This window comes from Streptomyces sp. NPDC001351 (genome assembly GCF_042896045.1).
In the GTDB taxonomy this organism is placed as follows: Bacteria; Actinomycetota; Actinomycetes; order Streptomycetales; family Streptomycetaceae; genus Streptomyces.
In genome coordinates, this window is sequence record NZ_JBIAWS010000004.1 from 618,392 (window position 1) to 848,187 (window position 229,796).

Below are 229,796 nucleotides of genomic sequence, written 5' to 3' on the forward strand. Positions count from 1 at the left end.
CGGCTGAGGTGACGGCCGCGGTGTTCTCGCCGGTCTTGGACTCGTCGGAGGCGTCCTTGGCGGTCGAGCCGTGCGAGTGGCCGTCCTCGGAGCCGGCGGACAGGGTGAGCACGGGGGCCGGGTTCTCGGGCTCCTCCGCGCCGTCCTTCTGCACCTCGATCCAGCGCACGACCTCGTTGTCGGAGTACGTCTGGAGAGCCTTGAAGGTCAGTTCGTCGGCGTCCTCGGGCAGCGCGCCGACGGAGACCGGGAACTTCTCGAAGTAGCCGGGTTCGATGCCCTTGCCGTCGGCGGTCCAGGTGATCTTGGAGACGGCCTCGCTGATCTTCTTGCCGTGCACCTCGAGCGGCTTGGCGAGCTTGGACTTGGTGACCTTGATGTTCCAGCCGTCCATCGGCTCCGGCAGGGCGGAGGCCAGCGGGTGGTCGGTCGGGAAGGTCACCTCGAGCCTGGTGGTCGAGGCGTCGTCGCGCTCGTTGGGGACCTTGAAGTCGACGACCGCGTAACCGCCCTTGGCGGCCGTGCCCTCGGGCTGCACGGTGACGTGTGCGAACGCGGGCACGGACAGGACGACGACGGCTGAGGCGGCGAGGGCGCCGGTGGTGGCGAGACGGGAAGCCTTCATGAACGGATGCACTCCACTTCGGTATTCGAGTGAGTTCCGGTGGTCGGAGGAACGCGTGCGCATGGATGCCGGAAAAATGGATGCCGGAAAATGCGGGCACGCGCGTGTGCCGCACGACGGCGGCCCCGGTCCCACGGATGTGGAGTGGCGGTCGCGTCGCGTCAGGCGGCGAGGGCGAGGGCCGCGGCCGGCGGGCCGCGCCTGATCACCGTGTGCTGGAGTGCGGTGGTACGGGGCTTCGGCGGCGCGAGCAGCGCGGTGCGGGGCGGTCGCGGGCCCGCCTCGGGCGCGGCCGGGAGCCCGGCACGCAGGGCGCGCACCAGCGCTAGCGCCGCGCGCAGGGACCGCACGAATGCGCCCTCGGCCATGGACTGGGCGGAGAGTTCCATGAGCCGCAGCAGGGCCAGGTCGCCGCGGCGCAGCAGCCAGCCGGCGGCGACCGCCGCGAGGACGTGGCCGAGCAGCATCGGCAGGGACGGCAGCAGGGAAGCCGCGGAGGTGGCGCCGGACAGGGCGTCCGCCGGATGGTGCATGGAGCTCATGTCCATGTTCATGGCGGTGTCCGGGGAGAGCCGGGCGTCGGCGAGGAGCCTGCGGGCCTGGGCGGGGCTGATCGCCGCAGCCGTCGTCCCGCACACGAGCCGCGCCGCCCGCTCCACCAGCGAGGCGTCGGACGTCGACGCCATGGAGGACATGGAGGACGTGGACGACATCGACGACATCGACATCGCGCCCGAGGAGACCGTCTGCTGCCCCAGCCCGAACAGCGTGTGCAGCACGGTCTGTCCGGCCGCGAGCAGTGCCGTGATCCCGGTCAGTGAGCGCACGCGCCCGGCGAGCGGTGCCGCGACCAGGACGGCCCCCAGGAACCCCGCGCCCAGCGTCCACAGCGGAACCGTGGCGCAGGAGGCGAGGGTGTGACCGCCCGCGGCCAGCACGACGCAGACCGCGGCGAACACCGCGGCCCGCAGGATCCGGAGATCGTTTCCGGAGCGCACCGTGCGCTGGTGGGGGGCAGTCATGGCGGGCTCATCATCGCACTGGGCCCCCGGCCGCCCTACGGCAGGTCCGCAAGGTTCCCTGCCGACCGGAAGATCACTCTCTGGTACGACCGGCCCGCACATACACCGATTCTGTTTCGGACGCATCGCCCATATGGGCGGCATCACGTCAACTCCGTGCTTACGCACGGCTGCGCGCGGCAATAAGAAACGGTATGTCGAGCCGCGGCCGGGAGGCTGGAGCATGAGCATCTGGTGGTCACTCCACTTGCGGCGTGAAGCTGCGAGCGTTCCGCTCGCCCGACGCCTGCTGCTCGGCACGATGGAGACGGCGGGAGTCGACCCCGACGTCTGCTACGACCTCTCCGTCGCCCTCACCGAGGCGTGTGCGAACGCCGTCGAGCACGGCGGGGGCACGGTGCACGGCGCCTCCTCGGAGGCGTACCGGGTCACCGCCTACCTCGACGGCGAGAAGTGCCGTATCGAAGTCACCGACTCCGGCCCGGGGTTCGCCTTCTCCGCGACGCCCCGCCCCTCCCGCCCCGACGCCGAGCACGGCCGGGGCCTCGGGCTGATCAAGGAGCTGGCCGACCACGTCCACATCGGCCACAAGCCGGGGCGTACCGGCACGGTGGTGAGCTTCGACAAGATCCTCAAGTGGCGGGACGACTCACCGCTGATGGCGGTGTGAGGGGCCCTCAGCTTCCTCGGCATTCCCAGCTGGTTCTCATCGGCGCCCGCCGTATCGGTGAGCCCACCCCGCAGCTGCGCGCGGCATCCACGGGGGACTGTGGGCCTCCTGGCGGGCGCGCTGCTCTCGGACGCGCTGCCGGTGGGCACGGGCTCACGGGTGGTGTGATCCGGGGTTCCTCAGGCTCCCTCCAGCACCTTCACCAACACCTCCAGCGCCTCCGGATACGCCCGCTCCCGAGGCGTCCCGTACCCGACCACGAGCCCCTGCGGGCGCCCCTCGCCGGGCGTGTGCCAGTGGTCTCCCAGGTGTCCGACGGCGAGCCCCTCGGCCTCGGCCCGCTTCAGCGCCGCTTCCTCGTCGGCGACCTCCACCAGCGCGTGCAGCCCGGCGGCGATCCCGCGTACGTCGTGCTTTCCGCCGAGCCGGTCCAGGAGCTGGTCCCTGCGTCTGCGGTATCTGAGCCGGCACGCGCGCACATGCCGGTCGTAGGCATGGCTGTCGATCAGTTCGGCGAGCGCCAACTGGCCGATGGACTCGGTGTGGTGGTCGCTGTGCAGCTTGGCGTCGGCGACCGCGTCGACCAGGTGCGGCGGCAGCACCATCCAGCCGAGCCGCAACGCGGGCCCGAGCGTCTTGGAGGCCGTACCGAGGTAGACGACCCGGCCCGGCGCCATCCCCTGGAGCGCGCCCACGGGCTGCCGGTCGTAGCGGAACTCCCCGTCGTAGTCGTCCTCGACGATCAGCCCGCCACGCGCGCGTGCCCAGTCCGTGAGCGCCCGCCGCCGCTCGGGGTGCAGCGTCACACCGGTCGGGTACTGGTGCGCCGGCGTGACGACAACGGCCTTGAGGTCCTCCAACTCCTGTGCGCACAGGCCCCGTTCGTCCACCGGCACCGGCACCACGCGTCCCCCGTTGCGCCGGACCACCTCCCGGTGGAACGGCAGCCCCGGGTCCTCCATGGCGATCTCCGCACCGTCCAGCACACGTGTGAGCAGCGCCAGCCCCTGCACATACCCGGAGGTGATCACGATCCGCTCGGGCGGCGCGATGACCCCGCGGGCCCGTCCCAGATACCCCGACAGCGCGGTCCGCAGCTCGATACGGCCGCGCGGATCCCCGTAGTCGTACGCCAGCAGCGGCGCTGTCGCGATGGCCCGCCGCAGCGCCCGCAGCCAGGCCGCCGCGGGAAACGCCCCGACGTCCGGACTGCCGGGCCGCAGATCAAAACGCGGGGTACGCGCGCGTGCCGCCGCCTTGGGCGCGTCGGCGTCCAGGGAGGGCAACGAGGCGACCTGGGTGCCTGACCCCTGCCGGGCCGTCAGATACCCCTCCGCGACCAGCTGGTCGTAGGCGGCCTTGGCGGTTCCCCGCGAGACACCCAGCTCGGTGGCGAGCCGCCGGGTGGCGGGCAGCCGCGTCCCGGGCGCGAGCCGCCCGTCGCGCACGGCGTCCCTGAGCGCCCGCTCGAGCCCGACCCGCCGCCCGTCACCGGAATCGGGCTCGAGATGCAGGTCGACTCCGACGCCGGACCAGAAGTCGTCCACGACGACGCTCCCCCCAGGTTGGTGATTCCAGGCACGTCAATGGCCGGGCACCTCCCTGGTACCCGGCCATTCGTCTCGTATCAGCTCTTGAGCGAGGCCATCCAGGCCTCGACCTCGTCGGACCGGCGCGGCAGCCCGTCCGACAGGTTCCGGTTGCCGTCGGCCGTCACCAGGATGTCGTCCTCGATCCGGACCCCGATCCCCCGGTACTCCTCCGGCACCGTCAGGTCGTCGGCCTGGAAGTACAGCCCCGGCTCGACCGTGAGCACCATGCCGGGCTCCAGCGTCCCGTCGACGTACGACTCCACGCGCGCGGCAGCGCAGTCGTGCACGTCCAGGCCGAGCATGTGCCCGGTGCCGTGCAGCGTCCAGCGCCGCTGCAGCCCGAGCTCCAGCACCCGCTCCACGGGCCCCTCGACGAGCCCCCACTCGACGAGCCGCTCGGCGAGCACCCGCTGCGCGGCGTCGTGGAAGTCGCGGTACTTGCCGCCCGGCTGCACCGCCGCGATACCGGCCTCCTGGGCGTCGTACACGGCGTCGTAGATCTTCTTCTGGATCTCGGTGAAGCGCCCGTTGATCGGCAGGGTGCGTGTGACGTCGGCCGTGTAGTACGTGTGCGTCTCGACGCCGGCGTCCAGCAGCAGCAGGTCGCCCGAGCGGACCGGCCCGTCGTTGCGCACCCAGTGCAGCGTGCAGGCGTGCGGTCCGGCGGCGGCGATCGTGCCGTAGCCGACGTCGTTGCCCTCCACGCGCGCGCGGAGGAAGAACGTGCCCTCGATGTACCGCTCGGAGGTCGCCTCGGCCTTGTCCAGGACGCGCACGACGTCCTCGAAGCCGCGGACCGTCGAGTCGACGGCCTTCTGCAGCTCGCCGATCTCGAACTCGTCCTTGACCAGCCGTGCCTCGGAGAGGAAGACCCGCAGCTCCTCGTCGCGCTCGGCGGTGACCTTGTCGGTCAGCGCGGCCTCGATCCCGGCGTCGTACCCGCGCACGACCCGCACCGGACCGGTGGCCTCACGCAGCGCGTCGGCCAGTTCGCGCACGTCGGAGGCGGGGATGCCGTACAGCTTCTCCGCCTCGGTGAGGGAGTGCCGGCGGCCGACCCACAGCTCGCCCTGGCCGGAGAGCCAGAACTCGCCGTTCTCCCGGTCGGAGCGCGGCAGGAGGTAGATCGTCTCCCGGTGGCCGTCCGCGGTCGGCTCCAGGACCAGGACGCCGTCCTCGGTCTGGTTGCCGGTGAGATACGCGTACTCGACGGACGCGCGGAAGGCGTACTCGGTGTCGTTCGAACGGGTCTTCAGGTTGCCCGCCGGGATCACCAGACGCTCGCCCGGGAAGCGCGCCGACAGCGCGGCGCGCCGCGCTGCGGTCTGAGCGGCCTGGGCGATCGGCTCCAGGTCACGCAGCTCCGTGTCGGCCCAGCCGGACTTCATGTTCTCGGCCAGCTCGTCGGAGACGCCCGGGTACAGGCCGTTCTTGCGCTGCTTGATCGGCTCTTCGGACTCAGCTTCCGGGGTCGCCGGCGTGAGCTCGTCTGCCACGGTCATCCTCCTCGATACGGCACTGGACCCCCTCCATCGTACGGTCGTACGGAAGGGGGCCCAGGCCCGGAAGACCCTTACCGGCTCCTACTCGAAGCGAGCCGCGAGCAGCGCCACGTCCTCATCGCTCTCCGCCGCGTCCAGCCCGTCCGGCAGGACCGTCCGCAGCACATGGTCGGCGATCGCGTCCGGGTTGTGCCGCAGCGCCCTGGGGACGCCCGCCGCCGCCGCGTGCAGGCGGGCGAAGGCGCGGTCGGTGGGGTCGCCGGTGCGGTGCAGCAGACCGTCGGTGTAGAGCAGCACCGTCTCGCCGCGCTCCGCCTGGAACTCCGTGCTCGGCGCCTCCCAGCAGGCGAGCATCCCGAGCGGCGCGGACACGGAGGTCTCCACGAACTCCGTGCGCCGCTCGCCGACCAGCAGGGGCGGGCAGTGCCCGGCACCGGCCAGCGTGATCTTGCGCAGGGAGGGCTCGCAGTAGGCGAACAGGGCGGTCGCGGAGCGGGCGGGCTCGGTGAGGCGCAGCAGCAGCTCCAGGTCGGACAGGACCGCCACCGGGTCCTCGCCCTCCATCACGGCGTACGCGCGCAGGGAGGCCCGCAGCCGCCCCATCGCGGCGACCGCGCTCGGCCCGGAACCGGTGACCGAGCCCACCGCGAGGCCCAGCGCGGCGTCGGGCAGCGGAAGCGCGTCGAACCAGTCGCCGCCGCCGCGCGGGCCGGTGCGGTGGCGGGCGGCGAGCTGCACGCCGGCCACCCGGGGGAGCCGGGACGGCAGCAGCTCCTCGGCGATCGTCGTCATGCACGCGCGCGTGCGTTCCACCTCCACCAGCCGGGCCAGGTGCTCGCCGGCGTAACGGGCGTAGAGCCCGACGAGGTGGCGCTGCCGCTCGAGCGGTTCGGCGGGCTCGTCGTAGAGCCACACGGCGGCGCCGAGGCGGCCCGAGCGCTCGCCGGCCAGGGGGAGCGCGTAGCAGGCGGCATAGCCGAGACGGGCGGCCACCTCGCGATGCCGGGGGTCGAGCCCGTCCTCGGCGAAGAGGTCCGGCTGGGCGATCTCGCTGTCCCCGCCCGGCAGGCCCTCGAGGATGCGGCCGTACGACATGGCGCTGCGCGGCACCGTCTCGATGTGCCCGAGGTCGGCGCGGGCGAGGCCGAGGCCGATGGTGGTGTCCGGTCCGAGGCCGTCGACCGGTTCCAGTACGAGGAGACCGCGCCGGGCGCCGACGAGGGCGGCTCCGGCGCGCAGCAGTTCCGTCAGGGCGTCCGCGAGCGAGTCCGTGTGGTTCAGGCGTTCGGTGAGTTCATGGAGGGTCGTGAGGTCGGAGACCCAGCCGGCCAGCCGGTCGGTGAGCAGCGCCCCCGGGGGGTTGGGCGGAGGGACCGGTGAGGTACCCGAGGCTGCGGGCGCGGGCGCGACAGTGTGTGCGGGCGACGGAACCGTTGAATCGATTCCGGCCACTTTCGGAGGGTGAGGGGCGTTCATGGCGTCCGGCTTCCGGACCGGTGCGTATTGCTCAAAAGCATCGCAAACCCCCATGTCATTCTGCGCCGCTAGCAGTGTCTCCACATGTACACGCACTCGTAAGGGGATGTCCAGCATTGTCCTGCTGGGATTCCTGGTGTCCATGGGCACCGAGTGATCCCCTTGCCTAAAAGCAAATTTGGCTTAAAACTGACTCGGGTAACGGGGTATTGCGGTCGACTGGGCTTGCTCGACGGAGCGTCACAGCGGTCGTGATGGGTACGTACTCGGAGAAGGCCAGGGGTGGTGGACCGCCACCCGGAACCTGGTGACCGACTCCGGGCGTCTTAGCCACCGACGACCGAGCCCCATCCTCCCGTGGCGGAGGCGAAGAGAAATACGCGGGACGGCAAAACGCCAGACTTCGCCACCCCCACGCCACGCCCATGCTTTTGATGGACGCAGCATGGACGAGGCTGCCGCGGATGCAGTCAACGTTCGGCCCATAGGGGATCCCCTTGCCCAGAGCAGGGGTGTGATGCGCCAACAGGTACGCACAGTGAAGTGATCGACACATGGTGTGATGTGGCCCCCACGGTGTTGCCAGCGGTGCAACGGAAAGGAACGAGCGCTCATGCGCGAGATCCTCGGAAGGCGACGCAGGCTCCTGTCCAAGCGCAGCGACGGAAGGCCTGAGTTGATCAGCGCGGCCCTGACCTTCGCGACGGAATGGCAGTGGCCCGTACTCCCGGGTGTGGCGGCGGACCCGCAGGCGCGTTCCCGCTGCGGCTGCCCCGACGCGGAGTGCACGGTACCCGGCGCACATCCCTTCGACCCCGGTCTCCTCGCGGCCACCACCGACGCCCGCATGGTGCGCTGGTGGTGGAGCAACCGGCCGGCCGCGCCCGTCATCCTGGCCACCGGCGGCAAGGCCCCCTGCGCGGTGAGCATGCCGGCCCTCGCCGCCTCGCAGGCCCTGACCGCACTCGACCGCATGGGCATGCGCCTCGGCCCGGTCGTCGCCTCGCCGAGCCGCTGGGCGATCCTGGTGAAGCCGTACAGCATGGAGCAGTTGGGCGAGCTCCTCTACGCCAAGGACTTCGTCCCCGGCTCCCTCCGCTTCCACGGCGAGGGCGGCTATGTGGCCCTGCCCCCGTCCGAGACCGGCGAGGGCGAGATCCGCTGGGAGCGCGCGCCGCTGCCCGGCTCCGCCTCCCCCTGGGTGCCCGACGTCGAGGCCGTGGTGGACGCGGCCGTCGAGGCCCTCACTCGTACGGGTGTGAGCGCGCCCGAGTTGTAGGGGTGTCGGGCGCGCGCGGGACGGCACGCGCCCGCGTGCTCGTTATCTTCCGCACATGCTGCATGATCCTGGGGGACACCCCCCAGACTCCCGAATCCGTCTGCTCGCCATGGCGGGCGTAGTGGTGTGCGCAGTCGTGCTGCCGCTGGCCGTGGCCTCCGCGGGACCGGCGGGCGACGAGGGGCACACCGTCGTGCGTGCCCCCGCGCGCGCATCCGTACGTGCCTCCCCGCGTCCCGAGGACGCCAAGGCGCCCTCCGCCGCCCCCGCCCCTTCCCCCCTGCTCGATCTCGGTCTGGACACAGCCGTCCGCTGCGGCCCCGAACTCACCTCCCCCGAAGGCGTCGAGGCACAGACCTGTGTGCTCACGCAGGGCGAGGACACCTGGGCGCGCACCTACTACCGCAATGTGACCGGCAAGGCCCTGGACTCCGCACTGAGTCTCATGGGGCCCGGTGGCCGCACCGTGCAGCTGAGCTGCGCCGTGGGCGCCGAGGACGAACCGGGGATGTGCGAGACACCCCGGCAGCACACCCGGGGCGCGCTGGACGGATACACGGCGGTCGCGGAGTTCGCGGGGCGATCCGGGCGCGGTCCGCTGCTGCTGCGCTCCGGGAGCAACTCCGGGAAGCCCACCGGGAGTTGACGGGCGACCGCATTCCGTAAAGGAACCGCGCACATGAAAAGACCCGGTTGCTGGCGACGGGGGATGCACCAGCAACCGGGCTACTGGAACGGTAACAAGAGATCCGCGGTTCGCAAATTCGATCCGGGCTTTCCAGTCACGTATTGGCTTGTCCCCAGCGGGACTTGTGAGCGGAGTCACCGGTTCCGGCAGATCGGGTCCCGCTGACCGACCGGTCAGCAGGACCCCGTCTTGTCGCTCCTCGTCAACTCAGTGTGACCTGGCGGTTGGTGAGGCCGCCACGTGCGCGGCGCTCGTCGGCCGTCAGCGGCGCGTCCGAGGCGAGGGCCGCCGCGAGGCGCTCGGCGAACTCGGCCGCCGGCTTCTCGATGTCGTCCGCGCCGACCCCGCTCGGCAGGTCCCAGACCGGGACGGTGAGCCCGTGAGCGCGGAAGGAACCCACGAGGCGGGTGCCTTCACCGAGGTTCGACCGGCCGGCCGCGTGCAGCCGCGCGAGGGCGTCCAGAAGCTGCTCCTCGGGATGCGGCATGACCCAGCGCAGGTGGTTCTTGTCCGGCGTCTCGCACCAGTACGCGGCGTCCACGCCGGTGAGCTTCGCGGTCGGGATGGCCGCGGCGTTGGCCCGCTCCAGCGAGGCGGCCACCTCCGGCGTGGCGTTCTCGGAGTCCGGGACCCAGAACTCGAAGCCGCTGTGCACAACTGGCTCGAACACGCCTTCGGGGTCGAGCAGATCCTGCAGCCGCGGACCGTCGGCCGGAGCGCGCCGGCCCTCGACCGGTGTGCCGGGCTCGGCGGTCAGCGCGCGCTGGAGGGTGTCGGCGAGGTCGCGGCTGATGTCGCCGGACGCCGTGTCGTTCTGCAGGCCCAGGAGCACCGAGCCGTCGTCGCGGCGCAGGGCCGGCCAGGCCATCGGCAGCACCGTCGCCAGCGTCAGGGACGGGACGCCCTCGGGCAGACCGCCCTTCAGGGGCAGTTCCACGGTGGCGGCCGGCACCAGCTCACGCAGCGCCACCCAGTCGCACTCGCCCGGAAGTCCCTCGAAGGGCCGGTGCACCAGCTCGGTCACGGCGTGTGCGGCGGCCCGTCCGTGACAGGCCTTGTAGCGGCGGCCACTGCCACACGGGCAGGGCTCGCGGGCGCCGACGACCGGGACCTCACCCTCCGTGATCTGCGGGCGCTTGGCCTTCGTCTGGGGTCGCTTCTTGGCCATTGTGGGTGTCTCCCGGTTACGGCTCGTCTGGTACGGCGGGAGCCTAGCCGTTCACACCGTGCGCCACGGGGACCTGTGGACAGCCAGGTGTTCAGTCCAGGTCGTCGAACGCGTCCGCGAAGCCCAGGGCCGGCATCGCCGGGATCCTCGACACCGTCGGTGAGGTGACGCGCGTAGCGAAGTCGTCGCGTCGCAGCCTGGCGTCCGGGTCGTGGACGTCCTCGTGCACGACGACCCATACGGTGACCTCGCCGCGGGCGTCGTCCCGTACGCCCCAGTCCTCGGCCAGCGCGGTGATGATGTTCAGCCCGCGGCCGCCGTGCGCGGTGACCGAGGGCGTGGCCGGAGCCGGGCGCGTGGGCCCGCCGCCGTCCGTCACCTCCACCGTGAGTCGGCCGCTCCCGTCCACCCGCCATGCGGCGCGGACGTCGCCGTCCCCGGCCAGGGCGTCGCCCAGTGGCCGGCCGTGCTTGCACGCGTTGCTCAACAGTTCGGAAAGAATGAGTACGGCATCGTCGATCACGGCGTCCGGCACGCCGCCCGAGCGCAATTGCTCGCGCATACGGTGTCGCGCCTCCCCCACGCCCGCAGGGCCATGGGGTACGGCCATGCTCGACGACGTGGGCACCTCCTGTGCCACCACCAACGCCACCCCCGAGACCTCCTTTGCCCCACGCCACGGTGTGGATGCCCCATTGGCCTGTACCGGAAACCGGCCAATCCACGTTCAGTGACGCATTCGCAACGATCGAATACGGAGCGAATGCGCCGGAGCACTCCCTGTAGCCGTGTGGCTGGATTTCGACTGTGGCCGAGTCTGGAGGATGGTGCCCGAGTGGCGGGTGGGTCAAGGGTTCTTCACAGGTCTTTACCGGTGACGAACGGTGACGAACCGTAGTGACGAACCGTGAGGAACGCCGCTCAGCGGCCGAGCTGACGCAGAACCGCACGTGGGCGGTTGGTGATGATGGCGTCGATGCCCAGGTCGACGCAGAGATCCACGTCCTCGGGCTCGTTCACCGTCCACACGTGCACCTGGTGGCCGGCCGCCTTCAGGCGCTCGATGTACGCGGGGTGGTTGCGCACGATCCGGATCGAGGGGCCCGCGATCCGGACACCCGCCGGCAGCCGTCCGTCGCGCAGCCGGGGCGAGACGAACTGCAGCAGATAGACCGTCGGCAGGGTCGGCGAGGCGGCACGCACGCGATGCAGCGAGCGCGCCGAGAAGCTCATCACGCGCACGGGCGACTCGGCGGCCGACGCGGGGGCGTCCAGCCCGAACCGCTTCAGCAGCATCAGCAGCCGCTCCTCCACCTGCCCCGCCCACCGAGTCGGGTGCTTGGTCTCGATCGCCAGCTCCACCCGCCGCCCCGCGTCGGCGACCAGCTCCAGCAGCCGCTCCAGGGTCAGTACGGAGGTGTCCTCCCGGTCCTCGGGCCGGAACTCCCAGTCGGGCTCCTCGTCGCGGGTGCGCCACAGCTCCCGGGTCCTGCGCGAGCCGAAGTCCAGGGCGGCGAGCTCCGCGAGCTCCAGCGCCGAGACCGCGCCCCGGCCGTTGGACGTACGGTTGACGCGACGGTCGTGGACGCACACGAGATGGCCGTCCGCCGTCAGGCGTACATCACACTCGAGGGCGTCCGCACCGTCCTCGATGGCCCTTTTGTATGCGGCCAGGGTGTGCTCGGGGGCCTCTTCGGAGGCTCCGCGGTGGGCGACGACTTGAATCCGGTGCCGGCGTGCGTGGGTCACCGCGTCATGGTGCCATCGCAGAGGGGTAGTCGTGCGATCGGAGGAGCATAGATTGCGCCCCTTTTGCCTGTCATGGCCTATATAAAGAATGGCCCCGGACCCACAGGCACCGCTTATGGTGCCCTGACGGCTCATGGGAAAAGCTGACGGCATACAAAAGAACATGCACAGCTGCATCGCGCCGGACCGTCGAGAACGTGAACGAGCGTGACCGAGTGCGACCGAGAACAACAGCCGTGGACCGAGGAGAGAAGCTGTGAGCACCGAGAACGAGGGCACCCCGGTACCCCCGGCCCCGTCCGCACCCCCCGTGCCGGTGGACGCTCCCGCTCCCTCGGCACCCGCCGCCCCCGAGGGGAGCGACCGGACGGCCCCACTTCCGCCCGTACCCCCGAGCGCCCCCGGCGCGCAGGAGCACACACAGGAGCAGCAGCAGGCGCCCGCGGGCTCGGCCCCGGACGCCTCCTGGCCGCCCCCGGCCGTGCCCTCCTACGCGGACGGCGGCGCCGGCGGCGCGGGCTCCGGCTGGGGCTCCTCCTACCAGCAGCCCGCACCGAAGTCCGGCCGTGGCGGTCTCGTGGCCGCGATCCTGGTGGCCGCGCTGCTCGCCGGCGGCCTGGGCGGCGGCCTCGGCTACACGCTGGCCAAGAACAACGACGACAACACCGGTTCCACCACGGTCTCCGCCGCCACCAGCGGCGGCGCCGTCAAGCGGGACGCGGGCACGGTCGCGGGCGTGGCTGCCAGGGCGCTGCCGAGCACGGTCACCATCGAGGCCGAGTCCACCAGCGGCGAGGGCGGCACCGGCACCGGTTTCGTCTTCGACACCCAGGGCCACATCGTCACCAACAACCACGTCGTCGCGGACGCGGTCGACGGCGGCAAGCTCACGGCGACCTTCCCGAACGGCAAGAAGTACAACGCCGAGGTCGTCGGCCACGCGCAGGGCTACGACGTGGCGGTCATCAAGCTCAAGAACGCTCCGTCGGACCTCAAGCCCCTGACCCTGGGCGACTCCGACAAGGTGGCGGTGGGCGACTCCACGATCGCCATCGGCGCCCCCTTCGGCCTGTCCAACACGGTCACGACGGGCATCATCAGCGCCAAGAACCGCCCGGTGGCCTCCAGCGACGGCTCCGGCAGCAGCAGTGCGTCGTACATGAGCGCCCTGCAGACGGACGCCTCGATAAACCCGGGCAACTCCGGCGGCCCGCTGCTGGACGCGGCGGGCAACGTCATAGGCATCAACTCCGCGATCCAGTCCACCGGCAGCGGCGGCGGCCTCGGCGGCTCCAGCCAGTCCGGCTCGATCGGCCTGGGCTTCGCCATCCCGATCAACCAGGCCAAGTACGTCGCCCAGCAGCTGATCAAGACCGGCAAGCCGGTCTACGCGAAGATCGGCGCGTCCGTCTCCCTGGAGGACTCCTCCAGCGGCGCGAAGATCACCGAGCAGGGCGCCGGCGGCTCCGCCGCGGTCGAGTCCGGAGGCCCCGCCGACAAGGCCGGCCTCAAGCCCGGTGACGTGATCACCAAGCTCGACGACCGCGTCATCGACTCCGGCCCCACCCTGATCGGCGAGATCTGGACGCACAAGCCCGGCGACCAGGTGACGATCACCTACGAACGCGACGGCAAGTCCCACACGGTCCAGCTCACCCTGGGCGCGCGGCAGGGCGACAGCTGACCTCGCGGTTCGGACCCGGTGCGGACCATGGCCCGCACGACGCACGCAGGGCCGGTACGCTGTACCCGCTCCGCCCCTGGTGGGCGGCAGCGGGGTGGGTTGCCCGAGCGGCCTAAGGGAACGGTCTTGAAAACCGTCGTGGCGCGAGTCACCGTGGGTTCAAATCCCACACCCACCGCTGGTGGTTGGGCCTTGGTGCCGGAACGATTCCGGCACCAAGGCCCTCTTGCTTCACGTGGCAACGACACGCTTCCGCATCAGAGCCTGGGTCCTCCTGCCGACGTTCTTCCTCGCCGCGTGCACGTCGGGGTCTGGCGTCGAACGGGTTCACGCGAACGCGGCCTCCCCCGGCCGAACCACCACGACCGCGGCACAGCAGGAGAAGAAGCTCGGTGCAGTAGCCCGGTCGGCCCTGCAAGCCATCGCGACCGGCTCGGCGGTGGCCTCCGGCCTGGAGCGTGTGTCGGACGGACTGCACACTGATCCTGGCCTTTCCGCAGGTACCGCATACCGCCTGACCGTGGTCTGTGCCGGCACCGGAACCGCTGTCATCGAGTTCGCACCGGCAGGCGCGGCGGCCAGGAAGCCGTTTCCCTGCGACGGGACGGCGGTCCTGGAACGCTTCACCGCGAAGCGCGCGCAACACGTCGACATCAACGGCGGCCGGGGCGCCACAGGGATGATTGCCTGGCGGATCGAACGGGTGTGAGCCGGACCGGCCGGCTAAAGCTCGCAGTCCCGCGCCAGCCCCTCCCAGTCCACCCCCCGCAACGAGCCCTCCGCGTCGCACTCGCACGGCAGCCGGGCGGTCGGCTGGAACCAGATGACCGTCAGGGCCGAGTGGTACAGGACCGGGTCGTGGGACGGGTCCAGTGCCGAGGAGCGGAAGGAGCCGACGCAGGCGACGGACGGCAGGATCTCCACGGGGCCGAAGGCCCCCGCGTACTGGTCCGGGTATGCACGCGGCGGTGGGACGAGGTGGACCGGGGTGGCGGGGGACGTGCGTGCGGCGGTGCTGAGCAGGCCCTCGATCACCATGTCGTTGACCGGCTTGCAGGGGTAGCCCGGGAAGTCCTCCGGCATTTCGCCGTAGGTCGACGACAGCCGCAGCTCGGCGAGGTCGACCGAGCGGCCGGAGGAGAGGACCACGCGGGCCAGCGACATGGTCCGCGCTCTCGGGCGGTCGTGCATGGACGTCCTCTGCTCAGGTGCTCACGTACTCAGGTGCTCAGGTGCTCAGGTGCTCAGGTGCTCACGTGCTCATGTCTTGTCCGGCCTCACGGCCGGTGCCCCGTCATCCGCGCGGCCGACGCGATCGTCGCCCGTGCCTCACGTTCCGACAGACCGGTGTTGAGTGCCGCGTCCAGTAAGGGCGCGAGCAGGGCCGGCCCGATGCCGTTCTCGTACGCGCGGCAGGCGGCCCAGAACAGGCGGGTGTTGCGCTGTCCCTCGTGCGCGGCGAGGACGAACTGGACGAGGCCCTGGCCGTGGTCGCCGGCCGACGGGTGCGTCGAGGGGTGGACCGGGCGTGGCGGCGGCAGCAGGAGGCGCAGGAGGGCGGGTGGGCAGGCGGCGGGTGCGAGATGGGCCGTACCGGGCGCCGTCGTATAGACGCCGTGGTCGGTGCGGGAGCCGGGGCCGACGAGGTAGCCGCCCGCGCCGCGGATGTCGATGCCGGGGGCGAGGCGGCCGGCGGAGTTGGGGACGGCGGCGTCGGGCGGGCCGCTCAGCCAGAGGTGGCGGCCGCCGCTGGGGGTGAGGACGACGACCGTCTCGGGGATCGTGAAGAGGTGGCGCAGGGCGAGTTCGCGCAGGGCCGCCGAGGAGTCCGTACCGGATTTCGTGTCGAGGTCGACGCCGATCAGATGGTGGGGCGGAAGGCCGCAGGCGATGCCGTAGCCGGTCGCCCAGGGGGCCGCGGCGAACAGTTCGCGGATGCGTGCCGGGTCGGTCGAGGCGTCGTACACCCCGTGTCCGAGGCGGCCGCACTCGCCGTGGCAGGGCTGGGGGTCGGGGTCGTCGTGGTGGGGGGAGCGCAGGGCCGGAAGTTTCGTCCGAGACAGGGGAATGACGGCCAGTCCGCGCTCGGCGGCTGACAGGGCGTGTGCGAGGGCCAGCGTCGTGGCCTGCCGGTCTGTGGTGGCCATGCCTCCATGTTCGTACACGCGTTCGAAAAAAGGAAGAGGGGCCGGGCTCGACGCGCCCGGGCGTGGAGGTTGGCCGGAAAAGTGCCGGGTCGCTGCACCCCTTGCGGCGCTTGGGGTGGAGGTGCCCGGACTGTCCTGGCCTGGGCGTTGGAAGTGGCGATAGGGGTTTATCGACTTGTCGTAGCACTTGAGGAGGAATCGTGCGTTCCGGTGTGGTTCGCCGGGGATTCGGTGGGCAACCCTGATCGTGCGACGTCGTGCACAGCACCGAGGTGGTCGGCCAACTGCCTTGGAATCAGCCGTACTTCACGTTGGTGTTCTTGGAGGAACAACATGGCAAGCATCCGTACCGCCCGCGTCATCGCCGCCGTCTCCGCCCTTCCGCTGGCAGCCGCACTGTTCGCCGGCGTCGCGGCGGCGGACAACGGCGCCATCGCGGACAACGGATCGAACGCGGGTGTCGCAAGCGCCGTCGGCAGCGGTGTCGGAGACGACAACAACGGCAACTCCTCGACCACACAGCAGAACGCGGTCGGCTCCGGGGCCTCGAACCAGAGCAACACCGCGCAGGTCAAGGGCTCCGCGTTCACGGCCGTCAACCAGGGGAACAAGAACGTGGCCATCAACTTCACCGAACTGTGGTGAGCCGGCTCCCCTGACCCGAAGGGTCAGGGTGTGCGCTGGGGTGCAAGGGCGTCTGTGCGGCGGTGCTTCGGTGCCGCCGCGCAGGCGTTTTCGCGTGCCGGACAACGACCTTGACAGTGGGCCTTATCTGACGGACAGTCAGAAACTCTGGCGGGCACAGGAGACGGCGAGGGGGCGACGGTGAGCGAGGACGAGCTGGGGGCGCGGCTCAAGGCCTACGAGGGGCGGCGCGCCGCCGTGTCCGGCAGAGGCAGGGATCCCGTCAACGCGCCCATGATCCGGCACTGGTGCGAGGCGATGGGAGACACCAATCCGGCCTATGCGGGCCCCGAGGCCATAGCTCCTCCCACCATGCTCCAGGCCTGGACCATGGGCGGCCTCTCCGGCCACGAGGGACGCACAGGGGACTACGACGAACTGCTCACCCTGCTCGACGAGGCGGGCTGCACCTCCGTCGTCGCCACCGACTGCGAGCAGGAGTACCTGCGGCCCCTGCGTCCCGGGGACGAGATCACCTTCGACACGGTGATCGAGTCGGTGTCCGAGCGGAAGACGACGAAGCTGGGCACGGGGTACTTCGTCACGACGCGGACGGACGTCCGGGCGGGCCACGCCCTCGTGGGCACGCACCGCTTCCGGATCCTCAAATACGCCCCCGCACGCCGCAGGAAGCCCGAGCAGCCCGCCCGGCGCCCGCGCCCCGTCGTCAACCGTGACAACGCCGGCTTCTGGGAGGGAGTCGAGCACCACCGGCTGCTCATCCAGCGCTGCACCGGCTGCGCGACCCTCCGCTTCCCCTGGCTGCCGGGCTGCAACCAGTGCGGCGGCCCGGACTGGGACACGGTCGAGGCGAGCGGCGAGGGCACGGTGTACTCGTACGTCGTCATGCACCACCCGCCCTTCCCGGCCTTCTCCCCGCCCTACGCGGTCGCCCTCATCGAACTCGCCGAGGGCGTGCGGATGATCAGCGACGTGGTCGGAGTGCCCTACGACAAGGTGCGCATCGGAATGCCCGTACGGCTCGAATTCCAGGTGTACGACGAGGAGTTGGTGCTGCCGGTGTTCCGCGCCCGGGAGGAGGAGGCCGTATGAGGGCCGGTGAGAAGCTGCCGCCGCTGGAGATCCCGATCACCCGCACCCTGATCGTCGCCGGCGCCATCGCCTCCCGCGACTACCAGGACGTGCACCACGACGCCGAGCTGGCCCGGCAGAAGGGCTCCCCGGACATCTTCATGAACATCCTGACGACGAACGGCCTGGTCGGCCGCTACATCACCGACCACTTCGGCCCGACGGCGGTCCTGCGCAAGGTGGCCATTCGGCTGGGAGCGCCCAACTATCCGGGGGACACGATGGTGTTGACGGGCACGGTGGAGAAGGTCGTCGAGCAGGCCGAAGGCGACACGGCGACGGTCCGGGTGGTGGGGGCGAACGGCATCGGCAGCCATGTCACGGGCACGGTGACGGTCACCGTCCCCGCGAAGGCCCCCGAGGGTGCCGGATGAGCGTCCGCGCCCGGGACGGCCTCGGCGGACGGGCCGCGATCGTCGGCATCGGCGCCACGGAGTTCTCCAAGGACTCGGGGCGCAGCGAGCTGCGGCTGGCCGTGGAGGCGGTGCGGGCCGCGCTGGACGACGCCGGGCTGACCCCCGGGGACGTGGACGGACTGGTCACGTTCACGATGGACACCAGCCCGGAGATCACCGTGGCCCAGGCCTGCGGGATGGGCGAACTGTCCTTCTTCTCCCGCATCCACTACGGCGGCGGCGCGGCCTGTGCGACCGTCCAGCAGGCGGCGCTCGCGGTGGCGACGGGCATCGCGGAGGTCGTGGTCTGCTACCGCGCGTTCAACGAGAGGTCGGGCCGCCGCTTCGGCTCCGGGGTGCAGCACCGGGAGCCGTCCGCGGAGGGCGCGGCACTCGGCTGGTCACTGCCGTTCGGGCTGCTGACCCCGGCGTCCTGGGTGGCGATGGCCGCGCAGCGGTATCTGCACACCCACGGACTGACCCCGGAGGCGTTCGGGCAGGTGGCGGTGGTCGACCGCAAGTACGCGGCGACGAACCCGGCGGCGTACTTCCACGGCCGCCCGATCACCCTCGCCGATCACGCGGCCTCGCGCTGGATCGTCGAGCCGCTCAGACTCCTGGACTGCTGCCAGGAGACCGACGGCGGCCAGGCGATCGTCGTCACCTCCGTGGAGCGGGCCCGCGATCTGCCCCGTCCGCCGGCCGTCATAGCGGCGGCGGCCCAGGGCGCGGGCCGCGCGCAGGAGCAGATGACGAGCTTCTACCGCGACGACCTGACCGGCCTGCCGGAGATGGGCGTGGTCGCCCGGCAGCTGTGGCGCACCTCCGGGCTGACGCCGGCCGACATGGACGTGGCGATCCTGTACGACCACTTCACGCCGTTCGTGCTGATGCAGCTGGAGGAGTTCGGGTTCTGCGGGAAAGGGGAGGCGGCGGACTTCGTGGCCGGGGAGTCGCTGCCGATCAACACGCATGGAGGGCAGCTCGGGGAGGCCTACCTCCATGGGATGAACGGCGTGGCGGAAGGGGTGCGCCAGCTGCGCGGGACGGCTGCGAACCGCATACCGGGGGCGGGGCGGGTCCTGGTCACCGCAGGCACCGGCGTGCCCACATCCGGCCTGGTCCTGACCGCGGACGGCTGAGCGGTCGGGTCCGGGGGGCCCGGGTCGCCGGGCGGCCCCCGGGGGTCATCCCGCAGTACCCCGGGGCCGCTCGTCCACCTACAGGAGGTGCAGCTGCCTCCACCCCTACAACCTGAGGGGGACTCGGCTTCGGGACCTGCGGCCGATGAGCCGGAGGCACCCCCGCTCATAGCGTGGAGCCATGACCACACCCGTCTGCACCAGTGCCTCGACTGCCGCCACGCCGGCGGCGCAGACCCTCCCGTATCCGTCGTTCGCCTCGTACGTCAGGGCCCGGCAGCCGGTGCTGCTGCGTGCGGCCCGGTCGCTGACCGCGAACCCGAGCGACGCGGAGGACCTGCTGCAGACCGCGCTCACCAAGACGTATGTCGCCTGGGAGCGGATCGAGGACCACCGTGCGCTCGACGGCTATGTGCGCCGGGCGCTGCTGAACACGCGCACCTCGCAGTGGCGCAAGCGCAGGGTCGACGAGTTCGTGTGCGAGGAGCTGCCCGAGCCGGAGCCGGTGCCCGGCGGGGACGACCCGGCCGAGCAGCAGGCCCTGCACGACGCGATGTGGCGGGCGATCATGAAGCTGCCCGCCCGGCAGCGGGCGATGGTCGTCCTCAGGTATTACGAGGACCTCAGCGAGGTCCAGACGGCCGAGGTGCTGGGCGTGTCGGTGGGGACGGTGAAGTCGGCGGTGTCGCGTGCGCTGGGCAAGCTGCGCGAGGATCCCGAGCTGGGGCTTGTGCGGTAATGCGGCTGCCTGGTGCCCGTCGGGAGCCGACCTGGTGGCAATTGGTGGCCGACGTGACGCGATCGATCACCGGCACCTAGTGACATACCACGCGGTACGTGCGCAGAATCAGCGCAACCCTTACCGCCGCGTAGGCAATGTCGCCACGGGAGGCCACCGTGCTGAGCACGATGCAGGACGTACCGCTGCTGATCTCGAGGATCCTGACCCACGGGTCGACCGTCCACGGGACATCGCAGGTGACCACCTGGACCGGGGAGGGCGAGCCGCACCGCCGCTCCTTCGCCGAGATCGGAGCCCGCGCGGCCCAGCTCGCGCATGCTCTGCGCGAGGAGCTCGGGGTCGCGGACGCCGACCGGGTGGCGACCCTCGCCTGGAACAACGCCGAGCATGTCGAGGCCTACTTCGCGATCCCCTCCATGGGTGCGGTGCTGCACACGCTCAACCTCCGCCTCCCGGCCGAGCAGCTGGTGTGGATCGTCAACCACGCGGCCGACAAGGTCGTCATCGTCAACGGCTCGCTGCTGCCGCTGCTCGCCCCGCTGCTGCCGAAGCTGCCCACGATCGAGCACGTCGTCGTCACCGGCCCCGGTGACCGCTCCCTCCTGGAGGGCGCCCGTCCCCAGGTCCACGAGTACGAGGACCTGCTCGCGGACCGGCCGACCACCTACGACTGGCCGGAGCTGGACGAACGCCAGGCCGCCGCCATGTGCTACACCTCCGGCACCACGGGCGACCCCAAGGGCGTGGTCTACAGCCACCGTTCGATCTATCTGCACTCCATGCAGGTCAACATGGCCCAGTCGATGGGCCTGACCGACCAGGACACCTCGCTCGTGGTGGTCCCGCAGTTCCACGTCAACGCCTGGGGCCTGCCGCACGCCACCTTCATGACCGGCGTCAACCTGCTGATGCCGGACCGCTTCCTGCAGCCGGCGCCGCTCGCCGAGATGATCGAGTCCGAGCGCCCGACCCATGCGGCGGCCGTCCCCACCATCTGGCAGGGCCTGCTCGCCGAGCTGACCGCCAAGCCGCGTGACGTCTCCTCCCTCACCCAGGTGACCATCGGCGGCTCGGCCTGTCCGCCCTCCCTCATGGAGGCCTTCGACAAGCTGGGCATGCGGGTCTGTCACGCCTGGGGCATGACCGAGACCTCCCCGCTCGGCACGATCGCCCGCCCGCCGGCCCATGCGGTCGGCACCGAGGAGGAGTTCGCGTACCGACTGACCCAGGGCCGTTTCCCGGCCGGCGTCGAGGCCCGCCTCAGTGGCCCCGGCGGCGAGCGTCTCCCCTGGGACGGCGAGTCCGCCGGCGAGCTGGAGGTCCGCGGCAACTGGATCGCGGGCGCCTACTACAACGGCGCCGATGGCGAACCCCTGCGTCCGGCCGACAAGTTCAGCGAGGACGGCTGGCTGAAGACGGGGGACGTCGGGACGATCTCCCCCGAGGGCTTCCTCACCCTCACCGACCGCGCCAAGGACGTCATCAAGTCCGGCGGCGAGTGGATCTCCTCCGTCGACCTCGAGAACGCCCTGATGTCCCACCCGGCCGTCGCCGAGGCAGCCGTGGTCGCCGTCCCCGACGAGAAGTGGGGCGAACGGCCGCTGGCCACGGTCGTGTTGAAGGAGGGCTCCACCGCCGACTTCGAGACCCTGCGCGCCTTCCTCGCCGACGAGGGCCGCATCGCCAGGTGGCAGCTCCCGGAGCGCTGGACGATCATCGAGGCGGTGCCGAAGACGAGCGTGGGCAAGTTCGACAAGAAGGTGCTGCGCAGGCAGTACGCGGAGGGCGCACTGGACGTCACCAAGCTCTGAGCGGCGGCCGAACTTGTCGTGGGGCGGTCCGGCGCGTCGTAACCCCGCTGTGCAGTGGGGCCGTGGCGGTGTCGAGGTGCGGCAGGACCTGGAAGTTGGGCAGGTGGCGGCCCCTGCGGGACCTGCTCCTGGTCCGCCGCGTCCTCGGCCCCGAGTTCCTGCTGTGCTGCGCGCAGACCGTGTCGATGGGACCGCCGCAGCCGGATCTCCTGGTCATCGGCGGTCGCCAGGCCGGACCCGTCGCGCGGCGGTCCAGCCACGTGGTGCGGCGGCCTGGCACCGTAGTGTGGCGCTCTGGCACCGCCGTACGAAGGTCCGGCACTGCCGTACGACGACTCTCACCGCCGTACGGCGGTAGCCCCCCACCCCAGCACCAGCCACAGCCCCGCCACCGCGCACACCCCGCTCCAGCCCCAGTGGCCGAAGGCGAGGCCGGCCAGGGCCGAGGCGGTGGCGCCGCCGGCGAAGCCTGCGACGACGTAGGCGCTGTTGGCGGTGGCCGGAGCCGAGGTGGTGGTGAGGGCGAGGGTCTGGTTGGCGACGTGGGAGGCGACCAGGGCCGCGTGGACGGCGACCGCGGCGACGAACAGGGCGGCGATCATGTGCCCGCCCAGCCAGAAAAGCGGCACGGACACGGCGGCGAGCAGATACGCGGACCGTACGACCTTGGCGGCGCCGAAGCGGTCGACCAGTCCGCCGGCCAGGGGCGCCACCGCGCTCGCGGCGAGCCCGAAGAGGCCGAACAGACCGGCGGTCGCGGTGGACAGTCCGTAGGACTCGCCGGTCAGCAGCAGGGCGAGCGAGGTCCACAGTGCGCTCCAGGAGCCGTACATCCCCGCCTGGCGTACGCACGCGCGCCACAGGTCCGGCGAGTGGCGCACGACGGACGGCATGGCGGCGAGGCCCGAGAAGAGCGAACCCTGGCGGCGGGGCGTCTCCGCGGGGAGGACGCGCGCGGTCGCGAGACCCAGTACGGCGGTCAGTGCCGCCGCGCCCACGAAGGCCGTCCGCCAGCCGAAGGCCTGACCGACCAGACCGCCGAGCACGCGCGCGGCCACGATCCCGGCGAACAGGCCGGAGATGACGGCGGCGACATGGCGGGCGCGGCGGTCGGCGGGAGCGCGCGCGGCGACCAGGGGGACGAGGAGCTGGGGGACCACCGTGGCCGCGGAGGCGACCAGCACGGCGGCCGCGAGCGCGGTCGTCCCTGCGGCTGTGGCGCCGACCACCAGGGCCGCGGCGGTGACCAGGGACAGGACGGCGACCAGCCGACGCCGGTTCACGCTGTCGCCGAGCGGGGCGAAGAAGAGCAGGCCGGCCGCGTAGCCGAACTGCGCGACCGAGGCGATCCAGGCGACCCCCGAGGGGGTCGAGCCGAAGTCGTGGGCGATGAGGGGGAGCAGGGGCGCCGCGAGATAGATGTTGGCGGCCGTGACGGCGGTGCAGAGGGCGATGAGGGGCAGGAACAGGCGTGATGCGCCCGCCGGCGCCGGAGCGGCGGTCCGGACCGGCTGCGCTGCGGTGGTGGAGGACATGAGCGGACGGACTCCTTCGAGTTCCTTCGAGTTCCTTCGGGTTCTTCGAGCCAGCTCCAACAACTAACTGGTTGGTTGGAAGGAGAACACCGTGCACCTCCCTCCGATTCCCTGTCAACCAAATAGTTGGTTACCGGTCGCCGAGCGGTACCCTGCCCCCATGGCAGTCAGAGACCCCGAGGCCACCAGGGCCCGGATCTTCGAGGCGGCGGTCGCCGAGTTCGCCGCCCGCGGCATCGCGGGCGCCCGCATCGACCGCATCGCCGCCGCGGCCAAGGCCAACAAGCAGCTGATCTACGCCTACTTCGGCAACAAGGCGGAGCTGTTCACCCAGGTCCTGGGGAAGGTCATGCTCGACCTGGCCGCAGCCGTCCCCGTCGACCCGGACGACATCGAGGGCTGGATCGACCGCCTGATGGACTACCACGAGACCCACCCCGAGGTGCTGCGCCTGCTCTTCTGGGAGGGTCTCGAATACGGCACCACCGACCTGCCGGACGAGGCCGAACGCCAGGAGCACTACCGCCGCAAGGTGGCGACCCTGCAGGACGGCCAGGCCCGCGGCGTCATCACCGACGCCATCCCACCCCGCGACCTGCTCCTTCTGCTGACCGCGCTGGCCAACTGGGCCGTCGTCGTCCCGCAGATGCGCCGCATCCTCGCGGGCACCGGCGACACCGACCGCGACCGCCTGCGCGCCTCGATCAAGGAGGCGGCACGCAGGCTCGTCGCGAAGTAGCCCCAGCCGAGGGCTAGTTGGTCCCGATCCGCGACAGCAGATCGACGATCCGGCTCTGCACCTCGGCGCTCGTGGACCGCTCGGCGAGGAACAGGACGGTCTCGCCGGAGGCCAGCCGCGGCAGGTCGGCCTGGTCGACGGCGGCGGTGTAGACGACCAGCGGGGTGCGGTTGAGCTGGCCGTTCGCCCGCAGCCAGTCGATGATCCCGGCCTGGCGGCGGTGCACCTGCATCAGGTCCATCACCACCAGGTTGGGCCGCAGCTGCCCCGCCAGTGTCACCGCGTCCGCGTCGCTCGCGGCCCGCGCCACCTGCATCCCGCGCCGCTCCAGCGTCGCGGTCAGGGCCAGCGCGATCTCCGCGTGCTCCTCGATCAGCAGCACCCGCGGCGGATGCTGCTCGCTGTCCCGCGGCGCGAGCGCCTTCAGGAGTACGGCGGGGTCGGCGCCGTACGCCGCCTCGCGCGTCGCCTGCCCGAGCCCCGCGGTCACCATGATCGGCACCTCGGACGCCACCGCCGCCTGCCGCAGCGACTGCAGCGCGGTCCGCGTGATCGGCCCGGTCAGGGGGTCCACGAACAGCGCCGCGGGGAAGGCGGCGATCTGCGCGTCGACCTCCTCGCGCGACTGCACGATCACCGGCCGGTAGCCGCGGTCGCTCAGCGCCTGCTGGGTCGTCACGTCCGGCGCGGGCCACACCAGCAGCCGCCGCGGGTTGTCGAGCGGCTCCGGCGGCAGCTCGTCGTCCATCGGCACCGGACGCGGGGTGTCCGCGATCTCCACGGCCCCACCGGGACCGTCCAGCGGCTCCGGCCCTTCGGCCGCGTTCTCGTCCGGCGCCCCTATGGCGTACGACCGCCCGGTGCCCTCGGTCACCTGAGCCAGCCGCGACTGCCCGGCCAGCGACGGCTGAGGCTGCGCCGGCACGGGCGTCTGTTCGGCTGCCGGGTGCGGACGGGCCGCCTGCTCCGGGGCCGCCGCGACAGCGGGCTCGGTCCGCGTGCCCAGCTTGCGACGCCGGCCGGAACCGCTCGGGTTGTGCGGCGCGGGCGTGGCCGACGGCTGCTGCACCTGCGCGGCCTGCCGCGTGAACGGCACCCCCTGGCCCAGCGTCCGGACGCTGATCGCCTGGCCCTGCGTGGAGTTCGGGTCGACGGGGGCGGCCGGTGCGGCGGCTGCTTCGGCGGGGAGCGGCTGGGCGGGACCTGCCGGTGCCGCGGTGGCCTCCGGAGGGAGCGGGGTGCCGGGGGCCGGGGTGGACTGGCCGGGGGCCGCCTCCACGGGCGCCGCGGGAAGCGGCTGAGCGGCGGCGGCCGGTGCGGCCTGCTGCACCGGCACCCCCTGCCCTGCGGTCTGTCCGCCGGCCTCCTGCGCCCCGGGCTGCGCCACGGCACGGCGACGGCGGCCCGTCGGCGCACTGGTGGGGTGCGGCTGCGGAGGAGTGTGGTCGCCGGACTGGTCGTGCGGAACGGCATCGTGCCGGCCGTCGTCGACCAGAGCGTCACCGGAAGCATCCTGGCCGCCCTGCCCGGGGACCTGCGGCTGCCCGGGGACGGGCGGCTGCCCGATGACCTGCGGCTGCCCGGGGACGGGCGGCTGCCCGATGACCTGCGGCTGTCCGGGAACCTGGGGCTGGACAGGAACCGGAACCGGCGCCTGCCCCTGCGTGGGTACGGATGCCTGCCCAGACACCGGCACCTGCCCCTGCGCACCTGCCGCGGGGACCCGGTCCGCCTCCGCCGGCGGCAGGGCGAACACCGAACGCGGCGCCGCCTCCTGCGCGGCGGCGCGGTCGTTCGCGGCGGCCAGGGCCCGGCGGCGGCGCCCGGTCGGCTCGGCGTTCTCGGCGTTCTGCGCGGCCACGGCCTGGCCGGACTGGACCGACTGTTCGGCCGACGTGGGGCCCGCGGGCAGCGCCGCGGGCAGGGCGGGCTGCTCGCCGCCGTCCCGTCGGGCACGCCGGCCGCCGGGCGCGGGCACGCCCTGCGGCGGAACCGTCCCGCCCAGTCCCGTAGCGACGGCCGCGGTCCCGGCGCCGTGCTCGCCGGCCATGACGACGGCACCCTCGGCGACCCCGTCACCGGCGCCCTCGGCCGACCGCCCGCGCCGCCGCCCGGTACCACCGGAAAGCTCCAGCGCACCCGCGGCCGAGGCCGCGGCGGCCGCCGACTCCTCGACCGCGCGCCTGCGCCGCCGCCCGGTGGGCACACCGCCCTCCGCGTCACCGGCCTCCGCCGGGTCACCGGCGTCCTGCGGCTTCTCGCTCTCCAGGAACGCGTCGACGGAGGACCGCCGGCCACGCCGCCGCCCGCCACCGGAGGTCTGGTCGGAAGCGACACCCTCGTCGGACGCGGCACCCGAAACCTCGGCCGGGCCGTCGGCCGCGACGGCCCCGGCCCCACCCCCGATGGGCACCTCCAGCACATACGCGCTGCCGCTCATCCCGGGCACTTCGTGCGTCTGCAGCACACCGCCATGGGCCCGCACGATCCCGCGCACGATCGGCTCGTGCACCGGGTCTCCCCCGGCGTACGGCCCGCGCACCTCGATCCGTACGACCTCACCGCGCTGCGCGGCGGCCACGACGACCGTGTTGTCCATGTAACCGCCCGCCGACACGGGCGCGTTGCCGGTCGCGTCCACACCGGCGACGTCCGCGACCAGGTGGGCGAGCGCGCTCGCGAGGCGCTGCGGGTCGACCTCGGCCTCGATGGGCGGCGCGTGCACGGCGAACTGCACCCGGCCGGGGCCGATCAGCTCGACGGCCCCGTCGACACCGGCGGCGACCACCGCGTCGAGCATGACCTTCGTACGAGTGATCTGCTCGCTCCCGGCGTCGAGCAGCTGATAGCCGAGGACGTTGTCGATGAGGGTGGTGATCCGCGAGTAACCGGCCGACAGGTGGTGCAGCACCTGATTGGCCTCGGGCCACAGCTGCCCGGCGTCGTCGGCGGCGAGGGCGGCCAGCTCGCGCCGCAGCTCGTCCAGCGGTCCGCGCAGCGACCGGCCCAGCAGGGTCAGCAGCTGCTCGTGCCGCCCGGCAAGCGCCTCGTACCGGTCCTTCTCCCGCTCGCCGAGTGCGGCATACCGCTCCTCGCCCGCCGCGAGCTCCTCGTCGTGCTGCTCCTGCAGCGCCTCGATCTCGGTGATGTGCTTCTGGCGCAGTGCGGTGAGCTCGGAGGCGTGCTCCTCCTCGATCCGCTCCAGCTCCTCGGCGTGCCGCTTCTCGACGGCGGCCTTCTCCTGGGCGAGCGCGTCGTACGGCCGCCGGTCGGCGAAGGTCATCACGGCACCGACGAGCTGGTCCCCGTCGCGCACCGGAGCGGTGGTCAGATCAACGGAGACCTTGTCCCCGCCCTTGGAGAACAGCACCTGCCCGCGCACCCGGTGCTTGCGCCCGGAGCGCAGGGTGTCGGCGAGCGGGGACTCCTCGTACGGGAAGGGGGAACCGTCGGCCCGCGAGTGCAGCACGAGGGCGTGCAGCTCCTTGCCGCCGAGATCACTGGCCCGGTAACCCAGTATCTGGGCGGCGGCCGGATTGACGAGCACGATCCGCCCGTCCGTGTCGGTCCCGACCACACCCTCGGACGCGGCCCGCAGGATCATCTCGGTCTGCCGCTGCGAACGCGCCAGCTCGGCCTCGGTGTCCACGGTCCCGGTCAGGTCGCGCACGACGAGCATCAGCAGCTCGTCGCTGCCGTAGCCGTAACCGTCGTAGGCCTGCTGCCCGTTCTCGAGGTTGGCGCTGGTGACCTCGACGGGGAACTCCACCCCGTCGGTCCGCCGCGCGATCATCCGGGTGGGCTTGGTCCGCCCGGCGGGGTCCATGTGATCGGGCCGCCGCATGGACCCCGGGATCAGCTTGGAGTCGAACTGCGGCAGCAGATCGAGCAGTCCCCGACCCACCAGTGCGGTCCCGGGCGCTTCAAAGGCCTCGAGCGCGATCGTGTTCGCGTTGACGACGGTCCCATTGGCGTTGACCAGCACCAACGCATCGGGAAGCGCGTCGAGTATGGCTGCGAGGCGAGCAGCGCCTCGGGATGGCCTGCTGCTCACGAGACGCTTCCTCCCTGTTACCGCACCTTGCCGACCGCTCGGGCCATCTTGCCAACCGGCCCGCGACGTGTCACGCGAGGGAGTCTAAGGGCAGTGGTTGCGCTCGCGACGCCGGATGAGAGGGAGGTCGCACGACGAGTTGAAGTAGAACGTGTGCCCGCATCCTCTGGCCTGCGCAGGCTTCGCGAGACCTTCGCCAGACCCTTACGGAGTTCTGGGTTTCCCCGGGAAGAACCCTGTGCGAGTCCCTGCATCCGTTCGTCCCTTCATCCGTACGTCCCTACGGTTGTCCCTGGGGCCGCAGATCGGGCAGCAACGGCACGAGCCGGTCCCAGCGGCCGATCTGACATCCGTCGCTGCGGTCGTACGACGCGTCCACGGGCCGCCCGGCCCACCTTCCGGTGACATGCGCGGTGGCGGGCCCGCCGTACTGCATGGTGCAGACGCTGCCCTCCGGCACGGGCGCGAAGGTGTCCCTGCCCCACCGGGCGACCCGATCGAGCGTCTCGCACGCACCGCTGACATCGGGATGGTCGCCGCTTCCGGGATGGCAGTACAGCTCGAACGTCCCGTCCGTACCGTCGCCCGCGTGCCGGACGGTGACGGTGAGGTGGTCGCCGGCCCGGTCCTCGTCCTGTACGGGCGGCGGTGCGAGGGCGGGGCGGCCGACGTCGGCGTGGGCGACGGCGGGGACGACGGAGGCGGCGGCGGTGACGGCGACGGCGAGAATCCGAGCGAACATGACCTGCCTAACGCCCCACCGCCCCGGTCGGCACGGACACCTCGGCACGGACACCTCGGCACGGAGACCTCGGCGCGGACCGGAAGGGCTTTGCTCTGCGGCCTGCCTGCCTAGTACCGTGGGAGTCGATTGGTGACAGCACGCTCGACTGTGTCATCATCTGCACGCACCACTCGCGCTCGCGCGGGCGGCTGTGCTGGAGGCGTCGCCTAGTCCGGTCTATGGCGCCGCACTGCTAATGCGGTTTGGGCCTTAAAGCCCATCGAGGGTTCAAATCCCTCCGCCTCCGCGCATGATCACCGAAGCCCCGGTCAGAGCGACCGGGGCTTCGTCGTTCCCAGAACTGCCCGTAGAGGCGTTTCCGCAGGTCACAAGGGGTGCGGCAAACGGATTTCACATGGCGGCGGCAGTCATGTAATGTTCTTCCTGTCGCCGCGAGCGGGCCGAAAGGACCAGGACCGGCGGGAAAACAAAACAAGCACTCGTAGCTTAACGGATAGAGCATCTGACTACGGATCAGAAGGTTGCAGGTTCGAATCCTGCCGAGTGCACACAGGTGAGAGGCCCCGGAGAGATCCGGGGCCTCTTGCGTTGTGGGGGCGTACAGCAGTGGAGTACGGCATCGGCATGGCGATCTGAGCGTGTGCCGGGTGTTCCGGAGCGGGATGACCCCAAGACCGGCGCGGCGGGATGCCGAGCTGCGTTTGATCGCATGCCGGTTCGATGGGAAGGCGGTCGGCATACGGACCGCGCGGCGCTGTCCAGCACAACGTCAAAAGGCAGGGCGGCCAACGGCGATGGACAGATTGCGTACTGCCGCATGGGTGGCGCTGCCGTTCCTGCTGCCTCTCCTGGCGGCCGGACCGGCTTCGGCCTCCGTCCCGCGGCCCACGGCGTCGCTCACGTACGGAAGCGTCACGTCGGTGCGGCCCGGCGACACGCTGAGCGTCGACGCCAAGCAGGGCGAGGCGCGGTACGGCGACACCATGCGCTCGTCCGTGTTCCTCGCGAGAGGCAAGCTGCGCATGATGGATCCGATGCTGACGACCACCGTCACCATCGCCTGCGAGGCCAGGCCGGGCACCTATCCGGTCCTGCGGCGCGGCGCCGGACGTGGGTCCCGAGGAGCATCCGTTCCGCTGGGCGCCGGTGCGCGTCGAGCCGGCTGACGAGGCCGCGCGCCGGGCCTGCCGCGACAAGGTGGAGAAGCTGCCCCCGGCGCGACCCGGTGGAGCGCCGGCCCGCGGACACCACGTGGCCCCAGTCGGAGTGGGACGTGCGGACCTTCCGGGCCGGCCACCGCATCACGTTCACCGACAACGACGACGAGGGATCGGACGGGGACATCAGTCTCATCTCCCCCGCCTTCGCCGGCCACCCCGTCCTGCGCGGCGCCAAGGCAGTCCTGACCGCCACCGCCACCCTCAAGTGCGACGCCGCGCCGGGCCTCTACGTCGTTTACCGGCACGAGGCCGGTCAGACCGGCCCCGACAGCCATGGGCCCGGCTGCGCCTCGTGGGCGGCGCGCTCCTCGCCGCGGCGGCGGGGGCTCTGTTCCTGCGTTTCAGGGGGCGGTGGCGCGTGGGCGGAGACAGCGCTCGGCGCCCGGAGCTGTGCTCCGGGCGCCGAGACCCAAGTCGGTCAGCTACGTGACGCGATCAGTGGCCACCTATTCGCAGGTACTGGAACCGACGTGGTTGTTCTGGCCGCCCGCGTTGCCCTCGCCATTGAGCGCATTGCCCAGCAGGCCGTTGAGCAGCCCGACTTGGCCGAGGATGTCGACATTCAGGTCGTGGGACCTGCAGCCGCCCCCTTCATGCATGGGGATCGCGGGCTGGGCGGTGGCGGTGCCGGTGGCTATGAGGGTGAAGCTACCGAAGATGGCGGCCGCGACAGCGGCCTTGTGAAGCTTGCGCATGACTCCTCCTTGGGTCGATTGGAGCGCACCATCAAAGATCCACTAAGCGCTCATTTGGGAGGCTAATCCGATATGTCTCGCCGCGCTCTTCGGGGCTGGCATAAGGGGTCAATTGTGAGCAACCGGGCGAACCGGTCAGCGTTGCTCCGGTCGCGCAGCAGGCCCGAATCCTGTTGATTTCACACGTATTTGAGGCCCCGAAGGATCCCAGGGCCTCGTGTTCGTCGGGATCTGACACCGACACAGATGGGCGGACACATCTGGACGAGTTCGAGCCGCGGCCGCCAGGCGGTGGAAGGTCTGAGTGGTGCGGGGGTGGGTGATCTCGTCCAGCAGGTGCCGCCGACCCGCGTAGCCGCCCTGTCGGACACGGAGGCCCGCGCCTGCGAGGTCTGCGAGCCGTACCACGCGACCTGGCGGCGGTCCGCCGGGTCGGGACGGCGGCTGCCGAGCCGGGGGCTGAGCTGGGGCAGGTTGCCTCGGGGCGGGTATCCCCTTCCCGCCGCGCCAGGCCGTTGTCAGTGCCTCCTCTTACTCTCGTCAGCGATGGCACAGTCATGGAAATGCACGGGACTGCGGTGGTCGGGGGACGGCCCCGTGCTGGTGTGGGACGGCGGGCGGGCGAGCTCGCTGCCGTGGGGGAAACGGGTGGCCTTCGGGGTCGCGGACGGGGGTGTGCGGACATGTGTGGGCGCGCGTGGACATGCGTGTCCGGTGCGGGCGGTGGTGCCGGGGCGGAGTACGGGGGCGCGGTGCGAGGAGTGCGCGCGGCTGGACCGGGCGCACTCGGTGGCCGCCGACACGATCGCGGACGACCCGAGGCCGTACCACGTGTATCTGGCGTGGTTCGGGCCCGGCATGGTCAAGGTCGGGATCACGGCCGAGGAGCGGGGCTCCGCACGGCTGCTCGAGCAGGGTGCGGTGTGCTTCAGCTGGCTGGGGCTGGGGCCGCTGATGGCGGCGCGGCGCACCGAGGAGTTGCTGCGGGCCGCGCTCCAGGTGCCGGACCGGATTCCGTACGCCGAGAAGCGGGCAGTGCGGTCCGGGTTGCCGGTGGCGGAGGCGGAGCGGGCGGCAGAGGTCCAGGAGTTGCACGGGCGGGCGCTCGCACTCGACGGCTGGCCGGAGTCACTCGCCCGTGAGCCCTGCCAACCGGTCGATCACGCCGAGGTGTTCGGGCTCGCCGACCTGCCGGCCGCCGTCGGCGAGGTGACCGAGCTGGTCGCGGGCGGGGCGGTGAGCGGGCGGTTGGTTGCGGCGGCCGGGCCGGATTTGCATCTGGTGGTTGGGCGTGGCGTCGTCGTGCTGGACACGCGGTTGATGCGGGGGTGGGAGTTGCTTCCTGTCGAGGGACCTGTGGGAGAGGGCGAACTCACCCTTCCGATCAAGGAGTTCAAGCGCGGACCCAGCGCGCAGGACGGTTTGTTCTGAGTTGCCGGTCAGGCTGTCCAGACCCCACGTCCCGCCAGGCTGAGACAGGCGCAAACGGCACCGGAGCGGCGCGGCCCGCGCGTTGGTGCTCGGCTCGGTCATCCGTGTCCCGCCGAGCCGGACCGGCCGCGGGGTCGTTGCATGAGGCTCATTCGAAGGCCACCGGCCACGAGCAGCAATCAACGTTTCAATAAGCAAGGTAAGCAAGATAAGCAAGTTGAACAATGAATTGGCAAACCCGGCTATCCTCTGGGTGGCGGCATATTTATAGAGTGAGTGTTGCGCATTAGGGAGGCAGAGGAGGAAATGACAGGCATAAAGCCCTCCTCCTCTGCCTGCCCCTATCTCACGCGGGGATAGGTGTCATGCACACTGGTTGCCGACGCCGTCGCAGTCGCCATCATCTCCGCCGTGCCGATAGGCGATCGGGCTGGAGTGGACCGTTGTGGCCTTTGTGGCGGTGTGAAGGGCTGACGGTGCGGCCATCGCGGATCCGGCCGAGGCAGACGCGGTTGCGAGAGCGAAGCCAAGGACGGCGCTGATCGCGAGTATTCGTGACATGGATCTCTCCAGGCGTGTTTGGTGTGTTGCCTTCTTGTCCACCACTCTGCGTACTCCTGGGGCAGGTTTCATCTCAGGCGCAGCCAATCGTGTGACCCCCGCGGAATCGTCCCGCCACATCTGCCGGGACACGGATTCGTGGACTCGTCCGGGGCTACTTCGACTCACTGGGGCCGCTGACCGGCGGCGTCGAATGGCCCATCACGTACCGGCGGGAGGAAGCGGAACGGGTCGCACTGATCAGGGAGTTCGGCGCTGCGCACTTCGCCGGCCGCACCCCGGAGTGTCTGCACACCTCAACCCTCCTTCCGAAGGCGGGCGTTGCGCCCAGGTGGTGCCTGAGAGGTGCCTGTGCGTTTCTCAGGGAAATCACAGGTTGCCGCAAGGGTGCTCTCAGAGGATCCCGACAGTGTGTTCACCATGACCACGACCTCGCCCCAGGGGCGCACCGAACTGCTGAGGCCGGACGGGAGCCCCGTCCGGGTGCTTGTGGTGGACGACGAGATGTCGATCACCGAGCTGCTGTCCATGGCCCTTCGTTATGAGGGATGGCAGATCCGGAGTGCGGGGGATGGCACGGGTGCCATCCAGACCGCGCGGGAGTTCCGGCCCGACGCCGTGGTTCTCGACATGATGCTGCCGGACATGGACGGGCTCACCGTGCTCGGGCGGTTGCGCCGTGAGCTGCCGGACGTGCCGGTGCTGTTCCTCACCGCGAAGGACGCGGTCGAGGACCGGATCGCGGGTCTCACCGCCGGGGGCGACGACTACGTCACCAAGCCGTTCAGCCTGGAAGAGGTCGTGGCACGGCTGCGGGGGCTGATCCGGCGTTCCGGTGCGGCCGACCGGCGGTCGGACTCCGTGCTCGTCGTGGGTGATCTGACGTTGGACGAGGACAGTCACGAGGTCAGCCGGGCCGGGGAGGGCATCCACCTCACCGCCACCGAGTTCGAGCTGCTGCGCTTCCTGATGCGCAACCCGCGGCGCGTGCTGAGCAAGGCGCAGATACTCGACCGGGTGTGGTCGTACGACTTCGGTGGGCAGGCCAATGTGGTCGAGCTCTACATCTCGTATCTGCGGCGAAAGATCGACGCCGGCCGTGAGCCGATGATCCACACCCGGCGGGGAGCCGGTTACCTGATCAAGCCTGCCGCGTCATGAGCGGACGGCGACGACCGCGTACGCAGATGCGACGAGCGGGACAGCCGCGCACCCTGCGGGCGCGGCTCGTCGTCGCGTCCGTGGTGCTGATCGCCACGGTGTGCGCGGTGATCGGTACGGTGACGACGCTGGCGCTGCGCTCGCATCTGTACGGCCAGTTGGACAGGCAGTTGGACGAGGCCACCAGGCGCGCGGCGGGTGCCTTCGCGCCTCCTGGCCCGGGCAATGACGGCGGCAAGCTCGGCCAGGGCGACCGACCGAGCCAGAACCGCAAGACGATCAGTCCCGGAGAGTTCGTCATCCACGGTCCCGGCCAGCCCAGCGGCACGGTCGCGGCCACCGTCGTCAAGGGCTCCGTCACCGGCGGCAAGGTCGGTGAGAAGTCCGACTCCGACTTCGAGATGAACGCCAAGGACCTCACCGGAGCCCAGATGACCGCACTCGGTCGGGTCCCCCGGGACGGCCACCCGCACACCGTGGACCTTCCGGGACTGGGCACGTACCGGGCCGAGTACGTGGGTGGCTATTACGTCGGCTTCCCCACCAAGGAGACCGACGGGAACATCGACACACTGATCCTCGTCGAGGTCAGCGTCACCGCCGCAGGCCTCGGTGCCGCCGTCATCGCCGGTTACGTCCTGGTCGGCGTAGCCACCCGCCCGCTGCGCAGGGTCGCGGCAACCGCCACCCGGGTCTCCGAACTCCCCCTCCACACCGGCGAGGTGAACCTCTCCGAGCGTGTCCCGGAGTCCGAGACCGATCCGCACACCGAGGTCGGGCAGGTCGGGGCCGCGCTGAACCGGATGCTGGACCATGTCCACGGCGCGCTGCACTCGCGGCAGCAGAGTGAGATGCGGGTGCGGCAGTTCGTCGCGGACGCCAGTCACGAGCTGCGCACTCCCCTGGCCTCCATCCGCGGGTACGCCGAGCTGACCAGACGCGGCAGAGAGCAGGTCGGGCCCGACACCCGGCACGCCCTGGGCCGTATCGAGTCCGAGGCGGGCCGGATGACGCTGCTCGTGGAAGACCTGCTGCTGCTCGCCCGGCTGGACGCCGGACGGCCGCTGCAGTTCGAGCAGACCGACCTCATCCCGCTGGTCGTCGACACGGTCAGCGACTCCCGTGCGGCCGGAATGGACCACAACTGGCGGCTCGACCTGCCGGATGAGCCCGCCCTCGTGTCCGCGGACGCCGCACGCATCCAGCAGGTGCTGGTCAACCTGCTCGGCAACGCCCGCAAACACACCCCGCCCGGTACGACGGTCACGGCACGCGTGCAGCGCCGCGGGCCGTGGATGTGCGTGGACGTCGAGGACAACGGGCAGGGGATTCCGGCGGAGCTGCTGCCGCATGTCTTCGAGCGGTTCGCCCGCGGTGACTCCTCGCGCTCCCGTGCCTCCGGTTCGACCGGCCTCGGTCTGGCGATCGTGCAGGCCGTCGCGACCGCGCACGGCGGCGCCGTGACCGTGGACAGCGTTCCCGGACGCACGGTGTTCACCGTGCATCTGCCGGCGCTTGCCCCGGTGGTGCCCCGCCCGGCCCCCGAAACGAACTGGCAATCGCACTCACAGGCAGACCACAGTGCCAACACACGGGTGCAACAGGGCACTTGACCAGAGTCGGTCCCATGCGAACCGACTCTTCTCCCGGCACCCTGCCGGCGCGGGAGCACCTCCCGGCCGGCGACGCCGGTACGCCTGTCCTGGACGTAGTGATCCCCGTCTACAACGAGGAGAAGGACCTCCAGCCGTGTGTGCTGAGACTGCACGACCACCTCAAGCGCACGTTCCCGTACGCGTTCCGGATCACGATCGCGGACAACGCGTCGACCGACACCACCCCGCTGGTGGCGGCGCGGCTGGCGACGGAGATCCCCGAGGTCTCCACCTTCCGACTGGAGCAGAAGGGCCGCGGTCGCGCCCTGCGGACCGTGTGGTCCGCCTCCGGGGCGCCGATCCTCGCCTACATGGACGTGGACCTCTCCACCGACCTCAACGCCCTGCTGCCCCTGGTGGCGCCGCTGATCTCCGGTCACTCGGACCTGGCGATCGGCTCCCGGCTGGCCCGCTCCTCCCGCGTGGTGCGCGGTCCCAAGCGGGAGTTCATCAGCCGGGCGTACAACCTGATCCTGCGCGGCTCGCTGCAGGCCCGCTTCTCCGACGCGCAGTGCGGCTTCAAGGCGATCCGGCGTGATGTCGCGCAGGAGCTGCTGCCGCTGGTCGAGGACACCGGCTGGTTCTTCGACACCGAGATGCTGGTCATCGCCGAGCGCGCGGGACTCCGTATCCACGAGGTGCCCGTCGACTGGGTCGACGACCCCGACTCCACCGTCCACATCGTGAAGACGGCGACCGAGGACCTCAAGGGCGTGTGGCGGGTGGGCAAGGCCCTGGCGACCGGGTCGCTGCCGCTGGACCGGATCACCCGGCCGTTCGGCGACGACCCGCGCGACCGCGACATCCAGGACGTGCCGAAGGGGCTGGCCCGACAGCTGGTCGGGTTCTGTGTCGTCGGCGGTCTTTCGACCCTCTTCTATCTCGTCCTCTACAGCCTCTTCCGCCAGTTCGGCGGCTCGCAGGTCGCCAACGCCCTGGCGTTGCTGGTCTCTGCGGTCGCCAATACGGCGGCCAACCGGCGCCTCACCTTCGGAGTGCGGGGCAGCGGCGGCGCGGTCCGGCATCAGGCGCAGGGCCTGGTCGTCTTCGGTATCGGGCTCGCCCTGACCAGCGGTTCGCTCGCCGCCCTGAGCGCGGCGACGTCCGACCCCGGGCACTCCACCGAGCTGGCGGTCCTCATCGCCGCCAACCTCGCGGCGACCGTGCTGCGCTTCCTGCTCTTCCGCGCGTGGGTCTTCCCCGACAAGGGCGACAACGGACGGGCCACCGTGGTGGCCTCGCACACGCCGGAGCACGGCCCGTCCTCGCCGACGTACACCACGGCCCCCCAGCTCCGCGCCGGTGAAGTCGCGGACCAGCGCTGGGAGGACGCCACCGTGCATCCGCAGCGGGTGCGCCCGACCGACACCGATCCGAGGGGCTGACGATGACCACGCACTACGACCGGACGACCCAGCCGGGTCCCTCCGCGTGGGGACCGCCACCGACGGCGACCACGGACGTGCCGGAGCCCGTCGCTCCGGCGCCCGCCCCGGCTCCCGGGGCCGGTGAACCCGAGCAGCCCTTCGTCCGCAGACTCTGGCGTGGCCGCCCCGAGGACCCCCGCTGGGTACGCCCGGCCTTCCTCGGCCTGCTGCTCGCAACCGGCCTGCTCTACCTCTACAACCTGAGCGCCTCGGGCTACGCCAACTCCTTCTACTCGGCGGCCGTCCAGGCCGGCAGCAAGTCCTGGAAGGCGTTCTTCTTCGGCTCGCTGGACGCGGGCAACGCCATCACCGTCGACAAGCCCCCGGCCTCCCTGTGGCCGATGGAGCTGTCGGTCCGGATCTTCGGCCTCAACTCCTGGGCGATCCTTGTCCCCGAGGTCCTGATGGGCCTCGCGACCGTCGCCGTCGTCTACGCGTCCGTGCGCCGCCGGTTCAGCCCCGCGGCCGGACTGATCGCGGGCGCGGTGCTGGCGCTCACTCCCGTCGCGGCGCTGATGTTCCGGTTCAACAACCCGGACGCCATGCTGGCGCTGCTGATGTCGGTCGCCTGCTGCTTCGTGGTCCGGGCGCTGGAGGACGGCCGTACGAAGTGGCTGGTGTGGGCGGGTGTCGCGATCGGATTCGCGTTCCTCGGCAAGACACTGCAGGCCTTCCTGATCCTTCCGGCGCTCGCGATCGTCTACGCGGTCTGCGCGCCGGTGTCGCTCAGGAAGCGCCTCGGGCAGCTGGCCGCGGCGACGGCCGCGCTGGTGGTGGCCGGCGGCTGGTGGGTCGCGATCGTCGAGCTGTGGCCCACCTCCTCCCGCCCGTACATCGGGGGCTCGCAGGACAACAGCTTCCTTTCGCTGACCTTCGGCTACAACGGCTTCGGGCGCCTGAGCGGCAACGAGACCGGCAGCGTCGGCGGCGGTGGGGGAGGCGGCGGCACCGGCATGTGGGGGGCGACCGGCTGGAACCGGATGTTCAACTCCGAGGTCGGCAGCCAGATCTCCTGGCTGCTGCCGGCCGCGCTGATCCTCTTCGTCGCGGGTCTGGTGGCCACGCGCACGTACCGGCGGACCTCCGTGACCCGCGGTGCGTTCCTGGTCTGGGGCGGGTCCCTGCTGCTGACCATGGTCGTCTTCAGCTACATGGCGGGCATCTTCCACCAGTACTACACGGTGGCCCTCGCGCCCTACCTCGCCGCCGTGGTCGGCATGGGCTCCGCGCTCCTGTGGGAGAGGCGGCGCGAGAACTGGGCGTCCCTCACCCTCGCGGGCGCGGTCGTGGCGAGCGCCGCCTGGGGCTACATACTCCTCAACCGCACCTCGGACTATCTGCCCTGGCTGAAGTACCTGGTCCTGGTCGGCGGCCTGCTCGCCGCGCTCGGCCTGATCTTCGCGGGCCGGATCAACCGGCAACTCGCCCTCGGGGCGGCGGCCGTGGGCATCCTGGCCTCGCTGGCCGGACCGACCGCGTACACCTTGTCCACCGTGAACAGCGCGCACACCGGCTCCATCGTCACGGCCGGCCCGGCCGGCGCGAGCATGATGGGCGGCGGCCGGGGCGGCCCCGGCGGCGGCATGCGGGGCGGCTTCGGCGGCGCCATGCCGGGCCGGCAGAACCAACAGGGCGGTATGCCCGGCGGCCGGACGGGCGGCGGCATGGGCGGCGGTGGCGTCGGCGGCCTGCTGAACGGCGCGAGCGTCTCCTCCCAGGCCAAGAAGCTGCTGGAGGCGAACTCGTCCACGTACACCTGGGTCGCGGCGGCCATCGGCGCGCAGAACGCGGCGAGCTACCAGCTCTCCACCGGCGACCCGGTGATGGCCATCGGCGGCTTCAACGGCACCGACCCGTCCCCGACCCTCGCGCAGTTCAAGAAGTACGTGGCGGACGGCAGGATCCACTACTTCATCTCGTCCGGAACGGGCGCCGGTCGCATGGGCGCCAGCAGCAGCGGTACGTCCTCGCAGATCACGTCGTGGGTCGAGAAGAACTTCAAGAAGGTGACGGTCGGCTCGTCGACCTTCTACGACCTGACGCAGAAGACGAGCGGCTGACGGAGAGGGGAGTTGCCGCAAGAAGATGCTGATCGCGGGCCGGTCCTGTTCGGGGCCGGTTCGCTGACCGCCTGACTGGCGGGCAGTGCAGGCCAGTTGGTCGCCGCGCGGGCCGGCATGGGCAGGGGCGGGCCGCTGTTCCAGCTCACCAGGCATCCGCAACTCGTGCCGGGTTACGGCCCCTTGGAGACCGGTCCGCGGACGGCGCCGCTCGCGCTGACGGTCGTCGCGCTGAACTTCTCGGGGCTGTGGCTGTGCTGACGGGTGGGATGTCGGCCGCGGCGTTGCTGCGCAGGGCTGAGCGGGCACACTCGGGGGTGGTGGTCGCCCAGGAGTTCGGGTGCAGCGATTGCCGGGCGGCTGCGGGCTGGTCGTGGCTTCTCGCGCTCACGCGGGGGAGCCGCATATCGGCACAGCCCCGCGCCCCTTCGGGGCGGCTGCCACCTAGCATCGTGATCAGCGAACGTAAGTCTAGGAAGGTGCGCCAATGGTGAGGGCAGCCGAGCGGGCGGCGCGGACCAGTGTGTGGCTGGAGGGCAAGGTCCGCCGGGGCGGTCGGGGCGGGCAGCCGTCGGGGCTCGACCGGGACCGGATCACCGAGGCGACCGTTCGTCTGCTCGACGCGGAGGGGCTGGCCAAGTTCTCCATGCGCCGGCTGGCGGCCGAGCTGAACGTCACCGCGATGTCCGTCTACTGGTACGTGGACACCAAGGACGACCTCCTCGAACTCGCCCTGGACGCGGCCTTCGGCGAGATCGCCCTGCCGGAGGCGGATGCCGACGAGGACTGGCGCGACCAGCTGCGCGCGCTGGCCAGGGAGTACCGCTCGCTGCTGGTCCGCCATCCGTGGCTGTCGCCGCTGGCCGGTACCTTCCTCAACATCGGCCCGAACAACCTGGCCTTCGCCCGGGTCGTGCAGCGCGTCATCCGCCGCACCGGACTGCCCACGCACGGCCTGGCGGCGGCCATCTCCTCCGTCTTCCAGTTCGTGTACGGCTTCGGCACGATCGAGGGGCACTTCAACGCCCGCAGCGCCGACTTCGGCATGACCGCGGACGAGTACTTCAAGCACGCCATGAGCGCCGTGACGCAGGACCCGCAGGCCTCCGAGGTCGTCAAGGAGTCCGAGGACATCATGGCGGCCCGCGGCGGCGACACCGTGCACGAGATGTGGGAACGGGACTTCGACTTCGCCCTGGACCTGCTGGTGGCGGGCATCGAGGCGATGGTGGCCCGAGGCTGACGCACCACTCTCCGGAAGCCGGCCGAGCCGGACCGGCCTCCGCGGACACCGGTCGGGCGGGACCGGCCGCCGTCCGTCGAGTGGCTCGGGGCGGCGGTTACTGGTCCCCGGACGCCAGCCGGGCCGGGAAGCCGCCGGTCGCCACCGGGCCCCACTTCTCCGGGGTCACCCGGATGATCGACTTGCCCTGCTTGACCATCGCCTCCCGGTATTCGTCCCAGTCCGGGTGCTCACCGGCGATGTTGCGGTAGTACTCCACCAGTGGTTCCACGGACTCCGGTGAGTCGATGACCTCCGCCGTTCCGTCCACCTGGACCCACGGGCCGTTCCAGTCGTCGCTCAGCACCAGGAGGCTGACACGTTCGTCCCGCTTGGCGTTGCGGGTCTTGGCCCGCTCGGGGTAGGTGGAGACGACGATCCGCCCCGAGTCGTCGACCCCGCAGGTCAGCGGCGAGGCCTGCGGGCTGCCGTCGGCCCTGCGGGTGAGCAGGATGGCGCGATGGCGGGGGCGTACGAAGTCCAGCAGTTCGTCGAGGGAGACACGGGTGTTGGTCGCGATGTTCGGTGCCATGGCGTCAGCCTAGGCCCGTGCGGCCCGACAAGCCTGCTCCTGCCGTGCCTACGCCTGCGGCAGCGACTCCCCCTGCACCGTCTGGATGTCCAGTTCCACCTTCAGCGTCGTGCCGATCGCGGCGATACCCGCCTGGAGCACCTGGTTGTAGTTCATGGCGAAGTCCTCGCGGCGCAGTTCCGTCGTCGCCCGGAACGCGGCGCGCGTCCCGCCCCACGGGTCCGCGCCCGTGCCCAGGTAGGCCAGGTCCAGGTCCACCGGCCGTACGACTCCGTGCAGGGTCAGCTCGCCGTGCACGGTCCAGCGGTCCGCGCCCGCGGCCGTGAGACCGGTGGACCGATAGGTGATCTCCGGGTGCTTCTCGACGTCCAGGAAGTCCGGCGAGCGCAGATGGTCGTCGCGCATGCCGTTGCCCGTGTCGATCGAAGCGGCGCGGATCACCGCCTCCACCCGCGACTTCTCCACCTCGTCCGGGGCGATCTCGACGCGCCCGGCGAACTGGGTGAACCGCCCGTGCACGCTGGAGATCCCCAGGTGCTGGGCGACCGCGCCCACCGAGGAGTGCGCCGGGTCGATGGTCCACGGCCCGGGCGGCGGCAGCTCCGTGCCGCCCTGCCGGGCCAGCGTCACCGCGCCCAGCTCGGCCCGTCCGCTCGCCGTGACGAGTGCGCTGGAGGCCACGGGCGCATACCCGACGGCCGTGACGATGACGGTGTACGCGCCCGGGGCGAGCTCGGTGGCGTCCCGTACGGCCCCGTCGGCGTCCGCCTCCGCGCGCAGCACCTGTGTGCCGGTCATGTCGGTCACCGTGACGACCGCGTGCGACACGGCCCATCCGTCCCGTGTACGGATCTTCGCGGTCAGGCCCATCTTGACTCCCTGTTTCTCCCTGCAGTGCAACTGCTCGTAAAGCTGGTCGTAAAGAGACCGGCCCGTGGCGCCGGGCGCGCACCTCCGCTCAGAGCGCGCACGCCGTCCGCCACGGGCCGGGGTATCGAACGCGGGCCCTACTGCGCCGGATGGGCCAGTTCGATGTCGTGGTCGTCGACTCCGCGGCCGTTCACCGTCAGGGCGGTCGCGACCGGCGGGTAGCCCGTCGCGATGACCGTGTAGTCGCCGCTGTTGAGGTCGGTGAAGGCGTAGGCCCCGTCCGTGCCGGTGGTGGCCGTTCCCACCACGTTGCCCGCCGCGTCGACCAGGGTGACCCGGGCGTCGGCCAGCGGACCGTGCGGGGCGCGGACGACGCCCTGGAGCTGGGCGCCCGAGTCGAGGTCGATCTCGATACGGGTGACGCCGGTGCCGCCCACCTCGACGGGCAGGGCGCGCGGCCGGTACCCGGCGGCGTTCACCGCGACGGTCACGGTCCCGGGCACCAGCTCCGTGAGGGAGAACTCGCCCTGCTCACCGGTGGCGGCGGTGGCCAGCAGCTCCCCGCGGACATCGGTCACGATGACCATCGCGTCCTTGACGGGCAGTGTGGTCTCGGCGGCCCGCACCACACCGCTCAGCCCGCTGGTGCCGCTGAGCAGGATGTCGTACGAGAGCGGCTCACCGTTCACCACGACCGTGGAGGCCTGCGGCTGGAACCCGTCGGCGGCGGCGATCAGGACGTAACTGCCCACGCTCGGTGCCTCGACGGCGTAGGAGCCGTCGGCCTGCGCGACGGACCGGCCCAGCTGCCGTCCCGCCAGCGAGATCAGCGTGACGGCGGCCTGCGGCACGGGCGCGCTCTCATTGCCGCGGACGAAGCCGCGCACCGGGATCCCGCCGGAACCGGCGGACTCCTCGGGCCGGGCGATGGTCGCCACCGCGGCCAGCCGCTGCGTGCCGTCGACGGCGGTCTCCGTGTCGGAGGACACGGCCCAGCTCGGGACCTTCTCGGCGACCGGAGCCGAAGCCGCGGCCGGGGCCTCGACGGCGGCCGGAGCAGCCCCCGACTCGGCCGGCGTCCGGTCCGCGGCGGCGGCCTGCGCCAGCGCGCCCTTGGTCTTCAGCGGGACCTCCTTGATGAACAGGGTGATCAGGAACGCGACGGCCGCGAGGGCACCGGCGATCAGGAAGACATCGGCGATGGCGTGGCCGAAGGCGCTCTGCATGAGGGTGCGCAGCGGCGCCGGGAGCTTGCTCAGGTCCGGGATGCTGTCGGTGGAGGAGCCGGAACCGGCCAGCGCCGCCCGGTACTGCGGGTCGAGGGCGGCGATGCCCTCCTTGACGTAGTGCGTGATCCGGTGGGACATCACCGCGCCCAGCGCGGACACGCCGACCGCACCGCCGAGGGAGCGGAAGAAGGTGACCGTGGAGCTGGCGGAGCCGAGGTCGCTCGCGTCGACCTGGTTCTGGGTGCACAGAACCAGGTTCTGCATCATCATGCCGATGCCGAGACCCAGCAGCGCCATGAAGATCGACATCTTCCAGTACGCCGTGTCGTAGCGGATGGTGCCGAGCAGACCGAGGCCCGCCGTCACCAGCACACCACCGCTGACCAGCCACGCCTTCCAGCGTCCTGTGCGGGTGATGAACTGCCCGGAGACGGTCGACGACACGAACAGACCGCCGATCATCGGGATCGTCATGACGCCCGACATGGTCGGGGACTTGTCCCGCGCCAGCTGGAAGTACTGGCTGAAGAAGACCGTGCCGGTGAACATCGCGACACCGACGAACAGCGAGGCCAGCGACGCCAGGGTGATGGTGCGGTTGCGGAACAGGCGCAGCGGGATGATCGGCTCGCTCGCCTTGGACTCGACGAGCACGAAGACCAGACCGAGGACGATCGAACCGCCGACCATCGTGTACGTCTGCCAGGACAGCCAGTCGTACTTATCACCGGCGAAGGTGACCCAGACCAGCAGCAGCGAGACCGCCGCGGCGATGAAGAAGGCGCCTGCCCAGTCGACCTTCACGTCCCGCTTCACGACCGGCAGGTGCAGCGTCTTCTGCAGCACGATCAGCGCGAGGACGGCGAAGGGGACACCGACGTAGAAGCACCAGCGCCAGCCGAGCCAGCTGGTGTCGGTGATGACGCCGCCGAGCAGCGGGCCGCCGACGGTCGCGACGGCGAAGGTCGCGCCGAGGTAGCCGGAGTAACGGCCGCGCTCGCGCGGGGAGATCATCGCGGCCATGACGATCTGGGCGAGGGCGGACAGACCGCCGACGCCGATGCCCTGGACGACACGGCAGGCGATCAGCATGCCGGCGTTCTGGGACAGGCCCGCGGCCGCGGACCCCAGGACGTAGATGACCAGGGCTATCTGGACGAGAGCCTTCTTGCTGTACAGGTCGGCGAGCTTGCCCCACAGGGGAGTGGCCGCGGTCATCGACAGCAGGGCGGCGGTGACGACCCAGGTGTAGGCGGACTGGCCGCCGCCGAGGTCGCTGATGATGTGCGGCAGGGCGTTGGTGACGATCGTGGACGACAGGATCGCCACGAACATGCCGAGCAGCAGACCGGAGATGGCCTCCATGATCTGCCGGTGCGTCATCGGGGCGTACTCGGCGGAGCCTCCCCCGTGCTTGGCATGAGCCCGCACACCGGCTGGTGTGGTCGTTGCCATGGGCTTCCTTCTCTTAAGTGCTTGCGGGTGTACGGGTGGTCGGTTCGAGTTCGAGTGCGGGGGGCGGGAGCCGGGGCGGCAGGGCGCGGCAGTCGTCGAAACTGGCCCGCAGGCGTTCCATGAGCCTGCTGAGCTGGGCGACCTCCTCGTCGCTCCAGTCGGCGAGCCGCTCGGCCAGCAGCTGGGTGGTCCGCTGGGACAGCGCCTCCAGCTGCGCCAGGCCCGTGGGCGTGAGGTGCAGGATCCGGGACCGCTTGTCCGCCGGGTCGGGGGACCGGTCGATCCAGCCGCGCTCGGCGAGGTGCGCGGCATGGCGGCTGGTGACCGACATGTCCACGGCCAGCAGCTCGGCGAGCCTGCTCATGCGCATGTCGCCGTGGCGTCCGAGCAGGATCAGCACGGCGGCGCTGCCGCTGGAGCAGTCGGACGGCATGATCCGCCCCAGCTCCCGCTTGACCGCGCCGAAGGCGCTGAACTGCCTCAGCAGCTCCTCGTACTGCACCCGCTCGGCCATCACACCTCCCGCATTCGTTGCTTAGGGCAACCATAGAAGTCGTTGGTTGCTGCAGGCAAACAAAATGACCCGGATTCCTGATAAAAACTTGGCAAAGGCAAGTATTGCGAACGTAAATATGCAGGTGAGGGCGGTTACGGCAGTGACCCGCCCCCCACTTGGGCCACAACCGGCGATTCGCTAGGGTCTCGGGCTATGGCTAACCCCCAGGGCCCCCAGGGCAACCACGACCCCGCAGGCAGCACCCAGATGTTCCGCGCGTTCGTCGACGAGGGCCCGCAGGGCCGCCGTCAGCAGCAGGCGCCCGCGCCGGCCGGACCGCGTGTCGGCCTGATCGTCGGCATCGTCGTGGCCGTGGCGGTCGTGGCGGCCGTCGCCTGGCTGGCACTCAAGTAGGGTCTGCCGCTACTTCCACTGGACGGTGACGTCCCGCGTCTCGATGTGCATGCCGAGCGGCACGCGCCAGGCGTCGACGCACACCGTCCAGGTCTTCTCCTTGCGCGCTCCGGCACCGATCGGCACCGGAAGCCCGACGGTCGACTCGACCGTCCCCCAGTCGATGCCGAGCGCCCCGATGATGTGCGTCCCGAAGGTCACACTGCCGGAACGCACCGCGCTGCCGCCGGAGTTGGCGAAGTCCAGCGTGACGTCTTCGCACCAGCGCTTGTCCGTGGCTTTCCGGGCCGGGTCGCCCCAGGTGAGAACGGCGGGCCCAGCGGGTGCCGTACGGCTGGGAGTTGCCGTCGGCGACGCCGGAGCCGTCGTCGTACGACCGGACTTGGCGCCGCCGCCCGGCGAGCCGACGTCCTGGTCGGGCGCCGCTGCCGGGGCGCCGGTCGAAGTCCCGCTCCCGGTCCCGGAGTTGCCCTCGGCCACAGGGGCGGCCCCGCTGTCCTTCCGCGGTCCGTCCAGCGGTACGAACGTCACCCCGCCCGTCGGAGTCACAGCCGTACCGGACGGCTGGGGCGCGCCGCCCACCGGGCCGGTAGCGACATATCCCTCGGCCCCGCCGCCCCCGCACGCGGCCAGCGCGGCGCCCAGGCAGACGACGGCCGCCGACGCGCCGATCACGGCGCCTCGACGGCCACGTGTCCATGTCGTCCGAAGCATCGCGCCAGTGTGGCTGACACTCCGTCAGGAAGGAAGGGTTCAGTCGGAGATGAGCCCCTCCCGCAGCTGCGCCAGCGTCCGCGTCAGCAGCCGGGAGACGTGCATCTGCGAGATGCCGACCTCCTCGCCGATCTGCGACTGGGTCATGTTGGCGAAGAAGCGGAGCATGATGATCTGCCGCTCGCGGGGCGGGAGTTTGGCCAGCAGGGGCTTGAGGGACTCGCGGTACTCGACGCCCTCCAGGGCGGTGTCCTCGTAGCCGAGCCGGTCCGCGAGAGAGCCCTCGCCGCCGTCGTCCTCGGGGGTCGGGGAGTCCAGCGAGGAGGCCGTGTAGGCGTTGCCGACCGCGAGGCCGTCGACCACGTCCTCCTCGGAGACGCCGAGCACGGCGGCGAGTTCGGGGACGGTCGGGGAGCGGTCCAGTTTCTGGGAGAGTTCGTCGCTGGCCTTGGTGAGGGCCAGACGCAGCTCCTGCAGCCGGCGCGGGACCCGCACCGACCACGAGGTGTCGCGGAAGAACCGCTTGATCTCACCGACGACCGTCGGCATCGCGAACGTCGGGAACTCCACGCCCCGTTCGCAGTCGAAGCGGTCGATCGCCTTGATCAGGCCGATGGTGCCGACCTGGACGATGTCCTCCATCGGCTCGTTGCGCGAGCGGAAGCGGGCCGCCGCGTACCGCACCAGCGGGAGGTTGAGTTCGATGAGGGTGTCCCGGACGTACGCGCGCTCGGGGCTGTTGTCGTCGAGTGCGGCGAGCCGCAGGAAAAGGGAGCGGGACAGGGTGCGGGTGTCGATGGCATCCGAGGCCGGAGGGGCCGGGATGTCAGCGGCCGTAAGGGCCGGGGCCGGTGCGGTGTCGACGGCTGCCATCTCGTCGATGGAGCCGGGCACGGCGTCGGCGGGCGCTGACTCGCTCTTCGTGAGCGTGAGCACCTTCGAGCTGCCCTGGTCTGCGGACATGCCACCCCCTCTGGGTCGCGGGACGGTCGTGGCGGAGCCTCCCCTGGTGAGGAGTTCAGCCTTCACCTGAATACCGGAGCCGAAGCCGCGGCAAACGCGCTTGGGGAAGAATGTCACATGTCGGCAACACGCTGTAGTGACATGTCGACATGCGAGATACGAATCGGCCCTGGAAAGAGGGGGTCTGAGGCTTTTTCAGCGCAGAACTGTCGGGAACAGCCCTGGTGAGCGATTCGCTCGTACCGGTTACGCCTCGATCCTGTTTGCGGATCGCAGCCGCTGGAAGCTACGCGCGAGTAGCCGTGAGACATGCATCTGGGATACGCCGAGTTCCGCACTGATCTGCGACTGGGTGAGGTTGCTGTAGTAGCGCAGAAGAAGGATTCTCTGTTCCCGTTCCGGGAGTTGTACGAGGAGATGGCGGACGAGGTCGCGGTGCTCGACGCCGTCCAGGGCCGGGTCCTCGTAGCCGAGCCGGTCCAGGAGCCCCGGCAGCCCGTCGCCCTCCTGGGCGGCCTCCAGGGAGGTCGCGTGGTACGACCGGCCGGCCTCGATGCAGGAGAGCACCTCCTCCTCGGTGATGCGCAGCCGTTCGGCGATCTCGCCGGTCGTGGGGGTGCGCCCGAACGCGGTCGTCAGGTCCTCGGTCGCGCTGTTGACCTGCACCCACAGCTCGTGCAGCCGGCGCGGGACGTGGACCGTGCGGACGTTGTCCCGGAAGTAGCGCTTGATCTCGCCGACGACGGTCGGCATCGCGAAGGTCGGGAACTGTACGCCCCGGTCCGGGTCGAAGCGGTCGATCGCGTTGATGAGCCCGATGGTGCCGACCTGGATCACGTCCTCCATCGGCTCGTTGCGGGAGCGGAAGCGGGCGGCCGCGTAGCGCACGAGCGGGAGGTTGGCCTCGATGAGCGCCCCGCGCACCCGGTTGTGCTCCGGCGTGCCCGGCCCGAGCCCCTTGAGTTCGCCGAAGAGCACCTGGGTGAGGGCCCGGGTGTCGGCGCCGCGGCTGCGCGGCGGTACGGGCTCCGGTGGGGCCTCGGGGGCCTCGGGTGCCTCCAGGGGCGGTGCTTGAGGCGCAGTACTGGCCGGCACGGTCAACTCCACCTCGCAATCGATCAACGTATTCGGCAAAAGCGGTCATAGCATCACAAGAGATGTGCACTGTGTGCAAGCACCGCATAACGCCGTGTTGAGGGCAAGTTGGGCAAGTCGGGGCTCAATGCGCATAAAGACCCTGCGACGCATAAAGGCCCTGCGCCTTTTCGGCGCAGGGCCCAGCCGGGTCCGGCTCAGTACTCGTAGTCGGCGATCACCCAGGTGGAGAACTCCTTCCACAGCGTCACGCCCGCCTGGTGCTCCGGGTGCTCGACGTAGCGCCGCAGCGCGGCCGCGTCGTCGAAGCCGGAGTTGATGGCGAAGTCGTACGCGATGGGGCGGTCGCTGATGTTCCAGCCCAGCTCCCAGAAGCGGATCTCGGGGATCTTCCCCTCCAGCGACCGGAAGGCGTCGACGCCCTCCAGGACGCGCGGGTCGTCGCGCTCGACGCCCTCGTCGAGCTTGAACAGGACGAGATGGCGGATCATGTGCGCTCCCAGCCGGGTCTACGGGTCTAGTGGGCGCCGTTGGCGAGCCAGGTGAAGAAGTCGCCTATGGCCTTGGCGGCGTCCGATATGCCCTCGAACCCTATCTGGACGTAGCTGGCCGCCTTGGCCGGGTCCGTGATGATGACGTACAGCGCGAAGACCACGAGCACATAGACGGCGATCTTCTTGGCATTCACCGCCATTGCGGCCTCCCCAGTCACTGTTGCCCAACGACCGCACATGATCGCACGAAGGGCCCCGTCTCTCGACGGGGCCCTTCCCAAAGCGGTAGCGGAGGGATTTGAACCCTCGGTGACTTGCGCCACACTCGCTTTCGAGGCGAGCTCCTTCGGCCGCTCGGACACGCTACCGAGGGAGACCTTACAGCACGCCGGGCAGTGCTCTGAAATCGGTATTCGGGGGTCGGTGCGCAGGGGGCGCCGTTCAGCGGGAGCGGAAGAATTCGGTGAGGATCCGGGCGCAGTCCTCGGCCAGTACGCCCTCGATCACCTCGGGGCGGTGGTTGAGTCTCCGGTCGCGTACGACGTCCCAGAGGGAGCCGGCCGCGCCGGCCTTCTCGTCGCGGGCGCCGTAGACGACCCGGTCCACCCGGGACTGCACGAGCGCGCCCGCGCACATCGTGCAGGGCTCCAGCGTGACGACGAGGGTGCAGCCGGACAGCCGCCACTCCCCGAGGTCGGCCGCAGCCCGGCGGATCGCGAGGACCTCGGCGTGCGCCGTCGGATCGCCGGTGGCCTCGCGTTCGTTGTGTCCGGCGCCGAGCACGGTCGTACCGTCCGAGGCCAGTACGACGGCGCCCACGGGCACGTCGGCACCCGCCCGTCCGGCCTCGTCCAGGGCGAGCCGCATCGCGGCCCGCCAGCGGTCGCGTACCGGGTCGGGGGTGCCTCCTTGGGGCGCTGCAGCGGTCAGCGGACGGTCTCCAGGACCTCCGAGGCGCCCAGGGCCTCGGCGATCGTGTTCAGGGCGTCCTCGTCGAGGGCGCGCAGTTCCTTGGCGCTGACGCCGAGGTCGTCGAGGATCTCGGCGTCCCCGACGGGGCTGTGCGGCACGGACTCGGCCGACGGCGTGTCCTCGTCGCCGTCCGCCTCGTCCTCACCGTCCTCGGTGCCGTCGAGGTCGAGGGAGTCCAGGTCGGGGTCGTCCTCGCCGGGCTCCCTTCCGAGCAGTTCGTCGGTGAGCAGGATCTCGCCGTAGCTGCTGCGAGCAGCGGCGGCGGCGTCCGAGACGTAGATACGAGGGTCGTCCTCGCCGTCGACGCGGACGACGCCGAACCAGGTTTCTTCCTGCTCGATCAGGATGAGCACCGTGTCGTCCTCGGTCGAGGCTTCCCGGGCGAGATCGGCCAGATCCGACAGGGTCTCCACATCGTCGAGCTCTGTGTCGCTCGCTTCCCACCCGTCTTCGGTGCGCGCGAGCAGTGCGGCGAAGTACACCGTGACTCTCCCACTGGTCTTAGGCGTGCCGGTTGGAGGTCCCCCCGGCGGGGCTCAGGGCGGGGAGAGCTGTGCTCCGAGCCCCACCCACTCGGAATCGTGGCAGAAACAAGGCGATCAGGGGACGTCTTCGGCACCCTGTGTCCGCCGTCTTTGATCGGCCACGAGCGGGATCGTACGCGGCGATCGGCGTGTGCACGCAACGGGTTGCCCTCAGGCGCGTCCCGAGTCGGACCCCGGGCTACCAGCGGAAGGTGCGCATGCGCATGGCGTGGCGCAGCCGTGCGGTCTTGGCCCGCCTGGGCTGCACACGGTCCCGCAGCTCACGGGCTTCGGCGAGGTCACGCAGGAACTGGGCCCTGCGGCGGCGGCGCTCGGCGTCGGTCTCGGCCGACGGCGAGTCCTTACGGGTTTCACGCTCAGGCAGGTCAGGCATACACACACCACCCCCCGGTACGTCCTCCCACTTTCCCTCTGATGGGCGGTTTGATGCCAGCGCAGGGCTCAGCAGCGCACGGTTACTGTTAGGGCATGCGTCTCCACGTCGTCGACCACCCCCTGGTCGCCCACAAGCTCACCACGCTGCGCGACCAGCGCACCGACTCCGCGACCTTCCGCCGTCTCGCCGACGAGCTGGTCACCCTGCTCGCCTACGAGGCCACGCGCGACGTGCGCACCGAACAGGTCGACATCACGACGCCGGTCTCCTCGACCACCGGCGTCAAGCTCGCCCGCCCGCGCCCCCTGGTGGTGCCGATCCTGCGGGCCGGGCTCGGCATGCTCGACGGCATGGTGCGGCTGCTGCCGACGGCCGAGGTGGGCTTCCTCGGCATGATCCGCAACGAGGAGACGCTGCAGGCGTCGACCTACGCCTCGCGGATGCCCGAGGACCTCTCCGGGCGTCAGGTGTACGTCCTGGACCCGATGCTGGCCACCGGTGGCACGCTGGTCGCGGCGATCCAGGAGCTGATCAAGCGCGGTGCGGACGATGTGACCGCGGTGGTGCTTCTTGCGGCCCCCGAGGGGGTCGAACTCATGGAACGTGAGCTGGCGGGGACGCCGGTGACCGTCGTGACGGCGGCCGTCGACGAGCGGCTCAATGAGCACGGGTACATCGTGCCGGGGCTGGGGGATGCGGGGGATCGCCTTTACGGCGCTGCTGAGTAGGCTGCTCCTTTTTGCGCCTTTTCGCCGTAGAGGTGCGGATCTCTTGCGGCTGCGGGTCCGTTGTGGCTTGTCGCGCCGTTCCCCGCGCCCCTTATGGGGCGCTCTCAGCAGCCCTTTGTTGAAGAAGTGGGCGCCGGGCTGGGGTTGGCCAGCGCCGCCAGGGCCTGGTCAGCGGCTGCCTTCGGGGTGAGGTCCTTGAAGGCCGTGCCGAGGATCAGGTCGACGTCCGTGCCCTTGCGGGTGTCGGCCCGCTTCTCGGCGCCGGCGAGTTGGGTGGCCAGCACGGGCAGCGAGCTGTTCAGGGCGGACGGGGCGCCGAGCAGTATGCCGGTGCCCTTGACCTTCTTGTCGAACTCCTTGGACGCGTTGCCCACGTCGCCGACCTTGAAGCCGCGCCTCTTCAGCTCGTCCGCCGTGTTCTTGGCCAGACCGCTGCGGTCCGTGGCGTTGTAGACGTTGACCGTGATCGTGCCGGGCTTGGGCACGGCGGCCTTCTTGGTGTCGGCCGACGGGCTCGCCTTGGCCCTGCAGTCCGCCTTGGAGCCGGCCGCCGAGGCCTTCTGGCCGCCGCCGGTGAAGAGGTCGATGAGCTGCAGCGTGCCCCAGCCGACCAGGCCGAGTGCGGCGACGGAGGCCACCAGGGCAACCCCGAGCCTGCCGCGCCGGCGCCTGCGCATCCGTGGGTATTTGTCCCCCGTGATCCGGTACTTGCCGCCCATGCCCGGGGGGGTCAGCATGCTCATGAGCGCAGCGTAGTGCGCCCGGGCGGCGATGCCTACTAGATGATCATTCGAGGCCGCACAGGTGAACCCGAAAGGGCCAAGCAGTGACCGGCAGGCCTTCGGGGGTGTGCGTCAGTCGAGTTCGAGCACGCGCGCGTGCAGGACCTGGCGCTGCTGCAGCGCGGCCCGCACGGCACGGTGGAGGCCGTCCTCGAGATACAGGTCGCCCTGCCACTTGACGACATGTGCGAACAGGTCGCCGTAGAAGGTCGAGTCCTCGGCCAGGAGGGTCTCCAGGTCGAGCTGTCCCTTGGTGGTGACGAGCTGATCGAGGCGGACCGGGCGCGGCGCGACGTCCGCCCACTGCCGGGTGCTTTCCCGGCCGTGGTCGGGGTACGGCCGGCCGTTTCCGATGCGCTTGAAGATCACACGGAAAGCCTACCGGTCAAGACCTTCCGGGCGCAGCCATGGCGACGCAGTGCGGGGACCGAAAAGAAGTTGCAAATCGGGGCAAAGGATCCGTACGGGTGTTACGCACAGGCTGTGGACAGTGAGCGTCGGCCCGGCGGAGGCGGTGGTTCACGGGGAACATCCGCCTCCGCCGGCGGATTCAGCGGTCCCGTTCCTTCGGGGGCTGCTTCGGCTCCGGCTGCTTCAGGTTCTGCTTCGGTGCGCTGCGTGCGGCTTCGGCGCGCAGCAGGGCGCGCAGGACCGCGTACGGGTCGGTGGGCATGGCTGTGTTCCTTGGTTCCTTGCGTGGTGACTGACTTTTCCGGGGAGCCGGGGTCTGTCAGCAGCGCAGGACCACGGAGCGCAGCGCGTGCAGGGCGTGCGGCGGCCGGGGCGGGGTGGGGAGGGGGCGGTCCGCCGGGGTGTCGAGGGGCGGGGCCTGGAGCGGGGCGGGGCGCAGGGCTACGACCGTGCGGTGCAGGGCGTCGGCCGGTGGCCGCACGGCCGCGTCCAGGGCGTCGTACTCGACGATCTCCGTGGCGGAGGGCGGTGCCGCGTGCACCTCCGCGTGGGTGCCGGGGACCAGCAGGGCGAGCAGCAGGACGAGCGTCCGCAGCCAGGCGTGGCCGCGGGAGAGGCTTCGTACGGTGCTCACGAGAGGTCATTTGCCCACGCTTTGTCCCGCCTTCAGCATGTCGGGGCCGAGAACCGCCCGTTCGGGGGACCCGATACGACTCAAAGGGTGCGTGGCAGTTGCCGGGCCCGGCCGCGGATACGGAGCGCGGTGACGATCTCGACCACGCCGACCGCGACCAGCCAGATGCCGCCGACCAGGGTGAGGACGGCGACCGACGCGAACGGCGAGTCGATCAGCACGATCCCGCCCAGGAAGGTGACGATCCCGAGGAAGATCTGCCAGCCGCGGGCCGGCATGGTGCTGTCGGAGGCGGCGGCCAGGGTCTGGGTGATTCCGCGGATGAGCCAGCCGATGCCGATCCACAGCGCCAGCAGCAGGATCGACCGCATCGGGCCGCGCAGACAGAACAGGCCCAGCAGGATCGACAGGGATCCGCTGATGAAGGCCAGGACGCGCAGGGCCGTCGTTCTGTGGGTGCCGAAGGCGGCGACCAGCTGGAAGATGCCGCTGATCAGGAGGTAGACGCCGAAGAGGACGCCGGCCGCGAGCAGGGAGGGGCCCGGCCAGACCAGGACCAGGAGGCCGAGGATCAGGGAGGCGACGCCGGTGAGCAGGACGACCTGCCAGGCGGCGCGGGAGAGGACGTGCAGGGGGCCTTCGAAGGGGGGCTCCGGCTCATGCGGGCTCGTCGTGCGTCCGGCGGCGTGGACCTTGCGGTCGTCGTACTGCGGGCCCGCGGAGAAGGCGCTCGATGGCTCGGTCATGTCCCATGCTTGGACCCGCCGCGGGCGTCGCGCCACCTCTGGGAGCCGGTCGGCTGACGGGCCGTCTCCCGGCCGCCGGAGACCCGGCCCTCCGCTATTTCCCGGCGGCCTTGGCGGCCTTCGCGGCCGCCTTCATCTCCTGCTTGTGCGCCCGGACCTTGGCCAGCGACTCGGGTCCCTCGATGTCGGCGACGGAGCGGTGGCAGTTCGCCTCGCCGTATCCGCCCGCGGCCTCCCGCCAGCCCTCGGGCCGTACGCCGAGCTGCTTGCCCAGCAGCGCGAGGAAGATCTGCGCCTTCTGCTTGCCGAAGCCGGGCAGCTCCTGGAGACGCCCCAGGAGTTCCCGCCCGTCGGGCACGTCCTTCCAGACGAGTTCGGCGTTGCCGTCGTAGTGCTCCACGAGGTACTGGCACAGCTGCTGGACGCGCTTGGCCATGGAGCCCGGGTAGCGGTGCACGGCCGGCTTCTCGGACAGCAGCGCGGCGAAGGCCTCCGGGTCCATCACGGCGATCTCGTGCGCGTCCAGGTCGTCGGCGCCGAGCCGGTCCGCGATCGTGCGGGGTCCCTTGAACGCCCACTCCATGGGGACCTGCTGGTCCAGCAGCATCCCGACGAGGGCGGCGAGCGGGGAGCGTCCGAGGAGCTCGTCGGCCTTGGGGTCCTGGGCGAGGTGCAGGGTGACGTCCATGCCTCCGATCATGCCGCTTTCATGGCTCGCGTACGATTCCAGCACGAGTTACTAAGGCAAGGCTTGCCTTAATTTGTAGGGGGTTGCAGCGTGACGATCGAGATCCACCGCGACGCGTGGGGCATCCCGCATCTGCGCGCCGGCAGCGCCCGCGAACTCGCCCGCGCCCAAGGCCTGGTGACCGCCCGCGACCGCGCCTGGCAGCTGGAGGACGGCCGGCACCGCGCGCAGGGCACCTCCGCGTCCTTCCTCGGGCCCGAGGCCCTGCACTGGGACCTCTTCGCCCGGCAGGCACGCCTCGACGACACCGCCCGGCGCTGCTGGGCGGCCCTGGAGGAACGGGACCCCGAGACGGCGGACTGGGTACGCGCGTACGTCGACGGCGTCAACCACGGACTGAACAGCGGTCCTACGGCCCCTGAGTTCGACGCCGTCGGTCTCGCCCCCGGGCGCTGGGAGCCCTGGACCCCGCTCGGCATCTGGCTCGCCACGCACATCCTGTTCGCCGGGTTCCCGGCCAAGCTGTGGCGCGAGGAGGCCGCGGCGCACCTGGGCGAGGAGGCCGTCGGCCTGTTCGCCGCCGACGGGCCCGGCAGCTCCGGCAGCAACGGCTGGCTGGTCGGCGGGGCGCGGACCACGACCGGGCACGCCGTGATCGCGGGCGATCCGCACCGGCTCATCGAGGACCCCGGGGTCTATCAGCAGATTCACCTGTCCTGTCCGGAGTTCGACGTGGTCGGTCTCGCCGTGCCGGGTGTTCCCGGTATCGCCCACTTCGGGCACACGGGCACGGTGGCCTGGGCGATCACCAATGCCATGGCCGACTACCAGGACGTGTACCGGGAGCGGCTGCGGCGGGTGGGGGCGGGAGTGGAGGCCCTCGGGCCGGACGGGGTGTGGCGGCGGGCCGCCCGGCACGCCGAGTCCTTCGCGGTGGCGGGTGAGGGGGTCGTCGAGGTCGAGGTGATCGAGACGGAGCGTGGGCCTGTGATCGCCGGGGACATCTTCTTCGCCCCCGCCGCCCCTTCCCGTCCCGTCCCTGGGGGCTCTGCCCCCAGACCCCCTGTCGGCCCTGAAGGGGCCTTGTCCTCAAACTCCCCCACTCTCGGCTTCGCTCGAGCGGGGGGACCCCCACGACGGGCTGAAATGCAGGGCCTCGCCCTGCGCTACCCACCCCGCGTCACCGGCGACCTCGGCTTCAGTGCACTCCTCCCCCTCCTGCGGGCCCGGCGGGTCGGCGACGTGGACCGGGCCGTCGATCTGTGGGCCGAGCCCGTCAACGTCGTGCAGGCCGCCGACACCGAAGGCGGTCTGCTGCACCGGGTCGCGGGGCGGGTGCCGGTGCGGGCCGAGGCCAATCGGCGTCGGCTGGTCCCGGCCTGGGAGCCCGGGCACGAGTGGCGGGGCTGGCACGAGATGCCGCGGGCCGCCGAACTCACCGACTCCGTGGCCGTGATGGCCAACCAGCGCGGCCTCGCGACCCCGCTCGGTGTCGAGTTCGCCCCGCCCCACCGCGCGCACCGGATCGCCGCGCTGCTGGCGCAGAAGGAGCACTGGTCGGCCGGCGACATGCGGGCGATCCACATGGACACCCATCTCGCGTCCTGCGCACTGCTTTTGGACCACCTGGCCGCCCTTGAGGGCCTGTCCCCCGAGGCCGCCGCGCTCCGCGACCGCCTCCTGCGCTGGGACCGCCGCATGGACGCCGACAGCGCCGACGCGGCCGGCTACGCGGCGGTGCGCGGCGCGGTCGTACGGCATCTCGCGGCGCACCCTTCCTTCGCCGCACTGTCCACTCCGCCCGCCTACCCGGAGGTCTTCCTCCCCTGGCTCGCCCTGCTTCCGCGGATCGGCTTCGCCCTCGAACACCTGCTGAGTGCCGAGGAGTTGTACGGCGTCGACCGGGCGGACGTCGTACGGGCGGCCCTGGAGGAGGTGGCCGCCGAGCCGCCCGCCGGCGCCTGGGGGGACACCCACCGGCTCGCTCCCTGGCGGGCGCTCACCGGGACGCCGTACGACGGGCCCGGGCTCTCCGGCGACCACGACTGCGTGCTGTGCACCTCCGCCGTGCCCGGGCTGACGGATCTGGCCGCGCGCGGGCCCGCCGCCCGTTACGTATGGGATCTGGCCCGCCGCGAGGACAGCCTGTGGGTCGTCCCCTTCGGCGCGTCCGGCATCCCGGGCTCGCCCCACCACGGCGACCAGCTCCCCTTGTGGCTCAAGGGAGAACTCGTCCCGGTCGTCACCGACTTCGACCTCCTGGAGAGGGAGAGCCATGAGTGACGTGTACGTCCACGAGGAGAGCGTCGACGGTTTCGGCACCGTCCGTATCCGTCCCCTCGACCCGCAGGCGGACGCGGAGGTCGTCCACCGCTGGGCCGCCGGGGAGCGTGCCGTCTTCTGGGGCATGAACGGCCTCACCCGCGACCAGGTGGCCGGGATCTACGCCCACATGGGCACCCTCGACACCCATCACGCCTTCCTGCTGCTCAAGGACGGCACACCGGCCGCGCTGCTGCAGACGTACGAGCCGGAGGCCGACCGCGTCAGCGAGTGCTACGAGGTGCGGGGCGGCGACATCGGCGTCCATGTCCTGCTCGCGCCCGCCGGCCCGGACGGCGCGCGGTCCGGCTGGTCGGCGGCGCTGTTCGGGGTCATCACGTCGTACGTGCTGAAGGGCCTGGACCGGCGCCGGATCGTGGTCGACCCCGATGTGCGGAACGGGAAGGCGATCGCCCGTTTCCTGCGGCAGGGTTTCGAGGCGGGTCCGGTGGTGGTGCTGCCCGAGGTCGACGTCCCGGATGTCTACCTGCCCGAGAAGAAGGCTCAACTGGCCTTTCTGCGGAGGGAGGTAGCCTTCCCCGAATGACTCCTGAGGACCTTGTCGCGCACTACGGAATGGAACCGATCCCGCGTGAGGGCGGCCTGTTCCGCCAGACCTGGGCGGGCCCCGAGCGCGCCGACGGGCGGCCGGAGGGCACCGCGATCGTCGCCCTGCTGACGGCGGACGACCACTCGGCCCTGCACCGCCTGCCCACCGACGAGATCTGGCACTTCTACCTGGGTGATCCGCTGGAGCTGCTGCTCCTCGCCCCGGACGGGACGTCCAGGCGGGTGGTGCTCGGACCGGACGTACTGGGCGGCCAGCAGCCCCAGACGACCGTGCCGGCCGGCACCTGGATGGGGGGACGGGTCGTCGCGGGCGGGGCGTGGACGTTCTTCGGGTGCACGATGGCGCCGGGGTTCACCTTCGAGGGCTACGAGCACGGGGACGCGGCCGAGCTCACGGCGCGGTATCCGGCCGAGGCCGACCGGATTGCGCGACTGTGCCGTCCATGAGGCTGCCGGAGGGACAGAGCGCTCCGCTCTCGGTGCGGTGAGTGCTCGGCGGTTTGTGTCCGTACCTCTTCGGGAGGTGGCCGGAGCCGGGACGGAGGGCGGCGTGGGGTGTGACGGTGAGCGCGGGCGGCGGCGCGGGCGCCGGGGCGTTCGAGGGCTGGTGCTGCTCGGTGCCGTGCTGGTGCTGCTCGTCCTCGGGGGCGCGGGGCCCGCGTCGGCCCATGCGGCCCTCAAGTCCACCGACCCCGAGGACGGCACCGTCCTCAGGTCGGCCCCCCGCTCCATCACCCTGACGTTCACCGAGTCCGTCGGTCTGCTGGACGACTCCCTCCGCGTCCTGGACCCCGACAACCGGCGCGTGCGCATCGGCGAGGCACAGCACGCCGGGGGACGTCCCGACACGGCGAGCGTGACCCTGCCCGCGAAGCTCGCGAAGGGCACGTACGTCGTGGCCTGGCGGGTCGTCTCGGCGGACAGCCACCCGGTGGGCGGCGCGTTCACCTTCTCCGTCGGCAAAGCCTCCGCGACGGTCGCCACCGTGGACACCGGACCGGTCGAGAACCCGGCGACCGCCGGCCTCTACAACATCGCCCGCTATCTGGCCTACCTGGCGGCGGCACTGCTGATCGGCACGGCCGCCTTCGTCGCCCTGTGCCGCCCGACGGACCGCGGCCCGCTGCGAAAACCCCTGGTCGTGGGCTGGTGGACGCTGCTGGGGACCACCCTGGCGCTGCTCGCGCTGCGCGCCCCGTACGAGAACGGCACGGGTCCCGCGACCGCCCTCGACGCCGACGCCTTCACCCGCGCCCTCACGGGCCGTCCGGGGCTGGCGCTGCTGGCCCGGCTCGCCCTGCTGCTGCTCGCCGCCGTGTTCGCCGTACGAATCCGCAAACGCGACGCATGGCCGCGGCCGCTGCTCGCCGCCGGTGGTGCCCTCGGCGTGGCCCTCGCGCTCACCTGGGTCGCCTCCGACCACGCCTCGGCGGGCATCCAGGTGCCCCTGGCGATGGCGTCCGCCGTGCTGCACCTGCTGGCCATGGCGGTCTGGCTGGGCGGCCTCACGGCGCTGCTGATCCTGCTCCACCGCACCGGACTTCCCCCGGTCGTCGTGGCCCGCTTCTCCCGGATCGCCTTCGCCTCCGTGACCGTCCTGGTCGTCACCGGCGTCTACCAGTCCTGGCGGGGCCTCGGCTCCTGGAGCGCGCTCACGGGGACGACGTACGGGCGCCTGCTGGTGGCCAAACTGGCCGCTGTGGTGCTCCTGCTGGCGGCCGCGGGGCTCTCGCGGCGCTGGACCGTGCGGCTGGTGGCGGCGGACGCCGAGACGGCCGTACGGGAACGGGTCCCGCAGCCCGTGGGCGGGCCCCCCGCGACCGCCGCGGAGGAACCGGCCGCCCCGTCCGCCGCAGACGCCGGACGCCGCAATCTGCGCCGCGGTGTGCTCGCCGAAGTCGCCGTCGGTGTCGTGGTGCTGGTGCTCAGCACCGTGCTCAGCAGCACGCTGCCGGGCCGCGCGGCCGCCGAGGCGGCGCAGGCGCCCGCCACGGCCGGCGGGCTGCCCGCCGCGTCGGTCACGACGATCCCGTTCGAGGTCGGCCGCGCGCGCGGCAAGGTGCAGATCACCCTCGACCCGGGCCGCGTCGGCGACAACACCGTGCAGGCGGTCGTCTTCGGGCCCGACGGCGGCATCGTCACCGTCCCCGAGCTGCGGCTCTCCCTCAGCCTCCCCGCGCAGCAGATCGGCCCGCTCGACGCCAGGTTGACCGATCAGGGCGGCTACTGGGGGACGAACTCGGTCACCGTGCCGCTGGCCGGAACCTGGACCATGAAGGCCACGGTCCGGACGTCCGAGATCGACCAGGTCAGTGTGACGAAATCGGTCCGGATCGTCGCCTAACAGGCCCTGGCCGCGACGCGAATCCGGCATTTAGGCTCAACTCCGGGCGGGTTTGTTCGATCACATGGACCGAAACGATCACGAACATGTCGGTCACATTTCCACAAAGGTCCCCGGCGACTCTTGACGCATGACCGGACATAGGACTGATATAAGCGCCACGATGTTCGGTCGAGTTGATTTATGGTCGGTTTCGACTTTTTTTCGACGTGGGCGTTGTGACCGAACCCCTGCCTTCAGGAGCCGTACATGGACCTCTCATCCTCGGGTCTCTCCCTTCCCGCGACGAGCCGTCGCAGTCTGCTGCGCGGTGTGGGTGGCGCAGCCCTGCTCGCGGGTGCGGGCATACCCCTGCTGTCCGCGTGTGGCAGCAGTGGGTCCTCCTCGGACCCGAAGACCGTCAGTCTCGGCTCCAACTCCTCCGACGCGGTGCCCAAGAAGGCCTTCGCGGAGATCTACGCCGCCTTCACGAAGCAGTCCGGCATCAAGGTCGCCGTGAACACGAAGGACCACAACACCTTCCAGGAGCAGATCAACTCCTACCTCCAGGCCACGCCGGACGACGTGTTCACCTGGTTCGCGGGCTACCGCATGCAGTTCTTCGCGGCGAAGAAGCTCGCGACCCCGATCGACGACGTGTGGACGAAGATCGGCGGCAACTTCCCCGACGCGATGAAGCAGCTGTCCAAGGGCGAGGACGGCAAGTACTACTTCGTGCCGCTGTACACGTACCCGTGGGCGCTCTTCTACCGCAAGAGCGTCTTCAAGCAGCACGGCTACCAGGTGCCCACCACCTGGGACCAGCTGGTGACCCTGTGCAAGCAGATGAAGAAGGACGGCCTGGTCCCGATCGCGTTCGGCGACAAGGACGCCTGGCCGGCGATGGGCACCTTCGACCAGATCAACTTCCGGCTCAACGGCTACGACTTCCACAAGTCGCTGATGGCGGGCAAGGAGGCGTGGACGGACCCGAAGGTCAAGGCGGTCTTCGACCACTGGTCCGAGCTGCTGCCGTATCACCAGGACGGTTTCATGGGCCGCACCTGGCAGGACGCCGCCCAGACCCTGGTGTCGAAGAAGGCCGGCATGTACGTCCTCGGCTCCTTCGTGGCGCAGCAGTTCACCAACAAGGCCGACCTGGACGACCTGGACTTCTTCGCCTTCCCGGAGATCAACCCGCAGTTCGGGCAGGACACGGTGGAGGCGCCCACCGACGGCTTCATGGTCTCCAAGGCGCCCAAGAACCACGACGGCGCCACCAAGCTGATGGAGTTCCTGGGCACGCCGGAGGCCGAGCAGATCTACCTCAAGGCCGACTCCAGCGTGGTGGCCGCCTCCAGCAAGGCCGACACCTCGTCGTACACCCCGCTGCAGAAGAAGGCGTACGACATGATCAGCAACGCCAAGTCGCTGACCCAGTTCATGGACCGTGACTCGCGGCCGGACTTCACCTCGACGGTGATGCAGCCGGGTCTGCAGAAGTTCCTCCAGAACCCCAAGGGCGTCGACAGCCTGCTGTCCTCGATCGAGCGCCAGAAGAAGACGATCTTCGCGTCCTGATGAGCTCCGAAACGACTACGAAGAGCCCGGAGGCGGCCGCCGTGCCGCCTCCGGGCCATGCGCCTGCAACCAAGCGGGTCCCGCAGGGCCACAAGCGCCTGCTGACCCGCCGTGACCGCATCACGCTCGCCTTCATGGCGGGCGTGCCCACCGTCCTGCACGTGGCCCTGGTGTGGGTGACCGCACTGGCGTCGATCGCGCTGGCCTTCACCACCTGGGACGGCATCGGCTTCGACTCGATCAAGTGGGTCGGGCTGGACAACTTCAAGCAGTTGTTCACCGACAACCCGCAGTTCTGGCCGGCCGTCGAGCACAACATCATCTGGTTCGTGGTGCTCATCCTGATCCCCACCCCGATGGGCCTGTTCCTGGCCGTCCAGCTGGACAAGAAGATCCGCTTCTCCCGCGTGTACCAGACCGCGTTCTTCCTGCCGGTCGTGGTCTCGCTGGCGGTGACCGGGTTTGTGTGGCAGCTGGTCTACAACCCCGACACCGGGCTGATCAACAGCCTGATCGGGGCGAACAAGCCCGGCCACTACATCGACTGGATCGGTGACCCGCACCTGAACCTGTGGGCGGTGCTGATCGCCGCCTCGTGGCGGCACACCGGCTACATGATGATCCTCTACCTGGCCGGCCTGAAGGGTGTGGACCCCTCGCTGCGCGAGGCGTCCTCGCTGGACGGCGCGAACGAGTGGCAGACGTTCAAGAACGTCATCTTCCCCACCCTGCGGCCCACCAACACCGTGGTCCTGGTCGTCACGATCATCGAGGCGCTGCGCGCGTTCGACCTGGTGTTCGTGTTCAACAAGGGTGCGCAGGGCACCGAGCTGCTGTCGATCCTGATCACCAACAACATCATCGGCGAGTCCAGCCGGATCGGTTACGGCTCCGCCATCGCGGTGGTCCTGCTGGTCATCTCCCTCGCGGTCATCATCCCCTACCTGATCGCGACGTTCAGGAAGGAGCGGCGCGCATGAGCACCGTCAGCACCGCGGCGCCGCTGAAGCGCACCCCCGTCCGCCCGGCCCGGATCCTGCTGCACACGTTCCTGGTGGTCACCGCGCTGGCCTGGCTGGCCCCGCTTCTGTGGGCCATCTTCGCGGCCCTGCGGCCGTACTCGGAGACCAGCAACAAGGGGTATGTGTCCTGGCCCGACAAGCTGACGTTCGACAACTTCAAGAACGCCTTCGAGCAGTCGGACATGATGCACTACTTCGGCAACACGCTCATCATCGCGGTCCCGGCCGTGCTGATCACGCTGCTGCTGTCGTCGATGGTCGCCTTCTACGTCAGCCGCTTCGACTTCCGGCTGAACATCTTCCTGCTGCTGGTGTTCACCGCGGGCAACCTGCTGCCGCAGCAGGTCATCATCACCCCGCTGTACCGCATGTACCTGCTGATCGACCTGCCCGGCATCACGGTCAGCGGCAAGCTGTACGACTCCGCGCTCGGCCTGGTGCTGATCCATGTGGCGTTCCAGTCCGGGTTCTGCGCCTTCGTGCTGTCCAACTACATGCGGATGCTGCCGCACGAGCTGACCGAGGCCGCGCTGGTCGACGGGGCGTCGGTGTGGCGGATGTACTGGCAGATCGTGCTGCCGCTGTGCAAGCCCGCGATGGCCGCGCTGGCCACCCTGCTCTCCATCTGGATCTACAACGATTTCTTCTGGGCGATCGTGCTGATCTCCACCGGCGAGAACATGCCGATCACCTCGGCGCTCAACAACCTCTCCGGGCAGTACTTCACCGATCCCAACCTGGTCGCCGCGGGCGCCCTGCTCACCGCGATCCCCACCCTGATCGTGTACTTCGTACTGCAGCGCCAGTTCGTCAGCGGACTGACCCTGGGCGCCAACAAGGGCTGACACCCTCCCTTTTGAAAGAGACCTCCGTGCAGCACCACCCCTTCACCGTCGTCGCCTCCGTCCCCGTGGACCCGGCCAACGCCCGGGTCCACGAGGAGGGCTGGCAGTCCTGGAGCCCCAGCGGCGCCTACGCCCTCGGCGACGAGCCGTACCGTCCGACCAACGACAACTGGGCGACGGTCTGCTACCGCCCCGGCGTGACCGCCCCCGAGGGCACCTTCCAGGGCGAGGGCCTGCTGGCGCTCGACCCCGGCGACGGCTCCCCGGCCCGTCTGTGGGCGGCCGTCGACCCCACCGCGGAGGTGCCGTCCATCCGCCTGACGGTGACGGACGGCATCGCGGAGGTCACCGCCGACGGCGCGGTGAAGGAGTGGACGGGCGCGGACGTACAGACGGTACTGGGCAGTTGGGCCGACAGCCTCGGCGTCGAGCCCCCGCGCCCGGCACCGACCGTCTGGTGCTCCTGGTACGAGTACTTCACGAACGTCACCGAGGACGACATCCACGAGAACCTCCGTGCGATGGACACCCTCGACCTGCCGATCGACGTGGTCCAGATCGACGACGGCTACCAGAAGGCCCTCGGCGACTGGCTCACCCTCTCGGGCCGCTTCCGCTCCCGTGCGGGCATCGCGGACGCCATCCGGGCCCGCGGCCGCCGTGCCGGCATCTGGACGGCCCCCTTCCTGGTCGACCCGGCGAGCGACCTGGCCACCGAGCACCCCGACTGGCTGGTCCGCGACCCCGCGGGCGGCTTCACCCACGCCGGCCGCAACTGGGGCCACGACCTGCGCGTCCTGGACACCACGCACCCCGAGGCGGCGGCGTATCTCACCGAGGTCTTCCGCACCCTGCGCACCGAGGGCTACGACTACTTCAAGGTCGACTTCCTGTACGCGGGCGCGCTGGACGGCGTACGGCACAAGGACGTCGACGCCCTCACCGCGTACCGCGAGGGCATCGAGCTGATCCGCGAGGCGATCGGCCCGGACGCGTACCTGCTGGGCTGCGGCGCCCCGATCCTGCCCTCGATCGGCCTGTTCGACGCGATGCGGGTGAGCCCCGACACGGGCCCGCACCGCCGCCCCGAGGCCGACGACTACAGCCAGCCCGGCCAGGACCCGGCCGAGTTCACCGGCGCCGGACGCCAGTGGCAGCACGGCCGCCTCTGGGTCAACGACCCCGACTGCCTGATGGCCCGCCCGGCCGTGGAGACACGGGAGCGCTGGGCGGCACATGTGGAGGCGACCGGCGGCCTGATGGCCTCCAGCGACCGCCTCCTGTCCCTGGACGAGTGGGGCGTGTCCACCACCCGTCGACTGCTCTCTGGAGGCCGGCGATGACCCGTGACCTGAACGTGCCGGGCATCGCCTACGGCGGCGACTACAACCCCGAGCAGTGGCCCGAGGAGGTCTGGGCCGAGGACATGCGACTGATGGCCGAGGCCGGGGTCACCATGGTCAGCGTCAACATCTTCTCCTGGGCGCTGCTGGAACCCTCCGAGGGCACCTACGACTTCTCGCGCCTGGACCGCATCCTCGACCTGCTGCACGCCCACGGGATCGCCGCCGACCTGGCGACCCCGACGGCGGCCCCGCCGGCCTGGTTCTTCGTGAAGCACCCGGAAGCGCTGCCGGTGGACAAGGACGGCCGCAGACTCTCGTACGGCAGCCGCCAGACGTTCTGCCCGTCGAGCCCCGCCTACCGCGAGGCGGCCCTGCGGATCGTCGGCGAGCTGGCCCGGCGGTACGCGGACCACCCGGCGGTCGTGATGTGGCACATCCACAACGAGTACGGCTGCCACAACGCCGAGTGCCACTGCGACACCAGCGCGGAGGCGTTCCGCGCCTGGCTCCGGGACCGCTACGCGAGCCTGGACGCCCTCAACCACGCCTGGGGCACCACCTTCTGGAGCCAGTGGTACTACGACTGGGACCAGATCCTGCCGCCGCGCGCGACCGGCGCGGTCCCGAACCCGACCCATCAGCTGGACTGGCGCCGCTTCTGCAGCGACGCCCTGCTCTCGCTGTACGAGGCGGAGCGGGACGTCCTGCGGGAGGCCGCGCCGCAGATCCCCGCCACCACCAACTTCATGGTGATGTTCAACTTCGACGCCCTGGACTACTGGCGCTGGGCCCCGGAGCTGGACATCGTCTCCAACGACCACTACCTCCAGTCCGCCGACCCCGAGTCGCAGATCGACATCGCGCTCAGCGGCGACCTGGTCCGCTCGCTCGCGGGCGGCCCGTGGCTGCTCATGGAGCACTCCACGGGCGCGGTCAACTGGCAGCCGGTCAACCGGGCCAAGACGGCAGGGGAGTTGCGGCGCAACGCGCTGTCCCACGTGGCGCGCGGCGCCGACGGCATCGCCTACTTCCAGTGGCGGGCGGCGAAGGCGGGCGCCGAGCAGTGGCACTCGGCGATGCTGCCGCACGCGGGCACCGACAGCCAGATCTGGCGGGACGTGGTGCAACTGGGCGCGGACCTGCGGGCGTTGGCGGAGGTGCGGGGCGCCACCGGCACCGCCGAGGTCGCCGTCGTCTGGGACTGGAACGCCCGTTGGGCCATGGAACTGCCCTCGCAGCCCAGCGGCGAGCTGCACTTCCAGGACCTGGTCCGTGCCTGGTACGAGCCCCTGTGGCGCTCGGGCGTCGCGGTGGACTTCGTACGCCCGGACGCGGATCTGTCGGCGTACCGCCTGGTCCTGGCTCCTTCGCTGTACCTGATCGACGACGCGGGCGCGGCCAACCTCACCGGCTTCGCGGAGCGCGGCGGCACTCTGGTGGTCGGCTTCCACAGCGGGATGGTCGACGCCAACTGCCATGTGCGGCTCGGCGGTTACCCGGGCGCGTTCCGGGAGGCCCTCGGCGTCCGCACGGACGAGCTGTTCCCGCTGCTGCCGGGGCAGACGGTGGGCCTGAGCGACGGCAGCACGGGCACGCTCTGGTCGGAGCGGGTACGGCTGGAGGGCGCTCAGGCGGTGACGTCGTACACGGACGGACCGCTGGCCGGGGTGCCGGTGGTGACCCGCAACGCGTACGGCACGGGCGCGGCCTGGTACGTGGCCACCCATCCGGAACCGGAGGCCCTGGCCGGCCTCCTGGAGCGCATCCGCGCGGAGGCCGGGGTCGAGCCGGTGCGCTCCGCTCCGGCGGGCGTGGAGGCGGCCCTGCGGCGCGGCGCCGAGGCCGACTACCTCTTCCTGATCAACCACACGGACCAGGACGCGGAGGTCGCCGTCTCCCCGGGGGCGACCGAGCTGCTGTCCGGGAACCCGGTGGCCGGCGGGAGGGTGAAGGTGGCGGCCGGGGAGGCCGTGGTGGTGCGGGAGCCACGGTTGGGTACCCGGTAGCCAAGTCGCCGGAGCCTCCCGTAGCGAGGTGAGTGGTCATGCCCGAGCTGCCGGACGTCGAGGGGTTCCGGCAGGTCTTCGTGGACTGCGCGAAGGGGAGGGTGATCCGGCACGTCGAGGTCCGGGACGCGGGCGTACTGCACCAGGTGAGCGCGCGGCGGCTGCGGGAGGCGCTGGAGGGCCGGCGCTTCACCGGTGCGGAGCGCCACGGGAAGTGGCTCCTGGCCCGCACCGGCGGCCCCACCGTCGCGCTCCACTTCGGCATGACCGGCCTGCTGGTCTGCGCCCGCCCCGACGAGGAGGCCGCGCCCCACGACCGCGTCCTGTTCACCGTGGGCACAGGCCGCCAGCTCCGCTACCGCGACCAGCGCAAGCTCCAGGGCCTGTGGCTGGCCGAGGACGAATCCGCCGTCGAACGGCTGCTGGCGCGCCAGGGCCCGGACGCGCTGGCCATGGACCGCGAGCGGTTCGAGGCCGCGCTCCGCGCCCGCCGCGGCACGGTCAAGACGGTCCTCACCGATCAGTCCGTCGTCGCCGGCCTGGGCAATCTGCTGGCCGACGAGATCCTCTGGCGCGCGAGAGTGCGTCCCAGCGCCCACGCGAACGCCCTCACCGAGGACGACCGCCGCCGCCTCTACACCCACATGCGGCGCACCCTGCGCTCAGCGGTCCCCACCGGCCGCGTCCCACCCCGCGACTCCTGGCTCACCGGCCACCGCGACACCCCGTCCCCGCACTGCCCCCGCTGCGGCGAGCCGCTGCGCCGCTCCCGCCTGGGAGGCCGTACGACGGTGTGGTGCGCCAGGTGTCAGTAGCGCCGATCGGGTGCGGCAGCACCGGCGCACGAGTGTTTTGTGACCGAGGGGTACTCGCCGCGTGCGCTCCGGGCAAGGGATGCCCCGAGCGGGCGGTGTCGAAGGGAGAGCGGCCGTGAGGTGGGTGCCGTACGAGGAAGCCGTCGGCCGCGTCCTGGGCCCGTCGTGACCGCGTCCGGACCGGCTCGCCCGTCCCACCCCGGGGAGCGGCTGGCGGACGCGGTGGACGCCCGGCTGCCCGTGTACGACGGGGGCGGCAAGCTGTTGCGCAAGGCGTTCCCGGACCACTGGTCCTTCCTGCTCGGCGAGTTGGCGCTGTACAGCCTGCTCGTCCTGGTGCTGACCGGGGTGTGGCTGACCCTCTTCTTCAAGCCGGAGATGCGGGAAGTCGTCTACGACGGGCCGTACACCCCACTGCGGGGCGTGCGCATGTCGCAGGCCTTCGACTCCACCCTGCACATCAGCTTCGACGTGCGGGGCGGGCTGCTGATCCGTCAGATGCATCACTGGGCCGCCCTGGTGTTCGTCTCCGCGATCGGCCTCCATCTGCTGCGGATCTTCTTCACCGGGGCCTTCCGCAGGCCGCGCGAGCTGAACTGGGTCATCGGCGTCACCCTGTTCATGCTCGCCCTGGCCGAGGGCTTCGCCGGCTACTCCCTGCCGGACGACCTGCTCTCCGGCACCGGACTGCGCATCGCCGAGGGGATCATGCTCTCCATCCCCGTGGTGGGGACGTACATCGCCTTCTTCGTCTTCGGAGCCCAGTTCCCGGGCCACGACGTCATTCCGCGGCTGTACAGCCTGCATGTGCTGCTGCTGCCGGGAGCGCTGATCGCCCTGGTCACCCTGCACCTGATCCTCGTCTTCCACCTCAAGCACACCCAGTGGCGCGGCCCGGGCCGCACGAACGCGAACGCCGTGGGCAGGCCCCTGTACCCGAGCTTCACCGCCTCGTCGGCCGGCCTGTCCCTGGCCGTGTTCGGGGTGCTGGCCGTCCTCTCCGGCGTCGCGCAGATCAACCCGGTCTGGGTGTACGGCCCCTACCAGCCGGACCAGGTGTCCACGGGGTCCCAGCCCGACTGGTACGTCGGCTTCCTGGAGGGCTCCCTGCGGCTCGTACCGCCGTGGGAGACGAACATCGCGGGCCACACGCTGATGTGGAACGTCCTGCTGCCCGCGGTCGTCCTGCCCGCGCTGCTCTTCGCCGTCCTGTACGCCTACCCCTTCGTCGAGCAGCGGCTGACCGGCGAGTGGCTCACCGAACAGCACCTGTGCGACCGGCCCCGCGAACGGCCCGTCCGCACCGGCCTGGGCGTCGCGGGCATCACCTTCTACGGCGTTCTGGTGCTGGCCGGCGGCAACGACGTACTGGCGGCGACCTTCCGGATCTCGGTCAACGCCCTCACCTGGATCCTGCGCATCGCCCTGATCGTGGGCCCGGTGCTCGCGTTCGTGCTCACCCGCGCGCTGTGCCACGCCCTGCTGGAGGCGGAACGCGAACGTCTCGCCGAGGGCGAGGAGACCGGCGAGGTGCGCCAGAGCGTGGCCGGGGGCTACGAGAGCGGCCACCGCCCCGTCACCGACTTCCGGCCGGGCGCCCCGCGCGCCCCGCTCACTCCTGTGGACCGGCACCCCGGTCCACGTACTGGAACACCAGGCCAAGAACACCCCGGCCCAGCACGCCGAAGCCGATGAGGAACAGCCACAGGCCGTAGACCACGCCGGTCGCCGTGACCGCGAAACCGAGCGCGGTGACGATCGGCCAGGGGCTGTGCGGCGGGAAGAACTCCAGCGGCCCGGCGGCGTCGGCCACCTCGGCGTCCCCGCGGTCCTGGGGGCGCCGGCCGTGCCGGGCGTACTGCACGGCGCAGAAGAACGACACCAGCCCGGCCATCGCGAACGCCACGACGAGCGCCGCGGTGCCCGGCGGGTCCCAGTGGGACCACACGCCGTAGAGCGCCGCCGAGCCGCCGAAGAAGGCGGCCACGGCACCGAAGAGCACGGCCTCCACCTTCACTGGAGTCCCTCCTGCCTGGCCTGCTGGACGACGTCGGGGTGGTGCAGGTCGAAGGCCGGGGACTCCGAGCGCACCCGGGGCAGCGCCGTGAAGTTGTGCCGGGGCGGCGGACAGGAGGTGGCCCATTCCAGGCCCCGCCCGTAGCCCCAGGGGTCGTCCTCCTCGACGGCCCGCCCGTGCCGGGAGGTGTGCCACACGTTGTAGAGGAACGGCAGCGTGGACACACCGAGCAGGAAGGCGCCCGTCGACGACAGGGTGTTGAGCAGGGTGAACCCGTCGGAGGGCAGGTAGTCGGCGTACCGGCGCGGCATGCCCGACTCGCCCAGCCAGTGCTGCACGAGGAACGTCAGCTGGAACGCCGGGAACAGCAGCCAGAAGTGCAGCTTGCCCAGGCGCTCGTCGAGCATCTTCCCGGTGATCTTCGGCCACCAGAAGTAGAAGCCCGCGAACATCGCGAAGACCACCGTGCCGAAGAGGACGTAGTGCAGATGGGCCACCACGAAGTACGTGTCGGTGACGTGGAAGTCGAGCGGCGGCGAGGCCAGCAGCACCCCGCTGAGCCCGCCCAGCAGGAACGACACCAGGAATCCCAGCGACCACAGCATCGGCGTCTCGAAGGACACCGACCCGTGCACCATCGTCCCGATCCACGCGAAGAACTTGATGCCCGTGGGCACCGCGATCAGGAACGACATCACGGAGAAGAACGGCAGCAGCACGGCGCCGGTGGCGAACATGTGGTGCGCCCACACCACCGCCGACAGCATGGTGATGGTGGTCGTCGCCCCGATCATCGGCAGATAGCCGAAGAGCGGCTTGCGCGAGAACACCGGGATGATCTCCGAGATGATGCCGAAGAACGGCAGCGCGACGATGTAGACCTCGGGATGCCCGAAGAACCAGAACAGGTGCTGCCACAGCAGGGCGCCGCCGTTGGTGGCGTCGAAGACGTGCGAGCCGAACTTCCGGTCGCACTCCAGGGCCAGCAGCGCGGCCGTGAGCACCGGGAACGCGGGCAGCACCAGGATCGACGTGAACAGCACGTTCCAGGTGAACATCGGCATCCGGAACATGGTCATGCCCGGGGCGCGCAGACACAGGATCGTGGTGATGAAGTTGACCGCGCCCAGCGTGGTCGACACCCCGGTGACCACCAGACCCATCACCCACAGGTCGCCGCCCGCGCCGGGCGAGAAGTACGCGCTGTTCAGCGGCGCGTACGCGAACCAGCCGAAGGCCGCCGCGCCGCCCGGCACCACGAACCCCGACACCACCATCAGACCGCCGAACAGATACATCCAGTACGACAGCGCGTTGAGCCGGGGGAACGCCACGTCAGGGGCGCCGATCTGCAGGGGCATCACGGCGTTCGCGAACCCGGCGAACATCGGGGTGGCGAACAGCAGCATCATGATCGTGCCGTGAATGGTGAACAGCTGGTTGTAGGTGTGCTCGTTCATGAACTGCAGCCCCGGGCGGGCCAGTTCGGCACGCATGCCGAGGGCGAGCAGGCCGGCGAGGAGGAAGAAGCAGAACGAGGTCACCATGTACAGCCGGCCGATCACCTTGTGGTCGGTCGTCGAGGCCCAGGTGAGCAGCGTGCGTCCCAGCGGGACGGTGGCGCCGCGAGACGCACGCCCCGCGCCTTCCTCGAGGCGTTGCGACGCTTCGGTCATGGTTCTCCTCAGCCGTGCCGAGAGCGAGAAGCGCCTCGCGAGTGCCCGCCCCGACCGACGGGAAACCGGCGACTCCTCTGCGTGACGACGCTACCCACGCGTCGGGCGGTGCAGCGTCTGCCACGCCTCCGGGACCGGACCGGATCGCCCGGCCGCGCCGACTCCCGTCGTCATCGGGGTCTTCACCGGGGCGTCGACGATTCATGGGCCGGGGGTACCCGGTCCCGGCGGCGCCAGTCCGCCAGCAGCCTGGCCGCCAGGGCGTCCTCCAGCTGACCGGTCGTACGGATCCCGAAAACCACATCGGCCTCCAGGTCCGGATCGCTCTCCAGGAGCCCGCCGACGACGTCATGCCGTACGACCTGCTCGTGCACGGCGTCGGCCTCGACATGCTCGGTGTAGAAGCGCACGGCCGCGCGTCCCGCCCCGGCCCGCCGCATCGCCTCGGCGAGGCGGCGGGAGGCCGGGGACGAGGTCACCTCGACGGCGGCGAAGTGCCCGACGAGCGCGCCGCGCAGCGCCCGGTGCAGACCGAACAGGGACATCAGGTTGACGGTGGCGAGCGCCTCGGCGGGGGCGGCGTCGACATAGTGCCCGTACGCCGTCTCCAGCCCCAGGTCCGCCATGAGGTCGGCGTACAGCTGCGCATGGATCTCGTCCGCCCGGCCCGCGCCGAACTCGTCGAACTCGACCGCGACCATCGCCGCCTTGGCCCGGCCGTGCAGCCGGGGGATGACCCAGGCGTGCGGATCGGCTTCCTTGAGGTGGTAGAGCGAGCGCAGGGCCGCATACTCCCGCAGATGGCCGAGATCGCCCTCGTCGCGCAGGAAGTGCGAGACGCTGCCGACGGGCTCGACCGGTTCGACCTGCAGTTCGTCCAGCGCCTGCCGGGCCGTGTCGGTGCCGTCCACCGGCACGTCCGCGCGCAGCGCACCCAGGAAGCGGTCCTCGATCGCGGCGCGGCAGGCCAGCAGCCCGCTGTCCCATTCCAGCCCCTCGGGCACGCCCTGGAAGCCCTCGTAGTGCAGCTCGTAGAGGACGTAGAGGGCCAGCTGCAGGTCCTCACCGTACGGCGCGCGGTCCGCGGCAGGCGGAATGCTCTCGGGGACCGAGCCGCGCAGCAGGCCCAGCACGGCGGCGGAGAGCGGGCCACGGGGTTCGGGCAAGGGCGGTGGCCGGTGCCGCGACTGGTCCCGGGGGCGGGGCGCGCTCATGCGGTGCCGCCTTCGCAGGGGCGCCCGCCGCGGCGGCGATGGCTGGTGTCGCACCAGGGGAACGTACGGCTGCGGCGGCAGGTGCAGACGGCCACGGTGAAGCGCCGGGAGACCGTCACCTCGCCGTTCTCGTCCACCACTTCGACCGGCCCCTCGATGAGCAGGGGCCCGTCGCGCTGGACGCGAACCCGGCGGGGCCGGTCAGATGTGTTCGGCACGGATCACCACCAGCTCCTCCGTCGTACCGTCGGCCGTCAGCCCGCGAGCGCGCAGCCAGCCGAGCCGTGAACGCAGCACGCGGCCGAACGGGAGCCGGGTCCGGTCGACGACCTCGGCCCGCAGACCGGCGCCCGCGAGGCGGGCCAGCGTGGCGTCGATGCCGCACAGATGCGAGTGCACGAGCAGCAGTGCGCCCGTCGGCCGCAGGAACGTCGACGCGGTGTCGCAGATACGGTCGATCAGCAGCCGGCCGTCCGGGCCGGCGTCCCAGGCCCGGGCGGCACCCACGGGCGGTGTCTCGTCCCGGGCGGGCACATAGGGCGGGTTGGCGACCACGAGGTCGAAGCGGCGGCCGGGCACGGCCGAGGCGAGGTCGCCGTGGCGCACCCGCAGGGTCTGGCCGTTCAGCAGGGCGTTGAACCAGGTGGCCGCGACCGCCCGCCAGGAGATGTCGACCGCGGTGACCCGGCCGCCGAGCCGCGCCGCCTCCACCGCGAGCACTCCGCTCCCGGTGCCCAGGTCCAGCACGTCCGTACGTTCCGTGATCGCCTCGCGGTACATCGCCCGCCGCAGCAGCCGGGTGTCGGTCTGCGGGGCGTAGACACCCCGCGGGACCCAGCAACGGGGCGGGGCGGCCACGACCGGGCGGCTGGTGGTCAGAGGTGTCTCCATCAGCCCGAGCCTCCCGCGTAGGACGAGTGTCACCGGGACGAACCGGCGGCGCCCCACGGGTACCCCCTGGCGACAGACGTAACGACCGGTGCCGACTGCGACGAACTCCTGGTGCTGGTGAGGCGTCTTGGCCGTTCGCGGCTCCGGCGTGCACCGGACGGATTGATTACCCGCCGGATCCGACTGTCTGATCAACGGCCCGCCCCCGAGATTCGGTGGTGCCTGAACCCAACCGGACAGAAGGGAGCGGAGCCGTGTCCCGTTCACTCCGTAAGAGAATCGTCGGCGCCCTGGCCGTGGCCGCCCTCGCGGGAGGGTCGCTGACCCTGGCCGCAGGCGGGGCCAGTGCCGCCACCATTCCCCCGCCCCGCCCCTACCCCCACCCCGCCTGCAACTCCCCGGTCTTCACCGCCTGCGTCGAGATCGTCAACCAGAGCGTGGACGCGTACAGCTGGCGTATCAGTGTCACCGAGCCCAACGGTCACCGGTGGAACCGCTGCCTCACGGGCGGCCGGCCCGGCCAGACGAGCTACTACCCGAGCGTGTGGTTCTCCAACAGCGACCGGGTCTCGCTGACGGCCTTCCGCGGCGGAAGCTGCGAGGGATGGAGCCAGAACGACGACTGGTGGGGCGACTGGCGCTCGACCGACGACCAGTACCACCTGATCGTCGTCAACCGGCACTGACCGTCGTACACCGCTCGTACTGCCGGACCCTCTCCCCCCATTGCCTCTCTCCCCGCAAGGAGCCACCCAAGTGCGTCCCGACGCTCTGACGACCCCCGCAGCAGAGCCCGTAGTGAACAAGAAGAGCAAGCACCGCCGCTGGCTGGCACCGGTGCTGAGCCTGGGTCTCGCCCCGCTCGTCCTGCTGGCCTCGCCCGGCTCCGCCTCGGCGGACACCTGGTGCTGGAAGCCGGACGGCTACGACATCCGCAAGGGCGACACCACCTGGGCGAAGCCGCAGTCCCAGGCCGGCAACACCTGGCAGGACTGGGTGTGGCGCGGCCCCACCTTCCGCTGCCCCTGGAACGCACCCAACTGCTCCTACGCCTGGCAGCAGTCGAAGACGACGGGCTGGCAGTGGTCGGTCGGCGTCAGCGTCAGCAACCCCGTCCCCTGGCTCAACCAGGTGCTCGCCAGCATCACCCCCTCCTACGGCCGCAACGGGTCCACCTCGACCTCGTTCACCTTCACCACGAACCTGAGCCCGGGGCAGTACGCCCAGCCGATCCAGGTGGTGGAGCGCCGCTGGACGCAGGGCACCTTCGTGGGCGCCTTCCGCACCGACCACTCCGGCTGCGAACACGGCAGTGAGCGGTACTGGTGGGACGGCAACTACGAGTGGGGCCACTGGGAGGCCAACCTCCGGGTCAACGACTACGGCACCTACAACATCTGGCGCTGACACCCCAGACCGGCCCGGCCCCGGTGTTCCTGCACCTGCACCGGGGCCGGGCCTCCTTCCCGATCGACCTCCGACCTCGTGAGGAACCCCGGCCATGCACCCGCGCCGTCTCAGCCGTCTGCTCCGCACCGCCGCTCCCGCGGCCGTCGCCCTCCTGTGCGCTGTGCTGGCCTCCTGCTCCTCCGGCAGCGCGTTCCCGGCCGCCGCAGGAGCTTCCCCCACCGGTGCGGCTGCGACGGCGGCCGTCTCGCCCGGCCCCGCCGTCGCCCCCTCCGTCACTTCCTCGCCCAAGACCCTGCCGCCCTCCCACCTGTGCACCGTCCTCGACGAGTCCGCCGCCCGGCAGGTGCTGACCGCCCCGAAGCCGGCCCCCCGCCTCGCACCCGGCAAGGGCACCGCCCCGGACTCGTGCAGCTACGCCTCCGGCGACGGAAGCGCCCTGCTGACCCTCAACCCGTCCGCCCGTTCCTACGACGCCGAGGTCTCTGCCTCTCACAACCTGGTCCGCGACCCAGCGTCCGCGGGCATGCGCGACGTGAAGGTCACCGAAGTCACCGGGTTGGGGCAGGGCGCCTTCCGTGAGACCGTCCAGGTGCTGCAGCCGCCGCAGAACGTCGCCTACGTGGTGTGGCGCGCGGGTTCCAGGACCTGGGTGCTCACCCTCGCGGAGACAGAAGGGGCGACGGACGCCGCCCGGCTCGTATCGCTGGCCCGGCAGCTCACGCCCCGGCTCCCGCACTGACCCCGCACGGCCGCCGGTAAGGCGCGTCCGGCACGTACGTCCGCCACTGTTCCGGCGTCAGGTCGGTTCCCGCCCTGGCGCAGACCCGCGCGATCGCCCGTCCGGGATCGACGGCGTACCGCTGGAGCGGGACGTGCGCACTCGCCGCGTACAGGGTCCTGCCGTCGGGTGAGAAGGCCAGGGACTGGATGCCGTCGCCGGGTGTGGTCAGCGGGGTGCCGAGGGGCTGGCGGGTCGCCACGTCCCACAGCTGCACGCTGCCGGCGTCGCCGCCCACCGCCAGCGTCCGGCCGTCGGGGCTGAACGCCAGCGCGTTCACCGCCTCCGGGCGGTCACCGAGCGGCTCCGGGAAGACGTTGCGCAGCACACCGGCTCGCCGGCTCGCCGTCCCGTCCCACAGGGCGACCCGGCCCATCTGGTCGCCGGCCGCGAGCAACGAGCCGTCGGCCGAGAACCCCACCGCGCCCACCTGCTCACCCTGCACCAGGTCACGGCTGGTGACCTTGTCCGACGGCAGCCCGGCGATGCGTCCGTCACCGACCAGCAGCCGGCCGTCGGGGCGGACGGCCAGGTGGATGCCGACCAGCCCCGGCAGCACCGCCGTTCTGCGGCGGGCCGCCGTGTCCCACACCTCGCCGTACAGGTCGCCGCCGGGCCGAAGAGAGGAGCGGGCGGCGTACAAGGTGCGCCCACCGGGTCCGAGAGCGGTCTTCACCACCGGTTCGCCGCGCAGGATCATGGTGGAGCGAACACGGTGACGGGCGACGTCCCACACCGTGAAGGACTGCGAGACGACCTCCTGGCCGGGCGCCGAGACACCGTACGCGAGCGCCGTGCCGTCCGGGCTGAACGCCAGCAGGGGGAGGGGGTCGACGGGCATCACCGGGTCGGGATCGCGGGCGACGGGCACGTTCACCGGGGGCAGGGTGCTCAGCAGACGGTCGTCGGCGGTGGCGCGGAGCCGGAAGAGGTAGCGGTCACCGGATCGCTCGGCCGTGGCGTACGTACGGCCGTCGGGGCCGGCGCCGACGGCGTCCAGCGGGGCGGCGCGCCAGGCCGGGGTGAGAGCCGGGCCGAGGTCGAGGGTGTGGACGGTGCTGCCCTCGAGGTAGCGCAGGGTGCGGCCGTCCGGGCCCCAGGCCAGGTCGCCGTAAGGGCGCTGGTTGTTCAGGGAGTGCCGGAAGACGGGGACGTCGGGGGCCGCGAGCCGCCACACCCGGATCTCCTCGTGGTCGGCCGTCGCCAGGAAGGAGCCGTCCGGGCTGAAGGAGGCGTGGTCCACCCCGTCGTCGGCGAGGTCGGCGATCCGCTTGCCGGTCCCGGTGTCCCAGACCTGGAGCCTGGTGTCGGTGGCGGCGGCAAGCCGTTGTCCGCCGAGCGCGAGGACGGTCGTGTTCGCGTCCGCGTCGCAGAGGCGGTCCTTGTGCCAGGCGCCGGGCAGGGCTCGGCGACCGGGGATGTCCCACAGCTGCGGGGCCTGTCCGCCGGAGCAGACGGCCGCGCGCCGTCCGTCCGTGCTGAGCGCCGTGACCGTGATACCCGGTGCCGGGGCCTCGAACAGCACGCGGCCGTCCGCGACCGAGCGCAGCCGAAGCCGGCCGCCCTCGGTGACCAGGAAGGTGCGGTCGTCGCTGGGAAAGCTGACGTCGGCGTCCGTCGGCAGCGGGCCACCGCCGCCGGTCCAGTGCCCGGTGGCCGTGTCCCACAGCCGTATCCCGTCATGACCGTTGATCACGAGCACCCGCACGTCCGGGCTCGCCCCGAGGACCATGCCGCCCGGCAGCCGGCCCGAGCCGGTGCGCCGGCCCGTTCGCACGTCCCAGGTGCGCCAGCTGCGGTCGGCGGCGCTCAGCAGCGTACGGCCGGAGACGGAGAGCCAGTCGGTGTCGCCGGGCACGGGGTCGGTGAAGGTGTCCGTCTCCTGCTGGGCGAGGGAGCCGAGCAGGGCGCGGCGGGTCTCGGGCAGCTCGGCGACGCGCCAGGCGGCCGCGCCCAGCAGCAGCGCGGTGTGCGGGTCGGTGGTGCGCAGCGCGTCGGCCACGTCGGCGACCTGGCGGGCCGCTTCCTGGGTGCGCCGGCGCTCGTTGTCGTCGTAGGCCTGCCAGACGGCGAGAGCCGTCAGCAGCGCCACCGCGAGGACGGCGGACAGCGATCCGGTCAGGATGCGGTGCCTGCGGCTGATCCGGGCCGCGGCCCGTTGCTCGGCCTCCCGGGCGTCCAGCGCGGCGGACAGGAAGTCCCGCTCCGGCACCGTCAGCGCGGGGTCGGTCGCCGGGTCCGGGAACAGCTCCTCGGTTCGGGCCAGCCGGTTGCCCCGGTACAGGTCGCCCGGGTCGCGGTCGTGTTCCAGCCAGGTGCGGGCCGCGTCCGCGAGCATCCGGTGGTGCCGCAGCCGCTCCCGGTCCTCCTCGATCCAGCCGTGCAGCCGGGGCCAGCAGGTGATCAGGGCCTCGTGGGCGAGCTGGACGCCGTCCTCGTCGGCGGTCAGCAGCCGGGCCCGGGTCAGCCGCTCCACCACCACCCGCACATCGGCGTCCGCCCACTCCTCCAGCTCGGCCCGGGTGAGCGGTCGGCGGGTGTCGGGGGTGCCCTGGCCCGGCTCGACCATCCGCAGCAGTACCCGCCGGGTGGCACCCGCCTGGGCCGGGGACAGTCCGCCGTACACCTCCTCCGCGGTCGCCGCGATCGCGCCGCGCACTCCGCCGGCGGCCTCGTACCCGGCCAGGGTGAGCATCCGGCCCCTGCGGCGGCGCCAGGTCTCCAGCAGGGCGTGCGAGAGCATCGGCAGCCCGCCGGGCTCCCCCTGCACCTCGTCCATCAGACGGGCGGTCAGCGTCCGCTCCACACGGCATCCGGCGGCCTGCGCCGGTCCGGTCACCGCCTCTCGCAGTTCGTCCGCCGTCATCGGGCCGAGCAGCAGCCCGGCGCCGCGCAGCGCGTCGGCGAGGCCGCGGTGCTCGGCGCAGCGGGCGTAGAAGTCGGCGCGTACGGCGACCAGCACGCGCAGTCTGCTGTCGGGGTCGCGGGCGGCGAGCAGCAGGTCGACGAAGCGGGAACGTTCCTGTGGATCGCGGCAGAGGGTGAAGACCTCCTCGAACTGGTCCACCACCACCCAGCTCTCCGGCTCGTCCTCGGCCGGGCTCAGCAGATGGCCGTACGTCGTGGCCGGCTTGGCTCCCGGGGTGAGGATCCGCAGGGCGGCCGGGCAACCGCGCGCCGCGATCTCCTCCTGCAGCCGGGGGATCAGCCCGGCCCGCAGCAGGGACGACTTCCCACTCCCCGAGGGGCCGAACAGCACCGCGAACCGGTGCTCGCACACCAGGTGCCCGACCTCGTCGACCATCCGGTCGCGGCCGAAGAACACATGCCGGTCGTCCGGCTCGAACCGGGCCAGACCGCGATACGGCGACGGAGCGTCCTCACCGTCCTCCGCGGGGGCCTGGTTCGCCTCCGCCTCGGCGGCCTTCCAGCGCGGCTCCCACTCGGCCGGCTCGCCCCCGCAGGCGCGTACATAGCCCTGGACCACGGCTAGGGACGGCAGCCGTTCACCGGCGGCGGCCAGCGACAGCGCGGTCGCCGAGAAGCCCGCCGCCTTCGCCATCGTCCGGTACGAGGGGCTTCCGGCGGTCTTCCGCAGCTCGCGCAGCTCGTGCGCGAGCCGCTGGACGGGCCCGGCCGTTGGGTCCACTGGTCTCTCGGGCCGCCCCATGAGGCGTACCTCCGTAGGTGCGGTACAGGACATCCTGACATCGGAATGACGACCCTACGGATAGCTGGATGACAGCCAGGTTGCCCGTGGGTGGCGGGCAGGTAACCGCGGCCGGACGGCCGGGGCCTGGAGGCCACCGAGGGCGCTGTACGTGACGGCGGTGCCCATGCCGGTGGAGGCCGGGGAAGGAAAGGCTGCCGCCGGGTCCGATGTTCTTCGGGCCCCTTTCGTGCGGTGCACCGTTGCCGGGAAATGGCGTCGTGGCGGCAACCTTCTCGTCTCCTGCGGCAACTGGGAGCCGGAAGTCCGAGCCGAACTACCGAATGGACGGGCATGAGGGCAACGAAGCACGCCGCGCCGCAACCGTGGCGCAGGCGCGGACTGGTCACGGGTGTTCCCCTGGGGCTGCTGGTCGTCGGTGTGCCGGCGTGCCTGGACCTGACCGTCCTCACCGGGACGGTGCAGCCGCCCGGCGTCCAGTTCGCCGGGCATTGACCAGCTTGCCGGCCGGCCTTCACCGGCCCGCGACCGAGCACGGCCGCCGTTCGAATACCGGGCCGGGCACTGTTAGGCTGCGCCCCCCGTTGTTAAACGCGCAACTAACGCGCACTTCCTTGCCAGGAGAGGGCGACCGGGGGATGGTCCTCGATGACGCGTCCGCGGAGTTCCACGAATTCTTCGAACGCCACTATGCCGAACTCGCCCGTCTGGCCCACCTCCTGACCGGTGAGGCCGACGCGGCGGACGACCTCGCAGCGGATGCCCTGGTCGCCCTGTGGCAGCGCTGGGACCGGTTGCGGCAGGCCGACCACCCGGTCGCCTACGCCCGCGGTGTGGTGGCCAACCTGGCGCGGGGACGGATCCGCAGCGCGGTGCGCGAGCGACGCCGGATCGCGCTGTTCTGGTCCCGCAGCCCCGAGAAGGTGGACGGGCCGGACACGGCGGCCGTACTGGACGTCCGCGCGGCGCTCGACCGGCTGCCGTTCCGCAAGCGCGCCTGCGTGGTACTGCGGCACGCCTTCGACCTGTCTGAGAAGGACACGGCGCTGGCGCTGGGCATATCGGTCGGCACGGTGAAGAGCCAGACCTCGAAGGGGATGGCCGAGCTGGAAAGGATACTTGGCGCACGAGCGGCCGGGGACCTGATGGCAGGGAGGAGGAACCGGTGAACGAGGAGATCGCCCGTCGGCTGCGTGAGGCCGCCGAGGCTCACCGGCCCGACCGCGCGAGGATGCTGGCCCGGGTGCAACGAGGCATGGCCGGCCCCGCCGTCCGTCACCGCGCGCGGCCGTTCGCGAGGTCCGGGACCAGGGTCGCGCTCGCCGGGTTCGCCGCCGCCGGCATCCTGGCGACCGGCGGCCTGGCCGTCGCCGCCATCGTCACGCACTCGTCGCCGTCGGCCACCGTGACCACACCGGCCACCCCGTCCCCGGACGCCACCTCCCGGCAGCCGACATCGGCCCGCCCCACCCCTGTCGCGCCGGCCCCGGTCACCACCCCGGGCAGTTCGCGCCCGACTCCGCCGGCCGACAGCCCGTCACCGGCCGCCGGCCAGAGCCAGGACGGGCCGCTGTGGTCGGCCGGCTCGGTGGACCCGAAAAGCACCGTCTACTGGACGCAGAGCAACCTCGTCCTCAAGACGGCCCGGCCGCTCACCTCGCTCACCGTCGAGATGCGGATCGTGCAGACCGGAGCGGTGAAGAACACCGGCACCTGGCAGACCCTGCCGGGCGGTGACTTCACCATCACCACCCGGGAGGCCGACGGCATGCTGGTCTACCGCTGGGTCCTCAAACCGGGCCTGACCGTGCCGGCCGGGAGCTATGAAATGGCCGCTCAGTTCAACAACGGCAGCGGCGTGCGCAGTGCCGCGGGCGATGCCTACCGCGTCGACGCGCAGGGTCCGGGCGGCTCCGCCTCGGTCCGGGGAGGGTTCGTCCCGGCCCGGTGACCGCTGCTGCGCGGACGGCCGAGCGGATCCTCCCCTGTTCGCGGCAACCTTTGGGCCCGTGGCGGCAACTGGCGGACAACAGGGCCGGATTCAAGGCCCGCCGCGCCAGAAAGACATGCCGTTGCCAGATCAGAACCGCTCTCATCGCCGCGTTCCGGCTACCCGCCGTGTGCTCGCCGCCGCCGTGGTCCTCGCCGCCGCGGGTGCCGCTGTGCCGCTGGTCGCCATGGCCGCCCGCACGCCGAACACCAGCACGCCGACCACGGCCGCCACCGCTGCGGCCGGCAGCGGCCGCTACTTCGGTACGGCGGTGTCCTCGGGCAGGCTCGGCGACTCGACGTACTCCACGATTCTCGACCGGGAGTTCAACATGATCACCCCGGAGAACGAGATGAAGTGGGACACCACCGAACCCTCCCGCGGCACCTTCAACTTCGGGCCGGCCGACTCGATCGTCGCCCACGCCTCCGCGCACGGTCAGCGGATGCGCGGCCACACCCTGGTGTGGCACTCACAGCTGCCCGGCTGGGTGAAGTCCATCACCGACGCCAACACCCTGCGCAGCGTGATGGACAACCACATCACCACCGAGATGACCCACTTCAAGGGCAGGATCTACGCCTGGGACGTGGTCAACGAGGCCTTCGCCGACGGCGGCAGCGGTCAGCACCGCAGTTCGGTGTTCCAGGACGTGCTGGGCAACGGCTTCATCGAGGAGGCGTTCCGCACCGCCCGGAACGCCGACCCCGCGGCCAAGCTCTGCTACAACGACTACAACATCGAGAACTGGTCCGACGCCAAGACCCAGGGCGTCTACAACATGGTGCGCGACTTCAAGTCCCGGGGCGTGCCCATCGACTGCGTCGGCTTCCAGAGCCACTTCGGCACCGGCGGACCGCCGGCCGGCTTCCAGACGACCCTGTCCAAGTTCGCCGCGCTCGGCGTGGACGTCCAGATCACGGAGCTGGACATCGCCCAGGCGTCGCCGACGGCGTACACCGACACCGTCCAGGCGTGCATGAACGTCCCCCGCTGCACGGGCATCACGGTGTGGGGCATACGCGACAGCGACTCCTGGCGCACCGGTGAGAACCCGCTGCTGTTCGACGCGGGCGGCAACAAGAAGCCCGCCTACAACGCGGTGCTCACCGCCCTGGGCGCCGGCAGCGGCGGGAGCACGGCGGATGGGGGACTCACCTCCGGCACCGTCTACACGCTCTCCAACGCGGCCGCCGGACGCGTTCTCGACGAGCCCTTGGGACAGAACGGCAACGGCACCCCGCTCCAGGTGTGGGACGCCAGTGGCGCCTCCAACCAGCAGTGGCGGGCCGGCCGCAACAGCGACGGCTCCTACACGCTGACCAATGTCGCCAGCGGCCGGGTACTGGACGAGCCGGGCAACCGGACGGCCAACGGGACGAGCCTGACGGTCTGGGACGCCAACGGTGGCGCCAACCAGCACTGGCGGGCCGGCCGCAACAGCGACGGCTCCTACACGCTGACCAACGTCGCCAGCGGCCGGGCCCTGGAACTCCCCGGCGGCCGGACCGCCAACGGCACTCCGGTCCAGATCTGGGACTCGGGCGGCGGCGCCAACCAGCGCTGGAACTTCAGGACGTCGACCCCGGCAACGCCCACGCCGACGGGCGCCACATGCGCTCTTCCGTCGACGTACCGGTGGACGTCGACGGGTCCGCTGGCGCAGCCGGCGAACGGGTGGGCCGCGCTGAAGGACTTCACCACCGTGACGTACGGCGGCAAGCACCAGGTCTATGCGTCGAACGTGTCGGGATCGTCGTACGGCTCGATGATGTTCAAGCCCTTCACGAACTGGTCGGACATGGCGTCGGCCGGCCAGACCGGGATGAACCAGTCCGCGGTGGCGCCCACGCTGTTCTACTTCGCGCCCAAGAACATCTGGGTGCTGGCGTCACAGTGGGGCGCGGCGCCCTTCGTCTACCGCACCTCCAGCGACCCCACCGACCCGGGCGGCTGGTCCGCGCCGAAGCCACTGTTCACCGGCAGCATCCCGGGCGCCGAATCCGGCACCGGCCCGATCGACCAGACCCTGATCGCCGACGGCCAGAACATGTACCTGTTCTTCGCCGGCGACAACGGCAAGATCTACCGGGCGAGCATGCCGATCGGGGACTTCCCCGGCAGCTTCGGCTCCTCGTACACGACGGTCATGAGCGACTCGGTGAAGAACCTCTTCGAGGCGCCGCAGGTCTACAAGGTGAAGGGCCAGAACCAGTACCTGATGATCGTCGAGGCGCGGGGCGCGAACGAGCAGCGCTTCTTCCGCTCGTTCACGGCCTCCAGCCTGAGCGGTTCATGGACCCCGCAGGCCGCCACCGAGACCAACCCCTTCGCGGGCAAGGCCAACAGCGGTGCCACCTGGACGGGCGACATCAGCCACGGTGACCTGGTCCGCGACAACCCCGACCAGACCATGACCATCGACCCCTGCCACCTGCAGTTCCTCTACCAGGGCAAGTCCCCCACCGCGAGCGGCCCCTACGACAGGCTGCCGTGGCGGCCGGGTGTCCTCACCCTGCAGCGCTGACCCGCTGACCGGTACTCACCGCCTCGAGGAACCCCAGCCGTACGCCGGCTGGGGTTCCCGTCGTTCGGGGACCAGGCGTGGGCCCGGCGAAGACGACGAATGCGCCCCCATCGGGGAGATGGGGGCGCATTCGTCGTCTTCGCCTACTAGAGGGCTGTGCCGCTACTTGAGCGCTGTGCCGCCCGAGTTGTGGTAGGCGATGGTCTTGTTGATCAGGTTTCCGCCGTCGGTCTCGGCCGTTGTCTGTTCCTGCTGGCCCGGACCGAACAGCAGCCCGGCGACATGGGCGTTCGCGACCTGGTCCATGTGCGAGAAGAACCAGTCGACCTTGTCGTCCTTGTAATGGTTGAGGGTGTTGTTCTGCGCCATGTTGCCCACGGGGATCTGCCACAGGACGACCGGCTTGCCCACGGACTCGGCCATCGTCTTGTAGAACTGCAGCGCGGCGGCGGCCTTCTGGTCGTTCCAGAAGTGGTCACTGCCGCCGTGGGCCGGCTGTGCGTACCAGCCCGCGTCGCGGTCCGACACGTCGGTGGCCAGGAAGTCGGCGTTCTTCGCCCCGAAGCTCTCGTAGGACTTGACGCAAGCCTGCGTGTTGGTCTCCCAGTCGAAGCAGGAGAGGTGCATCCCCACGGCGGTGTTCGGCGCGTACTTGTGCCCCATCGAGATCAGGCACTGGGCGAGCCCGGTGGCGCTGTTCTCCTGCGATCCGCAGTCCGTCGGATTCGCGCTCTTCACCTGTGCGGGAACCTGGTGCGGATCGCCGAGCGAGCGGACGTAGCCCCAGAAGTCGGGCTCGAGGTCGATCGCGGCCTGCGACTTGCCGATCTTCTGGAGGAAGAAGCGGTAGTCGTTCAGGTAGCGGGTGAGCAGGTCGGTCCGGTTGATGGCCTTGACCTCACCCGGACCGTCGCCCTCGCCCGCCGCATCGCCGAGGTCGCGCAACGAGTACCAGGTCCACAGCATCTTCTGCGGACGCGCGCTGCCCTTGTACGTCGCCTGGGACACCACGTCGTCCCGCCAGGTCACGTACGTGCCGGGCGCCGTGGTGCTGCCGTTCCAGCAGCCCCACCAGCCCGACCAGTCGTCGTGGCATTTCGCCGCCGTGTAGTAGTCCGACGAAGGCGCGGGCTGGCTGTGCACATAGGCGTACCGCATGTCGAACGGCGCGGCGGCCGCCGAGGCGTCGGACACCGAGCCGCCGATGAGCACCGTGCTGCTGCCCATGAAACGCTTCGTCGAGCTGCCGCCACCGGCCACGGGAGACGGCGTGGACGACGGCGTGGACGACGGGTGCGAGCTGCTCGTAGCCGGGCTGCTGGGAACGCTGCTGCTCGGCGCGGTGGGCGTACCGGAGCTGCCGACGCTCCCGACCGGGACGAGTTTCCACTGCTGATCGGCGCCGCCCCGGTCGCGGTTCTGGACGACGGCGCCTCCGTCGGCCTTGGCGGCGTTGCGGACATCGACAGCCATGCCGCTGAAGCGATTGACCAGACGCATGTAGCCGTCCGGCGACTTGGCCAGTTTGAACTGCTGGTTGGCGCCGTTCAGGTCCTTCCACTGCACGACGGCGGAGCCGGCGGTCTTCGACCAGCCGAGGTCGTCCAGCACCTTGCCGGAGTTCCGGTTCTGCAGCCGGTAGTAGCCGTCACCCGCGTCGATGAACCGCCACTGCTGGTTGGGGCCGCCGTGACGGCTCCACTGCACCACCGCCGCGCCGTCGTTCTTGGCGGAGGCGCGGTCGTCCAGCACCTTGCCGCTGTTGCGGTTGACCAGCACGTACCACTTCTTCAGATCCAGGGTTTTCTGCTCCGCCGAAGCCTGGCTGACCACGACAGCCGAGCCGGCCACGACCACCATGGAGAGACCCGCCCAGAGACCCCGACGCGCGAGCAACCGACGGCCACGATGCTTCGGGCGACCACCGCGCGCTCCGTCGGCGGCACGGTGGCCGCCGACGGGTGACGCCGCCGATGACGTGGGTGGGCCGGGGACATGTCTGTGCTCTCGTTCCAGGGACACGCCTGTGCTCTCTTTCAGCCATTGCATCTGACCGGACCACTTGGCCGGACACCACTGAGTGGTCCGAGAGATCGAAAAGGTTGCCGCGAAAGCCACGGATTTTTTCGCCTTGACCGCATGCCGCCCAGGCCCGGCGGCCTGACACTCGCCACACCGCCTGAGACGGACAACACGGTGTAGCGGGCTTACTCCTGAGACTCCCGCTGCGGCGCTGGTCGGCCGTGCCTGCGAGGGTGCCCATCGACTCACTCGTCTGGATCTCACGGACTATGCAGGCGGTGCGATCGGCATGACGCTGAAGTTGAGCCCGTGAGACGGCCGGAGGGGAAAATCGGTGCGCTGGGGTCCACCTGTCGAGCTGAGGGGTGGCCGGGGCCCCGCGCCGCGCTTCGCAACTGCCGACCGTCTGCTGCGCTGGACGTCCTCACCCAGGGACGCCATGGCCGGGGGTGCTTCCATGCTGCCCATACTCCAGGAGCGCGATCATGGCCCGGAACCGCTGTCTGATCTTGAGCTCGCCGTCCGAAGTCTGGCGCCTGCTGTCCGATGGCCACCGCTACGCGGAGTGGGTGACAGGAACCCAGCAAATCCTCGCCGTGGACCCGCACTGGCCAGATATAGGCGCCCGGCTGAAGGTCCGCGTTGGCGCTGGGCCTCTGACTCTCGACGACACTTGTGTCGTCCGCATCTCCGAGCCGCGACATCGCTTGCAACTGGAAGCAAAGGCAGACCCCTTCGGCGCAGCTCGCATCGCCATGAAGTTGATCCCCTGGGGCGAGCACACGCTTTTTACCCTCGATTGGCACCCCCTCCGGGGCCCCGGCACGCGGATGCACGGACTCCCCGTGGAGTACTTCGTCCGGATCCGCAACGGCATGATGCTGACGAAGCTGGCTCGGATCGCGGTGCGCGAACATGTAGCGGGCGTTTGAGGCACCTTGCAAACACTGCGTGCACAAGAGCACACCCCCGCGACCCACCCCAGCTCCCATCCCGTCCGCCGTCGACCCACACACCATGGACCGCGTCTGCTGCTCTCGTCTGCTCAAGCGAGCATGGGGTGTCTACGTCAGCGCAGGCGCCCCGTTTCGGTGGTCAGCGCGTGACGGCCACGAGCACGGTCATCAAGCGCCACCATCGTCGTCACACCAGCCGTCGCGGCCTGGATAGGCCCGGCCAGGGTGGGGAACATACGCACCGCCGCGCCGAGCACCAAGGCCACAAGCAGCGTCACAACGACGAGCACCATGGCGAGCACGAGCGTGTTCAAGGTCATTGAGTGTCCTTCGACTGGGGCGTGCTGCCTGCACGCACGGGGAGAGCGACTGGGCTCCTTGTGTGGTTAGGCGCGCAACCCTCTTGCTCGTGTGCTCGGGCACACTCGAGGGCGGCGTATCCGCATGCTGGCTAGCGTGCTCCAGCCGTTGTTGGTGACAGGCGGCTGAGAGGAACCTGCTGAGTCGGAGGAGACGTGTCGGCCTAAAGACCGACTGAGACGGAAACTGAGACGGACAACGTCGAAGGGCCCCACCGCAAGCGGTGGGGCCCTTCGACATCGTGCCCGGTGAGGCACTGGCGGAGGATACGAGATTCGAACTCGTGAGGGGTTGCCCCCAACACGCTTTCCAAGCGTGCGCCCTAGGCCTCTAGGCGAATCCTCCGCCGGAAACATTACATGACGTCGGAGGGTGCTTGCGAACTCGTTCGGGCGCCCGGCGATCGGGTAAGGTGGGGCTCAGCCCCTCACGCGGCGCTATCTGACTGAACTCCCCCAGGGCCGGAAGGCAGCAAGGGTAGGTCGGCTCTGGCGGGTGCGTGGGGGGTCTTGTGTTTCCCGGGTGCTGCCGACGTTTCCGATGCGGCCGTCAGGGGCTGGTCGCGGCGGTGCGCGCGGAGGAAGATCCGCTCGTCGACGTAGACCGCGAGGAAGAAGACGAGCGCGACGCCCAGGCCGATGACCGAGGGGTGGCGGCCGGTCGTGGGGGTGAGAACCGCGGTCATGGCGAGCCACAGGAAGACGTTGGGCGTGTTCTGCGTGATGAACATGTCGCGGCCGAGGCCGGTGTCGTGCGGGCGCAGGCGGAGGAAGAGCGCCGTCAGCCCCCTCAGGGTCGTCAGGGCCGTGGCGGTGACGGTCGTCGTCAGCAGCAGATGGACGGCCTGCGCGGCCGTCAGACCCGTCGGCGGGGTCAGCGCGAACGTGGCCAGACCCGCCAGGGGGATCAGGGCGAGGCCGCCCAGCCAGTTCCAGTTGGTGCTGAGGGCGCCCGCGCGGATCGGGTCGCGCCGGCGCAGGGCCTGGGCGCCTGCACCGGGCAGGACGAGGGCGGCGAGCAGGACGGCCGTGTAGCTGAGCAGCGCAGGTTCCAGGGTGGTGAGCGTATGGGCCGGTGCCGCGCCGCCCGGCAGCATCACCGGAAGCACCAGACCCGCCAACAGCAGCACCGGGAGGGTCAGCGAGGCGGCCACTGTGTGGCGTACGGCGAAGAAGTAGTCGCCTCCCCAGAGGAGGGAGAGGGTGGGCACCACGAGGGCCGGGGGGAGCAGGAGGAAGAGGCCGGCCAGTTCCAGGGGGAGGGAGTGGCCCGCCCAGAGCAGGATCAGGCCCAGGGCCAGGCGGGGCAGGAGCAGGGGCCCGGCCGTCTGGAGGCTCGCGAGCGGGCGGCGCAGGCTGTGCGGGTTGACGCGCAGCATGGCGAAGAACGAGCCGATCGCGAGCAGTGCCGTCAGCGTCACGGTGAACACCAAGGGGGGCACGCGTACGCCCAGGGCGAGCTGGGCGGCCGTCCCCGCCCCGGCGGCTGCGGCGATCAGCAGGGGGAGGCGGATCTCGACGATCTCGCCGAGGTCGTTCAGCAGGCCGACGGCCGCCGGGCTCGCGACCGCGCGGCGCAGGTCCTCTTCGGAGAGCGGGCGGGCGTTGGGGATCTTGAAATCGCGGTACGACTCGGGCCGGGCGCCCGCGACGACCAGCGCGAACATCTCCACGATGTACTTGTGGGCGACGACGAGGACGGTACGGCCGGCCCGGGAGGAGGGGAGCAGTACCTCCTCGTAGTACGCCGCCACGCGCGCGTACATCTCCGTCCAGGTCTCGCCGCCGGGGGGCCGTCCGGTCGGGGAGTGGAACGCCTCGGTGTAGCCGGCGAAGCCGATGGACTTCTTCACCAGGCTCTTGTTGCGGCCGCTGTAGAGGCCGAAGTCGCGTTCGGTGAGGGCCTCGTCGATCGTGAACCGTTCCGGCGGCTCGGGCAGCCGGTCGGTGATCGTCCGGGCGGTCTCCTGGGCGCGGCGGAGGGTGGACGTGTGCACTTCGTCGATGCGTAAGCCGCTCGCCGCGAGAGAGGCGACCCGTTCGGCCGCCTGCTCGGCCTGGCGCAGGCCGAGCGTGGTGAGCGGGGCGTCCAGCCGTCCGGCGAACCGATTCTGCTCGTTGGCCTGGGACTCGCCATGGCGGATGAAGTAGAGGGGCATGAGTGTCCTTGCGGGCTGTGGGGGGTGTGAGGGGAGTGATGGCAGGGGCACTGTGCGTTTGGTGTTGTACTTGAGCGTTCAACTTAATCATGGGGAGGCACTGTTTCTGTGAAGTGGCCGTCAAGAGACGCTCATGTTCCGTGATGAGGTGCTCGTGATCCGTCCTGGCGCTCGTCCCCGGCATCCGGGCGGCCCGCGTTGTCAGTGGGCGCCTATAACCTCGTATGCGTGTCGTCTCTCGCGCTGTACCGCCGCTATCGCCCGGAGTCGTTCGCCGAGGTCATCGGGCAGGAGCATGTAACCGACCCGCTGCAGCAGGCGCTGCGCAACAACCGGGTCAATCACGCGTACCTGTTCAGCGGGCCGCGCGGCTGCGGCAAGACGACGAGCGCACGCATCCTGGCCCGCTGCCTGAACTGCGTGCAGGGACCCACGCCCACGCCCTGCGGGGAGTGCCAGTCCTGTCGCGACCTGGCGCGCAACGGACCGGGCTCCATCGACGTCATCGAGATCGACGCCGCCTCGCACGGAGGTGTGGACGACGCACGTGAGCTGCGCGAGAAGGCGTTCTTCGGGCCCGCCGCCAGCCGGTACAAGATCTACATCATCGACGAGGCCCACATGGTCACGTCGGCCGGTTTCAACGCGCTGCTGAAGGTCGTCGAGGAGCCCCCGGAGCACCTCAAGTTCATCTTCGCGACCACCGAGCCCGAGAAGGTCATCGGGACGATCCGCTCGCGGACGCACCACTACCCGTTCCGCCTCGTGCCGCCGGGGACGCTGCGCGACTATCTCGGCGAGGTGTGCGGCAAGGAGAACATCCCGGTCGAGGACGGCGTGCTGCCCCTGGTCGTCCGGGCCGGTCAGGGTTCCGTGCGTGACTCGATGTCCGTCATGGACCAGCTGCTCGCCGGGGCGCGGGAGGAGGGTGTGACGTATGCCATGGCGACGTCCCTCCTCGGGTACACCGACGGTTCGCTCCTCGACTCCGTCGTCGAGGCCTTCGCGACGGGTGACGGGGCCGCCGCCTTCGAGGTCGTCGACCGCATCATCGAGGGCGGCAACGACCCGCGCCGCTTCGTCGCCGACCTGCTGGAGCGACTGCGCGACCTGGTGATCCTCGCCGCCGTGCCGGACGCCGCGGAGAAGGGGCTCATCGACGCCCCGGCCGACGTCGTCGAGCGCATGCAGGCGCAGGCGGGCACCTTCGGCGCCGCCGAGCTCAGCCGCGCGGCCGACCTGGTCAACGAGGGCCTCACCGAGATGCGCGGCGCCAACTCGCCCCGCCTGCAGCTCGAACTGATCTGCGCGCGTGTGCTGCTGCCGGCCGCGTACGGGGACGAGCGTTCGGTGATGGCCCGCCTCGACCGGATCGAGCGGGGCGTGAACTTCTCCGCGGGCGGCGGCGCACCGGCCATGGGGTATGTGCCGGGGCCCGAGGCGCACGGGGGACCGATGCCCGGGGCCGTCGGCGGCCCTGGTGGCGGCCCGGTTCCGCCGGGCGGCGGCCCCGCTGCGGCTCGGGCTGCGGTACGGAACGCGGGAGCGCCGGCGGTCGGCATGCCGGGCTCCGGCGCTGGTGCCGGCGCAGCCGCGCCGGTCGCCCCGGCAGCACCCGCAGCCCCCGTACCCCCGCCCACCGTCGCGGAGCCCGCCGCGCCGGTCGCCTCACCGCCGCCCTCCGCCCCGGCCTCCCCTGCCCCCGCCCCGGCTTCCCCGGCCCCCGCCCCCGGAGCCTGGCCCACCGCGGCCCCCGCGGGCGGCGGCCGACGCCCCGGCGGCTGGCCCACGGCAACCCCGGCGGGCGCCGGCCAGCCCCCGGCCACGCCCAGCGCGCCCGCCGCTTCCGCGCCCGCACCCGCGCCCGCCCCGCAGGCGGCGGCACCCGCCCCCGCCTCCTCCTACGCGCCCCCGAGCGGCGGCCCGGACCCCCGCATGCTCTGGCCGAACATCCTGGAGGCCGTCAAGAACCGCCGCCGCTTCACCTGGATCCTGCTCAGCCAGAACGCCCAGGTGGCCGGTTTCGACGGCACGACCCTCCAGCTCGGCTTCGTCAACGCGGGCGCCCGCGACAACTTCGCGAGCAGCGGCAGCGAGGACGTACTGCGCCAGGCGCTGGCCGAGCAGTTCAACGTGCAGTGGAAGATCGAGGCGATCGTCGACCCGTCCGGCGGCTCGGCCCCGCCGCCCGCCCCCTCCAACGGCGCCTACGGCGGAGGCGGCTACGGCAACCCCGGCGCCGGCACGCCCCCACAGCGCCCGGCGACCCCTCCGCCCCCCACCTCCCCGGCCCCCGCCTCACCGCCCCCGACGGCCCAGGCCGCCCCCACTCCCGCCCCCCAGCCCAGGGCCCCGGAACCCCCGCCCCCGGTCTCCCCCGAGGACGACATCCCCGAGGACGACGACCCCGACCTCAACGAATCGGCCCTCTCCGGCCACGAACTGATCGTGCGCGAGCTGGGGGCGACGGTCGTGGAGGAGTTCACGAACGAGTAGGCCGTCCTTCCGGGCGGGGCCTGTTCTTCCGGGCGTGCTCTTCTGGCCGCCGGTCACGGCACTTCAGCCCGTCATGGGGGTCCCCCCGCTCGAGCGAAGCCGAGAGTGGGGGAGTTTGAGGACGAGGCCGTTCAGGCCGAAAAGTGGGGGTCTGGGGGCGGCAGCCCCCAAGGCCGGCGCCCCACCACCCGGGCACCACTTGGAGGAACGTACAGCTCACCGCCCCCCTCCCACTCGGCACCCCACACAAAACCCCCGTTAGGCTGACCCCCGTGAAGGTCCTCGTCATCGGCAGCGGCGCCCGCGAACACGCCCTGTGCCGTTCCCTGTTCCTCGACCCCGACGTCACCGCGCTGCACTGCGCCCCCGGCAACGCCGGCATCGCCGAGGTCGCCGAGCTGCACCAGGTCGACGCCCTGGACGGCAAGGCCGTCGCCGCGCTGGCCACGGAACTCGGCGCCGGCCTCGTGGTCGTCGGCCCGGAGGCCCCCCTCGTCGCCGGGGTCGCCGACGCCGTGCGCGAGGCGGGCATCCCGGTCTTCGGCCCCTCCCAGGAGGCGGCGCAGCTCGAGGGCTCCAAGGCCTTCGCGAAGGACGTCATGGCGGGAGCGGGCGTGCCCACCGCACGCTCGTACGTCTGCACGAACCCACAAGAGGTCGACGAGGCACTCGACGCCTTCGGTGCGCCCTACGTCGTCAAGGACGACGGCCTCGCCGCCGGCAAGGGCGTCGTCGTCACCGGCGACATCGAGGCGGCGAGGGCGCACGCCAACTCCTGCGAGCGCGTGGTCATCGAGGAGTTCCTCGACGGCCCCGAGGTCTCCCTCTTCGCCATCACCGACGGCGAGACGGTCGTCCCGCTCCAGCCCGCCCAGGACTTCAAGCGCGCGCTCGACGGCGACGAGGGACCGAACACCGGCGGCATGGGCGCGTACTCACCGCTGCCCTGGGCCGACCCGAAGCTGGTCGAGGAGATCCTGCAGACCGTTCTGCAGCCGACCGTCGACGAGATGCGCCGCCGCGGCATCCCCTTCTCCGGTCTCCTCTACGCCGGTCTCGCGATCACCTCGCGCGGTGTCCGGGTCATCGAGTTCAACGCCCGCTTCGGCGACCCCGAGACCCAGGTGGTGCTGGCCCGCCTGAAGACCCCGCTGGCCGGCGTTCTGCTCGCCGCCGCGAACGGCACCCTCCAGGACCTGCCGCCCCTGCGCTGGAGCGAGGAGGCCGCGGTCACCGTGGTCGTCGCCTCGCACAACTACCCCGGCACCCCGCGCACCGGCGACCCGATCACCGGCCTCAACGAGGTGGCCGCCCAGGACGCCCCGCACGCGTACGTCCTGCACGCCGGCACGAAGCACGACGGTGACACGGTGGTCAGCGCCGGCGGCCGCGTCCTGTCCGTCACGGCGACCGGCAAGGACCTCACCGAGGCCCGCGACCGCGCGTACCGGGCCGTCTCCCGCATCCACCTCGACGGCTCCCAGCACCGCACGGACATCGCGGCGAAGGCGGCGCAGCAGGCCTGACCCCCCGCGGCGTCCACACTCGCCGGCCAACCCATCGGGCCCCGGATCCGTCTAAGGATCGGGGGCCCGACGTGTTTGCGGCCGGGCTCCGGATCGGGTCCGGGATCAGGGGCCTGATCTTCGCTTTCCGTCATCCACCTCTCCCCAAAGCCATTCCATCGAGTGACCGATACCCCATCCGGCTGACGTGGACCGAGGCCCCAACTAGGGTGCGGCGCAAGCGGTCCGGCACTTGGCCCACCGGCATTGCGATGTCAGTGGCGGGTGCCACAGTGGGGGAGTGAGCAACGCCAGGACAGCCGCGCAGCCAGGACAGCTTGGGAGGGGGTGAGGACCGGCCGTGACCGGTACCGGTATGGGTGTGGAAGCGGGCGCGCAGGCAGCGCGCGCGAGGGCCCTCGCCGTGCTGCGCATCCGCAGCAGGGCGCTGGCCGTGGCGGTGCTGCCCGCGGCGGTCGCCGTGATCCTGCTGGCCGGCGGTTCCACGGACCACCTGGTGGGCCCCTTCTGGCACGCCGCCCGCTGGGCCATGACCCCCCTCGCCGTCCTCGCCCTGCTCGCCGCGGGCGCCATCGCCCTGGTCGTAGCCCGCGCCCGCCCGGCCGTCAGCCCGACGGTTCCGATAGCCGAGGAGTCGGCCCCGGACCTGTACCGGATGGTGCGCGACCTGGCCGACCGGCTCGACGTCCCGGCACCCTCGGCGATAGCGCTCACCCCGGACTGCGACAGCTGGCTGGAGGACCGCACCCACCCGGCGCACGGCCCGCCCCCCGCCGCGGACCGGGACGAGATAGCGGGTATGCGGGGCGCCCACCGGCGCACGGCCGCCGCACCGGTCCTCGTCATCGGTTCCCCCTTCCTGTGGTGGATGCGCGTCGGTGAACTGCGCGCGGTCCTCGCTCCGGTCGTCGCCGGTACGGGACCCTCCGCCCACCCGGACATAGCTGCGGCCCGCCGCTTCGTACGGGGCCTGGACGCGGCGGTGGCCGTCGGCTCGACGCCCGGCCGCTGCCCCCTGACCCGCGGAGTGTGCGCGAGTATCGGCTGGGTGGCCCGCCTGCTGCTGCGCAGCTGCCGGGAGCACGCGGCACAGATGGAGCGAGGCGTGGCGGCCGCGGCCTCCGAGCGTGCACAGGCTGTGGACTACGGCCTCAGGATCGTCGCCCAGGAACAGGTGGGCCTGGCCTACGCCGGCTGGGACCGGCTGCTGACCCGGGTCGCGCTGCCCGCCTGGCGGATGGGCCGCTGGCCCTCCCGACTGGACGCGGGAGTGGTGGCGGCCCTCACGGAACTCTCCCGTCGCGACCGTCTGGCCGAGGGCTTCGCCTCCCGTCTGGGCGAGCGCCCCGCCTGCGACCTGCTGGAAGAGCCCGGCGCGGTGGACGGGGCGGCCTCACTCCTCGCCGCCCGTCTCTTTCACGGCGGCCCCGCCGAGCCGGGCCCCGACTGGGCGCCGGTCGACTGGGACGAGTATCCGGAGGAGGTCGTGGACCGCAAATGGCGCACCGACGCGGCCCGCCTCCACCGGGTCCTCGACGCCCTGGGCGTCAGCCACACCTCCGACCCCGGCACCCCGCCTGCCGACGGTCCCACCCTCTCCAGAATCCTCGACCACCTGTCGAGTCCACCGGACCCCGTATCCGAACCCGCAGCCGCCGACGGCGAGGAAGCCCCACAGGGGCCACCGGCACCCGACGACGAAAGTGGCACGGGTGGAGCGGATGGGAACATCTGGGCCGAAGGCGAAGCCGAGGCCGAACAACCCGAAAAAGAAAACGAACGCACCACCACGCTCGCCGCAGGCCTCACCGCCGAGCTCGCCCGCGAGGAAGCCACAGCCGCCACCCCCGCGGAGCGAACCGCCCCTGACGCCGCCTTCTGGGACGAAGCCACGCTCCCTCTCTTCCCGCTCCAACCCCCGAGAACAGCCCGTGAGCTGCTCGCCGACCACGTCACCGCGATGGTCTGCTGCGCCGCCATGGACACCGCAGGCGCCACCCCCGGCCTCGACTGGCTCGACGGCCCGTCCCTCCTCATCAGGGGCGAACGGGCCACGGACCTGACCCCCCGCGTCCTCAGCCTCGTCGAGGACGGCGACCCGGCCCCCCTGCGGGCCTGGCTTCTCGAATCCGGCATACGCCCCGAGAAGCCCGTCCGGCTTGTGTGACGGTCACCGGTTCCGGAACCCCCCATTCCACTTTCGGCCAATTCGCAACGAATAGTGACCACATGGGTGCGCAATGTGATGTGCTGGGACCGATCGAGCACATGGCAAGGGCTTACGGCACAAGCCAGGCACGCCAGGGCCACAAGCCAGGCAGGCCACACCATGCGACAGGCACACCACGCGACCGCGGGGGATCGAGGGAGGGGAGCGACAATGGGGCAGGAGCAGATCCGCCGCTGGGAATCCGGGGCGCTGGCGCATGCCGTGACCGACCCCTTCGGCCAGGGCCCGGTGCCCTGGCTCCGCGGCAGTGAGACGTACTTCGACGACACCGGCCAGGTGGTCCCCTGGTACGTGGACGCCCCCCAGCAGTCATCGCCGGGCGACTCCCCGGACACCCCCCGCGTCCCGGCCCCGCGGGCCGCCGGCGGCCCGCGCTCCGCGGACGACGTCCGCCGCCAGATCAAGGGCTTCATCTCCACCGGCGCCGTCGCCCCGGGCGAGGCCGTCGACTTCCACATCACGGTCGACCCGCCCCAGGAGTTCAGCGTCGACATCTACCGCATCGGCCACTACGGCGGCGACGGCGCATCCAAGATCACCACCAGCCCCCGTCTCTCCGGCATCGTCCAGCCCCCGCCGCTCGCCGCAGACCGCACGGTCTCCTGCCACCACTGGTGGCTCTCCTGGCGTCTGCAGATCCCGAGCTACTGGAGCATCGGCGCCTACGTCGCCGTACTCACCACCGTCGACGGCTACCGCTCCCACATCCCCTTCACGGTCCGCGACAAGCACCCCGCGGACCTGCTCCTGCTCCTGCCCGACGTCACCTGGCAGGCGTACAACCTCTACCCGGAGGACGGGCGCACGGGCGCGAGTCTCTACCACGCCTGGGACGAACAGGGCCGGCTGCTGGGCGAGTCCGAGGCGGCGACCACGGTCTCCTTCGACCGCCCGTATGCCGGAGCCGGCCTCCCCCTGCACGTGGGCCACGCCTACGACTTCATCCGCTGGGCCGAGCGCTACGGCTACGACCTCGCCTACGCCGACGCCCGCGACCTGCACGCAGGACACGTGGACCCCACCCGCTACCGCGGTCTGGTCTTCCCGGGGCACGACGAGTACTGGTCGGCCAGCATGCGCCGCACCGTCGAACTCGCCCGCGAGCACGGCACGTCCCTCGTCTTCCTCTCCGCCAACACCATGTACTGGCAGGTCGAGTTGGGCCCGTCCCCGTCCGGCGTCCCCGACCGCCTGCTGACCTGCCGCAAGCGCAAAGGCCCCGGCCGGCCCGTCCTGTGGCGCGAGATCGACCGCCCGGAGCAGCAACTGGTCGGCATCCAGTACGCGGGCCGGGTCCCCGACCCCCACCCCCTGATCGTCCGCAACGCCGACCACTGGCTGTGGGAGGCGACCGGCGCCCACGAGGGCGACGAGATCGAGGGTCTGGTCGCGGGCGAGGCGGACCGCTACTTCCCGCGCACCCCGCTCCCCGAGCACGAGGAGCGCATCCTGCTCGCCCACTCCCCGTACACCGACTCCGAGGGCACCCTCCGCCACCAGGAGACCTCCCTCTACCGAGCCCCCTCCGGCGCCCTGGTCTTCGCTTCCGGGACCTTCGCCTGGTCCCCGGCCCTGGACCGTCCGGGCCACGTCGACACCCGCGTCCAGCGCGCCACGGCCAACCTCCTGGACCGCATCTGCAAACGTGACTGAACTCACGTAAGCCCACGTCACCGCCCCTTTCGAGCCCACCCCACTCCAAAGGCGATCCTCGGCGTACGGGAGAATCGACCCCATTGGACAGAACCACGGGGAGGAACCGTGTCCGGATTCGTAGAAAAGCCCGAGCCGATCCAGGTTCCGGGCCTGGTTCATCTCCACACCGGCAAGGTGCGCGAGCTGTACCAGAACGAGGCCGGCGACCTCGTGATGGTCGCCAGCGACCGCATCTCCGCCTATGACTGGGTGCTGCCGACCGAGATCCCCGACAAGGGCCGCGTCCTGACCCAGCTCTCCCTGTGGTGGTTCGAGCAGATCGCCGATCTGATCCCCAACCACGTGATCGGCACCGACCTGCCCGCCGGCGCCCCCGCCGACTGGGCCGGCCGCACCCTCGTCTGCAAGTCGCTGAAGATGGTCCCGGTGGAGGCCGTCGCCCGCGGCTATCTCACCGGCTCGGGCCTGCTGGAGTACAACGAGTCCCGCACGGTCTGCGGCCTCGCCCTCCCCGAGGGCCTGGTGGACGGCAGCGAACTCCCCGCCCCGATCTTCACCCCGGCCACCAAGGCCGAGGTCGGCGAGCACGACGAGAACGTCTCCTACGAGGAGGTCGCCCGCCAGGTCGGCGCGGACACCGCCGCCCGACTGCGCCAGGCCACCCTCGCCGTCTACGGCCGGGGCCGGGACATCGCCCGGGAGCGCGGCATCATCCTCGCGGACACCAAGTTCGAGTTCGGCTTCGACGGCGAGACCCTGGTCCTCGCGGACGAGATCCTCACCCCGGACTCCTCCCGCTTCTGGCCGGCCGACCAGTGGCAGCCGGGCCGCGCCCAGCCGTCGTACGACAAGCAGTTCGTCCGGGACTGGCTGACCTCGCCGGAGTCCGGCTGGGACCGCAGGAGCGAGCAGCCCCCGCCGCCGCTGCCGCAGCAGGTCGTGGACGCGACCCGGGCGAAGTACATCGAGGCGTACGAGCGCCTGACGGGCACGAGCTGGAGCTAGGGCAACGAGAAGACCCCGGTCCAGTGGACCGGGGTCTTCTTCCCGAGCGGACGACGAGGCTCGAACTCGCGACCTCAACCTTGGCAAGGTTGCGCTCTACCAACTGAGCTACGTCCGCAGTGCGCCGTGGCGCGGAGCCAACTATACCCAACCCCGCTCCCGCGCGAGCCGCACCGCCGTATGACGGTTCTCGGCTCCCAGCTTGGAGACCGCCGACGACAGATAGTTCCGCACGGTCCCCTGCGACAGCGCGGCCCGCTCGGCGATCTCCGCGACGGGCGCCCCGTCGGCGGCGAGTTCCAGCACCTCGGCCTCCCGAGCGGTCAGCGGCGAGTCCCCGGAGGCGATCGCATCGGCGGCCAACTCGGGGTCGACATAACGGTTCCCGGCGTGCACGGTGCGGATGATCTCCGCGAGCCGCTGTGCGCTGACCGTCTTCGGAACGAACCCCCGCACACCCGCCGCAAGCGCCCGCTTCAGATGCCCGGGCCGCCCGTGACTGGTCACGATCAGCACCTGACAGCCGGGCAGTTCGGCCCGCAGGGATGTGGCGACCTTCACACCGTCGGCGCCCGGCATCTGGAGATCGAGCACGGCCACGTCGGGCTCGTGAGCCCGCGCCATCGCCAGCGCCTCGGGACCGGACGCGGCCTCGGCCACGACCACAAGGTCGTCCTCCAGGGCTAGCAGCGCGGCGAGCGCCCCCCGGATCAGATGCTCGTCGTCGGCGAGCAGAAGCCGTACGACGGCGGTCATACCGTGACCTCTTCCGCACTCAGCGGCACCTCGGCCGTCAACCGGAACACATCCGCCCCGACCCGGCCGGCCTCCAGCGTCCCGCCCACCGCCGACAGCCGCTCCCGCAGCCCGGCCAGTCCGGACCCGCCGCCACCGGCAGGATCCGAGGCCCCGTCGTTCTCCACGGTCAGCACCACGCGCCCCCGGTCCAGGGTCAGTGCTATGTCACATTTCACCGCGTCCCCATGGCGCAGCACATTCGTCGTGGCCTCCCGCACCACCCACCCGAGCACCGACTGCACCCCGGCATCCAGCCCACCCGCCTCCCCGCGCACCTCGCACACGATTCCGGCCGCGCTCAACACGCCCTGCGCACCGGCGAGTTCGACCCCGAGGTCGGCCTCCCGATACCCCCGTACGACCTCCCGCACCTCCCGCTGCGACTCCTGCGCGATCCGCTGCACCTCGATCATCTGGTCCACCGCCTCGGCCCGCCCGCGCCGGGCCAGCTGCACGGCCAGCTCGCTCTTCAACGCGATGACGGCGAGGTTCCGCCCCATCACGTCGTGCAGGTCCCGCCCGAAGCGCAGCCGTTCCTCGGCGACGGCGAGGCGGGCCTCGACCTCCCGGGCCCGCTCCGCCTCCCACAGCACGGACAGGGTCCAGGCGCCGCAGCGGCTGGCGAGCAGGGAGACGGCCACCCCGAAACCGGTCAGTACGCCGATCGTGACGATCCCGGCGGGATCCGGATAGGCCCAGGCGAAGGCGGCCATGAGCACCACGGCGAGCGCGGCGGACCGGCGCAGGAACACCCGCATGGACACGACCAGCCCGTACAGCAGCCCGAAGGGCATCAGCGCGGCACCGATGACCAGCCTGATCGTCACCGCGTCGGCCCCGCCCAGCGCGGCAAGGGCCAGAGTCAGGGCCAGCGCGAGGCCCATCAGGACGGCGGCGGGGCGCAGGGCGCGGAGCGGGAGTTCGGCGCGGCCCAGGTAGTGGTCGAGCACGGGCCGGGTGAGCCGGTTGGCCTCCCCGCACTGCAGGGCGCTCACCAGGAGAAGCAGGCCCGCGACGACCGTCGGCGCGGGCCGCCGCTCTAGCCCGCCCACCAGTGGCAGTGCCAGCCAGGACAGGGAGAAGACCCAGGTGGTGACGTACCCGGTCACCAGAGTCTGCAGCTCGACCCGCTCGGCCTTGCTCCGCTCCCGCCAGTGCCGCCGCTGCCAGCCCCGTATCAGCCCGAACACCGCCGCTCCCCCGTCCGTCAGCGTCGTGGCTCCCACCGGAACCACCGCCGTACAGCAAACACCGCCACCACGGTCCAGGCCAGAGCGGTCGCCAGCGCGCCCAGCACCTCGTAGGCGCTCAACTGCCCGGTCCAGCCGCCCCGGATCAGCCGGATCGCGGGGGAGAGCGGAAGCAGTTCGCAGACGGAGGCCAGCCGGTCCGGCAGGACCTCGGTGGGGATCATGATGCCCGAGCCGAACATGGACATGAACACCAGCGGCGCCGCCGTGATCTGGGCGCTCTCCGTGGTCCTGGTGAAGGAGGCGGTGAGCGCGGCGAGCGCGGCGCACAGCACCAGGCCCGAGAGGAGACCGAGGACCGTGAGATACGGCGCCCGCGGCGCCCCCGCGTCGAGCAGCACCGCGCAGCCGACGCCGAACAGGACGGCCTGGGCGAAGCCGAGGCAGACGGCGGGCAGGGCGGTGCCGGTCAGGATCTCCGCGTCGCCGAGTTCGCCGGTGCGCAGCCGCTTGAGGACCAGCTCCTCGCGGCGGGCGACGTAGGCACTCAGCAGGGGGGTGTAGAGGGCGAACAGGAAGGAGAAGCCGATCGCGGCCGTCAGCATCACCGTGCCTACGCTCAGCCCCTTTGCCTTCAGATCCATCTGGTCGATCGCAGGTCGCACACTGATCGGCAGCGAAAGCGGCATCAGCAGTGCCATGACCACCGCACTCCGGTTGCGCCCGAGCAGAGTCAGCTCCGCCCGCGCCAGCGCCCGCAACCGCCGCCCGACCGGGGCAAAGGCCACCGCACTCATGCCGCCACCGTCCTCTCCTGCGCGATCCCCAGAAACGCCTCCTCCAGCGAGGCCGACCGCACATCCAGCCCCCGCAGCTCCACCCGCGCCCCCTCGGCCCACACCAGCAGCCCGGTGGCCGCCCGCTGCAACTCCCGCGTCCGCAGCCGTATGACGTTCCCGTCCACCTCGTGCCCGCACACCCCCAGCTCACCGAGCGGCGGCAGGTCCCCGAGGAAGTAGCCGTCGGGCAGCCGGAAGGAGATCCGTGAGGGCTGCGCGGCGGTCACCTCGGCCGGCGTCCCGCTCGCCGCGACGCGTCCTTCGTGCAGGATCGCGATCCGGTCGGCGAGCCCCTCCGCCTCCTCCAGATAGTGCGTGGTGAGCAGCACGGTGGTGCCGCCGTCGCGCAGCGCCCGCACCAACTCCCAGGTGTCCCGGCGCCCTTCGGCGTCGAGCCCGGTCGTGGGCTCGTCCAGGAACAGCACCTCGGGCTCGCCGAGCAGCGCGAGCGCCAGGTCGAGCCGCCGCCGTTCACCCCCGGACAGCTGCTTCACCCGTACGTCGGCCCGTTTCTGAAGCCCGACGAGCACCAGCGCCTCGTCTTCCGGCCGCGCCCTGCTCACACACCCCGCCCACATCCGCGCGGTCTCCGCGACGGTCAGCTCGGATGGGAACCCGCCCTCCTGCAGCATCACCCCGACCCTCGGCCGTACGGCGGCCCGTTCCTCATAGGGATCGTGGCCGAGCACCCGTACCCGGCCCCCGGCCGGCCGGGCGAGTCCCTCCAGCAGTTCGACCGTCGATGTCTTGCCCGCGCCGTTGGTGCCGAGCAGCGCGAAGATCTCGCCGGGGCGCACGGAGAAAGAGATTCCGCGCACCGCCTCGAACCCGCCCCCGTACACACGCCGCAGGTCAGTGACCTCAATCACGTGTTCGTGTTCGTTCGTCTCCATGACTTCAGCGTCCCGGCGACCGGGACCCGGCAGCAGTGCGCGCTGTCATCACTCGGCATGACAAATGTCAGAGGGACGGCAGCGAGAGACCCCGAACACGACGAAGGCCCCAGCCATAAGACTGGGGCCTTCCATCAGAGCGGACGACGAGGCTCGAACTCGCGACCTCAACCTTGGCAAGGTTGCGCTCTACCAACTGAGCTACGTCCGCATTGCCTCCGACCAGCTCCCACCGATCGGCGCGAGCACCAGCCTACCTGATCCACAAGAGTGGTCCGGACCGGCGGTGCAGAGCGGGTGACAGGAATTGCACACTGCGCCTTCCCCCTGGAAGGGGGATGTTCTGCTACTGAACTACACCCGCATGTACTCCGTGAGCCGGGCCTTTCGGCCTTGCCCCTCGGCGTGCTCCAGACTCTAGCTGACCAGGAGGGGTGCAGCGCAAGTCGGTTCCCCCGAGGGGCCGGTGACCGGTCGTCGGGCGGCGGCTACTGCGCCGCGCTGAACGCCTCGTAGACCTTCTTGGGGATGCGGCCGCGGGCCGGGACGTCCATCTTGTTGGCCTGGGCCCAGGCGCGTACGGCCGCCGGGTCGGGGGCGACCTCCGTCTGCCGGTAGGTCCGGCCCGACTTCGACCGCTTGCGGCCGGCCTCCACGTAGGGCGCGAGCGCCTTACGCAGTTTCTTGGCATTGGCTTGATTCAGGTCGATCTCGTACGACTTGCCGTCGAGTCCGAAGGCGATCGTTTCCGCCGCTTCCGAGCCGTCGATGTCGTCAGAGAGAGTGACCACGACCTTCTGCGCCACGAATATCGGTCCCTTCGTGCGGCACGCTGACAATTCATTTGTACAGTGCCCGACAATGCAATGTGAAGCCCGACTAAATCCTCCCGCGTGTCCGAGCGCAATAGGTTTCGGATGTCGATCCGGGATCTTTCCCGGAAATTTTCTGGAGGGACTCGCCGCCGCGCCGGATCGTGACAGGCGTCACGTAGATTCCTACAAGTCGACGCGCGTAGAAATTTTGTGCGGGTAGTCTGAAACCACTGCAGGAACCTGCTCCGCACCACACCACCGGGAGTGCACGTGGCACGCGTCGTAGTCGACGTCATGCTCAAGCCGGAGATCCTCGACCCCCAGGGCCAGGCGGTGCAGCGCGCACTGCCGCGTCTGGGTTTCGACGGCATCTCCGACGTACGTCAGGGAAAGCGATTCGAACTGGAAGTTGACGGGCCGGTCGACGAGGCCGCCCTCGCCCGCATCCACGATCTTGCGGAATCCTTCCTCGCCAACACCGTGATCGAGGACTTCACCGTCAAGGTGGAGGAAGTCGCGGAGGCCGCGAAGTGACCGCTCGTATTGGCGTCGTCACTTTCCCGGGCAGCCTCGACGACCGGGACACCCAGCGCGCGATCCGTCTCGCGGGCGCGGAACCGGTCGCCCTCTGGCACAAGGACAAGGACCTCCACCAGGTGGACGCGGTCGTCCTTCCGGGCGGTTTCTCCTACGGCGACTATCTGCGGGCCGGCGCCATCTCCCGCTTCTCGCCGGTGATGGAGACGGTCATCGAGCAGGCGAAGTCCGGCCTTCCGGTCCTCGGTATCTGCAACGGCTTCCAGATCCTCACCGAGGCCCACCTCCTCCCGGGCGGCATGCTCGGCAACGACCACCTGCACTTCATCTGCCGCGACCAGAAGCTGCGGGTGGAGAACGCGGACACCGCCTGGACCGTGGACTACGAGCAGGGCCAGGAGATCCACATCCCGCTCAAGAACATGGACGGCCGGTACGTGGCCGACGAGTACACCCTCGACAAGCTCGAGGCGGAGGGCCGTGTCGCCTTCCGGTACATGGACTTCAACCCCAATGGCTCGCTCCGCGACATCGCCGGCATCACCAACGAGGCCGGCAACGTCGTGGGCCTCATGCCGCACCCCGAGCACGCCGTCGAGCCCCTCATCGGCTCCGGCCGCACCGACGGCCTCCCCTTCTTCACCTCGATCCTCAAGAAGCTGGTCAACGCATGAGCCGGACGCCTCTGGACACGGTCGAGCACGCGGCCGCGACCCCCGACGTCGAGCTGCCCTGGGCCGAACTCGGCCTGAAGAAGGACGAGTACGAGCGCGTGGTCGAGATCCTCGGCCGCCGGCCCACCGGTGCCGAGCTCGCCATGTACTCCGTCATGTGGTCCGAGCACTGCTCGTACAAGTCGTCGAAGGTGCACCTGCGCCAGTTCGGCGAGAAGGCGCCCCAGTCGGACGCCCTTCTCGTCGGCATCGGTGAGAACGCCGGCGTGGTCGACGTCGGCCAGGGCTACGCGGTCACCTTCAAGGTCGAGTCGCACAACCACCCCTCCTACGTCGAGCCCTACCAGGGCGCGGCCACAGGTGTCGGCGGCATCGTCCGCGACATCATCGCGATGGGTGCGCGGCCGGTCGCGGTCGTGGACCCGCTGCGGTTCGGTGCGGCCGACCACCCGGACACCAAGCGCGTGCTGCCGGGTGTCGTCGCCGGCATCGGCGGCTACGGCAACTGCCTGGGCCTGCCCAACATCGGCGGCGAGGTCGTCTTCGACGCCTGCTACCAGGGGAACCCGCTGGTCAACGCCGGTGCCATCGGTGTGATGCGGCACGAGGACATCCACCTCGCGAAGGCGTCCGGCGCGGGCAACAAAGTCATCCTGTACGGGGCCCGTACGGGCGGTGACGGCATCGGAGGAGCGTCGATCCTGGCCTCGGAGACCTTCGACGACGCCAAGCCGTCGAAGCGTCCCGCCGTGCAGGTCGGCGACCCCTTCCAGGAGAAGCTGCTCATCGAGTGCACCCTGGAGGCCTTCAAGGAGAAGCTGGTCGTCGGCATCCAGGACCTCGGCGCGGCCGGTCTGTCGTGCGCGACGAGCGAGCTCGCCTCGAACGGCTCCGGCGGCATGCGCGTGACCCTGGACGACGTACCGCTGCGCGACTCGACGCTCTCGCCCGAGGAAATCCTCATGAGCGAGTCGCAGGAACGCATGTGCGCGGTCGTCGAGCCGGAGAAGGTCGACCGGTTCCTGGAGATCTGCGACAAGTGGGATGTCATCGCCACCGTCATCGGTGAGGTGACCGACGGCGACCGCCTGGAGATCTACTGGCACGGCGGCAAGATCGTCGACGTCGACCCGCGGACGGTCGCGCACGACGGTCCGGTCTACGAGCGGCCGTACGCCCGCCCGTCCTGGCAGGACGAGCTGCAGGCCGACGACGCGAACAAGCTGCCGCGGCCCGCTTCGAGCGAGGAGCTCAAGCAGCAGGTCCTCCAGCTGGTGAGCTCCCCCAACCAGGCCTCCAAGAAGTGGATCACCTCGCAGTACGACCACTTCGTGCAGGGCAACACGGTGCTGGCCCAGCCCGAGGACTCGGGCATGATCCGCATCGACGAGGAGTCCGGCCTCGGCGTCGCGATCGCGACGGACGGCAACGGCCGGTACGCCAAGCTCGACCCCTACGCGGGCGCGCAGCTGGCCCTCGCGGAGGCGTACCGCAATGTCGCCACGACCGGTGCCAAGCCGCTGGCCGTCTCCGACTGCCTGAACTTCGGTTCGCCCGAGGACCCGGCCGTGATGTGGCAGTTCGCGGAGGCCATCCGCGGCCTCGCCGACGCCTGCCAGCAGCTGGGCACCCCGGTGACCGGCGGCAACGTCTCGCTCTACAACCAGACGGGCGAGGCGGCCATCCACCCGACGCCGGTCGTGGCCGTACTGGGCGTGATCGACGACGTCGCCCGCCGTACGCCGGTCGCCTTCCAGGAGGAGGGGCAGCTGCTGTACCTCCTCGGCGACACGCGTGAGGAGTTCGGCGGTTCGGCCTGGTCGCAGGTCGTCCACGACCACCTCGGCGGTCTGCCCCCGAAGGTCGACCTGGAGCGTGAGCGCCTGCTGGCCGAGATCCTGATCTCCGCCTCCCGCGACGGCATGATCGACTCCGCGCACGACCTGTCCGACGGCGGTCTGATCCAGGCGGTCGTGGAGTCGGCGCTGCTCGGCGGCAAGGGCGCGCGCCTGGTCGTACCGGACGGGCTGGACGCATTCACCTTCCTCTTCTCCGAGTCGGCGGGGCGTGCGGTCGTCGCCGTGCCGCGCTCCGAGGAGGTCCGCTTCAACGACATGTGCGGTGCGCGGGGTCTGCCCGTCACGCGCATCGGTGTCGTGGACGGTGACTCGGTCGAGCTCCAGGGCGAGTTCGAACTGCCCCTGGAGGAACTGCGCGAGGCGCACGAGCGGACGATCCCGGCGCTGCTCGCGTAGGCGGTCTTACGACGGGGAAGGCCCCGCCCGGATCATCCGGGCGGGGCCTTCACGGCTGTTCGGGCGTTCAGCGGACGTAGTTCTTGAGGATCTCCGTGTCGAGTTCGATGCCGATCGGGTCGGGGAGTAGCACCTTCTCGCCGAACTTCGCGGTACGGACGACGCGGTAGCCACCGATCTTCCGGTCCGGTGAGCTGTGCAGCGTGACCGTGCAGGCGTCGCGGTCGATCAAGAGGTACACCGGGATCTCTGCCTGGCCGTATGCGGCTGGCTTCTCGTACCGGTCGCGCCGGTCGGTGTCCGAGTCGTACGAGGTGACCTCGACCACCATGAGCGCCCCCTCCGGGTCGGCCCATTCGCCGAATGCCGCGAAGTGGGCCTCGGGCGTGAGTACGGCGTCAGGCTTCGCCCGGCCCTGCCGATAGGCGGCTACCCTGAGGCCTCGACCGTGGTACACGTCCAGATCGGGTCGGGCTTGGATACAGCGTTTGGTCAGCCAGGACACGATCGTGTCGTGGTCCCCGTCCGTCACCTTCTTGACTCCGATCCGTCCGTCAATGAACTCCAACGTGACGGTCTCGGGAGCGGCGGAGGCGATCGTTTCGAACTCCTCCACCGACATCTGAGACGTGCGCTCGGCCATAACCGTCATGTTGCACCCCCTTCCAGGCGAAGGCCAGCATTGCCTGGTCCCGACGGAGCGGGGGCGGGTATCACCCGGTGATCACTCGCACGGGTGATCGGCTCCAGTTCGGGCCTCAGGCTCGTCCCATAGGCTCGCTGTCATGCCCCCGGCCAAGAGACGCATCCGTACGTACGACCCCGTCAAGATCCGCAAGGCTGTGCAGGACCAGTTCGGGAACGTCCGGGAGGCAGTGCGCACCCTGACCCCCGAGCAGCTGGCCGGGCCCACGCGGCTCGGTGAGTGGACCGTGCGGGAGCTGGTGGCGCACATCGGGATGGCGGTGACGGCCGTACACCGGTCGCTCGAGAAGCCGGAGCCCGTCAAGCAGGACGCCGTGCTGCTCGACTGGGTCTTCGCCACCGCCGCCAGCTCCTCGGCCATCGACGAGTTCACCCGGCGGCTCGGCGAGCAGCACACCGACCTGGGCGCCTATCTCGCCGACATCGAGCAGAGCCTGGACCGGCTGCTGGACGAGCACCCCGGCGGCCGTCTCCTGGAGACCAACTTCGGCGCCGTACCCCTTGCCGACTACGTCGTCACCCGCACCGTCGAACTCGTCGTCCACACCGACGACCTGAACGCAGCCGTGCCGGGCCTGGAGGTGCCGTACGACCGTCAGGCGCTCGCCGCCTGCACCCGGCTGCTCGCCGACGCCCTGGCCGTGAAGGCGCCCGGCGGCTCCACCGAGGTGCGGATCCCGCCGTACGCCGTGGTGCAGTGCATCGAGGGCCCGCGGCACACCCGTGGCACCCCGCCGAGCGTCGTGGAGACCGACCCGCTGACCTGGATCCGGCTCGCGACCGGGCGCGTGACCTGGGCTGATGCCGTCCAGGAGGCCCAGGTCAGCGCCAGTGGCGAGCGGGCGGACCTGGGCGGGCTGCTGCCGCTGATGAGGTGAACGGGGGGAACCGGCCTTCCGTCCCTTTCGTCCCATCGGCATGGACAAACAGCGACTCACCCTCGCCGTCCTGACCGTCCTTCCGCTGGTCATGGCCTGCGGAAGCGACACGGGCAGCAGCTCCGTCGCCTCACAGGTGTCCGGCGTCCACTGGAGGGTCGACAGCGTCACCGTGGACGGCACCACCCGGCGCGCTCCCGCCGGCGCCGACCTCAGGATCCGCGCGGACGGAACCGCCGTGGGCGACTACGGCTGCAACGCGTTCGGCGCGAAGGCCGCCTTCAAGGACCACCGAGTCGAACTGACGAACGCCCGTCAGACCCTGATGGCCTGCGAGCCCCGGCGCATGGCCTTCGAGCGGGCCCTCGCCGCCACTCTCACCGACCACTCGCTCACGGTCGCGACCAAGGGCGACGGCCTGACGCTCACCACCCACGACGGCGACCGCGTCCGGCTGACCAAGGAGCCCCAGGAGAAGGGCGCCCCGCTGTACGGGACGAAGTGGACGATCACCGCACTCGGCGACACCAACGGCACGGCGACCAGCCTGCCGCACGGGCAGACGGCGTCCGCGTACCTCACCTTCGACAAGAAGTCCGGCAAGGTCACCGGCCGCCTCGGCTGCAACCACGTCACCGCGAACGCCACGGTCCGCGACGGACATATCACCCTCGGCGCCCCGTCCACCACACGAATGATGTGCGACACCTCACTCATGCATACGGAGAAGAGCCTCCTGCGCCTCTTCGGTGGCACCGTGAGTTATGAGTTGGATCAGCAAACCCTCACGCTGACCAGCGCAAACGGGGAAACCGCCACGACGGTCGCCGAGCAGTGATCCATGAGCGGCACGTATCCCCAATTCGGACCAGTGGTCGATCTCGCCTACACTCGGAGCCGTGCCACGTGGTGACGGTCGACTCAATCATGATCTGCTCCCCGGTGAGAAGGGCCCCCAGGACGCCTGCGGCGTCTTCGGAGTCTGGGCTCCCGGTGAAGAGGTCGCCAAGCTCACTTACTTCGGGCTCTACGCCCTCCAGCATCGGGGCCAGGAATCCGCGGGAATCGCGGTCAGCAACGGCTCCCAGATCCTCGTCTTCAAGGACATGGGCCTCGTCTCCCAGGTCTTCGACGAGACCTCGCTCGGTTCGCTCCAGGGTCATATCGCGGTCGGTCACGCCCGCTACTCGACCACCGGCGCCTCCGTGTGGGAGAACGCCCAGCCGACGTTCCGCGCCACCGCGCACGGCTCCATCGCGCTCGGCCACAACGGCAACCTGGTCAACACGGCGCAGCTCGCCGAGATGGTCGCCGACCTCCCGAAGAAGGAGGGCGGCCGCACCCCGCGCGTGGCGGCCACCAACGACACCGACCTCCTGACGGCCCTGCTCGCCGCCCAAGAGGACGCCGACGGCAAGCCGCTGACCATCGAGGAGGCCGCCCACACGGTCCTCCCGCAGGTCAAGGGCGCCTTCTCCCTCGTCTTCATGGACGAGCACACCCTGTACGCCGCCCGCGACCCGCAGGGCATCCGCCCGCTGGTCCTCGGCCGCCTGGAGCGCGGCTGGGTGGTCGCCTCCGAGTCCGCCGCCCTCGACATCTGCGGCGCGAGCTATGTCCGCGAGATCGAGCCGGGCGAGTTCGTGGCCATCGACGAGAACGGCCTGCGCACCTCCCGATTCGCGGAAGCGAAGCCCAAGGGCTGTGTCTTCGAGTATGTGTACCTGGCCCGCCCGGACACCGACATCGCCGGCCGGAACGTGTACCTCTCCCGCGTGGAGATGGGCCGCAAGCTCGCCAAGGAAGCCCCGGTCGAGGCTGACCTGGTCATAGCGACCCCGGAGTCCGGCACTCCGGCCGCCATCGGTTACGCGGAGGCCTCCGGCATCCCCTTCGGTGCGGGTCTCGTGAAGAACGCGTACGTGGGCCGGACCTTCATCCAGCCCTCGCAGACGATCCGCCAGCTCGGCATCCGTCTGAAGCTGAACCCGCTGAAGGAAGTCATCAAGGGCAAGCGCCTGGTCGTCGTCGACGACTCGATCGTCCGCGGCAACACCCAGCGGGCGCTGGTGCGGATGCTCCGTGAGGCGGGCGCGGCGGAGGTCCACATCCGGATCTCCTCGCCGCCCGTGAAGTGGCCCTGCTTCTTCGGTATCGACTTCGCCACTCGCGCCGAGCTCATCGCCAACGGCATGACCATCGACGAGATCGGCACCTCGCTGGGCGCCGACTCCCTGGCGTACATCTCCATCGACGGCATGATCGAGGCGACCACCATCGCCAAGCCGAACCTGTGCCGCGCCTGCTTCGACGGCGAGTACCCGATGGAGCTCCCGGACCCCGAGCTGCTCGGCAAGCAGCTGCTGGAGACGGAGCTGGCCGCCGGCCCGGCCGCCACGGCCGCCGCCGACGCGATCCGCCGCCCGTAAGACGGCCCGTGCAGTGCTTTCTTGAAACGCCTGCCGTACGACACGAAAGTTCTCATAGCCATGTCTGAGACAACTGGTGCCAGCTACGCAGCCGCGGGCGTCGACATCGAAGCGGGCGACCGCGCGGTCGAGCTGATGAAGGAGTGGGTGAAGAAGACGCAGCGCCCCGAGGTCCTCGGCGGCCTCGGCGGGTTCGCCGGCCTCTTCGACGCCTCCGCCCTCAAGCGCTTCGAGCGTCCCCTGCTCGCCTCCGCCACCGACGGCGTGGGCACCAAGGTCGACATCGCCCGCCAGCTCGGTGTGTACGACACCATCGGCCACGACCTGGTCGCGATGGTCATGGACGACATCGTGGTGTGCGGCGCCGAGCCGCTGTTCATGACCGACTACATCTGTGTCGGCAAGGTCCACCCCGAGCGGGTGGCCGCGATCGTCAAGGGCATCGCGGAGGGCTGTGTGCTGGCCGGCTGCGCCCTCGTGGGCGGCGAGACGGCCGAACACCCCGGGCTCCTCGGCCCGGACGACTTCGATGTCGCCGGCGCCGGTACGGGCGCGGTGGAGGCCGACCGGCTGCTGGGCCCGGATCGCATCCGTACGGGTGACACGGTGATCGCCATGGAGGCCTCCGGGCTTCACTCGAACGGGTACTCGCTCGTCCGGCATGTCCTGCTGAACCAGGCGGGCCTGTCACTGGACGCGCGGATCGAGGAGCTCGGCCGCACCCTCGGCGAGGAACTGCTGGAGCCGACCAAGATCTACTCGCTGGACTGCCTGGCCCTGACCCGGACCACCGAGGTGCACGCGTTCAGCCATGTCACGGGTGGCGGCCTCGCCGCGAACCTCGCCCGTGTCATCCCGGACGACCTGCACGCGATCGTCGACCGCTCCACCTGGACCCCGGCCCCGGTCTTCGACCTCGTCGGCAGGACGGGGCAGGTCGAGCGCCTGGAGCTGGAGAAGACCCTCAACATGGGCGTGGGCATGATCGCCATCGTCCCCGAGGAGTCCACGGACGTGGCCCTGGCGACGCTGGCCGACCGCGGCGTCGAGGCATGGGTCGCCGGAGAGATCACCGAGCGCGGCGATCACGAGTCGGGCGCGGCCCTCGTGGGGGACTACAGCGCCTGACGGTGGCGACAGCAGCGCAAAACCCGGTCCGGTGGTGTGGACCACTACCGGACCGGGTCAAGCACTGCTCAGTGCGTCAAGCGCCGCGGCGATGTTGCGACGACGGACCGGACTCGTCGTCCTCGTCCTCATCGTCGTCGTTATAGAGATCCGCGTACTGGGCGTACGGGTCGTCTTCGTCCTCGTCGTCCTCGAACGGCTCGCCGTTCGGCGGCTGGCTCGAAGTCGAAGCGCCCAGCTCGCTGGCCAGACGCGACAGGTCAGTCCCGCCGCTGTTGTACTTCAGCTGGCGGGCGACCTTCGTCTGCTTGGCCTTGGCCCGGCCGCGCCCCATGGCTCGACCCCCTCGGTGACGGGGCTCGACGGCCCCAGAGTCTTGACACGCGTTCATGATCTGGAACGGGCTCTCCGCGGAGAGACCGGTCCGTAGGGCTTCCACGGTACCTGAGCCCGCGCCCATACGGTACGTCGCCCGCAGGACGGGCCCGGGTCCAGGACCCTCGGGGCGCCCCGTCCCCGCTGGTCAACCGCGATTTTAACCACTTCTTGGCAGGCGACCCGCCGACGAACGTGAGAGTTCTCTCTAAGTGTGCGCCGACGGGTACCGGCCAAACCTCCCGGAGGTCAGATACTGCGCCCCGCGGCCGCCTCGTGCATCCGCTGCTCGGCGATCCGGTCGGCCGCCGCGGCCGGCGGAATCCCGTCCGTCTTCGCACGTGCGAATATGGCCAGCGTGGTGTCGAAGATCTTCGCCGCCTTCGCCTTGCACCGGTCGAAGTCGAAGCCGTGCAGCTCGTCGGCGACCTGGATGACACCGCCGGCGTTCACCACGTAGTCCGGCGCGTAGAGGATCCCGCGGTCGGCGAGGTCCTTCTCGACGCCCGGGTGGGCGAGCTGGTTGTTGGCGGCGCCGCAGACGATCCTCGCGGTCAGCGCGGGCACGGTGTCGTCGTTCAGGGCACCGCCGAGCGCGCAGGGGGCGTAGATGTCCAGGCCCTCGACGCGGATCAGGGTCGCGGTGTCGGCGACGGCGCTGACGCCCTCCGGGTGCGCCGCGAGGATCCGCCCCACGGCTTCCTCGCGCACATCGGTGATGACGACCTCGGCGCCCTCGTCGCGCAGGTGCCGGACCAGGTGGTGGCCGACCTTGCCGACGCCCGCGATGCCGACCTTGCGGCCGCGCAGCGAGGGATCGCCCCACAGGTGCTGGGCGCTGGCGCGCATGCCCTGGTAGACGCCGAAGGCGGTGAGGACGGAGGAGTCGCCGGCGCCGCCGTTCTCCGGGGACCGTCCGGTCGTCCAGCGGCACTCCCGGGCCACGACGTCCATGTCGGCGACGTACGTACCGACGTCGCACGCGGTGACGTAGCGGCCGCCGAGGGAGGCGACCATGCGACCGTAGGCGAGCAGCAGCTCCTCGGTCTTGTCCCGCTCCGGGTCGCCGATGATCACGGCCTTGCCGCCGCCGTGGTCGAGACCGGCCATGGCGTTCTTGTACGACATCCCGCGCGCGAGGTTCAGCGCGTCGGCGACGGCCTCCGCCTCGTTCACGTACGGGTAGAAGCGGGTACCGCCGAGGGCGGGGCCCAGAGCGGTGTTGTGGATGGCGATGACGGCCTTGAGGCCGCTCGCGCGGTCCTGGCAGAGCACGACTTGCTCATGTCCGCCCTGGTCCGAGTGGAACAGGGTGTGCAGTACATCAGCAGGTGCGCCGGTTACGTCGGTCACGGTGGTGACTCCTGAGTAGCTAGCGGCGGTTGGAGACCAGCTCCCGTGGGGGTGGCGGGTGCTGTGAGCATGAGATTAGAGCCTGGACGCCCCCGTCACCGCGCAGTGCTCAGGATCACCCACTCGCGGAGTACGTCCGTGCGACGATTTGCATAGATTTCCCGCCGGTTTGTGAGCGGGTTCCGCAGGTTTTCCCGGTGGTGGGCGGGGGAGGGAGCAGGCGTGCCCAAGGTGTCCTCGGTGATCGTCCCGTACGCGACATATCTGCGCGTGTACGAGCCACTGGCCGCCTTCCCGGAGCCGGAGCGCAGCCACTGGGCGCGCTATGCCCGGCGCGCCGACCGTCCCTCGTACCAGGACGAACTGCGCCGCTCCCTGGCCGACTTGGTGCCCACCCCGCCGATCCCGGTGCCGGTGCACGAGAGCAGTGACGCCTTCGTGCTGGATGCCGACGGGGTGCTGTGCGTGTGCCCCTGGCGGACCCGGCTGCGCGGCTGGCAGGCCCTTCAGGAGCTGCCCGAGGAACTGCCGAAGCCGGTCCTGGACGCGGTGCTCCCGGAGGTCGTACGGCGCCAGGCGACCCAGGACTACGAGCGCTGGCTGGTCCGCAACCCGGACGCCCGCCCGTGGATCCGCACGGCGACCTGGCAGGTGCCGCTGCACTGGTTCGTGCTGGTGTCGGACCAGGAGCGGCGCTTCGACAAGGGGTCCGGCGAGATCCCTCCGATGCTGCGCTACCAGACGCCGATGGTGCAGGCGCGGCGGCGGGTGGCACGGGCCCTGCGGGCCCTCAAGGACGGCATCGACGAGGGGCCGCTGATCGACGGCCTGGTGGACGTGGGGCGCTGGCTGGAGGAGTTCCACCCGCGTTCGACGGTGGAGCTGGACTACGGCGGCCTGGTGCACACGCTGCCGGCCGGCGAGCTCGAGGACGACCACTCCGCGGCGGACGTCGCCGAGGGCATCGAGGCGCTGCGGCAGGGCGACGGGGCGGCCGCGGGGGCGGCCTACGCGCGGCTGGTGGAGCGCTGGCGGTCGGTCCGGGACCGGCGCTCGGCCAACTGACGGCGGCCTCAGGTCACGAACTGATGTTTGACGAATCGCCCGTTTTGGGGTTTCGTCCTCGCACCGAAGTGTGCTCTGAGTTTCCTGAGGTGTCGTCAACATGGGACGTAGGTCCCGATCCGGGCGTTCATCTCAAGCTGTGCCAAGCGTGACGGACCGCACTTACGCGGCCCTTGCGTCCCTTGCCCCTCCTCGTGCCAAAATAGGACAAGGAGTCCGGGGAGGGCTCCGTCCGTCCCAGTGCGTACCGCTGTGGGCGGAATCTCAGCATTGCACGCTTTGGGGGGTCTCGTGGCTCCTGATTGTCCTGTGACTGATCGTCACAGTGACGTGACTGTCCGCTATGGCATGGTCCATCGGCTTCCGTCGCTGATGAACACCTGGAGGGGCAATTCCATCGGTTTGGCCGACGCGGCTGGACAGATGGTGTAGTTGTAGTGCCGAGGACAAGCCGTTCGTCCTATAACCGACTCGACTCGCGTCCACCATTTCGGGCAACGCGGGTCAAGGTGCAGAATTTAGAGGAAAGAACCGAGAAGGTTCGGTTCTCCCGAGGAGGCCGCTCATGACCGCTCGCACCCCTGATGCCGAGCCGCTGCTGACCCCGGCTGAGGTCGCCACGATGTTCCGCGTCGACCCCAAGACGGTCACGCGGTGGGCGAAGGCCGGAAAGCTCACTTCGATTCGAACGCTCGGCGGGCACCGCCGCTACCGCGAGGCGGAGGTCCGTGCGCTGCTCGCGGGCATCCCGCAGCAGCGCAGCGAGGCCTGAACAACTGCATAACCGGGCAAACCGGCAGGTCCCCCACTTGCCGCAGCGTCCGAACCCTGGCTCCAAGCGACGCGGGGTCTGCCCCAACAGGCTCCACGCCCACGCTCTTCAGAGCTTTCCAAGCAAGTAACAGGGTGCGTCGTCGATCGCGCTGGACTCCGCCGGGTCCAGCGCGATCTTTTTTGTGCGTGCGGCGTGCCTGGCCGGGGGTGCTGTGAGCGGCCTTGTCGGAGTCTGGGGGCGGGTGTCGGGTCGCCCGGGGGGCGCGGCTGGGGGGCGCCCTGCGGCAGCCTCCCGGAGGGGACCCCGAGTGGTGCAATTGCACATATAAAATTGACCACTTGTAGGCGGGGTGTAAGTACCGCGGTTTCAGAAACTCATGCGGTGACACCCGTCACATGCCGGGGTGCTTGTTGGTGTCGGCGTTCGTGCGCTAAAGGAGCCATGCGGGCCAGATTCCCATGGCGGGGCGGGTGTTGGGGCGGGTGGCCGTCATGCGCCGGCGGCACTCTCGTCCTCGACGGCCTCGTCCGGGGCCTCGGCGACCCTCGGCGAGTCCAGCGCCAGCCGCAGCAGGTGGTGGCATATCGGGCAGTGGCGGGTCAGGTGGCCGTACGAGGAAGCGGCCGACAGATGCGCACGGAGCAGGGCCCGTGTCTCGTGCCTGACCGACGCCGCCATACGCCACCTCCACGGGGCCGAACGGGAACGGGCCCTGTCTTCTGGGTACCGATGGAATGTGACGCCGTCAAGACGGCATGGGGCTCCGCCGGACGCCCGTGCAGGGGGTGACACACGCTGCCGTGACGGCTCCCCGGGTGCCGCGCCCCCAGCCCCCGCTTCGGCCTGAAACACCGCGCGTGGTGGGTGCGCGCGAGCATGAAGAAGGCCCGCACCGACCAGGTGCGGGCCTCGCTCACCATTCACTGCGGTCCTGACGGGATTTGAACCCGCGGCCTCCACCTTGACAGGGTGGCGAGCACTCCAAACTGCTCCACAGGACCAGGTTTCGCGGCGCCATTCGTGCGTTGCGAGAAGAGACTGTACAGGAGGGTGAGCCCGCTGGTCGAACTCACCCACTGTGCGCGGGCGGTTACGGGACGGCCGCGTCGATCGCCTTCACGATCCGCTTGTCGGAGACCGGGTACGCCGTACCCAGCGCGTGGGCGAAATAGCTGACCCGGAGCTCCTCGATCATCCAGCGGATGTCCAGCACCGAGGAGGGGACCGGGCGGCCCTGGGGCATCTGCTCCAGGAGCCAGGCGTACTCGTCCTGCATCTCGTGGACCTTCTCCATGCGCGTCGTGTCCCGCTGGACCCCCGTCGGCATCTGCTGGAGCCGGCGGTCCGCGGCCACCAGGTAGCGCATCAGGTCGGGCAGGCGGCGAAGGCCCGTCTCCGTGACGAAGCCGGGCTTCACGAGGGCGTCCAGCTGCCCCCGGACGTCCTGGAGGTTCGGGAGCAGCGCGGGGCTGCGTACGGCCTTCAGGCGGCGCTCACAGGCCTGCCAGGCGGCCAGCACCTGCTGCACCTGCCCCACCGTACGGACCGTGGTGTCCACGATCTCCGCGCGCACCTTGTCGTACAGCTTCCGATACGACTCCTCGTCCCAGGCCGGGCCCCCGAAGTCCCCGATCAGCTTGTCCGCCGCCGCCATCGCGCAGTCGTCGAACAGGCCCTGGATCGAGCCGTGCGGGTTCGCGGACAGGGCGAGCTTCTGGGCGTTCGTCAGCTTCTCGGACGCGAACTTCGCGGGGTTGACCGGAATGTTGCGCAGGATCAGCCGACGGGTGCCCTTCCACATCGCCTCCGCCTGTTCCGCCTCCGTGTCGAAGAGGCGGACCGAGACCGTGTCGCCGTCGTCGACCAGCGCCGGGTACGCCTTCACCGGCTGGCCCGCCCGGCGTGTCTCGAAGACGCGGGTCAGGGAGCCGATCGTCCAGTCGGTCAGTCCCTTGCGCTCCAGGGACTGGCTGCCCTCGCGCGAGGCGGTGGCCGCGGCGGCCTGGGACAGGGCCTTGCGGGCCTTCGGCCTCAGCTGGAGCCGCAGCGCCTCCAGATCCTTGTCCTCGGCCAGCTTGCGCCGCCGCTCGTCCACGATGCGGAAGGTGATGCGCAGATGGTCCGGGACCTTCGACCAGTCGAAGTCGGAGGCCTCGAAGGGGACGCCGACCATGCGCTTCAGTTCGCGCGCCATGGTCGTGGTGAGGGGCTCCTGCAGCGGCACGGCCGTATCCAGGAAGCGCTTGGCGAAGTTCGGTGCCGGCACGTAGTTGCGGCGGATCGGCTTCGGGAGGGAGCGGATCAGCTCGGTGACGAGTTCCTCCCGCAGGCCCGGGATCTGCCAGTCGAAGCCCTCGTCCGTGACCTGGTTGAGGACCTGGAGCGGGATGTGGACGGTCACACCGTCGGCGTCCGCGCCCGGCTCGAACTGGTAGGTGACACGGAACTTCAGCGGGCCCTGCCGCCACGAGTCCGGATAGTCGGCCTTGGTGACCGCCTCCGCCGACTCCCGGATGAGCATCTCCCGCTCGAAGTCCAGGAACTCCGGCTGCTCGTGCCGCTTCCGCTTCCACCAGGAGTCGAAGTGGGCGCCGGAGACGACGTGTTCGGGCACCTTCTGGTCGTAGAAGTCGAAGAGCGTGTCGTCGTCGACGACGATGTCCCGGCGCCGGGCGCGGTGCTCCAGCTCCTCGACCTCGCTGAGGAGTCTGCGGTTGTCGGCGAAGAACTTGTGGTGCGTACGCCAGTCGCCCTCGACGAGCGCGTTGCGGATGAACAGCTCGCGGCTGGCCTCGGGGTCGATCCGGCCGTAGTTCACCTTCCGCTGGGCGACGATCGGGACGCCGTACAGCGTGACCTTCTCGTACGCCATCACGGCCGCCTGGTCCTTCTCCCAGTGCGGTTCGCTGTACGTCCGCTTCAGCAAATGCTCCGCGAGCGGCTCGACCCACTCCGGCTCGATCTTCGCGTTGACGCGGGCCCACAGCCGGGACGTCTCCACCAGCTCGGCGGACATCACGAACCGCGGCGGCTTCTTGAAGAGGGCCGAGCCCGGGAAGATCGCGAACTTGGCGTTGCGGGCGCCCAGATACTCGTTCTTCGCGCCCTCCTTCACGTCCTTCATGCCGATGTGCGAGAGCAGGCCGGCGAGGAGTGAGACGTGGATGCGGTCGCCGGGGGCGTCCTCCTCGTTGAGGTGGATGCCCATCTGCTTGGCGACCGTCCTCAACTGCGTGTAGATGTCCTGCCATTCGCGAATGCGCAGGAAGTTGAGGTACTCCTGCTTGCACATACGGCGGAAGGAGCTCGAACCCCGCTCCTTCTGCTGCTCGCGGACGTACCGCCACAGGTTGAGGTAGGCGAGGAAGTCGCTCGTCTCGTCCTTGAAGCGGGCGTGCTGCTGGTCGGCCTGGGCCTGCTTGTCGGCGGGGCGCTCGCGCGGGTCCTGGATGGACAGGGCGGCGGCTATGACCATGACCTCGCGGACACAGCCGTTCTTGTCGGCCTCCAGGACCATGCGGGCCAGGCGCGGGTCGACGGGCAGCTGGGCGAGCCTGCGGCCGGTCGGGGTGAGCCGCTTGCGTACGTCCTTCTCCGCCGGGTCCAGCGCGTGCAGCTCCTGGAGCAGCTGCACGCCGTCGCGGATGTTGCGGTGGTCCGGCGGGTCGATGAAGGGGAACTTCTCGATGTCGCCGAGGCCGGCCGCGGTCATCTGCAGGATGACGGACGCCAGGTTCGTACGGAGGATCTCCGCGTCCGTGAACTCCGGGCGGGCGAGGAAGTCGTCCTCGGAGTAGAGGCGGATGCAGATGCCGTCGGACGTACGGCCGCAGCGGCCCTTGCGCTGGTTGGCGCTGGCCTGCGAGATCGGCTCGATGGGCAGGCGCTGGACCTTGGTGCGGTGGCTGTAGCGGGAGATACGGGCGAAGCCCGGGTCGATGACGTACTTGATGCCCGGGACGGTCAGCGAGGTCTCGGCGACGTTCGTCGCCAGAACGATCCTGCGGCCCGTGTGCGGCTGGAAGACGCGGTGCTGCTCGGCGTGCGACAGCCGGGCGTACAGGGGCAGCACCTCGGTGAACCGGTAGTTCTTCCTGACCAGCGCGTCCGCCGTGTCCCGGATCTCGCGCTCCCCGGAGAGGAAGACGAGGATGTCGCCCTTGCCCTCCCCCTGGAGCTCCTCGACCGCGTCGCAGATCGCGGTGATCTGGTCGCGGTCGGAGTCCTCGCTGTCCTCTTCGAGGAGCGGGCGGTAGCGCACCTCCACCGGATACGTCCGCCCGCTGACCTCGATGATCGGCGCGTCGCCGAAGTGCCGGGAGAAGCGCTCGGGGTCGATGGTCGCGGAGGTGATCACGACCTTGAGGTCGGGCCGCTTCGGCAGCAGCTGCGCGAGATAACCGAGCAGGAAGTCGATGTTGAGGGACCGCTCGTGGGCCTCGTCGATGATGATCGTGTCGTAGGCGCGCAGCTCGCGGTCGGTCTGGATCTCGGCGAGCAGGATGCCGTCCGTCATCAGCTTGATGAAGGTCGAGTCCTGGTTCACCTGGTCGGTGAACCGCACCTTCCAGCCGACGGCCTCGCCGAGCGGGGTGTCCATCTCCTCGGCCACGCGCTCGGCGACCGTACGGGCGGCGATACGGCGGGGCTGGGTGTGCCCGATCATCCCCCTGACCCCACGCCCGAGCTCAAGACAGATCTTGGGGATCTGGGTGGTCTTTCCGGACCCGGTCTCACCGGCGACGATGACGACCTGGTGATCGCGGATGGCCTCCGCGATGACGTCCTTCTTCTGGCTGACCGGCAGCTGCTCGGGATACGAGACGGCGGGGACCCGGCCGCGCCGCTCGCCCATCCGCTCCTCGGCCTTCGCGATCTCCGCCTCGATCTCGGCGAGGACGGCGGCCTGGGCCTCGGGCTTACGGATCTTGCGCGCGCCTTCGAGCCTGCGCCCGAGCCGGTGCGCGTCGCGCAGGGACAGCTCGGTCAGGCGGGGGGCGAGGGTGCCGAGGGCCGGGGTGGCGGGGGCAGGGTGCGTAGACATACGCGATCCAGGATCTCATCCCGGAGAAATCCGTGGCGAACGAATTGTCGTCCGGCGGCCCCGCGGGTGTGGCGGGTGCGGCTCAGCCGGTCCGCTGCCCCGGAGGCGGCGCGGGTGCGGGCGGCTGCTGCCGCAGGCCGCCGTCGCCCAGCGCGATGGACCTGGCGGTGTTGGAGACGGCCTTGATCCCCAGATAGGCGGTGGTCATGCTGCTCACCGCGGTGAAGGCGGCCGTGAGCACACCGACGATCACCGACTTGTCCCCGTCGAGCCGCCACCCCCCGAAGATCGCCACGCCCGCGATCGCGAGATTGCTGATCACCACGGCCAGCAGCCCGTACCGGGCCCGGTCCTTCTCCAGCTCGACATCCCGGATCGCCTTGGCCTCGTCCCGGCTCATCGTCCCCCGCCCCCCTTGGCCCTACGCCGACCAGGCAGAACGTAGCGCTACGGCGGTTCGCTGCCAAGCGGCCGGAGCGCCGTTCTCAGCCGGCCCGCAGTTCGGCGATTCGGGCGTCGACCTGCGCCCGGTCGTAGCCGCGGCGGGCGAGGTCGAAGGCGGGGGGTGCGGTGGGGGCCGTGCCGGCGCCGAGGAGCCGTAGATACTCGTCGACCTGGGCGCGGTCGTAGCCTCGCCGCACGATGTCGAAGCCCTGGAATCCGTCAGTCATCGCAGCCCTCCACGCCCGTACACATGACGAAAGCCCCGTCCGGGGACGGGGCTTTCATACCGTGTGGCTGGGGCCGGGGTCGAACCGGCGACCTATCGCTTTTCAGGCGATCGCTCGTACCAACTGAGCTACCCAGCCACGAGGCTTCCGGGGAAGCCTCAGCGGTCCTGACGGGATTTGCTGTACCCGATTGCGGCTGCGCCGCGGGCGCGGCCTCCACCTTGGCAGGGTCGTGGTGTGTGTGGAGGGAATAGGTGCAGGTGAAATGGTCAGGGCCCCTGTCCTGGTGGACGGGGGCCCTGGGGTTGTGGCTGGGGCCGGGGTCGAACCGGCGACCTATCGCTTTTCAGGCGATCGCTCGTACCAACTGAGCTACCCAGCCACGAGGCTTCCGGGGAAGCCTCAGCGGTCCTGACGGGATTTGAACCCGCGGCCTCCACCTTGACAGGGTGGCGAGCACTCCAAACTGCTCCACAGGACCTTGTGTTGTGCGAACCAGTGAACCTAGTGTCGCACACCGTTCTGCGTGTCCCCAGCGAGTTTCCGCCGCTGTCATCTGGTGACTGCGGGGGCCCTCGTCAGCTGGGGTGACGTCGCTGGAGCAGCGTATCAGAGGATGAGCGGTGCTCTGAAAACGATCAGTGTGGGGCGACCGGGCCGGAGACCGAGGAGGTGAACACCGTCTTGCCGTCCTGGCGGCCCGTCACCAGGAAGCCGGCCAGTCCGTCCGGCCGGCCGGGCAGGGGAGTGGCCTCGATCCAGCAGGGGCCGGCGAACTCGACATAGCGGTGGAACTCCGTGGACGCCTGCAGCGGGATCAGCGTGGCGGACGGTCCGAGCAGGGCGCAGCAGGCCTGGCGCACCGCCTCCATGAGCACCATGCCGGGGATGTGATCGCCGGCGTGGTCGAACATCACCGGGTGCCGGGTGTCGGGGGCGAGCAGCCAGCAGTGCGGCCGGTCGGTGGGCGCGAGCACCACCTCGCCCGGGAGGGTCCGGCCGACCTCGGCCGGGTCCATGCGGGCCGGGGGCTCCTGCGGCCCGGGGCCGGGTGAGGACGACAGCGCGTCCCCCCGCAGTCGCCGGTACGTCTCCGGCGTGAGGCAGGTGAAGCGAGAGGTACCCGTCGCAGCGGTGCGTCCGTCGCGCCGGATCGTCACCTCCAGGCGCCTCTTGACCGTCACGGCGTTCTTGCGGCCCTCGGTGGCGATCACGGCGTCCACGACGAAGTCGGTCGGCGTGGCCCCGATGCCGAGCTGCTCCGGTGCGGCCGTCCAGCTCAGGTCCCACAGTACGAAGTGCTGGCCGAGCAGGACTCCGAGTTCCGAGTGGGCCACGCACAGGCCCGCCTGGCGAATGGTTTCGGCTACCTGCAGAGGGTCGTGCCGCAGGCCGTCGGAGCTGTTGAAGTAGGTGTGCGCCCGGGGCCACTGCCCGGTGAGCGTGAAGTGCGTCTCGTCGATCCGCGTACAGCTGGTCAGGAAGACCTCAGCGACAGAGGCCCGGTGGACGTACTCCCGGGGCACCGTTGTGGTCAGCCGCGGCAGCTCGTCGAGCCGTTCTCCGGGAAGGTGTTCCTCCGGTCGGTCGATGTGGCGGTGCTCTGGCTCATGAACCGTCAGCACACTCATGGACCTCTCCCCCAAGGAGGCGAATGGATGCTCCAAAGATACGTACTCACCGGTTTTTTTCAAGGCTGGTGTGGACATCAATTGCGATGGATGATGCAGGAGTTGGGGCGCGATCGGGGTCACGGGGGGCGAAATGACCCACCGATGAAACCGCGTGCCTGGTTTATGTCACGCGGGAGCCCACATGACCCTCTGCCATCTGCGACTGGTCGCGGTGAACATCGACGGTGTGCTGCTCAACGACACGTTCAGCCCCGTGATCCACCGGTTCATCGTGAGCCGCGGCGGGCGGTACACGGCCGAGGTGGAACGTGCGGTGCTGTCCCGCCCCCGGCTGGAGGCGGCCGCGGCCACCGGGCTGGAGGGGACCCCGGAGGAACTGGCGCGGGCCTACTTCCGCGAGCGGGACGAGTACCTCCGGGAGCATCCGCTCCGAGTGCAGCCCGGCGCGGGCGCCCTGCTCGCCGTGCTGCGTGATCTCGGGGTCCGCGTGGTCTGCTACGGCGGGCTCGACCGCTCGCACTTCGACGCGCATCTCGAGGCGTACGCAGGGTTCTTCGACGATCCCGTGTACGTGTGCACCGATGCCGTCCGGCCGGGGATCCGGGAGATCGCGGAGGACGTCTTCGGGCTCCGCTGCGACGAGGCGCTGTTCATCGACGACGCGGCGAGCGTTGCGGAGGCGGCGCAGGCGCTCGGGGCCCCGTTCATCGGGTGCCCGACCGACTACGAGCACAGTTTCCAGGAGCAGCTGATGCGGCGGGCCGGCGTGCGCCATGTGGTCCCGTCGCTCGAGGCGATCGACGAAGGGCTGCTGCGGACCGTCGACGCCGAGGCCGCGGCCGCGGTCGCCGCGGTAGGCCGCCGCTGATCCGCACTCTGCCGCGCGCGTATCACCGTGCCGCCCGGGTCGAGCGCCGGAATCGGGCAGTCCGTGTTCCTTTGTGTTGAGCCGCGCCGTGTTCGATCGGTGCGGATCGACGCTTGGACCACAAATTGGACCACTCGGTCTCTTACGGCTTTCTCCCTGCCCGTATAAGGTACGTGCTTGGCGGTTTCTTTGTGCGACCGTCCCAGGCAAGTCCTCGACCTGAGGGGAGGTCCCATGGCGCAGCAGGAGCGTGCGATCCGGACCCGCGGGGTGATTCTGCAAGCGGCCGCCGAGGTGTTCGCCGAGCGCGGGTACGCCGCCACGACCGTCGCCGACATCCTCAAGGTCGCCGGAGTCACCAAGGGCGCCTTGTACTTCCACTTCGACTCGAAGCAGGCCCTGGCCAAGGGGGTCCTGGAGGTGCAGACGTCGCTGGACGTCCCCGCCCAGAGCTTCAAGCTCCAGGAGATGGTGGACACCGCCATGGTGGTGGCCCACCGGCTGTCGGACGATCCCGTGCTGCGCGCCGGTGCCAAGCTCTCGGAGGACCGGGACGGACGCAGCCACTACGGCAGCGCCTGGCCGGCCTGGATAGAGCTGCTCACCCGCTATCTGGTCGAGGCGCAGCAACGCAACGAGGTCCTCGCGCACGTGGTGCCGCGGGAGACCGCGGAGTTCGTCCTGACGTCCTTCCACGGCGCCCAGACCTACTCGCATCTCGAGAAGGACCTGGCGGACATCGAGCACCGGGTCTCCGTCCTCTTCCGGCACCTGCTGCCCTCGATCGCGGCCCCCGCGGTCCTGGCGAACCTGGACACGGCGGCGGACCGCGGGGCACGGGTGTACGCGCAGATCAGGAGCGAGGACCTCGAGGCGGCGCAGCCGGTCTGACCGGGCGGTTCACCAGGCGGTGGCTCCGCCGTCCACGGGCAGGGTCGCGCCGGTGACGAACGAGGCCGCGTCGCTGCACAGCCAGGCGGCGGCCTCGGCCACTTCCTCCGGGTCGGCGACGCGGGCCTGCGGTGCCGAGGCGAGGCTGCGCTCCCTGGCCCCGGCGTGGCGGGCGAACCAGTCGTCGGTCATTTCCGACCGGGTCAGACCGGGGGCGATGGCGTTGATGCGGATGCCGTCCTTCACGTACTCGACCGCGGCCGCCTTGGTCAGGCCGATGACGGCGTGTTTGGAGGCGATGTACGCGGCACCGGCCGACGTGGCCACCAGGCCGGCCGTACTGCTGGTGTTGATGATGGAGCCGCCGCCCGACGAGATCAGGGCGCTGATCTCATGGCGCATGCAGTTCCACACCCCGCGCACATTGGTGTTCATGACCTCGTCGTACGCCTCGTCCTCCATCAGATGAAGGGGCAGCGGGGCCACCACCGTGCCGGCGTTGTTGAAGGCCGCGTCCAGGCGGCCGTACGTGGTCGTCGCGTGTGCGACGGCGCGGGCGATCTCCGCGGAGTTCTGCACGTCCCCCACCGCATGGGAGGCCTGCCCCCCTGCGGCCCGGATCTCGTCCACGAGGTCCACCAGCTTCTTCTCCCTGCGGGCGACCAGCACCACGCAGGCTCCCCGCCGGGCGAACAGGCGTGCCGCTGCCTGGCCGATCCCGCTGCTGGCGCCCGTGATGAGGACGACCTTCCCCGCAAGGGACCGGTCCCCTGCGGATGTGCTCAGGGCAGGTCTCAGCGCAGCCTGCGCAGGTGTCATCGAACGTTCCCCCGTCTCCATGGCCTGGCCGACCTCGGCAACGTAACCGGCCAACTGTGCGAAGAAGACAGGGCAGTCAGTTTTTATTTTCCAAAATCTCCATAACTCGCCGTCGGACGGGATTCGCCGGCCGGCAGGTCGAGGGCGGCGAGCGCCTCCGTCGTGGCCAGGCGGGGGAGGACCAGGCGCCAGAAGCGGCTGAGCGAGGTGGAAGAGAGCCAGGCCGGGTCCGTACGGCCCAGGACCTCGAAGCCGGTGGTGGCCGCTGCGATGGAGGCGGCCGCGTCCTGCCGGGAGACGCCCTCGGCGAGGAGGTTGTCGTCGTCGGCCTCGGTGAGCAGGTGGCGGATGCACTCGAACCATTCGCCCCGCAGGTCGAGGCCCGGGTGATGCGAGCCCTCGCCGCAGCTGAGCCGGAAGCCCGCGCGGGCCACGACGTCCTGGTGGAGCCGGTCGGCCAGGGCGTGGGACGCGCCGACCAGCCGCTGCAGGGCGTTCGCTTCCGGCTGTCCGGCGCTGCCCGCCGCGCGGCGCAGGACCTCGGCCGCCGTCGTCTCCACGGTCGAGGCCAGGGCGTCCTTGTTGGGGAAGTGGAAGTGCAGGGCTCCGGTGCTGACCCCGGCGCTGGAGCTGATGTCCGCCAGCCTCGCCCGGGTGAACCCGTGCCTCTCGAACGCCTCGGCCGCCGAGCGGATGAGCAACTGGCGGGTGCGGGCGGCACGTTCCTGTTTCATCATCGGCTTCTCCCCGAGGCTGGATGCGGTGTAAAAGGTTAACAAACCAGCAAGGTGGTTTGTTGGAACTTTCTTCACTGAAGGTAGCCCTCCGTGCGCGTCCTGCTGTCAGTGTGTCAATGGTGGGCAGATTTAGGGGGATTTGCGCGAGGGTGGTTCTCCGGATGGTCTCGGCGGTCAGGCAAAATCCCGGCTCGGACGGGTGAAAAAAACCTGGGCACTGGTATGTTTATGAAGGTCCTGTGGCGGAGTGGCCTGCCGAAGAGACGGGGTTCGGATGATCACGCAAGAAGGACAGACCCACAACAAGTCGCTGAACAGGGAAGTGCAGCTGTTGCGCTGGCCCGCCCAGCAGGACCTGCGCGAGGAGTGCAGGTCCCGTGGCGTGCCTCGGATTCTGGTGGTCGAGGCGGGCCTGCAGGCGCCGGTCTGCGACGACATCTACGAGGACTGGGTCCGTACGCCGGTCCCCTCCCACGACCTCAAGGCGCGTGCCGACGCGCTGGCGTACCGCTACCGGCGCTTCCGCTCGCCCCAGCTCGACGAGAACGGCGTGCTGTGGTTCGCCTCCCAGTCGGTGACGCTCTCGCCCACCCAGGCCGAGCTGCTGTCGCTGCTGGTGTCCCGCTTCGGCCAGGTCGTCCCGCGTGAGGTGCTCAGGTTCGAGGCCGGCCACGGTGCGGAGCCGATGACCCGCAACGCCCTCGACCTGCACATGATGCGCGTCCGGCAGCGGATCAACGCGCTGGGCCTCACCGTCCGCACCGTATGGGGCCGGGGCTATGTCCTCGACGTCCAGGCCGAGATGGCGTCCTGACACCCGCCCGTACAGCGAACCGAGACGACCGAGACAGACGACGAACAGACCGGGGGAACGTACGTGAGCTCGAACCATGGCGCCGAAGGCCCCACGACGGCCCTGCCCCAGCCCACTCCGTGGCTGACCAGGACTCCGCCGCCGCACCGCGGGATGCGCAAACCGCGCAACGACCAGGTGCTGACGACCAGGGTCGGCCTGCAGATACCGGACGTGCTCTCGTTCGACGAGTGGGAGCGTGCCGGACGCCAGCTGGCGGGTGTGGTGGACTCGTCCTCGTGGTGGCTGGGCGACTGGCTGACCTACGGCAAGGACCACTACTCCGACCGCTATCTGCAGGGCATCCGCAGTGCCGGGCTGCGCTACCAGACACTGCGCAACTACGCCTGGGTGGCCCGTCGGTTCGACATGACCAGGCGGCGCGCGCGGCTGACCTTCCAGCACCACGCCGAGGTGGCCTCCCTGCCCACCGAGGAGCAGGACCGATGGCTCCTCAGGGCCGAGGAACTGTCCTGGACGACCAAGCAACTGCGCAACGCGCTGCGGGAAGCCAGGGGTGGCGAGCCCACGGCGGCGTCCGACGCCGTCCCCTTCCGTCAGCTGGCCGTCGCGCGGGAGCGGTACCAGCGCTGGAACAAGGCCGCCGAGCAGAGCGGTGTCGAGGTCGCCGAGTGGGTGCTCACCACCCTGGACTCGGCCGCCGAGCAGGTCATCGAGGACACCGACGAGCCGACGGCCGCCGTCGAAGGGGCGGTACCGGCCGAGGAGTTGCCGCCCGCGGCCGCGGTCTCCTAGGCGGACACGGGACGTCGCGCACGCACCGGCATGGCGCGTGCGCGACGGTGGTCGCGGAGGCACGGTACCGATCGGGTACCGCTTCGTCCGCGACGCCGGCCGGGTGGCCCGATCGGGGCCCGCCCTGCCGGGGCGTGGGGTGCGAGAGCCAGGCCGGTGGGCAGCGGCTCTCGCCGGGGCGGGGCAGGTGGGGCCCCTCATGCAGGTGTCGGTACGAGGCGGCCCGTACGGGCCTTGAGATGCCCCTTGAGGGTGAAGTCCGCCGCGGCCGCCTCCCAGCGGACGAGCGGGATGCCGCCCGCCAGCAGCCGGCGCGCCGCCATGTGGTCCGCGGGCCGGCCGACGGACTCGACGGCGATCAGCCGGTCGTCGCGGAACAGCAGCACGGAGAAGGAGCCGGAATCCGGCTCGCCCAGGACCAGTTCGGCGTCGTGGCCGTGGCCGAGCCCCGCGATCTGCAGGGTCGTCGAGAACTGGGTGCTCCAGAACCAGGGCAGGTCCTCGTAGGTCCTCGTGGTGCCGGTGAGCCGGTCGGCGACCAGGCGGGCCTGGTCGACGGCGTTCTGCACCGACTCGATGCGCAGCGGCGCGGCGGCGCGCGGGTGCGGGAACACCGCGCAGTCGCCGATCGCCGAGATGCGCGGGTCGCCGGTGAGCAGCCGGGAGTCCACGACGATCCCGCCGGCGACCTCGAGTCCGGCGGTCTCGGCCAGTTCCGTGCACGGCACGGCCCCGACACCGGCCAGTACGAGGTCGGCGGGCAGCCGGTGGCCGTCGGTGAGTTCCACCGCGGCCACCCGTCCGGTGCTCTCCGCGTGGAAGCGGGTGATCCCCTGCCCGAAGAGCAGCCGGTTGCCGTGCCGTTCGTGCAGGCGGGCGAAGTGCTCGGCGGTCGCGGCCGAGGCGACCCGGGCGAGGGGGCGGCCCATGGCCTCGACCACGGTCACGCGATGCCCCAGCTCCTGTGCCGCGGCGGCGAACTCGAGACCCACGAAGCCCGCGCCGGCGACGACCACGTGTTCGGCCCCGGCGAGCTGCGCCTTGAGCGCCCGGGCGTCCGCCAGGGAGCGCAGGGTGTGCACCCCGCGCAGCCCGGCGCCGGGAACCGGCAGGGCCCTGGCCCGGGAGCCGGTCGCCAGGACCAGGTGGTCGTAGCGGTGGACGCTTCCGTCGGCGAGGCGGACCGTCCGCGCGGCCCGGTCGAGGCCGACGGCGCTGCCGGTGACCCGCTCGATGGAGTTGCGCGTATAGAACGTCTCCGGCCGCAGCCACAGTCCGCTCTCGTCGGCCGTTCCCTTCAGATAGGCCTTGGACAGCGGCGGGCGTTCGTACGGCAGGAGCCCCTCGTCGCCGACGAGGGTGAGCGGGCCTTCGTGACCGCGCTCGCGCAGGAACGCGGCGGTCTGGTGGCCGGCCTGTCCCGCGCCGACGACGACGATCCGGGCGGACATCGGGTGGGTACCCATCAGCCCTGCCGTTCCGGGAGGAGGACCCGCAGGCCGTCGAGGTCCTCGCCGACCTTGATCTGGCAGCTGAGGCGGCTGCCCGGCTCCCGCGGGCACGCCGTGAACTCCAGCATCTCGTCCTCCTCGGCGCTCACCGGGTCCAGCCTGGCGGCGGCGTCCTCGTCGACGTACACATGGCAGCTGGCGCACTGGGTGTAGCCGCCGCACTGGCCGACGATGCCGTCGACGTCGTTGGACAGGGCGCCGCGCATGACGGTGGTGCCCACGGGGAGGTCGAGTGTCTGCTCGCTCCGGTCGGCGGCCACGTAGGTGATCTTGGGCATCGGGTTCTCCTCGAGGGGCGTTGAGGCTTCAAGGGCTGAGGCAGGGGCGGGCCCCGGTGGCCGATCGTTGCCGACCCTCTTAACTTCCTGGCTAGCGCGGGGAGTTAACGAGCAGCTCAGCGGTGGTTTCGGGCAGCAGTTCCGTGCCGCTGTGCACGGTCGGCCGGACCGAACGGACGTCGAGGGCGGCCACGGCCGCGTGATAGCCCTCGTCCAGCTCCACGTCGGCGATCGCCGGAACCGGGCGGCCGGGCCGGGGACCGTGCCATCCGAGAAGGGCGGGCCGCTCGCCGGGCCCGGAGAGCGTGAAGTCCGTCATGGGGGTGTCGAGCCCTTCTCCGGTGGCCTTCAGCACGGCCTCCTTGCGCACCCAGTAGGTCAGACAGGCGCGGGTGCGGTGCTGTGCGGGCAGCCGCTCGACGGCGGCCCGTTCGGCGGCCGTGAGGACCAGCTCGTACTCGGGCGGCAGGCCGGGGCCGTGCCAGGGCTCGTAGCGTTCGACGTCCAGGCCCAGTGGGGTGTCCAGGGCGAGAGCCACCGCCACGAGCCGGCCCGAGTGGGAGATGGACAGCTGCCATCCCTCGGCGAGACCGACCGCCTGCGGTTTGCCGTGCGGGCCGCCGCACCCCGGGCACCGCGTGCGCAGCCGGATCGCCCGGGGGCCGGTGCCCAGGAGACGGGCCAGCGCCGTCTTGGCGAGCACCCGCCCGGTGACGAAGCGGGCCAGGTCGAGCTCGTGGGCGAAGGACGAGGTGCGAAGCAGCTCGGTGCCGTCGAGCAGATGGAACCAGGACGACGGCCGGGGCAGCGGGGGCAGGGACCAGATACGGCACTCGGCGACCGGCCGCGGCGCACCGGTGCCGGCGGCGGACACGGGCGTGGCCGTGGGCGCTGGAAACGGTGTCATGGGTTTTCACCTCCGTACGGCGGCAGTGCTTCTGCCGCCCTACCGAGTCTTCGTTTCGCCGAGCCGCTCCAGTAGCCGGAAATCCTCCGCTCTTCGGGGGGTGGAAAACCTCCGCGCGCCGTCGTTATCGCCGCGCCCGGCGGGCGAAGCTGATCCGATAACGGCCCGAAAAGACCGGTCTTTAAGTTTTCTGTCAGCCGCAAGGAAGCGCAGCTCAGAACCCCTGAGCGCCACACAGACAGGAAACGAAGACAATGACGAAGAAGCTGAATGCCGCTGTCAAGTCCCTCGCCCTCGCGCTCACCGCCGGCGCGACCCTCGTGGTGGCCGCTCCCGCGGTGGCCATGGCCGTCGGGGCGCCGGTGGAGGCCGTGACCTCGGTGCTGGCCGACCCGATCGGGTGGGGCACGTCGCACTCCGCCCCCGCCGGCGGCACGGTCGTGTCGGCCGGGTCCCAGGGCGACCCCATCGGCTGGTAGAACGTTTCCCCCACCTGCCTTACCCTCCGCTCCGACGCGCTCGCCGAATTAAGGGCCGATATCATAGGGCCGCGGCTCGAGTCACGCTTTGCCGGAGCGTTCGAGAATTAACCGATCAGCACCGCACGGAAGTTGATTGCGTATGCCGCCAGTGCATCGCACTAGGGACCATCTCGTCAGGTGACCTACATTGGTTGTCGTCCGTGAAAAACAGGACTTCGACAAGGGGGAGCCGGAGTGGGCGCACACGTCAGCTTCAAGGTCTTGGGGCCCCTGGCGGTGACCGCGGGGGAGACGACCGTCCCGATCGGCGGCGGCCGTCAACGGACCATCCTCGCACTGCTGTTGCTCACGCCCGGCCGTGTCGTCCCCGTGGACACCATGGTGGACGCCGTCTGGAACAGCAATCCGCCGCCCACCGCGCGAACCCAGGTCGCTATCTGTGTCGCGGCGCTGCGCAAGCTCTTCAAGGCCGCGGACGTCACCGACGACGTCATCGTCACCGCGCATCCGGGATACGTGCTGCACACCGCGGGGTCCCGGTTCGACTCCGTCGACTTCGCCGATCTCGTCCGGGAGGCCGAACAGGCCGCCAAAAACGGAGAGTTGCCCCAGGCGGCGCAGCTCTACACGCAGGCGCTGCAGCTGTGGCGCGGACCCGCCTTCGCCGGGGTGTACGGGCAGCTGATCGAGGACGAGGCGGCCCGCCTGGAGGAACACCGCCTCAACGCCTACGACGACTCCACCCTCGTACGCCTGGAACTCGGCCAGCACCAGGAGCTCATCCCGGAACTGGCCGCCATGGTGCGCGAGCACCAGCTGCGCGAACGCACCCGGCACCATCTGATGCTCGCCCAGTACCGCTCGGGCCGTCGCGCCGACGCGATGGAGACCTACCGGGAGGCCCGCGAGCACTTCATCGAGGAACTCGGCATCGAGCCGGGGCCCGACCTCAACGAACTGCACGACGCGATCCTGCGCGACGACCCGGCCCTGGCGGCCGCGGCGTCGCCCGAGTCGCACCGGCCGGCACCGGTCGCGCCTGCCGTCCCGTCCGAACTGCCGCCCGAGGTACCGGCCTTCACCGGCCGTACCGAGGAACTCGCCGCTCTTCAGAGCCTGCTGAGCGACGACGCCCAGGGCCAGGCCACCACCACGGTCGGTCTGATCACCGGCGCCGCCGGCATCGGTAAGAGCGGTCTCGCCATACGCTGGGCCTTCCGCGCCGCCGAGCACTTCCCCGGCGGCCAGCTCTTCGCCGACCTGTGCGGCTACGACGAACACCGGGAACCCGTCCGGGCCCACGAGATACTCAGCCGGTTCCTGCGCTCCCTCGGAGTGCCCGGCGAGCAGGTCCCCGACGATCTGGAGGAGCGCGTCGCGCTCTACCGCAGTCTGCTCGCGGACCGCCGCGTCCTCATCGTCCTCGACAACGCCCGCACCTACGCGCAGGTCCGTCCGCTGCTGCCCGGCAGTGGTCACTGCTGTGTCCTGGTGACCAGCCGGGACCAGATGGAGGAACTCGTCGCCCGGCCTTCCCGGGCCCGGGTGCACCTGGGCCTGCTCTCCGAGGACGAGGGCATCGAACTGCTCACCGCGATCGTCGGCAAGGCCAGGATCGCGCCCGCCCGCGCGGACGCCGCCCGTCTGGTCGAGCTGTGCGACCGGCTGCCGCTGGCGCTGAGGATCGCCGCGGCGCGGCTCGCCTCCAAGCCGCACTGGACGGTGCGCTACCTGGTGAACCGGCTGACGGATGAGCGGCGCAGGCTGGACGAGCTCAGCCAGGGCGAGTCGCGGGTGCGGGCCAGCCTCGCGCTCAGCTACCGCTATCTGGACGAGGAGCCGGCGCGGCTGCTGCGCAGGCTCGGGCTGCTGGACGTACCGGACTTCACGGCCTGGGCCGCCGCCGCGGTGCTCAACAAGGAGGTCCTCGACGCGGAGCGGATCGTCGAGGACCTCGTCGACGCCCAGTTCCTGGAAGTCGTCAGCGTGGACGCCACCGGACAGCTGCGGTACCGCTTCCACACGCTCGTGCGCCTCTACGCGGCCGAGCGCGCCCGGCAGGAGGAGACGGAACCGGACCGGCTCGCCGCGACCACCCGGTTCCTGCGCACCTTCCTGACCATCGCGGAGGAGGCCGACCGGCGTGAGCACGGCGGCCATGGCACCGGGGTGCACAGCACCGTCCAGCGCAGGCGGATCGACTCCTTCCTCATGGACGAGCTGCTCACCGTCCCCCTGGCGTGGTACGAGGCGGAGCGGCTGGCGCTGGTGGCCTCGGTGCGGCAGGCCGCCAGAGCGGGCGAGGCCGAACTGGCCTGGGACCTGACGGTGTGTGCGTCGGCCTTCTTCGGCACCCGCAGCTACACCGAGGACTGGCGGGCCTGCTGCGAGGTGGCCCTGGAGGCGGCCCGTGCCGTGGGCGATCTGCGCGGTCAGGGGGCGATGCTGTTCGGTCTGGGGGCCCTGGAGCTGATCTACAGCCGGCTGGAGAGCGCCGCCTCGTATCTCGAGAAGGCACTGCACTTCTACACGGAGGCCGGGGAGGACCACGGGCGGGCGATGGCCCTGCGCTCGCTCGGCCAGGGCGACCGTATGCGTGGCGACTCGGACAGCGCGGTGGCGCGGTTCACTGAGGCGCTGCCCCTGTTCCGGCAGGTGGGCAACCGAACCGGTGAGGTGCACACCCTGCACAACATGGCGGAGAGCGAACTCGACCGGGGGAACGTGGACTCGGCGCTCACGTTCGCTCTGAGCGCCGTGCAGCTGGAGGAGAGCAATGGGCCCGACACCCGCAATCTGGCCCAGGCGCTGTACCGGCTGGGGCTGGTCCGGCTCGCCGAGGGGGAGCTGGCGGCGGCCGAGGAGTCGTTCCTGCGGGCGGTGCGGATCGTCAAGGAGAAGGCGGACATGATCGGCCTCGCCTACGCACTGCTGGGACTGGGGGAGACCCGCCTCGCCCAGGGGGACACACAGCTGGCCGAGGCGACGCTGACGGACGCGCTGGAGATCGCGGACGACTGCCGCAGCCGGCTGGTGGCCGGCCGGGTCGGTCTGGTCCTCGGCGAGGTGAACCGACGGCTGGGGCGCAACGAGGCGGCCCGTGCGATTCTGCGCACCGCGCGGGAGAGCTTTGCCGCCGTGGGGGCGGCGGGGTGGGAGCGGCGGGCCGAGGAGGCGCTGGGGGCGGTGGTCGGCTAGGACGGCCGGCTCGTCCCTGCCGGGGGCTGCCGCGAAATGCCCCTGAGGGCTGGCGCCCCCGGACCCCGCTTCGGCCTGAACGGCCTCGTCCTCAAACGCCGGACGGGCTGAAAGGACGAACCCCGGACGGGTGGGGATGAAGGACGCCGGGCGGGCCGAAGGGCGAAAGCAGCAGGTGCCCGTGGCCGGAGGTGAGTCCGGGCACGGGCACCTGGGTGCTGCGGGGTGTGGCGGCGGGTCAGCCGAAGAGGTCGGCCAGGGCCTCCATGTCGACCGGGACCGGCGGGAGGCGGAAGCCCGTGGGGGGTTCGGCGCCGAGGAGGTTGCGGACCAGGAAGTCCCAGCGGCGCTGGGTGACGTAGTGCTCGTAGCCGAAGTAGATGTGGTCGGCGTCGGGGACGAGGAGCAGGTCGAAGTCCTTGCCGTGGGCGATCAGGCGCTCGGCGAGCCGCAGCGTCACCTGCGGGGGCACCCGGTCGTCGAGGCCGCCGTGGACGAGCAGCAGCTTGCCCTGGAGGCGGTCCGCGTGCTCGGCGTTGGACAGCTGGGCGTAGGTCGCCGCGTCGAACGGCCCGTGGTAGGCCTCGCCGAGGACCGGCTCCAGGTACCGGAAGTCGTGCATGCCGGACTCGGCGACGCCCACCTTGAAGACGTCCGGGTACTTCAGCAGCGCGCGCACGGCGGCGTATCCGCCCGAGGACATGCCGGTGACGCCCACCCGGTCCAGGTCCATCCACGGCCGGGTGGTGGCCAGTTCGCGCAGCGCCGCGACGTGGTCGCCGAGGCCGCAGGCGTCGCCCAGGTTGCCGTAGGAGGCGTCGTGGAAGGCCTTGTCGCGGCCGGGGGAGCCCTGGCCGTCCACGGCGATGACGACGAATCCGAGGGCGGCGAGCGCCTCCGCGTCGTAGCCGTAGTGACCGGGGTCGAAGGAGGGGCTCACACGGGGCGCCGTGGGCAGGCCGTACGGGGTGTCGACGACCGGGTAGCGCTCGGCGGGGTCGAAGCCGTGCGGGAGGTACAGCAGCCCGTGGATGTCGGTCGTGCCGTCGGCCGAGCGGACCTTGAACCGCTCGGGCGCCTGCCAGCCGGTCTCCAGGAGACGGGAGATGTCGGCTTCTTCGAGCTCGACCAGCACCTTGCCCGCCCAGTCCCGCACCGTGATCACCGGTGCGGTGCCGGTGGTGGAGGCGGAGTCGATGAAGTACTCGGCGTTCGGCGCGAGGGTGACGACATGGTCGAGACCGTCGTCGGTGAGCCGGACGAAACCCGAACCGTCCAGGTTCGCCGCACACACCGTGCGCCGGTACGGGTCCTCCTTCACCAGACCGGCGACGGTGAAGTAGACGACCCGCTCGTCCTCGTCGAGGTGCAGGATCTCCTGCACCGACCAGGTTCCGGACGTCACCGGGACGATCAGCTCGCCGGAGTGCGCGGCGTGCAGGTACAGATGGCCCTGGCCGTCGCGCTGGGAGTACCAGAGCACCTCCTTGCCGCCGGTCAGGACCCTGACCGCGGGCGGCTGCAGCTGCTGCTGTGCGGGCTCCACCCGGGTCCGGCCGGACTCCGTCAGGACGACGCTCACCTCGCCGGAGGCCGGGTCGAGCCGGTGCAGGCTCAGGGTGCGGGCGTCACGGCTGCGGCTGAGGTAGTAGGCGGCCGAGCCGTCCGCGGCCCACCAGGCCCACTTCTGGAAGATCGGCGACATCGTCGACATGCCCACCGGCTCGCCCTGCGCTCGGGTGACTGTGCCGGTCTCGATGTCGATCACGACGAACTCGGCCCTCGGTATGTGCTCGTCGCCGGCGACCGCGTAGCGCGGGGAGAGCAAGGAGGGTTCCTGGCCGTCGGCGGGGGCCGCGCGCAGCAGGTGCGTGCGCCGCACGCCCCGCTGGTCCGTGCGGTGGGTCAGCAGCCGGGTGCCGTCCGGCGACCAGGCCACGGCGGGCGGCAGATGGGGCAGCCCGATCTTGCCGAGCAGGGTGGAGTACATGAGGTAGTCCGGGTTGGCGGCGTAGTCCCGGTCCTCGGTGCCGTCGGAGGTGAGCGCCCAGTCGCGGGTGCCGTCCAGTGTGCGGACGCGCAGGTCGTGCCCGGCGCGGTACACCGCGTGCCGGCCGTCCGGGGAGACCACCTCCAGCGGGTTGCCCGGCGCCTGTCCCGCGGTCCGCTCGCAGGTGTAGTCGGCCAGGCGGCACCGCCAGTGCTCGCCGAACGCGTCGAACTCCACTTCCCCGTCACCGGGCTGGATCACGGGGAAGGGCAGCGCGGCCGCGTCCACGCTCTGCCCCGACGCCTGTGCCAGCGCCCGCGCCAGCCGCTCGTGGTCGAAGGCGTCCTGCCGGGTGCCTGCCTTCACGTCGACGAGGACGAACCGCTTCCCCCTGCCCGTGGAGACGGAGTACAAGAAGCGCGCGCCGCCCTCGAGCCAGCGCGGGGTGACCCGGTCGCCGAGGACGAGTTCCTTGCGGTGGTGCCGCAGCAGCCGCTCTGCCGTCTGATAGGCCCGCACATCGAGTTGGGTGCCGTGCATCGGTGAGCCCTTTCGTTGGGGTAATTCGCCCGTGAGCCGCAGAAGAATCGCAGAAGGCGGAGGAGGGGGCGTCTCATCATCGCCACTTCACCCTTTTCTTGGCCAGCCCGGGCGATGGGTGCCGGTGTTGTCCTGTCGCCGGGACAGAACACGGTGGACGGCATCTCCTGAACCCCCGTACCTGGTCAGAGAAACCATGGAAGTCGGCCCGGATATAGAGGTCGTATAGATCCGGCTGCGAGAGTGGCCGGGCGGGACGGAAAGAGACCGGACAGGTTCACAAGTGAACACAGGAATTGAGGTGCTGGCGTGAGTGCGCGGAACCCGGACAATGTCGTGATCGTCGGTGGCGGAGTCGCAGGCTGGATGGCCGCCTCGTATCTGAAAGCCGCCTTCGGCGACCGGGTCTCGGTCACCCTCCTCGACCCCGGCGCGGCCGAGGCCGTGGAGGAGGACGAGGCGAGCCTGGGGGATCTGGGGCGCTTCTTCGAGGTCCTCGGCCTCGCGGAGGAGGACTGGATGGCGGCCTGCGAGGCCACGTACAAACTGGCCGTCCGCTTCCAGGACTTCAGCCGCCCCGACCACTACTTCTACCTCCCCTTCGAGGGAGCCCGGGAGGCCGGCGGGTTCCCGCTGACCGAGTGGTGGTTGCACAACGGTCCGAGCGGACGCTTCGACCGGGACTGCTTCGTCGCCGCGTGGCTGTGCGACGCCGGGCGCAGCCCGCGTGCGTCCCACTCGGCCCTGCCCGGTACCGCGCCGGCGACGGGTCCCTACGGCTATCACTTCAAGGGCGAGGCGCTGGCCGGGTACCTCGCCGGTTACGCGGTGGAGCGTGGCGTACGCCGCCTGACGGACGAGGTCGTGGACGTGCGGCTGGATGCGCGCGGCTGGATCGACCACGTGGTGACCGCGCGGCACGGGGCCGTCCACGGAGACCTGTTCGTGGACTGCACCGGCACGGCGGGGCTGCTGCTGCGCCAGGCGCTCAAGGTCCCCTGGCTGTCGTACCGGAACTCGCTGCCCGGCGACGCCGTGGTCGCGCTCGATGTGCCCGCGGACATGAAGGCACACGGCATCCCGCCCTACACGACCGTCACCGCGCAGGCGGCGGGCTGGATACGGACCGTTCCGCTGCGCAGCCGGATCGGCACCGGTTACGTGTACGCCCAGGAGTACTGCACGCCCGAGGAGGCCGAACGCACGCTGCGCGAGTTCGCCGGGCCGGAGGCGGCCGGCACCGAGGCCGTCCACGCTCCGCTGGCCACCGGGCGCAGCCTGACGGCGTGGCGGCACAACTGCGTCGCCGTCGCGGGGGCCGCCGGGCGGGTGGAGCCGCTGCAGACGACGCAGGTGTCCTTCACCCACCACGCGCTGGAACAACTGGTGCGGCACTTCCCGGGCGCCGACTGGCACCCGCGGCTGAGGGAGGGCTACAACACGGCCGTCGCCCAGGAGCTGGACGGTGCCCGGGAGTTCCTCACCCTCCTCTACCAGGGCACGGCGCGCGACCACACGCAGTACTGGCGGGACGCCAAGACCCGGCCGGTGCCGGACGGGCTGGCCGAGCGCATCGAGCACTGGCGGGTGCGGCTGCCCGGGGCCGAGCACCTGCCGCCGTACCAGCAGGGGGTGCCCGCGCACGCGTACGCCACCGTGCTGCTCGGCACGGGGGCCATCGAGGTGCGGCCCCCGACCGCCGTGGTCCTCGCCGACGACGCGGTCGCGCGCGCGGAGTTCGCGGCGGTGCGGCGGACGGCACAAGGGCTGGTCGAGACGCTGCCCACCCAGTACGACTATCTGAGGCGGATCAGTGCCTGACCCGGGCTCCTGGGGCCTTCAGGCCGGATCCCGGCGCCGCTCGGCGGGGGCTTCGTCAGGGGCGGGGGGCGCGTAGAGGCGAGGGTCGGCGGTGAGGACGGCGTGGTGGACGCCGCGCAGCAGCGGGCCGGGTTCGACGCCGATCTCACGGGCGAGCAACTGCCTGCCCCGGTCGTAGACGGCCAGCGCCTCGCCCTGCCGGTCGCAGCGGTAGAGCGCCGTCATCAGCTGGGCGCGGAAACGTTCATGCAGGGGGTGCCGGGTGACCAGCCGGGTCAGCTCGGGCAGCAGCCGCGGATGCCGGCCCAGCGCGAGGTCGGCCTCGATCCGGCCGGCCAGGGCGGTGGTGCGGGCCTCCTCCAGCGGCGGTCCCTCGGCGGCGGCCAGCTGCTCACAGACGCCCGCGAGCGCGGGCCCGCGCCACAGGACGAGCGCGGCCCGCAGCAGGTCGGAGGCCTCCTGGTACTTCCCGTCGGCGAGCGCGGCCTTGCCCCGGCCGGCCAGCTCCCGGAACTGAAGGACGTCGACGCGGGCGGCCTCGGTGTGCATCTCGTAGCCGTGCGCGCGGCGGGCGATGCGGGCCTCGGGGCCGAGCGCGCGGCGCACCCGGGAGACGTGGTTGTAGAGCTGCGCGGTGAGGGTGGCGGGCGGCCGGTCGCCCCACAGGAACCAGCTGAGCCCGGTGTCGGCGACGACCGATCCCTCGGCCAGCAGCAGGGCCGCCAGCACGGTGCGCTGCTTCGCCCCGTCCAGCACGATGTCCGTCGCGCCGTCCCGTACCCGTACGGGACCCAGAATGCCGTATTCCATCGAAACCCCTGTCCTCAGAACTGTACGGGAGTTGGTCGGAGTTCTCTTATAGGGCTGTCCTGTCGCCAGGACAGCACCTGCCGTGGCCGGAACCCAACTGTTCCGTGCGGTACTTGAAGTTGCTTGACTCCGGCGCCGCGCAGGGCGGAAGGTATGGGTCGTCATACGGGGGTGGATTCCAGGAATGTCTGCGTGTTTTCCGCGGACCGGTCTTCCAGGTCGACTTCCCGTACAGCCGGTTCCCGTATAGCCGGTTTCCCGTACAAGAAAACCGTGCGAGGAGTAACCCGCAGATGATTCCTTTGGAAATCCAGGAACTGGCCCCCGAAAGCCCGTACATATGGCGCGCCAAACGGCCGGGAGTCACCCGGCGGCTGATCTGTTTCCCGCACGCGGGGGCCGGCGCGGCCGCCTATGCCGACTGGGCCGCGCTGCTGCCGGCCGACACGGAGCTGGTCGCCGTGCAGCTGCCGGGGCGGCAGAACCGGATCGCCGAGGACCCGTTCACCGAGGTCGGCCCGCTCGTGAACGTGCTCACCCATGCGCTGCGACCCGTCTTCGACCTGCCGTTCGCGTTCTTCGGGCACTCCGGGGGCGCCACGCTCGCCTTCGAACTGGCCCGCGCGCTGCGCGACCGCGGTGCGCGGGGGCCCGAGCAGCTGTTCCTGTCCGCGCAGCCCGCACCGGGCGCCTCCGCGGTACGGCAGCTGCACCAGCTGTCCGACGAGGACTTCTACGCCGAGATCCTCGCGCTGGGCGGAGTCGACGAGGAACTCGTCGAGGACGAGGACGCCATGGAGGCCATGCTCTGGGTCCTGCGGGCCGACTTCACGCTCTGGGAGCGGCACCGCCTGGAGCCGGGCACCCCGCTCGACATCCCGATCACCGCGCTGTGCGGCGACGCGGACCCGCGGGCACCGCGCGCCGAGGTCACGCGGTGGCGGGAGCAGACCACCGGCGCGTTCACCGCCGAGTTCTACCCCGGCGGCCACTTCTACTTCATCGAGGACCCCGCCCCGGTGGTCTCCCTCATCGTCGGCCGGATGCCCGCCCCCGCGGCGGCCGGGAGGACCGCATGAGCGCCGTGGACCCGCTGAACCAGGACGTGCTGCGGTCCCTGACCGAGGCGGTCGGGGCCGTACCCGGCGTCCACGACGTGGCCGCCGTCGCCCGCAAGGGCGTACGGGCGGCCGCACGACCGCGCCCGGCCCCGACCGAGCAGGCCGCCGCGCCCGCCGCGGAGTGTCCGTTCGCCCAGGCGGGCCTGCCCGCGGCCGACCTGTACGGCGGCGACGTGCACCTGCCCGGCGACGCTCCCCGCACGCTGCAGGAGGGGCTGCGCCGTGCCGCCGAACAGGCCGCCGACAAGGGCACGGTGTACATCACCGAGGGCAACGACGACGTCCTGCAGACCTACGCCGAGCTGCTCGACGAGGCCCAGCACGTGCTCGGCGGGCTGCGCGCCGCGGGCCTTCGGCCCGGGGACGCCGCCCTGTTCGTCTTCGGCTCCAACCGCGGCTATCTCACCGCCTTCTGGGCCTGTGTGCTCGGCGGGTTCGTGCCGACCCCGGTGGCCGTGGCCACGACGTACACATCGGAGAACGAGGCCAACCGCAAGCTGCGTGGCGCCTGGCAGCTGCTCGACCGGCCGGTCCTGGTCACCGACGCGGCCACCGAGACCGCCCTGGCCGGGGTGCGGGCGCTGTGGGACGAGCCGGACGTGCGCATCCTGACCGTCGAGGAACTCGCCCGGCACGAGGCCGACATCGCGTGGTTCCCTGCGGCCCCCGACTCGCCGGTGCTGAACCTGCTCACCTCGGGCAGCACCGGGGTGCCCAAGTGCGTGCAGCACACCAACTCCAGCGTGGTGTCCCGGACCTACGCCGTCATCGGGCACTGCGGCCTGACCGCCGAGGACATCAGCCTCATCTGGATGCCGTTCGACCACGTCACGGTCGTCTACTACAACGTGCGTGACGTGTTCCTGCAGTGCCTGCACGTCAACGCCAAGATCGACCACTTCCTGTCCGACCCGCTGCTGTGGCTCGACTGGGCCGACCGCTACCGCGTCACCAACACCTGGGCGCCCAACTTCGCCATGGCGCTGGTGAGCGAGCGGGCCGCGGAGATAGCCGCACGCTCCTGGGACCTGTCCCGCCTGCGGGACGTCGTCAACGCCGGCGAGCCGGTGGTCGCGGCGACCAGCAGGCGGTTTCTGGAACTCCTCGCTCCGCACGGGCTGCCCGCCGACGCGATGGTCCCCTGCTGGGGCATGTCCGAGACCTGCTCGGGCGTCACCTACACCCGCCAGAGCCGCGAGGACCACACCGCGGGCACCGTCGCCATCGACCCGGCCTCGCTCGGTGGCACCATCCGCCACCTCGACCCCGCGGACCAGGACGCCGTCGTCCTGACCCGGGTCGGCCGCCCGATCCCCGGGGTGCGTCTGCGCGTCGTCGACGACGCCGGGCGGGTCCTGCCCGAGGGCCGCATGGGCGAGCTGCGCATCACCGGACCCACGATCATGGCCGGCTACTTCCGCAACGAGGAGGCCAACCGGGAGGGGTTCGACGAGCAGGGCTGGTTCCGCACCGGGGACCTGGCCTTCGTCCATGACGGCGAGGTCGTCATCGCGGGCCGCAAGAAGGACCAGATCATCGTCCGCGGCACCAACTACATGGCGCACGAGCTGGAGAGCGTCGTCGAGCGCGTCGACGGCGTACGGGTCACCTTCTCGGCGGCGGTCGGCGTGCGCGAGCCCGGTGCCTCGACCGACCAGCTGGTCGTGTTCTACGTACCGAAGAGCTGGGACGCCGCCGCGCTGGCCCGCACCGGCGAACAGGTGCGCGCCGTCCTCGTCCGCGAGTCGGGGGTCGCACCGGACCTGATCGTCCCGGTCACCGAGGCGGAGTTCCCGAAGACCGCGAACGGCAAGATCCAACGGCCCGCGCTGGTCGCCCGGTTCAAGGCCGGCGCCTTCGCCGACCGGGTGTCCGCCCCCGCGGACGACGAGGAGCCGCAGGAGGACACCTGGCTCTTCGCACGGCAGTGGGCGCGGCTCGACGAGCCCGAGCCGGGGACCGGGGCCGCTCAGGCGCGCCCGGCGGGGGCCCCCGGGGTGTGCCTGGTGCTCGCCGCCGACGAGGACGCCGACCGCCTCGGCATCGACGTGACGGCTGTCACCGCCCGCAGGGGCGAGGAGTTCACCGAGCAGTCGCCGTACCGCTTCCGCGTCCCGGCGGCGGACCGCGGGGCACTGCGTCGCCTGCTGTCGACCGTGACCGCCCTGCACGGCGGCCTCGCCTCCGTCGTGTTCGCGCTGCCGCTGTCGCTCACGGGCGAGCCCGAGGAGCGACTGGCCACCGCCACCGCGGAGCTGACCGCGCTCGTCGCGGCGCTCGCCGACGGCGAGTTCGGCCGGCCGCAGCTGCTCGTGGTCACCCGGGGCGCCGTGCGCGTCCACGACGGAGACCGGATCGACCTGGGTGTCTGCGCCCTGACCGGCCTGGTGCGCACCGCCGTCGGCGAGGCCGCTCCGCTGCCCGTGCGCCTGCTCGACCTGCCGGCCGACACCGCCGGCTGGGCGCCCGCCCTGCGCGCCGAACTCGGCGACCCCGGCCGTACGGGCATCGTCGCCGCACGCGCCGAGGGGCGCCTGCAGCCGAGGCTCGCCCCCGTGGTCCGGGAGAACGCGGGGCTCACCGGCCCGCCGGTGACCGCGGGCGGGCTCTACCTGGTCACGGGCGGACTCGGCGGCATCGCCCACGACATCGCCGCCTGTCTGATCGCTTCGTACGGCGTCCGCCTGCTGCTGGTGGGCCGCTCACCCGCCGACGGCGCCAGGGCCGCCCGGCTCGCCGAACTGCGCGCGCTCGGGCCGGCCGGCTCCGTCGTCTACGAGCAGGTGGACGTCGCCGACGCGGACGCGCTGGAGAAGGCGATCGGGGCGGCGGAGGAGCGCTGGGGCCGGCCACTGGACGGCGTTCTGCACCTGGCGGCCGCCGACCCGACCGGGCAGTGGGCCGACCTGGAGCGGCACACCATCGCCCGCGAGAGCGCCGAGACCTACGCGGAGCAGTACCGTGCCAAGGTCACCGGGACGCTGGCCATAGCCCGGGCCCTGGAGACCCGGCCGCAGGCGTCGCTCGTGCTGTTCGGCTCGGTCAACGGCGAGTTCGGCGGCCACTCCTTCGGCGCCTACTCCGCCGCCAACAGCTTCCTGACCGGCTTCACCGACCACTGGCACCACGAGCGCCGGCGGCCGGTGCACTGTCTGGCCTGGTCCCTGTGGACCGGGGTCGGCATGAACCGCGGCCAGTCGACGGCCGCGGCCGAGAACCGCGGCTTCCGGGCGATCGACCCGGAGACCGGCCTCAGGCTGTTCCTCGACGCGCTGGCCCTGCCCGACCCGTACCTGGTCATCGGCCTCGACGCGGACAACCCGCACATCGTCGAGGAACTCGCCGCCCGGCAGCTGCGGGTCAGCGAGCTCCTGATCGCCTACGTCGCCGAGGACGGCGCCGGCGACGACGTCCGCACCGCCGTCGCCGCGTGCGCGACGGACTGCCCGGTGCCCGTGCGCGTCGCCGAGGTGCCCCGCATCCCGCGGGACCCCTTCGGCGCCGTGGACACGGCCCAACTGCTGCGGGACACGGCGCCCCGCAGGCCGGGCCGCCGCCACAGCCCGCCCGAGACCGAACTGGAGATCCGGCTCGCCCACGTCTGGGCCGAGGCCCTGGGCCGCGCACAGGTGGGCCGGGACGAGTCCTTCTTCGAGCTCGGCGGCAACTCGCTGCGGGCCACCCGGCTGCTCGCGCTGACCGACCGGAAGCTCGGCGTCCGGGTCAGCACGCAGGAGCTCTACGAGAACCCGACCGTGGCGGGCATGGCCGTGACGATCGACCGGCACCGCGTCGGCTGACCGGCGGTCCGCCACCACAGGCTCACCGCACACCACGTCTGCGCAGGACGACTGACCGAGGAGTAGACCCCACATGACGACCTTGTCCTTCGCGCAGCGGCGCCTGTGGTTCATCGACCGCTTCGAGGGGCCGTCGGCGACGTACAACATCCCCTTCCTGCTGCGCCTGACCGGCCGGCTCGACGTGGACGCGCTGGCGTCGGCCCTGCGGGACGTGGTGATCCGGCACGAGAGCCTGCGCACGGTCTTCGTCGTCGACGACGGCGTGCCCGCGCAGCATGTCGTACCCGCCGGGGAACTGCGTCTCGGCCTTCCTCTGGTCGAGGCCTCCCCCGGCGAGGCGGACACCCTGGTGGCGCGGGCGGTCGCCCACCACTTCGACCTGTCCTCGGAGATCCCCGTGCGCACCACCCTGGTCCGCACGGGGCCCGAGGAGCACACCCTCGTCCTCAACATCCACCACATCGCGGCCGACGGCGAGTCGATGGTGCCGCTCACCCGCGACCTGGCCCTGGCGTACGAGGCCCGCCTGGAGTCCCGGGAACCCGACTGGGAGGAACTGCCGGTCCAGTACCGGGACTACACGCTGTGGCAGCGCGAGATGCTCGGCGACGAGGACGACCCCGACAGCCCGCTCGCCGTCCAGCTGGAGTACTGGCGCGGTGAACTGGCGGGTTCCCCCGACCAGTTGCAGCTGCCCTTCGACCGGCCGCGGCCCGCGGTGATCAGTCACCGCGGCGACATGGTCGACTTCCCGATCCCGCGGGAGCTGGCCCAGGCGGCGGAGCGGATCGCCGCCGCGCACGGCGCGAGCACGCCCATGGTGATGCAGACCGCCCTCGCGGTGCTGCTGCACCACCTGGGCGCGGGCGAGGACATCCCCATCGGCGCCACCATCGCCGGACGGGTGGACGAGGCGCTGCTCGACCTGGTGGGCTTCTTCGTCAACACCTGGGTGCTGCGCGCGGATCTGTCGGGTGCGCCGTCGTTCCGGGAGGTCCTGTGCCGGGTCCGGGACCGGGCGCTGGCCGCGTACGACAACCAGGACGCGCCGTTCGAGCGGCTGGTGGAGGTCCTCAACCCCGAGCGGTCCACCGCCTACCACCCGCTGTTCCAGGTGATGTTCACCTGGCAGAGCAACGACCGCATCGACCTCGACCTGCCCGGCGTGCACGGCCGCCTGGAGGCCGTCCCCACGCACACCGCGAAGTTCGACCTCGAGTTCAACTTCGCCGTCGACCCCGCCGACGGCGGCATGCGGTGCGTCGTCGAGTACGCGACCGATCTGTTCGACCGCGTCACGGTGGAGCACATCGGGGCCCGCTTCGTACAGCTCCTTGACACCTTCCTCGCCGAACCCGAGCGGCCGGTCCGCGCGACGGACGCGCTGCTGCCCGGCGAGCGCGAGCGGCTGTCCAGGTTCGCCGGTCAGGCCGCGCACACGCCCGCGCTGACCATCCCGGAACTGTTCGAGCAACAGCTCACCGTGGACCCCGACGCGCCGGCGGTGGAGTGCGGGGCGGTGCGGCTGACGTACCGGGAGCTGGACGAGCGGGCCAACCGTCTCGCGCGTGCCCTGGTCGCGCGGGGTGTGAGCGGGGAGTCGGTGGTGGGGCTGGCGTTGCCGCGCTCGGCGGACCTGGTGGTCGCCCTGCTCGGCATCATGAAGTCCGGCGGCGCCTATCTGCCCATCGACCCGCGCTACCCCGGCGGACGCCTGAGCGCGGTCCTCTCCCAGGCCACCCCGGTGCTGCTGCTGACCGACGCCGCGACGGCACCCGCCCTCCCCGGGCATGACGCGCCCGTGGTCCTCCTCGACGACCTGGACCTCGACGGCGGCGACCCGAGCCCCGTCACGGTGGACCTGCACCCCGACAACCTCGCCTACGTGATGTACACCTCCGGCTCCACCGGCGTCCCCAAGGGCGTGGCGATCACCCACCACGGTGTGGTCAACGGCGTCCTGCGCCTGGCCAGCGTGGTCGGCGTGGGCCGTGACTCACGGATGCTGGCGGGTACCTCGATCAACTTCGACGTGTCGGTGTTCGAGGTGATGACGGCGCTGACGAGTGGCGGTGTCGTCGAAGTGGTCCGTGATGTCCTGGAGTTGACGGAGCGGGAGAGCTGGCGGGGGAGTGTCGTCAGTTCGGTGCCGTCGGTGTTCTCCGAGATCCTGGAGCAGATCGCCGGCAGGGTCGCGGTGGACACGTTGGTGTTCGCGGGTGAGGCGTTGCCGGGTTCGCTGGTGGAGCGGGCGCGTGCGGCCTTCCCGGGCGTGCGCATCGTCAACGGCTACGGCCAGACGGAAAGCTTCTACGCCGGTACGTTCACGGTCGAGGCGGCACAGGACTGGGACGCCACGCGCAGCGTGCCGATCGGCGAGCCCCTGCGCAACATGCGCGCCTATGTGCTCGGCGAGGGCCTGCAGCCGGTGCCGCCCGGCGTGGTGGGCGAGCTGTACGTCGCGGGCGTCGTCGGGCGCGGCTACTACGACCGCCCCTCTCTGACGGCGGAGCGGTTCGTGCCGGATCCGTTCGGGCCGGCGGGTGCGCGGATGTACCGGACCGGTGACCTGGTGCGCTGGGACCGTGAGGGGAGTCTGGAGTACGTCGGCCGGGGAGACGCCCAGGTCAAGATCCGGGGCCTGCGGATCGAGCCGGGCGAGGTGGAGGCGGCGCTGACCGCCCATCCCGGTGTCGCGCAGGCCGCCGTGACCGTCCACGACAGCGGCCGTGCCAAGCAGCTCGTCGGCTATGTGGTGCCGGTCGGCGTCGTCGGCACGGAGCTCGGCGCCGCCGAGAGCATCGGCGACCTGCACGTCGACCTCACGGCCGGCGTGTCGGTGCCGGAGCTGCGGCGGTTCGTGTCCGGGCGCCTGCCGGAGTACATGGTGCCGTCGGCGTTCGTGGTCCTGGACCGGTTGCCGCTCGCCCCGAACGGCAAGCTGGACCGCAAGGCGCTGCCCGAGCCGGTCTTCCGGGGCGAGAAGTACCGGGAGCCGTCCTCCGAGGCGGAGAGGGTGCTTGCCGCCGTGTTCGCGGAGGTGCTGGGCGCGGACCGGGTCGGTGTGGACGACGACTTCTTCGCCGTGGGCGGGGACAGCATCCGCTCCATCCAGGTGGTCTCACGGGCACGGGCGCGGGGCGTGGAGGTCACGCCGCGGGAGGTCTTCCAGCACCGCACGGTGGCCGGGCTGGCGGCGGCGGCCGCCGGGCGCGGTGGTGCCACCGAGGCCTTGGAAGAGTTGGAGGGTGGCGGGGCCGGGTTCCAGCCGTTGCTGCCGATCAGCCGGTATCTGCTCGAACTGGGTGGTGGATACGGCCGGTTCAGCATGTCGGCGGTGGCCGAGCTGCCGGTGGGCATCGATGAGGGCGGCCTGATCGCCACCGTCGGAGCGGTGTGGGACCGGCATGATGTGCTGCGTTCGCGGCTGGTCGAGGACGGCATGGTGGTGTCCGGGCCGGGCTCGGTGGACGTGGCGGAGCTGATCCGTCGGGTGGAGTGCGACGGGGCCTGGGACGAGGCCTGGCTGGAGGCGGCGAAGGCCGAACTCGATGCCGCCACGGGCTTGCTGGATCCGGCTGCGGGTGTGATGGGCCGGTTGGTGTGGTTCGACGCGGGGCCGGACACCGCGGGCCGGCTGATCGTCGTCCTGCATCACCTGGTGGTGGACGGTGTCTCGTGGCGGATCCTGCTGCCTGATCTCGCCGCTGCCTGGAGGGACGTCCGCGACGGCCGTACCCCGGATCTGCCCGCGGTGGGCACGTCGGTACGGCGCTGGGCGCACGCCCTGGTCGAGGAGGCGTCCTCGCCGGAGCGGGTGGCGGAGCTGGATCTGTGGCGGTCCGTCGTCGAAGGACCCGACCCCCTACTGGGCACGCGGCCGCTGGACGCGACCGTCGACACCATCTCCACGCAGGAGTACGTCTGGCTGCGGGTGCCCACCTCGGTCACCCGTGCCCTGATCACCGATGTGCCGGCCGCTTTCCGTGCGGGTGTCAACGACGGTCTGCTGGGTGCGTTGGCAGTGGCGGTCGCCCGCTGGCGGCGGGGCCGGGGTGTGGCGGAGTCGTCGCTGCTGGTGCGGCTGGAAGGCCATGGCCGTGAGGAAGCGGTCGTGCCGGGTGCGGATCTCTCGCGCACGGTCGGCTGGTTCACCAGCATGTTCCCGGTGCGCCTGGACGTGGGTGATGCCGATCTCGACGACGCGCTGGCCGGGGGCACGGCCGCCGGGGCGGTGGTCAAGGCCGTCAAGGAGCAGGTGCTGCGCATCCCGGACAAGGGGATGGGCTACGGCCTGCTGCGGTATCTGAACGACGAGACGGCGGCCGTCCTGGCGTCGCAGCCGAGCGGGCAGATCGCCTTCAACTACCTGGGTCACTTCACCGCCGCCGACATGCCCGAGGAACTGCGCGGACTGGGCTTCAACCAGGCGCCGGGCACCGGTGAGTTGATCGCCATGCCCGACGCGGACATGCCCGTGATGTCCACCCTGGAGATCAACGCGCTCGTCGAGCACTCCGGCGAGCTGAGCGCCCGTATCGGCTTCCCGAACGGTGTGCTCGGACGCTCGGACGTCGAGGAGCTGGCCGCGCTCTGGCAGACCGCCCTGGAGGGCCTGGCCCGTCATGCCGCCCGGCCCGGCGCGGGTGGCCTGACCCCGTCGGACGTGCCCCTCGTCACGGTCGGCCAGGCCGAGATCGAGCGCTGGGAGCAGCAGCACCCGTCCCTGCGGGACGTGTGGCCGCCGACCCCGCTGCAGTCCGGTCTGCTCTTCGAGTCGATGCTCGCCGACACCGCGCACGACGCCTACCAGATGCAGTTCGCGTACCACCTGTCCGGACCGGTGGACCCGCGGCGCATGCGGGCCGCCGGCCAGGCACTGCTCGACCGCTACGACAACCTGCGCACCGCCTTCGTCTCCGACACGGCCGGAGACCTGGTCCAGCTCGTGCTCGGCCAGGTCGAACTGCCCTGGCGGTACCTGGACCTGACCGACGCCGACGAGGAGGCCTTCCAGCGGGTCCTGGCCGCCGATCGCGCCCAGCGCTTCGACCCTGTCACGCCGCCGCTGCTCAGGCTCACCCTCGTCTCGCGCGGACCGGACCGCTCCGCCCTGGTGCTCACCGCCCATCACGTGCTGTTCGACGGCTGGTCGGTGCCCACCCTCATGCAGGACCTGCTGCGGTTGTACGGCTCCGGGGGCGACGCCTCCGTCCTGCCGCGCGCACGCGGCTTCCGCGACTTCCTCGCCTGGCAGTCGCGGCAGGACCGGGCCGCGGCCGCCGAGGCGTGGACGGCCGAACTCGACGGCTTCGACGAGCCGACCCTGCTCGTACGGGACAAGGACCCGGCCGCGCACAGCGACGACGTCGGCAACGTCGACGTACCGCTGTCACCTGCCCTGACCCGTGGCCTCTCGGCGTGCGCCGCCGACCTGGGCGTCACCCTCAACACCCTGGTGCAGGGCGCCTGGGCGGTGCTGCTCGGACAGCTCACCGGCCGCCGCGACGTGGTCTTCGGCGCCACCGTCTCGGGCCGTCCGCCCGAGGTGCCCGGCGTGGAATCCATGGTGGGCCTGTTCATCAACACCCTGCCGGTACGGGTGGAGCTGTCGCCCTGGCACAGCCTCCGGCAGGTGCTGACCGGACTGCAGCACCGGCAGGGCGAGCTGCTCGACCACCACCACTACGGCCTCAGCGAGATCCACCGGGCCGTGGGGGCGACCCGGCTCTTCGACACCATCGTCGTCTTCGAGTCGTACCCCGTCGACCACGTCGGTCTGAGCGAGGCCAACGACACGGCCGGCGTCGCCATCACCGGCATCACGCCGTTCAGCGGCACCCACTACCCGGTGACCGTGATGGCCGACGCCGACCCCGCCCTGCGCCTGTCGCTGCAGTACCAGCCGCATGTGTTCGACCGGCCCGCCGTGGAGCTGGTCGCCGAACGCTTCGAACAGGTGCTGCGGCGGCTGGTGACCGACCCCGAGCTGCCGGTCGGCGCGGTGGACGTGCTCACGCCCGCCGAGCGTGAGCGGGTGCTGCGCCTCAGCGGCACCGCCGCGCCGTCCGTCCCGGACACGACGGTCCCCGCGCTGTTCGAGGCACGGGCCGCCGCGGCACCCGACACCGTGGCGGTGATCAGCGGCGACGAGTCGCTGACCTACGGGGAGACGGACCGGCGCGCCGACCGGCTGGCGCGCTCCCTGGCCGCCCGCGGCATCGGCCCGGAGTCGCTGGTGGCGGTGGCGCTGCCCCGTACCCCCGACCTGGTCGTGGCCCTGCTCGGCGTGCTGAAGGCCGGCGCCGGCTATCTGCCGGTCGACCCCGAATACCCCAGTGCCCGCCTGGAGTTCCTCCTGTCGGACGCGTCCCCGTCGCTGGTCCTCACCGACCCCGCGTCGGCGGCCGTCCTGCCCGAAACCGGCATCCCCACCTCCACCCTCGCCGAACTCACCGAGCCGGGCGCCGCGTCCGCGCATCCGGTGGCCGCGCGGCCGGAGAACGTCGCCTACGTGATGTACACGTCCGGCTCCACCGGCCGGCCGAAGGGCGTCGCCATCACCCACCGCAACGTCACCAGCGTCCTGCCCGGCCTGGTCGACGCCCTCGGGGTCAGGTCCGGGATGCGGATGCTGGCGAGCGCGTCCGTGAACTTCGACGTCTCCGTGTACGAGATCTTCGCGACGCTCAGCCACGGCGGCAGCGTCGAACTCGTCCGCGACGTGCTCGCCCTGGGCGAGCGGGACACCTGGTCCGCCGACGTGGTCAACTCGGTGCCGTCCGCGTTCGCCGAACTCCTCGACGAACTCCCGGGCCGCATCAACCCCAAGGCACTCGTGTTCGCGGGCGAGGGCCTCCCCGGCTCCCTGGTGGAGCGCGTCCGAGCGGCCTTCCCCGGCGCGCGCGTGGTCAACGGCTACGGCCAGACCGAGTCCTTCTACGCGACGGCGTACACGCTCGGCGCGGGCGAGCAGTTCACCGGCGGCGCGAGCGCGCCCATCGGCCGGCCCCTGCACTACGGCCGCGCCTACGTCCTCGGCACCGGGCTGCGGCCCGTGCCGCCCGGTGTCGTGGGCGAGCTCTATGTCGCGGGTGCCTCGCTGGGCCGCGGCTACCTCGGCCAGGCCGGACTGACCGCCGAGCGGTTCGTGCCCGACCCGTTCGGTCCCGCCGGATCCCGCATGTACCGCACCGGCGACCTCGCCCGCTGGACCCCTGACGGTCAGCTCGCCTACGTCGGCCGGGGCGACGGCCAGGTGAAGATCCGCGGCGTGCGCGTGGAGCCCGCCGAGGTGGAGGCGGCCCTGGCCGCCCACCCCGACGTCGAACAGGCCCTCGTCATCGCCCGCCGCAGCCCCGCGAGCGGCGCCTCGGCATCCTCGTATCTGGCCGCCTACGTCGTCCCGGCCGGGAGCGAGCCGCCGCGGGACCTGCGCGGCTACATGTCCGCGAAGCTGCCCGACCACCTGGTGCCGTCCGCGTTCGTGACCCTCGACCGGCTTCCGCTGCTGCCCAACGGCAAGGCGGACCGCTCCGCGCTGCCCGAGCCGGAGTTCGCCGGCGTGCCCTACCGCGCCCCGCGGAGCGCCACCGAAGAGGTGCTGTGCCGGCTGTTCGCCGAGGTGCTGGGCGTGGAACGGGTCGGCATCGACGACGACTTCCTGGTCCGCGGCGGCCACTCGCTGCTCGCCACCCGGCTCGTCAACCGGATCCGCGCCGAACTGGGCGCGGAGGTCCGCGTCGGCCGCGTGTTCGACGCGCCCACCGTCGCCCGGCTGAGCGGGCACCTGGCCACCGGTGACCCGGCCCGGCCGCGCCTCGGCCGCGCCGACACCCGGCCCGAGCGGGTGCCGCTGTCCTACGCCCAGCGCCGCCTGTGGTTCGTGGACCGCTTCGAGGGGCCCTCGGCGACGTACAACCAGTCCTTCGTGCTGCGCCTGACCGGGCCGCTGGACGCCGACGCGCTGCGCGCGGCGCTGGGTGACGTGGTCGCCCGGCACGAGACCCTGCGCACCCTCGTGGCCGAGGACGCCGACGGCCGGCCGTACCAGCGGGTGCTGCCCGTCGTCGACGCCGGACTGGACGTCGCGCTGACCGAGGTGACACCGGACACGGTCGACGAGGAACTCGCCCGGGTCATCGGGCGTCCCTTCCGGCTGGCCGCCGACCTCCCCGTTCGCGCCGCGCTGCTGCGGCTCGGCGCCGAGGAGCACCTGCTGCCCCTGGTCATCCACCACATCGCCGTGGACGGCGAGTCGATCGCCCCGCTCGCGCGCGACCTGGCCACGGCGTACGAGGCCCGCCTGGAGTCCCGCGCGCCCGACTGGGCCGAACTGCCCGTCCAGTACGTCGACTACACGCTGTGGCAGCGCGAACTGCTCGGCAACGAGGACGACCCCGACAGCCTGCTGGCCTCCCAGGCGGAGTTCTGGCGCCAGGAGCTGGCCGGGGCGCCGCAGCCACTGCAGCTGCCGACCGACCGGCCCCGCCCCCCGGCGCCCAGCCACCGCGGAGACGTCGTCGAGTTCGGCATCGCCCCCGAGGTCATGACCGAGGTGGCGAAGCTCGCCCGGGACAGCGGCGCGACCGAGGCCATGGTGCTGCAGTCCGCGCTCGCGGTGCTGCTCGGCCGCCTCGGCGGCGGCGACGACATCACCATGGGCTCACCGATCGCCAACCGCACCGACGCCGCACTCGCCGACCTGGTGGGCTTCTTCGTCAACACCTGGGTGCTGCGCGCGGATCTGTCCGGTGCGCCGTCGTTCCGGGAGGTCCTTGACCGCGTCCGGGAGCGGGCGCTGGCCGCGTACGACAACCAGGACGCGCCCTTCGAGCGGCTGGTGGAGGTCCTCAACCCCGAGCGTTCCACCGCCTACCACCCTCTCTTCCAGGTGATGTTCGCCTGGCAGAACATCGCCCGCGAGGACTTCGGGATGCGCGGGCTGCGGGTCAGGTGGGAGCCGTCGTTCTCGGACACCGCCAAGTTCGACCTGTTCTTCAACGTCGGCGACATTCCGGGCCAGGGCGTGGTCGGCAACCTCGAGTACGCCACCGACCTGTTCGACCGCTCCACCGCCGAGAGCCTCGCCGACCGCTTCCTGCGGACCGTCGAGCAGCTGGTGACCGACCCCGGGCGCCGCATCGACCAGGTGGACGTGCTGCTGCCCGGCGAGCGCGAGCGGTTCGACGGCCGCACCGGGCCCGGCCTGCCGGTGGCGGACACCACCGTGCACGCCCTGTTCGAGCGGCAGGCCCAGGACAGCCCCGACGCGCCGGCGGTGGAGTGCGGGGCGGTGCGGCTGACGTACCGGGAGCTGGACGAGCGGGCCAACCGTCTCGCGCGTGCCCTGGTCGCGCGGGGTGTGAGCGGGGAGTCGGTGGTGGGGCTGGCGTTGCCGCGCTCGGCGGACCTGGTGGTCGCCCTGCTCGGCATCATGAAGTCCGGCGGCGCCTATCTGCCCATCGACCCGCGCTACCCCAGCGCACGGCTCGGCCTGATGCTGGGGCACGCCCGCCCGGCGCTGCTGCTGACCGACGCCGCGACGGCACCCACCCTCCCCGGGCACGAGGTACCCGTCCTTGTCCTGGACGACCTGGACCTGGAGGCCGGTGACCCGAGCCCCGTGGCGAGCGCAGTCCACCCGGACAACGCGCTGTACGTGATGTACACCTCCGGCTCCACCGGCGTCCCCAAGGGCGTCACGGCCACCCATCGCAACGTCGCCGGCTGCCTGCCCACCCAGGTGGACGCCGTCCGCATGGGCCCGGGGAAGCGGATGCTGGCGGGTACCTCGATCAACTTCGATGTGTCGGTGTTCGAGGTGATGACGGCGCTGACGAGTGGCGGTGTCGTCGAAGTGGTCCGTGATGTCCTGGAGTTGACGGAGCGGGAGAGCTGGCGGGGCAGTGTCGTCAGTTCGGTGCCGTCGGTGTTCTCCGAGATCCTGGAGCAGATCGCCGGCAGGGTCGCGGTGGACACGTTGGTGTTCGCGGGTGAGGCGTTGCCGGGTTCGCTGGTGGAGCGGGCGCGTGCGGCCTTCCCGGGCGTGCGCATCGTCAACGGCTACGGCCAGACCGAGACCTACTACGTCTCCCAGTTCCTGCTCTCCGGCGAACAGGACCGGATCGGCGGCGCGGTCGCTCCGGTCGGGTCCGTGCTGGACTGCGTACGCGCCCATGTGCTCGGCGAGGGGCTGCTGCCCGTGCCGCCCGGCGTGCCCGGCGAACTGTACGTCGGGGGCGCCTCCGTGACCCGCGGCTACCGCGGATCCCCGGGGCTGACGGCGGAGCGGTTCGTGCCGGATCCGTTCGGGCCGGCGGGTGCGCGGATGTACCGGACCGGTGACCTGGTGCGCTGGGACCGTGAGGGGCGCCTCGAGTACGTCGGCCGCGGCGACGCGCAGGTGAAGATCCGCGGTCTGCGGATCGAGCCCGGTGAGGTGGAGGCGGCCCTGACCGCCCATCCCGGTGTCGCCCAGGCCGCCGTGGTGGTCCGCGAGGGCAACGCCGGCACCAGGCAACTCGTCGGCTACGTCGTCCCGGCCCGCACCACGGCGGCCGTCGAGGACCCGGCCGCCACGGGCCGCAGCCACCTCGATCTGACGGCGGGCGTGTCGACTCAGGAACTGCGCCGATTCGCGTCCGGGCGCCTGCCGGAGTACATGGTGCCGTCGGCGTTCGTGGTCCTGGACCGGCTGCCGCTCGCCCCGAACGGCAAGCTCGACCGCAAGGCGCTGCCCGCTCCCGTGTTCAAGGGCGAGACCTACCGGGCGCCCTCCAGCGAGGCGGAGAAGGTGCTTGCCGCCGTGTTCGCGGAGGTGCTGGGCGCGGACCGGGTGGGTGTGGACGACGACTTCTTCGCCGTGGGCGGGGACAGCATCCGCTCCATCCAGGTGGTCTCACGGGCACGGGCGCGGGGCGTGGAGGTCACTCCGCGGGAGGTCTTCCAGCACCGCACGGTGGCGGGGCTGGCCGCCGTGTCCGCGGAGCGGAGTACCGTGACCGCTGTCCTGGAGGAGTTGGAGGGTGGCGGGGCCGGGTTCCAGCCGTTGCTGCCGATCAGCCGGTATCTGCTCGAACTGGGTGGTGGATACGGCCGGTTCAGCATGTCGGCGGTGGCCGAGCTGCCGGTGGGCATCGATGAGGCCGGGCTGAACGCCACCGTTTCGGCGGTGTGGGACCGGCATGATGTGCTGCGCTCGCGGCTGGTCGAGGACGGCATGGTGGTGTCCGGGCCGGGCTCGGTCGATGTGGGCTCGTTGCTGCACCGGGTGGAGTGCGACGGGGTCTGGGGCGAGGCCTGGCTGGAGTGGGCGAAGGCCGAACTCGATGCTGCGACCGGCTTGCTGGATCCGGCTGCGGGTGTGATGGGGCGGCTGGTGTGGTTCGACGCGGGTGAGGATGTCCCGGGCCGGCTGATCATCGTGCTGCATCACCTGGTGGTGGACGGTGTCTCGTGGCGGATCCTGCTGCCGGATCTGGCGGCGGCGTGGGAGGAGGTCCGCGACGGCCGTACCGCCGAACTGCCCGCGGTGGGCACGTCGGTGCGGCGCTGGGCGCACGCTCTGGTCGAGGAGGCGTCCTCGCCGGAGCGGGTGGCGGAGCTGGATCTGTGGCGGTCCGTCGTCGAAGGCCCCGACCCACTGCTCGGCTCTCGCGCACTCGATCCCGCTGTCGACACGGTCGCCACCGTCGAGCACGTGTGGCTCAACGTCCCGTCGTGGGTGACCAAGGCCGTGGTCACCGATGTGCCGGCGGCGTTCCGTGCGGGTGTCAACGACGGTCTGCTGGGTGCGTTGGCGGTGGCGGTCGCGCGCTGGCGGCGGGGCCGGGGTGTGGCGGAGTCGTCGCTGCTGGTGCGGCTGGAGGGCCATGGCCGTGAGGAGGCGGTGGTGCCGGGCGCGGATCTCTCGCGCACGGTCGGCTGGTTCACCAGCATGTTCCCGGTACGTGTGGAGGTCGGTGATGCCGATCTCGATGACGCGCTGGCCGGGGGTGTGGCTGCCGGGGCGGTGGTCAAGGCCGTCAAGGAGCAGGTGCTGCGCATCCCGGACAAGGGGGTGGGCTATGGCCTGCTGCGGTATCTGAACGACGAGACGGCGGCGGTGCTGGCGTCGCATCCGAGTGGGCAGATCGCCTTCAACTACCTGGGGCACTTCACCGCGGCCGACATGCCCGAGGAACTGCGCGGACTGGGCTTCAACCAGGCGTCCGACGTGAGTGAGCTGATCGCCACGCCCGACGCGGACATGCCGGTGATGTCCACCCTGGAGATCAACGCGGCCGTCACGGACACGCCGGACGGGCCCCGGCTCGGCGTCCGCTTCGGCTTCCCCGCGGGAGTGCTGTCGCAGGCCGAGGTGCGGGAGCTGGCCGACCTGTGGGGAACGGCCCTGGAGGGTCTGGCCCGTCATGTGGCCCGGCCCGGCGCGGGTGGTCTGACCCCCTCGGACGTGCCGCTCGTCACGGTCGGCCAGGCCGAGCTGGAGCGCTGGGAGCAGCGCCACCCGTCGTTGCGGGACGTGTGGCCGCCGACCCCGCTGCAGTCCGGTCTGCTCTTCGAGTCGATGCTCGCCGACACCGCGCACGACGCCTACCACGTGCAGGTCGTCTACCGGCTCAGCGGCGCCGTGGACCCGCGGCGCATGCGGGCCGCGGGCCAGGCTCTGCTCGACCGCTACGACAACCTGCGCACGGCGTTCGTCTCCAACACGGCCGGCGATCTGGTGCAGCTCGTCCTCGACGAGGTCGAACTGCCCTGGCGGTTCACGGATCTGCGCGGCCTCGACGAGGCGCGGCGGTCCGAGGAGTTCGAGCGGTTCCTCGCCGCCGACCAGGCCGACCGCTTCACACCGGCCACCCCGCCGCTGCTGCGGATGAGCCTCGCGCTGACCGGGCCGGACAGCGCCGAGCTGGTCCTGACCTCGCACCATGCGCTGCTCGACGGCTGGTCGCTGAGCATCCTGATGGGCGAGCTGCTCGCCCTGTACGGCTCCGGGGGCGACGCCTCCGTCCTGCCGCGGGCGCGTGCCTTCCGCGACTTCCTGGTGTGGGCGTCCGAGCAGGACGCCGCGGCCTCCGTGGAGGCCTGGCGGACCGAACTCGCCGGGGTCGAGGACCCCACCCTGCTCGTGCCCGACCGCACCGCCGAGGCGGACCCGCAACGGGTGGGGCAGCGGGACATCCCGCTGCCGGCCGACACCGCCCGCGCCCTGGTCCGCTCCGCCGCCGACCTGGGCATCACCCTCAACACCCTGGTCCAGGGCACCTGGGCGATCGTGCTCGCGGGGCTGACGGGCCGTCAGGACGTGGTGTTCGGCACCACGGTGTCGGGCCGTCCGCCCGCGGTGCCCGGCGTGGAGTCCATGGTGGGCCTGTTCATCAACACCCTGCCGGTACGGGTGGAGCTGTCGCCCTGGCACAGCCTCCGGCAGGTGCTGACCGGACTGCAGCACCGGCAGGGCGAGCTGCTCGACCACCACCACATCGGCCTGACCGACATCTGCCGGGCCGCGGGTCTGAGCACCCTGTTCGACACCGTCGTGGTCTTCGAGTCGTTCCCGATGGAACGCGAGGGCCTCGGTGACACCGATGCCCACGGCGGTATCGCCGTCACCGGAGTGTCCACCGGCAACGGCACCCACTACCCGCTGGGCATCGCGGCCGCGGCCGACGACCGTCTGCACGTGGTCATGGAGTACCTGGAGGACCACATCGGCCCGGCCGCGGCCGAGGACATCGCCGCCCGGTTCGCGCGGATCCTCACCCAGGTGGCGACCGACCCCGACGTACCCGTCGGCGCGGTCGACGTGCTGTCCGCGGCCGAACGGGAGCGGCTGCTCGCCGGCTTCAACGCCACGGCCGAGCCCGTCGCCGAGGGGACGGTGGCCGACCAGTTCGAGCACCAGGCGGCCACCACCCCGGACGCCACGGCGGTGCTGTACGAGGACCAGCGGCTGACCTACCGCGAACTGGACGAGCGCGCCGACCGGTTGGCGCACGCGCTGCGCGCGCACGGGGTCGGGCCGGAAACCGTCGTGGCGGTGGCCACCCGCCGCTCGCCGGACCTGGTCGTCGCCCTGCTCGGCGTGACCAAGGCGGGCGGGATCTATCTGCCGGTGGACCACACCTACCCGGCCGAGCGGATCGCGTACATGCTGGGCGACTCCGGCGCCCGGCTCGCCCTGGTCGACGCCGCCGCGGCCGAGGTGCTGGCCGGGCACGGCCTCGACACCCTGCGGGTGGACCGGCTGCCCGAGGCCCGCTCCACCGCGCCGGTGCCCCGCGGCACTCGGCCGGACAGCGCCGCGTACCTCATCTACACCTCGGGCTCCACGGGGCAGCCCAAGGGCACCGTGGTCACCCACCGCGGTGTGGCGAGCCTGGTCGCGGCGCACGTACGGCGGATGGCGGTCACCCCCGGCAGCCGGATGCTGCAGCTGGTCTCGCCGAGCTTCGACGTCTCCTTGTGCGAGATGTTCACGGCGCTGCTGTCCGGCGCCGTCCTGGTCCTCGCCGACAAGGAGGACCTGGCACCGGGGCTGCCGCTGGCCCGCACCGTGGACCGGCACGGGGTCACGCACATGATGCTGCCGCCCTCCCTGCTCGCCGCGCTCCCGGCGGGCTCGCTGACCGGCGTGGTCTCGCTGCTGGTCGGCGGGGAGGCGCCGCCGCCCGAGCTGGTCGCCCAGTGGGCGCCGGGCCGCCGGATGATGAACGTCTACGGGCCGACCGAGACCACCGTGTGCGCCACCATGAGCGCGCCGATGGCCCCGGACGACCGGGTGTTCCCGATCGGCACGCCCATCCACAACACCCGCCTCTACGTGCTGGACGCGACCCTGTCACCGGTGCCCGTCGGGGTGCCCGGCGAGCTGTACATCGCCGGGCCGGGGCTGGCCCGCGGCTACCTCGGCAGGCAGGCCGTGACCGCCTCGCGCTTCGTGGCCTGCCCCTTCGGGGAGCCGGGGGAGCGGATGTACCGCACCGGCGACGTGGTGGCCTGGAACGCCGGGGGTGCGCTGGTCTTCCACGGCCGCGCCGACGACCAGGTCAAGATCCGCGGTTTCCGCATCGAACTCGGGGAGGTCCAGGCCGCGTTGACGGCACACCCCGGGGTCGACCGGGCCGTGGTGGTCGTCGACGACAGCGCCGGCGACCGGCGCCTGGTCGGTTACGTGGTGCCCGCCGGCCGCGCATCCGCACAGTCGGCGGAGCGCCTGGTGACCGACGTGCACGAACTGGTCCGGGAGCGGCTGCCGCAGCACATGGTCCCCGCGGCCCTCGTCGTCCTCGACGAGGTGCCGCTGACCCTGAGCGGAAAGGTCGACCGGCGGGCACTGCCCAGGCCCAACTACGCGGGAGAGCCGGCCGGCCGGGCGCCGCGTACCGCCCGCGAGGAGATTCTGTGCGGCCTGTACGCCGAGGTGCTCGGGCTCGACTCCGTCACCATCGACGACGGGTTCTTCGCCCGCGGCGGCCACTCCCTGCTGGCCTCCCGGCTGATCAGCCGTATCGGCGTCGTCCTCGGTGTCGACCTGCCGCTGCGCACGGTGTTCGACGCCCCGACCGTGGCCGAACTGGCCGCCTTCCTGGAGTCGGAGGGCGAGGCCGGACCGGCCGGCAGCCCGTTCGCCCCGGTCCTGACCATCAAGGCGAACACCGGCGGCGGCCCGGACACCGGATCCGAAGCGCTCTGGCTCGTCCACCCGGGCGGCGGCATCTGCTGGCCCTACCTCGGATTCGGCGGTCGGCTGCCCGAGTTCGGGACGATCCTCGGAATCCAGGCGAAGGGATTCGACGGGGAGGGCCCGCTTCCCGCGTCCCTCGACGAGATGGTCCTGGACTACGTCGAGGAGATCCTGGCGATCCAGCCGCAGGGGCCGTACCACCTGGCGGGGTACTCCATCGGCGGCACGCTCGCCCAGGCGATCGCCGCGCGGCTGCAGGGCCGGGGCCACGAGGTGGCGTTCCTGGCCATGCTCGACTGCGTGCCGGGCGACTATCTGGCGACGCAGCCCGCACCCACCGCGAGCGCGCTGCGGGAGTACTTCCGCCAGCACCTGACCGGCATGGCCGGCTCGCAGGACTACGAGACCTTCCTCGACAACGCGGTACGGGTGATCGTCAACCACACGTCCCTGTCCGGGGACTTCCACTCACCCGTCTTCCACGGGGACGCGGTCTTCTTCAACGCCGTGCCCAACCCCGACGGGACGCACGGCGACCGGTGGAAGCCGTACATCACCGGGTCCATCAAGCAGTACGACATCGAGACCACCCATCACGAAATGATCAACGCGGAGCCCGCCGCCGACATCTGCCGGATTCTCGGCCGGGAACTCACCGCACGGACCGGCCGGTCAACGGAAATGGAGTGCGACACATGAGCAGCAACCCCTTCGACGACGAGAACGGCGAGTTCCTCGTGGTGGTGAACGACGAGGACCAGCACTCGCTGTGGCCGGCCTTCGCCGAGGTACCGGCGGGCTGGCGGACCGTGTTCGGCACGGCGGGCCGGGCGGAGTGCCTGGCCTACGTCGAGGAGCACTGGACAGATCTGCGGCCCAGGAGTCTGCGGGCCGCGATGGCCGCCGAGAAGTAGCCCAGGGTCCCGGGAACCAGAGAGGAAACCCCTTCCCATGTCGATAGTCATCGAGCGGTGGAACGTCCACCCGGGCAGCACCTGGATGCGCGGAGTCCGGCCCGAGAAACCCGTCGAGTTCAACGAGGCGCTCGGCGCCTGGTGCGCCTACGGCTACCGGGAGGTGCAGCAGATCCTCGCCGACCACGAGACGTTCTCGGCCAGGACGGCCGACCTCGCCGCGGTGCAGGTCGACGAGAAGTTCATGGCGGGTGACATCTCCCAGATGGACCCGCCGGAGCAGACCATGTACCGCAAGCTGATCGGCCGGGCGTTCAGCCCCCGGATCATCAGCAGCCTGGAACCGCAGATCCACAAGGTCACCGGTGAACTGCTGGACGCGGTCGACGAGAAGGGCAGCTTCGAGCTGGTCGCCGATCTCGCCTATCCGCTGCCGGTCCGCATCATCGCCGACCTCCTCGGCGTCGACGACCTCGACCTGTTCAAGGGTGCCGCGTTCGACATCGTCGAGAACATGGCGGGCATCGACTTCGTCGCCGGCGGAGAGAACGCCGAGGAGCAGATCCACAGTGCCGAGCAGCGTCTGCAGCCCCTGCTCGACTACATGCTCGAACAGGTCCTGGAGCGCCGCCGCAGCCCGCGCGAGGACCTGCTGACCTATCTCACACAGGTCGAGGAGGACGGCAACCGGCTCACCGACAACGAGATCGTCAACGTCGCCAACGTGCTGCTGATCACCGGCCACATCACCAGCACGATGATGCTCGGCAACACCATGGCCTGCCTGGACGCGGAGCCGGACAAGCTGGCGCGGGTGCGCGAGGACCGCTCCCTGGTGCCGGGCGCGGTCGAGGAGGCCCTGCGGCTGCTGCCGCCGGCGGCGGTGCTGTCCCGGGGCACCCTCAGGGACGTGGAGATCGGCGGCGTCACCATCCCCGAGGGCCAGATGGTCCTGCCGTGGGTGGCCGCGGCCAACCGCGACCCGCTCCAGTTCGAGCGGCCCGACGAGTTCCTCCCGGACCGCAGCCCCAACGACCACGTCGTGTTCGGTCACGGCGTCCACTACTGCCTGGGCACCCGGCTCGCCCGGCTCGAGGGCAGGATCGCGGTCAACGCGCTTCTCGACCGCTACCCCGACTTCAGGTCCGACCCGGACCGTCCGACGGAGTTCTTCCCCTCCCCGGACATGGTCGGCGTCCGCTCGATGCCGGTCCTGACCACCTGACGGCGCTGCGCGGCCGCCCCGGCGGCAGGACTGCCCCGAAGCTGGGGCGGTTGGTCGGCGGCCCGCAGTTGCGGTGGTTGGGCGGCGGGCCAGGTGGTCTGCCCGGCGGTATGACTGCCCGCAGCTGCGGGGCAGTTGCGCGGCCACCCGGGGCGGCGGCCCCCGTTGCTCAGCTGGCCCCCGGCTGTTGCCCGGGGGCGGTTCGGGTGAAGAGGCGGCCTGCCAGGTCGGCGCCGGTGATGGTGCCTGTTTCGTCGCGGGTGAAGTAGCCGCGCTGGCCCTTCAGGCCGCCCGCCGTGAGGATGTACTCGTCGCCGTCGCCGGGCAGCAGTCCCATGGTGGCGGGCTCGTGGTCCGGGGGCATCTCGGCGTCCGAGGCCGCCCGGATCTCCGGCTTGATGGCGACGCCCAGCGTGAGCTGACTGCCGTCGGTGGCGATGTCGAGGTTCAGGGCGTCGATCTCGTACCGTCCGACGATCTCGCGGGCCCTGGACGCGTCGTAGGGGACCGGCTCGGGGTCGCGCTCGACCAGGCCGAGACAGTGCTCCAGCGCCCAGCGGACGACGGCCTGGTTGAAGCCGTGCCCCCGGGTGCCCTCGTTGGCCAGGGAGACGACGGCGAAGTCGCGCTCGGGGACGATCAGCAGCTCGGAGAACTGGCCGTTGCCCGAGCCGCCGTGCCCGATCGTGCGGACGCCGTCCACCTCGCGCAGGAACCAGCCGATGCCGAAGCCGTCCCCGAGCGAGCTGCCGCGCAGCGCGACCGTCTGCTCCCGCATGCCGTGCAGCACCTCGGCGGGCAGCACGCCGTCCCCGCCGCCCAGATGGAACCGCGCCCAGCGCAGCAGGTCGGAGACGCAGGAGGCGGCGCCGCCGCCCGGGTTGTTCGCACGGGCGGCGGCCGGCCAGGATTTCCACGGGCGGGCGATCCGCAGCTCCCCGTCCCCGTCTCGGACGTGCCCCAGGGCGAACCGCCGGACGATGACGTCGTCCAGGTCGAAGAATGTGCGAGTGAGCCCCAGCGGTTCCAGCACCAGCGAGGCCACCGCCTTCTCGAAGGGCAGCCCGGTGACCTTCTCCATGACCCGTCCGAGGACGTTGTAACCGGCCTGGCTGTACGAGGCCCGGGTACCGGGCGGCGCGATGAGCTCCAACCTGTCCAGCACCGTCACGAACGCGGCCGGATCGGCCTCGCCCGGCCCGGCGTCGATCAGGTTCCAGCCCAGCCCCGCGGTGTGGTTGAGCAGCTGGAACACGGTGACCTCCGCGGCGGCCCGCTCGTCGGCGAGCTGCAGCTCGGGCACATACCGCCGCACCGGGGCGTGCAGGTCGACCTTCCCCTCGGTGGCCAGGCGCAGCAGCGCGGTCGCCGTGTACGGCTTGGTCGCCGAGCCGAGGTGGAACAGGGTGTGCTCGTCGACCGGCAGCGGACCCTCGACGCTCGTGACGCCGTGGGACGCGTGGATCTCCCGGCCGTCGAGCAGGATCCCGACCGAGGCCCCCGGCACACCGAACTCGGCGGCGGCGGACGCAACGGCGGACGACAGATGCTGTTGGGACACGGCGGTCTCCTCACCAGGAATTGAACAAAGTGCAAGTCCAGTGCGAGTGTCACCTTACGGGCTCACTTGAACGATGTGCAAGTGAGTGCGGTGCACACCTCGTCGTCGCAGCTCTGCGGCGGATGCTCCGTCGATAACCGAGTGATAACCCGCGCCCCTACGGTCGTAGTCGTACCGAAGAAGCCGAGGCGGTCGAGCATCGCGACCCCTCGCCTACGAGAGGGGTTGTCGATGCGGAAAGTCCGGGCCTTACGAACCGGTCCCGGCCGGGTCGGTGAGCCCTCGGGTGCCGAGGCGGACCTCCAGTCCGTCGAGGAGGGCCTGGAGGCCGAACTCGAAGGTCTTCTCGGGCGCGGCACCGTACTCCGCGTCGGCGTAGAGCTCGACCCGGGTCCGCAGCCGTGGGAACTGCCCGGCGATCTCGGTGGCCTGGGAGATGGCGTCGAGGGTCTGCTCCTGGACGCTCTTGCTGCCCTGGGTCAGCCGGCGGTTCACGGAGATCGTCGCCGTGAGGCCGAGGGCATGGCCGAGAACGAAGGTGAAGCTCGCGGCCGCCGCCTGGTCGGCTTCCAGCCCGACGAAGCCCGCCTTCTCGTAGACCCCGAGGCTGTGGTCGTCGTGCCGGGCCTTCCTGGGCCCGTACAGGGGCTGGGAGGCGAAGGCCGCCACAAGCCAGGGATGCCGGTTGAGCATCGCGTAGAAGTCGGTCGCCATGGCGGTCGCCGCGGTGCGCCAGTCGACGGCGTCGAGGTCGGGTAGGCCGACCTCGTTCCAGACCTCGTCGCTGGCGAGGATCACCAGATTGCTCTTGCTCTTCACATGCCAGTAGACGGCCGTCGCCGCGGAGTTCAGGCGCTTGCCGAGGCTGCGCATGTTCAGGCCCTCGAGGCCCTCGTCATCCAGCAGTTCGATGGCGGCCCGAAGGATCTGCTCCCTGGTCAACGTGTCACGCGGCATGCGGACAGGGTAGATCAGCACCCTCAGTTGCACAATGTTCAAGAAACCACTTGCACAGCGTTCAATTCGCCTCTACGGTCTGACTTGAACAGCGTGCAACTTCCATACCGTTCCTGAGGAGGAATGCCATGACGGCCTACCAGGCCAGGGTTTCGGCGGGTTCCGGTACGGCCGCGGCGATCGCGGTGACCGGCCTGCGCAAGGCGTACGGCGAGCACAAGGTCCTGGACGGGGTGGACCTGACCATCCCGCAGGGCACCGTGTTCTCCCTGCTCGGCCCGAACGGCGCCGGCAAGACCACCACCGTGAAGATCCTCTCCACCCTCACCCAGGCGGACGGCGGGCAGGTGACCGTCGCCGGGCACGACCTGGCCACCGACCCCGACGGGGTCCGCGGCAGCATCGGCGTCACCGGCCAGTTCTCCGCGGTGGACCCGTTCCTGAACGCCGAGGAGAACCTCGCGCTGATGGGCCGGCTGTGGCACCTGGACAAGAAGACCGCCCGCCAGCGCTGCACCCGTCTGATCGAGCAGTTCGACCTCACCGAGGCCGCCAAGAAGCCCGTCGTCACCTACTCCGGAGGCATGAAGCGCCGTCTGGACCTGGCGATGACCCTGGTCGGCGCGCCCCCGATCATCTTCCTCGATGAACCCACCACCGGCCTCGACCCCCGCGTCCGGCGCTCGATGTGGGAGCTGATCCGCGACCTGGTCGCCGACGGCGTCACCATCTTCCTGACCACGCAGTACCTGGAGGAGGCCGACCAGCTCGCCGACGACATCGCCGTCCTCAACGGCGGCCGCCTGGTCGCCCAGGGCACCCCCGAGCAGCTCAAGCGGCAGATCCCCGGCGGCAGCGTCGACCTGCAGTTCACCTCCCCGGGCACCCTCGGACAGGCCGCCGCCGCACTGGACGGCACCCCCTTCACCCGCGACGACGACGCCCTCACCCTGCGCGTCCCCAGCGACGGCACCGCCGGCAGCGTCCAGCAGATCCTCAACCGCCTGGACACCACGACCGTCCACGAGCTCAGCCTGAACACCCCCGACCTGGACGACGTCTTCCTCGCCCTCACCGGCACCGCCCCCACCGACACCCCCGCCCCCGCCGACACGGAGAAGAAGGTCCTGGCATGAGCACTCTCGCCTACGCGGTCACCGACTCGGTCACCCTGCTGCGCCGCAATCTCAAGAACCAGCTGCGCTACCCGACCACCGTCATCGCCATCATCGGCATCCCGGTGCTCTTCCTGCTCCTGTTCGTCTACGTCTTCGGCAGCGTGCTCGGCAACGGCGTCACCAACGCCCTGCCGCACGGCCACCACGACTACATCGACTACGTCCTGCCCGGACTGGTCATCATGACGGCGGCCACCGGCTCGCTCGGTACCGCGGTCTCCACCAGCATGGACATGACCGAGGGGATCATCGCCCGCTTCAAGACGATGCGGATCTTCCGTCCGTCGATCCTCATCGCCCGGGTCATCTCCTCGGTCCTGCAGACCGTCGCCTCGATGGCCGTGGTGCTGGGTGTCGCCCTGCTGATGGGCTTCTCGCCGGACGCGAGCGCCCTGGACTGGCTGGGTGTGCTCGCCCTGCTCACCGGCGCGGCCTTCGCGCTGACCTGGCTGGGCGTCGCCTTCGGCCTGGCCGCCAAGACCCTGGACGCGGCCAGCAACGCGCCGTTCCCGCTGATCCTGCTCCCCTTCGTCGGCTCCGGCATCGTCCCCACCGACACCATGCCCACCGGTCTGCGCCAGTTCGCCGAGTACCAGCCCTTCACGCCCATGATCGAGACGCTGCGCGGTCTGCTCTTCGGCACCGAGATCGGCAGCAGCGGCTGGCTCGCCGCCGCCTGGATCGCCGGTCTGACCGTCCTCGGCTTCGCCTGGTCCATGAAGCACTTCACCAAGGACCGCACCCGCTGAGGCCCGGCGCCCCCTTCCGACCCCTGCAACAGCCCGTGGCACCCAGTGCGGCCACGGGCTGTTCGCCATCCGCATGAGGGCACACCATGCCGACATACGACTTCCACACCCGCGGGCCGATTCTCGTCACCGTCGGCCTCGACCTCGGGGCGGTACGTGTCACGGCCGGCGACCGTCCCGGCGTCACCGTCTCCGTCCGCCCCAGGAACCGCCACGACGCCTGCGACACGGCGACCGCGCGGGCGGCCCGGGTCCGCTGCACCGCCCAGGAGCTGACCGTCACCGCCTCCCGGTCCCGCGACTCGGACGGCAGCGGTGCCGTCCTCGTCGACATCAGGGTGCCGGCCGGATCCCGGATGCACGGCACGGCCCTGGCGGCGGACTTCGACTGCGAGGGCGAGGTGGGGGAGTGCCGGATCGTCACCGGCTGCGGCCATGTCCGTCTCGGGCGCTCGGGACCGGTGTATGTCTCCTCGGCCCTCGGGAACGTGAGTGTGGACCGGGTGGCCGGCGACCTGGAGGCCGTGGCCGGCTGCGGTGACATCGCGGTGCGGCGGATCGACGGCGCGGCCGACATCAACCGCGGCACCGGTGGCGTCCGTATCGGCACCGCCCTCGGGGACGTACGCGTCTACGCCGACAGCGGGGACCTGAGCATCGACCGGGCGCACGGTGCGGTCGAGGCCCGTGCCGCGCAGGGTGACATCCAGGTGGGAAGGGCACTGCGCGGCCCCCTGGTCCTGGAGACCGCCTCCGGGATGCTGGACGTGGGCATTCCCGAGGGCCTGGGCGCCAGCCTGGACCTCGACTCGCATGTCGGCACCGTGTACCGCACCCTCGATTTCGTCGAGAGCGGCGCCGAGGCGCCGGCGGGGAACGGCGGGGACGGGACGACGGTCAAGGTGACCGCCCGCACCATCATCGGGGACATCCTGATACGACGGACGAGCCACGGCCAGGACGTGATCTGACCGTGGCTCGTGTCACCTCGCCGACCGAAGGCCCTGGTTCACCAGGTGACCGGCAGGCTCTTCACCCCGTAGAAGTCGGAGTCGGTGCGCATCGGGACCTCCTCGGCCGGCACGGCCAGCCGCAGCCCCGGGAAGCGGGCGAACAGTTCCAGCAGGGCGACCTTGATCTCCACCCGGGCCAGATGCTGGCCGAGGCACTGGTGGATGCCGTGCCCGAAGGTCAGCTGACCGGTGGCCGGGCGCCGCAGGTCGAGGGTGTCGGGGTCCGGGTACTTCTCCGGGTCGCGGTTGGCGGCCTGGGCGGCCAGGGTGACCGTGGCACCGGCCTTGATGAGCTGTCCGTCCAGTTCGACGTCCTCCAGCGCCGTGCGGATGTTCGTGTCCGTGATGGACAGATAGCGCAGCAGCTCCTCCACCGCCCCGTCGGCCGCCTCCGGTTCATCGCGGAGGACGGCGAGCTGGTCGGGGTGGGTGAGCAGCGCGAAGACGCTCAGGCCGATCATGTTGGCGGTGGTGTCGAACCCGGCGCCGAGCAGCAGCGAGCCGATGTTGGTGAGCTCCTCGTCGGTGAGATCGCTCTCGGCCAGCTCGCCGAGCACGTCGTCGGTGGGCTCGGCACGCTTGGCCAGGACCAGTTCGCCCAGGAACCTCTGCAGTTCGGCGTAGGCCGCGAACTGGGCCTCGGGGCCCTGGCTGTTGTCGTTGGTCGCGATGGCCTGCCGCTCGAAGAACTCCCGGTCCGCGTACGGCACCCCGAGCAGCTCGCACATCATCTGTGCCGGGATGGGCAGGGCGTACTCCTGGAACAGGTCGGCCGTCGGGCCCTTCTGCGCAAGTGCGTCCAGGCGTTCGGCGGTGATCTGCTCCAGGCGGTTGGTGAGCCTGCGCATCCGGCGGGTGGTGAACTTGCCGATGAGCAGTCGCCGGTAGCGGGTGTGCTCGGGCGCGTCCTGACGGACGAACATGCCGGGCGGGGCCGGCGGCGCCTGGTACTCGGCGGCCGGGCCGGGAATCGGCCAGTGCGCGAGTTCGGCCCGCGAACTGAACCTGGGGTCGGCCAGCACCTCGCGGACGGTGCGGTGGCCGGTCGCCAGCCAGCCCAGGTGGCCGTCGGGATAACGCAGCGGGCGCAGCGGTGCCTGGGCACGCAGTTGCGCGAATTCGGCGGGAGGATCGAAGGGGCAGCCTTCCGGACGCTCGATGGGCAATTCCGGGAGGGGGGGTAAGGATTCCGTGGTCAATTCACAACTCCCCGTCGCGGGCTCTTGGTCAGTGAGCCCGCATAGCAGTGGAATGAGCGACAAGTAGAACGCTACTTTCCGGTTGCGGGGAGGGTCAACAAGCCTTCGTGTAAAGGGCACTTATACTGAAACAGATACGCGCCGGCGGTGCCCCTCGGGGGCACCGCCGGCGCGCTGAATGATTCTTGGATCCGTCAGGCGGGACGCCGGCCCCAGGCCGCCATGGTGGCCAGGCCCAGATCCCAGAAGTCGTCGCTGTACATCAGGCCGGCGGCCCGCTCGACCTGCTCCTCGCTCGCCGTGCCGGCCGAGACGACGTACGGCCCCCAGCCCTTGAGGGCCTCGCCCCAGAACAGCGACATGGGCCGGCCGCCGCCGACCACCGACAGGGACGCCTCCACGCCGATGTCCTGCAGCCCGAGATCCAGCAGCGGGGCGGGGAAGGTGCGCGGCCAGCGCAGGTCGGTGCCGACCTGTTCGCGGTACTGCTCCAGCGTGGCGAGGCTGACCTCGCGGTAGTCGTCGTCCCGCGCCGACTCGACGGGGAACTGCGCGGGCTCCTCCAGCAGCAGCAGGCCCCCCGGCTTCAGCCAGGACACCACGCGCGCGAGGTCGGCCTCGCGGCTGCGCAGGTGAGCGAAGACGTATCGCGCGTAGATCAGGTCGAAGGACTGCTCGGGGAAGTCGTCGGTGGTCACGTCGTGGCGGACGATCTCCAGGTTCGGGGCCACCTGACGGCTCAGCGAGCCGAGTTCGATGTCGGTGGCGATCACCTTGCCCGCGGGGCAGCGCTCGGCCAGCCAGCGGGCCGTGGTGCCCGAGCCGGCGCCGATCTCCAGGCAGTGCCAGTCCGGTCGGGGCTCCAGCGCCGCCAGGCGCCGCCGGCTCGTCGGGTCGAGTTCGTCGCGCAGCGCGGTCAGCCACGCGGGCGTGGAGTCCTCCTCGGACTGCTGGGGGATTTCCTGTTCGGTCAGCTCGGCCGTCACTATCGCACGCTCCTCATCAGGGTTGTCTGGCTCTCGCGGCGGGCATGCGCGAATTCTGCGACAACGGCAGAAGACCTCTGGGGAATACGGGGGCGGTGGCCTGAAATATCGGCGGTCATTCCCGTCGGTAATCGGGCGGCGCCCACCCGGCCGCCCACCGATCGTTGGGGACCGGGGGGATTCGCGTCAAGGAACGTACGTCGGACGACGGTCGCGACCGGGCGGAGAGACCGACACCCGGTGTCCTGTCGACGGGACGGCCGGACACACAAAGGCTGGTCCGGTCGACAGCGGCGTTCTACGATGCGAGCCGAGCGCCAAAAGTCCCTGGCGCGTGCGGCAGTTGCCGCATTCTGTGCGGCTGTCATTCCGGAGTGACCGAAGCGGCTGAGCGTTCTCTGGCCAGTTGCCGTAGTTCCCATCAACGGAGGAAAACCGTGACCGAATTCGCTGACCGCTGGGGTTTCGCACCGGACAAATTCTGGCTGCGTGGCGAGCGGCCCGAGAACCCTGTCGAGTGGCGCGAGGAGCTTCAGCGTTGGGAGGTGTACGGCTATCCCGAGGTCAACGAGGCGCTGAGCAACAACGACGGCTACTCGGCCGACTCCGGCAAGCTGTTCAACTTCGACGAGGAGACGGCGAAGTACTTCGACGGCGACCTCGCCCAGATGACCGGGCCGGAGCACGCGAACGTCCGCAAGCAGGCCGCCCAGGCATTCGACCCGAAATTCATCGCGCGTCTCGAGTCCCGGGTCCGCGACCTGGCCAACGAATACGCCGACACGCTTGAGAAGTTCGCCAAGTTCAACCTGCTGAGCGACTTCATCGACCATGTCGCCGGCATCGTCTTCAGTGAACTCCTCGGCATTCCCGCCGAGGACCGGACCATGTTCAAGCTGGTCGACCAGAACATGGACCAGGAAGCCCAGATGACGCAGGTCGGCGAGGGCACCGAGGACGGCTACTTCGAGCAGCTGACCAAGCCCCTGCAGCCGCTGCGCGAGATGCTCGGCGTGCATGTCGACGCGAAGACGAAGGACCCGAAGGACGACCTGATCAGCCTGCTGAGCCAGGTCACCAAGGTCGACGGCAGCCTGATGACGCGGGACCAGATCATCAACTTCATCATCGGCATCCTGGGCGCCGGCCACCTGGCCACCCCGCTGCTGGTGGGCAACACCATGCTGTGCCTGGAGTCGTTCCCGGAGCAGTACGCGCTGGTCAAGTCGGACCACTCGCTGATCCCCGGCATGATCGAGGAGACGATGCGGTTCCTGACCCCGGGCGCCGCCTCCTACCGCGCGACCCTCCAGGACGTGGAGCTCGGCGGCAAGCAGATTCCCAAGGACTCGCTGCTGCGCGTCTACCTCGGCGCGGCCAACCGCGACCCGCGCCAGTTCACCGACCCGGACACCTACGACGTGACCCGCAGCCCCAACGCCCACCTCGGCTTCGGCCGTGGCGCCCACTACTGCATGGGCGGGCAGATGGTGCGGGTGGAGACCCGAGTCGTGTTCGAGGTCCTCTTCAACCGGTTCCCGAAGCTGCGGATCGACCCGGCGATCCCGCCGCTCTTCTTCAACTCGCCCGACTTCACCGGCGTGCGCTCGGGAGGAATGCACGTGCGCATCGACTGATCCGTGCCTCCCCGCACAGCGAGAGGTGCTCCCCGACGGCGGGGAGCACCTCTCGCTGTGTGCGTGGCGGTGTCCTGGACTCCGTCCCGCCACGACAGTGACAGGGCTCCGGCCCTGCCGCCGGGGGGTGGGGCGGCAGGGCCGGAGCCGTCGGCCGGGCTGCGGGGGATCAGCCGGCCTTCTCGGAGACCTCCCGAAGGAGGGGGCGCAGGGAGTCGGCGGAAGCCGTGAGGATCTCCTGGACCTGGTCCAGCTGCTCCCCGGTGAGGGAGCGGCCCTTGGCGGAGTCCTGGACCTGCTCGGCGAAGCGCTCCAGCATCCGCTTCAGCAGCCGTTGGGTCTCCTTGGCGTCCTTGCCCCTCGATCCGCCGTCGAGGTGGCCGGTGCTGCGTCGCACGGAGGCACGGATCCGTTCGTCGATGTCGGCGCTCACCGCGGCCTGAAGGTTCTCACCGGTCCACTGTTCCAGGGCCGCCGTGGTGAGCTCCTCCTTGAGCTGTGCCGTGAGGTCCTTGGCCTGTTCTTTCGCCTGTTTGCGCATGGTGGGTGCCTGCTCCTTCAACTCGGTGCGGATCTGACGGCCGAGAGCGGGACGTTTCCCGGCGGCCGTGGGGGTGAGGTGCTCGGACAGTGCGGCGACGGTGGGGTGCTGGAAGAGCCGGCGGATCGTGGTCTCCAGGCCCAGCGTGCGGCGCATCCGGCCGAGGATGCGGGTGGCCTTGAGCGAGTTGCAGCCCAGGGCGAAGAGGTTGTCGTCGATGCCGACCTCGTCGACGCCGAGTACGTCCGCGATCAGCTCGCAGAGGGCCTGCTCCTGTGCGGTACGTGCGCCGCGGCGGCCGTCGCCGGACGGGTCGGCGCCCGGCTCGGGCAGCGCGTCCCGGTCGACGGTGCCGTCCGCCGCGAGCGGCAGCTCGTCGAGTGCGGCGAACACGGCGGGGACCAGGTGCTCCTGCAGGTGCCGCGCCGTGAACTCGCCCAGCTCGGCGGGGTGTACGTCGCCGCCGCGCACCGGCACGACATAGGCGGCCAGTGAGGCCTCGCCGTCGGCCTCGCGCACGACCGCCGTCGCCCGTGCGACACCCGGGTGGGCCGCCAGCACGGCGGCGACCTCGCCGGGGGCCACCCGGCGCCCGCGCACCCGCGGAAGGCGGGATTCCGGATCGACGTACTCGAGGGTTCCGTCCGCGCACCAGCGCACCAGGTCCCCGGTGCGGTACAGCCGGCCGCCGAACGGGCCGCAGGGGTCGGCCACGAAACGCTCGGCCGTCAGACCGGCCCGGCCGTGGTAGCCGCGCGCCACCTCGCCCGCGACGTACAACTCGCCCGTGACGCCGGTCGGTACGGGCCGCAGCGCCGAGTCCAGCACGCGGACCCGCACGCCCCCGAGCGGGGAGCCGAGGGGCCGGCGCACACAGGTCGCGTCCGTCTCCCGCGGTGCGGTGAACGCGGTGGCGTGCGCCGCCTCGGCCGGGCCGTGGGTGCCGACCACCTGCACGCCCGGTATCGCCTCGCGCAGCCGTTGCACGAACGAGCCGGGCAGCGTGTCCCCGGTGAGGACGACCCTGCCGACGTAGATCACGCCCGGGGACCGGTCCAGCACCTGGGCGAAGAACGGAGCGACGGAGCTGATCACGTCACCGGTCCAGCCCCAGTCCCGTCCCAGGGAGCCGAGGTCGGTCGGGATCCTGACCGAGGCGCCGGAGCACAGCGCGCCGAGGACCTCCAGGACCATCGCGTCGTCGTGCGGCGACGCCGCGAGCAGCCGTGTCCCGGCGGACAGATCCGCCTCGGCCGCGAACCGCAGCGCCGCGTGGGCCAGCGCGTGCTGGCCGACCGTCACGAGCGGCCCGTCGCCGCGCGCCGGACGGCGCAGCCAGGCGAGGTGGAGCGGGGCCAGGGGCTCGGCGCGGTCCTCGTCGGCCGGGTCGGCGTTGTCCGACGGCGACCCGGGCTGTGCGCCGAGCGCGTCGACATCGGCCCGGGTGACGACCTCGGCCGTCTCGGCGGGTACGGCCCCGCCCGGCTCGGCGAGGATGAACGCGGCGCCGGACTTCAGGGTCCCCAGCAGTGCGACCGCCAGCTGGACCGAGCGCGGCAGGGCGAGGCCGACCACCGTCTCGGGGCCGACGCCCCGCCGGATGAGCCGGTGCGCGAGGCGGTTGGCCCAGGTGTTGAGCTCCCGGTAGGTCAGGGACACCCCGTCCGCGCACACCGCCTCCGCGTCCGGTGTCGCGGCGGCCTGCCGTTCGACCAGCACGGACAGGGCGGCGGCGGTCCGGCGGACGGCGGTCCGCTCGCGCTCGGGGGCGATCAGCACGTCGACCGCGCCGACGGTCCGCGCGGGGTCCTCCGTCAGCTGGCGCAGCACCGCCTGCAGCCGGGCGGCGATGGTCCGCACGGCGTCGGCGGTGAGGACGTTGCGGTGGTACTGGAGGGTCAGGGACAACTCGCCGTCGGTGTGGACGATCAGTGCCAGCGGGTAGTTGGCGGCGCCCTCGGCGTGCATCCCGGTGACCTCGATGCCCGCCGCGGCGCCGGCGTCGGCGAGCCCGACGCGGTCCACCGGGTACGACTGGAACGCCACCAGCGTGTCGAACAGGGCGTCCACACCCAGGTCCTGGTGGATCTCGGCGAGCCCGTAGTGGTGGTGGTCCAGCAGCTCGAACTGCCGTTCCTGCAGGCGAGTCAGCAGCTCGGCGAGGCTGTCGCCGGGCGTGAGGCGGACCCGTACCGGGAGGGTGTTGATGAACAGCCCCACCATCGACTCCACGCCGGGCAGGGTCGCCGGACGGCCGGAGACGGTCGCGCCGAACACCACGTCCGGGCGTCCGGTGAGTGCGCCGAGCAGCACCGCCCAGGCGCCCTGCACCAGCGTGTTCACCGTGACGCCCAGCTCCGCGGCGCGCCGCAGCAGCCGGCGGGTCTCGTCGTCGGACAGGCTGACGCGTTCCTCGGCGGCGCCGGAGACCTCGCCGCGTGGTGCGCGCGCCGCGAGGAGCGTCGGCTCCTCGACCCCGGCGAGTTCCTCCTTCCACGCCTTCGCCGCCCCGTCACGGTCCTGCCGTGACAGCCAGGACAGGAAGTCGCGGAAGTCGCGGACCGCGGGCAGTCCGGAGGGGTCGCCCCCGGAGGCGTACAGGCGCAGCAGGTCCTGCAGCAGGATCGGTTCGGACCAGCCGTCGACCAGCACATGATGGGTGGTCAGGACCAGCTCGTGGTGGCCTGGTCCGCACCGCAGCAGGGTCAGGCGCAGCAGTGGCGGGCGGGTGAGGTCGAAGTGCGTGGCGTAGTCCTCGGCGAGGAACCGCCGGCGCGCCTCGTCACGGCCGGTTTCGGAGAGCGTGCTCAAGTCGATCTCCTGCCAGGTCAGTTCGACGTCGTCGACGACGAGCTGCAGCAGGTTGTCGTCGGCGTCCTCGACGAAGGCCACGCGCAGATTGGCGTACCGGTCGAGCAGGGCCTGCCCGGCCACCCGCATCCGGGCGGCGTCGACCTCGCCGGCCAGGCGGATCACCGTCTGCATCTGGTAGGCGTCGTACCCGTCGGCGCTGAGCGACGACTCGAAGAGGATGCCGGACTGCAGGGAGGTCAGCGGCCACACGTCCGAGAGCGTCGGGTAGCGCTCCTGGAACTCCCTGAACTGTGCGGAGCCGGCGTCCGTCAGCGGAGCGGAGGCTGCGGTGTCCGCGCTGTCGTCCCTGCGCGTCGCGACCCGGGCGAGCGCGGCCACGGTGCGGCACTGCAGGATCTGCCGCGGAGTGACCTCCAGGCCCCGGGCGCGGGCCCGGGTGGCGACCCTGATCGCCTTGGTGCTGTCGCCGCCCTCGCGCAGGAAGTCGTCGTCGACGCCGGTCCGCCGCACGCCGAGCACCTCGGCGAAGGCACCGGCCAGGATCTCCTCCCACGGTGAGGACGGTGCCCGGTAGGGGGCGGAGGCGAAGACCGGCTCGGGCAGGTGCAGACGGTCCAGCTTGCCGTTCGGGGTGAGCGGCAGCCGGTCGAGGAACATCACGGCGGCGGGCACCATGTACGCGGGCAGCCGGTCGGCCGCGAGGGCCAGCAGCGCCTCGGCACCGACATCGCCGTCGGACACCACATAGGCGATCAGACGGTCGGAGCGCGCGACGACCACGCACTGCCGCACGTCCGGATGGGAGCGCAACACGGCCTCGATCTCGCCGAGTTCGACGCGCAGGCCGTGGATCTTGACCTGGAAGTCCTTGCGGCCGATCAGCTCGATCAGGCCGTCGGGGCCGAACCGTGCGAGGTCGCCGGTGCGGTACAGGCGCTCGTCCGCCACCACGTCCTCGTACGACCAGTCGAGGAACCGCTCGGCGGTGCGCTGCGGCTGGTCCAGATAGCCGCGGGCCAGACCCGTGCCCGCCAGGTACAGCTCCCCGGGCACCCCCTGCGGCACCGGCTGCAGGTCGTCGTCGAGGATGTACGTGCGCTGGTTCGCCATGGGGCGGCCGTACGGGATGCTGGTCCACTGCGGGTCGGTCTTCTCCACCTCGTAGAGAGTCGAGTGGATGGAGGACTCGGTGGCGCCGCCCATCACGACGAACCGCAGTCCGGGCGCGAGGGCCTGGACCCGGTCGGGCAGCGTGACCGGAACCCAGTCGCCGCCGAGCAGCGCCAGGCGCAGCTGCGGCAGCGGCTCGGCGCCGGTCTGCTCCAGGTGGTCGGCAAGCAGGTTCAGCAGCGCGGGGGCCGAGTTCCACACGGTGACGTTCTCGGCGACGAGGAGGCGGGCCCAGTGCTCGGGGTCCTTCGCGCGTGCGGCGTCGGGCACGACCACGGTGCCGCCGGCGATGGTCAGGCCCAGGAACTCGTAGACCGACATGTCGAAGCTGGGCGAGGACAGTGCGAGCACCGAGTCCCCCGGGCCCACGCCGTAGCGGGTGTTGAGGTCGGCGATGTTGTTCAGGACGCCCCGGTGGCGCAGCGCGATCGGCTTGGGCGCACCCGTCGAACCCGAGGTGTGGATGATGTAGCACAGGTGGTCGGGCGAGGCGACGCGGCCCGGGTTGTGCGCGGGCTGCAGGGCGAGGGTGTCGGCGTCGCGGTCGAGCAGGATCAGCGGCGGTCCCTGTTCGCCGCTGGTGGGCAGGTTCGCGGCCAGCTCCGTGCGGCTGATCATGACGGTGCAGGACGTGCCCGCCACCATGGCCGCGATGCGCTGCGCCGGGTAGTCCGGGTCGAGGGGCACATAGGCGCCGCCCGCCTTGAGCACGGCCAGCTCCGCGATCAGCAGCTGCGCCGAACGGTCCAGGCACAGGCCGACCCGCGCGTCCGGGCCCACGCCCAGGGAGCGCAGGTGGTGGGCGAGGCGGTTGGCCGCCGCATTGACCTGACGGTACGTCAGTTTCGTGGCGCCCTCGACGACGGCGACCGCGTCGGGCGCGGCGTCCGCGCGGGACTCGAAGGCCTCGTGCAGGCAACCCTGGTCGGGAAGCTCGGTCTCGGTGCGGTTCCACTCCACGAGGGTGCGGTGCAGCTCCTCGTCGGTGAGCAGCCGCAGCCGGCCCACGGCGTGCTCGGGGTGGCGCAGTCCGTCCACGAGCAGCGTGCGGTAGTGGCCGAGCAGCCGCAGCGCGGTGGAGCGCTCGAACAGCTCGGCGTCGTAGTGGAGTTCCGCCTTCCGGTCGTGTACGACCAGGTGGAGCTCGAAGCGGGCACCGTCCGGGGCCGGGGTCGCCCCGGCCGTGAAGCCGGCGGGGCGGTCTCCGGTCGCGTCCGCGATGGTGCTGTGCGCGGCCAGGTCCCGCAGCGTCGACTCGCCGGTGATCTGGAAGCGGCGCTCGCCGCTCGTGGTGGCGAGGGCGATCCGGTCCTGGCCGGTGTAGCGGTGGAGCACCGCCGCGAAGGCGGCGGCCAGGACGGGCTCGCGCACGGACCGGGAGTCCAGGTCAGTGCTCTCCACGGCCGAGCACCGGGGAGCCGTGCCGGGGCGGCGCGGCCGGTCCGTCGGCACGAGCGCCGGGGGCCAGGGCGGTGTGCCCGGCGCGGGCCGGGCCTCGGAGGCAGGGCGGTGGTCGGTCATGTTCCGACTCCGATCAGGGAAACCGGGACACGGCCGGCGGTGTCGATGGGCAGGGGATGACGGGAGCACAGCCACTGGACCTCCGCCCGGACCTGGGCGACCAGTGCCGGGTCGATCCGGTACTCGGTGTCCGAGAGCGCGGTGGTCCCGGCGAGCACGGTGTGCAGCAGCTGGGCGCAGACGCGCATCTGCGCGGGGTCCATCCCGCGCTGCGCCAGGATGTTCGTGCCCAGCCGCAGACCGCTGGTGACCAGGGGCGGCTTGGTGTCGCCGGGGATGCGGTTGCGGTTGGCGAGGATGCCGCACTCCTCCAGGGCGCGCTCGGCGACCACTCCGCTCAGACCGAAGTCCGTGACGTCGATGAGGACCATGTGGTTGTCGGTGCCGCCGGTCAGGATCCGGTGGCCGAGCACGGAGAGTTCCTGGGCCAGGGCACGGGCGTTGTGCACGATCAGCCGCGCCGTCTCCTGGAAGGCGGGTTCGGCGGCCGCGGCGAAGGCGCGGGCCTTGGCGGCGATGGACGCCGGGCTGGGCGTGCCCTGGGACTGCGGGAAGACCGCGCGCTGCATGAGCCGGTGCAGCGGGGTGCGGCCGTCGGGTCCTGGCGTCCTGTACTCGAGTCCGCTGAGGATCAACCCGCCGCGGGGGCCGCCCAGTTGCTTGTACGTGCTGGTGGTGGTGAGGTGCGCGACGTCCACCGGGCTGGGGTGCCGGCCCGCCGCCACCAGGCCGGCGATGTGCGAGATGTCCGCGAGCAGATAGGCCCCGGCGATGTCGGCGATGGCCCGGAACCGGGCGAAGTCGATCAGTCGGGGGTAGGCGCTGGCTCCCGCGATCAGCACCCGCGGCCGGTGCTCCAGCACCAGATCCGTCAGCCGCGCGTAGTCGATGCGGCCGCTCTCGTCCAGGCCGTAGGAGACCGAGTGGTAGTGGCGTCCGGTCACCGAGGCGGGAGACCCGTGGGTGAGGTGGCCGCCCGCGTCCAGGTCGAGGCCGAGCAGGGTGTCGCCCGGGCGCATCAGCGCCGCGAGGACCGCCAGGTTGGCCGAGGAGCAGGAGTGCGGCTGCACATTGGCGTACCGTGCGCCGAACAGCTGCTTGGCCCGTTCCACCGCCAGGTTCTCGACCGCGTCGAACTGCTGGGCGCCGGGATGGTACCGGGCGCCCGGATAGCCCTCGGCGGTCACGTTGGACAGGGCGGATCCGCCGACGGCGAGAACGGACGGATCCGCGATGCTCGCCGACGCGATCATGGCGAGCGTCGAGTTCTGCTGGGTGACCTCGGCGTCGAGGAGCCCGGCGAGCTCGGGATCTGTGTGGTGCAGGGAGACCATGCCGACCCGGAGCAGCTGTGCCTGCTCGCCGGTCCGGGTCAGGCCGCCCCGCGGCGTCGTGGGTGCCTGGGCAGCAACTGACTGCCGTGTCATCGCATTACCTCATCTCGTGCTCATGCCTCGAAGAAACGGGAGTGCACGGTGCTTCAGGTCTGTGGGGGGCGGGATCCGGCCGGAATAAAAGGCGGTCGTGGGTCAGCTCGTATTGCGAAGGGAAGTCGTGACCGGCTGCCGGAGCGGCGGATTTCCTGTTCGCGCCATGCGTTGCGCTGCCTTGCGCAGCGCTATGGAAAGGTATTTGGCGGTGATCCGGGACAATTCACGGACCGCCAGGTCCAGATGAACGGGAATCATGGCAACTGCTCCATCAGCTCGGCGGTCGCACGGCGGTGGCCGCATGGGCTCTCACGGAAGGACAGCTCAACCCGGTCCCGGATGTCGGGCGTCTTCTCCTGGCTGAGCTTGAACATCGCGTCGGCACGGGAGACGGTGAACCGGAAGGCTCCGACGGCCGGCATGATCTCGCGGAAGTAGCCGAGGGACTCGGACATGTCCCAGCCCGTGCCGAACCGGTCCTCGAAGTCCCGCACGGTGGAGGTCACCACGCGCAACGTGTCCTCGTCCGGCCTGCCCTCGTCGAGCTTCTCGATGGTGCCGCGTGCGTGGACCGCGGTGAAGTTCCAGGTCGGAGCGGCCGGCGAGACCTCGTAGAGCGTCGGCGACACATAGGTGTGCGGCCCGGTGAAGGTCAGCAGCACGGTGGCGCCGGGCCTGAGCGCGGCCCAGTGCGGGTTCGCCCTGTTCATGTGCCCGAGCAGCGTGGTGCCCGCGAGGCCCGCGGCCGGCTCGCCGGTCGTGCGCGGATCCGGAATCACCGGCAGGTGTGTGGCGAACGGGCCTTCGGCCTCCGTGCCGTTGCTCACCATCATCGCCAGCGGATTGCGGCGGATCAGTTCGAGCATCCAGGAGGCGTCTGGTGCGCGGTACAGCGGAGGAACGAACATCGGGTACCGCCCTCTCGACTTCGGCGTGGGTGTGTTTCTCGGTGGGTGTGGCTTGTTCGGTATGCCGAGAAAACTAGCCACGCGTTCTTTCGAAGCGTTATCGATCGGACTTCGGCGGACGGATGTCCGAGGCGTCTTACGTGCGGCGCAACCGGAACCGGCCGTGCGATATACGCCTGGCCGATGCTCGACGGTGCCCGGTGTGATGCACAGGAAACCGGCCGTGAGCTTTGGCTGAAAAAGGTTCGATAACGAAAGGGAAAGCCACGCGAATAACGTCGTTCGCCGAGTGGTCACTGCCCCGGATCGAGGTCAGGAGAGAGCATGTTCCATGTGAATTCTGAGGTCGGTGAGCTGAAACAGGTCATCCTGCACGAACCCGGCCTGGACCTGGAGCGGCTGACGCCGAGCAACAAGGACGCGCTGCTCTTCGACGACGTCGTCTGGGTCTCCCGGGCGCAGGAGGAGCACCGCCTCTTCCAGCAGGTCTTCCGCGACCGGGGAGTGACGGTCCATCTCCTGCACGGCCTGCTCGCCGAGACGGTCAAGCACGAGGAGGCCGTGGCCTTCGTACTCGACCGTGTCCTGGACGAACGGCAGCCCCATCTGGGTGCCGCGCTGGCCGGGACGACCCGCCGGCTGCTCGCCGCGATGGGGCCGGAGGACCTGGCCACTCACCTGCTCGGCGGACTGACCAAGCGCGAGCTGACCGAGGCGCTGGGGGAGGGCCGCACCGGCGGCCGGTCCCTGGGACTCGACCTGCTGGCCGACGGCGACTTCGTCCTTGCGCCACTGCCCAACTCCCTGTTCACCCGCGACACGAGCTGCTGGGTGTACGACGGCGTCTCGGTCAATCCGATGCGCAAGGCCGGCCGCAGGCGCGAGACGGTCAACTACGAGGCGATCTATCGGTTCCATCCGATGTTCGCGGACCAGGGCGCGAAGCGCTGGATCGACGGCGAGGCCATGGCGCCGGCCGCGATCGAGGGCGGCGACGTGGAGGTCATCGGCAACGGCACCGTTCTGGTCGGCCTGGGCGAGCGCACCACCCCGGCCGCCGTGGAGATCCTGGCCCGCCGGCTCTTCGACGCGGGTTCCGCCCGGCGGGTGATCGCCGTGCAGCTGCCCAAGGCCCGCGCCTTCATGCACCTGGACACCGTGATGACCATGGTGGACAGGGACGCCTTCACCCTCTTCACTGGCCTCGACCGTCGCGCGCTCAGGTCCTGGACGCTGCTGCCCGGGGCCCATCAGGGGCTCGCCGTCACCGAGAACGACGACTTCTTCGCCGAGATCGCCGCCGCGCTCGGCCTGCACGCGGTGCGGGTCCTGCAGACCGAACAGGACACCAGTGCGGCCGAGCGCGAGCAGTGGAACGACGGCTGCAACCTCCTGGCCGTCGCACCCGGCACCGTCATCGCCTACGAGGTCAACGAGAACAGCAACCGGATGCTCGAGGAGAACGGCATCGAAGTGCTGCGCATCAGGGGCGACCAGCTCGGCCGGGGCCGCGGAGGCCCGCGCTGCATGAGCTGCCCCATCGAGCGCGCCGCCGCCTGACCCGGCGACCGACCCAGCCGTCCACCGGTCCACCGTTCACCGGTCCACCCGACCGCCTGCTTCACAGACAGAGAGGGATCCTCCGTTGTTCACCACCGCGCTGCCGGCCGTACGCCAGGCCACCCGTCGGCACTACCTCATGTGCCGTCCCACCCACTTCGACGTCACGTACGAGATCAACCCCTGGATGAACGCCACCAAGCCCGTCGACACCGACCTGGCGATCGAGCAGTGGGACGGCCTGAGAAGGCTGTACCTCGAGTACGGCCACGCCGTCGACCTCATCGAGCCCGTCGAGGGCCTGCCCGACATGGTCTTCTCCGCCAACGGGGCGACCGTCGTCGACGACCGCGTGCTGGTGGCCAGGTTCCGCCATGCCGAACGGGCCGCCGAGGCGGCGGCCCACCGGGAGTGGTTCGCCTCCCGCGGCTACCGCGACCTCCACACCGCCACCTACGTCAACGAGGCCGAGGGCGACTACATGGTGGTGGGCCGCACCATCCTGGCCGGCACGGGGTTCCGCACCGACCCGCGGGCCCACGCCGAGCTGCGGGAGGCCCTCGGCTGCGAGGTGGTCACCCTCACCCTGACCGACCCGCGCTTCTACCACCTGGACACGGCGCTCGCCGTGCTCTCCGACACCGAGGTCATGTACTACCCCGGGGCCTTCTCCGCGGACAGCCTCGCCACGCTGCGCGAGCTCTACCCCGACGCGGTCGTCGCGGAGGAGGCCGACGCGCTGGCGTTCGGGCTCAACGCGGTCTCCGACGGGCTGCATGTGTTCCTGCCCGACACCGCCACCGGACTCGCCGCGCAGCTGCGTCGGCGCGGGTTCGAGCCGATCGGCGTCGATCTGTCCGAACTGCTCAAGGCGGGCGGCAGCGTGAAGTGCTGCACGTTGGAGATCCGCCACCAAGCCCGACACTGACGGGGAGACCAACCATGAGTACTCGCGAAAGTCACACCTACGATGTGGTGGGCGTCGGATTCGGCCCGTCCAATCTGTCGCTCGCCATCTCCCTGGAGGAGCATCACGCCAATGTGCTGACCGACCCGGTCACCTCCGCCTTCTTCGAACGCCAGCCGAAGTTCGGCTGGCACCGGAACATGCTGCTTCCGTCGGCGACCATGCAGATCTCCTTCCTGAAGGATCTGGTCACCTTCCGGAACCCGGCATCGCGGTTCAGTTTCGTCTCGTTCCTGCACGCGCAGGGCCGGCTCGCGCAGTTCGTCAACCGCAAGAACTTCTTCCCGACCCGTCAGGAATTCCACCAGTACCTGGAATGGGCGGAATCGCATCTGACCAACCAGGTCACCTACAACTCGGCCGTGCTCGCCGTACGGCAGCCGCCGGGCGCCGCGCCCGGTGCCATCGACCACCTGCAGCTCGAGATAGGCGACACCGTGCGCGGCACCACCCGCACGGTGAACGCCCGCAACATCGTCGTCTCGACGGGTCTGCGACCGCGCATGCCCGACGGCGTCGTGCGTGACGAACGGGTCTGGCACAGCTCGGAGTTCCTGACCCGGTACGGCCTGGCGAACCCCGCGCAGCTGAAGAGTGTGGCCGTGGTCGGCGCCGGCCAGAGCGCGGTGGAGATCACCAAGTTCCTCCACGCGCGGCTGCCGCACGCCCAGGTGCACGCGGTCTTCCCGTCGTACGGCTACTCCGTCGCGGACGACACGGCCTTCGCCAACCAGATCTTCGACGCCGAGGCGGTCGACGACTACTACTTCGGCGAGGAGGCCACACGCGAGGCGTTCTGGCGCTACCACCGCAACACCAACTACGGGGTGGCGGACGACAGCGACATAGGGGAGCTCTACCAGATCGCCTACGACGAGGAGGTGTCCGGCGTCAGGCGGATGCACTTCCACAACCTGACGAAGGTGACGTCCGTGACGAGGGACGGGCACACCGCACGCGTACTGCTGCGCCGGCTGGACGGTGCGGAGCGGGAACTCGGCGTCGACGCGATCGTCTTCGCCACCGGCTACGACCCGTTGGACCCGACGGAGCTGCTCGGTGACCTGGACCGCTACTGCCTGCGCGACGAGTCGGGCCGGCACCGGGTGACCCGCGACTACCGGCTGGTCACCACGCCGGAACTGTCCTGCGGCATCTACCTCCAGGGCGGCACCGAGCACACGCACGGTCTGACGTCGTCGCTCCTGTCGAACATCGCCGTGCGCAGCGGTGAAATAGTCGACGCCATCATCAAGGAACGCGCGGAACGCGGAATGGTGAACGCCACGGCCGCGGCGTAATCACCGACGCACCCCGACCCGTGAGCCCCTGGGATTCGTCCCCGGGGCCCACGGGCGTGCCCGGAAACGGGAATGCGAGCCGAATGCAGAAGGAAGGCACAGCGGGGCGAACACGGAGGTTTTCCTCCATGGTGCGCCCGTCCGAAGCCGCGTAACTTCGTTTGTACCGTGCATATTTCGAAAGGGCCGGCAGGGCCCAGAGGGAGGGCGGCACAATGGAATCCACGGCAGACGCGATGGTCGCCGGCGCGGTGATGCTGAGCGCTTCGGCACTGCTCGCCACGGGGCTCGTCTGGGTCTCGACGAACTGGACCCGGGAACGCGGCGCCGCCGAGCGTGCCGCCGCGCAGCGGCAGCGGGAGCTGCACTCCGAGGTGGCCGAGCTGGGCCGCCGGGTGGGGGCGCTGCAGCGGCTTCTGGAGGGCGTGGACTGACGCACCGATACTCCTTCGATAAAGCCGCCCCCTAGCGTCGTGCCCACAGGACATTCCCAGTGGAGGCGACGCACATGACCGGTGGCGTGGAGTACGGATACGAGCGGAAGCTGGCGGCCCTGTGGGCCGAGGCGCTCGGCGTTCCGGTCGAGCGGATCCGACGCGGCGACAACTTCTTCGAGATCGGCGGGACCTCACGGGCCGCGGCCCGGCTGGTGGTGGCGCTGGAGCGCCGCCTGTCCGTCGCCGAGTTCGCCCGCACCCCCACCCTGGCCCAGATGGCGGACCTCCTCGAGCGGCGCGGCCCGGATGCCGGGCAGAGGAAGTGATCCGCCATGCGTCTTGTCATCGCCGAGGGCTCCGCGATCCTCAGGGCCGGGCTGGCACACGTGCTCGGCGCCCAGGGCCACAAACTCGCCGCGGCCGTCCACGACGTCCGGGTGCTGCCCGCGCTGGTCGCCATGCACCGCCCCGACGTGCTGATCACCAACGTCCGCCTCGCGCCGACCTGGAGCGACGAGGGAGTGGACGCCGCCTTGGACATGCGGCGCCGGCAGCCGGGATGCGGCGTCCTGCTCTTCTCGGCGGCCCCCGAACCCGAGCACGTCGCCCGACTGTTCGCGGGTGACGGTGCGGGTCTCGCGTATCTGCTCCAGGACCGTATGACGGACTCCGACGAGTTGTTGGACACGCTCACCCGGATCGCGGAGGGCGGCACGGTCGTCGACCCCCGTATGGTCAGGGCGCTCGCAGTGGGGACGACCCGCACGAGCCGCGAGGAGCGGCGTGCCAGGCGTGGGGGAGGGCTCGACGTGCTCAGCGAGCGGGAGTCCGAGGTCCTGGCGCTGATGGCGCAGGGCCGCACCAACAGCGCCATAGCCGAGCAACTCGTCGTCTCCCAGGGCACCGTGGAGAAACGGGTCGCTTCGGTCTTCGACAAGCTCGACATTCCCGGCAGCCCGAGCGACAACCGCCGGGTGCTCGCCGTGCTGCGCTACCTCTCGGACCGACAGGCGCCCGTGCCCGTCCCCGCCGTCGGCCCACCGGACCCCAGGCACCGCCATCTGACGAGCGTGGCCTGAGACCTCGTACCCGCGCCGTGGCAGCCGGGCGGCCCTTGCCGTCCGGCTACCACTCGATGATGTTCCGGGCGGTCAGGTCGGCCAGGAACGCGGTCACATCGGCGAGGGCCTCCTCCTCGTCGATGCCGTACTGATCCACCAGCACCCGCGCGACGTCACCGACGCTGCGGGTGCCGTCGACGTTCGCGTAGACGAGTGCCGCGGAACCGTCGAGCAGCAGGGCCTGGTCGGCGAAACCGAGCAGCAGGTCCTCGCCCGAACGGCGGACCCGGATGCCGAGCACACGGCGGGGCACGTCACGAGGGGCGATGGGCGGGGCGTCCTCGCTCACGGCGTCTCCACTCGCAGGGAGATGTCCTGGCACAGGCCGAGGACTTCCCTGATCCAGGGTTTCGGGTCGGCGGCGTCGTAGCTCCGCATGGTCTCCAGGGACCAGTACCGCTCGAAGCTGAGGAACTCGGGCGCCACCACACGCAGGCGGGTGGGCCGCCACTTGGGCATGTGACTGCCGAACTCGCCGTGGCTCTCGAGGAGCGCGTCCACGGCGTGGCCGAAGGCCCGCCGTGCGGAGATGGTCGCGCTCTCCGGATTTCCGTCCTCCAGTTGGCCCAGAGCGTCCTCGACCGCGTCGTCCGCGAGGTTCAGCGACCGGACGACCAGGAAGGACTTGAAGGCGGAGTCCGCGAGACGCCTCCGGCACCCCTCCACCCAGTGCTGACCCAGCAGCGTCAGACAGTTGGCCATGCGCCCCAGCGAGACCTCCTCGCGGGGCGTCAGCGCCTCTCCGGCCAGATCGCGCTCGTACGCCTCCCAGGAGACCTTGGCGAGCAGTTGGTCGATCTGGCTGTCGAGCCAGTACGTCACCTCCCAGCGCCGGCCGTCCTCGTGGAACGTCTCGCTCTGCACGCCGGGCGGATCCAGGGGCATCGGGATCGGCCTGCTGGTGGGGGTGTCCCATGCGCGTGTGGTGATGACGTACACATCGTTGTCGCTGCGCGCGTTGTTCCATCCCCGAGCGGCTGATCCCACGACGACCGCCGCCAGACAGTCCTCCGGTATCAATTCCCTCCGGCGCAGTGGCTCAAGCCATTCCTCGGTGCTGATCTGCTGCATTTTCGGCCTCTCCCGATTCGTCAATGAGGGGCGCAGTCGGCGAAGTCCGATCGATAACGGATCGAAAAGTCGGGTGACTAGTTTTATCAACACAACCGGTGCTCACCGGAAGGCCCACCAAGCGGAGGAGTTCCCCATGAAGAAGTACATCAAGCCGTCTGCGAAGAGCGTCAAGCAGAGCTCGGTCCTGAAGAGCAACACCTGATTCTACCTGTGGGTGGGCGATCCCTTCGAGGGATCGCCCACCCACATTTGTTTTCGGCGTTCCCCGAACGCGCCGACAGGCTGAGGAGATTCGATGTGCGGCATTGCGTGCGTAGCCCGGCTCGACGGCCGGGAGCTGGGGCCGGAGACGGACTCCGTGCTCCATGAGATGGCGGAGATCCTGGACCACCGAGGTCCCGACGACCGGGAGCTGATGCGTGACGGACCCGTCGGCATGGCTTTCACCCGGCTTTCCCTCGTGGACCCGGCGGGCGGCGGCCAGCCGCTGGTCAGTGACGACGGCTCCCTGGTGCTCATCGCCAACGGCGAGGTGTACAACCACAGGGAACTGGCCGCCGGCCTGCCGGGCGGTGTCCGTCTCCGCACGGGATCGGACTGCGAGGTGCTGCTCCACCTCTACCGGCAGCGCGGAATGGACTTCCTGCGTGACGTGCGCGGCATGTTCGGTGTCATTCTGTGGGACCGGGCCAACGGCCAATTGATCCTCGCCCGGGACCGATTCGGTGTCAAACCCCTCTACTACCAGCGCGACGGCCGGCGCATCGTGCTGTCCTCGGAGATCAAGGGCCTGTTCGCCGACCCGGCCACTCCCCGGGGCTTCGACTGGGCGCGCTCCCTGTCGGTGGCGATGCTGCCGGCTTCGCCGCGTTTCGCGGAGCCCGACATGTGCACATGGTTCGAGGGCGTCGAGAGCGTCCCGGCCGCCACGGTCCTGCGCATCGACCTGCGCGACGGCCGGACCACCGAGCACCGCTACTGGGAGCTCCCGGCCGAACCGGACGAGGACGCCGACGCCGAGGCCCTGATCGGCCGCTACGGTGAACTGCTCGAGGCGTCGGTGGCGGAATGTGCCACCGCCGACACGGAACTCGGACTGTTCCTCTCCGGCGGGATCGACTCCGGCTCGGTCCTGGCGCTCGCCGCTGAGCGCCTCGACACCCTGCACACCTTCACCGCCCTGACCGGCGGTACCCACGACAACGGCGACGCCGAGAACGCTCAGTGGATCGCGCGCGAGCTCGGTGTGCCCAACCACCAGGTGGTGTTCCCACGCGACCACGCGCCGTCGCCCGAGGAATGGCTGCGGCTGCTGTGGCTCACCGAGACACCGCTGTGCGGCCCCGAGGCCTATTACAAGCACGAGCTGCACCGGTTCGCGCGTCAGGAGCGGCCGGAGCTGCGCGGGATGCTGCTGGGCGCGGCCAGCGACGAGTTCAACGGCGGGTACTCGCGCGACGTCCTCGGCGAGGGCGACTGGCAGTCCTTCCTGGACGGCCTGGCCTACCTCGACCGCGAGACGCGGCTGGAGCGCGATCCCGCACTGGCCCGCTGGTGGACCGGCGGCGAGTCGCTGATCGCGCTGTCCGCGCTGGAGGGGGGCAGCGAGCGCCGGGGCGAGGACGTGTACCGGGCGTATGTCGAGTCCGAGTACCGCAAGGTGCAGCAGTACAACGTGTGGCACGAGGACCGGACGGCCGCCGGGAGCGGCATCGAGGCCCGGGTGCCCTTCCTCGACCACCGGCTGGTCGAGCTCGTCGCCACCGTTCCGGACCGGCTGCGGCCGCGTCTGCTGTGGGACAAGCGCATCCTGCGCGACGCCATGACCTCGCGCATGCCCGAAAGGATCGCCCAGCGCCCCAAGGGACCCTTCTTCTACGGCACGGGTACCCGGCACGCCTATCGCATGCTCGTCCGCCTGCTGCGCGCAGACGACTGCCATCTCGTGGAACGTGCGCTCTCGGCCCCGGGTGCGGACGTCTTCCTCGACGCGGATGCCGTACGGCGCAGGCTCGACGCCCTGGGCGACGGCGACACGGACAACCCGCAGGTCGAGATCCTGCTGCGGGTCGTCAACACGGGGCTGCTGGCCGACATGGCGGCGAAACCGCCCCGGCTCGGCGACCTTTCGGCGGGCACGGTCCTGTCCTCGCTGGGCGGCCCGGTGGCGGACGCCGGCGAACTGTTCGCCGTGGGCCGTGACTTCGACGGGGACGGTGTCCTCAGGCTCGCCGGTGACGCCACCCTGCTCACCGACGACGCGGGCGCCTGGTTCCTGCTCCGGGAGGGGCAGATCGAGTACGTCTTCGAGGACGACTCGCCGGTCCTGCGGGTCCTGCGCCGGCTGGAGGGCTCGGCGTCGCTCGGCGGCGCCCTGGAGGCCGCCGGAGCGGATCTGGACGAGGTCCGCCCCGAGTTGGACGAGCTCCTCGGCCAGCGACTGCTCGGCTGGGCGTCATGAGCGGGGCCAGCCGCGCGGCGCTGCAGGCGGAGGGCGCGAACGTGTCCCGGCTGCCGGCTGCCCCGGGCGGCCCCTACCAGCGACTGGCGCGCGAGCAGCTGGTGCCGGGCACGGCGGCGGCCAGACCGGTGCTGAGCACCTACGCCAGCCGCTTCGGCCGGTGGGACGACCTGGCCGGCGTGCGCCGCAAGCCGCAGCGCCGTCCGGTGGATCCGGCCGACCTCTACTTCCCGCCCGAGCTGTATCCCGTGGTGTCCCATCCCCTCGTGGTCGCGCGGGGGCCGGCCACCGTGCGGATGCTGCTGCTGCAGCGGCTGTACGACTACCTCGACTTCACCACCGAACTGGAGAACCTCGCGGTCATCCCGGTAGCGGCGAAGATCGCCCGCGGCGCCTCCGGTCTCATCCTGCCGCGGCAGATGCAGGCCGACGCCTTCAAGATCGTCACCGACGAGGCGTGGCACGCGCAGTTCTCCTACGACTTCACCCAGGAGCTCGAACGCGTCACCGGGGTGCCCTGGGGAGGAGGCGGAGTCCCGGCGTTCGTACGGCGGCTGGACGAGATCGCCGCCCAACTGCCCCCGGAGGTCGCGGGGCTGGAGGCGCTGGTCTTCTCGATCGTCAGCGAGACCCTGATCTCCGGCATCCTGTCGGACCTCCCACGGGACGAGAGGCTGCCCCGTCCCGTGCGCGAACTGGTCCGTGACCACGCCGAGGACGAGGGACGCCACCACGTCTACTTCCGCTCGGTGCTCCGGCATCTGTGGCCGGCGCTGACCCTCCGCGAGCGACGCGCCGTCGGACCCCATGTGCCGGCGATCATCCAGGCGTTCCTCACCCCCGACCACACGCAGGTGGCGACCCGGCTCGCGGCCGTCGGACTCTCGGACGACGAGATCGTCCAGGCCGTCACCGAATCCTGGCCGGAGCACGAACTGACGCTCTCCATCGCGCAGTCGGCGGCACCCGCCGTCCGGTACTTCACCGAGGTCGGGGCCCTCGACGACAGCCGCACGCGGTACGCCTTCACGGCAGCGGGGCTGCTCGCGCGTGAGGCGGAACCGGACACCGACCCACTGGAAGGGACGCGGTCATGACCGCTGCGCTCACCGGGAGGACGACGCGGTCGTCCTCGTCGTTCTCGTCGTTCTCATCGTTCTGGCGTTTTTGGACAGCGACGACCGTGAGCGGGGTCGGCTCGGCCGTCACCCTGGTGGCTCTGCCGCTGGTGGCCGTGACCGTTCTCGACGCGTCGGTGGCCCAGGTCGGTCTGCTGGCCGCCGCCGGGCAGGTCGGATGGCTGATCCTCGGGCTCCCCGCGGGCGTCATCGTCCAGCGGTATCCGCTGCGCGGGCTCCAGGTGGCCACCGACCTCATACGGCTTGTCGCGCTCGCCTCCATCCCCCTCGCGTGGTGGCTGGGACACCTGACCTACGCACACCTCGTCGTGGCGGCTCTGACCGTCGGGCTCGCGACGGTCGTCTTCGACGTCGGCAACGCCGCCTTCCTGCCGGCCGTCGTCGACAAGAAGGACCTGATCGCACGCAACGGTCTGCTGTCGGGCACCCTCGCCGTGACCCAGACGGGCGGCCCCTCGCTCGGGGGTCTGCTGGTCCAGCTGTCCGGGCCGGTGGGGGCCCTGTGCGTCGACGCCGTGAGCTATCTCGTCTCGGCTCTGACCCTGCGCACCCTGCCCGAGTTGCCGCGCCCCACGGCTCCCTCGTCCGCCCGGGCGGGGTTTCGCCGGCAGATCCGCGAGGGGTGGGAGTTCGTCGTCCGCCACCCCGTGCTGAGGCCGTGCATGTGGTGGGCGACCGCCACGAACTTCGTGTGCGGCGCTCTGGTGGCGCTGACGCCCACCTATCTGGTCCGCGAGGCGCATCTGACGCCCTTCATGGTGGGGCTTCTGATCGCCGCCGACGGGGTCGGCGCTCTGGTGGGCTCCTTCGCCGCCGCCCGGCTCGCCGCCCGCTTCGGCACCGCGCGCGTCCTGGTCCTGGCCTCACTGACCGGCGCCGTACTGGCCCTGGCCATGCCGCTGACGGTGGGGTTCGGCAGCGCCTTCTTCTTCGTGGCCGGCAACGCCGGCTTCAACGGCGGTGTCGTGGTCGGCAGCATCGTGACCCGGACGCACCGTCAGACGGAGTCACCGCCGGAGCTGCTGGCCCGGGTGATGGCGACCGTGCGCTTCGTCTCGTGGGGGGCGTCCCCGGTGGGCGCGGCCCTCAGCGGCCTGGTGGCGGCGACCGCGGGACTGCGTCCGGCGCTCTGGATCGTGTGCGCGTGCGCCTTCGTGGGGCCGGTCATCCTTCTGACGAGCGGAATCCGCGAGCGACGGGACCTGTCTCAGGAGGCGGCCCGGACACGGACTCAAAGCGTGATCCAGTAACGCCGTTTCACCCCGATCGGGGTGGTGCGGACGTCCTCCAGGACGCCTCCGTTCGCCTCTATCGTGCGGGCGGAGGCCGTGTTGCCGTCGTCGCAGGTCAACAGGGTTCGGTCCAGGCCCAGTCGGCGCGCCTCGGGGAGGACGGCGCCGAGGGCCCAGGTGGCGTGTCCTTGCCGGCGGGCCGAAGGGCGGACGCTGTAGCCGATGTTGCCTCCGCCCTCCAGCAGGAAGGCGTTCAGATAGTGCCGTACGTCGATCGCCCCCAGATAGGTGGAGTCCTCGACGATCCACAGGTGCGTCGCGTGCACGCTGCCCTCCGGCATGGGCAGGGAGCGGTCCGACTGCGCCCGCAGGCGCTCCACCCACTCCCCGAAGCCCGCCGCGGTGTCGAGATCCGGCCCCGCCAGCCGCAGTCCGCTGCCGTCCTGATGAGCGTCCGGGCCCCACTCCTGCCGGGCCTCGGTCCAGGAGGTCCTCAAACGTGTGGTGGGCTCTATGAGTCTGAGCATGCCGAGGAGATTAACATTCATTTCATTCGGCAAGGAGGCCGCTTTTCCGTCGAACTCTTGATCTGGCCCCGCGGAATGTGACATGACAGTGTTGTCGCGACGCCCGAAATCGACGGCCAAATCATTTCGAGAGAGGCCCACAGCCATGAGGCAAAGCACTCTTCTGATGCCGGCAGAACTTCACGCGTACATGCTGGCGCACAGCACCGGACCCGACGCCGTCCAGGAGCGCCTGGCCGAGCGGACCAAGGAGTTCGCGGACGTCGCCCACTGGCAGACAGCTCCCGAGCAGAGCCCGTTCCTGACCCTGCTGGTGCAGACGCTGGGTGTGCAGAACGCGGTCGAGGTCGGCACGTTCACCGGTATGTCGGCGCTCGCGATAGCCCGTGGCCTGCGGCCGGGCGGCAGGTTGCTGTGCTGCGACGTCGACGACACCTGGACCCCCCTCGCCCGGGAGGCGTGGCAGGCCGCCGGCGTCGAGGACCGCATCGAACTGCGCATAGCACCGGCGATCGAGACGCTGCGCTCCCTGCCGAATACCGCTCAGGTGGATTTCTCTTTCGTGGACGCGGAGAAGACCGGGTACTGGGACTACTTCAGTGAACTCGTCGTCCGTACCCGGCCCGGCGGTCTCCTGGTATTCGACAATGTCTTCCGCAAGGGGCGGGTGCTCAATCCGTCCAGTGAGGTCGACGACGCCATCGTCGATTTCAACGACAGGCTCGCCAAGGACGACCGCGTCGATGTCGTCATGCTGCCGATCGCCGACGGGATGACCATCGCGCGCCGCAGGCCGTGACGCCCTGCCTCCCGGCCCCGCCCTCCCACCGCGGGGCCGCGCGACGTCATCGGTGCAGCACCGTCCTGAGGGTCTCGCGAAGCCCGGAGATCGCCTCGGCGGGATCGTCCACGGGTGTCGAACAGCGCCAGGCGATGACGCAGTCGGGCCGGACCAGCAGACAGCCGCGCTCGTCGAGGCCCTCGGTCACCCGCTGCCAGGAGCCGTAGACGTCACGGGCGCCGTCCTCGTCGATCCGGACCACCTTCAACGGGATGCCGAACTCAGCCGCGCACACCCGCGCGGCCTCGGCCCAGGGCCCGCCCGCCAGTCCCGTCACCACGGTGAAACCCCCGCCTCCGACGAGGTCCAGGGTGGAGAGACGATGCCCCGTGGTGTCGACGAGCCACGCGTGGGGCAGTTTGGCGCCCGGCCGGATGGACGGCTGCGCGTACAGGTCGCGGTCGCGGCGCCACTCCTCGGCGGGGCCCGCGTCGGGCACCACTGCCGATGAGACGTAACGCTGGTTCATCTCCACGCCGTGCGCGCTGAACTCGTAGTGCTTGAGCTGCATGGCCTCGGCCAGTTCCCGTCTGCGCCGGGCGCCCTCGGCGCTCGGCAGCCGGCCGCGGCGCACACCGGCCGCGGCGTCGCCGGACACCAGGCCGTCACCCAGACCCAGCGCCTCGAAGAGCGGGACGAACTCGCCCGTGCTGCGATTGGCACGGGCGACGACCTGCTCGCCGACCGGGGCCCGTTCGGCGCTGTAGGTCTCCAGGAGCCCCGGACCGGCCTGGCCGCGCAGGACGAGTGCCAGTTTCCACGCCAGGTTGTAGGAGTCCTGGACCGAGGTGTTCGAACCGAGGCCGTTGGACGGCGGGTGCCGGTGCACCGCGTCACCGGCGCAGAAGACCCGGCCGGCCGAATAGGCCTTCGCATACATGTCGTTGACGGTCCACAGCGAGGTCGACTCGATCCGGACGTCGATGTCCGGGTCGCCGAGAAGACCGGTCACGATCCGCTCGGCCTCCGCGTGGTCGAGGACCGGCTCCGGGCCGTTGATGTCGTATCCCCACACCGCCATCCACCTGCTCCAGGGCCGGACCATGCGCAGGGCGCCCATGCCGATGCCGCCGATTCCCTCGCCGGGGCGGACCACCCAGTACAGGACGCCGGGCCGGTGCTGCACGTAGCGGGTGAGGTCGGCCTCGAAGACGATGTTCATGCTGCCCGCCTTGCCCTCCTCGCCGACGAAGGGGAGGCCGATCTGCTGTGCGACCCGGCTGCGGCCACCGTCCGCGCCGATCAGGTAGCGGGCGCGCAGAGTGAACTCGTCCCCCCGCAGCCGGTCGCGCAGCAGCGCGGTGACGCCGTCCACGTCCTGCTCCAGGCCGAGGAACTCGGTGTCGAAGCGGACCTTCGCGCCACGCCGGGCGGCGTTGCCGATCAGCACGGGCTCCAGGTACGGCTGCGGCAGATCGAGCATCGGGCACGGGCTTGCGGCCGCGTACTCCGTCAGCCGCTCGTCCTCCGTGCCCCAGGTGCGAATGCGGGCTATCTCCTCACCGGCGAGGCTGGTGCAGAAGACGCTCTCACCCATCAGGTGTTGGGGGGTGCCCACCGACAGGGCCTCCTCCTCGACGCCGAGGTCCCGCAGCACCTCCATGGTCCGCTGATTGGTGATGTGGGCGCGGGGGCTGTCGGCGACCCAGCCGTGCTTGCCGATGACCACCGTGTCCACGCCGTAGGTGGCCAGCGCCAGCGCGGCGGCGCCGCCGGCCGGACCGCCGCCCACGACCAGGACGTCCGTGTCGAAATCCCCGTCACTTCGCATGCGCCACTCCCGTCGAAACGTCGAAACGTGTTGATGTGCTGCGCATCTGAAAAACAGCGTCGGCGTCATTCCGCGCACATGCCTTTCCGTGCGAACGACCCCGGAAATAGTCGCGCTCTCGGCGCGGGCCCAGCGTGGCAGCGGGCAGCGGGAGCAGGCAACCTGCCCCGAGCGGGGGTGCACCGGTGTCCCGTCGACAGGACGTTCAGTTCCGCATTCACCTGTCAGCCGCTATGTTCGAGAGCGGTCGGAACTCGCTGAAGAAATACAGAAGGACGTTCCCATGCCACTTTCCACACCTCGTAATGGACGCTGAGATCATGCGCGTCCACTCCTCATTAATTCAGCGCGGATTGGATGAAGAGGTTCTGGCGAGATGCCTGTCGGCAGCCGGGCCGGACCGGTGCCGTGTGGTCACCCCGCGGCGGCAGGACAACATGGCGGGTAGTGGCGCATTCCGTGACCGAGGCGCCCATGTCGTCCTCTCACCCACCTCCGTCGACGAGGTCCGCTCGCTGCTGCGCAGCCTCGCCGCGGACGACCGCGGGCCGGGCGCCGTCCGGGTGCAGCCCTGCAGCACAGGTCTCAACTGGGGCTTCGGCGCGGACCAGCCGGCCGACGACGGTGCCGTCCTGATGGAACTGCGGGGCCTTGCGGCCATCCGGGAACTCGACCTGGACAACGGCATCGCGGTCGTCGAACCCGGCGTCACCCAGGGCATGCTGGCCGAGCGGCTCGAGGGCAGCCCCTACCTGCTCAACGTCACCGCCTCGTCCTCCCACACCAGCGTCGTCGGCAACGCGCTGGACCGCGGTGTCGGCCTGCACCGGCAGCGCACCGAGGACGTCCTGGGGCTCGAAGTGGTCCTGGCCGACGGCAGGGTGGTGCACGTCGGCCGCTGGCCGGGACCCCGGGTCGCGCCGGCCCCCTACGCCCACCAGGTCGGTCCCGGCCTCGCGGAACTGTTCGTCCAGTCGGGCATGGGAGTGGTCACCGCGGCGGCCGTACGTCTGATGCCCCGCCCCGAGACCTTCCGCGTGGTGCGGCTGGCCTTCGCCGCCACCGACCTCCCGGCGGCGGCCCGGTTGCTGGCCGGGGTGCGGGCGGACCGGCTGGCGTCCGGAGTGATCAAGGTCTTCAGCTCGCAAGCGGCCGCCGCCTACGGCGGGACGTCCGACGCCGGCTACTTCGCCTACGTGCACATCGGCGGTGCCGCGCGCATGGTCGACTCGGCGGTCGACGTGCTCACCGAACGGGCGGCCCGGGCCAAGGTGTTCGCACCGCCCCGCGTCCACGGGCCCGGCGACCACGGGACGACGATCGCCGAACACGCCACCCTGCGTGCCTACGCCGGTGATCCGACCGCCAACGACGCCATGGTCGAGGACATCTTCCGGGTTCCCGTCCGGGAGACCGAACTCCGTGGGACGGCAGGCTGGCTGTTCTTCACCCCTGTTCTCCCGCTGAACGGCGCGGCGCTGGGCAGGGCGGCCGAGCTGCTGGCCACGGCGGCCCTGCAACTGGGCAGCGGGATGGTCGTCGGCCACACCTTCAACCTGATGCCCGGGGGTTGGGTCGACATGGTCGTGTCCATCCGCTTCCCCCGGGACACCGCCACCTCACGGCGTGCCCAGGCGCTCCTCGACGCACTGCACGACCGGTTCGCGGGGGCCGGTTTCCTGCCGTACCGCCTCGACATCGACCACGCGGACGCGGCTGCCAAGCTGCGCGACGAACCGGAGGTGGAGGAGCTGCTCGCCCGGCTCAAGGACCTCCTCGACCCCCACCACCTGATATCCGGGGGACGCTATGCAGCTCACCGATGACTTTCCCCGTCACCTCGTCGCCACCGCCGACCTGTCCACCGCCCATGTGAGGCGACTGCTCGCCGAGGCCGCACGGCTGCGCGAGACGCCCCCGAAGCACGCGCAGACCCTCCTCGACGGCGCGATCGTCGCCACCCTGTTCTTCCAGCCCAGCACCCGTACCCGGCTCGGTTTCGAGGCGGCCGCGCTCCGCCTGGGCGCGCGTGTGACGGGATTCGCCGACCCGAGCACTTCGCGTTCCGTCGACTACATCGGCGAGAGCCTGGAGGACACGGCCAGGGTCGTCTCCGAGCTCAGCGACGCCCTGGTGCTGCGGCACTACGTCACCGGCGCCGCCCGCAGGGCCGCACAGGCCGCCGTCTGCCCCGTCGTCAACGGTGGTGACGGCTCCAACGAGCACCCCACGCAGGCACTCAGCGACATCTGGACCATGACGCGCCGTCTGGGCGGTCTGGACGGAGCCGTGGTCGCCCTGGTCGGCGACCCCGGCACCAGGGTGCTGCGCTCACTGGTGCACCTGCTCGCGCGCCTTCCGGTGAAGCGGCTGCTGTTCCTGGTCCCGCCCGCGGCACCCCTGATCATGGCGGGCCTCGACGCGGTCATCCACACCACGCTGCCGGCCGACCTCGCGGCGGTCCTGGAGGAGTCCGGCACGCCGTACGAGTTCCGCTCCGACGTCACCGAGCTGCTCGCCGAGGCGGACGTCGTCGAGATGATGCCGATCGACGTCCCGTCCCTGGAGACCCAGCCGTCCGCGCTGAGTTCACACGTCTACGTGACCCCGGAGCCCTACCGGATCACCGCCGCCAAGATGCGCGCCGTCGGATCCAGGGCGCTGGTCCTGCACCCGGGGCCGCGCAAGGACGAACTGCACCCGGACGTGGACGGAACGCCGGGCGGCCTGTACTTCGAACAGGTCAGGGACTCCATGTACCTGCGGATGGCCGTACTCACACAGTTGGTGATGCGCAGGTGAGGACTTCGAGGACGGACATGACCGGACCGGCGTCGCCCCGAGCAGTCGCAGTCGCAGAACCGGAAGCAGCCGTGGACGACGAGACGATCGGCTTCGACGAGATCCTGCGCCGGGTGCGGGCTCTGGCGCCGCGTATCACCGCGCGCTCCGAGGAGATCGAGAACGCCCGCCGTCTGCCCCGCGACCTGGTGGAGGACCTTCGCCGATGCGGCGTCTTCCGGGCGACGATGCCCGCCGAGTGGGGCGGGCCCCAGCTGACGTCGATGGAGCAGATCACGCTCATCGAGGAGGTGTCGGCCGCCGACGCCGCCGTCGGATGGTGCGTCATGATCGGAATGGACTCGGGCATCTACGCCGGGCATCTGACTCCCGGTGCGGCCGCGGAACTCTACCCCCGCCTCGACCTCGTCACCGCGGGGTGGATCGCCCCGGCCGGAGTGGCCCACGAGACGGCCGGCGGCTACCTCGTGGACGGGCACTGGCGGTTCGGCAGCGGTTGCACCCACGCGGACGTCATCGCCGGTGGCTGCACCGTCCACCGCGACGGCGTACCGCTGCTGGACGAGGCCGGGAATCCGGTCACCAGGATCGTGCTGGCGCCTTCCGCCCGCTATGCCGTCGAGGACACCTGGCACACCACCGGCCTCGCGGGTACGGGCAGTTGCGACTACCGGGCCGAGCAGCTCTTCGTCCCCGCCGAGCACACCTTCTCCTTCGACGAGCCCCGCCGTGACGAACCGATGTACCGGCGCCCGGACACCGTCGTCAGGAAGATGCCGGGTGTCCCGCTCGGTCTGGCCCGCGCCGCCATCGACCACGTCCACGGCCTCGTCGACCGGCGATTCGAGGGACCCGGCGTGCCGTGGCGGTCGTCCCGCCACGTCCAGGCCGTCCTGGCCGAGTGCGAGATGCGGCTCACCGTGGCACGCTCCGCCGTCCACGCGACCGTCGAAGCCGTGTGGGAACGCCTCGTCGCCGGAGGCCGGCCGACGCAGAAGGAGCGCGCCGACGCCGCCCTGGCCCGGTACCACGCCTTCCGCAGCGCCCGCACCATCGCCCACACGCTCTACGACCTGGTGGGCGGCGACGCCACCCATCGTTCGAGGACGCCCCTGGACCGGGCGGTCCGCGACAGCACCACGGCGTGCCAGCACGTCGTGGGACAGCACCGCATCCTCGAATGGAGCGGCCAGCTCCTCCTCGGTGACGAACCAGGAGCCGCGTTCGTCTGAACCGCAGCCGACCTCCCGCGCCTCACGAACGAAGGAAACCCGTGTCCCAGGACCGCAGACTGGCAGCGATCGGGCACGTCCTGAACCCAGGCGTGCCACCCCTCGTCGAGCCCTTCCCCGAAACCCCCACGGCGTGGGCACAGGCCCATGCCCTGAGCTGGCCGGACCTCCCGGACCGGTACGTGGTACGGCTCATCGACGCCGGCGTCTGCGAACGCGAGGCCGTCCGCACCGAGTTCCGGGCCGCCCGGCTGCTCGGCGAGCAGGGCATCGGCCCGGCCGTCCGGAACGCCGACGCCGAGACGGGCGTCCTGGTGATGGACCGGGTGGACGGCCACCCGGTGCGCCCGGCCGCCCGGTGGCAGGCCTTGTCCGTGGCGGACCTGCTGGCACGGCTGCACTCCCTCGCGTGGGACGACCCCAGCCGGCTGTACGCCGACAAGCGCCGGGCCGCCAACGACACCGTGCTGCGGCTCACGGAACGGTTTCCCAGGCTCGCGCTCTTCGGTGAGGCACTGTGCGCGTTCGACGCGCTCCGCGGCGGTCTGCGCGGCCTCGCCGTGCCGCAGACCCTGTGCCACAACGACCTCAATCCGGGCAACATGCTCTTCGACGGCCGGCGCGGCTGGCTGATCGACTTCGATCACGTCGGCCTCGGCGATCCCCTTTTCGACGTGGCCACGGCCCTCGACTCGCTCGGCCTCCCGCCGAGGGCGGCCGACGCCTTCCTGGTGCGCTACTTCGGCCGTCCTCCCACCGAGGAGGAGACGGCCCGGCTCGAACTGCTGGGCTGCCTGGCCCTGTTGCGCTACGGCCTGAGCGGACTCTCCCTCGTCCCGGAGAAGCTTGTGCCCCACCTCGCCTCGTGGACGCCCGACGACGTCGGCAGGCCGTGGGTGTTCGAGCGGCCCCCGCACGAGCCTTTGGGACGATCCGTCTTCCGCCTCAGCCTGGGCTTCGCCACGGCCGGGCTCGCCCGGCTCCGCGCGGAACCGGCCGCCCGCGCCCTGCGGACGCTCGGCATCGGTACGGACGTCACGGCGCGGCGCGAGGCGGCACGGGTGGGGAGCGGCCATGCGCAGCGATGACCCGAAACTGCTGGCCCGGCACCTCGTACCCCTCGTCCGTCCTTCGGACGTCCTGCTCGCGGTCGGTCCCGCCTTCGACGGGCGTGATCCCTGGGCGCCGCCCCAGCTGCTGCTCATCGGCCCGGGGCAGCCGCCCGGGGGCGTCACGGCCACGGTCGGCGCCATGCGGTGGGGCACCTACAGCGTCGCCGGCGGCGACCCGGTCAGGCTGGGTTTCTGGACCAGCCAGGAGCTGTCCGCGATCGCCGAGACCGTCGATCACCTCGCCCTGGCCCTGCGGGTGCCCGCCGTACGGGCGCACTTCCCCCACCTCGACCTCGGGACCCGCAAGCTGCTGCACGATCTGCGCCGCGGGGACGTCCTGGCCGGCGCCTCGGAGGCCCGCGTCTGGCGGGAGCGGCTGGGGCTCGATCAGCTGCATCTGTACGTCGCCTCGATCCACCTGCGGCGCTTCGCCGCCCGGCGCCGTCAGGCCGAGAGCCTGCTCGAGAACGAGGACGTCGAGGACGCCGGGTGGATGCTGAGCGAATGCGGGGCCGAACTCCTCGCCGCCCTGCTCGCCACGGCCGGTGAGACCAACCCGAGGCGCCACTGGCATCCGCGGCTGCTCCGCCTGCACAAGGAGACCATCGGCGCGGACGACACGGCACGCGTCCTGCGCCTGCTGAGGCTGGGGCCGTGCGCGGCGGGCGGCGCCGACGCGATCCGGGCCGCCCTGCGGGAGGCGGACCGGATCCACGCCGGGGTCCTGCGTCGCTGCCCGTCGCTCCCGGACCCGTCCGCCCGCTCCGCCACCGTGGCCTGAATCCCGGATTCCGCAACCGGGCCGGGGCGCCGCCCCTGCCCTTCACCCCGTCGTGTGCCCCGTGCACCGCCCTCAAGGAGACGCCATGCCCGCCATCGAGTTCATCGGCTACAGCCGCGAGGAGGCCGTCGAACGGATGGAGCGTTACATTCCGCTCTTCGCCCACCTGGACTGGGCCGACGACTTCATCTTCCAGATCGAACCGGACAACAAGGTCATCGGTCTCAACCGCATCGAACAGCCGCTGGTGCGGGTGCGCTCGCGGTTCCCCGAACGCATCGAGATCACCCGGGACATCCTCCGCGACCACGAGGACGTCGAGAGTTTCGTCATCGACTTCCGAGCCCGCCGTGTGCAGGACTGACCAGGAAACGGAAGGAGACGACCGATGCTGATCTGCGGCGTCAAGACGACGCACGACGGGGGCGTCGCCCTCGTGGAGGACGGCCGCCTCGTCTTCTCCACGGAGATGGAGAAGCTCGGCAACAACCAGCGCTACGCGAAGATCAAGGACTTCTCCACGGTCTTCGAGCTGCTGGCGGAACACGGCTACCGGCCCGAGGACATCGACCACTTCGTCCTGGACGGCTGGTACAAGACCCACAAGATCCAGTCATGGCACGGCCAGGAGTTCGAGGCGGTCCTCGCCCCCTACCGGCGCGGCCTGCTCGACGACGATCTGCTGCGCGCCTACCCGAACTCCGTCCAGGACCTGCCGTACCTGAGCTTCACCCACTACGCCGGCCATGTCGCGTCCGGCTACTGCGCCAGTCCGTTCGCCCGCGCGGGACAGGGCTCCTACGTCCTCGCCTGGGACGGCTGGATGTTCCCCTTCCTCTACCACGTGGACGGACAGAGCCGGAAGGTGACCGGCTGCGGCCCGCTCATGCCGGTGATCGGCGACTCCTACCTGCAACTGGGACAGCTCTTCCCGCCGTTCGACGAACCGATCGAGTACCCGCACATCCTCGGTCTCGCGGGCAAGATCATGGCCTACATCGCCCTGGGGGAGGTCAGGCCGGAAGCCGTCGAGCACATCGACCGGACCATCGACGCAGCCTTCCACGAGGTGCTGGGCGACCGGCCGGACGACGACCGGTTCTACCAGGTGGGCAACGGCGTGGAGATCCTGAGGAGGATCAAGAAGAACGTGGCCCTGCCCGGGGTGGAGCCGGCGGACATGCTCGCCTCCCTCCACCACGCCCTGAGCCGGAGGCTGGTCGACGGTGTCCGGGAGAAGGTGGCCGCGGCGGACCTCCCCGACCGCAACCTCGTGGTCGTCGGCGGCTGCGGACTCAACATCAAGTGGAACAGCGCCCTGCGGGACAGCGGAGTCTTCGACACCGTGTGGGTGCCGCCCTTCCCCAACGACTCCGGCAGCGCCATCGGAACCGCCTGCGCCGCCATGCTCACCCGGACCGAACGGATCGCGCTCGACTGGGACGTGTACTCGGGGCCGGCCCTGAAGGACTCCACCCCGCTGCCCGGCTGGCGCGAGGAGACCTGCGACCTGCGTGACCTCGCCCGGCTGATGCACGAGAACGACGAACCGGTGGTCTTTCTCAACGGACGGGCCGAGATCGGTCCGAGGGCGCTGGGCAACCGCAGCATCCTCGCCCCCGCCGGCTCGGAGAAGATGAAGGACCTGCTGAACGAGGTCAAGGACCGCGAGTTCTACCGGCCCGTCGCCCCGATCTGCCTGGAGGAGTTCGCCCCTGAGATCTTCTCCCCGGGAACCCCGGACCCGTACATGCTGTTCGACCACGCGGTGCGCGACTCCTGGAAGCACCGGGTCCCGGCGGTGTGCCACCTCGACGGCACCGCCCGCCTGCAGACCGTGAGCCGCTCCGAGAACGAGGCCGTCCACGACCTCCTCACGCACTACCAGGAGCTGAGCGGAATCCCGCTGCTGTGCAACACCAGCGCGAACCTCAAGGGCTGCGGATTCTTCCCCGACGTCCGTTCGGCCATGGAATGGGGCCGTGTCCGCCTCATCTGGTCCGACGGACGACTCTTCACGCGTGCCGACTGACGGCCCGGCAAGGACGAACACATGACGAGTCTGATCGCCACCATGGGCCCTGCCCTTCTCGCCCCGCAGACCCTGCACGACGCGGTCGCCCGGGGAGTGTCGGCCCTCCGCTTCTCGGCGTCGAAGTTCTCGGCGGACGAACTGGCCGCACAGGCGAGGCGGGCGGCCGAGACCGGGGCCGCGCTCGGCCGGCCCCTCGACCTGCTCCTCGACCTTCCGGGCGCCAAGACCCGGCTGACCAACGAGGACTGGTTCCCGCTGGCCGGCGTGGAACGCCTGCGCGTCCTGTTCGGTCCCGCACCGGCCCGGCGGGACCTGCCCGTCCCGGAGATCGGTACGACCGGCATGGCGATCGCGCCGTACATCGAGCCCGGTGACGTCCTGGTGCTGGGCGACGGGGAGAACGCGCTGCGCGTCGAGTCCTGCACCGCCGACGGCTGCCTGACCCGCCCGCTCACCGAAGGGGACGTGGGACGGCAGAAGGGCATCAGTCTGCACGGCAAACCCCAGGCGTACCAGGCGCTGGGCGAGGCCGAGACCACCGCGCTGAAGGGCCTCACCGACAGCGTCTTCTCCGGGGTCATCGTCTCCTTCGTGGAGGGCCCGGACGTGGTGGAGGAGGTGCGCTCCCTGGTCGGAGAGGCACCGGCCGACGGCCGTCCGGCCCCCGCGGTCGTCGCGAAGATCGAGACCCGGGCCGGCGCCGAGCGGGCCGCCGAGGTGGCGCGCGCGGCGGACGGTGTGCTGCTGGGGCGCGGCGATCTGCTGCTCGACGTGGGCGAACTGGACTTCTACGACCTCGGCAAGAAGGTCATGAAGGAGACCCAGAAGGCCGGGCGTCCGATCATCGTCGGCACCCAGCTCATCCCGAGCCTGTCCGACGGCTGGCTGCCCAACCGGTCCGAACTGGCCTACCTCTCGCACCTGGTCGAGAAGGAGGTGGACGGTCTGCTGCTGGCGACCGAGACCACGGTGGGCAGCGCGCCGCTGCGCACCGTCGAACTCGTCACCGCCCTGATCGAGCGGTACGGGTCGGGCGCCGCGCCGGCACCGCTCTTCCCGAGCCGTATTCCCCAGTGAGCAGGAAGGCCCCATGTCCAGAATCGTCGTCACCCTCGGTCCCGCCACCCAGGACCCCCTGATCCTCGAACAGGTCGTCAAGGCGGGGGCGGACTCCTTCCGGTTCCCGGCGTCGAAGGCGTCGGTCGCCTCCCTGGCCGAGCTGGCGGCCGACGTGTCCTCGGTCGCCGCCGGCCTCGGCCGGGCCCCCGACCTGCTGCTCGACCTGCCGGGCGCCAAGACCCGCTTCACCAACGACGACCAGTTCTCCCTGAAGGGGATCTCGCGGGTACGGGTGCATTTCGCACCCGTGCCCTCCGACGTCCACCGAGAGGTGCCCGTCCTCGGGCTCACCGGAGCGGACATCTCCGGGCGGGTCGGCCCCGGGGACATCCTCCTCATCGGCGACGGCGAGGACGCCCTCCGGGTGGAGCGGGTCGAAGCGGACCACTGCGTCACCATCCCCCTGACCGACGGGTTCCTCGGCAAACGCCGGGGGGTGGCCCTGCCGGGCAGGAGCGTCCCGGCGTCCGGGCTCACCGACAAGGACCGGGCCGCGCTGGCGACGCTCCCCGGATCGGTCTTCAGCGCTGTGATCATCTCCTTCGTCGAGTCGGCGGACGGCGTGCGCGAGGCCCGGGACATCATGGCGGCCTCCGCCGCCGGCCACGACGTCCCGCCGTTGATCGCCAAGGTGGAGACGCGAGCCGGGGCGGCCGCCGTGCGGGAGATCGCCGAGTGCGCCGACGCGGTCCTGCTGGGCCGGGGGGACCTGCTGCTCGACTCCGGCCCGCTCGAGTTCTCCGACCTCTGCGAGAGCGTACGTACGGGCACGGCCGAGGCGGGGTGTCCCCTCATCGTCGGCACCCAGCTGCTGACCAGCCTGTCCGCCGGCTGGCTGCCGCACCGGTCCGAACTCGCCTACGTCAGCGAGCTGCTGAGGTCGGGTACGGCCGGACTGATGCTCGCCGACGAGACGGCCGCCGGGACGGCCCCGGTGCGCACCGTCGAGCTGCTGCGCGACCTGCGTGAGCGGTACACCGGAGCCGGCGACGTCCCGCCGCTCTTCCCCGCCCGCGCGGCCGCCGCGCACGCTCGGGGAGAGTGACCGTGGGCCGCCACATCCGACTGCCCCGGGTGGCCCCGCACCTGGCCGCCGCGGCCATGTCCGCGCAGCGTGACCCGTACGGCGCCCGCGGCCTGCTGGCATGCGCCGCGAGCGGCGGTCCGGGACCCGACCGCGACGTGATCGTCGCCGGCTGGGTCTTCTCCCACGACTTCCGGCAGACGCTTCTCGTCGACCACCCACGGTTCGGCTGGCTGAGCCCGGGCGGACGCCTGGAGGAGGGGGAGTCACCGCCGGACGGCGCCCGCCGCGAGGTGGCGGAGGAGACCGGAACCGACCCGCGCCCGCTGCGGCCCGATCCGGTGGCGGTGCTCGGCAACCGGGAGCGCCCCGAACGGGTCTACGGGCTGGCCTACGCCTTCGTGGCCGACCCCGCGGCACCCCTGGCCCCGGAGATCGGACAGCCCGCGGCCTGGTTCGCCATCGCGGACATGCCGCCCTGCCCGATGTTCCCACTCGACCACGAGGTCCTGGCGGCAACGGCCCGCGACCTCGCCCGTGAGCTGCGCGAGTCCCCCCGGGGCGCCTGAGCGCCGCAGACGATCGACGGCCCCTTGCTGCCCCGCGGAGCGCTCAGGCTCTGCCGGGGCGATCCCATCCGAGATCCACGCTGGAGAAGACGAGACGACATGGACAGACCGCCCGTGCCCGGCATTCTCATAGAGGGTCACGAGTACAGCGGCAAGAGCACGTTGGCACGAGGCGTCGCGGACGTCCTGCGGCGCCGCGGACTGACGGTGCGCTCCTCGCACGGAACCCTGACCCGGGACCCGCTCGTGCGGTCGCTGCTGGACGAGGCGCTGACGGTCTTCGAAGGCGCCGAGCACCACGAGTTCCGCCACCCGAGGACCTGGCGTCGTTTCAACAGCCGGCGCTCGGCGCAACTGGTCCTGGACACCGAGCTGTTCGGGGAGCTGGGACCCGGCCCAGGCGAGATCCTCGTACAGGACCGCTACTGGCTTCCGCAGTACGCCTTCAACCAGTACTTCACGCCCGCCGAGGGCTATCTCAGCGAGGCATGGATCGCCTCCCGCGTGCCGAGGTTCACCGTGCAGGTCTATCTGACCTGCGACGCCGAGACCCGGCGCCGTCGGGCCGCGACACGCGACGGCGCCCGTGCCAAGCACCCGCTCAACGCGTTCCTGCGGCGGCACCTCGACGAAGTCGCCGGTCTCGACCGGTTCACCGCCGGGCTCGTCGAGGGCAGTCCCCACTGGCTGGTGCTGCGGTCCGACCGGCTCTCGCCGCAGGAGCTGACCGACGCGGTCGTGCGGCGGTTCGACGCCCGTCCGGCCGCCCGCCCCGCGGAGCCGGTGGCGGCCGGGGCCGGGGCGGATCGGCGGTCGACGGGGTGAGGTCGCCGCTGACCGGGCCGAGCGGCGACGACGACCGCACGGACCGCTGGTGCATCATCGGGGCCGGCCCCGCCGGCCTGGCCACCGCGAAGAACTTCCGCGACGCGGGCCTGCCCTTCGAGATCGTGGAGCGCCAGGCCGGCCTGGGCGGGATCTGGCGCTACGGCGAACCGGGCGGCGTGGTGTACCGGTCCACCTGCATGATCTCCTCCAAGCGGCTCAGCGCCTTCCGTGGATTCCCGATGCCGGCGGCCGCGCAGGACTTCCTGGGGCACCGTGAGGCGCTCGCCTATCTCACCGACTACGCGCACGCCAACGGCCTGCCGGAGCACATCCGTCACGGACTCGCGGTGAGCCGGGTCCAGCGGGCGGGCGAGGCCTGGTCGGTGACGTTCGAGGACGGCCGCACCTGCCTCTACCGGGGTGTCGTCGTCGCGTCCGGACACCACTGGGACCCGAAGCCGGCCCGGTTTCCCGGCCACTTCGACGGCCGGGTCCTGCACTCCAGCGAGTACCGGACCCCCGGCGTGCTCCAGGGCAAACGCGTGCTGATCGTCGGAACCGGAAACTCCGGGACCGACATAGCGGTGGAGTCGTCACGGGTCGCCGCCCGCACCCTGAACTCGGTCCGGCAGGGCTGCCACTACCTGCCCAAGTACTTCCTGGGGCGGCCGATGGACGAGGTCATGGAGTGGTTCGTACGCGTCCGGGCCCCGCGCTTCGTCCACCGGTGGATCCGGCGGATCGCGATCTGGTGCGTCTTCGGCAACCCCTCCAGATTCGGGCTGCCACGGCCGTCCGGGCGCATCATGGACGGCCGGCTCATCCTCAACTCGGAACTGGTGCACCACGTCGCCCACGGGTCCGTCGTGTCCAAGCCCGACGTGGCGGAACTCCGCGGTGACCGGGTCCGCTTCACGGACGGCTCCGAGGAGAAGGTCGACGTCATCGTCCACGCCACGGGCTTCAACGCCTCCCTGCCCTTCCTGTCGCCCGACGACCTGCCCCTGAGGGGTTCCGGCCGGTATCCGGACCTGGCCCTGCACCTCTTCCACCCCGTTCACGACGGCCTCTTCGTCGTCGGCATGATCCAGCCCGACAGCGGTGCCTGGTGGCTCTTCGACGACCAGGCCGCCACGGTGGCCGCCTACATCGCTGCCACACAGGAGGGCGGGGCCGCCGCCGAGCGCGCCCGCGGCCTGGTGGCCGGCCACGCGGCCCGCCGCTACCAACCGCCGGGAACGCCCGGCCCCCACGCGTCACTGCGGGTCGAACACGCCCGTTACGCCAGGGTTCTGCGACGGCTGCGCCGGGACCTGGTCTCAGCCGCCGGGAAAGCCCGAGGAGAGAAGGCCCGAGGAGCACGATGAACAGTTCGCGCCAGACGACGCTGAGGGGCGTGCTCCTCGAAGGGCTCAACTTCGCCGGCAAGACGACGACGGCGGCCCGGCTCACCACACTGCTGCGGGCCCGCGGCACCGAGGTCCACTCGCGCCACTGCCACGTCTGCGACACCGACGGCACGCAGGCCCTTCAGTCGCGGGCGAAGTCGTCCGTCGGCGAAAGCGCCGGCCGCCCCTTTCCCGATCCGGACCTGCTTCGCCCGTTCAACGTCATGAAGTCCGCCCAGATGGTCATCGACAGCGAACTCGCCACGGACTCCGTCTACGCGGCGGGGGCGGCCGGCCCGGCCCTCGTACAGGACCGGCACTGGTTCACGCAGTACTGCAACAACCAGTACTTCAACCCCGGCGAGGGCTACCTCAGCGACGCATGGGTGGCCACCTGCGCGCCGCGGTTCACCGTCCAGGCGTACCTGACCTGCTCCCCGGCCGAACGGGAACGCCGGGCCGGCCGGCGAAACGGCGATGCCCACGGGCTGAACTCCTATCTGCGGGCCAACCCGGAAGGCCTCGCGGCGCTCGACGCGTTCTGCATCGAGCGGATCGCGGACGACCCGTCCTGGATCGTTCTGACCACCGACGAGCTCTCCCAGGACGAGATCGCCGCACTGCTCCTCGGCCTCTTCCACGCACGGGACGACACGGCCGGATGATCTCCCAGGGCGCGCCACGACACGGCCCACCCGGTGGATCGCTCGTGCTGGCCGGCAGGACCGTCTCCCGCCTCGGCCTGGGCACGATGGGGCTGACCGGCCCGGGCAACTGGGGAGAGCCCCCGAACCCCGCCGCAGCCGTCCGGCTCCTGCGCACGGCCGTCGGCGAGCACGGCGTGACGCACATCGACACCGCCGACGCGTACGGCCCCCACACCGTCGAAGAGCTGATCCGCCGGGCCCTGCACCCGTACGGGGACGAACTGCTCGTGGCCACGAAGGTCGGACTGGTCCGTCCCGGCCCCGGCGTGTACGAGCCACTGGGCCGTCCGGCATACCTGCGCCATGCCGTCGAGGCGTCATTGCGCCGACTGGGGTGCGAGCGCCTGTCCCTGTGCTACCTGCACCGGCTGGACGCAGCAGTGCCTCTCCCCGACCAGCTGGGCACCCTCACCGACCTGCGGGACGAGGGGAAGATCGCCGGCATCGGTCTGTCCCGCGTCACGGTCGACGAGATCGACGGGGCACGCGTTCTCACCCCGATCGCCGCGGTCCAGAACCCGATGAACCCCGCGCGGAGCCACGATCCGGCCCTGGACCACTGTCGCAGCCTGGGCATCCCCTACGTCGCCTACCGCCCGCTGGGCAAGGGCCGGCTCGTCGGCGGGGGACCGGCCCCCGTCCTCGGCCGGCTGCTGAACCTCGGCCCCCATGTCGCCGTCATCCCCGGCACGACCCGTGTCGACCACCTCCGGCAGCTGGTGGAGGCCGCACAGGTGGCCGGTCACCACGCCTGACGGCCGGCCGGGTCCCCAACTCCCCGAAACGGAAAGGGATCTGTCGGTTATCTGTTCATCCGCCCCCTCCCCGCCGCTTTCAGTGCTTCATTCGATGTCGTGACGACCACAGCGAAACCGGAGAAGGACAGGGCGCCCGCCGCCGCCGAGGACGCCAAGAACGCCAAGAACGCCAAGTACGCGAAGTACGAAGAGGCGAGACGGGCGGCGGAGGCGGCGAAGGCCGAGCGGCTTCCCGCCGGGGAGACCTGGCGGGCCCTGTACCGCTACTTCCGGCCGCACCGCGGCGCCATCGCCCTGGGCGGCCTTCTCACGCTGCTGGGCTCGGTGTCCGGCCTCCTGCAGCCACTGGCGGCCAAGGCGCTCGTGGACCGGCTGGGCGGCGACGGCTCCATCGCCGGGATGCTGCTCCTGCTCACCGCACTGGTGCTGCTCGGCTCCGCGATGCAGTCCGTGGGCGCCTACGTGCTGGAGCGCACCGCCGAGTCCGTCGTGCTCGCGGCCCGGCGCACCCTGGTCGGGCGGCTGCTGCGGCTGCGCCTCGCGGAGGTGGAGCGCGCGCAGCCGGGTGACCTGATGTCCCGGATCACTTCGGACACCACCCTGCTGAAGGCGGTGACGACCCAGGCGGTGGTCTCCGCCTTCACCGGCGGTCTGACCTTCGTCGCGACCATCGTGCTGATGGGCGTGATGGATCTGGTACTGCTCGGCGTCACGCTCGGCGTCATCGTGCTCGTCGGTATCGCCATGGGCCTGGTCATGCCGAAGATCTCGCAGGCCACGGAACGCTCCCAGGAGGCGGTCGGCGTCATGTCGACCGCGCTGGAGCGGGCCTTCGGCGCCTATCGCACCGTCAAGGCGTCGGGCGCGGAGGCGCGCGAGACGGCGCTGCTCGACGAGGCGGCCCGGGAGGCCTGGCGCAACGGTGTGAAGTCGGCCAAGTGGCAGGCGCTGACGTGGAGTTCGATCGGGCTCTCGGTGCAGGTCTCGTTCCTTGCGGTGCTCGGCATCGGCGGGGCGCGGGTCGCCTCGGGCGCGATCCCCGTCTCCACGCTGGTGGCCTTTCTGCTGTTCCTCTTCTACCTGTTCGACCCGATCGGCAGGCTCGTCGAGGCGGCCCAGCAGTACCAGGTCGGGGCGGCGGCGGTCGCCCGCATCACCCGGGCCGAGCAGCTGGAGACCGAGGACACCGACGGCGCCGGCGAGGGGGAGCCGACCGGACGCCCGGGCCCGGCCCCCGCGACGGTGGCCTTCGAGGACGTGACCTTCCGCTACGGCGCGGACCTGCCCCCCGTCCACCACGGCGTGACCTTCGAGGTGCCCGGACCCGGCATGACGGCCTTCGTGGGGCCCTCGGGGGCGGGCAAGACCACGGTGTTCGGCCTGATCGAGCGGTTCTACGAGGCCGGCGGCGGCCGTGTCCTCGTGGACGGCCGGGACGTGCGCGAGTGGCCGCTGGCCGAACTGCGCGCCGCCATCGGATACGTGGAGCAGGACGCACCCGTGCTGTCGGGCACCCTGCGCGAGAACCTCCTCTTCGCGGCGCCGGACGCCACCGAGGAGGAGCTGCGCGAGGTCGTCGTCCGCGCACGGCTCGAGCCTCTGGTGGCAGGGCTGCCGGAGGGGCTGGAGACCCTCGTCGGTCACCGCGGCTCGAAGCTGTCCGGCGGGGAGCGGCAGCGCGTGGCGATCGCCCGGGCACTGCTGCGCAGGCCCCGGCTGCTGCTGCTCGACGAGGCGACCTCGCAGCTGGACGCCGTGAACGAACTGGCCCTGCGTGACGTGGTCGCCGAGGTGTCCCGGGACGTGACGGTCCTGGTGGTGGCGCACCGCCTGTCGACGGTGACCATGGCCGACCGCATCGTGGTGATGGACGCGGGCCGGGTCCGGGCGGTGGGCACCCACGCGGAACTCGTCGCCGCCGACCCGCTGTACGGGGAACTGGCCGCGACCCAGTTCCTGGCCACGGCGTCCGCCGAGACCTCGTCGGCACTTCGGTAGGGACGGCGGGCAAAGGAAAAGGGCGGATGAAAATCCGCCCTGACCTGCTAAAACGCAGAAAAAAACCAGTGCCCCCAACGGGATTCGAACCCGTGCTACCGCCTTGAAAGGGCGGCGTCCTAGGCCGCTAGACGATGAGGGCTATCGGCCCGCCTGGGCGCCTCTCGGCGCGTCGGGGACGTGAGAAGCATATGGGATGGCGGGAGGTATCGCCAAAACGGTTTACGGGGTGGAGCTGGAAGGTGCTGAAGGGGCGGGAGTGGAAGGGGCGGCTCCCGGTTTGTTCTCGTCCGGGAGGTGGCGGGTGACCTCCGCCGTCGTCTCGCCCAGGCCGCCCAGTTGGATCGAGTCCCAGGCCTGCAGCCGGCGGGTGCCGCGGTCGAAGTAGAGGATCGAGGCCTCGATCGGGGCCGGGTACTTGTGCTCCAGGGCGCGCAGGCCGCTGCCGCCCGTGGAGCCCTCCATGCGCAGCCGGGTGCCGCGCGGGAGGATCTCGTCGCCCTCGTGGTGCAGGTGCCCGCACAGGACCAGCGGCACCTCGCCGTCGACCTCGCGCGCCGCCGACGGCTCGTGGACCATGGCCACGTCCACCGGGGTGTGCGCGTTCTTCTGGTCGCTCAGGGCCGTCGCCAGGCGGTCCCCGGCCAGCTGCTCCGACTCGTCGGCGCCGATCACCTTCGAGCGGTCGGGGGTGAACTGCGGATCGCCCATGCCCGCGAAGCGCAGGCCCCCGATCGTCTCCGCCTGGCCGCCGTCCAGCACGTGGACGTTCTTCATGCCCTGCAGATAGTGCTGGGTGATCTTCGAGTCGTGGTTGCCGCGGACCCAGACGTACGGCGCTCCCAGGTCCGCGATCGGGTCGAGGAAGCCGTTCTCCGGCGCCGAGCCGTGGTCCATCGTGTCGCCGGTGTCGACGATCACGTTCACCTTGTACTGGTGCACCAGCGACGCGATGATCTTCCAGCTCGCGGGGTTGAGATGGATGTCCGAGACGTGCAGGACACGGATGGTGGACGGGTCCGGCTGGTAGGCGGGGAGCGTGGACGTGACGTCGTAGAGCTTCGTCACGTTGGTCACCAGACGGGCCAGCTCCTTCTGGTAGACGTCGAATTCGGTGACGATGTTGCGGGCGTTGCCGACCAGCGAGGGCGCGGAGGAGAGCAGACCCGAGTACTTCGGTTCGAGGACGGAGTCGGGGTTCCAGGTCGCGTACACCGAGGCTCCGCAGGCCACGAGGAGGGCCAGGGCCGTGCCGCCGGCGGCGAGGGCGCGGCCGGGGCGGCGGTAGACCGCGAGGCCGAGGGCCGTGGCTCCGGACACGACGGCGACGCAGGAGCGCAGGGCCACGTCGAGGGTGCCGTGCTCGACGTCGTGGGCGACCTCGTCCTGGAGGCCGGCGAGGCGTTCGGGGTGGTCCACCAGGGCCTGGGCGCGGACGGGGTCGAGCTGGTCGACGTTCACGTCCAGGCGGAGCGGCGCATGGTGGCTGTTCAGCTCCAGGGCGCCGAGCGGCGAGACGTTGATCTTCGTGCCGCCGCTGAAGGACGGGCGCAGGGTCATCGTCGTGTCCATGGGCCCGACCGGCACGCGTACGTTCCCGACGATCAGCAGCCCCAGCCAGGCACCGAGCAGGACCACGGCGGCCAGGCCCAGGGCCCTGGGCCAGGGGTGCGGCTGCCGGACCAGCTCGAGGGTCGGGTGGGGATGCCGTGCGCGGTAGTGGCGGGCGAGGGTGCGCGGGGACGTGCGTACCCGGTTCAGTACGGTGGCGGCGATGGCGGTGACGCGGGCCATTGGTCCCATATGCCCAAGTGTCGGCGTGGATATGCGAGTGGATCCGTGACTCTCGTACGGACGGGCCGTGGCCGACAATGGGCCTGTGCTGGAGATGACGCGCGAGGAGTTCGAGGAACTGGTCGCCGAGGCGCTCGACCGGATCCCGCCGGAGCTGACGCGACTGATGGACAACGTCGCGGTGTTCGTCGAGGACGAGCCGCCGGCGGACGATCCCGAGCTGCTCGGGCTCTACGAGGGGACTCCGCTGACGGACCGGGGTGAGTGGTACGCCGGGGTGCTGCCGGACCGCATCACCGTCTACCGGGGTCCGACGCTCAGGATGTGCCGGTCGCGGGAGGACGTCGTCGCGGAGACCGAGGTGACCGTCGTGCACGAGATCGCCCACCACTTCGGGATCGACGACGCGCGGCTGCACGCCCTGGGATACGGATGACCGGGGCGCGTGTCCTCTTGTGGGCGGCGGGAGTTGGGCAGGTTGACTCCTTCCCCCGCCTCGGAGGTGGCTTTCCGTGCGCCGCTTGTACGTACCCGTCCGTCTGGCCGCCACGGTCATGGCCGTCGCCGCTGCCGCCGGCTGCATGAGCGTGGGGGAGGACGGGGGAGGCGGCGCGAAGCCGTCGCACTCCGCGGGGCGGCGCGGCGGTGAGGCGCCCGACGGCGGGACGGGCGTGTCCGGCAGGGGGTTCGGGGCGGGCACGGCCGACGGCAAGCACAAGGGCGGCAAGCGGGAGAAGGAGAAGGACGGGGAATCGGCGTCCCCCTCGGCCTCGCCGTCCGCGGGGGACGGCCGGTCCGCCCCTCCGGCGGGCAAGCCCGGGAACGGGAAGAGCCAGCAGCCCGGGGCCCCCGCGCCGACCGTCGCGTCGCCGACCCCGACACACACGGAAGACCCGCAGCCGACGCCCAGCGAGCAGCCGACCCCCGCCTCGCCGGAGCCGACGGTCGCCGAGCCGTCGTCGTCGGCGCACGAGGAGACGTCGCCACAGCTGGCGGAGCGGGAGCCGGCGCCCACGGCGGGATCGCCCGCCTAGGGACGTGACGAGCGTCTCGCGGGCTCGGTTTGCCTTGGGGTGTGCAGGGTGCGTATGGTGGTAGATCGTTTGATCCCATTGCCCGGCGCCATTGCAGAGAGCGCCGCGTGGCGCGTTCTCTCCCTTGCCGTGGCTGACCGCATAGAGGCGGTCGTAATGCGAATTCACGGAGTTGACGGGCGCGTGCCGACGAGACTCCGGAAGGTTTCGCTTACGCATGTCCATTTCCAGTACTGATCACGTCGTCGTGCCCGAGAACGAGGGCACCGAGGACGCCGCCGAGGTCACCTTCGCGGACCTCGGCCTCCCCGAGGGCGTGGTGCGCAAGCTCGCCCAGAACGGCGTGACCACCCCCTTCCCGATCCAGGCCGCGACCATCCCGGACGCCCTGGCCGGCAAGGACATCCTCGGCCGTGGCCGCACCGGCTCCGGCAAGACCCTCTCCTTCGGTCTGCCGACCCTGGCGACGCTCGCCGGCGGCCGCACCGAGAAGCACAAGCCCCGCGCCGTCATCCTCACCCCGACCCGTGAGCTCGCCATGCAGGTGGCGGACGCCCTCCAGCCCTACGGCGACGTGCTCGGCCTGAAGATGAAGGTCGTCTGCGGCGGTACGTCGATGGGCAACCAGATCTACGCCCTGGAGCGCGGCGTCGACATCCTCGTCGCCACCCCGGGCCGGCTGCGCGACATCATCAACCGCGGCGCCTGCTCGCTGGAGGACGTGCAGATCGCCGTTCTCGACGAGGCCGACCAGATGTCCGACCTGGGCTTCCTGCCCGAGGTCACCGAGCTGCTCGACCAGGTCCCGGCCGGCGGTCAGCGGATGCTCTTCTCCGCGACCATGGAGAACGAGATCAAGACCCTCGTCGACCGGTACCTGAACAACCCGGTCAGCCACGAGGTGGACGCCGCCCAGGGCGCGGTGACGACCATGTCGCACCACATCCTGATCGTGAAGCCCAAGGACAAGGCGCCGGTCACGGCCGCGATCGCCTCCCGCAAGGGCCGCACCATCATCTTCGTCCGTACGCAGCTCGGTGCCGACCGTGTCGCCGAGCAGCTGCGCGAGGCGGGCGTGAAGGCCGACGCGCTGCACGGCGGCATGACGCAGGGCGCCCGCACCCGGACGCTGGCCGACTTCAAGGACGGGTACGTCAACTGCCTGGTGGCGACCGACGTGGCCGCCCGTGGCATCCACGTCGACGGCATCGACCTCGTGCTGAACGTCGACCCGGCCGGTGACCACAAGGACTACCTGCACCGCGCCGGCCGTACCGCCCGCGCGGGCCGCACCGGCACGGTCGTCTCCCTGTCCCTGCCGCACCAGCGCCGCCAGATCTTCCGCCTGATGGAGGACGCGGGCGTCGACGCCGGGCGTCACCTCATCAACTCCGGTACCGCCTTCGAGCCCGAGGTGGCCGAGATCACCGGCGCCCGTTCGATGACCGAGGTCCAGGCCGAGTCCGCGGGCAACGCGGCGCAGCAGGCCGAGCGCGAGGTCGCGCACCTCACCAAGCAGCTGGAGCGGGCGCAGCGGCGCGCGAGCGAGCTGCGCGAGGAGGCCGACCGCCTGGTCGCCCGCGTCGCCCGCGAGCGCGGCGAGGACCCCGAGGCCGCGGTGGCCCTGGCGCAGGCCGAGGCGGCCGTCGAGGTGGCCGAGGTGTCGGTGCCCGAGCAGCCCGCGGCGCAGGACGCCGACAAGGCGGAGGCCCCGTCGTACGAGCGTCGTGAGCGCCGGGACAACGACCGGGGCGGGTTCCGCCGTGACGACCGTGGTGGCCGTTCCTTCGAGCGCCGGGACAACGACCGCGGTGACCGGGGCGGGTTCAACCGGGACCGCGACCGTGGTTTCGAGCGTCGGGACAACGACCGGGGCGGGTTCCGCCGTGACGACCGTCGGGACGACCGTGGTGGCCGTTCCTTCGAGCGCCGTGACGACCGTGGTGGCCGTGGTTTCGAGCGCCGGGACAACGACCGGGGCGGGTTCCGCCGTGACGACCGTCGGGACGACCGTGGTGGCCGTTCCTTCGAGCGCCGTGACGACCGTGGTGGCCGTGGCTTCGAGCGCCGGGACAACGACCGCGGTGGGTTCCGCCGTGACGACCGTCCGGCCGGCCGCTCCTTCGAGCGCCGGGACGAGCGCGGCGGTCACCGTGGCAGCGACCGCCCGTTCAACCGCGACCGCCAGGGCGACCGCCCGGGCTTCCGCTCCGGTGGCCACGAGCGCCCCTACGGCCGCCGTGACGACCACCGCGGCACCGGCGGCGGCTCCTCCTTCGGCCGTCGCGACGACAAGCCGCGCTGGAAGCGCAACGGCTGACGCCGAGTGAGCTGAGCGACTGAGCTGAGCTGAGGGCCCGTACGACTTCGGTCGTACGGGCCCTTTGCGTGTCACGTCGCATGTCCCGGACGCCGGAGGTCCGCGCAAAGGTCTCCGGCGGCCGGGGAGCGGCGTACGAGACGGTCTTCGGCGTCGGCGGGAGCGCCGGTGACCGGAAGAACGAGCTGGTCGTACGGGGCATCGCAGGGTGCCTTCACCGCAACGGCGGCAGGGGCAATGGTTCCTGCAGCGAGCGGGCGCGGAACAGGGGCGCCGGGCAGGCCTTCAGGGGCATTTTTTGGCCATGCTGTGATGCATGTCACGACTCCGCCCAGGGAATCGCTGGGGGCATGACAGATGACGCCATAGCGAGCGGGAAGTCGGGCCTCTCCGACGAAGAACGGCTTGCCCAGCTCGGCTACACGCAGGTTCTCGCCCGCCGCATGTCGGCGTTCTCCAACTACGCGGTCTCCTTCACGATCATCTCGGTCCTGTCCGGCTGCCTGACCCTCTACCTCTTCGGCATGAACACGGGCGGCCCGGCCGTGATCACCTGGGGCTGGGTGGCCGTCGGCCTGATGACGCTCTTCGTCGGCCTGTCGATGGCCGAGATCTGTTCGGCCTACCCGACCTCCGCGGGCCTGTACTTCTGGGCCCACCGCCTCGCACCGCCCCGGTCCGCGGCCGCCTGGGCGTGGTTCACGGGCTGGTTCAACGTGCTGGGCCAGGTGGCCGTGACGGCGGGCATCGACTTCGGCGCCGCGTCCTTCCTGGGCGCGTACCTGAACCTGCAGTTCGACTTCAAGGTCACACCGGGTCGTACGGTCCTGCTCTTCGCGGCGATCCTCCTGCTGCACGGCCTCCTGAACACCTTCGGCGTGAAGATCGTCGCCCTGCTCAACGACATCAGCGTGTGGTGGCACGTACTCGGCGTCGGCGTCATCGTCGGCGCGCTGGCCTTCGTACCCGACCATCACCAGTCCGCCTCCTTCGTGTTCACGAAGTTCGTGAACAACACGGGCTGGGGCAGCGGTGTGTACGTGGTGCTCCTGGGCCTGCTGATGGCGCAGTACACCTTCACCGGCTACGACGCCTCCGCCCATATGACGGAGGAGACGCACGACGCGTCGACAGCGGGCCCGAAGGGCATCGTCCAGTCCATCTGGACGTCCTGGATAGCCGGCTTCGTGCTGCTGCTGGGCTTCACCTTCGCCATCCAGTCGTACGACAAGGAGCTCGCGTCCCCGACCGGCGCGCCGCCGGCCCAGATCCTGCTGGACGCGCTGGGCGCCACCGCGGGCAAGCTGCTGCTCCTGGTCGTCATCGGCGCCCAGCTGTTCTGCGGCATGGCCTCGGTGACGGCCAACAGCCGCATGATCTACGCCTTCTCGCGCGACGGCGCCCTGCCCTTCTCGCGCGTGTGGCACACGGTGAGCCCGCGGACCCGGACACCCGTGGCCGCCGTATGGCTGGCGGTGGCCGGAGCGCTGGTCCTCGGCCTGCCGTATCTGATCAATGTGACGGCGTACGCGGCGGTGACGTCGATCGCCGTGATCGGCCTGTACATCGCGTACGTCATCCCGACGCTGCTGCGCGTGCTCAAGGGCGACGACTTCGCGCGGGGGCCGTGGCACCTGGGCCGCTGGTCCCGCCCCATCGGCATCGTCTCGGTGGTCTGGGTGTGCGTCATCACGATCCTCTTCATGCTGCCCCAGGTCTCGCCGGTCACCTGGGAGAGCTTCAACTACGCCCCGGTCGCCGTCCTGGTCGTCCTCGGCTTCGCGGCGGCGTGGTGGGGCGCGTCGGCCCGGCACTGGTTCCTCAACCCCGGCCACGAACGCACGCTCGCCCGCGAGGCGGCCCGTGCGGCGGCCTCCGGGAGTGCTCCCGCGGGCGCCCCCGAAAAGGTCGATCCCTGACACTCCGGCCGGATCTTCACCTCGGGCACGGCCGTGTCTCCGATACCCGATCGGAGACACGGCCGTGTCCGGCTATGCTCGGGGAGGCAACATCGCCAGGGGCCCTTAGCTCAATTGGCAGAGCAGTGGACTTTTAATCCATTGGTTGTGGGTTCGAGTCCCACAGGGCCTACCGGTGGTGGGGGAGGGAAACAGCCTCTTACCTGCTATGCAGCGCCTGAGTCGGCTTCGGTCGGGTCGGGCGCTGCGGCGTTTGCGGGGTTCTGCGCGAGCGATGCGTGAGCGGATGTCCGGAGTGCCCGCCCGTCGATGCCCGCGCAACAGCTGAATGGGAAGGGCGCCATGCGTCCGTGGAGCCCGTTCCGCACTCGGAGTTGACGACGACTTCCTCGACCGTGTCCGGGCCGGGAGTGCGCCGGGACTCGGTCGGGTGCAGGCTTGTAGAGGAGTCCTGCGGCGAGGTCGAACCGCGGCAGAGCCGAAGCGGTCGCGGTGGCACGGGACCACGGGGCGGTGCGCAGGTGAGTGCGCCGACAGCCGAGCGGTCCCCCCACTTGAGCCGGGTGACCCGGTGCGTCGGGCCTTGGCAAAGGAGGCGTACCGGTGAACCGTTACCCGCCGATAGCCGACCACGGCATGGTCGGTGATCTTCAGACCGCCGCTCTGGTGTCCTCCGGGGGCTCGATCGACTGGTGGTGCACGCCGCGCTTCGACGCGCCCAGCGTTTTCGCCTCCCTGCTCGACAGCGAGCGGGGAGGTTACTGCCGACTCGCCGCGGATCTTCCCGGAGAGGACGAGGTCACGGTCCGGCAGCTTTATCTGTCGGACACCGCGATCCTGGTCACCCGGTTCATGGCCTCCGGCGGAGTGGGCGAGGTGGCCGACTTCATGGAGCCGCTTCCCGCCTCCGCGCCCACCGATCGGCACCGCCTGGTAAGGCTTGTACGGGTGGTGCGGGGCAGGCTGCCCTTCACGCTCGTCTGCCGGCCCCGATTCGACTACGGCCGTGCCTCGCACACCCTGGAGCGTACGGACAGCAGCTCGGCGGTCTTCCACGGTCCCGACCTGGATCTGCACCTGCAGGCAAGCCATCCCGTCGTGTTCCACGACGACGCCGGTGACATCACCGCCCGCTTCACCCTGGAGGCCGGCGACGTCGCCGCCGTCGTACTCACCAGCGCCTCACGCGGTGGCGCCGCTCCACCCCCGCCGTCCCCGGACTCCTTCCGTGCCGAGTTCGACTCCTGCCGGGCTTTCTGGCTGGACTGGCTGCGCTCCTCCACCTACCGGGGTCGCTGGCGGGACATGGTCAACCGCGCGGCGATCACTCTCAAACTGCTCACCTACGCCCCGACCGGGGCGCCCATCGCAGCGGCCACCGCGGGCCTGCCGGAGCAGATCGGTGGTGAGCGCAACTGGGACTACCGCTACACCTGGATCCGTGATGCCTCGCTGTCCGTCCGCACGCTGATCGATCTCGGATTCACCGAGGAGGCGCTGGCCTTCCGCCGCTGGCTGCGCGGCCGCATCGAGGCCGGCGGCACGGCCTCGGGCGAGCGACTGCAGATCATGTACCGCGTCGACGGCGACCCCCGGATCCCCGAGGAGATCCTCGATCACCTGGAGGGTTACCGGGCCTCGGCACCGGTGCGGATCGGCAATGGGGCAGCCGAACAGATCCAGCTGGACATCTACGGTGAAGCCGTTGACGCCCTGGTTCCAGGAGGTGACTTCGGGAGCCTGGGAGGGTGGCGCGCCTTCGCGTCCATGCTGGACTGGCTCGCCGACTCCTGGGACCGGCCCGACGAGGGCATCTGGGAGACCCGCGGTGGCCGCAAGGATTTCACCTACAGCCGGCTGATGACCTGGGTCGCCTTCGAACGGGGTGTCCGGATCGCCACCGAGCACTCCCGGCCGGCCGACACGGCCCGGTGGGCGCAGGCCCGCGACACCGTGTTCGACCAGATCGTCGAACGTGGCTGGAGCCCGAAGCGGGAGGCGTTCGTCCAGCACTACGACTCCGAGGTACTGGACGCATCGCTCCTGCTCATGCCCCGGGTCGGGTTCCTCTCCCCGCAGGATCCGGCCTGGGTGAGCACGCTGGAGGCCATGGACCAGGAGTTGGTCAGCGACAGCCTCGTCTACCGCTACAACCCCGAAGCCTCCCCGGACGGACTGCTCGGCTCCGAGGGCACGTTCAACCTGTGCAGCTTCCTCTACGTCGAAGCACTCGCCCGGGCAGGGCGGCTGACCCAGGCCCGCTATGCGTTCGACAAGATGCTCACCTACGCCAACCACGTCGGCCTCTTCGCCGAGGAGATCGGCCCCTCCGGCGAACAGTTGGGCAACTTCCCCCAGGCGTTCACCCACCTCGCCCTGGTCACCGCCGCCATGGCACTGGACGAACAACTCGACCGAGCGGCGGTCCCGGGAACACCGGCGTGGCACCGATGACCGGAGCCGCCCCCGCCCCTTCCGCCGACATGCGGCGAGGAGTGCTCCTCCCGCTCGCGCTCGCCCAGTTCATCTGCAGCTTCGCCGGCTCGAACATGAACGTGATGATCAACGACATCAGCAAGGATCTCGATACGACCGTGCAGGGCGTCCAGATCGCGATCACGATCTTCCTGCTGGTCATGGCGGCGCTGATGATCCCCGGCGGCAAAGTGACCGACCGCTACGGCCGCAAACGCTGCTTCGTGGCCGGGCTCGTCGTCTACGGCATCGGTGCCCTGCTCAGCGCAGTCTCCCCGGGCCTGGGCGTCCTCATCCTCGGTAACTCCCTCCTCGAAGGCGTCGGCACCGCCCTGCTCATCCCGCCCGTCTACATCCTCACCACACTTCTGTTCACCGACCTGACCTCACGCGCCCGCGCGTTCGGCGCCATCATGGCGCTCGGCGGCATCGGCGCCGCCGCCGGACCCCTGATCGGCGGCCTCATCACCTCCGGACTCAGCTGGCGAGCAGCCTTCGTCTTCCAAGCCCTGGTGATCGCCGCCATCATCCTGCTCAGCCGCCGCATCGACGACCCCCTGCCACCGGACCCCGACCGCCCCTTCGACACCCAGGGCGCGGTGCTGTCCGCCGTCGGCCTCATCCTCCTCGTCATGGGCATCCTGGCCGCCGACAACAACCTCTGGCTGATGACCGGCCTGCTCCTGGCCGGCGCGCTCTTCCTGACCTGGTTCCTCCGGTCGGCACGCGCCAAGGAACGGGCCGGTGAGGAGCCACTGCTGTCACCGTCCCTGTTCCGCAATCGCACCTCCAACCTCGGCCTGATCACCCAGAACATCCAGTGGCTCGTGCTGATGGGCACGTCCTTCGTGGTGGCGGCCTACCTGCAGGTCGTACGCGGCTACGACGCGATCCAGACTGGCGTCATCTTCACCTTCGCCACCCTCGGCCTGCTCGCCTCGTCCCTGGCCGCCGAACGCCTGGCCGAGCGGCGCGCACAACGCACCCTCGTCATGGCGGGCTTCACCCTCACCACCGTCGGCATCGTCGTCCTGCTCGCCCTGGTCTCCGGTTCCCCGGGCCCCTGGGCGTTCGCGCCCGGACTCCTCCTGATCGGACTCGGACTCGGCGTGATGCTGACGCCCTCCGTCAACATCGTCCAGTCCAGCTTTCCCGAACAGCAGCAGGGCGAGATCTCCGGCCTGTCCCGCAGCGTCTCCAACCTCGGATCCTCACTCGGCACGGCCATCGCCGGAACCATCCTCGTGGCCGGCCTCACCAAGGGCGCCTACGCCGCCGCAATGATCACCATCGCGTTCTTCTGCCTCCTCGGCCTCATCGCGGCAGCCCTGCTCCCCCGAAACCCCACAGGCACCGGTCCGGCCGCTTAGGGCCCATCACGGAGGAGCCGGGCGCCGAGTCGTTCCCGGGGCCGGTGTGCGGACCGGTGTCCGGCGCAGTCAGCCAGAAGGCGCTGTTCCTGCGCCGAACAGCGACCGAAGTCGCGGTGGTTCAGCTCTTCGGCCGCTGACCGGTTCGGTTCGACGCTGCGAGGAGGACGGCGTCGGGGAAGCGCTGCTCGACCGTGCGGTACGCCGGGTGCTCGCCCTGAAGGAGCGGCTCGGCCTCTTCGAGAACCCCTACGTCGATCCGGACCGGGCCGAGCGGGTCGTCAACTGCGCGGCGCACCGCGAACTGGCGCTCCAGTGCGCCCGGCAGTCGCTCGTCCTGCTCAAGAACGACCCGGGAAAGGGAGGCGAGGGACGGGAACCGCTGCCGCTGTCGCGCGACCGGGTGCGCACGCTCGCCCTGATCGGCCCACCCCCTCGATCCGCGAGGCGCTCCGGGAACTGGTGGGCGACGACGTACGGATCGTGCACGCACGCGGCTGCGACGTGACCGGAACCCACACCTCCGGCCTCGCGGCCGCCCGAGCCGCGGCGCTCCAGGCGAGGCCGGGGGCCGGGCGGTCGCCGAGGCGCTGTTCGGCGACGTCGAACCGACCGGCAGGCTGCCCGTCGCCTTCCCCCGTGACGTGGGCCGGCTCCCTCTGTCGTACAGGCCGATGCCACGACCCGGGTGAGCGTCGGCATCACCAACACGGGACAGCGGGCCGGCGAGGAAGGCCCATGTGCAGCCCGGGCGGCGGGCCACCGTCACCTTCGGCATCGTGCCGAACGGGGACCTCGCCGACCGTGGGGTTCTCGCTGCGAGAACACATGCGAGATCACGACACCTGGCGCGCTGCCGTCCGTTTTGGGGTATTTACCACTAATCTCCGGTTGCAACAAGGAGTTGATCTGTCACAGGTCGCATCCACTTCGCTCCACCGGAGATGACATGCACAAGCTTCGCAAGGCTGCCGTCCTGCTCGCCGCCCTCGGGAGTGTCGGGTTTCTGAGCGCCGGCGGCGCGCACGCCGATGGTGGCGTCGGCGTCCAGCAGAGCACCACCTGCAGGTCGCACGACCTGAACATCAGCGTCCTCGGTGAGGTCGGGCTCATCAACGGCCTGTTGGGCAACGCGCTCAACGGCGAGGGCAACACGGGGGCGCAGAGCACCTCCGAGGGTTCGGACATGGGCTGCAGCAACGCCTTCGGAAAGTAAGTCGCAGACGGCTGCTGCCGGATGAACGGCCTGCCGGGCGGAGCGCCCGGCAGGCCGTGGCCGTTCCTCGCGGCCTGCCGGGCGGAGCTTCGTTACTTGGATGCCGGCGGAGTGACGTTCCCGAGGCTGAAGTCGCTCCCCGTCGTGAAGGAGGGGGCCGCGTCCGGGCTGCCGTGGCGCCCGCTGTGGCTGTCGTCGTCGTAGGCCACGGCGTTGGACTGCGAGTTGGCCACGGCGGTGACGCCCTCGTCGTCGTGGTCATGGCCGTGGTCGTGGGCGAAGCTGACGCCGGCGCCGAAGGCGGAGAGGCTCGCGATCGCCGCGGCTACGACGGCAACACGCTGGAACTTGCGCATGGTTAGACCCTTTCTTACCCGGGCGCGACGCCCTGGCTTGGCTACGTATTGTGACAATATATGCACTGATAGTAGTCATTTGGGATCTTGCGGTTGTCCGCGCGCCGTGTCGTTTTTTCGTACGTCCGTCAGCCGCGGCGCGGTCGCCCCACCATCGGCGCGGACATGGACAGGCCCACGAGATCGGTCCATACGGCCTCGCCGACACCGTCGAGGGTCTGTTGCGCGGCGCGTTCCGCGGTGGTGAGGATGCCGAGACCGGCCCGGGTCTCGTAGGGCAGGTGGTCGAGGGCGAGGCGGCGGCCGACGTAGTCCATGACGGAGCCGGCCTGCCTGATGTCCGGGTCGTTGGTGAGACCGGAGGGCTCGAAGCGGGTTCCGACGCAGTCCGCCACGAGGATTTCGAGCGGGACGCCGTGCTGGAGGCCCCGGGTGACGGTCGAGGAGAAGGCGTCCATCATGCCCGCGAGCGTGGAGCCCTGCTTGGCCATGCGGACCATCACCCCGGCGACGCGGCCGTCGGGGGCGTGCGCGACGGTGAGGTACCCCTTGCCCTCGCCGACGCTGAATGACCGGGTCGTCGACCGCATGCGCCTCGCGGGGCGCGGTACGGCGGGCCGGGCCGCCGCCCGCGTCTCGCCGGCCACCCGTGTCGTACCGTCCCCGAATCGCTCCGTCATGAACGCCCTCACTCGTCGTCGATCTGCGGTGCCTGGGACATTCGTGGCCCAATTCCGGCAGGGTGCACCCTTGTACACAAACTGTGGGCACCAACTTGCCGTAGGCCACAACATGTTGGGGTTGAAGATAGGGGCGGGAGGACGCAGAAGCGGGGGTGGCGCGCCGGAAGGGGGCCTGGTCCGCAGTAAGTTGGGCGGATGTCCACCTTGCCGGTGATCCTCTTGCTGTCCGGGAGTCTGCGGGTCGGCTCCACCAACGAGGCCGTGCTGCGCACCGCGCGGGCCGTGGCGCCGGCGGTGCCGGTGCATGCCGTGCTCTACGGCGGTCTTGCCGGGCTTCCGCACTTCAATCCCGATGACGACGTGGACCCGTTGCCGGAGGCCGTGGCCGGGCTGCGGGCGGCGATCGAGGGGGCGGCCGGGGTGCTGGTCTGCACTCCGGAGTACGCGGGGACCCTGCCGGGAGCGTTCAAGAACCTGCTCGACTGGACGGTCGGCGGCACCGAGATCTGCGACAAGCCGGTGGCCTGGGTCAACGCGGCCGCACCGGGGCGCGGCCAGGGCGCGGAGGCCACCCTGCGGACGGTGCTCGGCTACACCGGCGCCGACATCGTGGATCCGGCCTGCGTGAGGATCCCGGTGCGGCGGGAGACGGTCGGCGCGGACGGGGTCGTCGACGACCCGGAGACGCGCCGCCAAGTCGCGGAGGTGCTGCGGCTGTTGGCGGCTCGGGCGGCCGGACCCGCCTGAGGCACGAGCGCGGCCCGACGTTGCGGGGTGCCGGGGGAGGCGCGACCGCCCGCAGGCTCGGACCCGGCGCCATGCCCTGGCTCCCGTGGATCCCGGAAGGCTCCCAAGGGCTGCTGCGGCGTACGCCTCTCGTCCTGCCGTTGACCGTGCGGATCGCGGACCTGGAGGCGGACGGGAGCGTGGAGGTCTCCGGCCCGGCCGGCGGGCCGAGGGTGATCGACGTGCTGCTGCCGTGCGTGTGGGGAACGGCTGCTGCCCGGCACCCCGCGGTCATCGGCCCGAGCCGGCGCGGATCAGCCCGCGCTCAGCTCCGCCAGCGGCAGCGTGTGCTGGGTCTGGAGGACCTTCGCGCGCAGATAGCGGACGTTGTGGGCGGTGGTGAAGACGCCCGTGGGGACGCGGTCGTGCACGTCGATGCCCAGATCGCGCAGCTGACCCGCCTTGTCGGGGTTGTTGGACAGCAGGTCCAGGCTGCCGATGCCCAGGGCCCCCAGCATCTGCGCGGCGGCCGTGTAGTCGCGGTCGTCCTCGGGCAGGCCCAGGGCCGCGTTCGCCTCGTATGTGTCGAGGCCCTGGTCCTGGAGGGCGTAGGCGTCCAGCTTGTTGTAGAGGCCGATGCCGCGCCCCTCCTGGCGCAGGTAGAGCAGCACTCCGCCGCGGTCCGCGATCCGCTCGACCGCCTCCCGCAGCTGCGGACCGCAGTCGCAGCGGGCCGAGCCGAACACATCACCGGTCAGGCACTCGGAATGCAGGCGGACCAGAGGCGTTGTACCGGGAGCCGGGTCGCCCAGGACGACGGCGACGTGCTCCTGGCCGTCGGTCAGGCCGTGGAAGGTGACCAGTTCGGCGTCGACGCTGTAGCCGTCCTGGAAGCGCAGCGGCACCCGGACGCGGGAGCGCGGGGTGGCGGCGGGGAAGTCGGGCATGCGGGTCTCCGGGGTCGTCCACATCTGCTTCAGTTTTGAAGCAGGTTCATGGCTGGGAACCCTACCCCATGTTTTAAATTTGAAGCAACAGCTTTTCGGGATACGTGAGGTTTCCGGGCTTTCCGGGCTGCCTCAGGAACACGGACCGGAGGAGCGGCGCCGCCAGGGAACCTCGTCCGAGGTGGGGCGCTCCTCCTCCCGCTCCAGCGCCTGCACCACTCCCGAGAAGATCTCCTCCAACTGCTCCACCTGCTGCGGGGTCAGCTGGTCGAAGAGCAGCGAACGCACGGTCTCCACATGCCCGGGCGCCGTCCGCTCCAGCACGGCCATCCCCTCGTCGGTCAGCATGGCGAAGCTGCTGCGCTTGTCCCACTTGCAGTCCTCGCGCCGGATCAGACCGTCCTTCTCCAGGCGCGTCACGGCATACGTCAGCCGGCTGCGCGTGATCTTCGCCCGCTCGGCGAGATCGGTCATGCGCAGCCTGCCGTCCGGTGCCTCGGAGAGGTTGGCCAGGATGGAGTAGTACAGATGCGGCATGCCGGCGTCCTGCTGGAGCTGCCGGTCGATGGCGTCCTCCAGGAGGTGCGTCGCCGCGATGTACGCGCGCCAGGCGCGCTGCTCCTTCTCCGTGAGCCAGCGAGTCGTCATGCGACCAGTGTAGGTTTGTTTCAAACTTTAACCAAGCGTGCAGTCCGCAGCCCGCCGTCCCAGCTGTCCGCCGCCGAGAGTGAGCGCGTCCGATGCCGTACCCGTACGTCCTGCTGTCCGCCGCCGTCTCCCTCGACGGCTACCTCGACGACACCGGTCCCGAGCGCCTCCTGCTCTCCAGCCCGGCGGACTTCGACCGCGTGGACGAGGTACGAGCCTCCGTCGACGCCATCCTCATCGGCGCCGGCACGATCCGCGCCGACAACCCGCGCCTGCTGGTCAACTCGCCCGAGCGCCGCGCCGCCCGCGTGGCGGCCGGACAGCCGGAATACCCGCTCAAGGTCACGGTCAGCGGCTCCGGCGACCTGGACCCGGACGCCAATTTCTGGCACACGGGCGGCGAAAAGCTCGTCCTCACGACCGACAAGGGCGCCGAACGTGCCCGCACCCTCGGCCTCGCCGCCGACGTCGTCCCGCTCGGCCCCGACCTCGACTGGCGCCGCCTCCTGGAGCATCTGCACGAGGTACGCGGCGTACGGCGCCTGATGGTCGAGGGCGGCGGCACGATCCACACCCAGCTCCTCCAGCAGGGCCTCGCCGACGAGCTCCAGCTGGTCCTGGCCCCCCTCTTCGTGGGCGACCCCGACGCCCCCCGCCTCTTCGGCCCCGGCGCCTACCAGCCCGGCCGGCTGCGCCTGACGGAAACCCGCCGGATCGAGGACGTCGTCCTCATGCGCTACGAGCCCACGGCCCCCGGCACCGGCCCGCTCCCCGCCGCCGCCGACCACCACTGGCTGGCCCTCGCCTGCGAGCTGGCGGACCGGTGTCCGCCCTCACGCACGGCCTTCAGCGTCGGCGCGGTGATCGTCGCCGCCGACGGCACGGAACTCGCCCGCGGCCACTCCCGCGAGGGCGACGACCCGGTCGTCCACGCCGAGGAGGCGGCCCTCGCCAAACTGGACCCGGCCGACCCCAGGCTGGCGACGGCGACGGTCTACAGCAGCCTGGAACCCTGCGCCCACCGCGCCTCCCGCCCCAAGCCCTGCGCACGGCTGATCCTCGACGCGGGGGTACGCCGGGTGGTCACGGCCTGGCGCGAGCCGGACACCTTCGTGACGGGGGCGGACGGGAGCGGGCTGCTCGCGGGGCGGGGGGTCGAGGTGGTCGTACTGGGGGAGCACGAGGAGCGGGCAAAGGCACCGAACCGACACTTGGCGTAGGTGTTTTCAGCCCGTCCGGCGTTTGAGGACGAGGCCCCTCAAGGGCCGAAGCGGGGGTCTGGGGGCGCAGCCCCCGGCACCGCCCACCACAACCACCCCGCACCGGCCGATCGGCCCAACAGATCCTGCGCGCGACCCTCCGAAGGGCGACCCTGACCGTACCGGCCGGAGGCGATCGCGGAGGTAGTGCCAGTGAGGTCAGTTCCCAGACGTGCGGCGGCAGTTCTCCTCGTCCTCCTGCTGACGGCGCTCGTCGCCTCCTGCGGCACCGACCCGGGCACCCGCACCATGGCGAGGGCGCTGCCCCCGGGCGCACCGTTCACCCACCCCGGTGTCCTCGTCAGCCAGGCCCAGCTGGACGTCGTACGCAAGAACGTCATCGCGGGCAAGCAGCCCTGGCTGCAGGCGTTCCTCGACATGCGGGACAGCAAGTACGGCTCGTACAAGTACACGGCCCAGCCGACCGCGGTCGTCAACTGTCCCTGGGGCGGCAAGGGCGCGAAGGGCTGTCTGGAGGAGCGGCAGGACGCCATCGCCGCGTACACGCAGGCACTGCTGTTCAGCATCACGGGCCAGCGGCAGCACGCCGTCAAGGCCCGGGAGATCATGGACGCCTGGTCGGCGCAGCTGAAGCGGCACACGGCGCAGGACGCCCGGCTGCAGTCCTCCTGGGCCGGGTCCACCTGGGCGCGGGCCGCGGAGATCATCCGGTACGCACCTGGCGCCGGCTGGCCCGCCGACCGCGTACGGCGGTTCACGGCCATGCTGCGCACCGCCTACCTCCCCGAGGTCACCAGGGACCTCCCCGACTACAACGGCAACTGGGACCTGGCGATGACCGACGCCGCCATCGGGATCGCCGTCTTCACCGACGACCACAAGACCTTCGACGCCGCCGTCAAACGCTTCCGCGGCCTGGTGCCCGACTACTTCTATCTGCGCAAGGACGGCAAGATCCCGCTCACCCCGGCCGGCTCCGACGCCAACACCGTGCAGAAGCTGGAGACGTACTGGTTCAAGGAGACGAAGTTCGAGGACGGCATCGCGCAGGAGACCTGCCGCAACTTCAAGCACGTCGGCTACTCCCTCGCCGCCACCGCGCACATCGCCGAGACCGCCTGGCACCAGGGTGTCGACCTGTACGGCGACGTGAAGGACCGGCTGAAGGCGGCCCTCGACTTCCACGCCCGCTACGAGATGGGGGCCAAGCCCCCGCGGTGGCTGTGCGGCGGCAGGGTCGTCGGGAACATGGGCCCCGACCTGGAGGTCGCCCTCAACCACCTGGAGAACCGGCTCGGCACCCCCGTCCCGGCCGCCCACAAGCTGGTCGAGCAGTCCCGCCCGGCCGGCACCGACGACCTCTTCGTCTCCTGGGAGACGCTCACCCACGCGGACAACCCTGCCGCCTGACGGCCGCCCTGCGAACCCCCGAAAACGCAGGCGAACGGGGGCGGACACAAACCCTGGCGCAGACAGCCCCGCGGATGGCGTATGCTGGTGACACAACGACGCGGGGTGGAGCAGCTCGGTAGCTCGCTGGGCTCATAACCCAGAGGTCGCAGGTTCAAATCCTGTCCCCGCTACTCAAGGCTCAGGGCCGGAGTCCAGTCACTGGATTCCGGCCCTGAGTGTTTCCCCCGGTCGGGCCATCCGGCTCGCCGCGCGCCGCCGCCCCGGGAAACCTGGAGGGGTGGACGAGGAGGGGCCGATCTCATACGCGCGCACCTTCATGCGGCTGCTCCCGGGGCTGCTGATCGTCGGCGGAACCTTTTACGACTACCTCACCCCGTCGCGGTTCACGGCGGGCCCCCTCTTCACCGCCGCACCCCTGGTCGCCGCCCCGCTCTACTCACGCCGGGGCACGGCCCTCACCGGCATCGCGACCGTCCTCGTCGTCACCGCGATCCACGCCCAGGTGGGCGTCCTCCTCCAGGTCGAGGCGATCACCGAGCTGGCCACCGTGGCGACGGTCTCCGTCCTGGCCGTTCTCATCAACCTCCTCGTCCGCCGCAACCGCGAGGAGCTCGCCTCGCAGCGCGAGATCGCCGAGGCCGCCCAGCGCGCGGTGCTGCCGGAACCCGCCGAACGGATCGGAGGGTTCGCGATCGCGGCACGGTACGAGGCCGCACAGGCGGACGCCTCCATCGGCGGCGACCTGTACGCCGTCCAGGACACCCCGCACGGCGTACGGCTGGTCGTGGGCGACGTACGCGGAAAGGGGATGGGGGCGGTGGCCGCCGTGGCCGTCGTCATCGGGGCGTTCCGGGAGGCCGCCGAGCAGGAGGCCACGCTGGAGGCGGTCGCACTGCGGCTGGACCGGGCCCTTGCGCGCGAGGCGGCGCGGCGCGAGGGCATCGAGTTGATCGAGGGGTTCACCACCGCCGTGCTCGTCGAACTCCCGCACGGCGAAGGCATCGTCCGCATCGTCACCCGCGGCCACCCGCCACCGCTGCTGCTGTGCCCGGACGGCACCGTGCACACCCTGCACGCCCGCGAGCCCGCGCTGCCGCTCGGCATGGGCGAGTTCGGGAGCCGGCCCGACCGCGCGGAGGAGACCCCGTTCCGCAGCGGGGCCACGCTGCTGCTGTACACCGACGGGCTGTCCGAGGCACGGGACGAGCACGGGCGGTTCTTCGAACCCGCGGACCGGCTCACCGGCCGGGTCTTCCACGACCCCGGCGCGCTGCTCGCCGCCCTCGCGCGGGAGGTGCGCCGCCATGCCGGGGAGGCCATGACGGACGACATGGCGCTGCTCGCCGTACGACGGCCCTGAAACCGGGTTCCTGAGGCGCGGTCAACTCGCCCGTTTTTCGCCGTTCATGCGCCGTACGTCCAGGTCGGAAAGGTTAATGATCAAGCGGAACACCTTGGAATCGGCACCCCGGGTCTATTAACGTTCGATAACGCAGCGCGGTCGTCCCAGCCGTCACAAGAGGCGGCTCCGTGCGCACGCGCCGAATCCCGCAAGGGAACCGGGGAACCACCACCCTGGGGTGAATCGCGCCGATACCGCCGTGGCAGCACGGCAGGTTTACGCGCGTAGGAGACCTTCCTGCTCCGAACCCGTCAGCTAACCCGGTAGGCGAGAAGGAAGGAAAGGAGCACGCCCACGTGGCGTCCAACCCGCCTGCCCCGGCAGCCCCGTTCGTGCCGAGCACCGAACCCTTCGGCTTCGCCGGCCGCCGCACCGACGAGGGCCCCTGGGAGGAGTGGAATCCCACCGAGGACTCCATCGCCCCCGTCCGCGGCCGGCACCGCGTCGCCAAGCAGCGCGGCGGGGGACTCGCCCGCAGCTCCACGGTCCTGGGCGTCGGCGTCATAGCCGCCGTCGGCGCGGGCGGCATGGCCAGCGCCAACACCGGCAAGCCGCCGGTGTCGATCTCCCTGCCCGATCTCGCCTCCGTCAGCCATGTGTTCGGCGGCGGCTCCGACGCCCCCAAGGGTTCCGCCACCGCGCTCAGCGACGTCGCCACCACCTCCGCCGGCACCGCGCAGGGCGCCAAGGGCGCCGGCGAGGCGCTGCGTGACCGGATCATGGCGCAGGCCGAGTCGCAGCGGGTCCAGATCGACAGCAAGAGCCAGGCCGCCACCGAGGCGGCCCTCGCCCAGCAGATCGACGACGCCGCCGCCAAGGCCGAGAAGGAAGCCGCGGCCAAGGCCACCGCCGCGAAGGAGAAGGCGGAGGCGGCGGCCAAGAAGGCCGCCGAGGACGCGAAGCTCGCCGAGCTGGCCAAGCAGTACACGCTGCCGGTCGTGTCGTACACGATCACCGGCACCT

General features: G+C 71.0%; 186 protein-coding genes, 15 tRNA genes, 1 other RNA gene, 2 pseudogenes and 1 riboswitch (2 of these 205 running past the window's edge). Of the genes and pseudogenes, 117 read left to right on the forward strand and 87 right to left on the reverse strand.

Annotation, left to right across the window (positions count from 1 at the left end; translation table 11 throughout):
- Both ACFY1U_RS17815 and ACFY1U_RS17820 read right to left on the reverse strand, forming a co-directional pair.
- Positions 1–625 carry the 5' portion of a YcnI family protein gene (locus tag ACFY1U_RS17815; RefSeq protein ID WP_390695032.1) on the reverse strand. The gene continues 113 nt to the left of window position 1, outside the view, so only the first 625 of its 738 coding nucleotides appear in the window; it begins with the start codon at positions 623–625; its stop codon lies beyond the left edge, outside the window.
- A 161-nt stretch (positions 626–786) separates the two neighbouring features.
- Complete coding sequence (locus ACFY1U_RS17820) at positions 787–1,647, reverse strand: hypothetical protein (RefSeq protein WP_390695033.1); 861 nt, start codon at positions 1,645–1,647, stop codon at positions 787–789.
- 223 nt (positions 1,648–1,870) lie between these two features.
- On the opposite strand from ACFY1U_RS17820, the gene ACFY1U_RS17825 reads away from it, so the two are divergent.
- Positions 1,871–2,317 carry an ATP-binding protein gene (locus tag ACFY1U_RS17825; protein ID WP_390695034.1) on the forward strand — a complete coding sequence of 149 codons (447 nt, stop codon included), beginning with the start codon at positions 1,871–1,873 and terminating at the stop codon, positions 2,315–2,317.
- A 179-nt stretch (positions 2,318–2,496) separates the two neighbouring features.
- Here the strand turns inward: ACFY1U_RS17825 and ACFY1U_RS17830 are convergent, their stop codons facing one another.
- The 3 genes from ACFY1U_RS17830 to ACFY1U_RS17840 form a co-directional block, all read right to left on the reverse strand.
- Complete coding sequence (locus tag ACFY1U_RS17830) at positions 2,497–3,864, reverse strand: PLP-dependent aminotransferase family protein (protein ID WP_390695035.1); 1,368 nt, start codon at positions 3,862–3,864, stop codon at positions 2,497–2,499.
- Positions 3,865–3,944: 80 nt separating this feature from the next.
- Entirely contained in the window at positions 3,945–5,411 is a 1,467-nt protein-coding gene (locus ACFY1U_RS17835) for an aminopeptidase P family protein (RefSeq protein ID WP_390695036.1), read from the reverse strand.
- A gap of 81 nt (positions 5,412–5,492) precedes the next feature.
- Positions 5,493–7,004, reverse strand: coding sequence for a PP2C family protein-serine/threonine phosphatase (locus ACFY1U_RS17840; RefSeq protein ID WP_390695226.1), 1,512 nt, complete (start codon positions 7,002–7,004; stop codon positions 5,493–5,495).
- Between the two features lie 496 nt (positions 7,005–7,500).
- Here ACFY1U_RS17840 and ACFY1U_RS17845 point away from each other — a divergent pair, with 496 nt between their 5' ends.
- Positions 7,501–8,166, forward strand: coding sequence for a bifunctional DNA primase/polymerase (locus tag ACFY1U_RS17845; protein WP_390695037.1), 666 nt, complete (start codon positions 7,501–7,503; stop codon positions 8,164–8,166).
- 55 nt (positions 8,167–8,221) lie between these two features.
- Positions 8,222–8,812: a hypothetical protein gene (locus tag ACFY1U_RS17850; RefSeq protein ID WP_390695038.1), complete on the forward strand. Its 591-nt coding sequence runs from the start codon at positions 8,222–8,224 to the stop codon at positions 8,810–8,812.
- Positions 8,813–9,056: 244 nt separating this feature from the next.
- On the opposite strand, the gene ACFY1U_RS17855 is transcribed toward ACFY1U_RS17850, so the two are convergent.
- From ACFY1U_RS17855 to ACFY1U_RS17865, 3 genes are all read right to left on the reverse strand, one after another.
- The gene (locus tag ACFY1U_RS17855) at positions 9,057–10,022 is read right to left on the reverse strand and encodes a DUF5926 family protein (RefSeq protein ID WP_390695039.1); all 966 of its coding nucleotides are present in this window, start codon (positions 10,020–10,022) and stop codon (positions 9,057–9,059) included.
- Positions 10,023–10,113: 91 nt separating this feature from the next.
- On the reverse strand, positions 10,114–10,674 hold the full coding sequence (locus tag ACFY1U_RS17860) for an ATP-binding protein (RefSeq protein WP_390695040.1): 561 nt from the start codon (positions 10,672–10,674) through the stop codon (positions 10,114–10,116).
- A gap of 269 nt (positions 10,675–10,943) precedes the next feature.
- The gene (locus tag ACFY1U_RS17865) at positions 10,944–11,771 is read right to left on the reverse strand and encodes a glycerophosphodiester phosphodiesterase (RefSeq protein ID WP_390695041.1); all 828 of its coding nucleotides are present in this window, start codon (positions 11,769–11,771) and stop codon (positions 10,944–10,946) included.
- Positions 11,772–12,027: 256 nt separating this feature from the next.
- Here ACFY1U_RS17865 and ACFY1U_RS17870 point away from each other — a divergent pair, with 256 nt between their 5' ends.
- The 3 genes from ACFY1U_RS17870 (at position 12,028) to ACFY1U_RS17880 (ending at position 14,164) form a co-directional block, all read left to right on the forward strand.
- Positions 12,028–13,455 carry a S1C family serine protease gene (locus ACFY1U_RS17870; RefSeq protein WP_390695042.1) on the forward strand — a complete coding sequence of 476 codons (1,428 nt, stop codon included), beginning with the start codon at positions 12,028–12,030 and terminating at the stop codon, positions 13,453–13,455.
- A gap of 93 nt (positions 13,456–13,548) precedes the next feature.
- Positions 13,549–13,633: transfer RNA gene (locus ACFY1U_RS17875), tRNA-Ser, on the forward strand.
- Positions 13,634–13,636: 3 nt separating this feature from the next.
- The gene (locus ACFY1U_RS17880; protein ID WP_390695043.1) at positions 13,637–14,164 is read left to right on the forward strand and encodes a hypothetical protein; all 528 of its coding nucleotides are present in this window, start codon (positions 13,637–13,639) and stop codon (positions 14,162–14,164) included.
- A 14-nt stretch (positions 14,165–14,178) separates the two neighbouring features.
- On the opposite strand, the gene ACFY1U_RS17885 is transcribed toward ACFY1U_RS17880, so the two are convergent.
- Both ACFY1U_RS17885 and ACFY1U_RS17890 read right to left on the reverse strand, forming a co-directional pair.
- Positions 14,179–14,646, reverse strand: coding sequence for a hypothetical protein (locus ACFY1U_RS17885; RefSeq protein ID WP_390695044.1), 468 nt, complete (start codon positions 14,644–14,646; stop codon positions 14,179–14,181).
- Positions 14,647–14,732: 86 nt separating this feature from the next.
- Complete coding sequence (locus ACFY1U_RS17890) at positions 14,733–15,602, reverse strand: bifunctional DNA primase/polymerase (protein WP_390695045.1); 870 nt, start codon at positions 15,600–15,602, stop codon at positions 14,733–14,735.
- 333 nt (positions 15,603–15,935) lie between these two features.
- Here ACFY1U_RS17890 and ACFY1U_RS17895 point away from each other — a divergent pair, with 333 nt between their 5' ends.
- The 6 genes from ACFY1U_RS17895 (at position 15,936) to ACFY1U_RS17920 (ending at position 21,468) form a co-directional block, all read left to right on the forward strand.
- Complete coding sequence (locus ACFY1U_RS17895) at positions 15,936–16,247, forward strand: hypothetical protein (protein WP_390695046.1); 312 nt, start codon at positions 15,936–15,938, stop codon at positions 16,245–16,247.
- Between the two features lie 180 nt (positions 16,248–16,427).
- Positions 16,428–17,339, forward strand: coding sequence for a bifunctional MaoC family dehydratase N-terminal/OB-fold nucleic acid binding domain-containing protein (locus ACFY1U_RS17900; protein ID WP_390695047.1), 912 nt, complete (start codon positions 16,428–16,430; stop codon positions 17,337–17,339).
- The gene (locus tag ACFY1U_RS17905) at positions 17,336–17,752 is read left to right on the forward strand and encodes a MaoC family dehydratase (RefSeq protein ID WP_390695048.1); all 417 of its coding nucleotides are present in this window, start codon (positions 17,336–17,338) and stop codon (positions 17,750–17,752) included. Before ACFY1U_RS17900 ends, ACFY1U_RS17905 begins: the two co-directional genes overlap by 4 nt.
- The gene (locus tag ACFY1U_RS17910; protein ID WP_390695049.1) at positions 17,749–18,915 is read left to right on the forward strand and encodes a lipid-transfer protein; all 1,167 of its coding nucleotides are present in this window, start codon (positions 17,749–17,751) and stop codon (positions 18,913–18,915) included. Before ACFY1U_RS17905 ends, ACFY1U_RS17910 begins: the two co-directional genes overlap by 4 nt.
- A gap of 181 nt (positions 18,916–19,096) precedes the next feature.
- Entirely contained in the window at positions 19,097–19,654 is a 558-nt protein-coding gene (locus ACFY1U_RS17915; protein WP_390695050.1) for a SigE family RNA polymerase sigma factor, read from the forward strand.
- Positions 19,655–19,791: 137 nt separating this feature from the next.
- Positions 19,792–21,468, forward strand: coding sequence for a long-chain fatty acid--CoA ligase (locus tag ACFY1U_RS17920; protein WP_390695051.1), 1,677 nt, complete (start codon positions 19,792–19,794; stop codon positions 21,466–21,468).
- A 338-nt stretch (positions 21,469–21,806) separates the two neighbouring features.
- On the opposite strand, the gene ACFY1U_RS17925 is transcribed toward ACFY1U_RS17920, so the two are convergent.
- Positions 21,807–23,003 carry an MFS transporter gene (locus ACFY1U_RS17925; protein ID WP_390695052.1) on the reverse strand — a complete coding sequence of 399 codons (1,197 nt, stop codon included), beginning with the start codon at positions 23,001–23,003 and terminating at the stop codon, positions 21,807–21,809.
- A 160-nt stretch (positions 23,004–23,163) separates the two neighbouring features.
- Between ACFY1U_RS17925 and ACFY1U_RS17930 the strand changes: the two genes are divergently transcribed.
- Positions 23,164–23,742, forward strand: a complete 579-nt coding sequence (locus tag ACFY1U_RS17930) for a TetR family transcriptional regulator (RefSeq protein ID WP_390695053.1) — start codon at positions 23,164–23,166, stop codon at positions 23,740–23,742.
- A gap of 13 nt (positions 23,743–23,755) precedes the next feature.
- On the opposite strand, the gene ACFY1U_RS17935 is transcribed toward ACFY1U_RS17930, so the two are convergent.
- Together ACFY1U_RS17935 and ACFY1U_RS17940 are read right to left on the reverse strand one after the other, a co-directional pair.
- On the reverse strand, positions 23,756–27,796 hold the full coding sequence (locus tag ACFY1U_RS17935) for a PAS domain-containing protein (protein ID WP_390695054.1): 4,041 nt from the start codon (positions 27,794–27,796) through the stop codon (positions 23,756–23,758).
- 280 nt (positions 27,797–28,076) lie between these two features.
- Entirely contained in the window at positions 28,077–28,538 is a 462-nt protein-coding gene (locus ACFY1U_RS17940) for an SSI family serine proteinase inhibitor (protein WP_390695055.1), read from the reverse strand.
- 198 nt (positions 28,539–28,736) lie between these two features.
- Here ACFY1U_RS17940 and ACFY1U_RS17945 point away from each other — a divergent pair.
- The 3 genes from ACFY1U_RS17945 to ACFY1U_RS17955 all read left to right on the forward strand — a co-directional run bounded on the left by ACFY1U_RS17945 (position 28,737) and on the right by ACFY1U_RS17955 (position 29,707).
- Positions 28,737–28,827: transfer RNA gene (locus ACFY1U_RS17945), tRNA-Ser, on the forward strand.
- 189 nt (positions 28,828–29,016) lie between these two features.
- Positions 29,017–29,089: transfer RNA gene (locus ACFY1U_RS17950), tRNA-Arg, on the forward strand.
- A gap of 246 nt (positions 29,090–29,335) precedes the next feature.
- Positions 29,336–29,707: a hypothetical protein gene (locus ACFY1U_RS17955; protein WP_390695056.1), complete on the forward strand. Its 372-nt coding sequence runs from the start codon at positions 29,336–29,338 to the stop codon at positions 29,705–29,707.
- A 500-nt stretch (positions 29,708–30,207) separates the two neighbouring features.
- Here ACFY1U_RS17955 and ACFY1U_RS17960 read toward each other — a convergent pair whose 3' ends face one another.
- The gene (locus ACFY1U_RS17960) at positions 30,208–30,456 is read right to left on the reverse strand and encodes a hypothetical protein (protein ID WP_390695057.1); all 249 of its coding nucleotides are present in this window, start codon (positions 30,454–30,456) and stop codon (positions 30,208–30,210) included.
- A gap of 546 nt (positions 30,457–31,002) precedes the next feature.
- Here ACFY1U_RS17960 and ACFY1U_RS17965 point away from each other — a divergent pair.
- The 8 genes and pseudogenes from ACFY1U_RS17965 (at position 31,003) to ACFY1U_RS18000 (ending at position 39,994) form a co-directional block, all read left to right on the forward strand.
- On the forward strand, positions 31,003–31,887 hold the full coding sequence (locus tag ACFY1U_RS17965; RefSeq protein WP_390695058.1) for a DUF2797 domain-containing protein: 885 nt from the start codon (positions 31,003–31,005) through the stop codon (positions 31,885–31,887).
- A 692-nt stretch (positions 31,888–32,579) separates the two neighbouring features.
- Positions 32,580–32,771 (forward strand): annotated as a pseudogene (locus ACFY1U_RS17970) (amidohydrolase); the annotation flags it as partial.
- 97 nt (positions 32,772–32,868) lie between these two features.
- Positions 32,869–33,609, forward strand: a complete 741-nt coding sequence (locus ACFY1U_RS17975) for a response regulator transcription factor (protein WP_311736776.1) — start codon at positions 32,869–32,871, stop codon at positions 33,607–33,609.
- Positions 33,606–35,222 carry an ATP-binding protein gene (locus tag ACFY1U_RS17980; RefSeq protein ID WP_390695059.1) on the forward strand — a complete coding sequence of 539 codons (1,617 nt, stop codon included), beginning with the start codon at positions 33,606–33,608 and terminating at the stop codon, positions 35,220–35,222. The genes ACFY1U_RS17975 and ACFY1U_RS17980 overlap by 4 nt, the downstream gene beginning before the upstream one ends.
- A 14-nt stretch (positions 35,223–35,236) precedes the next feature.
- Positions 35,237–36,649: a glycosyltransferase gene (locus tag ACFY1U_RS17985; RefSeq protein ID WP_390695060.1), complete on the forward strand. Its 1,413-nt coding sequence runs from the start codon at positions 35,237–35,239 to the stop codon at positions 36,647–36,649.
- Between the two features lie 2 nt (positions 36,650–36,651).
- Complete coding sequence (locus ACFY1U_RS17990; RefSeq protein WP_390695061.1) at positions 36,652–38,751, forward strand: glycosyltransferase family 39 protein; 2,100 nt, start codon at positions 36,652–36,654, stop codon at positions 38,749–38,751.
- A 96-nt stretch (positions 38,752–38,847) separates the two neighbouring features.
- Entirely contained in the window at positions 38,848–39,012 is a 165-nt protein-coding gene (locus ACFY1U_RS17995) for a hypothetical protein (protein WP_390695237.1), read from the forward strand.
- A 226-nt stretch (positions 39,013–39,238) separates the two neighbouring features.
- Positions 39,239–39,994, forward strand: coding sequence for a TetR/AcrR family transcriptional regulator (locus tag ACFY1U_RS18000; RefSeq protein ID WP_390695062.1), 756 nt, complete (start codon positions 39,239–39,241; stop codon positions 39,992–39,994).
- A gap of 97 nt (positions 39,995–40,091) precedes the next feature.
- On the opposite strand, the gene ACFY1U_RS18005 is transcribed toward ACFY1U_RS18000, so the two are convergent.
- From ACFY1U_RS18005 to ACFY1U_RS18020, 4 genes are all read right to left on the reverse strand, one after another.
- Positions 40,092–40,565, reverse strand: a complete 474-nt coding sequence (locus ACFY1U_RS18005) for a PPOX class F420-dependent oxidoreductase (protein WP_390695063.1) — start codon at positions 40,563–40,565, stop codon at positions 40,092–40,094.
- Positions 40,566–40,613: 48 nt separating this feature from the next.
- Positions 40,614–41,435, reverse strand: coding sequence for a YceI family protein (locus ACFY1U_RS18010; RefSeq protein ID WP_390695064.1), 822 nt, complete (start codon positions 41,433–41,435; stop codon positions 40,614–40,616).
- A 137-nt stretch (positions 41,436–41,572) separates the two neighbouring features.
- Positions 41,573–44,119, reverse strand: coding sequence for an MFS transporter (locus tag ACFY1U_RS18015; protein WP_390695065.1), 2,547 nt, complete (start codon positions 44,117–44,119; stop codon positions 41,573–41,575).
- Between the two features lie 13 nt (positions 44,120–44,132).
- On the reverse strand, positions 44,133–44,633 hold the full coding sequence (locus ACFY1U_RS18020; protein ID WP_390695066.1) for a MarR family winged helix-turn-helix transcriptional regulator: 501 nt from the start codon (positions 44,631–44,633) through the stop codon (positions 44,133–44,135).
- Between the two features lie 195 nt (positions 44,634–44,828).
- Between ACFY1U_RS18020 and ACFY1U_RS18025 the strand changes: the two genes are divergently transcribed.
- Complete coding sequence (locus ACFY1U_RS18025; RefSeq protein ID WP_390695067.1) at positions 44,829–45,029, forward strand: hypothetical protein; 201 nt, start codon at positions 44,829–44,831, stop codon at positions 45,027–45,029.
- Between the two features lie 9 nt (positions 45,030–45,038).
- Here the strand turns inward: ACFY1U_RS18025 and ACFY1U_RS18030 are convergent, their stop codons facing one another.
- From ACFY1U_RS18030 to ACFY1U_RS18070, 9 genes are all read right to left on the reverse strand, one after another.
- Entirely contained in the window at positions 45,039–45,743 is a 705-nt protein-coding gene (locus ACFY1U_RS18030; protein ID WP_390695068.1) for a hypothetical protein, read from the reverse strand.
- A 39-nt stretch (positions 45,744–45,782) separates the two neighbouring features.
- Positions 45,783–46,706 (reverse strand): RNA polymerase sigma factor SigF, encoded by a 924-nt coding sequence (locus ACFY1U_RS18035; RefSeq protein ID WP_390695069.1) that lies wholly within the window; start codon positions 46,704–46,706, stop codon positions 45,783–45,785.
- A 246-nt stretch (positions 46,707–46,952) separates the two neighbouring features.
- Positions 46,953–47,801, reverse strand: a complete 849-nt coding sequence (locus ACFY1U_RS18040) for an RNA polymerase sigma factor SigF (RefSeq protein WP_390695070.1) — start codon at positions 47,799–47,801, stop codon at positions 46,953–46,955.
- A gap of 197 nt (positions 47,802–47,998) precedes the next feature.
- Positions 47,999–48,292: a Dabb family protein gene (locus ACFY1U_RS18045; protein WP_390695071.1), complete on the reverse strand. Its 294-nt coding sequence runs from the start codon at positions 48,290–48,292 to the stop codon at positions 47,999–48,001.
- Positions 48,293–48,318: 26 nt separating this feature from the next.
- Positions 48,319–48,495 carry a hypothetical protein gene (locus ACFY1U_RS18050; RefSeq protein WP_181922395.1) on the reverse strand — a complete coding sequence of 59 codons (177 nt, stop codon included), beginning with the start codon at positions 48,493–48,495 and terminating at the stop codon, positions 48,319–48,321.
- Positions 48,496–48,578: 83 nt separating this feature from the next.
- Positions 48,579–48,663: transfer RNA gene (locus tag ACFY1U_RS18055), tRNA-Ser, on the reverse strand.
- Between the two features lie 73 nt (positions 48,664–48,736).
- Complete coding sequence (gene tadA, locus ACFY1U_RS18060) at positions 48,737–49,162, reverse strand: tRNA adenosine(34) deaminase TadA (protein ID WP_365840633.1); 426 nt, start codon at positions 49,160–49,162, stop codon at positions 48,737–48,739.
- A 59-nt stretch (positions 49,163–49,221) separates the two neighbouring features.
- Positions 49,222–49,749: a hypothetical protein gene (locus ACFY1U_RS18065; RefSeq protein ID WP_390695072.1), complete on the reverse strand. Its 528-nt coding sequence runs from the start codon at positions 49,747–49,749 to the stop codon at positions 49,222–49,224.
- Positions 49,750–49,990: 241 nt separating this feature from the next.
- Positions 49,991–50,185, reverse strand: coding sequence for a hypothetical protein (locus ACFY1U_RS18070; RefSeq protein WP_365840587.1), 195 nt, complete (start codon positions 50,183–50,185; stop codon positions 49,991–49,993).
- A gap of 95 nt (positions 50,186–50,280) precedes the next feature.
- On the opposite strand from ACFY1U_RS18070, the gene upp reads away from it, so the two are divergent.
- The gene (gene upp / locus ACFY1U_RS18075; protein ID WP_030938597.1) at positions 50,281–50,916 is read left to right on the forward strand and encodes a uracil phosphoribosyltransferase; all 636 of its coding nucleotides are present in this window, start codon (positions 50,281–50,283) and stop codon (positions 50,914–50,916) included.
- Between the two features lie 104 nt (positions 50,917–51,020).
- Here the strand turns inward: upp and ACFY1U_RS18080 are convergent, their stop codons facing one another.
- The 6 genes from ACFY1U_RS18080 to ACFY1U_RS18105 form a co-directional block, all read right to left on the reverse strand.
- Positions 51,021–51,659, reverse strand: a complete 639-nt coding sequence (locus ACFY1U_RS18080) for a LytR C-terminal domain-containing protein (protein WP_390695073.1) — start codon at positions 51,657–51,659, stop codon at positions 51,021–51,023.
- Between the two features lie 111 nt (positions 51,660–51,770).
- Positions 51,771–52,067, reverse strand: coding sequence for a type II toxin-antitoxin system VapB family antitoxin (locus ACFY1U_RS18085; protein ID WP_003999914.1), 297 nt, complete (start codon positions 52,065–52,067; stop codon positions 51,771–51,773).
- A 181-nt stretch (positions 52,068–52,248) separates the two neighbouring features.
- On the reverse strand, positions 52,249–52,371 hold the full coding sequence (locus tag ACFY1U_RS18090; protein WP_390695074.1) for a hypothetical protein: 123 nt from the start codon (positions 52,369–52,371) through the stop codon (positions 52,249–52,251).
- Between the two features lie 57 nt (positions 52,372–52,428).
- Positions 52,429–52,743, reverse strand: coding sequence for a hypothetical protein (locus ACFY1U_RS18095; protein WP_390695075.1), 315 nt, complete (start codon positions 52,741–52,743; stop codon positions 52,429–52,431).
- A gap of 80 nt (positions 52,744–52,823) precedes the next feature.
- Positions 52,824–53,489 carry an HdeD family acid-resistance protein gene (locus ACFY1U_RS18100; protein WP_390695076.1) on the reverse strand — a complete coding sequence of 222 codons (666 nt, stop codon included), beginning with the start codon at positions 53,487–53,489 and terminating at the stop codon, positions 52,824–52,826.
- Positions 53,490–53,583: 94 nt separating this feature from the next.
- Complete coding sequence (locus tag ACFY1U_RS18105) at positions 53,584–54,177, reverse strand: HhH-GPD-type base excision DNA repair protein (protein ID WP_390695077.1); 594 nt, start codon at positions 54,175–54,177, stop codon at positions 53,584–53,586.
- A gap of 90 nt (positions 54,178–54,267) precedes the next feature.
- Here ACFY1U_RS18105 and ACFY1U_RS18110 point away from each other — a divergent pair, with 90 nt between their 5' ends.
- From ACFY1U_RS18110 to ACFY1U_RS18160, 11 genes are all read left to right on the forward strand, one after another.
- On the forward strand, positions 54,268–56,460 hold the full coding sequence (locus ACFY1U_RS18110; RefSeq protein ID WP_390695078.1) for a penicillin acylase family protein: 2,193 nt from the start codon (positions 54,268–54,270) through the stop codon (positions 56,458–56,460).
- The gene (locus ACFY1U_RS18115; RefSeq protein WP_390695079.1) at positions 56,453–57,046 is read left to right on the forward strand and encodes a GNAT family N-acetyltransferase; all 594 of its coding nucleotides are present in this window, start codon (positions 56,453–56,455) and stop codon (positions 57,044–57,046) included. Before ACFY1U_RS18110 ends, ACFY1U_RS18115 begins: the two co-directional genes overlap by 8 nt.
- Positions 57,043–57,516: a cupin domain-containing protein gene (locus ACFY1U_RS18120; RefSeq protein ID WP_390695080.1), complete on the forward strand. Its 474-nt coding sequence runs from the start codon at positions 57,043–57,045 to the stop codon at positions 57,514–57,516. Before ACFY1U_RS18115 ends, ACFY1U_RS18120 begins: the two co-directional genes overlap by 4 nt.
- Before the next feature lie 160 nt (positions 57,517–57,676).
- Positions 57,677–59,413, forward strand: a complete 1,737-nt coding sequence (locus ACFY1U_RS18125; RefSeq protein ID WP_390695227.1) for a copper resistance CopC/CopD family protein — start codon at positions 57,677–57,679, stop codon at positions 59,411–59,413.
- Positions 59,414–59,662: 249 nt separating this feature from the next.
- Positions 59,663–60,973, forward strand: a complete 1,311-nt coding sequence (locus ACFY1U_RS18130; RefSeq protein ID WP_390695081.1) for an ABC transporter substrate-binding protein — start codon at positions 59,663–59,665, stop codon at positions 60,971–60,973.
- Positions 60,973–61,953 carry a carbohydrate ABC transporter permease gene (locus tag ACFY1U_RS18135; protein WP_390695082.1) on the forward strand — a complete coding sequence of 327 codons (981 nt, stop codon included), beginning with the start codon at positions 60,973–60,975 and terminating at the stop codon, positions 61,951–61,953. The genes ACFY1U_RS18130 and ACFY1U_RS18135 overlap by 1 nt, the downstream gene beginning before the upstream one ends.
- Positions 61,950–62,840 (forward strand): carbohydrate ABC transporter permease, encoded by an 891-nt coding sequence (locus tag ACFY1U_RS18140; protein WP_390695083.1) that lies wholly within the window; start codon positions 61,950–61,952, stop codon positions 62,838–62,840. Before ACFY1U_RS18135 ends, ACFY1U_RS18140 begins: the two co-directional genes overlap by 4 nt.
- A 26-nt stretch (positions 62,841–62,866) precedes the next feature.
- A complete protein-coding gene (locus ACFY1U_RS18145; protein WP_390695084.1) occupies positions 62,867–64,183 on the forward strand; it encodes a glycoside hydrolase family 36 protein in 1,317 nt (438 codons plus the stop codon).
- Entirely contained in the window at positions 64,180–66,192 is a 2,013-nt protein-coding gene (locus tag ACFY1U_RS18150; RefSeq protein WP_390695085.1) for a beta-galactosidase, read from the forward strand. The genes ACFY1U_RS18145 and ACFY1U_RS18150 overlap by 4 nt, the downstream gene beginning before the upstream one ends.
- A gap of 38 nt (positions 66,193–66,230) precedes the next feature.
- Complete coding sequence (locus tag ACFY1U_RS18155) at positions 66,231–67,007, forward strand: Fpg/Nei family DNA glycosylase (protein WP_390695086.1); 777 nt, start codon at positions 66,231–66,233, stop codon at positions 67,005–67,007.
- A gap of 165 nt (positions 67,008–67,172) precedes the next feature.
- Positions 67,173–68,702: a cytochrome bc complex cytochrome b subunit gene (locus ACFY1U_RS18160; RefSeq protein WP_390695087.1), complete on the forward strand. Its 1,530-nt coding sequence runs from the start codon at positions 67,173–67,175 to the stop codon at positions 68,700–68,702.
- Here the strand turns inward: ACFY1U_RS18160 and ACFY1U_RS18165 are convergent.
- The 5 genes from ACFY1U_RS18165 to ACFY1U_RS18185 all read right to left on the reverse strand — a co-directional run bounded on the left by ACFY1U_RS18165 (position 68,620) and on the right by ACFY1U_RS18185 (position 72,805).
- Positions 68,620–69,024 (reverse strand): cytochrome c oxidase subunit 4, encoded by a 405-nt coding sequence (locus tag ACFY1U_RS18165; protein WP_390695088.1) that lies wholly within the window; start codon positions 69,022–69,024, stop codon positions 68,620–68,622. The genes ACFY1U_RS18160 and ACFY1U_RS18165 overlap by 83 nt on opposite strands.
- Positions 69,021–70,700, reverse strand: a complete 1,680-nt coding sequence (gene ctaD, locus ACFY1U_RS18170; protein WP_390695089.1) for a cytochrome c oxidase subunit I — start codon at positions 70,698–70,700, stop codon at positions 69,021–69,023. The genes ACFY1U_RS18165 and ctaD overlap by 4 nt, the downstream gene beginning before the upstream one ends.
- A 182-nt stretch (positions 70,701–70,882) precedes the next feature.
- Positions 70,883–71,914, reverse strand: coding sequence for an iron-containing redox enzyme family protein (locus ACFY1U_RS18175; RefSeq protein ID WP_390695090.1), 1,032 nt, complete (start codon positions 71,912–71,914; stop codon positions 70,883–70,885).
- Positions 71,911–72,132: a CDGSH iron-sulfur domain-containing protein gene (locus ACFY1U_RS18180; protein ID WP_390695091.1), complete on the reverse strand. Its 222-nt coding sequence runs from the start codon at positions 72,130–72,132 to the stop codon at positions 71,911–71,913. The genes ACFY1U_RS18175 and ACFY1U_RS18180 overlap by 4 nt, the downstream gene beginning before the upstream one ends.
- Positions 72,116–72,805: a HemK2/MTQ2 family protein methyltransferase gene (locus ACFY1U_RS18185; RefSeq protein WP_390695092.1), complete on the reverse strand. Its 690-nt coding sequence runs from the start codon at positions 72,803–72,805 to the stop codon at positions 72,116–72,118. The genes ACFY1U_RS18180 and ACFY1U_RS18185 overlap by 17 nt, the downstream gene beginning before the upstream one ends.
- Before the next feature lie 254 nt (positions 72,806–73,059).
- On the opposite strand from ACFY1U_RS18185, the gene ACFY1U_RS18190 reads away from it, so the two are divergent.
- The 3 genes from ACFY1U_RS18190 (at position 73,060) to ACFY1U_RS18200 (ending at position 74,954) form a co-directional block, all read left to right on the forward strand.
- On the forward strand, positions 73,060–73,491 hold the full coding sequence (locus tag ACFY1U_RS18190) for a hypothetical protein (protein WP_390695093.1): 432 nt from the start codon (positions 73,060–73,062) through the stop codon (positions 73,489–73,491).
- Positions 73,492–73,561: 70 nt separating this feature from the next.
- Positions 73,562–74,212, forward strand: a complete 651-nt coding sequence (locus ACFY1U_RS18195) for a hypothetical protein (protein ID WP_390695094.1) — start codon at positions 73,562–73,564, stop codon at positions 74,210–74,212.
- A 94-nt stretch (positions 74,213–74,306) separates the two neighbouring features.
- Positions 74,307–74,954, forward strand: a complete 648-nt coding sequence (locus tag ACFY1U_RS18200; protein WP_390695095.1) for a hypothetical protein — start codon at positions 74,307–74,309, stop codon at positions 74,952–74,954.
- On the opposite strand, the gene ACFY1U_RS18205 is transcribed toward ACFY1U_RS18200, so the two are convergent.
- Positions 74,932–78,663 (reverse strand): hypothetical protein, encoded by a 3,732-nt coding sequence (locus tag ACFY1U_RS18205; protein WP_390695096.1) that lies wholly within the window; start codon positions 78,661–78,663, stop codon positions 74,932–74,934. The genes ACFY1U_RS18200 and ACFY1U_RS18205 overlap by 23 nt on opposite strands.
- A 333-nt stretch (positions 78,664–78,996) precedes the next feature.
- On the opposite strand from ACFY1U_RS18205, the gene ACFY1U_RS18210 reads away from it, so the two are divergent.
- The 4 genes from ACFY1U_RS18210 to ACFY1U_RS18225 all read left to right on the forward strand — a co-directional run bounded on the left by ACFY1U_RS18210 (position 78,997) and on the right by ACFY1U_RS18225 (position 83,180).
- Positions 78,997–79,158, forward strand: a complete 162-nt coding sequence (locus ACFY1U_RS18210; RefSeq protein ID WP_390695097.1) for a hypothetical protein — start codon at positions 78,997–78,999, stop codon at positions 79,156–79,158.
- A 143-nt stretch (positions 79,159–79,301) separates the two neighbouring features.
- Positions 79,302–79,832 carry a SigE family RNA polymerase sigma factor gene (locus ACFY1U_RS18215; protein ID WP_390695098.1) on the forward strand — a complete coding sequence of 177 codons (531 nt, stop codon included), beginning with the start codon at positions 79,302–79,304 and terminating at the stop codon, positions 79,830–79,832.
- The gene (locus ACFY1U_RS18220; protein WP_390695099.1) at positions 79,829–80,614 is read left to right on the forward strand and encodes a hypothetical protein; all 786 of its coding nucleotides are present in this window, start codon (positions 79,829–79,831) and stop codon (positions 80,612–80,614) included. Before ACFY1U_RS18215 ends, ACFY1U_RS18220 begins: the two co-directional genes overlap by 4 nt.
- A 115-nt stretch (positions 80,615–80,729) precedes the next feature.
- Entirely contained in the window at positions 80,730–83,180 is a 2,451-nt protein-coding gene (locus ACFY1U_RS18225) for a non-reducing end alpha-L-arabinofuranosidase family hydrolase (protein ID WP_390695100.1), read from the forward strand.
- Positions 83,181–83,342: 162 nt separating this feature from the next.
- Here the strand turns inward: ACFY1U_RS18225 and ACFY1U_RS18230 are convergent, their stop codons facing one another.
- Entirely contained in the window at positions 83,343–85,040 is a 1,698-nt protein-coding gene (locus tag ACFY1U_RS18230) for an RICIN domain-containing protein (RefSeq protein ID WP_390695101.1), read from the reverse strand.
- Positions 85,041–85,687: 647 nt separating this feature from the next.
- On the opposite strand from ACFY1U_RS18230, the gene ACFY1U_RS18235 reads away from it, so the two are divergent.
- Positions 85,688–86,134, forward strand: coding sequence for an SRPBCC family protein (locus ACFY1U_RS18235; RefSeq protein ID WP_390695102.1), 447 nt, complete (start codon positions 85,688–85,690; stop codon positions 86,132–86,134).
- A 137-nt stretch (positions 86,135–86,271) separates the two neighbouring features.
- On the opposite strand, the gene ACFY1U_RS18240 is transcribed toward ACFY1U_RS18235, so the two are convergent.
- Entirely contained in the window at positions 86,272–86,478 is a 207-nt protein-coding gene (locus ACFY1U_RS18240) for a hypothetical protein (protein WP_390695103.1), read from the reverse strand.
- A gap of 297 nt (positions 86,479–86,775) precedes the next feature.
- Positions 86,776–86,863 (reverse strand) — tRNA-Ser (locus ACFY1U_RS18245).
- A gap of 73 nt (positions 86,864–86,936) precedes the next feature.
- Between ACFY1U_RS18245 and ffs the strand changes: the two genes are divergently transcribed.
- Positions 86,937–87,033, forward strand: an RNA gene (gene ffs, locus ACFY1U_RS18250) — signal recognition particle sRNA small type.
- 1,145 nt (positions 87,034–88,178) lie between these two features.
- On the opposite strand, the pseudogene ACFY1U_RS18255 reads toward ffs, so the two are convergent.
- Positions 88,179–88,676 (reverse strand): annotated as a pseudogene (locus tag ACFY1U_RS18255) (histidine phosphatase family protein); the annotation flags it as partial.
- A 228-nt stretch (positions 88,677–88,904) separates the two neighbouring features.
- On the opposite strand from ACFY1U_RS18255, the gene ACFY1U_RS18260 reads away from it, so the two are divergent.
- The 5 genes from ACFY1U_RS18260 (at position 88,905) to ACFY1U_RS18280 (ending at position 97,589) form a co-directional block, all read left to right on the forward strand.
- Positions 88,905–91,172 carry a DNA polymerase III subunit gamma and tau gene (locus ACFY1U_RS18260; protein WP_390695104.1) on the forward strand — a complete coding sequence of 756 codons (2,268 nt, stop codon included), beginning with the start codon at positions 88,905–88,907 and terminating at the stop codon, positions 91,170–91,172.
- A gap of 272 nt (positions 91,173–91,444) precedes the next feature.
- Positions 91,445–92,698, forward strand: a complete 1,254-nt coding sequence (purD, locus tag ACFY1U_RS18265; protein ID WP_390695105.1) for a phosphoribosylamine--glycine ligase — start codon at positions 91,445–91,447, stop codon at positions 92,696–92,698.
- A 355-nt stretch (positions 92,699–93,053) separates the two neighbouring features.
- Entirely contained in the window at positions 93,054–94,865 is a 1,812-nt protein-coding gene (locus ACFY1U_RS18270) for a hypothetical protein (RefSeq protein WP_390695228.1), read from the forward strand.
- A gap of 213 nt (positions 94,866–95,078) precedes the next feature.
- Complete coding sequence (locus tag ACFY1U_RS18275) at positions 95,079–96,581, forward strand: N,N-dimethylformamidase beta subunit family domain-containing protein (protein WP_390695106.1); 1,503 nt, start codon at positions 95,079–95,081, stop codon at positions 96,579–96,581.
- A 108-nt stretch (positions 96,582–96,689) separates the two neighbouring features.
- Entirely contained in the window at positions 96,690–97,589 is a 900-nt protein-coding gene (locus tag ACFY1U_RS18280) for a phosphoribosylaminoimidazolesuccinocarboxamide synthase (protein WP_390695107.1), read from the forward strand.
- Between the two features lie 45 nt (positions 97,590–97,634).
- Here ACFY1U_RS18280 and ACFY1U_RS18285 read toward each other — a convergent pair.
- From ACFY1U_RS18285 to ACFY1U_RS18320, 8 genes are all read right to left on the reverse strand, one after another.
- Positions 97,635–97,707 (reverse strand) — tRNA-Gly (locus ACFY1U_RS18285).
- Between the two features lie 23 nt (positions 97,708–97,730).
- Entirely contained in the window at positions 97,731–98,345 is a 615-nt protein-coding gene (locus ACFY1U_RS18290) for a response regulator (RefSeq protein ID WP_390695108.1), read from the reverse strand.
- Entirely contained in the window at positions 98,342–99,613 is a 1,272-nt protein-coding gene (locus ACFY1U_RS18295; RefSeq protein WP_390695109.1) for a sensor histidine kinase, read from the reverse strand. Before ACFY1U_RS18295 ends, ACFY1U_RS18290 begins: the two co-directional genes overlap by 4 nt.
- Positions 99,595–100,374 carry an ABC transporter permease gene (locus ACFY1U_RS18300; protein WP_390695110.1) on the reverse strand — a complete coding sequence of 260 codons (780 nt, stop codon included), beginning with the start codon at positions 100,372–100,374 and terminating at the stop codon, positions 99,595–99,597. The genes ACFY1U_RS18295 and ACFY1U_RS18300 overlap by 19 nt, the downstream gene beginning before the upstream one ends.
- The gene (locus ACFY1U_RS18305; protein WP_390695111.1) at positions 100,371–101,309 is read right to left on the reverse strand and encodes an ABC transporter ATP-binding protein; all 939 of its coding nucleotides are present in this window, start codon (positions 101,307–101,309) and stop codon (positions 100,371–100,373) included. Before ACFY1U_RS18305 ends, ACFY1U_RS18300 begins: the two co-directional genes overlap by 4 nt.
- A 138-nt stretch (positions 101,310–101,447) precedes the next feature.
- Positions 101,448–101,520 (reverse strand) — tRNA-Gly (locus tag ACFY1U_RS18310).
- Between the two features lie 81 nt (positions 101,521–101,601).
- Positions 101,602–101,673 (reverse strand) — tRNA-Gly (locus ACFY1U_RS18315).
- A gap of 124 nt (positions 101,674–101,797) precedes the next feature.
- Positions 101,798–102,115, reverse strand: a complete 318-nt coding sequence (locus tag ACFY1U_RS18320) for an Lsr2 family protein (protein WP_232653356.1) — start codon at positions 102,113–102,115, stop codon at positions 101,798–101,800.
- Positions 102,116–102,394: 279 nt separating this feature from the next.
- Here ACFY1U_RS18320 and purS point away from each other — a divergent pair, with 279 nt between their 5' ends.
- From purS to purL, 3 genes are read left to right on the forward strand one after another with little or no spacing between them, the layout of a single operon-like run.
- Positions 102,395–102,658, forward strand: coding sequence for a phosphoribosylformylglycinamidine synthase subunit PurS (gene purS, locus ACFY1U_RS18325; protein WP_007383088.1), 264 nt, complete (start codon positions 102,395–102,397; stop codon positions 102,656–102,658).
- Positions 102,655–103,335 (forward strand): phosphoribosylformylglycinamidine synthase subunit PurQ, encoded by a 681-nt coding sequence (gene purQ, locus ACFY1U_RS18330; protein ID WP_390695112.1) that lies wholly within the window; start codon positions 102,655–102,657, stop codon positions 103,333–103,335. Before purS ends, purQ begins: the two co-directional genes overlap by 4 nt.
- A complete protein-coding gene (purL, locus tag ACFY1U_RS18335) occupies positions 103,332–105,590 on the forward strand; it encodes a phosphoribosylformylglycinamidine synthase subunit PurL (RefSeq protein WP_390695113.1) in 2,259 nt (752 codons plus the stop codon). The genes purQ and purL overlap by 4 nt, the downstream gene beginning before the upstream one ends.
- A 67-nt stretch (positions 105,591–105,657) precedes the next feature.
- Here purL and ACFY1U_RS18340 read toward each other — a convergent pair whose 3' ends face one another.
- Positions 105,658–106,242 carry a Uma2 family endonuclease gene (locus ACFY1U_RS18340; protein ID WP_390695114.1) on the reverse strand — a complete coding sequence of 195 codons (585 nt, stop codon included), beginning with the start codon at positions 106,240–106,242 and terminating at the stop codon, positions 105,658–105,660.
- A 133-nt stretch (positions 106,243–106,375) separates the two neighbouring features.
- On the opposite strand from ACFY1U_RS18340, the gene ACFY1U_RS18345 reads away from it, so the two are divergent.
- The 4 genes from ACFY1U_RS18345 to purM all read left to right on the forward strand — a co-directional run bounded on the left by ACFY1U_RS18345 (position 106,376) and on the right by purM (position 110,730).
- Positions 106,376–107,173 carry a sterol carrier family protein gene (locus ACFY1U_RS18345; RefSeq protein WP_390695115.1) on the forward strand — a complete coding sequence of 266 codons (798 nt, stop codon included), beginning with the start codon at positions 106,376–106,378 and terminating at the stop codon, positions 107,171–107,173.
- A 40-nt stretch (positions 107,174–107,213) separates the two neighbouring features.
- Positions 107,214–108,011 (forward strand): META domain-containing protein, encoded by a 798-nt coding sequence (locus ACFY1U_RS18350; protein WP_390695116.1) that lies wholly within the window; start codon positions 107,214–107,216, stop codon positions 108,009–108,011.
- Between the two features lie 61 nt (positions 108,012–108,072).
- Positions 108,073–109,602: an amidophosphoribosyltransferase gene (gene purF, locus ACFY1U_RS18355; RefSeq protein WP_266957334.1), complete on the forward strand. Its 1,530-nt coding sequence runs from the start codon at positions 108,073–108,075 to the stop codon at positions 109,600–109,602.
- A gap of 60 nt (positions 109,603–109,662) precedes the next feature.
- Entirely contained in the window at positions 109,663–110,730 is a 1,068-nt protein-coding gene (gene purM, locus ACFY1U_RS18360) for a phosphoribosylformylglycinamidine cyclo-ligase (protein ID WP_390695117.1), read from the forward strand.
- Positions 110,731–110,806: 76 nt separating this feature from the next.
- On the opposite strand, the gene ACFY1U_RS18365 is transcribed toward purM, so the two are convergent.
- Positions 110,807–111,064 (reverse strand): DUF3073 domain-containing protein, encoded by a 258-nt coding sequence (locus tag ACFY1U_RS18365; protein ID WP_361273844.1) that lies wholly within the window; start codon positions 111,062–111,064, stop codon positions 110,807–110,809.
- A 290-nt stretch (positions 111,065–111,354) separates the two neighbouring features.
- Positions 111,355–112,458: a Leu/Phe/Val dehydrogenase gene (locus ACFY1U_RS18370; protein WP_390695118.1), complete on the reverse strand. Its 1,104-nt coding sequence runs from the start codon at positions 112,456–112,458 to the stop codon at positions 111,355–111,357.
- 222 nt (positions 112,459–112,680) lie between these two features.
- On the opposite strand from ACFY1U_RS18370, the gene ACFY1U_RS18375 reads away from it, so the two are divergent.
- Positions 112,681–113,523 (forward strand): hypothetical protein, encoded by an 843-nt coding sequence (locus ACFY1U_RS18375; protein ID WP_390695119.1) that lies wholly within the window; start codon positions 112,681–112,683, stop codon positions 113,521–113,523.
- Positions 113,524–114,088: 565 nt separating this feature from the next.
- Positions 114,089–114,295 (forward strand): developmental transcriptional regulator BldC, encoded by a 207-nt coding sequence (bldC, locus tag ACFY1U_RS18380; RefSeq protein WP_003949541.1) that lies wholly within the window; start codon positions 114,089–114,091, stop codon positions 114,293–114,295.
- 492 nt (positions 114,296–114,787) lie between these two features.
- On the opposite strand, the gene ACFY1U_RS18385 is transcribed toward bldC, so the two are convergent.
- From ACFY1U_RS18385 to ACFY1U_RS18425, 9 genes are all read right to left on the reverse strand, one after another.
- Complete coding sequence (locus ACFY1U_RS18385) at positions 114,788–114,976, reverse strand: DUF6274 family protein (protein WP_390695120.1); 189 nt, start codon at positions 114,974–114,976, stop codon at positions 114,788–114,790.
- Positions 114,977–115,224: 248 nt separating this feature from the next.
- Positions 115,225–115,299, reverse strand: a tRNA-Asp gene (locus ACFY1U_RS18390).
- 89 nt (positions 115,300–115,388) lie between these two features.
- A complete protein-coding gene (gene hrpA / locus ACFY1U_RS18395; RefSeq protein ID WP_390695121.1) occupies positions 115,389–119,342 on the reverse strand; it encodes an ATP-dependent RNA helicase HrpA in 3,954 nt (1,317 codons plus the stop codon).
- Between the two features lie 82 nt (positions 119,343–119,424).
- The gene (locus ACFY1U_RS18400) at positions 119,425–119,742 is read right to left on the reverse strand and encodes a hypothetical protein (protein ID WP_390695122.1); all 318 of its coding nucleotides are present in this window, start codon (positions 119,740–119,742) and stop codon (positions 119,425–119,427) included.
- An 85-nt stretch (positions 119,743–119,827) separates the two neighbouring features.
- Complete coding sequence (locus tag ACFY1U_RS18405) at positions 119,828–120,013, reverse strand: DivIVA domain-containing protein (protein WP_266957321.1); 186 nt, start codon at positions 120,011–120,013, stop codon at positions 119,828–119,830.
- 64 nt (positions 120,014–120,077) lie between these two features.
- Positions 120,078–120,151 (reverse strand) — tRNA-Phe (locus ACFY1U_RS18410).
- Positions 120,152–120,321: 170 nt separating this feature from the next.
- Positions 120,322–120,395, reverse strand: a tRNA-Phe gene (locus ACFY1U_RS18415).
- A 24-nt stretch (positions 120,396–120,419) separates the two neighbouring features.
- Positions 120,420–120,494, reverse strand: a tRNA-Asp gene (locus ACFY1U_RS18420).
- Positions 120,495–120,651: 157 nt separating this feature from the next.
- Positions 120,652–121,644 (reverse strand): ScbA/BarX family gamma-butyrolactone biosynthesis protein, encoded by a 993-nt coding sequence (locus ACFY1U_RS18425; protein WP_390695123.1) that lies wholly within the window; start codon positions 121,642–121,644, stop codon positions 120,652–120,654.
- Between the two features lie 184 nt (positions 121,645–121,828).
- Between ACFY1U_RS18425 and ACFY1U_RS18430 the strand changes: the two genes are divergently transcribed.
- Entirely contained in the window at positions 121,829–122,515 is a 687-nt protein-coding gene (locus tag ACFY1U_RS18430; RefSeq protein ID WP_390695124.1) for an HAD family hydrolase, read from the forward strand.
- Positions 122,516–122,749: 234 nt separating this feature from the next.
- Positions 122,750–123,406: a ScbR family autoregulator-binding transcription factor gene (locus tag ACFY1U_RS18435; RefSeq protein WP_390695125.1), complete on the forward strand. Its 657-nt coding sequence runs from the start codon at positions 122,750–122,752 to the stop codon at positions 123,404–123,406.
- A 9-nt stretch (positions 123,407–123,415) separates the two neighbouring features.
- Here ACFY1U_RS18435 and ACFY1U_RS18440 read toward each other — a convergent pair whose 3' ends face one another.
- Both ACFY1U_RS18440 and ACFY1U_RS18445 read right to left on the reverse strand, forming a co-directional pair.
- On the reverse strand, positions 123,416–124,225 hold the full coding sequence (locus ACFY1U_RS18440) for an SDR family NAD(P)-dependent oxidoreductase (RefSeq protein ID WP_390695126.1): 810 nt from the start codon (positions 124,223–124,225) through the stop codon (positions 123,416–123,418).
- An 83-nt stretch (positions 124,226–124,308) separates the two neighbouring features.
- Positions 124,309–124,962 (reverse strand): ScbR family autoregulator-binding transcription factor, encoded by a 654-nt coding sequence (locus tag ACFY1U_RS18445; protein WP_390695127.1) that lies wholly within the window; start codon positions 124,960–124,962, stop codon positions 124,309–124,311.
- A 274-nt stretch (positions 124,963–125,236) separates the two neighbouring features.
- On the opposite strand from ACFY1U_RS18445, the gene ACFY1U_RS18450 reads away from it, so the two are divergent.
- Both ACFY1U_RS18450 and ACFY1U_RS18455 read left to right on the forward strand, forming a co-directional pair.
- Entirely contained in the window at positions 125,237–125,776 is a 540-nt protein-coding gene (locus ACFY1U_RS18450) for a helix-turn-helix domain-containing protein (RefSeq protein ID WP_390695128.1), read from the forward strand.
- Between the two features lie 63 nt (positions 125,777–125,839).
- Positions 125,840–126,571 (forward strand): LmbU family transcriptional regulator, encoded by a 732-nt coding sequence (locus ACFY1U_RS18455; protein ID WP_390695129.1) that lies wholly within the window; start codon positions 125,840–125,842, stop codon positions 126,569–126,571.
- A gap of 197 nt (positions 126,572–126,768) precedes the next feature.
- Here ACFY1U_RS18455 and ACFY1U_RS18460 read toward each other — a convergent pair whose 3' ends face one another.
- The 3 genes from ACFY1U_RS18460 to ACFY1U_RS18470 all read right to left on the reverse strand — a co-directional run bounded on the left by ACFY1U_RS18460 (position 126,769) and on the right by ACFY1U_RS18470 (position 129,267).
- Entirely contained in the window at positions 126,769–128,037 is a 1,269-nt protein-coding gene (locus ACFY1U_RS18460; RefSeq protein WP_390695130.1) for an NAD(P)/FAD-dependent oxidoreductase, read from the reverse strand.
- Positions 128,037–128,360 carry a 2Fe-2S iron-sulfur cluster-binding protein gene (locus ACFY1U_RS18465; protein ID WP_390695131.1) on the reverse strand — a complete coding sequence of 108 codons (324 nt, stop codon included), beginning with the start codon at positions 128,358–128,360 and terminating at the stop codon, positions 128,037–128,039. The genes ACFY1U_RS18460 and ACFY1U_RS18465 overlap by 1 nt, the downstream gene beginning before the upstream one ends.
- Before the next feature lie 91 nt (positions 128,361–128,451).
- Positions 128,452–129,267, reverse strand: a complete 816-nt coding sequence (locus tag ACFY1U_RS18470) for a 4'-phosphopantetheinyl transferase family protein (protein ID WP_390695132.1) — start codon at positions 129,265–129,267, stop codon at positions 128,452–128,454.
- Positions 129,268–129,521: 254 nt separating this feature from the next.
- Here ACFY1U_RS18470 and ACFY1U_RS18475 point away from each other — a divergent pair, with 254 nt between their 5' ends.
- Positions 129,522–129,746 carry a hypothetical protein gene (locus ACFY1U_RS18475; RefSeq protein WP_390695133.1) on the forward strand — a complete coding sequence of 75 codons (225 nt, stop codon included), beginning with the start codon at positions 129,522–129,524 and terminating at the stop codon, positions 129,744–129,746.
- A gap of 237 nt (positions 129,747–129,983) precedes the next feature.
- A complete protein-coding gene (locus ACFY1U_RS18480) occupies positions 129,984–132,947 on the forward strand; it encodes a BTAD domain-containing putative transcriptional regulator (RefSeq protein WP_390695134.1) in 2,964 nt (987 codons plus the stop codon).
- Positions 132,948–133,185: 238 nt separating this feature from the next.
- Here ACFY1U_RS18480 and ACFY1U_RS18485 read toward each other — a convergent pair whose 3' ends face one another.
- Positions 133,186–135,477, reverse strand: coding sequence for a DPP IV N-terminal domain-containing protein (locus ACFY1U_RS18485; protein ID WP_390695135.1), 2,292 nt, complete (start codon positions 135,475–135,477; stop codon positions 133,186–133,188).
- 309 nt (positions 135,478–135,786) lie between these two features.
- Here ACFY1U_RS18485 and ACFY1U_RS18490 point away from each other — a divergent pair, with 309 nt between their 5' ends.
- Positions 135,787–137,298, forward strand: coding sequence for a tryptophan 7-halogenase (locus ACFY1U_RS18490; RefSeq protein WP_390695136.1), 1,512 nt, complete (start codon positions 135,787–135,789; stop codon positions 137,296–137,298).
- A gap of 18 nt (positions 137,299–137,316) precedes the next feature.
- Here ACFY1U_RS18490 and ACFY1U_RS18495 read toward each other — a convergent pair whose 3' ends face one another.
- A complete protein-coding gene (locus ACFY1U_RS18495; RefSeq protein WP_390695137.1) occupies positions 137,317–138,108 on the reverse strand; it encodes a BTAD domain-containing putative transcriptional regulator in 792 nt (263 codons plus the stop codon).
- Between the two features lie 293 nt (positions 138,109–138,401).
- On the opposite strand from ACFY1U_RS18495, the gene ACFY1U_RS18500 reads away from it, so the two are divergent.
- The 5 genes from ACFY1U_RS18500 (at position 138,402) to ACFY1U_RS18520 (ending at position 160,862) form a co-directional block, all read left to right on the forward strand.
- Positions 138,402–139,187, forward strand: a complete 786-nt coding sequence (locus ACFY1U_RS18500) for a thioesterase II family protein (RefSeq protein WP_390695138.1) — start codon at positions 138,402–138,404, stop codon at positions 139,185–139,187.
- Positions 139,184–143,029, forward strand: a complete 3,846-nt coding sequence (locus ACFY1U_RS18505; protein ID WP_390695139.1) for an SDR family NAD(P)-dependent oxidoreductase — start codon at positions 139,184–139,186, stop codon at positions 143,027–143,029. Before ACFY1U_RS18500 ends, ACFY1U_RS18505 begins: the two co-directional genes overlap by 4 nt.
- A gap of 73 nt (positions 143,030–143,102) precedes the next feature.
- On the forward strand, positions 143,103–159,422 hold the full coding sequence (locus ACFY1U_RS18510) for an amino acid adenylation domain-containing protein (RefSeq protein WP_390695140.1): 16,320 nt from the start codon (positions 143,103–143,105) through the stop codon (positions 159,420–159,422).
- On the forward strand, positions 159,419–159,637 hold the full coding sequence (locus ACFY1U_RS18515) for an MbtH family protein (protein ID WP_200701567.1): 219 nt from the start codon (positions 159,419–159,421) through the stop codon (positions 159,635–159,637). Before ACFY1U_RS18510 ends, ACFY1U_RS18515 begins: the two co-directional genes overlap by 4 nt.
- Positions 159,638–159,674: 37 nt before the next feature.
- Positions 159,675–160,862, forward strand: a complete 1,188-nt coding sequence (locus tag ACFY1U_RS18520) for a cytochrome P450 (protein ID WP_390695141.1) — start codon at positions 159,675–159,677, stop codon at positions 160,860–160,862.
- Positions 160,863–161,031: 169 nt separating this feature from the next.
- On the opposite strand, the gene ACFY1U_RS18525 is transcribed toward ACFY1U_RS18520, so the two are convergent.
- Positions 161,032–162,423 carry a serine hydrolase domain-containing protein gene (locus ACFY1U_RS18525; RefSeq protein WP_390695142.1) on the reverse strand — a complete coding sequence of 464 codons (1,392 nt, stop codon included), beginning with the start codon at positions 162,421–162,423 and terminating at the stop codon, positions 161,032–161,034.
- A 249-nt stretch (positions 162,424–162,672) separates the two neighbouring features.
- Positions 162,673–163,380, reverse strand: a complete 708-nt coding sequence (locus ACFY1U_RS18530) for a TetR/AcrR family transcriptional regulator (RefSeq protein ID WP_390695143.1) — start codon at positions 163,378–163,380, stop codon at positions 162,673–162,675.
- A 128-nt stretch (positions 163,381–163,508) separates the two neighbouring features.
- On the opposite strand from ACFY1U_RS18530, the gene ACFY1U_RS18535 reads away from it, so the two are divergent.
- From ACFY1U_RS18535 to ACFY1U_RS18545, 3 genes are all read left to right on the forward strand, one after another.
- Positions 163,509–164,516, forward strand: a complete 1,008-nt coding sequence (locus ACFY1U_RS18535) for an ATP-binding cassette domain-containing protein (RefSeq protein WP_390695144.1) — start codon at positions 163,509–163,511, stop codon at positions 164,514–164,516.
- On the forward strand, positions 164,513–165,307 hold the full coding sequence (locus ACFY1U_RS18540) for an ABC transporter permease (protein WP_390695145.1): 795 nt from the start codon (positions 164,513–164,515) through the stop codon (positions 165,305–165,307). Before ACFY1U_RS18535 ends, ACFY1U_RS18540 begins: the two co-directional genes overlap by 4 nt.
- A gap of 86 nt (positions 165,308–165,393) precedes the next feature.
- The gene (locus tag ACFY1U_RS18545) at positions 165,394–166,278 is read left to right on the forward strand and encodes a DUF4097 domain-containing protein (RefSeq protein WP_390695146.1); all 885 of its coding nucleotides are present in this window, start codon (positions 165,394–165,396) and stop codon (positions 166,276–166,278) included.
- A 38-nt stretch (positions 166,279–166,316) separates the two neighbouring features.
- Here ACFY1U_RS18545 and ACFY1U_RS18550 read toward each other — a convergent pair whose 3' ends face one another.
- Together ACFY1U_RS18550 and ACFY1U_RS18555 are read right to left on the reverse strand one after the other, a co-directional pair.
- Positions 166,317–167,486 carry a cytochrome P450 gene (locus ACFY1U_RS18550; protein ID WP_390695147.1) on the reverse strand — a complete coding sequence of 390 codons (1,170 nt, stop codon included), beginning with the start codon at positions 167,484–167,486 and terminating at the stop codon, positions 166,317–166,319.
- A gap of 227 nt (positions 167,487–167,713) precedes the next feature.
- Positions 167,714–168,505 (reverse strand): class I SAM-dependent methyltransferase, encoded by a 792-nt coding sequence (locus ACFY1U_RS18555; protein WP_390695148.1) that lies wholly within the window; start codon positions 168,503–168,505, stop codon positions 167,714–167,716.
- Between the two features lie 437 nt (positions 168,506–168,942).
- Between ACFY1U_RS18555 and ACFY1U_RS18560 the strand changes: the two genes are divergently transcribed.
- Positions 168,943–170,142: a cytochrome P450 gene (locus tag ACFY1U_RS18560; RefSeq protein WP_390695149.1), complete on the forward strand. Its 1,200-nt coding sequence runs from the start codon at positions 168,943–168,945 to the stop codon at positions 170,140–170,142.
- A 169-nt stretch (positions 170,143–170,311) separates the two neighbouring features.
- On the opposite strand, the gene ACFY1U_RS18565 is transcribed toward ACFY1U_RS18560, so the two are convergent.
- The 3 genes from ACFY1U_RS18565 to ACFY1U_RS18575 form a co-directional block, all read right to left on the reverse strand.
- Positions 170,312–176,188 (reverse strand): amino acid adenylation domain-containing protein, encoded by a 5,877-nt coding sequence (locus tag ACFY1U_RS18565; RefSeq protein WP_390695150.1) that lies wholly within the window; start codon positions 176,186–176,188, stop codon positions 170,312–170,314.
- A complete protein-coding gene (gene glyA, locus ACFY1U_RS18570; RefSeq protein WP_390695229.1) occupies positions 176,185–177,522 on the reverse strand; it encodes a serine hydroxymethyltransferase in 1,338 nt (445 codons plus the stop codon). Before glyA ends, ACFY1U_RS18565 begins: the two co-directional genes overlap by 4 nt.
- 350 nt (positions 177,523–177,872) lie before the next feature.
- Positions 177,873–178,526 carry an FMN-binding negative transcriptional regulator gene (locus tag ACFY1U_RS18575; protein ID WP_390695151.1) on the reverse strand — a complete coding sequence of 218 codons (654 nt, stop codon included), beginning with the start codon at positions 178,524–178,526 and terminating at the stop codon, positions 177,873–177,875.
- 324 nt (positions 178,527–178,850) lie between these two features.
- On the opposite strand from ACFY1U_RS18575, the gene ACFY1U_RS18580 reads away from it, so the two are divergent.
- The 6 genes from ACFY1U_RS18580 to ACFY1U_RS18605 all read left to right on the forward strand — a co-directional run bounded on the left by ACFY1U_RS18580 (position 178,851) and on the right by ACFY1U_RS18605 (position 183,870).
- Positions 178,851–180,086, forward strand: a complete 1,236-nt coding sequence (locus tag ACFY1U_RS18580; RefSeq protein WP_390695152.1) for an arginine deiminase — start codon at positions 178,851–178,853, stop codon at positions 180,084–180,086.
- A gap of 85 nt (positions 180,087–180,171) precedes the next feature.
- Complete coding sequence (gene ddaH, locus ACFY1U_RS18585) at positions 180,172–181,014, forward strand: dimethylargininase (RefSeq protein WP_390695153.1); 843 nt, start codon at positions 180,172–180,174, stop codon at positions 181,012–181,014.
- 14 nt (positions 181,015–181,028) lie between these two features.
- Positions 181,029–182,354 carry a lysine N(6)-hydroxylase/L-ornithine N(5)-oxygenase family protein gene (locus ACFY1U_RS18590; protein WP_390695154.1) on the forward strand — a complete coding sequence of 442 codons (1,326 nt, stop codon included), beginning with the start codon at positions 181,029–181,031 and terminating at the stop codon, positions 182,352–182,354.
- Positions 182,355–182,569: 215 nt separating this feature from the next.
- Positions 182,570–182,788, forward strand: coding sequence for a hypothetical protein (locus ACFY1U_RS18595; protein WP_390695155.1), 219 nt, complete (start codon positions 182,570–182,572; stop codon positions 182,786–182,788).
- Positions 182,789–182,862: 74 nt separating this feature from the next.
- The gene (locus ACFY1U_RS18600; RefSeq protein ID WP_266957258.1) at positions 182,863–183,117 is read left to right on the forward strand and encodes an acyl carrier protein; all 255 of its coding nucleotides are present in this window, start codon (positions 182,863–182,865) and stop codon (positions 183,115–183,117) included.
- 6 nt (positions 183,118–183,123) lie between these two features.
- On the forward strand, positions 183,124–183,870 hold the full coding sequence (locus ACFY1U_RS18605) for a DNA-binding response regulator (protein WP_390695156.1): 747 nt from the start codon (positions 183,124–183,126) through the stop codon (positions 183,868–183,870).
- A 46-nt stretch (positions 183,871–183,916) separates the two neighbouring features.
- Here ACFY1U_RS18605 and ACFY1U_RS18610 read toward each other — a convergent pair whose 3' ends face one another.
- On the reverse strand, positions 183,917–184,201 hold the full coding sequence (locus ACFY1U_RS18610) for a PqqD family protein (protein ID WP_390695157.1): 285 nt from the start codon (positions 184,199–184,201) through the stop codon (positions 183,917–183,919).
- Positions 184,198–184,983, reverse strand: coding sequence for a hypothetical protein (locus ACFY1U_RS18615; protein WP_390695158.1), 786 nt, complete (start codon positions 184,981–184,983; stop codon positions 184,198–184,200). Before ACFY1U_RS18615 ends, ACFY1U_RS18610 begins: the two co-directional genes overlap by 4 nt.
- A gap of 298 nt (positions 184,984–185,281) precedes the next feature.
- Here ACFY1U_RS18615 and asnB point away from each other — a divergent pair, with 298 nt between their 5' ends.
- The 3 genes from asnB to ACFY1U_RS18630 are packed head-to-tail and all read left to right on the forward strand — an operon-like array spanning position 185,282 to position 189,836.
- Entirely contained in the window at positions 185,282–187,447 is a 2,166-nt protein-coding gene (asnB, locus tag ACFY1U_RS18620) for an asparagine synthase (glutamine-hydrolyzing) (protein WP_390695159.1), read from the forward strand.
- The gene (locus ACFY1U_RS18625) at positions 187,444–188,544 is read left to right on the forward strand and encodes a diiron oxygenase (RefSeq protein WP_390695160.1); all 1,101 of its coding nucleotides are present in this window, start codon (positions 187,444–187,446) and stop codon (positions 188,542–188,544) included. The genes asnB and ACFY1U_RS18625 overlap by 4 nt, the downstream gene beginning before the upstream one ends.
- A complete protein-coding gene (locus ACFY1U_RS18630) occupies positions 188,541–189,836 on the forward strand; it encodes an MFS transporter (protein ID WP_390695161.1) in 1,296 nt (431 codons plus the stop codon). Before ACFY1U_RS18625 ends, ACFY1U_RS18630 begins: the two co-directional genes overlap by 4 nt.
- Here ACFY1U_RS18630 and ACFY1U_RS18635 read toward each other — a convergent pair.
- Complete coding sequence (locus ACFY1U_RS18635) at positions 189,818–190,345, reverse strand: GNAT family N-acetyltransferase (RefSeq protein WP_390695162.1); 528 nt, start codon at positions 190,343–190,345, stop codon at positions 189,818–189,820. The two genes, ACFY1U_RS18630 and ACFY1U_RS18635, sit on opposite strands and share 19 nt — an antisense overlap.
- A 166-nt stretch (positions 190,346–190,511) precedes the next feature.
- On the opposite strand from ACFY1U_RS18635, the gene ACFY1U_RS18640 reads away from it, so the two are divergent.
- The gene (locus tag ACFY1U_RS18640) at positions 190,512–191,144 is read left to right on the forward strand and encodes an O-methyltransferase (protein WP_390695163.1); all 633 of its coding nucleotides are present in this window, start codon (positions 190,512–190,514) and stop codon (positions 191,142–191,144) included.
- A gap of 46 nt (positions 191,145–191,190) precedes the next feature.
- On the opposite strand, the gene ACFY1U_RS18645 is transcribed toward ACFY1U_RS18640, so the two are convergent.
- Positions 191,191–192,957 carry an FAD-dependent oxidoreductase gene (locus ACFY1U_RS18645; protein ID WP_390695164.1) on the reverse strand — a complete coding sequence of 589 codons (1,767 nt, stop codon included), beginning with the start codon at positions 192,955–192,957 and terminating at the stop codon, positions 191,191–191,193.
- A 437-nt stretch (positions 192,958–193,394) separates the two neighbouring features.
- Between ACFY1U_RS18645 and ACFY1U_RS18650 the strand changes: the two genes are divergently transcribed.
- The 15 genes from ACFY1U_RS18650 (at position 193,395) to ACFY1U_RS18720 (ending at position 209,310) form a co-directional block, all read left to right on the forward strand.
- Positions 193,395–194,783, forward strand: a complete 1,389-nt coding sequence (locus tag ACFY1U_RS18650) for an FAD-binding oxidoreductase (RefSeq protein WP_390695165.1) — start codon at positions 193,395–193,397, stop codon at positions 194,781–194,783.
- Complete coding sequence (locus ACFY1U_RS18655) at positions 194,767–195,759, forward strand: aspartate carbamoyltransferase (RefSeq protein WP_390695166.1); 993 nt, start codon at positions 194,767–194,769, stop codon at positions 195,757–195,759. Before ACFY1U_RS18650 ends, ACFY1U_RS18655 begins: the two co-directional genes overlap by 17 nt.
- Before the next feature lie 71 nt (positions 195,760–195,830).
- Positions 195,831–196,991 carry an acyl-CoA dehydrogenase family protein gene (locus tag ACFY1U_RS18660; RefSeq protein ID WP_390695167.1) on the forward strand — a complete coding sequence of 387 codons (1,161 nt, stop codon included), beginning with the start codon at positions 195,831–195,833 and terminating at the stop codon, positions 196,989–196,991.
- A gap of 41 nt (positions 196,992–197,032) precedes the next feature.
- A complete protein-coding gene (locus tag ACFY1U_RS18665; protein ID WP_390695168.1) occupies positions 197,033–198,079 on the forward strand; it encodes a phosphotransferase in 1,047 nt (348 codons plus the stop codon).
- Positions 198,066–198,884, forward strand: coding sequence for a hypothetical protein (locus ACFY1U_RS18670; RefSeq protein ID WP_390695169.1), 819 nt, complete (start codon positions 198,066–198,068; stop codon positions 198,882–198,884). Before ACFY1U_RS18665 ends, ACFY1U_RS18670 begins: the two co-directional genes overlap by 14 nt.
- 85 nt (positions 198,885–198,969) lie before the next feature.
- Positions 198,970–199,248: a hypothetical protein gene (locus tag ACFY1U_RS18675; RefSeq protein WP_390695170.1), complete on the forward strand. Its 279-nt coding sequence runs from the start codon at positions 198,970–198,972 to the stop codon at positions 199,246–199,248.
- Between the two features lie 24 nt (positions 199,249–199,272).
- Positions 199,273–200,916 carry a carbamoyltransferase N-terminal domain-containing protein gene (locus tag ACFY1U_RS18680; RefSeq protein WP_390695171.1) on the forward strand — a complete coding sequence of 548 codons (1,644 nt, stop codon included), beginning with the start codon at positions 199,273–199,275 and terminating at the stop codon, positions 200,914–200,916.
- A gap of 21 nt (positions 200,917–200,937) precedes the next feature.
- A complete protein-coding gene (locus ACFY1U_RS18685; protein WP_390695172.1) occupies positions 200,938–201,996 on the forward strand; it encodes a pyruvate kinase in 1,059 nt (352 codons plus the stop codon).
- 13 nt (positions 201,997–202,009) lie between these two features.
- Positions 202,010–203,083, forward strand: coding sequence for a pyruvate kinase (locus tag ACFY1U_RS18690; RefSeq protein WP_390695173.1), 1,074 nt, complete (start codon positions 202,010–202,012; stop codon positions 203,081–203,083).
- A gap of 2 nt (positions 203,084–203,085) precedes the next feature.
- A complete protein-coding gene (locus ACFY1U_RS18695) occupies positions 203,086–203,631 on the forward strand; it encodes an NUDIX hydrolase (protein ID WP_390695174.1) in 546 nt (181 codons plus the stop codon).
- A 99-nt stretch (positions 203,632–203,730) separates the two neighbouring features.
- Positions 203,731–204,456 carry a hypothetical protein gene (locus tag ACFY1U_RS18700; RefSeq protein WP_390695175.1) on the forward strand — a complete coding sequence of 242 codons (726 nt, stop codon included), beginning with the start codon at positions 203,731–203,733 and terminating at the stop codon, positions 204,454–204,456.
- The gene (locus ACFY1U_RS18705) at positions 204,453–205,826 is read left to right on the forward strand and encodes a flavin-containing monooxygenase (RefSeq protein WP_390695176.1); all 1,374 of its coding nucleotides are present in this window, start codon (positions 204,453–204,455) and stop codon (positions 205,824–205,826) included. The genes ACFY1U_RS18700 and ACFY1U_RS18705 overlap by 4 nt, the downstream gene beginning before the upstream one ends.
- Positions 205,823–206,512 carry a hypothetical protein gene (locus ACFY1U_RS18710; protein ID WP_390695177.1) on the forward strand — a complete coding sequence of 230 codons (690 nt, stop codon included), beginning with the start codon at positions 205,823–205,825 and terminating at the stop codon, positions 206,510–206,512. Before ACFY1U_RS18705 ends, ACFY1U_RS18710 begins: the two co-directional genes overlap by 4 nt.
- A gap of 44 nt (positions 206,513–206,556) precedes the next feature.
- Positions 206,557–207,309, forward strand: a complete 753-nt coding sequence (locus ACFY1U_RS18715) for an aldo/keto reductase (protein ID WP_390695178.1) — start codon at positions 206,557–206,559, stop codon at positions 207,307–207,309.
- Between the two features lie 258 nt (positions 207,310–207,567).
- Entirely contained in the window at positions 207,568–209,310 is a 1,743-nt protein-coding gene (locus ACFY1U_RS18720; protein WP_390695230.1) for an ABC transporter ATP-binding protein, read from the forward strand.
- A 69-nt stretch (positions 209,311–209,379) separates the two neighbouring features.
- Here ACFY1U_RS18720 and ACFY1U_RS18725 read toward each other — a convergent pair.
- Both ACFY1U_RS18725 and ACFY1U_RS18730 read right to left on the reverse strand, forming a co-directional pair.
- A tRNA-Glu gene (locus ACFY1U_RS18725) sits at positions 209,380–209,452 on the reverse strand.
- 80 nt (positions 209,453–209,532) lie between these two features.
- Positions 209,533–211,104: a metallophosphoesterase gene (locus ACFY1U_RS18730; protein ID WP_390695231.1), complete on the reverse strand. Its 1,572-nt coding sequence runs from the start codon at positions 211,102–211,104 to the stop codon at positions 209,533–209,535.
- Between the two features lie 85 nt (positions 211,105–211,189).
- On the opposite strand from ACFY1U_RS18730, the gene ACFY1U_RS18735 reads away from it, so the two are divergent.
- The 10 genes from ACFY1U_RS18735 (at position 211,190) to ACFY1U_RS18780 (ending at position 221,438) form a co-directional block, all read left to right on the forward strand.
- Positions 211,190–211,540 carry a metallopeptidase family protein gene (locus tag ACFY1U_RS18735; RefSeq protein ID WP_344403389.1) on the forward strand — a complete coding sequence of 117 codons (351 nt, stop codon included), beginning with the start codon at positions 211,190–211,192 and terminating at the stop codon, positions 211,538–211,540.
- 76 nt (positions 211,541–211,616) lie between these two features.
- Positions 211,617–212,138 carry a hypothetical protein gene (locus tag ACFY1U_RS18740; protein WP_390695179.1) on the forward strand — a complete coding sequence of 174 codons (522 nt, stop codon included), beginning with the start codon at positions 211,617–211,619 and terminating at the stop codon, positions 212,136–212,138.
- Between the two features lie 217 nt (positions 212,139–212,355).
- A complete protein-coding gene (locus ACFY1U_RS18745) occupies positions 212,356–214,458 on the forward strand; it encodes a DEAD/DEAH box helicase (RefSeq protein ID WP_390695180.1) in 2,103 nt (700 codons plus the stop codon).
- A gap of 350 nt (positions 214,459–214,808) precedes the next feature.
- Positions 214,809–216,377, forward strand: coding sequence for an amino acid permease (locus ACFY1U_RS18750; RefSeq protein ID WP_390695181.1), 1,569 nt, complete (start codon positions 214,809–214,811; stop codon positions 216,375–216,377).
- A 99-nt stretch (positions 216,378–216,476) separates the two neighbouring features.
- Positions 216,477–216,549 (forward strand) — tRNA-Lys (locus ACFY1U_RS18755).
- A gap of 431 nt (positions 216,550–216,980) precedes the next feature.
- On the forward strand, positions 216,981–218,831 hold the full coding sequence (locus ACFY1U_RS18760; RefSeq protein ID WP_390695182.1) for a glycoside hydrolase family 15 protein: 1,851 nt from the start codon (positions 216,981–216,983) through the stop codon (positions 218,829–218,831).
- Positions 218,828–220,222, forward strand: a complete 1,395-nt coding sequence (locus ACFY1U_RS18765) for an MFS transporter (RefSeq protein WP_390695232.1) — start codon at positions 218,828–218,830, stop codon at positions 220,220–220,222. Before ACFY1U_RS18760 ends, ACFY1U_RS18765 begins: the two co-directional genes overlap by 4 nt.
- 208 nt (positions 220,223–220,430) lie before the next feature.
- Entirely contained in the window at positions 220,431–220,730 is a 300-nt protein-coding gene (locus ACFY1U_RS18770) for a hypothetical protein (protein WP_390695183.1), read from the forward strand.
- Positions 220,720–220,914, forward strand: coding sequence for a glycoside hydrolase family 3 C-terminal domain-containing protein (locus ACFY1U_RS18775; RefSeq protein WP_390695233.1), 195 nt, complete (start codon positions 220,720–220,722; stop codon positions 220,912–220,914). Before ACFY1U_RS18770 ends, ACFY1U_RS18775 begins: the two co-directional genes overlap by 11 nt.
- Positions 220,915–221,171: 257 nt before the next feature.
- Positions 221,172–221,438 carry a hypothetical protein gene (locus tag ACFY1U_RS18780; RefSeq protein ID WP_099929897.1) on the forward strand — a complete coding sequence of 89 codons (267 nt, stop codon included), beginning with the start codon at positions 221,172–221,174 and terminating at the stop codon, positions 221,436–221,438.
- Positions 221,439–221,530: 92 nt separating this feature from the next.
- On the opposite strand, the gene ACFY1U_RS18785 is transcribed toward ACFY1U_RS18780, so the two are convergent.
- Both ACFY1U_RS18785 and ACFY1U_RS18790 read right to left on the reverse strand, forming a co-directional pair.
- Positions 221,531–221,794 carry a hypothetical protein gene (locus ACFY1U_RS18785; protein ID WP_390695184.1) on the reverse strand — a complete coding sequence of 88 codons (264 nt, stop codon included), beginning with the start codon at positions 221,792–221,794 and terminating at the stop codon, positions 221,531–221,533.
- A 128-nt stretch (positions 221,795–221,922) separates the two neighbouring features.
- On the reverse strand, positions 221,923–222,474 hold the full coding sequence (locus ACFY1U_RS18790; protein ID WP_390695185.1) for a ribonucleoside-diphosphate reductase: 552 nt from the start codon (positions 222,472–222,474) through the stop codon (positions 221,923–221,925).
- Between the two features lie 198 nt (positions 222,475–222,672).
- Between ACFY1U_RS18790 and ACFY1U_RS18795 the strand changes: the two genes are divergently transcribed.
- Positions 222,673–223,224 (forward strand): NADPH-dependent FMN reductase, encoded by a 552-nt coding sequence (locus tag ACFY1U_RS18795; protein ID WP_390695186.1) that lies wholly within the window; start codon positions 222,673–222,675, stop codon positions 223,222–223,224.
- Positions 223,225–223,517: 293 nt separating this feature from the next.
- Here ACFY1U_RS18795 and ribA read toward each other — a convergent pair whose 3' ends face one another.
- Both ribA and ACFY1U_RS18805 read right to left on the reverse strand, forming a co-directional pair.
- The gene (gene ribA / locus ACFY1U_RS18800) at positions 223,518–224,150 is read right to left on the reverse strand and encodes a GTP cyclohydrolase II (RefSeq protein WP_390695234.1); all 633 of its coding nucleotides are present in this window, start codon (positions 224,148–224,150) and stop codon (positions 223,518–223,520) included.
- 132 nt (positions 224,151–224,282) lie between these two features.
- Complete coding sequence (locus ACFY1U_RS18805; protein WP_390695187.1) at positions 224,283–224,798, reverse strand: MarR family winged helix-turn-helix transcriptional regulator; 516 nt, start codon at positions 224,796–224,798, stop codon at positions 224,283–224,285.
- Positions 224,799–224,890: 92 nt separating this feature from the next.
- Here ACFY1U_RS18805 and ACFY1U_RS18810 point away from each other — a divergent pair, with 92 nt between their 5' ends.
- The 5 genes from ACFY1U_RS18810 to ACFY1U_RS18830 all read left to right on the forward strand — a co-directional run.
- Positions 224,891–226,018: a dihydrofolate reductase family protein gene (locus ACFY1U_RS18810; protein ID WP_390695188.1), complete on the forward strand. Its 1,128-nt coding sequence runs from the start codon at positions 224,891–224,893 to the stop codon at positions 226,016–226,018.
- Between the two features lie 186 nt (positions 226,019–226,204).
- Positions 226,205–227,428 (forward strand): alginate lyase family protein, encoded by a 1,224-nt coding sequence (locus tag ACFY1U_RS18815; RefSeq protein WP_390695189.1) that lies wholly within the window; start codon positions 226,205–226,207, stop codon positions 227,426–227,428.
- Positions 227,429–227,527: 99 nt separating this feature from the next.
- Positions 227,528–227,601, forward strand: a tRNA-Met gene (locus ACFY1U_RS18820).
- A gap of 107 nt (positions 227,602–227,708) precedes the next feature.
- Complete coding sequence (locus tag ACFY1U_RS18825; RefSeq protein WP_390695190.1) at positions 227,709–228,791, forward strand: PP2C family protein-serine/threonine phosphatase; 1,083 nt, start codon at positions 227,709–227,711, stop codon at positions 228,789–228,791.
- Between the two features lie 169 nt (positions 228,792–228,960).
- A riboswitch (cyclic di-AMP (ydaO/yuaA leader) is annotated at positions 228,961–229,118 on the forward strand.
- An 11-nt stretch (positions 229,119–229,129) separates the two neighbouring features.
- Positions 229,130–229,796: the 5' portion of a M23 family metallopeptidase gene (locus ACFY1U_RS18830; RefSeq protein ID WP_390695191.1), read on the forward strand. It continues 359 nt past the right edge of the window; only the first 667 of its 1,026 coding nucleotides appear in the window; its start codon is at positions 229,130–229,132; its stop codon lies beyond the right edge, outside the window.

Excerpts from the sequence above, each read along its gene's own strand:
- ACFY1U_RS18485 (WP_390695135.1), bottom strand. The coding sequence starts at position 135,477 with ATGCACGGCACCCAACTCGATGTGCGGGCCTATCAGACGGCAGAGCGG.
- ACFY1U_RS18225 (WP_390695100.1), top strand. The coding sequence starts at position 80,730 with ATGCCGTTGCCAGATCAGAACCGCTCTCATCGCCGCGTTCCGGCTACC.
- ACFY1U_RS18185 (WP_390695092.1), bottom strand. The coding sequence starts at position 72,805 with ATGGAGACACCTCTGACCACCAGCCGCCCGGTCGTGGCCGCCCCGCCC.
- ACFY1U_RS18015 (WP_390695065.1), bottom strand. The coding sequence starts at position 44,119 with ATGGCAACGACCACACCAGCCGGTGTGCGGGCTCATGCCAAGCACGGG.
- ACFY1U_RS18625 (WP_390695160.1), top strand. The coding sequence starts at position 187,444 with ATGAGCGGGGCCAGCCGCGCGGCGCTGCAGGCGGAGGGCGCGAACGTG.
- ACFY1U_RS18045 (WP_390695071.1), bottom strand. The coding sequence starts at position 48,292 with ATGATCCGCCATCTCGTCCTGTTCAAGCTCGACGAGGGCGTCGAGCGC.
- ACFY1U_RS18710 (WP_390695177.1), top strand. The coding sequence starts at position 205,823 with ATGAACAGTTCGCGCCAGACGACGCTGAGGGGCGTGCTCCTCGAAGGG.
- ACFY1U_RS18235 (WP_390695102.1), top strand. The coding sequence starts at position 85,688 with ATGGCCCGGAACCGCTGTCTGATCTTGAGCTCGCCGTCCGAAGTCTGG.
- ACFY1U_RS17855 (WP_390695039.1), bottom strand. The coding sequence starts at position 10,022 with ATGGCCAAGAAGCGACCCCAGACGAAGGCCAAGCGCCCGCAGATCACG.
- ACFY1U_RS17825 (WP_390695034.1), top strand. The coding sequence starts at position 1,871 with ATGAGCATCTGGTGGTCACTCCACTTGCGGCGTGAAGCTGCGAGCGTT.
- ACFY1U_RS18010 (WP_390695064.1), bottom strand. The coding sequence starts at position 41,435 with ATGGGCCTGACCGCGAAGATCCGTACACGGGACGGATGGGCCGTGTCG.
- ACFY1U_RS18670 (WP_390695169.1), top strand. The coding sequence starts at position 198,066 with ATGCGCAGCGATGACCCGAAACTGCTGGCCCGGCACCTCGTACCCCTC.
- ACFY1U_RS18605 (WP_390695156.1), top strand. The coding sequence starts at position 183,124 with ATGCGTCTTGTCATCGCCGAGGGCTCCGCGATCCTCAGGGCCGGGCTG.
- ACFY1U_RS18270 (WP_390695228.1), top strand. The coding sequence starts at position 93,054 with ATGGGTGTGGAAGCGGGCGCGCAGGCAGCGCGCGCGAGGGCCCTCGCC.
- ACFY1U_RS18275 (WP_390695106.1), top strand. The coding sequence starts at position 95,079 with ATGGGGCAGGAGCAGATCCGCCGCTGGGAATCCGGGGCGCTGGCGCAT.
- ACFY1U_RS17965 (WP_390695058.1), top strand. The coding sequence starts at position 31,003 with ATGGCACAGTCATGGAAATGCACGGGACTGCGGTGGTCGGGGGACGGC.
- ACFY1U_RS17885 (WP_390695044.1), bottom strand. The coding sequence starts at position 14,646 with ATGCACGACCGCCCGAGAGCGCGGACCATGTCGCTGGCCCGCGTGGTC.
- purM (WP_390695117.1), top strand. The coding sequence starts at position 109,663 with ATGTCTGAGACAACTGGTGCCAGCTACGCAGCCGCGGGCGTCGACATC.
- ACFY1U_RS18020 (WP_390695066.1), bottom strand. The coding sequence starts at position 44,633 with ATGGCCGAGCGGGTGCAGTACGAGGAGCTGCTGAGGCAGTTCAGCGCC.
- glyA (WP_390695229.1), bottom strand. The coding sequence starts at position 177,522 with ATGGTCTCCCTGCACCACACAGATCCCGAGCTCGCCGGGCTCCTCGAC.
- ACFY1U_RS18565 (WP_390695150.1), bottom strand. The coding sequence starts at position 176,188 with ATGACCGACCACCGCCCTGCCTCCGAGGCCCGGCCCGCGCCGGGCACA.
- ACFY1U_RS18655 (WP_390695166.1), top strand. The coding sequence starts at position 194,767 with ATGCAGCTCACCGATGACTTTCCCCGTCACCTCGTCGCCACCGCCGAC.
- ACFY1U_RS18745 (WP_390695180.1), top strand. The coding sequence starts at position 212,356 with ATGTCCATTTCCAGTACTGATCACGTCGTCGTGCCCGAGAACGAGGGC.
- ACFY1U_RS18440 (WP_390695126.1), bottom strand. The coding sequence starts at position 124,225 with ATGACACCTGCGCAGGCTGCGCTGAGACCTGCCCTGAGCACATCCGCA.
- ACFY1U_RS18035 (WP_390695069.1), bottom strand. The coding sequence starts at position 46,706 with ATGTCCGCAGACCAGGGCAGCTCGAAGGTGCTCACGCTCACGAAGAGC.
- ACFY1U_RS18540 (WP_390695145.1), top strand. The coding sequence starts at position 164,513 with ATGAGCACTCTCGCCTACGCGGTCACCGACTCGGTCACCCTGCTGCGC.
- ACFY1U_RS18205 (WP_390695096.1), bottom strand. The coding sequence starts at position 78,663 with ATGGGGCGGCCCGAGAGACCAGTGGACCCAACGGCCGGGCCCGTCCAG.
- ACFY1U_RS18790 (WP_390695185.1), bottom strand. The coding sequence starts at position 222,474 with ATGACGGAGCGATTCGGGGACGGTACGACACGGGTGGCCGGCGAGACG.
- ACFY1U_RS18645 (WP_390695164.1), bottom strand. The coding sequence starts at position 192,957 with ATGCGAAGTGACGGGGATTTCGACACGGACGTCCTGGTCGTGGGCGGC.
- ACFY1U_RS18425 (WP_390695123.1), bottom strand. The coding sequence starts at position 121,644 with ATGAGTGTGCTGACGGTTCATGAGCCAGAGCACCGCCACATCGACCGA.
- ACFY1U_RS18175 (WP_390695090.1), bottom strand. The coding sequence starts at position 71,914 with ATGAGCGCGCCCCGCCCCCGGGACCAGTCGCGGCACCGGCCACCGCCC.
- ACFY1U_RS18640 (WP_390695163.1), top strand. The coding sequence starts at position 190,512 with ATGCCGGCAGAACTTCACGCGTACATGCTGGCGCACAGCACCGGACCC.
- ACFY1U_RS18500 (WP_390695138.1), top strand. The coding sequence starts at position 138,402 with ATGATTCCTTTGGAAATCCAGGAACTGGCCCCCGAAAGCCCGTACATA.
- ACFY1U_RS17920 (WP_390695051.1), top strand. The coding sequence starts at position 19,792 with ATGTCGCCACGGGAGGCCACCGTGCTGAGCACGATGCAGGACGTACCG.
- ACFY1U_RS18475 (WP_390695133.1), top strand. The coding sequence starts at position 129,522 with ATGACGAAGAAGCTGAATGCCGCTGTCAAGTCCCTCGCCCTCGCGCTC.
- ACFY1U_RS18750 (WP_390695181.1), top strand. The coding sequence starts at position 214,809 with ATGACAGATGACGCCATAGCGAGCGGGAAGTCGGGCCTCTCCGACGAA.
- ACFY1U_RS17985 (WP_390695060.1), top strand. The coding sequence starts at position 35,237 with ATGCGAACCGACTCTTCTCCCGGCACCCTGCCGGCGCGGGAGCACCTC.
- ACFY1U_RS17990 (WP_390695061.1), top strand. The coding sequence starts at position 36,652 with ATGACCACGCACTACGACCGGACGACCCAGCCGGGTCCCTCCGCGTGG.
- ACFY1U_RS18340 (WP_390695114.1), bottom strand. The coding sequence starts at position 106,242 with ATGACGGTTATGGCCGAGCGCACGTCTCAGATGTCGGTGGAGGAGTTC.
- ACFY1U_RS18030 (WP_390695068.1), bottom strand. The coding sequence starts at position 45,743 with ATGCTTCGGACGACATGGACACGTGGCCGTCGAGGCGCCGTGATCGGC.
- ACFY1U_RS18200 (WP_390695095.1), top strand. The coding sequence starts at position 74,307 with ATGCACCCGCGCCGTCTCAGCCGTCTGCTCCGCACCGCCGCTCCCGCG.
- ACFY1U_RS17910 (WP_390695049.1), top strand. The coding sequence starts at position 17,749 with ATGAGCGTCCGCGCCCGGGACGGCCTCGGCGGACGGGCCGCGATCGTC.
- ACFY1U_RS18005 (WP_390695063.1), bottom strand. The coding sequence starts at position 40,565 with ATGGCACCGAACATCGCGACCAACACCCGTGTCTCCCTCGACGAACTG.
- ACFY1U_RS18090 (WP_390695074.1), bottom strand. The coding sequence starts at position 52,371 with ATGCCCACCGACCCGTACGCGGTCCTGCGCGCCCTGCTGCGCGCCGAA.
- ACFY1U_RS18630 (WP_390695161.1), top strand. The coding sequence starts at position 188,541 with ATGACCGCTGCGCTCACCGGGAGGACGACGCGGTCGTCCTCGTCGTTC.
- ACFY1U_RS18080 (WP_390695073.1), bottom strand. The coding sequence starts at position 51,659 with ATGAGCATGCTGACCCCCCCGGGCATGGGCGGCAAGTACCGGATCACG.
- ACFY1U_RS18155 (WP_390695086.1), top strand. The coding sequence starts at position 66,231 with ATGCCCGAGCTGCCGGACGTCGAGGGGTTCCGGCAGGTCTTCGTGGAC.
- ACFY1U_RS18690 (WP_390695173.1), top strand. The coding sequence starts at position 202,010 with ATGTCCAGAATCGTCGTCACCCTCGGTCCCGCCACCCAGGACCCCCTG.
- ACFY1U_RS18290 (WP_390695108.1), bottom strand. The coding sequence starts at position 98,345 with ATGACCGCCGTCGTACGGCTTCTGCTCGCCGACGACGAGCATCTGATC.
- ACFY1U_RS18685 (WP_390695172.1), top strand. The coding sequence starts at position 200,938 with ATGACGAGTCTGATCGCCACCATGGGCCCTGCCCTTCTCGCCCCGCAG.
- ACFY1U_RS17975 (WP_311736776.1), top strand. The coding sequence starts at position 32,869 with ATGACCACGACCTCGCCCCAGGGGCGCACCGAACTGCTGAGGCCGGAC.
- ACFY1U_RS17820 (WP_390695033.1), bottom strand. The coding sequence starts at position 1,647 with ATGACTGCCCCCCACCAGCGCACGGTGCGCTCCGGAAACGATCTCCGG.
- ACFY1U_RS18635 (WP_390695162.1), bottom strand. The coding sequence starts at position 190,345 with ATGCTCAGACTCATAGAGCCCACCACACGTTTGAGGACCTCCTGGACC.
- ACFY1U_RS18805 (WP_390695187.1), bottom strand. The coding sequence starts at position 224,798 with ATGACGACTCGCTGGCTCACGGAGAAGGAGCAGCGCGCCTGGCGCGCG.
- ACFY1U_RS17955 (WP_390695056.1), top strand. The coding sequence starts at position 29,336 with ATGGACAGATTGCGTACTGCCGCATGGGTGGCGCTGCCGTTCCTGCTG.
- ACFY1U_RS18385 (WP_390695120.1), bottom strand. The coding sequence starts at position 114,976 with ATGGCGGCGTCGGTCAGGCACGAGACACGGGCCCTGCTCCGTGCGCAT.
- ACFY1U_RS18300 (WP_390695110.1), bottom strand. The coding sequence starts at position 100,374 with ATGAGTGCGGTGGCCTTTGCCCCGGTCGGGCGGCGGTTGCGGGCGCTG.
- ACFY1U_RS18405 (WP_266957321.1), bottom strand. The coding sequence starts at position 120,013 with ATGACTGACGGATTCCAGGGCTTCGACATCGTGCGGCGAGGCTACGAC.
- ACFY1U_RS18460 (WP_390695130.1), bottom strand. The coding sequence starts at position 128,037 with ATGGGTACCCACCCGATGTCCGCCCGGATCGTCGTCGTCGGCGCGGGA.
- ACFY1U_RS17840 (WP_390695226.1), bottom strand. The coding sequence starts at position 7,004 with ATGCTGGACATCCCCTTACGAGTGCGTGTACATGTGGAGACACTGCTA.
- ACFY1U_RS18580 (WP_390695152.1), top strand. The coding sequence starts at position 178,851 with ATGTTCCATGTGAATTCTGAGGTCGGTGAGCTGAAACAGGTCATCCTG.
- asnB (WP_390695159.1), top strand. The coding sequence starts at position 185,282 with ATGTGCGGCATTGCGTGCGTAGCCCGGCTCGACGGCCGGGAGCTGGGG.
- ACFY1U_RS18450 (WP_390695128.1), top strand. The coding sequence starts at position 125,237 with ATGATCACGCAAGAAGGACAGACCCACAACAAGTCGCTGAACAGGGAA.
- ACFY1U_RS17895 (WP_390695046.1), top strand. The coding sequence starts at position 15,936 with ATGGCAAGCATCCGTACCGCCCGCGTCATCGCCGCCGTCTCCGCCCTT.
- ACFY1U_RS18780 (WP_099929897.1), top strand. The coding sequence starts at position 221,172 with ATGCACAAGCTTCGCAAGGCTGCCGTCCTGCTCGCCGCCCTCGGGAGT.
- ACFY1U_RS17845 (WP_390695037.1), top strand. The coding sequence starts at position 7,501 with ATGCGCGAGATCCTCGGAAGGCGACGCAGGCTCCTGTCCAAGCGCAGC.
- ACFY1U_RS18025 (WP_390695067.1), top strand. The coding sequence starts at position 44,829 with ATGGCTAACCCCCAGGGCCCCCAGGGCAACCACGACCCCGCAGGCAGC.
- ribA (WP_390695234.1), bottom strand. The coding sequence starts at position 224,150 with ATGCCCGACTTCCCCGCCGCCACCCCGCGCTCCCGCGTCCGGGTGCCG.
- ACFY1U_RS18795 (WP_390695186.1), top strand. The coding sequence starts at position 222,673 with ATGTCCACCTTGCCGGTGATCCTCTTGCTGTCCGGGAGTCTGCGGGTC.
- bldC (WP_003949541.1), top strand. The coding sequence starts at position 114,089 with ATGACCGCTCGCACCCCTGATGCCGAGCCGCTGCTGACCCCGGCTGAG.
- ACFY1U_RS18000 (WP_390695062.1), top strand. The coding sequence starts at position 39,239 with ATGGTGAGGGCAGCCGAGCGGGCGGCGCGGACCAGTGTGTGGCTGGAG.
- ACFY1U_RS18510 (WP_390695140.1), top strand. The coding sequence starts at position 143,103 with ATGACGACCTTGTCCTTCGCGCAGCGGCGCCTGTGGTTCATCGACCGC.
- ACFY1U_RS18050 (WP_181922395.1), bottom strand. The coding sequence starts at position 48,495 with ATGGCGGTGAATGCCAAGAAGATCGCCGTCTATGTGCTCGTGGTCTTC.
- ACFY1U_RS18120 (WP_390695080.1), top strand. The coding sequence starts at position 57,043 with ATGACTCCTGAGGACCTTGTCGCGCACTACGGAATGGAACCGATCCCG.
- ACFY1U_RS18435 (WP_390695125.1), top strand. The coding sequence starts at position 122,750 with ATGGCGCAGCAGGAGCGTGCGATCCGGACCCGCGGGGTGATTCTGCAA.
- ACFY1U_RS18465 (WP_390695131.1), bottom strand. The coding sequence starts at position 128,360 with ATGCCCAAGATCACCTACGTGGCCGCCGACCGGAGCGAGCAGACACTC.
- ACFY1U_RS18240 (WP_390695103.1), bottom strand. The coding sequence starts at position 86,478 with ATGACCTTGAACACGCTCGTGCTCGCCATGGTGCTCGTCGTTGTGACG.
- ACFY1U_RS18305 (WP_390695111.1), bottom strand. The coding sequence starts at position 101,309 with ATGGAGACGAACGAACACGAACACGTGATTGAGGTCACTGACCTGCGG.
- ACFY1U_RS18785 (WP_390695184.1), bottom strand. The coding sequence starts at position 221,794 with ATGCGCAAGTTCCAGCGTGTTGCCGTCGTAGCCGCGGCGATCGCGAGC.
- ACFY1U_RS18345 (WP_390695115.1), top strand. The coding sequence starts at position 106,376 with ATGCCCCCGGCCAAGAGACGCATCCGTACGTACGACCCCGTCAAGATC.
- ACFY1U_RS18600 (WP_266957258.1), top strand. The coding sequence starts at position 182,863 with ATGACCGGTGGCGTGGAGTACGGATACGAGCGGAAGCTGGCGGCCCTG.
- ACFY1U_RS18400 (WP_390695122.1), bottom strand. The coding sequence starts at position 119,742 with ATGAGCCGGGACGAGGCCAAGGCGATCCGGGATGTCGAGCTGGAGAAG.
- ACFY1U_RS18530 (WP_390695143.1), bottom strand. The coding sequence starts at position 163,380 with ATGCCGCGTGACACGTTGACCAGGGAGCAGATCCTTCGGGCCGCCATC.
- ACFY1U_RS18150 (WP_390695085.1), top strand. The coding sequence starts at position 64,180 with ATGACCCGTGACCTGAACGTGCCGGGCATCGCCTACGGCGGCGACTAC.
- ACFY1U_RS18105 (WP_390695077.1), bottom strand. The coding sequence starts at position 54,177 with ATGGACGTCACCCTGCACCTCGCCCAGGACCCCAAGGCCGACGAGCTC.
- ctaD (WP_390695089.1), bottom strand. The coding sequence starts at position 70,700 with ATGACCGAAGCGTCGCAACGCCTCGAGGAAGGCGCGGGGCGTGCGTCT.
- ACFY1U_RS18680 (WP_390695171.1), top strand. The coding sequence starts at position 199,273 with ATGCTGATCTGCGGCGTCAAGACGACGCACGACGGGGGCGTCGCCCTC.
- ACFY1U_RS17835 (WP_390695036.1), bottom strand. The coding sequence starts at position 5,411 with ATGACCGTGGCAGACGAGCTCACGCCGGCGACCCCGGAAGCTGAGTCC.
- ACFY1U_RS18545 (WP_390695146.1), top strand. The coding sequence starts at position 165,394 with ATGCCGACATACGACTTCCACACCCGCGGGCCGATTCTCGTCACCGTC.
- upp (WP_030938597.1), top strand. The coding sequence starts at position 50,281 with ATGCGTCTCCACGTCGTCGACCACCCCCTGGTCGCCCACAAGCTCACC.
- ACFY1U_RS17940 (WP_390695055.1), bottom strand. The coding sequence starts at position 28,538 with ATGTTCGCTCGGATTCTCGCCGTCGCCGTCACCGCCGCCGCCTCCGTC.
- hrpA (WP_390695121.1), bottom strand. The coding sequence starts at position 119,342 with ATGTCTACGCACCCTGCCCCCGCCACCCCGGCCCTCGGCACCCTCGCC.
- ACFY1U_RS17905 (WP_390695048.1), top strand. The coding sequence starts at position 17,336 with ATGAGGGCCGGTGAGAAGCTGCCGCCGCTGGAGATCCCGATCACCCGC.
- ACFY1U_RS18365 (WP_361273844.1), bottom strand. The coding sequence starts at position 111,064 with ATGGGGCGCGGCCGGGCCAAGGCCAAGCAGACGAAGGTCGCCCGCCAG.
- ACFY1U_RS18810 (WP_390695188.1), top strand. The coding sequence starts at position 224,891 with ATGCCGTACCCGTACGTCCTGCTGTCCGCCGCCGTCTCCCTCGACGGC.
- ACFY1U_RS17960 (WP_390695057.1), bottom strand. The coding sequence starts at position 30,456 with ATGCGCAAGCTTCACAAGGCCGCTGTCGCGGCCGCCATCTTCGGTAGC.
- ACFY1U_RS17850 (WP_390695038.1), top strand. The coding sequence starts at position 8,222 with ATGCTGCATGATCCTGGGGGACACCCCCCAGACTCCCGAATCCGTCTG.
- purL (WP_390695113.1), top strand. The coding sequence starts at position 103,332 with ATGAGCCGGACGCCTCTGGACACGGTCGAGCACGCGGCCGCGACCCCC.
- ACFY1U_RS17915 (WP_390695050.1), top strand. The coding sequence starts at position 19,097 with ATGACCACACCCGTCTGCACCAGTGCCTCGACTGCCGCCACGCCGGCG.
- ACFY1U_RS18650 (WP_390695165.1), top strand. The coding sequence starts at position 193,395 with ATGGCGGGTAGTGGCGCATTCCGTGACCGAGGCGCCCATGTCGTCCTC.
- ACFY1U_RS18100 (WP_390695076.1), bottom strand. The coding sequence starts at position 53,489 with ATGACCGAGCCATCGAGCGCCTTCTCCGCGGGCCCGCAGTACGACGAC.
- ACFY1U_RS18215 (WP_390695098.1), top strand. The coding sequence starts at position 79,302 with ATGGTCCTCGATGACGCGTCCGCGGAGTTCCACGAATTCTTCGAACGC.
- ACFY1U_RS18495 (WP_390695137.1), bottom strand. The coding sequence starts at position 138,108 with ATGGAATACGGCATTCTGGGTCCCGTACGGGTACGGGACGGCGCGACG.
- ACFY1U_RS18700 (WP_390695175.1), top strand. The coding sequence starts at position 203,731 with ATGGACAGACCGCCCGTGCCCGGCATTCTCATAGAGGGTCACGAGTAC.
- ACFY1U_RS18140 (WP_390695083.1), top strand. The coding sequence starts at position 61,950 with ATGAGCACCGTCAGCACCGCGGCGCCGCTGAAGCGCACCCCCGTCCGC.
- ACFY1U_RS18445 (WP_390695127.1), bottom strand. The coding sequence starts at position 124,962 with ATGATGAAACAGGAACGTGCCGCCCGCACCCGCCAGTTGCTCATCCGC.
- ACFY1U_RS18765 (WP_390695232.1), top strand. The coding sequence starts at position 218,828 with ATGACCGGAGCCGCCCCCGCCCCTTCCGCCGACATGCGGCGAGGAGTG.
- ACFY1U_RS18505 (WP_390695139.1), top strand. The coding sequence starts at position 139,184 with ATGAGCGCCGTGGACCCGCTGAACCAGGACGTGCTGCGGTCCCTGACC.
- ACFY1U_RS18515 (WP_200701567.1), top strand. The coding sequence starts at position 159,419 with ATGAGCAGCAACCCCTTCGACGACGAGAACGGCGAGTTCCTCGTGGTG.
- tadA (WP_365840633.1), bottom strand. The coding sequence starts at position 49,162 with ATGCGGCTCGCCCTGGACGAGGCCGGACGGGCGGGTGCCGACGTGCCC.
- ACFY1U_RS18070 (WP_365840587.1), bottom strand. The coding sequence starts at position 50,185 with ATGCCTGACCTGCCTGAGCGTGAAACCCGTAAGGACTCGCCGTCGGCC.
- ACFY1U_RS18520 (WP_390695141.1), top strand. The coding sequence starts at position 159,675 with ATGTCGATAGTCATCGAGCGGTGGAACGTCCACCCGGGCAGCACCTGG.
- ACFY1U_RS18535 (WP_390695144.1), top strand. The coding sequence starts at position 163,509 with ATGACGGCCTACCAGGCCAGGGTTTCGGCGGGTTCCGGTACGGCCGCG.
- ACFY1U_RS17890 (WP_390695045.1), bottom strand. The coding sequence starts at position 15,602 with ATGGCCACCACAGACCGGCAGGCCACGACGCTGGCCCTCGCACACGCC.
- ACFY1U_RS17925 (WP_390695052.1), bottom strand. The coding sequence starts at position 23,003 with ATGTCCTCCACCACCGCAGCGCAGCCGGTCCGGACCGCCGCTCCGGCG.
- ACFY1U_RS18210 (WP_390695097.1), top strand. The coding sequence starts at position 78,997 with ATGAGGGCAACGAAGCACGCCGCGCCGCAACCGTGGCGCAGGCGCGGA.
- ACFY1U_RS18615 (WP_390695158.1), bottom strand. The coding sequence starts at position 184,983 with ATGCAGCAGATCAGCACCGAGGAATGGCTTGAGCCACTGCGCCGGAGG.
- ACFY1U_RS18675 (WP_390695170.1), top strand. The coding sequence starts at position 198,970 with ATGCCCGCCATCGAGTTCATCGGCTACAGCCGCGAGGAGGCCGTCGAA.
- ACFY1U_RS18230 (WP_390695101.1), bottom strand. The coding sequence starts at position 85,040 with ATGGTGGTCGTGGCCGGCTCGGCTGTCGTGGTCAGCCAGGCTTCGGCG.
- ACFY1U_RS18115 (WP_390695079.1), top strand. The coding sequence starts at position 56,453 with ATGAGTGACGTGTACGTCCACGAGGAGAGCGTCGACGGTTTCGGCACC.
- ACFY1U_RS18730 (WP_390695231.1), bottom strand. The coding sequence starts at position 211,104 with ATGGCCCGCGTCACCGCCATCGCCGCCACCGTACTGAACCGGGTACGC.
- ACFY1U_RS18430 (WP_390695124.1), top strand. The coding sequence starts at position 121,829 with ATGACCCTCTGCCATCTGCGACTGGTCGCGGTGAACATCGACGGTGTG.
- ACFY1U_RS18575 (WP_390695151.1), bottom strand. The coding sequence starts at position 178,526 with ATGTTCGTTCCTCCGCTGTACCGCGCACCAGACGCCTCCTGGATGCTC.
- ACFY1U_RS18130 (WP_390695081.1), top strand. The coding sequence starts at position 59,663 with ATGGACCTCTCATCCTCGGGTCTCTCCCTTCCCGCGACGAGCCGTCGC.
- ACFY1U_RS18350 (WP_390695116.1), top strand. The coding sequence starts at position 107,214 with ATGGACAAACAGCGACTCACCCTCGCCGTCCTGACCGTCCTTCCGCTG.
- ACFY1U_RS17930 (WP_390695053.1), top strand. The coding sequence starts at position 23,164 with ATGGCAGTCAGAGACCCCGAGGCCACCAGGGCCCGGATCTTCGAGGCG.
- ACFY1U_RS18470 (WP_390695132.1), bottom strand. The coding sequence starts at position 129,267 with ATGACACCGTTTCCAGCGCCCACGGCCACGCCCGTGTCCGCCGCCGGC.
- ACFY1U_RS18135 (WP_390695082.1), top strand. The coding sequence starts at position 60,973 with ATGAGCTCCGAAACGACTACGAAGAGCCCGGAGGCGGCCGCCGTGCCG.
- ACFY1U_RS17980 (WP_390695059.1), top strand. The coding sequence starts at position 33,606 with ATGAGCGGACGGCGACGACCGCGTACGCAGATGCGACGAGCGGGACAG.
- ACFY1U_RS18590 (WP_390695154.1), top strand. The coding sequence starts at position 181,029 with ATGAGTACTCGCGAAAGTCACACCTACGATGTGGTGGGCGTCGGATTC.
- ACFY1U_RS18595 (WP_390695155.1), top strand. The coding sequence starts at position 182,570 with ATGGAATCCACGGCAGACGCGATGGTCGCCGGCGCGGTGATGCTGAGC.